Origin of the sequence: Antribacter soli, assembly GCF_021568775.1 — a bacterium.
GTDB classification, from domain to species: Bacteria; Actinomycetota; Actinomycetes; order Actinomycetales; family Cellulomonadaceae; genus Antribacter; species Antribacter soli.
Genome location: NZ_JAKGSG010000029.1, coordinates 1 through 230,686, shown reverse-complemented (window position 1 = coordinate 230,686; position 230,686 = coordinate 1). Strand labels below are relative to the sequence as shown.

At 71.7% G+C, this 230,686-nt stretch carries 197 protein-coding genes, 1 tRNA gene and 2 pseudogenes (1 of these 200 cut by a window edge); 106 read left to right on the top strand and 94 right to left on the bottom strand.

Annotation, left to right across the window (positions count from 1 at the left end):
• The 3 genes from L1785_RS10695 to L1785_RS10685 form a co-directional block, all read left to right on the top strand.
• Positions 1–65 carry the final stretch of a YchJ family protein gene (locus tag L1785_RS10695; RefSeq protein WP_236089244.1) on the top strand. The gene continues 337 nt to the left of window position 1, outside the view, so 65 of the gene's 402 nt are visible here — the last part of the coding sequence; its start codon lies off the left edge, out of view; the stop codon is at positions 63–65.
• A 29-nt stretch (positions 66–94) separates the two neighbouring features.
• Positions 95–1,036, top strand: a complete 942-nt coding sequence (locus tag L1785_RS10690) for a cation diffusion facilitator family transporter (RefSeq protein ID WP_236089243.1) — start codon at positions 95–97, stop codon at positions 1,034–1,036.
• 217 nt (positions 1,037–1,253) lie between these two features.
• Complete coding sequence (locus L1785_RS10685; RefSeq protein WP_236089242.1) at positions 1,254–4,148, top strand: hypothetical protein; 2,895 nt, start codon at positions 1,254–1,256, stop codon at positions 4,146–4,148.
• 258 nt (positions 4,149–4,406) lie between these two features.
• On the opposite strand, the gene L1785_RS10680 is transcribed toward L1785_RS10685, so the two are convergent.
• Positions 4,407–5,054, bottom strand: a complete 648-nt coding sequence (locus tag L1785_RS10680; protein WP_236089241.1) for a sigma-70 family RNA polymerase sigma factor — start codon at positions 5,052–5,054, stop codon at positions 4,407–4,409.
• Positions 5,055–5,312: 258 nt separating this feature from the next.
• Here L1785_RS10680 and L1785_RS10675 point away from each other — a divergent pair, with 258 nt between their 5' ends.
• Positions 5,313–6,137 (top strand): TrmH family RNA methyltransferase, encoded by an 825-nt coding sequence (locus L1785_RS10675; RefSeq protein WP_236089240.1) that lies wholly within the window; start codon positions 5,313–5,315, stop codon positions 6,135–6,137.
• Positions 6,138–6,146: 9 nt separating this feature from the next.
• Here the strand turns inward: L1785_RS10675 and L1785_RS10670 are convergent, their stop codons facing one another.
• Entirely contained in the window at positions 6,147–6,638 is a 492-nt protein-coding gene (locus L1785_RS10670; protein ID WP_236089239.1) for a DUF4188 domain-containing protein, read from the bottom strand.
• An 86-nt stretch (positions 6,639–6,724) separates the two neighbouring features.
• Between L1785_RS10670 and L1785_RS10665 the strand changes: the two genes are divergently transcribed.
• The 8 genes from L1785_RS10665 (at position 6,725) to L1785_RS10630 (ending at position 12,834) form a co-directional block, all read left to right on the top strand.
• Positions 6,725–7,399 carry a MerR family transcriptional regulator gene (locus tag L1785_RS10665; RefSeq protein ID WP_236089238.1) on the top strand — a complete coding sequence of 225 codons (675 nt, stop codon included), beginning with the start codon at positions 6,725–6,727 and terminating at the stop codon, positions 7,397–7,399.
• A gap of 61 nt (positions 7,400–7,460) precedes the next feature.
• Positions 7,461–8,372 carry a universal stress protein gene (locus tag L1785_RS10660; RefSeq protein WP_236089237.1) on the top strand — a complete coding sequence of 304 codons (912 nt, stop codon included), beginning with the start codon at positions 7,461–7,463 and terminating at the stop codon, positions 8,370–8,372.
• Between the two features lie 111 nt (positions 8,373–8,483).
• Positions 8,484–9,425: a siderophore-interacting protein gene (locus tag L1785_RS10655; protein WP_268915134.1), complete on the top strand. Its 942-nt coding sequence runs from the start codon at positions 8,484–8,486 to the stop codon at positions 9,423–9,425.
• A 75-nt stretch (positions 9,426–9,500) separates the two neighbouring features.
• Positions 9,501–10,361, top strand: coding sequence for an alpha/beta fold hydrolase (locus L1785_RS10650; RefSeq protein WP_236089235.1), 861 nt, complete (start codon positions 9,501–9,503; stop codon positions 10,359–10,361).
• Positions 10,354–10,947 carry a TetR-like C-terminal domain-containing protein gene (locus L1785_RS10645; protein ID WP_236089234.1) on the top strand — a complete coding sequence of 198 codons (594 nt, stop codon included), beginning with the start codon at positions 10,354–10,356 and terminating at the stop codon, positions 10,945–10,947. Before L1785_RS10650 ends, L1785_RS10645 begins: the two co-directional genes overlap by 8 nt.
• 69 nt (positions 10,948–11,016) lie before the next feature.
• Positions 11,017–11,346, top strand: coding sequence for an ArsR/SmtB family transcription factor (locus tag L1785_RS10640; protein WP_236089233.1), 330 nt, complete (start codon positions 11,017–11,019; stop codon positions 11,344–11,346).
• Entirely contained in the window at positions 11,343–11,837 is a 495-nt protein-coding gene (locus L1785_RS10635) for an SRPBCC family protein (RefSeq protein WP_236089232.1), read from the top strand. The genes L1785_RS10640 and L1785_RS10635 overlap by 4 nt, the downstream gene beginning before the upstream one ends.
• Positions 11,838–11,976: 139 nt before the next feature.
• Positions 11,977–12,834, top strand: a complete 858-nt coding sequence (locus tag L1785_RS10630) for a class I SAM-dependent methyltransferase (protein WP_236089231.1) — start codon at positions 11,977–11,979, stop codon at positions 12,832–12,834.
• A gap of 12 nt (positions 12,835–12,846) precedes the next feature.
• On the opposite strand, the gene L1785_RS10625 is transcribed toward L1785_RS10630, so the two are convergent.
• The 3 genes from L1785_RS10625 to fabG form a co-directional block, all read right to left on the bottom strand.
• Positions 12,847–13,419, bottom strand: a complete 573-nt coding sequence (locus L1785_RS10625; protein WP_236089230.1) for a YbaK/EbsC family protein — start codon at positions 13,417–13,419, stop codon at positions 12,847–12,849.
• Positions 13,420–13,447: 28 nt separating this feature from the next.
• Positions 13,448–13,987, bottom strand: coding sequence for a YbhB/YbcL family Raf kinase inhibitor-like protein (locus L1785_RS10620; RefSeq protein WP_236089229.1), 540 nt, complete (start codon positions 13,985–13,987; stop codon positions 13,448–13,450).
• Positions 13,988–14,074: 87 nt separating this feature from the next.
• A complete protein-coding gene (gene fabG, locus L1785_RS10615) occupies positions 14,075–14,836 on the bottom strand; it encodes a 3-oxoacyl-ACP reductase FabG (protein WP_236089228.1) in 762 nt (253 codons plus the stop codon).
• A 204-nt stretch (positions 14,837–15,040) separates the two neighbouring features.
• Here fabG and imuA' point away from each other — a divergent pair, with 204 nt between their 5' ends.
• From imuA' to L1785_RS10595, 4 genes are all read left to right on the top strand, one after another.
• Positions 15,041–16,048 carry a DnaE2-dependent mutagenesis accessory factor ImuA' gene (imuA', locus tag L1785_RS10610; protein WP_236089227.1) on the top strand — a complete coding sequence of 336 codons (1,008 nt, stop codon included), beginning with the start codon at positions 15,041–15,043 and terminating at the stop codon, positions 16,046–16,048.
• A complete protein-coding gene (locus L1785_RS10605; RefSeq protein WP_236089226.1) occupies positions 16,045–17,817 on the top strand; it encodes a Y-family DNA polymerase in 1,773 nt (590 codons plus the stop codon). The genes imuA' and L1785_RS10605 overlap by 4 nt, the downstream gene beginning before the upstream one ends.
• 101 nt (positions 17,818–17,918) lie before the next feature.
• Positions 17,919–21,362, top strand: a complete 3,444-nt coding sequence (locus L1785_RS10600; protein WP_236089225.1) for an error-prone DNA polymerase — start codon at positions 17,919–17,921, stop codon at positions 21,360–21,362.
• A 22-nt stretch (positions 21,363–21,384) separates the two neighbouring features.
• Positions 21,385–21,990 carry a GNAT family N-acetyltransferase gene (locus L1785_RS10595; protein ID WP_236089224.1) on the top strand — a complete coding sequence of 202 codons (606 nt, stop codon included), beginning with the start codon at positions 21,385–21,387 and terminating at the stop codon, positions 21,988–21,990.
• A 1-nt stretch (position 21,991) separates the two neighbouring features.
• Here L1785_RS10595 and L1785_RS10590 read toward each other — a convergent pair whose 3' ends face one another.
• From L1785_RS10590 to L1785_RS10580, 3 genes are all read right to left on the bottom strand, one after another.
• Positions 21,992–22,393: a DUF6841 family protein gene (locus L1785_RS10590; RefSeq protein ID WP_236089223.1), complete on the bottom strand. Its 402-nt coding sequence runs from the start codon at positions 22,391–22,393 to the stop codon at positions 21,992–21,994.
• Positions 22,394–22,411: 18 nt separating this feature from the next.
• Entirely contained in the window at positions 22,412–23,371 is a 960-nt protein-coding gene (locus L1785_RS10585; protein ID WP_268915094.1) for a serine protein kinase RIO, read from the bottom strand.
• Positions 23,372–23,718: 347 nt separating this feature from the next.
• Positions 23,719–26,034, bottom strand: a complete 2,316-nt coding sequence (locus L1785_RS10580; RefSeq protein ID WP_236089222.1) for a serine/threonine protein kinase — start codon at positions 26,032–26,034, stop codon at positions 23,719–23,721.
• Between the two features lie 190 nt (positions 26,035–26,224).
• Here L1785_RS10580 and L1785_RS10575 point away from each other — a divergent pair, with 190 nt between their 5' ends.
• Genes L1785_RS10575 through L1785_RS10565 form a run of 3 tightly spaced genes read left to right on the top strand, consistent with a single transcriptional unit; the run spans position 26,225 to position 29,500 of the window.
• Entirely contained in the window at positions 26,225–27,820 is a 1,596-nt protein-coding gene (locus tag L1785_RS10575; protein ID WP_236089221.1) for an ATPase, read from the top strand.
• Positions 27,821–27,880: 60 nt separating this feature from the next.
• On the top strand, positions 27,881–29,077 hold the full coding sequence (locus L1785_RS10570) for a PP2C family protein-serine/threonine phosphatase (RefSeq protein ID WP_236089220.1): 1,197 nt from the start codon (positions 27,881–27,883) through the stop codon (positions 29,075–29,077).
• 39 nt (positions 29,078–29,116) lie between these two features.
• Positions 29,117–29,500 (top strand): tautomerase family protein, encoded by a 384-nt coding sequence (locus tag L1785_RS10565; RefSeq protein WP_236089219.1) that lies wholly within the window; start codon positions 29,117–29,119, stop codon positions 29,498–29,500.
• Here the strand turns inward: L1785_RS10565 and L1785_RS10560 are convergent.
• Complete coding sequence (locus tag L1785_RS10560; RefSeq protein WP_236089218.1) at positions 29,482–30,765, bottom strand: benzoate/H(+) symporter BenE family transporter; 1,284 nt, start codon at positions 30,763–30,765, stop codon at positions 29,482–29,484. The genes L1785_RS10565 and L1785_RS10560 overlap by 19 nt on opposite strands.
• A 26-nt stretch (positions 30,766–30,791) precedes the next feature.
• Positions 30,792–31,631: a metal-dependent hydrolase gene (locus L1785_RS10555; protein ID WP_268915093.1), complete on the bottom strand. Its 840-nt coding sequence runs from the start codon at positions 31,629–31,631 to the stop codon at positions 30,792–30,794.
• Positions 31,632–31,891: 260 nt separating this feature from the next.
• Here L1785_RS10555 and L1785_RS10550 point away from each other — a divergent pair, with 260 nt between their 5' ends.
• From L1785_RS10550 to L1785_RS10545, 3 genes are all read left to right on the top strand, one after another.
• A complete protein-coding gene (locus L1785_RS10550) occupies positions 31,892–32,803 on the top strand; it encodes a hypothetical protein (RefSeq protein ID WP_236089216.1) in 912 nt (303 codons plus the stop codon).
• A gap of 222 nt (positions 32,804–33,025) precedes the next feature.
• Positions 33,026–33,160, top strand: a complete 135-nt coding sequence (locus tag L1785_RS22815) for a hypothetical protein (RefSeq protein ID WP_268915092.1) — start codon at positions 33,026–33,028, stop codon at positions 33,158–33,160.
• A 168-nt stretch (positions 33,161–33,328) separates the two neighbouring features.
• Positions 33,329–33,799, top strand: coding sequence for an HNH endonuclease (locus L1785_RS10545; RefSeq protein WP_236089215.1), 471 nt, complete (start codon positions 33,329–33,331; stop codon positions 33,797–33,799).
• A 48-nt stretch (positions 33,800–33,847) separates the two neighbouring features.
• On the opposite strand, the gene L1785_RS10540 is transcribed toward L1785_RS10545, so the two are convergent.
• The 4 genes from L1785_RS10540 to L1785_RS10525 all read right to left on the bottom strand — a co-directional run bounded on the left by L1785_RS10540 (position 33,848) and on the right by L1785_RS10525 (position 40,548).
• Positions 33,848–36,592 carry a cation-translocating P-type ATPase gene (locus L1785_RS10540; protein WP_372461854.1) on the bottom strand — a complete coding sequence of 915 codons (2,745 nt, stop codon included), beginning with the start codon at positions 36,590–36,592 and terminating at the stop codon, positions 33,848–33,850.
• Positions 36,586–37,845 carry an arginine deiminase gene (locus tag L1785_RS10535; protein ID WP_236089213.1) on the bottom strand — a complete coding sequence of 420 codons (1,260 nt, stop codon included), beginning with the start codon at positions 37,843–37,845 and terminating at the stop codon, positions 36,586–36,588. The genes L1785_RS10540 and L1785_RS10535 overlap by 7 nt, the downstream gene beginning before the upstream one ends.
• Positions 37,846–37,877: 32 nt before the next feature.
• Positions 37,878–39,314, bottom strand: a complete 1,437-nt coding sequence (locus tag L1785_RS10530) for a basic amino acid/polyamine antiporter (RefSeq protein ID WP_236089212.1) — start codon at positions 39,312–39,314, stop codon at positions 37,878–37,880.
• A gap of 175 nt (positions 39,315–39,489) precedes the next feature.
• Positions 39,490–40,548 (bottom strand): LLM class flavin-dependent oxidoreductase, encoded by a 1,059-nt coding sequence (locus L1785_RS10525; RefSeq protein WP_236089211.1) that lies wholly within the window; start codon positions 40,546–40,548, stop codon positions 39,490–39,492.
• 165 nt (positions 40,549–40,713) lie between these two features.
• On the opposite strand from L1785_RS10525, the gene L1785_RS10520 reads away from it, so the two are divergent.
• The 4 genes from L1785_RS10520 to L1785_RS10505 all read left to right on the top strand — a co-directional run bounded on the left by L1785_RS10520 (position 40,714) and on the right by L1785_RS10505 (position 43,292).
• Positions 40,714–41,187 carry a GNAT family N-acetyltransferase gene (locus L1785_RS10520; RefSeq protein ID WP_236089210.1) on the top strand — a complete coding sequence of 158 codons (474 nt, stop codon included), beginning with the start codon at positions 40,714–40,716 and terminating at the stop codon, positions 41,185–41,187.
• Between the two features lie 88 nt (positions 41,188–41,275).
• Entirely contained in the window at positions 41,276–41,824 is a 549-nt protein-coding gene (locus L1785_RS10515; protein WP_236089209.1) for a DUF421 domain-containing protein, read from the top strand.
• Positions 41,825–41,910: 86 nt separating this feature from the next.
• Complete coding sequence (locus tag L1785_RS10510; RefSeq protein ID WP_236089208.1) at positions 41,911–42,819, top strand: intradiol ring-cleavage dioxygenase; 909 nt, start codon at positions 41,911–41,913, stop codon at positions 42,817–42,819.
• A 38-nt stretch (positions 42,820–42,857) separates the two neighbouring features.
• Positions 42,858–43,292, top strand: coding sequence for a VOC family protein (locus tag L1785_RS10505; RefSeq protein WP_236089207.1), 435 nt, complete (start codon positions 42,858–42,860; stop codon positions 43,290–43,292).
• Positions 43,293–43,316: 24 nt separating this feature from the next.
• On the opposite strand, the gene L1785_RS10500 is transcribed toward L1785_RS10505, so the two are convergent.
• From L1785_RS10500 to L1785_RS10490, 3 genes are all read right to left on the bottom strand, one after another.
• Complete coding sequence (locus tag L1785_RS10500; protein WP_236089206.1) at positions 43,317–44,945, bottom strand: ATP-dependent DNA ligase; 1,629 nt, start codon at positions 44,943–44,945, stop codon at positions 43,317–43,319.
• A 27-nt stretch (positions 44,946–44,972) separates the two neighbouring features.
• The gene (locus tag L1785_RS10495) at positions 44,973–45,722 is read right to left on the bottom strand and encodes a VIT1/CCC1 transporter family protein (RefSeq protein ID WP_236089205.1); all 750 of its coding nucleotides are present in this window, start codon (positions 45,720–45,722) and stop codon (positions 44,973–44,975) included.
• Positions 45,723–45,789: 67 nt separating this feature from the next.
• A complete protein-coding gene (locus L1785_RS10490) occupies positions 45,790–46,776 on the bottom strand; it encodes an ArsR/SmtB family transcription factor (RefSeq protein ID WP_236089204.1) in 987 nt (328 codons plus the stop codon).
• 82 nt (positions 46,777–46,858) lie between these two features.
• Here L1785_RS10490 and L1785_RS10485 point away from each other — a divergent pair, with 82 nt between their 5' ends.
• Entirely contained in the window at positions 46,859–48,100 is a 1,242-nt protein-coding gene (locus L1785_RS10485) for an MFS transporter (RefSeq protein WP_236089203.1), read from the top strand.
• A gap of 56 nt (positions 48,101–48,156) precedes the next feature.
• On the opposite strand, the gene L1785_RS10480 is transcribed toward L1785_RS10485, so the two are convergent.
• Both L1785_RS10480 and L1785_RS10475 read right to left on the bottom strand, forming a co-directional pair.
• Positions 48,157–48,435: a hypothetical protein gene (locus L1785_RS10480; protein ID WP_236089202.1), complete on the bottom strand. Its 279-nt coding sequence runs from the start codon at positions 48,433–48,435 to the stop codon at positions 48,157–48,159.
• A 235-nt stretch (positions 48,436–48,670) separates the two neighbouring features.
• Positions 48,671–50,506 (bottom strand): lipase family protein, encoded by a 1,836-nt coding sequence (locus L1785_RS10475; RefSeq protein ID WP_236089201.1) that lies wholly within the window; start codon positions 50,504–50,506, stop codon positions 48,671–48,673.
• Positions 50,507–50,829: 323 nt separating this feature from the next.
• Between L1785_RS10475 and L1785_RS10470 the strand changes: the two genes are divergently transcribed.
• Together L1785_RS10470 and L1785_RS10465 are read left to right on the top strand one after the other, a co-directional pair.
• The gene (locus L1785_RS10470; RefSeq protein ID WP_236089200.1) at positions 50,830–52,542 is read left to right on the top strand and encodes a cellulase family glycosylhydrolase; all 1,713 of its coding nucleotides are present in this window, start codon (positions 50,830–50,832) and stop codon (positions 52,540–52,542) included.
• Positions 52,543–52,624: 82 nt separating this feature from the next.
• On the top strand, positions 52,625–53,311 hold the full coding sequence (locus tag L1785_RS10465) for an LmeA family phospholipid-binding protein (RefSeq protein WP_236089199.1): 687 nt from the start codon (positions 52,625–52,627) through the stop codon (positions 53,309–53,311).
• Between the two features lie 9 nt (positions 53,312–53,320).
• On the opposite strand, the gene L1785_RS10460 is transcribed toward L1785_RS10465, so the two are convergent.
• The gene (locus tag L1785_RS10460) at positions 53,321–54,334 is read right to left on the bottom strand and encodes a zinc-dependent alcohol dehydrogenase (protein WP_236089198.1); all 1,014 of its coding nucleotides are present in this window, start codon (positions 54,332–54,334) and stop codon (positions 53,321–53,323) included.
• Positions 54,335–54,407: 73 nt separating this feature from the next.
• On the opposite strand from L1785_RS10460, the gene L1785_RS10450 reads away from it, so the two are divergent.
• A complete protein-coding gene (locus tag L1785_RS10450) occupies positions 54,408–55,364 on the top strand; it encodes a LacI family DNA-binding transcriptional regulator (RefSeq protein WP_308113307.1) in 957 nt (318 codons plus the stop codon).
• 169 nt (positions 55,365–55,533) lie between these two features.
• Positions 55,534–57,879, top strand: a complete 2,346-nt coding sequence (locus L1785_RS10445; protein WP_236089197.1) for a pectinesterase family protein — start codon at positions 55,534–55,536, stop codon at positions 57,877–57,879.
• A gap of 22 nt (positions 57,880–57,901) precedes the next feature.
• Here the strand turns inward: L1785_RS10445 and L1785_RS10440 are convergent, their stop codons facing one another.
• The 5 genes from L1785_RS10440 to L1785_RS10420 are packed head-to-tail and all read right to left on the bottom strand — an operon-like array spanning position 57,902 to position 63,100.
• Positions 57,902–58,312 (bottom strand): VOC family protein, encoded by a 411-nt coding sequence (locus L1785_RS10440; RefSeq protein ID WP_236089196.1) that lies wholly within the window; start codon positions 58,310–58,312, stop codon positions 57,902–57,904.
• A 9-nt stretch (positions 58,313–58,321) separates the two neighbouring features.
• Positions 58,322–59,761 carry an ABC transporter ATP-binding protein gene (locus L1785_RS10435; protein ID WP_236089195.1) on the bottom strand — a complete coding sequence of 480 codons (1,440 nt, stop codon included), beginning with the start codon at positions 59,759–59,761 and terminating at the stop codon, positions 58,322–58,324.
• Positions 59,758–60,594: an ABC transporter permease gene (locus L1785_RS10430; RefSeq protein WP_236089194.1), complete on the bottom strand. Its 837-nt coding sequence runs from the start codon at positions 60,592–60,594 to the stop codon at positions 59,758–59,760. Before L1785_RS10430 ends, L1785_RS10435 begins: the two co-directional genes overlap by 4 nt.
• On the bottom strand, positions 60,591–61,556 hold the full coding sequence (locus L1785_RS10425; RefSeq protein ID WP_236089193.1) for an ABC transporter permease: 966 nt from the start codon (positions 61,554–61,556) through the stop codon (positions 60,591–60,593). The genes L1785_RS10430 and L1785_RS10425 overlap by 4 nt, the downstream gene beginning before the upstream one ends.
• Positions 61,553–63,100 (bottom strand): ABC transporter substrate-binding protein, encoded by a 1,548-nt coding sequence (locus L1785_RS10420; RefSeq protein ID WP_236089192.1) that lies wholly within the window; start codon positions 63,098–63,100, stop codon positions 61,553–61,555. The genes L1785_RS10425 and L1785_RS10420 overlap by 4 nt, the downstream gene beginning before the upstream one ends.
• A gap of 89 nt (positions 63,101–63,189) precedes the next feature.
• Here L1785_RS10420 and L1785_RS10415 point away from each other — a divergent pair, with 89 nt between their 5' ends.
• The 3 genes from L1785_RS10415 (at position 63,190) to L1785_RS10405 (ending at position 65,462) form a co-directional block, all read left to right on the top strand.
• Positions 63,190–64,422: an MFS transporter gene (locus L1785_RS10415; RefSeq protein WP_236089191.1), complete on the top strand. Its 1,233-nt coding sequence runs from the start codon at positions 63,190–63,192 to the stop codon at positions 64,420–64,422.
• A 35-nt stretch (positions 64,423–64,457) separates the two neighbouring features.
• The gene (locus L1785_RS10410; protein ID WP_236089190.1) at positions 64,458–64,916 is read left to right on the top strand and encodes an HtaA domain-containing protein; all 459 of its coding nucleotides are present in this window, start codon (positions 64,458–64,460) and stop codon (positions 64,914–64,916) included.
• Between the two features lie 99 nt (positions 64,917–65,015).
• The gene (locus L1785_RS10405) at positions 65,016–65,462 is read left to right on the top strand and encodes a CHRD domain-containing protein (protein ID WP_236089189.1); all 447 of its coding nucleotides are present in this window, start codon (positions 65,016–65,018) and stop codon (positions 65,460–65,462) included.
• 10 nt (positions 65,463–65,472) lie between these two features.
• On the opposite strand, the gene L1785_RS10400 is transcribed toward L1785_RS10405, so the two are convergent.
• Positions 65,473–66,015, bottom strand: a complete 543-nt coding sequence (locus tag L1785_RS10400; protein ID WP_236089188.1) for an AAA family ATPase — start codon at positions 66,013–66,015, stop codon at positions 65,473–65,475.
• Between the two features lie 110 nt (positions 66,016–66,125).
• Here L1785_RS10400 and L1785_RS10395 point away from each other — a divergent pair, with 110 nt between their 5' ends.
• Positions 66,126–68,552: a beta-galactosidase gene (locus L1785_RS10395; protein ID WP_236089187.1), complete on the top strand. Its 2,427-nt coding sequence runs from the start codon at positions 66,126–66,128 to the stop codon at positions 68,550–68,552.
• Here the strand turns inward: L1785_RS10395 and L1785_RS10390 are convergent.
• The 5 genes from L1785_RS10390 to L1785_RS10370 form a co-directional block, all read right to left on the bottom strand.
• Positions 68,509–70,062: an outer membrane protein assembly factor BamB family protein gene (locus L1785_RS10390; protein WP_236089186.1), complete on the bottom strand. Its 1,554-nt coding sequence runs from the start codon at positions 70,060–70,062 to the stop codon at positions 68,509–68,511. The genes L1785_RS10395 and L1785_RS10390 overlap by 44 nt on opposite strands.
• Positions 70,063–70,119: 57 nt before the next feature.
• Positions 70,120–71,745: an EamA family transporter gene (locus L1785_RS10385; RefSeq protein WP_236089185.1), complete on the bottom strand. Its 1,626-nt coding sequence runs from the start codon at positions 71,743–71,745 to the stop codon at positions 70,120–70,122.
• A gap of 154 nt (positions 71,746–71,899) precedes the next feature.
• The gene (locus L1785_RS10380) at positions 71,900–72,466 is read right to left on the bottom strand and encodes a GNAT family N-acetyltransferase (RefSeq protein ID WP_236089184.1); all 567 of its coding nucleotides are present in this window, start codon (positions 72,464–72,466) and stop codon (positions 71,900–71,902) included.
• Entirely contained in the window at positions 72,463–72,768 is a 306-nt protein-coding gene (locus tag L1785_RS10375) for a hypothetical protein (RefSeq protein ID WP_236089183.1), read from the bottom strand. Before L1785_RS10375 ends, L1785_RS10380 begins: the two co-directional genes overlap by 4 nt.
• Before the next feature lie 20 nt (positions 72,769–72,788).
• Positions 72,789–73,250 (bottom strand): nitroreductase/quinone reductase family protein, encoded by a 462-nt coding sequence (locus L1785_RS10370; protein WP_236089182.1) that lies wholly within the window; start codon positions 73,248–73,250, stop codon positions 72,789–72,791.
• 82 nt (positions 73,251–73,332) lie between these two features.
• On the opposite strand from L1785_RS10370, the gene L1785_RS10365 reads away from it, so the two are divergent.
• The 3 genes from L1785_RS10365 (at position 73,333) to L1785_RS10355 (ending at position 75,722) form a co-directional block, all read left to right on the top strand.
• Positions 73,333–73,803, top strand: a complete 471-nt coding sequence (locus L1785_RS10365; RefSeq protein WP_236089181.1) for a MarR family winged helix-turn-helix transcriptional regulator — start codon at positions 73,333–73,335, stop codon at positions 73,801–73,803.
• Positions 73,804–73,869: 66 nt separating this feature from the next.
• Positions 73,870–75,075, top strand: coding sequence for a sensor histidine kinase (locus L1785_RS10360; protein ID WP_236089180.1), 1,206 nt, complete (start codon positions 73,870–73,872; stop codon positions 75,073–75,075).
• A complete protein-coding gene (locus L1785_RS10355; RefSeq protein ID WP_236089179.1) occupies positions 75,063–75,722 on the top strand; it encodes a response regulator in 660 nt (219 codons plus the stop codon). Before L1785_RS10360 ends, L1785_RS10355 begins: the two co-directional genes overlap by 13 nt.
• A 75-nt stretch (positions 75,723–75,797) precedes the next feature.
• Here the strand turns inward: L1785_RS10355 and L1785_RS10350 are convergent, their stop codons facing one another.
• Positions 75,798–77,999, bottom strand: a complete 2,202-nt coding sequence (locus tag L1785_RS10350) for an MMPL family transporter (RefSeq protein WP_236089178.1) — start codon at positions 77,997–77,999, stop codon at positions 75,798–75,800.
• 153 nt (positions 78,000–78,152) lie between these two features.
• Here L1785_RS10350 and L1785_RS10345 point away from each other — a divergent pair, with 153 nt between their 5' ends.
• Positions 78,153–78,512, top strand: a complete 360-nt coding sequence (locus L1785_RS10345) for a YrdB family protein (RefSeq protein ID WP_236089177.1) — start codon at positions 78,153–78,155, stop codon at positions 78,510–78,512.
• Between the two features lie 42 nt (positions 78,513–78,554).
• Complete coding sequence (locus tag L1785_RS10340) at positions 78,555–78,968, top strand: DoxX family protein (RefSeq protein WP_236089176.1); 414 nt, start codon at positions 78,555–78,557, stop codon at positions 78,966–78,968.
• Between the two features lie 37 nt (positions 78,969–79,005).
• Here L1785_RS10340 and L1785_RS10335 read toward each other — a convergent pair whose 3' ends face one another.
• Positions 79,006–79,908: a M23 family metallopeptidase gene (locus tag L1785_RS10335; protein WP_236089175.1), complete on the bottom strand. Its 903-nt coding sequence runs from the start codon at positions 79,906–79,908 to the stop codon at positions 79,006–79,008.
• A gap of 139 nt (positions 79,909–80,047) precedes the next feature.
• Here L1785_RS10335 and L1785_RS10330 point away from each other — a divergent pair, with 139 nt between their 5' ends.
• Positions 80,048–80,605: a methylated-DNA--[protein]-cysteine S-methyltransferase gene (locus L1785_RS10330; RefSeq protein ID WP_236089174.1), complete on the top strand. Its 558-nt coding sequence runs from the start codon at positions 80,048–80,050 to the stop codon at positions 80,603–80,605.
• Here the strand turns inward: L1785_RS10330 and L1785_RS10325 are convergent, their stop codons facing one another.
• On the bottom strand, positions 80,606–82,165 hold the full coding sequence (locus L1785_RS10325; protein ID WP_236089173.1) for a glycoside hydrolase family 43 protein: 1,560 nt from the start codon (positions 82,163–82,165) through the stop codon (positions 80,606–80,608).
• A 64-nt stretch (positions 82,166–82,229) separates the two neighbouring features.
• Between L1785_RS10325 and L1785_RS10320 the strand changes: the two genes are divergently transcribed.
• Positions 82,230–83,618: a serine hydrolase domain-containing protein gene (locus L1785_RS10320; protein ID WP_236089261.1), complete on the top strand. Its 1,389-nt coding sequence runs from the start codon at positions 82,230–82,232 to the stop codon at positions 83,616–83,618.
• Here L1785_RS10320 and L1785_RS10315 read toward each other — a convergent pair.
• The 5 genes from L1785_RS10315 to L1785_RS10295 form a co-directional block, all read right to left on the bottom strand.
• A complete protein-coding gene (locus L1785_RS10315) occupies positions 83,584–84,498 on the bottom strand; it encodes a carbohydrate ABC transporter permease (RefSeq protein ID WP_236089172.1) in 915 nt (304 codons plus the stop codon). The two genes, L1785_RS10320 and L1785_RS10315, sit on opposite strands and share 35 nt — an antisense overlap.
• Positions 84,495–85,838 carry a glycoside hydrolase family 28 protein gene (locus tag L1785_RS10310; protein ID WP_236089171.1) on the bottom strand — a complete coding sequence of 448 codons (1,344 nt, stop codon included), beginning with the start codon at positions 85,836–85,838 and terminating at the stop codon, positions 84,495–84,497. The genes L1785_RS10315 and L1785_RS10310 overlap by 4 nt, the downstream gene beginning before the upstream one ends.
• Positions 85,839–85,910: 72 nt before the next feature.
• On the bottom strand, positions 85,911–87,425 hold the full coding sequence (locus tag L1785_RS10305) for an extracellular solute-binding protein (RefSeq protein ID WP_236089170.1): 1,515 nt from the start codon (positions 87,423–87,425) through the stop codon (positions 85,911–85,913).
• Complete coding sequence (locus tag L1785_RS10300; RefSeq protein ID WP_236089169.1) at positions 87,422–88,141, bottom strand: YesL family protein; 720 nt, start codon at positions 88,139–88,141, stop codon at positions 87,422–87,424. Before L1785_RS10300 ends, L1785_RS10305 begins: the two co-directional genes overlap by 4 nt.
• Before the next feature lie 24 nt (positions 88,142–88,165).
• Positions 88,166–89,149, bottom strand: coding sequence for an ABC transporter permease (locus L1785_RS10295; protein ID WP_283250186.1), 984 nt, complete (start codon positions 89,147–89,149; stop codon positions 88,166–88,168).
• A gap of 281 nt (positions 89,150–89,430) precedes the next feature.
• Between L1785_RS10295 and L1785_RS10290 the strand changes: the two genes are divergently transcribed.
• The gene (locus L1785_RS10290) at positions 89,431–91,236 is read left to right on the top strand and encodes a phosphatase PAP2 family protein (RefSeq protein WP_236089168.1); all 1,806 of its coding nucleotides are present in this window, start codon (positions 89,431–89,433) and stop codon (positions 91,234–91,236) included.
• 109 nt (positions 91,237–91,345) lie between these two features.
• On the opposite strand, the pseudogene L1785_RS10285 reads toward L1785_RS10290, so the two are convergent.
• The 4 genes and pseudogenes from L1785_RS10285 to L1785_RS10270 form a co-directional block, all read right to left on the bottom strand.
• Positions 91,346–91,540 (bottom strand): annotated as a pseudogene (locus L1785_RS10285) (GntT/GntP/DsdX family permease); the annotation flags it as partial.
• 25 nt (positions 91,541–91,565) lie between these two features.
• Positions 91,566–92,084 (bottom strand): gamma carbonic anhydrase family protein, encoded by a 519-nt coding sequence (locus tag L1785_RS10280; RefSeq protein ID WP_236089167.1) that lies wholly within the window; start codon positions 92,082–92,084, stop codon positions 91,566–91,568.
• Positions 92,085–92,122: 38 nt separating this feature from the next.
• Positions 92,123–92,503, bottom strand: a complete 381-nt coding sequence (locus tag L1785_RS10275; protein ID WP_236089166.1) for a GntR family transcriptional regulator — start codon at positions 92,501–92,503, stop codon at positions 92,123–92,125.
• Between the two features lie 94 nt (positions 92,504–92,597).
• Positions 92,598–93,995 (bottom strand): family 43 glycosylhydrolase, encoded by a 1,398-nt coding sequence (locus L1785_RS10270; RefSeq protein WP_236089165.1) that lies wholly within the window; start codon positions 93,993–93,995, stop codon positions 92,598–92,600.
• 205 nt (positions 93,996–94,200) lie between these two features.
• On the opposite strand from L1785_RS10270, the gene L1785_RS10265 reads away from it, so the two are divergent.
• The 6 genes from L1785_RS10265 to L1785_RS10240 all read left to right on the top strand — a co-directional run bounded on the left by L1785_RS10265 (position 94,201) and on the right by L1785_RS10240 (position 101,656).
• A complete protein-coding gene (locus tag L1785_RS10265; protein WP_236089164.1) occupies positions 94,201–95,235 on the top strand; it encodes a LacI family DNA-binding transcriptional regulator in 1,035 nt (344 codons plus the stop codon).
• A 96-nt stretch (positions 95,236–95,331) separates the two neighbouring features.
• Positions 95,332–96,636: an ABC transporter substrate-binding protein gene (locus L1785_RS10260; RefSeq protein WP_236089163.1), complete on the top strand. Its 1,305-nt coding sequence runs from the start codon at positions 95,332–95,334 to the stop codon at positions 96,634–96,636.
• Complete coding sequence (locus tag L1785_RS10255; protein ID WP_236089162.1) at positions 96,636–97,526, top strand: carbohydrate ABC transporter permease; 891 nt, start codon at positions 96,636–96,638, stop codon at positions 97,524–97,526. The genes L1785_RS10260 and L1785_RS10255 overlap by 1 nt, the downstream gene beginning before the upstream one ends.
• Positions 97,523–98,356, top strand: coding sequence for a carbohydrate ABC transporter permease (locus tag L1785_RS10250; RefSeq protein ID WP_236089161.1), 834 nt, complete (start codon positions 97,523–97,525; stop codon positions 98,354–98,356). The genes L1785_RS10255 and L1785_RS10250 overlap by 4 nt, the downstream gene beginning before the upstream one ends.
• Before the next feature lie 62 nt (positions 98,357–98,418).
• Positions 98,419–101,004 (top strand): alpha-L-rhamnosidase, encoded by a 2,586-nt coding sequence (locus L1785_RS10245; RefSeq protein ID WP_236089160.1) that lies wholly within the window; start codon positions 98,419–98,421, stop codon positions 101,002–101,004.
• 127 nt (positions 101,005–101,131) lie between these two features.
• The gene (locus L1785_RS10240) at positions 101,132–101,656 is read left to right on the top strand and encodes an SgcJ/EcaC family oxidoreductase (RefSeq protein WP_236089159.1); all 525 of its coding nucleotides are present in this window, start codon (positions 101,132–101,134) and stop codon (positions 101,654–101,656) included.
• Here L1785_RS10240 and L1785_RS10235 read toward each other — a convergent pair.
• Complete coding sequence (locus L1785_RS10235) at positions 101,619–102,899, bottom strand: sensor histidine kinase (RefSeq protein WP_236089158.1); 1,281 nt, start codon at positions 102,897–102,899, stop codon at positions 101,619–101,621. The two genes, L1785_RS10240 and L1785_RS10235, sit on opposite strands and share 38 nt — an antisense overlap.
• A complete protein-coding gene (locus tag L1785_RS10230; RefSeq protein WP_236089157.1) occupies positions 102,896–103,564 on the bottom strand; it encodes a response regulator transcription factor in 669 nt (222 codons plus the stop codon). The genes L1785_RS10235 and L1785_RS10230 overlap by 4 nt, the downstream gene beginning before the upstream one ends.
• A 148-nt stretch (positions 103,565–103,712) precedes the next feature.
• Here L1785_RS10230 and L1785_RS10225 point away from each other — a divergent pair, with 148 nt between their 5' ends.
• Entirely contained in the window at positions 103,713–104,336 is a 624-nt protein-coding gene (locus L1785_RS10225; protein WP_236089156.1) for an antibiotic biosynthesis monooxygenase, read from the top strand.
• 82 nt (positions 104,337–104,418) lie between these two features.
• Here L1785_RS10225 and L1785_RS10220 read toward each other — a convergent pair whose 3' ends face one another.
• Positions 104,419–105,387 (bottom strand): S1C family serine protease, encoded by a 969-nt coding sequence (locus tag L1785_RS10220; RefSeq protein WP_236089155.1) that lies wholly within the window; start codon positions 105,385–105,387, stop codon positions 104,419–104,421.
• Positions 105,388–105,545: 158 nt separating this feature from the next.
• On the opposite strand from L1785_RS10220, the gene L1785_RS10215 reads away from it, so the two are divergent.
• From L1785_RS10215 to L1785_RS10195, 5 genes are all read left to right on the top strand, one after another.
• Complete coding sequence (locus tag L1785_RS10215; protein ID WP_236089154.1) at positions 105,546–106,553, top strand: LacI family DNA-binding transcriptional regulator; 1,008 nt, start codon at positions 105,546–105,548, stop codon at positions 106,551–106,553.
• Between the two features lie 161 nt (positions 106,554–106,714).
• A complete protein-coding gene (locus L1785_RS10210) occupies positions 106,715–107,974 on the top strand; it encodes a sugar ABC transporter substrate-binding protein (protein ID WP_236089153.1) in 1,260 nt (419 codons plus the stop codon).
• A gap of 73 nt (positions 107,975–108,047) precedes the next feature.
• Positions 108,048–109,007 carry a carbohydrate ABC transporter permease gene (locus L1785_RS10205; RefSeq protein ID WP_236089152.1) on the top strand — a complete coding sequence of 320 codons (960 nt, stop codon included), beginning with the start codon at positions 108,048–108,050 and terminating at the stop codon, positions 109,005–109,007.
• Position 109,008: 1 nt separating this feature from the next.
• Positions 109,009–109,821, top strand: a complete 813-nt coding sequence (locus tag L1785_RS10200) for a carbohydrate ABC transporter permease (RefSeq protein WP_236089151.1) — start codon at positions 109,009–109,011, stop codon at positions 109,819–109,821.
• Positions 109,822–109,892: 71 nt separating this feature from the next.
• Positions 109,893–111,914 carry a glycoside hydrolase family 31 protein gene (locus L1785_RS10195; protein WP_236089150.1) on the top strand — a complete coding sequence of 674 codons (2,022 nt, stop codon included), beginning with the start codon at positions 109,893–109,895 and terminating at the stop codon, positions 111,912–111,914.
• A 31-nt stretch (positions 111,915–111,945) separates the two neighbouring features.
• Here the strand turns inward: L1785_RS10195 and L1785_RS10190 are convergent, their stop codons facing one another.
• Positions 111,946–113,130 carry an ROK family protein gene (locus L1785_RS10190; protein WP_236089149.1) on the bottom strand — a complete coding sequence of 395 codons (1,185 nt, stop codon included), beginning with the start codon at positions 113,128–113,130 and terminating at the stop codon, positions 111,946–111,948.
• 75 nt (positions 113,131–113,205) lie between these two features.
• Here L1785_RS10190 and L1785_RS10185 point away from each other — a divergent pair, with 75 nt between their 5' ends.
• Both L1785_RS10185 and L1785_RS10180 read left to right on the top strand, forming a co-directional pair.
• Positions 113,206–115,359 (top strand): alpha-galactosidase, encoded by a 2,154-nt coding sequence (locus L1785_RS10185; RefSeq protein ID WP_236089148.1) that lies wholly within the window; start codon positions 113,206–113,208, stop codon positions 115,357–115,359.
• 109 nt (positions 115,360–115,468) lie between these two features.
• Positions 115,469–115,561: pseudogene (locus L1785_RS10180) on the top strand (carbohydrate ABC transporter permease); the annotation flags it as partial.
• A 31-nt stretch (positions 115,562–115,592) separates the two neighbouring features.
• Here L1785_RS10180 and L1785_RS10175 read toward each other — a convergent pair.
• The 4 genes from L1785_RS10175 to hisC form a co-directional block, all read right to left on the bottom strand.
• On the bottom strand, positions 115,593–117,059 hold the full coding sequence (locus L1785_RS10175; protein WP_236089147.1) for a glycoside hydrolase family 43 protein: 1,467 nt from the start codon (positions 117,057–117,059) through the stop codon (positions 115,593–115,595).
• Between the two features lie 17 nt (positions 117,060–117,076).
• Positions 117,077–118,486, bottom strand: coding sequence for a family 43 glycosylhydrolase (locus L1785_RS10170; RefSeq protein WP_236089146.1), 1,410 nt, complete (start codon positions 118,484–118,486; stop codon positions 117,077–117,079).
• A 220-nt stretch (positions 118,487–118,706) separates the two neighbouring features.
• Positions 118,707–119,351 carry a YitT family protein gene (locus L1785_RS10165; RefSeq protein ID WP_236089145.1) on the bottom strand — a complete coding sequence of 215 codons (645 nt, stop codon included), beginning with the start codon at positions 119,349–119,351 and terminating at the stop codon, positions 118,707–118,709.
• On the bottom strand, positions 119,348–120,442 hold the full coding sequence (gene hisC / locus L1785_RS10160; protein WP_236089144.1) for a histidinol-phosphate transaminase: 1,095 nt from the start codon (positions 120,440–120,442) through the stop codon (positions 119,348–119,350). Before hisC ends, L1785_RS10165 begins: the two co-directional genes overlap by 4 nt.
• A 92-nt stretch (positions 120,443–120,534) precedes the next feature.
• Between hisC and L1785_RS10155 the strand changes: the two genes are divergently transcribed.
• Positions 120,535–121,035, top strand: a complete 501-nt coding sequence (locus L1785_RS10155; RefSeq protein WP_236089143.1) for an Lrp/AsnC family transcriptional regulator — start codon at positions 120,535–120,537, stop codon at positions 121,033–121,035.
• A gap of 361 nt (positions 121,036–121,396) precedes the next feature.
• Here L1785_RS10155 and L1785_RS10150 read toward each other — a convergent pair whose 3' ends face one another.
• The 4 genes from L1785_RS10150 to L1785_RS10135 all read right to left on the bottom strand — a co-directional run bounded on the left by L1785_RS10150 (position 121,397) and on the right by L1785_RS10135 (position 124,273).
• Positions 121,397–121,630 (bottom strand): EF-hand domain-containing protein, encoded by a 234-nt coding sequence (locus tag L1785_RS10150; RefSeq protein WP_236089142.1) that lies wholly within the window; start codon positions 121,628–121,630, stop codon positions 121,397–121,399.
• An 86-nt stretch (positions 121,631–121,716) separates the two neighbouring features.
• Positions 121,717–122,580, bottom strand: coding sequence for a metal ABC transporter permease (locus L1785_RS10145; RefSeq protein WP_236089141.1), 864 nt, complete (start codon positions 122,578–122,580; stop codon positions 121,717–121,719).
• Complete coding sequence (locus tag L1785_RS10140) at positions 122,577–123,341, bottom strand: metal ABC transporter ATP-binding protein (protein ID WP_236089140.1); 765 nt, start codon at positions 123,339–123,341, stop codon at positions 122,577–122,579. The genes L1785_RS10145 and L1785_RS10140 overlap by 4 nt, the downstream gene beginning before the upstream one ends.
• Entirely contained in the window at positions 123,338–124,273 is a 936-nt protein-coding gene (locus L1785_RS10135) for a metal ABC transporter substrate-binding protein (RefSeq protein ID WP_236089139.1), read from the bottom strand. Before L1785_RS10135 ends, L1785_RS10140 begins: the two co-directional genes overlap by 4 nt.
• 159 nt (positions 124,274–124,432) lie before the next feature.
• Here L1785_RS10135 and L1785_RS10130 point away from each other — a divergent pair, with 159 nt between their 5' ends.
• Together L1785_RS10130 and L1785_RS10125 are read left to right on the top strand one after the other, a co-directional pair.
• Positions 124,433–126,766 carry a glycosyl hydrolase family 95 catalytic domain-containing protein gene (locus L1785_RS10130; protein WP_236089138.1) on the top strand — a complete coding sequence of 778 codons (2,334 nt, stop codon included), beginning with the start codon at positions 124,433–124,435 and terminating at the stop codon, positions 126,764–126,766.
• Between the two features lie 48 nt (positions 126,767–126,814).
• Entirely contained in the window at positions 126,815–127,804 is a 990-nt protein-coding gene (locus L1785_RS10125; RefSeq protein WP_236089137.1) for a LacI family DNA-binding transcriptional regulator, read from the top strand.
• Positions 127,805–128,041: 237 nt separating this feature from the next.
• Here the strand turns inward: L1785_RS10125 and L1785_RS10120 are convergent, their stop codons facing one another.
• The 3 genes from L1785_RS10120 to cutA all read right to left on the bottom strand — a co-directional run bounded on the left by L1785_RS10120 (position 128,042) and on the right by cutA (position 130,027).
• Positions 128,042–129,193 (bottom strand): endonuclease, encoded by a 1,152-nt coding sequence (locus tag L1785_RS10120; protein ID WP_236089136.1) that lies wholly within the window; start codon positions 129,191–129,193, stop codon positions 128,042–128,044.
• A 111-nt stretch (positions 129,194–129,304) separates the two neighbouring features.
• Positions 129,305–129,586, bottom strand: coding sequence for a hypothetical protein (locus tag L1785_RS10115; RefSeq protein WP_236089135.1), 282 nt, complete (start codon positions 129,584–129,586; stop codon positions 129,305–129,307).
• 111 nt (positions 129,587–129,697) lie between these two features.
• Complete coding sequence (cutA, locus tag L1785_RS10110; RefSeq protein ID WP_236089134.1) at positions 129,698–130,027, bottom strand: divalent-cation tolerance protein CutA; 330 nt, start codon at positions 130,025–130,027, stop codon at positions 129,698–129,700.
• Positions 130,028–130,159: 132 nt separating this feature from the next.
• Between cutA and L1785_RS10105 the strand changes: the two genes are divergently transcribed.
• The 4 genes from L1785_RS10105 (at position 130,160) to L1785_RS10090 (ending at position 133,985) form a co-directional block, all read left to right on the top strand.
• Positions 130,160–130,906: an NUDIX hydrolase gene (locus L1785_RS10105; RefSeq protein WP_236089133.1), complete on the top strand. Its 747-nt coding sequence runs from the start codon at positions 130,160–130,162 to the stop codon at positions 130,904–130,906.
• On the top strand, positions 130,903–131,766 hold the full coding sequence (locus L1785_RS10100; RefSeq protein ID WP_236089132.1) for a hypothetical protein: 864 nt from the start codon (positions 130,903–130,905) through the stop codon (positions 131,764–131,766). Before L1785_RS10105 ends, L1785_RS10100 begins: the two co-directional genes overlap by 4 nt.
• 99 nt (positions 131,767–131,865) lie before the next feature.
• Positions 131,866–132,801: a hypothetical protein gene (locus L1785_RS10095; protein WP_236089131.1), complete on the top strand. Its 936-nt coding sequence runs from the start codon at positions 131,866–131,868 to the stop codon at positions 132,799–132,801.
• Entirely contained in the window at positions 132,798–133,985 is a 1,188-nt protein-coding gene (locus L1785_RS10090; RefSeq protein WP_236089130.1) for an adenylosuccinate synthetase, read from the top strand. Before L1785_RS10095 ends, L1785_RS10090 begins: the two co-directional genes overlap by 4 nt.
• Here the strand turns inward: L1785_RS10090 and L1785_RS10085 are convergent.
• Positions 133,969–135,462: a non-reducing end alpha-L-arabinofuranosidase family hydrolase gene (locus tag L1785_RS10085; protein ID WP_236089129.1), complete on the bottom strand. Its 1,494-nt coding sequence runs from the start codon at positions 135,460–135,462 to the stop codon at positions 133,969–133,971. The genes L1785_RS10090 and L1785_RS10085 overlap by 17 nt on opposite strands.
• Before the next feature lie 254 nt (positions 135,463–135,716).
• On the opposite strand from L1785_RS10085, the gene L1785_RS10080 reads away from it, so the two are divergent.
• Complete coding sequence (locus tag L1785_RS10080) at positions 135,717–137,357, top strand: GH39 family glycosyl hydrolase (protein WP_236089128.1); 1,641 nt, start codon at positions 135,717–135,719, stop codon at positions 137,355–137,357.
• Positions 137,358–137,403: 46 nt separating this feature from the next.
• Here L1785_RS10080 and L1785_RS10075 read toward each other — a convergent pair whose 3' ends face one another.
• Positions 137,404–138,408 (bottom strand): LacI family DNA-binding transcriptional regulator, encoded by a 1,005-nt coding sequence (locus L1785_RS10075; protein ID WP_236089127.1) that lies wholly within the window; start codon positions 138,406–138,408, stop codon positions 137,404–137,406.
• 175 nt (positions 138,409–138,583) lie between these two features.
• On the opposite strand from L1785_RS10075, the gene L1785_RS10070 reads away from it, so the two are divergent.
• From L1785_RS10070 to L1785_RS10045, 6 genes are all read left to right on the top strand, one after another.
• On the top strand, positions 138,584–140,254 hold the full coding sequence (locus tag L1785_RS10070) for an ABC transporter substrate-binding protein (RefSeq protein WP_236089126.1): 1,671 nt from the start codon (positions 138,584–138,586) through the stop codon (positions 140,252–140,254).
• A gap of 67 nt (positions 140,255–140,321) precedes the next feature.
• Entirely contained in the window at positions 140,322–141,389 is a 1,068-nt protein-coding gene (locus L1785_RS10065; protein ID WP_372461853.1) for an ABC transporter permease, read from the top strand.
• Between the two features lie 11 nt (positions 141,390–141,400).
• Positions 141,401–142,315, top strand: coding sequence for a carbohydrate ABC transporter permease (locus L1785_RS10060; protein WP_236089260.1), 915 nt, complete (start codon positions 141,401–141,403; stop codon positions 142,313–142,315).
• 53 nt (positions 142,316–142,368) lie between these two features.
• Positions 142,369–144,420 carry a glycoside hydrolase family 36 protein gene (locus tag L1785_RS10055; RefSeq protein ID WP_236089125.1) on the top strand — a complete coding sequence of 684 codons (2,052 nt, stop codon included), beginning with the start codon at positions 142,369–142,371 and terminating at the stop codon, positions 144,418–144,420.
• A 105-nt stretch (positions 144,421–144,525) separates the two neighbouring features.
• Positions 144,526–146,052, top strand: a complete 1,527-nt coding sequence (locus tag L1785_RS10050; protein ID WP_236089124.1) for an alpha-L-fucosidase — start codon at positions 144,526–144,528, stop codon at positions 146,050–146,052.
• A gap of 53 nt (positions 146,053–146,105) precedes the next feature.
• On the top strand, positions 146,106–148,184 hold the full coding sequence (locus L1785_RS10045; protein WP_236089123.1) for a glycoside hydrolase family 31 protein: 2,079 nt from the start codon (positions 146,106–146,108) through the stop codon (positions 148,182–148,184).
• An 82-nt stretch (positions 148,185–148,266) separates the two neighbouring features.
• Here the strand turns inward: L1785_RS10045 and L1785_RS23210 are convergent, their stop codons facing one another.
• From L1785_RS23210 to L1785_RS10020, 5 genes are all read right to left on the bottom strand, one after another.
• Entirely contained in the window at positions 148,267–149,598 is a 1,332-nt protein-coding gene (locus L1785_RS23210) for a glycoside hydrolase family 6 protein (RefSeq protein WP_236089122.1), read from the bottom strand.
• A 563-nt stretch (positions 149,599–150,161) separates the two neighbouring features.
• Entirely contained in the window at positions 150,162–150,524 is a 363-nt protein-coding gene (locus tag L1785_RS10035; RefSeq protein ID WP_236089121.1) for a cupin domain-containing protein, read from the bottom strand.
• Positions 150,525–150,635: 111 nt separating this feature from the next.
• Positions 150,636–152,138 (bottom strand): aldehyde dehydrogenase family protein, encoded by a 1,503-nt coding sequence (locus L1785_RS10030; RefSeq protein ID WP_236089120.1) that lies wholly within the window; start codon positions 152,136–152,138, stop codon positions 150,636–150,638.
• 14 nt (positions 152,139–152,152) lie between these two features.
• Positions 152,153–153,430: an NAD(P)/FAD-dependent oxidoreductase gene (locus L1785_RS10025; RefSeq protein WP_236089119.1), complete on the bottom strand. Its 1,278-nt coding sequence runs from the start codon at positions 153,428–153,430 to the stop codon at positions 152,153–152,155.
• Between the two features lie 23 nt (positions 153,431–153,453).
• Positions 153,454–154,128 (bottom strand): haloacid dehalogenase type II, encoded by a 675-nt coding sequence (locus tag L1785_RS10020; protein ID WP_236089118.1) that lies wholly within the window; start codon positions 154,126–154,128, stop codon positions 153,454–153,456.
• A gap of 121 nt (positions 154,129–154,249) precedes the next feature.
• Between L1785_RS10020 and L1785_RS10015 the strand changes: the two genes are divergently transcribed.
• The 5 genes from L1785_RS10015 (at position 154,250) to L1785_RS09995 (ending at position 158,927) form a co-directional block, all read left to right on the top strand.
• On the top strand, positions 154,250–155,029 hold the full coding sequence (locus L1785_RS10015; protein ID WP_236089117.1) for a GntR family transcriptional regulator: 780 nt from the start codon (positions 154,250–154,252) through the stop codon (positions 155,027–155,029).
• A gap of 257 nt (positions 155,030–155,286) precedes the next feature.
• Positions 155,287–156,219 (top strand): ABC transporter substrate-binding protein, encoded by a 933-nt coding sequence (locus L1785_RS10010; RefSeq protein ID WP_236089116.1) that lies wholly within the window; start codon positions 155,287–155,289, stop codon positions 156,217–156,219.
• A gap of 4 nt (positions 156,220–156,223) precedes the next feature.
• On the top strand, positions 156,224–157,162 hold the full coding sequence (locus L1785_RS10005; protein ID WP_236089115.1) for an amino acid ABC transporter permease: 939 nt from the start codon (positions 156,224–156,226) through the stop codon (positions 157,160–157,162).
• Entirely contained in the window at positions 157,159–157,926 is a 768-nt protein-coding gene (locus tag L1785_RS10000) for an amino acid ABC transporter ATP-binding protein (RefSeq protein ID WP_236089114.1), read from the top strand. Before L1785_RS10005 ends, L1785_RS10000 begins: the two co-directional genes overlap by 4 nt.
• Positions 157,926–158,927 (top strand): FAD-dependent oxidoreductase, encoded by a 1,002-nt coding sequence (locus tag L1785_RS09995; protein WP_236089113.1) that lies wholly within the window; start codon positions 157,926–157,928, stop codon positions 158,925–158,927. Before L1785_RS10000 ends, L1785_RS09995 begins: the two co-directional genes overlap by 1 nt.
• Before the next feature lie 248 nt (positions 158,928–159,175).
• Here the strand turns inward: L1785_RS09995 and L1785_RS09990 are convergent, their stop codons facing one another.
• Complete coding sequence (locus L1785_RS09990; protein WP_236089112.1) at positions 159,176–159,343, bottom strand: SGNH/GDSL hydrolase family protein; 168 nt, start codon at positions 159,341–159,343, stop codon at positions 159,176–159,178.
• A gap of 466 nt (positions 159,344–159,809) precedes the next feature.
• Complete coding sequence (locus tag L1785_RS09985) at positions 159,810–160,481, bottom strand: GntR family transcriptional regulator (RefSeq protein ID WP_236089111.1); 672 nt, start codon at positions 160,479–160,481, stop codon at positions 159,810–159,812.
• A 65-nt stretch (positions 160,482–160,546) separates the two neighbouring features.
• Between L1785_RS09985 and L1785_RS09980 the strand changes: the two genes are divergently transcribed.
• The 6 genes from L1785_RS09980 to L1785_RS09955 are packed head-to-tail and all read left to right on the top strand — an operon-like array spanning position 160,547 to position 167,624.
• Positions 160,547–161,809, top strand: coding sequence for an aminotransferase family protein (locus tag L1785_RS09980; protein ID WP_236089110.1), 1,263 nt, complete (start codon positions 160,547–160,549; stop codon positions 161,807–161,809).
• A gap of 12 nt (positions 161,810–161,821) precedes the next feature.
• Entirely contained in the window at positions 161,822–162,898 is a 1,077-nt protein-coding gene (gene ald / locus L1785_RS09975; protein WP_236089109.1) for an alanine dehydrogenase, read from the top strand.
• 20 nt (positions 162,899–162,918) lie between these two features.
• Positions 162,919–164,415: an NAD-dependent succinate-semialdehyde dehydrogenase gene (locus tag L1785_RS09970; protein WP_236089108.1), complete on the top strand. Its 1,497-nt coding sequence runs from the start codon at positions 162,919–162,921 to the stop codon at positions 164,413–164,415.
• Complete coding sequence (locus tag L1785_RS09965; protein ID WP_236089107.1) at positions 164,412–165,515, top strand: tartrate dehydrogenase; 1,104 nt, start codon at positions 164,412–164,414, stop codon at positions 165,513–165,515. The genes L1785_RS09970 and L1785_RS09965 overlap by 4 nt, the downstream gene beginning before the upstream one ends.
• Positions 165,499–166,914: an aspartate ammonia-lyase gene (locus L1785_RS09960; protein ID WP_236089106.1), complete on the top strand. Its 1,416-nt coding sequence runs from the start codon at positions 165,499–165,501 to the stop codon at positions 166,912–166,914. The genes L1785_RS09965 and L1785_RS09960 overlap by 17 nt, the downstream gene beginning before the upstream one ends.
• Positions 166,911–167,624 (top strand): SDR family oxidoreductase, encoded by a 714-nt coding sequence (locus tag L1785_RS09955; RefSeq protein ID WP_236089105.1) that lies wholly within the window; start codon positions 166,911–166,913, stop codon positions 167,622–167,624. Before L1785_RS09960 ends, L1785_RS09955 begins: the two co-directional genes overlap by 4 nt.
• Before the next feature lie 33 nt (positions 167,625–167,657).
• Here L1785_RS09955 and L1785_RS09950 read toward each other — a convergent pair whose 3' ends face one another.
• On the bottom strand, positions 167,658–168,284 hold the full coding sequence (locus tag L1785_RS09950) for an antibiotic biosynthesis monooxygenase (RefSeq protein WP_236089104.1): 627 nt from the start codon (positions 168,282–168,284) through the stop codon (positions 167,658–167,660).
• A gap of 261 nt (positions 168,285–168,545) precedes the next feature.
• Between L1785_RS09950 and L1785_RS09945 the strand changes: the two genes are divergently transcribed.
• Entirely contained in the window at positions 168,546–168,749 is a 204-nt protein-coding gene (locus L1785_RS09945) for a (2Fe-2S)-binding protein (protein ID WP_236089259.1), read from the top strand.
• Position 168,750: 1 nt separating this feature from the next.
• On the opposite strand, the gene bfr is transcribed toward L1785_RS09945, so the two are convergent.
• From bfr to L1785_RS09895, 10 genes are all read right to left on the bottom strand, one after another.
• Positions 168,751–169,242: a bacterioferritin gene (bfr, locus tag L1785_RS09940; protein ID WP_236089103.1), complete on the bottom strand. Its 492-nt coding sequence runs from the start codon at positions 169,240–169,242 to the stop codon at positions 168,751–168,753.
• Between the two features lie 173 nt (positions 169,243–169,415).
• On the bottom strand, positions 169,416–172,619 hold the full coding sequence (locus L1785_RS09935; protein WP_236089102.1) for an alpha-mannosidase: 3,204 nt from the start codon (positions 172,617–172,619) through the stop codon (positions 169,416–169,418).
• Entirely contained in the window at positions 172,616–174,931 is a 2,316-nt protein-coding gene (locus L1785_RS09930) for a glycoside hydrolase family 3 N-terminal domain-containing protein (protein WP_236089101.1), read from the bottom strand. The genes L1785_RS09935 and L1785_RS09930 overlap by 4 nt, the downstream gene beginning before the upstream one ends.
• The gene (locus L1785_RS09925; RefSeq protein WP_236089100.1) at positions 174,919–177,498 is read right to left on the bottom strand and encodes a glycosyl hydrolase 2 galactose-binding domain-containing protein; all 2,580 of its coding nucleotides are present in this window, start codon (positions 177,496–177,498) and stop codon (positions 174,919–174,921) included. Before L1785_RS09925 ends, L1785_RS09930 begins: the two co-directional genes overlap by 13 nt.
• Positions 177,498–178,763 (bottom strand): alpha-L-fucosidase, encoded by a 1,266-nt coding sequence (locus L1785_RS09920; RefSeq protein WP_236089099.1) that lies wholly within the window; start codon positions 178,761–178,763, stop codon positions 177,498–177,500. Before L1785_RS09920 ends, L1785_RS09925 begins: the two co-directional genes overlap by 1 nt.
• Positions 178,764–178,795: 32 nt before the next feature.
• Positions 178,796–179,638: a carbohydrate ABC transporter permease gene (locus L1785_RS09915; protein WP_236089098.1), complete on the bottom strand. Its 843-nt coding sequence runs from the start codon at positions 179,636–179,638 to the stop codon at positions 178,796–178,798.
• Positions 179,635–180,621 carry a carbohydrate ABC transporter permease gene (locus tag L1785_RS09910; RefSeq protein WP_236089097.1) on the bottom strand — a complete coding sequence of 329 codons (987 nt, stop codon included), beginning with the start codon at positions 180,619–180,621 and terminating at the stop codon, positions 179,635–179,637. Before L1785_RS09910 ends, L1785_RS09915 begins: the two co-directional genes overlap by 4 nt.
• A gap of 23 nt (positions 180,622–180,644) precedes the next feature.
• The gene (locus L1785_RS09905; RefSeq protein WP_236089096.1) at positions 180,645–182,054 is read right to left on the bottom strand and encodes an extracellular solute-binding protein; all 1,410 of its coding nucleotides are present in this window, start codon (positions 182,052–182,054) and stop codon (positions 180,645–180,647) included.
• A gap of 100 nt (positions 182,055–182,154) precedes the next feature.
• On the bottom strand, positions 182,155–183,303 hold the full coding sequence (locus tag L1785_RS09900; protein ID WP_236089095.1) for an ROK family transcriptional regulator: 1,149 nt from the start codon (positions 183,301–183,303) through the stop codon (positions 182,155–182,157).
• 88 nt (positions 183,304–183,391) lie between these two features.
• On the bottom strand, positions 183,392–184,792 hold the full coding sequence (locus L1785_RS09895; RefSeq protein WP_236089094.1) for a glycoside hydrolase family 125 protein: 1,401 nt from the start codon (positions 184,790–184,792) through the stop codon (positions 183,392–183,394).
• A 108-nt stretch (positions 184,793–184,900) separates the two neighbouring features.
• Here L1785_RS09895 and dinB point away from each other — a divergent pair, with 108 nt between their 5' ends.
• Positions 184,901–186,157, top strand: a complete 1,257-nt coding sequence (gene dinB / locus L1785_RS09890) for a DNA polymerase IV (RefSeq protein ID WP_236089093.1) — start codon at positions 184,901–184,903, stop codon at positions 186,155–186,157.
• A gap of 210 nt (positions 186,158–186,367) precedes the next feature.
• Here the strand turns inward: dinB and L1785_RS09885 are convergent, their stop codons facing one another.
• Positions 186,368–187,330, bottom strand: a complete 963-nt coding sequence (locus L1785_RS09885; RefSeq protein WP_236089092.1) for an alpha/beta fold hydrolase — start codon at positions 187,328–187,330, stop codon at positions 186,368–186,370.
• Between the two features lie 259 nt (positions 187,331–187,589).
• On the opposite strand from L1785_RS09885, the gene L1785_RS09880 reads away from it, so the two are divergent.
• The 3 genes from L1785_RS09880 to L1785_RS09870 all read left to right on the top strand — a co-directional run bounded on the left by L1785_RS09880 (position 187,590) and on the right by L1785_RS09870 (position 192,765).
• Complete coding sequence (locus L1785_RS09880) at positions 187,590–188,300, top strand: class I SAM-dependent methyltransferase (RefSeq protein ID WP_236089091.1); 711 nt, start codon at positions 187,590–187,592, stop codon at positions 188,298–188,300.
• 564 nt (positions 188,301–188,864) lie between these two features.
• A complete protein-coding gene (locus L1785_RS09875; protein ID WP_236089090.1) occupies positions 188,865–190,940 on the top strand; it encodes a family 43 glycosylhydrolase in 2,076 nt (691 codons plus the stop codon).
• Between the two features lie 142 nt (positions 190,941–191,082).
• Positions 191,083–192,765 (top strand): glycoside hydrolase family 27 protein, encoded by a 1,683-nt coding sequence (locus tag L1785_RS09870; RefSeq protein ID WP_236089089.1) that lies wholly within the window; start codon positions 191,083–191,085, stop codon positions 192,763–192,765.
• Between the two features lie 72 nt (positions 192,766–192,837).
• On the opposite strand, the gene L1785_RS09865 is transcribed toward L1785_RS09870, so the two are convergent.
• Complete coding sequence (locus tag L1785_RS09865) at positions 192,838–193,110, bottom strand: hypothetical protein (protein ID WP_236089088.1); 273 nt, start codon at positions 193,108–193,110, stop codon at positions 192,838–192,840.
• 722 nt (positions 193,111–193,832) lie between these two features.
• Between L1785_RS09865 and L1785_RS09860 the strand changes: the two genes are divergently transcribed.
• Positions 193,833–196,577: an AAA family ATPase gene (locus L1785_RS09860; protein ID WP_236089087.1), complete on the top strand. Its 2,745-nt coding sequence runs from the start codon at positions 193,833–193,835 to the stop codon at positions 196,575–196,577.
• 52 nt (positions 196,578–196,629) lie between these two features.
• Entirely contained in the window at positions 196,630–197,001 is a 372-nt protein-coding gene (locus L1785_RS09855; protein ID WP_236089086.1) for a 6-pyruvoyl trahydropterin synthase family protein, read from the top strand.
• On the opposite strand, the gene L1785_RS09850 is transcribed toward L1785_RS09855, so the two are convergent.
• The 7 genes from L1785_RS09850 to L1785_RS09820 form a co-directional block, all read right to left on the bottom strand.
• Positions 196,998–197,168, bottom strand: a complete 171-nt coding sequence (locus L1785_RS09850; RefSeq protein WP_236089085.1) for a hypothetical protein — start codon at positions 197,166–197,168, stop codon at positions 196,998–197,000. The genes L1785_RS09855 and L1785_RS09850 overlap by 4 nt on opposite strands.
• Before the next feature lie 188 nt (positions 197,169–197,356).
• Entirely contained in the window at positions 197,357–199,531 is a 2,175-nt protein-coding gene (ligA, locus tag L1785_RS09845) for an NAD-dependent DNA ligase LigA (protein WP_236089084.1), read from the bottom strand.
• Position 199,532: 1 nt separating this feature from the next.
• Positions 199,533–200,864 (bottom strand): D-arabinono-1,4-lactone oxidase, encoded by a 1,332-nt coding sequence (locus L1785_RS09840; protein WP_236089083.1) that lies wholly within the window; start codon positions 200,862–200,864, stop codon positions 199,533–199,535.
• A 37-nt stretch (positions 200,865–200,901) separates the two neighbouring features.
• Entirely contained in the window at positions 200,902–201,885 is a 984-nt protein-coding gene (locus L1785_RS09835) for an NmrA family NAD(P)-binding protein (protein WP_236089082.1), read from the bottom strand.
• A complete protein-coding gene (locus L1785_RS09830; protein WP_236089081.1) occupies positions 201,882–202,391 on the bottom strand; it encodes an HIT family protein in 510 nt (169 codons plus the stop codon). Before L1785_RS09830 ends, L1785_RS09835 begins: the two co-directional genes overlap by 4 nt.
• Positions 202,392–202,539: 148 nt before the next feature.
• Positions 202,540–203,667 carry an HAD family hydrolase gene (locus L1785_RS09825; RefSeq protein ID WP_236089080.1) on the bottom strand — a complete coding sequence of 376 codons (1,128 nt, stop codon included), beginning with the start codon at positions 203,665–203,667 and terminating at the stop codon, positions 202,540–202,542.
• Entirely contained in the window at positions 203,664–203,975 is a 312-nt protein-coding gene (locus L1785_RS09820; protein WP_236089079.1) for a hypothetical protein, read from the bottom strand. The genes L1785_RS09825 and L1785_RS09820 overlap by 4 nt, the downstream gene beginning before the upstream one ends.
• 248 nt (positions 203,976–204,223) lie before the next feature.
• On the opposite strand from L1785_RS09820, the gene L1785_RS09815 reads away from it, so the two are divergent.
• The 3 genes from L1785_RS09815 to mobF all read left to right on the top strand — a co-directional run bounded on the left by L1785_RS09815 (position 204,224) and on the right by mobF (position 210,605).
• Complete coding sequence (locus L1785_RS09815) at positions 204,224–205,477, top strand: helix-turn-helix domain-containing protein (protein ID WP_236089078.1); 1,254 nt, start codon at positions 204,224–204,226, stop codon at positions 205,475–205,477.
• Positions 205,478–205,485: 8 nt separating this feature from the next.
• Positions 205,486–206,391: a phosphotransferase enzyme family protein gene (locus L1785_RS09810; RefSeq protein WP_236089077.1), complete on the top strand. Its 906-nt coding sequence runs from the start codon at positions 205,486–205,488 to the stop codon at positions 206,389–206,391.
• 254 nt (positions 206,392–206,645) lie between these two features.
• Positions 206,646–210,605 (top strand): MobF family relaxase, encoded by a 3,960-nt coding sequence (gene mobF, locus L1785_RS09805; protein ID WP_236089076.1) that lies wholly within the window; start codon positions 206,646–206,648, stop codon positions 210,603–210,605.
• A gap of 57 nt (positions 210,606–210,662) precedes the next feature.
• On the opposite strand, the gene L1785_RS09800 is transcribed toward mobF, so the two are convergent.
• Genes L1785_RS09800 through L1785_RS09790 form a run of 3 tightly spaced genes read right to left on the bottom strand, consistent with a single transcriptional unit; the run spans position 210,663 to position 212,130 of the window.
• Positions 210,663–211,073, bottom strand: coding sequence for a type II toxin-antitoxin system VapC family toxin (locus tag L1785_RS09800; protein WP_236089075.1), 411 nt, complete (start codon positions 211,071–211,073; stop codon positions 210,663–210,665).
• Entirely contained in the window at positions 211,070–211,291 is a 222-nt protein-coding gene (locus tag L1785_RS09795; RefSeq protein ID WP_236089074.1) for a hypothetical protein, read from the bottom strand. Before L1785_RS09795 ends, L1785_RS09800 begins: the two co-directional genes overlap by 4 nt.
• A gap of 53 nt (positions 211,292–211,344) precedes the next feature.
• Positions 211,345–212,130, bottom strand: coding sequence for a hypothetical protein (locus tag L1785_RS09790; protein WP_236089073.1), 786 nt, complete (start codon positions 212,128–212,130; stop codon positions 211,345–211,347).
• Between the two features lie 206 nt (positions 212,131–212,336).
• Here L1785_RS09790 and L1785_RS09785 point away from each other — a divergent pair, with 206 nt between their 5' ends.
• From L1785_RS09785 to L1785_RS09775, 3 genes are all read left to right on the top strand, one after another.
• On the top strand, positions 212,337–212,864 hold the full coding sequence (locus tag L1785_RS09785; protein ID WP_236089072.1) for a helix-turn-helix domain-containing protein: 528 nt from the start codon (positions 212,337–212,339) through the stop codon (positions 212,862–212,864).
• A gap of 88 nt (positions 212,865–212,952) precedes the next feature.
• Positions 212,953–213,177, top strand: coding sequence for a hypothetical protein (locus tag L1785_RS09780; protein ID WP_236089071.1), 225 nt, complete (start codon positions 212,953–212,955; stop codon positions 213,175–213,177).
• 6 nt (positions 213,178–213,183) lie between these two features.
• The gene (locus tag L1785_RS09775) at positions 213,184–214,881 is read left to right on the top strand and encodes a recombinase family protein (RefSeq protein WP_236089070.1); all 1,698 of its coding nucleotides are present in this window, start codon (positions 213,184–213,186) and stop codon (positions 214,879–214,881) included.
• On the opposite strand, the gene L1785_RS09770 is transcribed toward L1785_RS09775, so the two are convergent.
• A tRNA-Leu gene (locus L1785_RS09770) sits at positions 214,863–214,946 on the bottom strand. The genes L1785_RS09775 and L1785_RS09770 overlap by 19 nt on opposite strands.
• Positions 214,947–215,256: 310 nt before the next feature.
• Between L1785_RS09770 and L1785_RS09765 the strand changes: the two genes are divergently transcribed.
• The 3 genes from L1785_RS09765 to L1785_RS09755 all read left to right on the top strand — a co-directional run bounded on the left by L1785_RS09765 (position 215,257) and on the right by L1785_RS09755 (position 217,666).
• Entirely contained in the window at positions 215,257–216,396 is a 1,140-nt protein-coding gene (locus tag L1785_RS09765; RefSeq protein ID WP_372461855.1) for an AI-2E family transporter, read from the top strand.
• A gap of 122 nt (positions 216,397–216,518) precedes the next feature.
• Positions 216,519–217,133, top strand: a complete 615-nt coding sequence (locus tag L1785_RS09760; protein ID WP_236089069.1) for a GNAT family N-acetyltransferase — start codon at positions 216,519–216,521, stop codon at positions 217,131–217,133.
• Positions 217,134–217,285: 152 nt separating this feature from the next.
• Positions 217,286–217,666, top strand: coding sequence for a DUF2255 family protein (locus tag L1785_RS09755; protein ID WP_236089068.1), 381 nt, complete (start codon positions 217,286–217,288; stop codon positions 217,664–217,666).
• Positions 217,667–217,668: 2 nt separating this feature from the next.
• On the opposite strand, the gene L1785_RS09750 is transcribed toward L1785_RS09755, so the two are convergent.
• Positions 217,669–218,271 (bottom strand): TetR/AcrR family transcriptional regulator, encoded by a 603-nt coding sequence (locus tag L1785_RS09750; protein ID WP_236089067.1) that lies wholly within the window; start codon positions 218,269–218,271, stop codon positions 217,669–217,671.
• A 101-nt stretch (positions 218,272–218,372) separates the two neighbouring features.
• Here L1785_RS09750 and L1785_RS09745 point away from each other — a divergent pair, with 101 nt between their 5' ends.
• From L1785_RS09745 to L1785_RS09725, 5 genes are all read left to right on the top strand, one after another.
• On the top strand, positions 218,373–219,812 hold the full coding sequence (locus L1785_RS09745; RefSeq protein WP_236089066.1) for an FAD-dependent monooxygenase: 1,440 nt from the start codon (positions 218,373–218,375) through the stop codon (positions 219,810–219,812).
• Positions 219,813–219,859: 47 nt separating this feature from the next.
• Complete coding sequence (locus tag L1785_RS09740) at positions 219,860–221,029, top strand: GTPase family protein (protein ID WP_236089065.1); 1,170 nt, start codon at positions 219,860–219,862, stop codon at positions 221,027–221,029.
• Between the two features lie 264 nt (positions 221,030–221,293).
• Positions 221,294–222,919, top strand: a complete 1,626-nt coding sequence (locus L1785_RS09735; protein ID WP_236089064.1) for an ABC-F family ATP-binding cassette domain-containing protein — start codon at positions 221,294–221,296, stop codon at positions 222,917–222,919.
• 39 nt (positions 222,920–222,958) lie between these two features.
• Entirely contained in the window at positions 222,959–225,049 is a 2,091-nt protein-coding gene (locus tag L1785_RS09730; RefSeq protein ID WP_236089063.1) for a M3 family metallopeptidase, read from the top strand.
• 79 nt (positions 225,050–225,128) lie between these two features.
• Positions 225,129–226,478, top strand: a complete 1,350-nt coding sequence (locus L1785_RS09725) for a M20/M25/M40 family metallo-hydrolase (protein ID WP_236089062.1) — start codon at positions 225,129–225,131, stop codon at positions 226,476–226,478.
• A 148-nt stretch (positions 226,479–226,626) separates the two neighbouring features.
• Here L1785_RS09725 and L1785_RS09720 read toward each other — a convergent pair whose 3' ends face one another.
• Positions 226,627–226,842: a DUF5703 family protein gene (locus tag L1785_RS09720; protein ID WP_236089061.1), complete on the bottom strand. Its 216-nt coding sequence runs from the start codon at positions 226,840–226,842 to the stop codon at positions 226,627–226,629.
• Between the two features lie 118 nt (positions 226,843–226,960).
• Here L1785_RS09720 and L1785_RS09715 point away from each other — a divergent pair, with 118 nt between their 5' ends.
• Entirely contained in the window at positions 226,961–227,275 is a 315-nt protein-coding gene (locus tag L1785_RS09715; protein ID WP_236089060.1) for a primosomal protein, read from the top strand.
• Positions 227,276–227,312: 37 nt separating this feature from the next.
• Here the strand turns inward: L1785_RS09715 and L1785_RS09710 are convergent, their stop codons facing one another.
• Entirely contained in the window at positions 227,313–228,299 is a 987-nt protein-coding gene (locus L1785_RS09710) for an aldo/keto reductase (protein ID WP_236089059.1), read from the bottom strand.
• A 115-nt stretch (positions 228,300–228,414) separates the two neighbouring features.
• Between L1785_RS09710 and uppP the strand changes: the two genes are divergently transcribed.
• Positions 228,415–229,281 (top strand): undecaprenyl-diphosphatase UppP, encoded by an 867-nt coding sequence (gene uppP / locus L1785_RS09705; protein ID WP_236089058.1) that lies wholly within the window; start codon positions 228,415–228,417, stop codon positions 229,279–229,281.
• Positions 229,282–229,301: 20 nt separating this feature from the next.
• Positions 229,302–230,603 (top strand): cysteine--1-D-myo-inosityl 2-amino-2-deoxy-alpha-D-glucopyranoside ligase, encoded by a 1,302-nt coding sequence (mshC, locus tag L1785_RS09700; RefSeq protein ID WP_236089057.1) that lies wholly within the window; start codon positions 229,302–229,304, stop codon positions 230,601–230,603.
• Positions 230,604–230,686 lie beyond the last annotated feature (83 nt).

Genomic DNA, 230,686 nt, shown 5'->3' with positions numbered 1-230,686 from the left:
AGACGAGCCGCTTCATCCGCGACCAGGGTCGCTGGTTCTACGTGGGCGGCGACGTCGAGGCTTAGCATCGCGATGTGAGGAACGGTACGGGCTGATGGGCGCTGGGCACGGTCACGCCGGGCACGACCACGGGGTCTCCGGTCAAGGCGCCGCCGACCACCGCGGGCGTCTCGCCGTCGCGCTCGGCATCGGAGCGGCGGTCCTCGTCGCGCAGGCCGTCGGTGCGCTGATCACGGGCAGCCTTGCGCTGCTCGTGGACACGGCGCACGTCCTGGTGGACGTCGCCGGGCTCGCCATGGCGTTCGCGGCGGCGTGGCTGGTGCGGCGTCCGGCGTCGGCCCGGCGGACGTGGGGCCTGCGGCGGGCCGAGGTGCTCGCGGCCCTCGCCCAGGCCGCGATCCTGCTCGCCGTCGGGGTGTACGTGCTGGTGGAGGGCGCGCGCCGGCTGCTCGTTCCGCCGGACGTGCCCGCGACCGAGCTCGTGGTGTTCGGCGTGGTGGGCCTGGCCGGCAACGTGGCGGCGCTGCTGGTCCTGTCGGGCGCCCGGTCGGAGAGCCTGAACCTGCGGGCGGCGTTCCTGGAGGTCGCGAACGACGCGCTGGGGTCCGTCGGCGTCATCGTCGCGGCAGTCGTCATCGCGACGACAGGCTGGCAGCGGGCCGACGTCGTCGCGGCGCTGCTGATCGGCGTGCTGATCCTGCCGCGGGCGACGGTGCTGCTGAAGGACGCCACGGCGGTGCTGCTGGAGTCCACGCCACCCGGCCTGGACCTCGACGACGTCCGCGCCCACCTGCTGCGGCTCGACCACGTCGAGTCCGTGCACGACCTGCACTCGTCCCTCATCGCCACCGGCCTGCCGGTGCTCACGGCGCACGTCGTCATCGCCGACGACTGCTTCCTGGACGGCCACGCCCCGAAGATCCTCGACGACCTGCAGCAGTGCGTCGCGAGCCACTTCGACGTCGCGGTGGAGCACTCGACCTTCCAGCTCGAGCCGGCGGGCCACGCCGACCACGAGGCGCCCTCCCACGTCTGAGGGGTCCGTGCTCGTCGTCGCCGACCAGGACGTGGGTTGCGGGATCGGTGCTGTTTCCGCAACCCAGGTCCTGTTCGGCCCGGGGCAGTGACTCGGCGATCCGGCGAGGCAACTGCGGGTGAAGCCGCCGTGGCGCCGCGCGGGGGGACGTCCCGACACTTACGGTGAACCGGGGACATTTCACCCAGCCATCGGTACCTCAGGGAAGAGGCACGCAATGGATCACGCGAGCACAGCGCCGACCGTCCTCGAGCTGCGCATCCACGGCGTCGCGAACACGCCCCCGCACGGCACGCTGGACCTGCCGGCGGCCGAGGTCGTGCAGTCGGACGGCGACGCCCTCGGCAGCTTCTGGACCCTCACGCCCGAGGCGGCGGCCCGTGACCGTGCCCTGCCACCCGGCGACGTCCACGCCCTGCGGCCCGACGTCCGTCGCGAGGCCTACAGCTGGGGCGCCATGGCCCGCCTGGGCGGCCTGCCGCTCGGTGGTGCGGTCGGCGCGGTCGTGCGGATCGGCATCCGGGTGCTCTGGGCGGCGATCGTGCCGTTCGGCCTCGCGAACGTCGCGTACTGGGCCAGGCGCGTCCCGCCGCCCGACGCCGGAGCGCACCCCGCGCGGCCGGCCTCGCCTCACGCGGGGCCCGGCAGGCGGGGGGCCGTGCTCCCGGAGGCGACCGCCGCGCTGACCCGCCTGTTCGCGCTCGCCCTGACGCTGCTGCTGGCGGCGGCCGCATCGACGGTCGTGCTCTCGACCGTCGGGACGGAGTGCATGCGGGCCGGGGGGCCGGACGTCGTCCTCGTCTGCGATCAGGTCCCTGACGCGCTGTACGGACTGGCGCGGATGGATCACGGTGACCGGCTCGGCGTCCTGTCGCTCGTGCCGGTGGTGCTCGTGCTGGCGCTCGTCCTGGTGGCGCGCAGCGGACAGGTGCGGTTCGACGACAAGTACTCCGCGGTGCGCGCGGGCCGGACGTCGGGAGTGACGTGGGGCGCCCCGCTGCTGCGGGCCGGTTTCTGGACGGTCCGCGCCGCCGGCGGGTCGGTGCTGTGGGCACACCTCGGCGCGACCCTCGGGCTGACCGCCGTGCTGCTCACCTGGATCGACGGCCGCAGCGCGACCGGCACTGCCGTGGCGTGGACCGGGGCGGGCGTCATCGCCGCCGCGGCCGCCCTGGTCTCGCTGCGCACGGACGACGACGGCGTCGAGGTGGTGCCGCCGCCGTGGAAGCCGGTCGCCTCGGTCGTGGTGTTCGTCGCCGGCGCGGGCACGTGGGCGATGGCCTGGGCGGTGTCGGCGCGGGCCGCGACGCCCGACGTCGTGCGCCTGGTCGGCATCGAGGTGGTCCCCGCGCTGCTCGGAGCCGTGCTCGTCGGGATCGGTGCCAGCGCCCTCGTGTGGCGCTCGGCGGGCCGCCTCGCGACGCTGTGGGGCGCCGTGCCCGCCGTGGCCGTGGCCTGCGTCGCCGCCCTGACGCTCGAGCCGTCGCTGTCCGCGAGCACGCGGACGGTCCTCGTCCTGGTCGCGGTCAGCGCCCTCGTGGTGCCGACGCTCGCGGCCGCGGTCACCGCCGTGGCCGGCCGGCGTCCGGCGGAGGGCTGGGCGGGGGCCGGCCCGGGCGTGCTGCTGCTGTCCTCGGCGGCGACCGCCGCCGTGTACTCGAGCCTCGCCGTGCTCGGAACCCAGTGGTGGCTGCGCGGCGGCGTGGCCGACGGGACGGGCGAGGCGGGGGACGTGGCCGGCGGCGGGCTGTACGTCCCCGTGCCGCGCGACCTGCCCGACCGGCCAGACCTGTACGTCCCCCCGGTCTTCACCGAGTTCGGCGCGGCGACAGTCGTCGTGCTCGGTCTGTTCGTGGTGCTCGCGCTGATCGCCGTCGCCCCGGCCGTGGTGGACCTGGCGCGGGGCCGCCGCCTGATCCCGGTCGCGCCGCGCACGGAGGTCGCGGAGTCCGGCCCGGCCTCGCTCGTGCAGCCCGACCTCGACGGGCTGGTCGCCGACGCGGCGGCCGGCGGCGACGCGCCGGCAGGGCAGCGGATCCTGCGTGCCCGCCTCGCCGCCGCCCTCGCGCACCGCGCCGAGGTGGGCGTCGGCGCGCTCGCGGTCGCGGCCTGGCTCGCCCTCACCCTGACGATCCCGCTGCGGACGCCGGACGACCCGACGACCGGCGTCGCCGACGCGCCCGCCCTCCTGGTGGACCTGGCGGTCCCTGCGCTCGGCGTCGTCGCTGTCGCGCTCCTCGCGAGCGCCCTCGTCGGCGCGACCGAGAGCCACGCCCGGCCGTGGGGACTGCTGTGGGACCTGATGTGCTTCCTCCCGCGCAGCGCGCATCCGTTCGGCCCGCCCAGCTACGCCGGCCGGGCCGTCCCCGAGGTGCGCTCGCGGGTCGACTCCTGGCTCACCGCGACCGACCTGCCCTCGGGCCCCGCGCGGGAGGCGGCCGCAGTGAGTCGCCGCGTGGTGCTCTCGGCGCACTCCATGGGCGGGGTCCTCGCGGCCGCGGTGGTGCTCATCCGGGCGGGCAACCCGGTGACGGCCCCGGCCGGCACGACGCAGGACGGCACGACGCCGGACGGCACGGCCGTGCCCGTGCGCGACCCGCGCGTGGGCCTGCTGACCTACGGGGTGCAGCTGCGGCCGTACTTCGGCCGGTTCTTCCCGGAGCTGCTGGGCCCGTCGGTGCTGGGCACGCCGGCGTGCACCGGGCCCGCGTGGACGGGCGACCCGTGGGGCGCGCAGGTGGAGGCACCGGAGCCGCCCCCTACCCCCGGGCGGGGGACGCTGCTCGGCCTGCTCACGCCCGGACCCGGGGAGTTCCCGGCCGGCACCGCGGCCGCTCCGGCGCGGCCCGCCTGGGTCAACCTCTGGCGCCGTACGGACTTCCTCGGCTTCCCTGCGCACGGCTACGGCGAGAACGCCGTCGACCGAGGGGCGGAGGAGGTCGACCGCGGGGCGTACCTGTTCGAGATCGCGGCGCACACCGGCTATCCGCGGTCCTGGGCGTACCACCGGGCGTTCGACGACGTTGCCCGCGTGATCGGCGTCCCCGACCCCGCGCAGGACGCGGATCGCCCGGGCGACGGCGTGCTCGGGCGGGCCGGGACGCGAGGGTGACCGGTCCGGCGTCGGGCCCGGCCTGGCTGAGAGAGCGGGCGGCCCGCGGGGCCGGTGGCATCGTTGCCTCCGGTCCCGCGGGCGGCGCCCAGAGCACGGAAGCGGCCCGCTGTCGTCGTTGACCGCGGGTCCTTCCGTGCCCGGTGGTGCGCGCGCCCCTGCCGGCGCGCCCCCGGGCCCCCGTGCCGATGTCCTGCGCCGGTCCGCCGTCAGTCAGGGGTGACGGTGGTCCGGCCAGATGGCGGCGCGAGGTACGTGTCAGGCTGCGGCCGGTGCGAGCGGCGCAACCACGTGGCGGAGTCGCGCGAGGGCGATCTCGAGGATCTGGCGGACGCGCTCGCGCGTGACGCCGAGACGGCGGCCGATCTCGTCCAGCGAACGGACCGTTCCGTCGAGGAGCCCGAAGCGGAGCTCGAGGACCCTGGCCTCAAGCGCGTCGAGGTGCGCGAGAGCCTGGTGGACGCGGCGGCGCACGAGGCTGAGCCGCTCCGGGTCGGGGGAGTCGGTGGTGACGGTCGCGTAGGCGTCGGAGGCGTGGCTGCTCGCGGCGATCGCGCGGGCGATGGAGCGACGGATCCAGCGGCGGGCGTAGGCGGTGAAGCTGCCGCGTGCCGGGACGTACGACTCGACGGCGCGGACGAGGCCGAGGCTGCCCTCCTGGAGGAGGTCGGCGAACGGCATGCTGTCGGCATAGGTGGCCGCGACGTCCGGGACGAGGCGGAGGTGGGCGAGCACGAGCCGCTCCCGCGCGCTTTGCCCGTCCTTGACGCGGACCTCAAGCTTCAGGCGGAGCGAGTTGGAGACGGCGGTGGCGGCCAGCGTTCCGGCCGCGGCGTGGCCGTCGGCGATGCGGGCCAGGAGGAGGGACTGCTCGACGGCGGAGAGCGTCGGCGTGCGCTCGATCATTGCCGCGTAGTCCTGGGGTAAGGCGGGGAGGGGATGGGGATGGCTGCCGCGACGTGAGCGGGGTGCCCGGGTGGATCTCATGGTGGTTCTCCTCGTCGGGATGCGGTACTTGGGTTCATTGCGGGGCGGTGCCTCTTTTGCCGGGAGCAGGATGGATGTTCCCTTGTCTGGAGAATATTGACACGAGGGCCGGTATGGGAAGAGTCAAGTTTTCGCTGAGAGTGATCACGGGCCGATCACGGCTGGGATGATCGGGCGGTGAACCACCTGGACGTCGTCCGCATCGACGACCCCGCCGACGACCGTCTCGCCGACTACCTGCGCCTCACGGACGTCGCGCTGCGCTCCAAGCACGAGCCCGCCAAGGGCCTCTACATCGCCGAGAGCTCCACCGTGATCCGGCGGGCTCTGGCCGCCGGCCACGCGCCCCGCTCGTTCCTCATGGCGGAGAAGTGGCTCGCGTCGATGTCCGACGCCGTGCCGGCGGGCGTGCCCGTCTACGTCGCCGACGAGGAGGTGCTCCAGGCGATCACCGGGTTCCACCTCCACCGCGGCGCCCTCGCCGCGATGCACCGGCCGCTGCTCGTGCCCGTGCACGATCTGCTCGCCGCCGCCCGCGACGGCGCCGGGGCGCGGCGTGTGGCCGTGCTCGAGGACATCGTCGACCACACGAACGTCGGGGCGATCTTCCGGAGCGCCGCAGCGCTCGGGGTCGACGCCGTCCTCGTCTCGCCGCGCTGCTCCGACCCCCTGTACCGGCGGTCGGTGCGCGTCTCCATGGGGACGGTGTTCCAGGTGCCGTGGGCGCGCCTCGAGTCGTGGCCCGGTGGCCTGCACGCGCTGCAGGAGGACGGCTTCACCGTGGCGGCGCTCGCCCTGTCGGAGGACGCCGTCTCCCTCGACGACCTCGTCGCCGACCCGCCCGAGCGGCTCGCGCTCGTGCTCGGCACCGAGGGCCACGGGCTGTCCCGCGGGGCGGTCGAGGCGGCCGACCTCGTCGTGAAGATCCCGATGGCCGGGGGAGTGGACTCCCTCAACGTCGCGGCGGCGTCGGCCGTGGCGTTCTGGGCGACGCGCGTCTGAGGCGAGCTCTCACGAGGCCGGGCCGGCCGTGCTGCGGATCCGCTCGCGGGCCGTGCGGCCGCGGCGGGTCGCCGGGATGCTGCCGGTGGCGCGAGCGAGACCGAACGGCGTCGGCGCGTCCCCGTAGAGGCTCTCGTGGCCGCCGGCCGGGACGGCGTACGTCTCGTGCCAGATGGTGACGGCGCCCGGCACCTTCTTGGCGCGCCGGTAGAAGGCGAGCCAGGCCGGCCGGTGAGCGTGGTCGTCGGCGTTCGCGTAGCGGTAGATGTCTTCCACGCTGCGCCAGTACTGGATCGTCGTGACGCCGCGCAGGTCGGCGTCGACCGTGGTGCGCGCGTGCAGGAAGCCCGACGAGGGGTCCTTCCACAGCTCGCGCAGCATCGGTCCCATCGCGGCGAACGCGGGGAGCCAGCCGTCGGGGCGCCAGGGCCGGTTGACCCGGGCGCCGATGAGGAAGACGGCGAGGTCGCCGTCGTGCAGGTGCGTCGTGAGCTCGGTCATGGCGGGGCTCCCTGGGCTATTGGATAGTTGGACTCTCCATTATTGGGTAGTGCTACTCTCCAATGTCAAGACCCGAGGAGGAACCAATGCGGATCTCGGCGCTGGCCGAACGGACGGGCGTGCCCGTCGCGACCCTGAAGTACTACCTCCGCGAGGGCCTGCTGCCCCCGGGCGCCGCCACGGCCAGGACCCAGGCGCAGTACGACGAGACGCACGTCGAGCGGGTGCGGCTCGTCCGAGCGCTCATCGAGTCCGCCTCGCTCAGCCTCGCCGGGGTGCGGCAGGTGCTCGCCGCCCTCGACGACCCGCCCGCCTCGTGGCACGACCTCCTCGGCGCCGCGCAGCACGCGCTCCTCATGGACGAGGACCAGCGCGCCGGGAGCTCCCGTCCGTCCGGGGACCAGCCCGACCCGTGGGTCGATCGCGCCACGCGCCTCGTCCGGTCCCGCGGCTGGGACTGCGACGAGTACGACACGCTCGTCCAGCGCCTCGGCGACCAGCTCCGCGCCGCCGACGCGGCCGGCGTCGTCTTCACCGACGACCTCCTGGACGCGTACGCGCGCGGCTGCGAGACGATCGCCGCCGCCGACGTCGCCTCGGTGCCGGAGGGTGCGGCCGCCGCGATGCGGCAGGTCGTGGTCGGGACGCTCCTCGCCGACCCCGTGATCCTGACCATGCGGCGCCTCGCGCAGCAGCACGCGAGCGCTGAGGTGGCGGGCGCCTCCGGCGAGGGCGGCACGGCGAGCGCCACCCCGGGGTGAGGTTGGCGCCCCCGAGGACGCTCGGCTTCCGTGCGGACCGGTGGTGGGCGACGATGGGAGGGTGACCGTCGTCGTCGTCGGGTACGACGCGTCGCCCGCGAGCGACGCCGCCCTCGCCTGGGCTGCGCGCGAGGCCGGGCGGCTCGCGCGACGCACGCCGGTAACCGTGCAGGTCGTGTACGTGCGCGACATGAACGACACCCACCTCGACGCCCGCCCCCACGACGAGGTCACCGGGATCGGCGCGTGGTCGCTCGTCGAGAGGGCGGCCGCGCGGGTGCGTGACCTCGCCGGTTCAGCGGTCACCGTCGAGTCGTTCGTCGAGTACGCGTCGCCTGCCGCCGCCCTCGTGGGGTTCTCCGACGGCGCGGACCTCGTCGTGGTCGGCTCGACGCCCCGCGGCGCACTGCGCGAGGAGCTGCGCGGGTCGTGCGTCCTGCAGGTCGCCGCGCATGCCCGCTGTCCCGTGGTGGCGGTCCCGGCGTCGGAGGTCGAAGCCTCCGCCGAGGGCTCGCTGCCCGGGGAGCAGGATGTGACGGCGGAGCCCCGGCCCGTCGTCGTCGGGTACGACGGGTCGGCCCCCGCCGGTGTCGCCATCGACCACGCCGCCGACGCGGCGCTCGCGGCCGGCCTGCCGCTCCGGGTCGTGGTCGCGTGGTGGACGGGCCCGATGGAGTGGGCCGAGTCGTACGCCGTGGCGATGCAGCCCCGGGCCGCGGCCGAGGCGGCCGCGGAGCGGACGCTCGCCGAGGCGTTCGGACGCGTCGAGGAGCGGGTGGTCGAGGGCCTGGTGGTGGACGGTCTGCCGGTCGAGGGGCGGCCGGTGGACGTGCTCACGGCCGAGTCCGAGCACGCCGACCGCCTCGTCATCGGAACGCGCGGCCGTGGCGGCTTCGCGGCGCTCGTCCTGGGGTCGGTGACGCACACGCTGCTGCGGACGGCGTCCTGCCCGGTGGTGGTGGCGCGAGCGTAGGTTGTGATCCGTCCCACGTCTCGAAGCGTTACGAAGGCTCGGCGAAGTTAGGTTAGGCTCACCAGCGTGACGACTCAGAGCGAGCAGGTCCGGACCGAGCAGCCGTGGCGGATGTTCGACGTCCACGTGTCGCGCGTGACGCGCCTGTGCCCGTCCTTCGTGCGGATCACCTTCACCGGCGACGACCTGGACCGGTTCGCGGACAACGGCCGTGACCAGCGCATCAAGTTCGTCCTGCCGGCGCCGTGCGGCGGCTGGGACGACCTGGTCCGGGACGACCCGGACTGGTTCACGGCGTGGCGTGAGCTGCCCGACGAGCGTCGTAACCCCCTGCGGACGTACACGGTGCGTTCGGTTCGGCAGCGCACGCGCGAGGTCGACGTCGACGTGGTGCTGCACGGCGACTCGGGTCCGGCGTCGCGCTGGGCGCTGGGCGCTGCCCCGGGTGAGCCGCTCGTTCTCATGGGCCCGAACGCGGCGTTCGACGGGCCGCACGGTGGCGTGGAGTTCGCTCCGCCGTCGCGCAGCCACGCGCTGCTGCTGGCCGGCGACGAGACGGCCGTCCCCGCGATCACCGCGATCTGCGAGTCCCTGCCCGAGGACGCCGTGGGCGAGGTGTTCCTCGAGGTTCCGCACCCGGAGGACGGCTGGGCGCTCGAGGCCCCGGAGGGCGTGCGCGTGCACTGGCTGGCCCGCGACGGCCGCGAGCACGGCGAGGTCCTGGTCCCGGCCGTGCGGGCAGCGGCGGACCGGCTGCTGGCGATGGGCGTCCGGGCGTCGGCAAGCGAGACGGCGCCTGTCGCGCTGACGGCCGCGGGGGTCGACCTGTCGTCCGAGCCGGCCGACATCGACGTCGACCACGAGATCCTCTGGGAGGTGCCGGTCGGTTCCGACGGGCGTCCGCTGGTGCAGGACACGGTGCTGTACGCGTGGTTCGCCGGCGAGGCGGGTGTCATCAAGACGCTGCGCCGGTACCTGGTGAGCGAGCGCGGCGTGGACCGCAAGTCCGTCGCGTTCATGGGCTACTGGCGCAAGGGCCGCAGCGAGATCTGATCGTGCGAAGAGGCCCGGGGCGAACCGCCCCGGGCCTCTTGCGCCCCAGTGGCTAACGGTATTAGCCTAAGGGCTATGACGACTCGCTTCCTTGACCGGCCCGACGGCCGCCTCGCCTACCACGTCACCGGCCCCGACGACGCCCCGCTCGCCGTGGCCCTGCACGGCATGGGTGCCAACCGCCACGCGTTCCGCCTGCTCGCGCCGGCGCTGGTCGAGGCCGGCTTCCGGGTCGCGAGCCTGGACCTGCGCGGCCACGGGGAGTCCACGGCCGTGTGGCCCGCGTACGACGCCGAACGGGTCGCCGAGGACGCGATCGCCCTCGTGCACGAGCTGGGCGGGGGCCCGGCGGTGCTCGTCGGCAGCTCCGTCTCGAGCGGCGCCGTGACGTTCGCCGCCGCCCGGTCGCCGCAGGACGTCGCGGGCATCGTGCTCGTGGGCGCCACGACGATCCAGCGTCCGATGAACCCGGTCATGCGCCTCGCGTTCTGGGCGGTCACCCACAGCGTCACCTTGTGGGGCACCTTCTACCGGAGCCTGTTCAAGGCGGGCCGTCCCGCGGGCTTCGCCGACGACACGGCCGGCCTGCTGCGCCAGCTCCGCGAGCCCGGCCGCCTGCACGCCGTGGCCGCCGTGCTCGAGCCCACCTCCGTCTGGTGGGCCGACGGCCCGGCCGCCGAGGTGACCTGCCCCGTGCTCGTCGTCATGGGCACGCGCGACCCGGACTTCAAGGACGCCGCGGCCGAGGCGCGCGCCGCCGTCGGCGCGTTCACCGGCACCGAGGCCCAGCTTCTGCTCGTCCAGGGCGCCGGCCACTACCCGTTCCTCGAGACCCCCGACGAGGTCGGTCCGGCGATCGCGGCCTTCGCCGTCGGCGCGCCGGCCGCGGGGGTCGACGCCTCCCCGGAGGCCGTGCCGGGCGACCCGCGTGGCTAGGGCCGGGCTGTCGCCACGGGCCGTCGTCGACGCGGCGATCGCCGTCGTGGATGCCGACGGTCCCGCCGCTCTCACGCTCGCGGCGGTGGCCGCGCGCACGGGCGTGGCGACGCCGTCGCTGTACAAGCACGTGGCCGGCCTGGGGGAGCTGCGCACCCTGGTGTCGCTGCGCGTCCTGGAGGAGGTCGGCGAGGTCGTCAACGCCGCCGCGGTCGGCCGGTCCGGCGACGCCGCGGTGGCGGCGGTCATGCAGGCCTGGCGGCGCTACGTGCTCGACCATCCGCGCCGTTACATGCTCCTGCCTCTCGCTCCCCACGCGGACCCGATGCTCGAGGCGGCGGCGAAGCGACTCCTCGAGGTGTTCTTCGCGGTCCTGGCCGGTTACGGGCTCGGGGGAGCGGACGCCGTCCACGCGATCCGCCGCCTCCGGGCCGCCGTGCACGGCTTCGCGTCGCTCGAGGCGGCCGGCGGCTTCGCCATGGCGGAGGACGTCGGCACGAGCTTCGACGGCCTGGTCGAGATGGTCGTGGCGAGCCTGCGCCCGCCGGGCGACCAGGCGCACCCGGCCGTCGTCGGACGGCGTTGACGCCTGCTGTGGCCCGTGCTGTACTTAACCAAATCATCAATTAACCGAAGGGTTGAGGAAGGAGTCGTCGTGGCGGACGACGACACGCTGAGCGTCACCTTCGCGGCGCTCTCCGACCCGACGCGGCGTGCGATCTTGGCGCGGCTCCGCCAGGGCGAGGCGACAGTGGGCGAGCTGGCGGCGCCGCACGCAATGAGCCTGCCCGCGATCTCCCGGCACCTGAAGGTGCTCGAGCGGGCGGGGCTCGTCAGCAAGGGCCGCGAGGCGCAGTGGCGGCCTTGCCGGCTGGACGCGGCGCCACTGCGCGAGGTCGACGAGTGGCTGCGGGGCTACCGCGCGTTCTACGAGAACCGGATCGACAGGCTGGCGGCGCAGCTGGCCGACGAGGAGGAGTCATGACGACGACCACCGACCGCGGGTTCACGCTGACCCGCGTCCTGCCCGCCCCGCGCGCCGCCGTCTACGCGGCCTGGACCGAGCCCGAGCGCCTGCGCTGGTTCGCGGGCGTGGAGCGAGGCGTCGACTTCGAACCGAGCGTCAACCTGCGGGTCGGCGGAGCGTGGCGCGTCCACCTGTACCAGCCGGACGGCGTCGACTACTTCACCGGCGGCGTGTACCGCGAGATCGTGCCGGGGGAGCGGCTCGTGTTCGCGTGGGGTGCCGTCGGCGGATGGCCCGCCCTCGACCCGGGTCGGCTCGACGAGGTGCCCCTGATCACGGTGACGTTCGCAGACGCGACGCTTCCCGGCGGCCGCACGGGGACGGAGATGACAGTGGCGTTCGGGTTCGCGGAGTCGGTCACCGCCGAGGAGGTCGAGCGGTGGTTCGGGCTCGGCGTCCGCGCGGGCATGAGCGCCACGCTCGACCGGCTGGCCCCGGCACTCGCCTGACGGATGGCCGCGCCCCCGATCTGGCGGACCTGCAGGAGCGGCTGGAGGTCGCCGTGACGGGCCGGGTCGCGCCCGAGAGCTGACGCCCGCACCCTGTGCTGTGGGGTGGCGGCGTACCGTGGACACCGAGGTGAGGGCCATGGGCAAGGACGCCGAGAGCACACCGGGAGCGACAGATCCGGCCGTCTGGAACGAGCTCTGGCCGGCGCTCTGGCGCCGGCACGGTGACCGGCTCGAAGCCATGGACGGTCCCCCGGGCGCGGCGATGCTGCGCGCCGCCGTGCTCCGGACCGGAGAAAGGGTGCTCGACGTCGGATGCGGCGCGGGCAGCTCCACCGTCGACGCGGCGCGCCAGGTCGGGCCGGCCGGGGAGGTCGTCGGGGTCGACGTTTCGGCGCCGATGATCGAGCTCACCCGGGCGAGGGCGCGTGCGGCGTCGCTGGACAACGTCTCGCTGGTGGTGGCGGACGCGCAGACCCACGATTTCGGGCAAGGAGCCTTCGGCGTCGTCATCAGCCGGTTCGGGACGATGTTCTTCGACGACCCGGTCGCCGGGTTCGCCAACCTTCGCCGCAGCCTTTGCCCTGGCGGCCGGTTGTCGATGGTCGTGACGCGGGAGCCGCGCGACGATCCGTGGCTGCGGACAGTCCTGGCCGCCGTCGAACCTCACGTCGGAGCGGACGACATCGGCGAGGTCGAGAGCTACGGGAGCTACTCGCTGGGTGAGGCGGCCCGGCTCGATCGCATCCTCTCCGAGGCCGGCTTTCGCGACATCGAGCGTCGGGCGGTCACGCTGCCGATCCGCATCGGATCCGACGTCGACGACGTCGTCACCTACCTGCTCGACGAGCCGGAGATCGAGGCGGTCCTGGCGCGGACGACCGGAGCCGAACGGTCGGACGCCCTCGCCGCACTCCGCGCGGCGCTCGTCCCCCATGCTGGTCCCGCCGGCGTCGTGATGGAGACCTCGGACTGGCTGGTGACCGCGCGCAGGTGAGGCGGCCCATGCTCAGCGCTCGACGCCCAGGTCCTCGATCACCTCGGCGCCCGGCATCGTCGCGAGCAGCGACCCGGGCATGAGCAGCTTCGAGCGCCGCACGCCGGACCCCATGAGCGCGAGGACGCCGTCGGCGTCGAAGCGCGAGTCGACGAGCACGCGCCAGCTCGCCGGCAGCCCCACGGGCGTGATGCCGCCGTACTCCATGCCCGACTCCTCGACCGCGCGGTCCATGGGCAGGAACGACGCCTTGCGAACGTCGAGCAGCTTGCGCACCCGCGTGTTGACGTCGGCGCGGGTGTGCGCGGCGACCACGACGGCGGCGATCCGTTCGTCCTCCCCGCGCCGGCCGGAGACGAGCACGCAGTTGGCGGACGCCTCCGGCGGCAGGCCGTGCACCTCGTTGAGCGTGGCGGTGTCCGCGTGGTCCGGGTCGATCTCGGTGACCGCGACCAGTCGTCCGACCCGCGGGTCGGCCGCCGCCCAGCTCGTCAGCGCGTCGGCGACCGGGGGCGCGACGAGGTCGAGACGGTCGAGGGCCGGCGCCCAGGCGAGGTCGCCGAGGGTGGGGAGCGTGAGGGTCATGCGGTGATGGTAGGTCCGGGCGGCGGGGTCAGCTGGTGCAGGTGACCATGAGGGTCGCGCGGGCCAGGGCGTGGAAGAAGACGTTGACCCCGACCTGCGCGTTCGTGGCGTCGGGCGTGAGGCCGCGTTCGGCGAGCGACGGCACGTCCAGGGCATGCACCGCGAAGATGTAGCGGTGCGGGTGGTCGCCGGCCGGCGGGCCGGCGCCCTCGTAGCCCGGCTCATGACCGTCGCTGGTCACGTGGAAGGCGCCCCCGGGCAGGCCGGAGCCGTCGGCGGCGCCCGCGTTCGTCGGCAGGGAGGTGACATTCGCCGGGATGTCGAGCAGGTTCCAGTGCCAGTAGCCCGACGGCGTCGGCGCGTCGGGGTCGTAGCAGCTCACGACGAACGACTGCGTCTCGGGCGGGAAGCCCGACCACGCCAGGGCGGGGGAGAAGTTCTTGTCGTGGGCGGTGTGCGTCTCGGGCATCCGCTCGCCGTCGACGAGGTCGGTGCTCGTCAGCGTGAAGGTCGCCGGGACGGGCAGCAGCGAGTAGGGGTCGGGAGGAAAGGGACGATCGAAGTCCATGGGCCCCACTCTGCCGAACCTGGCGCATCCTCGCCATGGTGGGCGGTACCCATCCCGGCGGCGGGTGTCCCGGTCGGCGGGCGCCCGTCAGGCCCGCGGCCCGCCGGCGACGTACAGCACCTGCCCGGACACGAACCCGGCCTCCTCCGAGCAGAAGAACGCGACCGCGGCGGCGATGTCCTCCGGCTGCCCGACCCGCCCCACGGGGACGTCCTTCGCCATACCGGCGAGGAAGTCCTCGAAGGAGACGCCGACGCGCTCGGCGGTCTCGCGGATCATGTCGGTGGCCACGACGCCGGGCGCGACGGCGTTCGCCGTGATCCCGAACTTCCCCAGCTCGATCGCGAGCGTCTTGGTGAAGCCCTGGATGCCGGCCTTGGCGGCGGAGTAGTTGGCCTGCCCGCGGTTGCCGAGCGCGGACGTGCTCGACAGGTTCACGACCCGCCCCCACCGCGCCTCGACCATGTGGGCCTGGACGGCGCGGGTCATGAGGAACGCGCCTCGCAGGTGCACGGAGATCACGGAGTCCCAGTCGTCCTCGGACATCTTGAACAGCAGGTTGTCGCGCAGGATGCCGGCGTTGTTCACGAGGATCGTCGGTGCGCCCACCTCGTCACGGACACGGGTCACGGCCGCCTCGACGGCAGCGGCGTCGGCGACGTCGACGCCGACGGCGAGCGCGCGTCCGCCGTCGGACACGATGTGGGCCGCGGTCTGTGCGGCCTGCTCCTCGCGGAGGTCGAGCACGGCGACGGCGTGGCCGTCGGCGGCGAGGCGCCGCGCCGTCGCGGCGCCGATGCCGCGAGCGCCTCCGGTGACGACGGCGACGCGGGGGGTGGTGGCGGTCATGCCGGGTCCTTTCGTCGGTGACGATCATCTTGCCGCCGTGCGGCGATCCAGGGGGTCCGGCGCGCTGCCGGCACCGCTGACCTGCACGGTTGACAGCGGGTGCCGGCGGGCGTGTACTGGTGGCGTGTCGAACACCCGTTCGAATAAGGATTCGGCACGATGCCAGACCGGTCACCACCGGCAGCACCATCGCTGGAGGGACGCATGACCGTCGTCGTACCCGGACGCCCAGCAGGCACCGACCGGCACGCGCAGGCGCACGCCGCCCTGAGGGCCGCGGAGCTGCGGACGGGCGTGCGGCGGGAGCGGCGCCAGCACACCCTGACGGTCGCGGCGGCGCCGGCGGCGCCGGCGCTCGTGGAAGCGGCGCCCACCAGGGAAGGCGCGCGCCCCCGCGTCCACCATCGGACGGACCACCAGGTCGCGCTCGCCGGCCGTCGCCTGCCCGTTCACCCGGGCCTCGCGCGGCTCCTGCCGGAGGGTGGGCTGACGACGGGCAGCACCGTCGTCGTGCGCGGCTCCACGACGCTGCTGCTCGCCCTGCTCGCCGAGGCGTCGCGGGCCGGGGCGTGGACCGCGATCGTGGGGCACCCCGCCGCCGGGCTGGCCGCCGCCGCGGACGCCGGGCTCGACCTCGACCGCACGGTGACCGTCCCAGCCCCCGGCCCGGACGCCCCGGCCGTGGTCGCGGCGCTGCTCGACGGCCTGGACGTCGTGGTGCTCGGGCCGCGCACGGCCCTGCTCGACGCCGACCGCCGTCGCCTCGTCACCCGCGCCCGCGAGCGGGGCGCCGTCCTGGTGGCGGTGGACGCGCAGCCCGGCGCCCACGTGGTGCTCGACACCCGCGCCGGCACCTGGTCCGGCCTCGACCACGGGTCGGGCTGGCTGCGCCGCCGCACCCTGACGGTGCGCCGCACGGGCCGCGGGGCCGCCGCACGCCCGGTCGAGATGGAGGTCGAGGTCCCGCTGCGGGCCGACGTCGTCGTGCCGGGCAGGGAGCACGCCACCCGTCCACGCCTGCACGTCGTCGGCGGCCGAGCCGCCTCTCTGTCCGCCGCGAGAAGGCCCTCAGGTATCGCTCCGACCCGGGTAGCGATACCCGAAAGCCTTCTCGAAGCGGACGTGGACGCGGACGCGGACGCAGCCAGGACCGGGGTCGCGGCCCTGACCGAGATCCCGGGCGGCGCCGGGATCTCGAGGATCGCCCGATGAGCCGCCGGAGAACGGCCGCCACCCGCACCGCCGTGCTCTGGGTGCCCGACTGGCCGGTCGTCGCGGCCCTCGCGGTGGCGGGGCTGGGCGTCCACGTCCCGGCCGCCGTCCTCGGCGGCGCCGCCGCGGGCGGGACGACCACGGGACAGCGGCTGGTCGCGGTGTCGGCGGTCGCCCGCGCGGCCGGGGTGCGGCGCGGGATGCGCCGCCGTCAGGCGCAGGAGCGCTGCCCGGAGCTGGTGCTCCTGCCCGCCGACGACGCCCGCGACGCCCGCGAGTTCGAGCCTGTCGCGGCGGCGGCCGAGACCGTCGTGGCCGGTCTGGAGATCTCCCGGCCGGGGCTGCTGCTCCTGCCCGCCGGCGGCGCGGCCCGCTACCACGGGTCGGAGGAGTCGCTGGCCCGCGCGCTGGTCGAGCGCGTCGGGCAGGCCACGGGCCACGAGTGCCAGGTCGGCGTCGCGGACGGCTTCCTCGCCGCTGTCCTCGCGGCCCGCGAGCACCGGGTCGTCGCCCTGGGCGCCTCCCCCACGTACCTCGCCCCGCGCCCGGTCGGCGACCTGCTGCACGCGGCCACGGGGGAGCAGGGTGGTGCCCGGGGGGCCGAGGCCGCCGCCGCGCGCACCGTCGCCGAGCTCGCCGACCTCTGGCAGCGCCTCGGCCTGCACACCCTCGGCGACCTCGCCGCCCTCCCCGAGGCGAGCGTCCACGCCCGTTTCGGCGACGCCGGTACGTGGGCACAGCGCCTGGCCCGCGGGGAGGACGTCCGGCCGCCGGCGCGCCGCCGTGTGGAGGGCGAGATCGTCGCTGAGCAGGAGCTGGACCCGCCCGCCGAGCGCGTCGACGTCGCGGCGTTCGCGGCCCGGCGACTCGCCGACGACCTGCACGACCAGCTCGCCCGTCACGGCCTGTCCTGCGGCCGGCTGCGCATCACGGCACGCGCCGTCGACCCGGTGACGGGCGAGTCGCGCACCCTGGAGCGCCTGTGGCGCACGGATGGTGCGCTCGGAGGCCTGAGCGCCGCCCGCATCACCGACCGGGTCCGCTGGCAGCTCGAGGGCTGGCTCACGGCGGGCGGGGCCGCGCCGATCGCGCACCTGGCCCTCGCCGCCGAGGAGATGTCGCCCGCGGGTGCGCTCCAGCCGCGCCTGTGGGGCCCGAGCGCGGGGGAGGACCTGCGCGCCCGCCGCGCCCTGGAGCGCGTCCAGGCGCTGCTCGGCGGTGACGCCGTCCTCACCGTCCGCCTCCAGGGCGGCCGCGACCCGCGCGACCGCGTCCAGCTCGTCCCGTTCGGCGAGGAGGCCCCGCCCGGGCGGGCGCCGGACCGCCCCTGGCCCGGGTCGCTGCCGGCGCCCGCCCCGGCGCTCGTGCTGCCCGAGCCGGTCCCGGCCGCCGTCGTCGACGACGCCGGCGCCCACGTCGTGGTCGACGTCCGCCTCGCCCTGAGCGGCGAGCCCGCCCGCGTCCTCCTCCCTGGCGCCGACGGCCTGCCTGGGGAAGTCCGCTTCGATCACGCGATTGCGCACCGTACGGCCGCCCTGACGGTGCACAACCGCGTGATCGAAGCGGACCTTGGCCCCGAGCGCGACTTCGGCGTCGGTAGCGAGGGCCGGGCCGTCACCGACTGGGCGGGGCCGTGGCCGGTGGCGGAGCGGTGGTGGTCGTCCGACGCGCGCCGGCGCGTCTTCCTGCAGGTGGTCCTCATGGACGGCCGCGGCCTGCTCCTGTCGGCGGCGCAGGGCGCGTGGCAGCTGGAGGCGGTCTATGACTGAGGTGCGGCGATGACTGAGCCGGAGGTGCAGCGCAGGGTGGGTCCGCAGCGGAGCAAGGAGCCCGCCCGGAGCGGAACCGCAGACTCAGGCATGGAGGAGCGATGACTGAGCCGGAGTATGCCGAGCTGCACGCTCACTCCGCGTTCAGCTTCCTGGACGGCGCGTCCCACCCGGAGGAGCTCGCCGCCGAGGCGGCGCGCCTGGGCCTGACCGCCCTCGCGCTCACCGACCACGACGGCCTGTACGGGGTGGTCCGGTTCGCGACGGCGGCGAAGGCGGTCGGGCTGCGGACCGTGTTCGGCGCGGAGCTGCACCTGCCGGTGCCCGGCACGGGGGTCGGCGCGGAGAGGGGACCCGGCGGCCGGGCCGGCGCCCCCGTCCTCGACCCGCCCACGGGCCTCCCGGACCCGCGCGCCACGCACCTGCTCGTCCTTGCCCGAGGGGAGCAGGGTTACCGGTCGCTGTCGTCGGCGATCGCGACCGCGCACCTGGAGGCCGGGGTGAAGGGCGCCGCCCGGTACACGACGGAGCGCCTCGGGGAGCAGGCCGCCGGGCAGTGGCTCGTGCTCACCGGCTGCCGCAAGGGCGCCGTCCGCCGCGCCCTCACCGCACCCGGCGGCGGCCTGGACACGGCCCGCCGCGAGCTCGACCTCCTGGTCGCCACGTTCGGCCGGGACAACGTCGCGGTCGAGGTCACCGCCACCGGCGACCCCCGCGACGCAGACCTGCACGACGCCCTCGCCGACCTCGCCGACCAGGCCCGCGTGCCGCTCGTCGCCACCACCGCCGCGCACTACGCCCGCCCCCGCGACGCCGACCTGGCGGGGGCGCTCGCGGCGGTCCGTGCCCGCTCGTCCCTCGAGGACCTGGACGGCTGGCTGCCCGGCGCGCCCACCGCGCACCTGCGTTCCGCCGCCGAGATGCTGCGGCTGCACCACCGGCACCCGTACGCCGTGGGGAACGCGGGGGCGCTGGGGGGCGAGTGCGCCCTGGACCTCGACCTCATCGCGCCCGACCTGCCGCCGTACCCGGTGCCGCCCGGCCACGACGAGGCCTCGTGGCTGCGCGAGCTCACGTACCAGGGGGCGGAGCAGCGCTACGGGCCCCGCCCGGCGGGGGCGGCCGAGGGTGACGCGGCGAGGGCGTGGGCACAGATCGACCACGAGCTGGCAGTCATCGAGCAGCTGCACTTCCCGGGGTACTTCCTCGTGGTCTACGACCTGGTCGACTTCTGCCGCCGCAACGGCATCCTCGCGCAGGGCCGGGGGAGCGCCGCCAACTCGGCGGTCTGCTACGCGCTCGGCATCACGGCCGTGGACGCGGTGCGCCACCACCTGCTGTTCGAGCGGTTCCTCGCCCCCGAGCGGGACGGCCCGCCCGACATCGACGTCGACATCGAGTCGGTGCGCCGCGAGGAGGTCATCCAGTACGTGTACGAGCGGTTCGGGCGCACGCACGCCGCGCAGGTCGCGAACGTCATCTCGTACCGGCCGCGGTCGGCGGTGCGGGACGCCGCGCGCGCACTCGGGTACGACGTCGGGCAGCAGGACGCGTGGTCGAAGTCGATCGAGCGCTGGGGGACGCTCAAGCCGAAGGCGGCTCCGCCGTCGGCCGCCCGCCCGGAGCGTCCGCACGCCGGCCACCCGGGCCGGTTCGTCGACGTCCTGTCCGAGGAGGTCCGCCGCGCCGACGACGCCCACGACGTGGTGCCGTTCCGCTCCCCGCCGTCGGCGCAGCAGGACGGGGAGATCCCGTCCGACGTGCTTGACCTCGCGGACCGCATGCTCCGCCTGCCCCGGCACCTCGGCATCCACTCGGGCGGCATGGTGATGTGCGACCGGCCGGTCATCGAGGTCTGCCCGGTGGAGTGGGCGCGCATGGAGGGCCGGACGGTGCTGCAGTGGGACAAGGAGGACTGCGCCGACGCCGGCCTGGTGAAGTTCGACCTCCTCGGCCTCGGCATGCTCACCGCGATCCGGTACGCGTTCGAGTCGGTCGCGGAGCACACGGGCGAGCAGCTCACCCTGCACGGCCTGCCGCAGGAGGACCCCGCCGTGTACGACCTGCTCTGCGCCGCCGACACCGTCGGCGTGTTCCAGGTGGAGTCCCGCGCGCAGATGGCGACCCTGCCGCGCCTGCAGCCGCGCACGTTCTACGACATCGTCGTGGAGGTGGCGCTCATCCGCCCCGGCCCCATCCAGGGCGGGTCCGTGCACCCGTACATCGAGCGGGCGCGCGGGCGTCAGCCGGTGACGTACCTGCACCCGCTGCTGGAGAGCTCCCTGGAGCGGACGCTGGGCGTGCCGCTGTTCCAGGAGCAGCTCATGCAGATGGCGATCGACGTGGCGGGCTTCAGCGGCGCCGAGGCGGACCAGCTCCGGCGGGCCATGGGATCCAAGCGGTCGGCGGAACGCATGGAGGCGCTGCGCGGGCGGCTGCTGGAGGGGATGACGAAGCGCGGTGTGCCGCCCGACGTGCAGGAGCAGGTCTACGACAAGCTCCGCGCCTTCGCGGACTTCGGCTTCCCCGAGTCGCACGCCTACTCCTTCGCGTACCTCGTGTACGCGAGCGCGTGGCTCAAGGTGTACCACCCCGCCGCGTTCTACGCGGGGCTGCTGGCGGCGCAGCCCATGGGCTTCTACTCGCCGCAGTCGCTCGTCGCCGACGCGCGCCGGCACGGCGTGACGGTCCTGCGCCCGGACGTGAACGCGTCGCGCCCGCTCTCCTGCGTGGAGCGGCTGCCCTCCGCGGCGCGGCCCGACGGCGGTCGCTCGCCCCGGGAGGGAGCCTCGCCCCTGGCGGGGCTCGTCCGGGCGGACCCGGAGCTGGCGGTCAGGATGGGGCTGGACAGCGTGCGCGGCATCGGCACGGACCTGGCGAAGGTGGTCGTGACGACCCGGAGCTCCGACGTTGTGGGTACGTCGGGCTGGGGGTTCCGCGACCTGCGCGACCTCGTGCGGCGCGTCGACCTGACGACCGCCCAGCTCGAGGCGCTCGCGACCGGGGGCGCGCTCGAGAGCCTGGGCGTGGAGCGGCGCGAGGCCCTGTGGGCCGCGGGTGCGCTGGGGCAGGAGGGGCCAGGGACGCTGCCGGGGGTGTCGGTGGGCGTCGAGGCGCCGGCGCTGCCCGGGATGTCCGAGGTGGAGCTCTCCGTGGCGGACGCGTGGGCCACGGGAGTCACGCCCGACTCCTATCCGACCCAGCACGTCCGTCCCGGCCTGCGGTCCGCCGGCGTGATCACCGTCGCGGAGGCGTTCGCGACCGAGCCGGGCCGGCGCGTCGCCGTCGGCGGTGTGGTGACGCACCGGCAGCGGCCGGGCACCGCCGGGGGCGTGACGTTCCTGTCGCTGGAGGACGAGACGGGGCTGCTCAACGTCATCTGCACCGTGGGGCTGTGGCTGCGGTTCCGCCGCGTCGCCCGGAGCTCGCCGGCGCTGGTGGTGCGCGGGCGGATCGAGGCGGCCGACGGGGCCGTGAACCTGCTGGCGGAGCACCTGTCGCCGCTGTCGCTGCGGGTGCAGGCGAGGTCGCGCGACTTCCGGTGATCGGGCGCAGTAGCGTCGGAGCATGCCTCAGGACGGGAGCGATCAGCCGGTCACCGTCGTGCCGGCCACCGCCGACCGGTTCGACGACGTGACGACCATGCTCAACCCGAGCGGCCGCGAGCAGGCCTGCTGGTGCATGCACTGGCGGCTGCCGCCCCACGAGGACGCCCACCGCCGCGGCGAGTACCTGCACGACCTCGCGACCCGCGAGCCCGCTCCGGGCATGCTGGCCTACCTCGACGAAGGGGACGGCCCGCAGGTCGTGGGCTGGCTCGGGTTCGCGCCGATCTCGCTCGCGAGCTCTCGGCAGCGCTCCCGGGTGCTGCCCCGCACCGACCCCGAGGAGTGGCCCACCACGTGGGCCGTCATGTGCTTCGTGGTGCAGCCGGGGTACCGGCGGCGCGGCGTGGCGCGGGCGATGCTGCAGGCGGCGGTCGGGTACGCGCGTGAGCAGGGCGGTCGCGTGATCGAGGGCTTCCCCGTGGACCCGGCGGGCGGGCGCGTGCCGGTGAGCGCGGCGTTCGTCGGCACGACGGACCTGTTCGAGTCCGCGGGCTTCGAGCGGGTCGCCGAGACGGCCTCGACGAGCGGGCGGAAGCCCCGCTGGCACGTGCGGCGGGAGCTGTAGCTCAGTCGACCGGGACGACCACGCAGATCTCGAACGTCTCCCGGCCGCGCCGGAGCAGGTACCGCACCCGCTCCGACGCCCCTTCGCTCGCGTTCTCGTCGCGGTAGCTCCAGCGGACCTCGGCCCAGAGCAGGTCGTCGGTCACCTGCTCCACCGCCCCGACGCGCGCGACCGCCGCCACCAGGTCCTGCTCCCGGAATGCGGCGAGGCGGTCGCGCAGGTCGTCGTGGACGATCTCCGGGTCGGAGACCAGCGTCGAAACCTGCGGCCCCACCATCAGTGCCGGGAACGCGAACCGCTCGGAGACGGACTGCAGGTCGCCCGCCCCGAGCGCCGCCCCGTACTCGGCCAGGAACGCGTTCAGGTCGTCGCGGTCGTACCCGTCGGTGGGGAGGCTGCTCATGGGTTCACCGTAGGAGGGTCACCAGGCCTGCGCCAGCAGGTCCGCGAACAGCTCGTCGGGATCGCGCTCCAGGCCACGGGCGGTGAACCAGGTGCACATCGTGCGGCAGTCGCGCAGGAGCATCTCTGTCGCGAACGGGTTCGACGCCAGGTCCACGACCTGCGGCAGGTCGATGACGACGAGCCGCTCGCCGTGGGCCAGCACGTTGTACGGCGACAGGTCGCCGTGCGCGTAGCCGAGCCGGGCCAGCACCGACATGGCACCGACGAGCTGCTCCCAGTACGCGTCCAGCAGGTCTGGCGCCGGCCGGGTCGTGGCCAGCCGGGGCGCGGCGACGACGCCGTCGGCCCCCTCCGTGCCGACGAACTCCATCAGCACCTCCGTGCCGTCGATCTGCACGGGGTACGGCACGGGCGCGCCGGCCTCCCACGCGGCGCAGAGCGCGCCGAACTCGGCGTCCGCCCACTGGGTCGCGGACACGGCACGGCCCCACGCGGACTTGCGGTCCTCCATGGCGCGCTGGTCGCGCGTGCGGCGGACCCTGCGGCCCTCGGTGTAGCCGGAGTCGCGCGTGAAGTCGCGGTGATCGCGCCCGCGGTACCGCTTGGCGACGAGCAGGATGCGTCGCGCCGGGTCGCCCGGCACGGCGCGTTCCAGCAGGTGGGCGTCTGCCTCCTTGCCGGTCTTGAGGACGCCGAGCTCGGTGTCGAGCGCGGCGTCGGCGGTGACGAGCCAGTCGGGGCGCGGCTCGGGGCCGCGCTGGCCCTTCGCCACGGCGGTCCAGGTGGACCACCGCTGGCCAGGTCCGGGCTCGACGACGGCGGCCGGGTCGCCGGGGATGGCGGGCCAGGGGGTGGAGAGGTCGGACGGGGTGCCGAAGGTGCCCGGGTACGGGCCCTCCAGCTCGGCGGCCTGGACCTGGCGCTCATGGGCGCGACGGAGGTACGGGTTCGACGGGTTGGCAGGAAAACGGGGCAAGGTGTGCTCCTCGGGAGTGAGGAGCGCGGGGGCCGGCCCGGGCGGGCCGGATCAGCTCGACGTGCGTCGGGCTCAGCGGATCCGGCTGCCGGACGGCAGGGCGCTCCTCGGTACGGCGGGGGCGGCGGGCGCCGGGCAGGGGACCAGCTGCTGGTCCCGGCCTGCGGCGCGCGAGACGACGTCGTCCATGGCGGGGCCTCCCTCCGTACGAGCCCGCGGCGCTCCCAGCACTGTGCTGGGGTGCGCCGCCGGGCGGGGCTTGCCGATCCCCCGTCGGGGACCGTGCGATGAGCATGCCAGGCGATGCCGTGCGCCCGCCAGGAAATATCCGTGCGCCGATCCTCGGGTCAGTCGTCCCCGCCGCCGAACATGTTCTGGAACATCTCGTCGATGCTGCGCTGGACGTTCTCGGCCGCATCCTGCTTCGCGTCCTCGACGCCCTGGTCGATCTCGTCCTGAACGTCCTGCTTCGCGTCCTCGATGCTCTGCTCCACGCCCTGCTCGACGTCCTCGCGCACCTGCTGCGCGAAGCCGATGACGGCCTGGATCCCGATCAGCACCGCCCACAGCGTGATGAGCAGCACGTACGGCCACACGTGGTGCCCGCGCTTCGCGCGCAGCGACTGCACCGCGTTCGCAATCACCGCGAGCACCAGCCCCAGCGCGGGGATCGCGAGGTTCGCGACGTACGGGGCCCACTCCGCGTCCCAGCCGAACGTGTACACCGCGAGGTCGCCGAGGGCGGCGAACAGCGGGAACGTCGAGACGTCCGGCAGGTCGCTGAGCGGCCCGACGAGCCGGAGAGCCTGGTACACGGCCAGGGCGAGCAGGACACGGGGGAGCCAGGTGCCGAGCATCACGCCGGCGATGCGCCAGCCGTCGCTGTCCGACGGGCCGTCGCGGTCGTCGCGGTCTGTACGGTCGTCCCGCTCGGGGCGGCGGTCGCCGGCAGGGCGTGACGGCGTCGTGTCGGGGGCACCGGGCGCGCCCGGATAGCCGCCCTGCCTCGCCTGCCCGGCGGGCGTTCCGGCGCCGGGTCCGAAGCCCGCGGCGCCGGGGTGCTGGCCGGGGGCGCCGGGCGTCGGGCCGCCCGGGTATCCGGCGGGCTGGGCCGCATATCCGGACTGGACCCCGGGCTGCGGGGCGTACCCGGGCGCGAACCGTTGCGCGGGTGGCTGCTGCGGCATCGCGGGCTGGGGCGGGAGGCGGACGGTCTGCCCCGGGTCGTAGGCCGGACGCGGCGTCGGGTCGAGGCGCTGCGTCGCGTCCGGCGCCGGGAGGGCCGACGCCGAGGTTGCCCGCTGCGCCGCCGACTTGGCCTGCTGGAACGCCGTCCATCCGCGGTGGGAGTTCTCGTAGCCGGCGGGCGGCTGGGCCGCGGTCCAGCGCATCGCGGACCACACGTAGTCCTTGATCTCGCCCGGTGTGCGCCCGCCGGCCCGCTGCAGCCCGACGGCGGCCACGTGGTCGGCGACGACCTGCTCGGCGGCGCCGTCGAAGCCGTCGGCGTGCAGATCGTGCAGGCGGCGCATGAGGGCCTGGTCGTAGACGAGGTTCGTCATGGGCTCGCCCGACTGCACCGGGGTGGGCGCGGCGGCGGTCGCGGCCGCGATCGTGCCTGCCGTGAGCACCTCGGTGACGAGCGCGCGCTCGGCGCGGGTCGCCTCGGCGGCGTCGAGCAGGCCGGGGTCGGGCTCCTCCTGGCTGATCAGCGCCAGCACGGTGCGGGCGATGTTGTGCAGCGGGGGCCGGTCCTCCGGCCGGTGCCGCGTCAGTGCCAGGATCAGCGGGACGAGGCGCGCGTCGACGGGGCCCAGGTCCTCGGCCTCGAGGTCTCGGCCGAGGAAGTTGAGGTCGGGCGGCAGCGTGCCGGCGCTGAGGAAGACGAGGAGCAGGCCCAGGCTGTACACGTCGGAGCGGGCGTGCGCCTTGCGCGCGAACAGCTCGGGGGCCATGTAGGCGATCGTCCCGGCGGCGTGCGTCGACGTCGTGCCGTCGTGGCCCTTGGCGATGCCGAGGTCGATGAGGACGGCCCGGCCGCCCGAGGCGATGATGTTCGCCGGCTTCACGTCGCGGTGCAGGAAGTGCTCCTCCTGCAGCACCGACAGGGCGCCGACGACGTCGTCGGCCACGTGCAGCACGTCCCGGCGGGCCAGCGGGCCGCCCGTCTGGACGAGCTGCTGCAGCGTGCTGCCCGGCACGAGCTCCATCGCGAACCACGGCGTGGCCGACTCGAGGTCGGCGCGCACGAAACCGGGGAAGCCGCGCCCGTCGAGACGCGAGAGCAGGTCTGCCTCGGCGACGAACCGCTCCAGCGCGCTCGGCTCCGCGTTCGTCAGGACCTTGAGCGCGACCTCGCCGTCCTGCGCCGACTCCGCCCGGTACACGTGCGCGAACCCGCCGTGGCCCAGCGACTCGTGCAGCACGAAGCCGCCCAGCACCTCGCCCGTCGCGGGGATGCGGCCGGAGGGCTGGCCGGGGTCCGGGGCGGCACCCAGGCGGACGGTTGCCGCGGCCGCGCCCGGAGCAGCGGCCGCGGTCCCGGCGTACCCCGGGAGGTGTACGGTCGCCTGGGCCGTGGCGGGAGCCAGCTGCGGCGCGGCCCGGTGGACCTCGGTGGGCGCCGCGGCACCGGACGGCAGGCGGACGGTCTCGTCGGACACTCGAGCTCCTCGGGGCAGCACATACCGGCATCAACCAGCGGATATGCGAGCAACCTACCAGGGCGGGCAAGCCGCCCAGCAGGCTGCCCGACGGCGGACATCCGCGACCCGCCGCCGTTCCGCTCGACCGCGGGTCGATCCTGGGCGAGGCTGTCGTCCGGGTGAACCTGGATAGTACGAGGAGAAGCGCATGAGCACCGAAACCGTTCCGTCCTGGCCGCGCATCGAGGCGCTCGTCCGGGAGGACGGTTCCGGGCAGGTCGTGGTCGACGGGACGCCGTACCACGTCTACACGGCCAGCCTCGAGGAGGCGCGGGTCGAGGTGCTGCGCCACGTCACGGAGAACGCCGTGCGGTTCGGGCGGGCGGTGCGAGCGAGCGCCGAGGGGCCCGAGGGGGTGTGGACGCTCATCGTCCACCCCGACGGCACCGTCGTTCCGGAGGACGACGCCCCGCGCCCCGCAGCACGCCGGGTGGACGGAGCGGTGCGGCGGCCGGAGCCGGAGGTTCGGCGGCCGGAGCCCGAGCCGGCAGTGCCCGAGCCGGTGGCGTCCGAGCCGGCGGCACCCGTCGAGGTGCAGCGGCCGACCCCGGAACCCGTTCCCGCGCCCGTCAACGGGGTGCCCCACGGTGACGTCGCGGGCGAGCTGCCGACACTGGCGGAGGCGTTCCCGGTCGCGGAGGAGGACCTGTCCGGCTCGGACGAAACGGTCGAACGGCCGGGAGTCGCCGACTGGGTGCGTGGCGCGACGGTCGCCACGCCGACGCCCCCGAGCGCGGCCCCGGACACGGCGCCGAGCGCGGCCCCGGACACGGCCCCGAGCGCGGCCCCGGACACGGCGCCGAGCGCGGCCCCGCGGACGCGGCGCGAGGTGCGCCAGTCGTTCCTCACGCACGAGCCCGACGAGGACCCGGCGACGCGGGGGCTGCGCGGCGCGCTCGCGAGGGTCGGGATCCGTATCGGCCCGAGCGAGGCCGAGCGTGCCGAGCGCGAGGACGAGCGGGCCGTCAGCCAGCACTGGCCCGGCCCGCGGACGGTCGCGATCGTCAACGGCAAGGGCGGCGCCGGCAAGACGCCGAGCACCGTGCTGCTCGCGGCGGTGTTCGCGCAGCACGGCGGCGCGGGCGTCGTGACCTGGGACAACAACCAGACTCGCGGCACCCTCGGCTGGCGCACGGAGCAGGGGCCGCACCAGTCGACGCTGCTCGACCTGCTGGCGCAGTCGGAGCGGCTGCTCGGCCCGTCCGCGCAGGCGGCGGACCTGGCCCGCTATGTGCACCACCAGACGCGCGACCGCTTCGACGTGCTGCGGTCAAAGCCGATGGCCCTCGCGCACGAGCAGCGCGTGGAGCCGGAGGACGTCGACGCGATCCACTCCGTCCTGTCCAAGTACTACCGGATGATCTTCATCGACTCCGGCAACGACGAGTCGGACCCGATGTGGCTCCGGATGATCGACCACGCCGACCAGCTCGTCGTCGCGACCACGACGCGCGACGACCACGCGGAGGCCGGGGCGCTCCTGCTCGAGGCGCTCGCGGGCCGCGACGGCCGGTCGGCCTACCTGGCCCAGCAGGCGGTCGCGATCGTCTCGCAGGCCGACCCGAAGGGGAGCCCCGACGACGTACGGCGGGTCGCCGAGGGGTACTCGACGCTGGCGCGCGAGGTCGTCACGGTGCCGTTCGACCCCGCCATGGTGGACGGCCACCTCCGCTATGGGGCGCTCCGGCCGGCGACGCAGCGCGCGTGGCTCGGTGCGGGCGCTGCGGTGGCGCGAGGGCTGTAGCGCTGCAGGCTCCACTGGCGTGTCGTAGAGTCGGCGTGTCAGCGGTGGAGGGGGCCCTGCATGACAGTTGACACGCGCGTCGAGAACGGTTCGGCCGTGACGGAGGACAGCCGCAGGCAGGCCGTCCTCGACGCTCTGCGCTTGCTGGACTCCGGCCGGGAGGAGCGCTTCGACCGCATCACCCGGATGGTGCAGGACGCGTTCGGCGTGCCGTTGGCGTTCCTGAACCTGATGGACGACGAGCGGGTCGTGGTCAACTCCGCGGTGCCGGGCGAGCTACAGGGTCTCTACCGGCCGCGCGAGGAGACGTTCTGCGCAGTGACCGTGCAGCAGAGCGAGCCGCTGGTCGTGCCCGACGCCACGAAGGACCCCCGGTTCGTGAACCTGCCCGTCGTCGTCGGCGGACCCCAGCTGCGGTTCTACGCCGGTGCCCCGTTGACGGTGCAGGACACGCGGATCGGCACGCTGTGCATCGTGGACACAAAGCCCAGGACGGTCACCGAGGACGAGCTCGCCATCCTCGAGGGGTTCGCGCGCTGGGCCGAGCGCACGATCTCCGAGGATCTCGACCGCACGCGCGTGGAGGACATGCTGCGCAACCTCCAACCGCCGCCGGTCAACCGTTCGGGGTACACGCTGATCGGGCTGACGATGCCGGCCCACGTCGTCGGCGGCGACTTCTACACCTGGTCGGAGGTGGGCGACCGGATCGACCTCAGCCTCGCCGACGTCATGGGCAAGGGAGTCTCCGCCGCGGTGCTCGCCGCCGGGCTGCGGTCGGCGCTGACCGCGCGGAGCGGGCTGCCGCCGTCGCAGGCCGTCCGGGCCGCCGAGGCGCAGCTCGGGCCCGAGATGGCCAGGGTCGGGTCCTTCGCCACCCTGCTGCACGCCGCGCTCGACCTCGAGACGGGCGAGCTGACCTACGTCGATGCCGGGCACGGGCTGTCGGTCCATGTCCGCTCCGACAGGAGCCACGAGCGCGTCGGGTCCGCCGGGGTCCCGTTCGGCCTGCTGGACGACGTGAGGGTGCGCACCGAACGGACGCTGACCCTTCGCCCGGGAGACTACTTCGTCTCGGTGAGCGACGGCGTCCTGGAGCTGTACGACTCGAGCCTGACCGCCCTCGACGACATCACCGCACTGGCCGGGGAGTCGGCCGACGCAGACGACTTCCTCGCCCGTATGGAGAAGCACGCCGGGCGCAAGCCGCTGGAGGACGACGTGACCGTCGTCGTCGTCGCACGCGAACCGGTCTGACCCCGCATCCTCGACCCGTCAGGGCGCTAGCGTTCCCGCATGGCGCAGGTGAAGATCTACGGGAACCGGTCGGTGTGGGGCGGTCGCCGGGCGGAGGTGTCCGACGCGCTGCACGCCGCGCTCGTCAAGACCTGGCAGCTCCCGCAGGACAAGCGGTTCCACCGCTTCCTCCTGCTGGACGACGGCGACCTGGTTGCTCCCCGCTCCGCCGCCTACCTCGTCGTCGAGGTCGTCTGCTTCGCGGGGCGCAGCCGGGAGGCGAAGCGCGCGCTGGTCGCCGCGATGTACGACGACGTCGCCCCCGTCCTGGGACTGGCCGCCGACGACCTTGAGCTCGTGGTGATCGAGAGCCCGCGGGAGAACTGGGGAATCCGGGGCCGGTCGGGGGACGAGCTGGCGCTGACCTACCGCGTCGACGTCTGAGGCTCGGGCTCCGCGTCGGGCACCGCTGCCGCGTCGGTCTCGGGCTCCGCGTCGCGCTCGGCGCCGCCGGACGCCGCGTCGGCCGAGGGAGTCCCGCGACGCCGGAACGAGAGCGCCCACCGGACCGCGAGCCCGGCGGCGAGCGCCCAGAACGCGGCGCCGATGCCGAGGAACGTCACGCCGCTGGCGGCCACGACGAACGTGACGACGGCCGACTCGCGCCCGTCGGCGGGACCTGCCGCAGCGGCGAGGGACGACCCGAGGGTGGCGAGGAGCGCAAGCCCTGCGACGGTCTCGACCACGCCGTCCGGCCCGCTGCTCACGAGCGCGGTGAGCGCGGCCGAGAGCAGCGCCAGCACGAGGTACGCCCAGCCGGCGGTGTGTGCGGCGACCCAGCGGCGCCGCGGATCCGGGTGCGCGTCGGGCGACGCGGCGAGCGCGGCAGTGATGGCGGCCAGGTTGATCGCATGGCCGCCCGCGGGTGCCCCGGCGGCGGTGCCGAGCCCGGTGACGACCATCGTCTCCCGCCACGGGACCCGGTAGCCGTAGGACGCCATGACGGCGACGCCGGGCACGTTCTGCGAGGCCATCGTCACGACGAAGAGCGGCAGCGCGATCCCGAGCGCGGAGGCCCAGGTAAGCTCCGGCGTCGTCCACGCGAGCTGGGGGAGGAGGGCGCCGGTGACTCCGCCGTCGCGGGCCGCGCTTGCGCCGAGCACGACGAGGGCCACCGCGAACGCCGCCGGGACGGCCCAGCGCGGCGCGAGGCGGAGCAGCACGAGCCAGGTCAGCACGACCGGCCCCACGAGCAGCGGGTGCGCGGCGAACGCCCGCACCGGCTCCAGGCACAGCGAGACGAGGACGCCCGCGAGCATGGCCTGGGCGATCGGGACCGGGATCGCGGCGATCAGGGCGCCGAGGCGCGGCCACGCGGCGGTGCCGAGGATCAGCGCGCCGACGAGGCAGAACGCGCCGACGGCGGCCGGCCACCCGCCGTCGACCATCCCTGTACCGGCGAGCAGCGCGGCACCGGGCGTGGACCAGGCGAGCGTGAGCGGGAGGCGGTGCCGGGCGGTGAGCCACAGCATGCCGAGCGCCTGGGTGAGGCACACGACGAGGAGCCCGGACGCAGCCTGCTCGGGTGAGGCGCCGACGGCCCGCAGCCCGGCGAGCACGACGGCGTACGAGCTGGTGAAGCCGACGAGGGCGGTGAGGAGGCCGGCCACCACGGGCGCGGTCCGGTGGGTCCGGGGCTCGGCGGTCATGGCCGGACCCTAACCCGGCCGGACGGTCAGAACCAGGAGGTGACCAGGTCCCCGATGCCGTTGACGAGGCCGTCCCACACCGCCATGGTGTCGAAGCCCATCTGGTCGAGCGCGGCCCAGGCGATGCCGACGACGGCGTACAGCGAGACCGGCGTCATGAACAGCCACTCCCGCACGGATCCCGCGTCGCCCAGGATCGGCAGGGAGAGGTTGCCGCCGTTGCGCCAGATCATGTCGAGCTCGAGCCCGCGGCCGTCGCGCATCCAGGTGGGGGAGCGGAACTTCAGCGGCCACACCAGCGGCACGCCCTGCGTGGTCAGCATGTCGCCGATGATGTGCACGACGCAGCCGAGCGCCACGGAGAACGGCATCCAGTACCACTCGCTCGGCGCGAAGATCGCGATGAGGACGGCCAGGGTGAGGGAGACCGTCCACGGCAGGATCTTGGTGTCCCGCGTGATCTTGAGCGCCTTCAGCGCGAACGCGACGAGCAGCACGCAGACGATGCCGGGGCCGATGAGGATGGTCCCGAGGTCGCCCTCAAGCCCGGTGTCGATGGCGAGGAGGCCCACCAGCCAGGCCATGGCGGTGAAGGCGAGGACGCCCAGGATGGAGTGGGTGCCCTTGCGGTGCCCGCCCGAGACGGTCTCGACCACCTTCACCACCGCGTCGGACACCGGCGACAGCGAGTTCGCGATGGTGCCGCTGTGGTGGTCCGCGTCGGGCAGGAGCGCTGCCCCGGCGCACACGATGGCGCCCGTCATGATCCCCACGTCGGAGACGGGATACCAGCCGAAGGCGATCGGCGTCGTTGCGGTCACTGCGACCCAGGCCGCGGCTCCTGACGCGGCGTGGTGGCCTCCCATCATGGCGGTGTTCGCTCACTTTCCCGGGTGTCCCGATGGTCACGATGTCCCGGTTGGTCCGGGTCGGGGGCAACCCTAACCTGAGCCACCGACACGCCGGGCGCAGCACGCCGGGAGCGGGGCGACACGTGCCGGCCCGGCCGTTCATCCTGGCCGTTGTGTCAGGAGTGTCCGTAACATCACCTGCGGGCTCGCCGGCCGCGGGGTCGCGGACGGCGGTCCACGGCACACGCCCGCTGTCACCGGCGCAAGGAGTTCTCATGGGGTTGTTCGGTCGCGGTCGCCCGAAGCGCCAGAACGGGCACGACGAGGCGATCGCGCACTACGAGGCGATGGTCGCGCAGGCAGGAGCTGCGGCGGAAGCGGAGGGGGCCTCCGGACGGTGGGATGACGCCCTCATGCTGAGCGAGGTGTCGCTGAAGGCTGTCCTGGCGTTGCAGCGGCTGGAGCCCGGCGATCCCCGGCATCTCCACGGAGAGGCCGCCACGCAGTACTTCCACGCGTCGGCCCTCGGCCGCAACGGACGCGTCGCCGAGGCAGTGGCCGCGGCCGACCGTGCAGCGGCGTTGTACCGATTGCTGCGGCCCCAGAGCCCTGCGAGGTATGACCAGCTGATCGCCGACGCCGAGGGGCGGGGCGAGCGGTGGCGCGCCGAGCTGGCCGGGACGGTGGCGGGCGCGCCCGCGGACGACATCGCCGACATCCTCGGCTCCGCCGCCGTCCGCCTCCTGGAGGGGCAGCCGTTGAGTCCCGAGGAGGCGCGCGGGCTGTCGGCGGTCGGCATCACCGCGGCCGGTGCGGGTTCCGCGCGCGTGGAACTGGCACGGACCCACCTCACGCTCGCGGACCACTTGAGCGCGGAGGCCCCCGACGAGGCCTGGACCGTCCGGCAGCTCCGTCTGCATGCGCACGATCTCTTCGCCGAGGCTTCCGAGGCCCAGGAGACCGAGATGCGGTACCGCTTCGGCGACTACGGGACGGACTGGGCGCGCACCCTGCTCGTCCTCGCCCGGCAGGACCACGAGTCGGGCGACACGTCGTCGCTCCAGGACCACTGCGGATGGCTCGCCGGGGTGCTGGGGCAGCTGAGGCCTTACACGCTCGTCGACGGTCCGACGGCGGAGCTCGTGCAGGAGGCGGACATGTTCCTCCAAGGAGTGGGCAGCTGGTGAGCGAGCCGGTCGCGCCCGCACGGTCGATGCGGCGTGTCCAGGTCACGCGCCGCTGCGTGCCGGAAGTGGGCAAGCCGCGCGTCTTGGGCGCCTCTTGGGTATCGGTTCGGTAAACCTATAGACGGTCCCAAGGTGGCGTGTGTACCTTTCTTCACACACGGACCTCCGTGTCAGCATTCGACGTACCACCGAACATCCGCACGACGACAAGGAAGAGACCCGATGGCACGCACCGCGCTCACGAACCTGGCCCCTCGGCCGGGCCTCGTCGGCGACGCCACCGCCTCGTCCTACCCGACGACCGCGAAGCACCTGTGGGACGGCCGCGAGGCCATCCGGGCGGCTATACGACCCTGACACCGGCACGCGCCGGAACCAGAGTTCGTCAGAGCCGCCTCGGGACAACCGTTCCCGGGCGGCTCTCGTCGTCCCGGGCGGCGCCGCGTTCACCGCGGCGTCGCCCGAAGTTCGGCCAGAAGTCAACACTGATTAAGACGATGATCAAAGACAGAAGGGAGCAGGGCCGTGGCTGACGTTCTCATCCTCAACGCCGGCTACGAGCCGCTGCACCGGGTCTCGGTACGCCACGCGATCCACATGCTGGTGCGCGAGGTCGCCGTGGTGGAGGAGGCCGTCGACGGCGCGACGTTCGGCCCGTTCCCCTTACCCAGGGTGCTGCGGCTCGTCCGGTACGTGGCCATGCGGTGGCTCTACAAGACGAACGGTGCACCGGCGTGCACCAAGCTGGGCGTGAAGCGCCGCGACGGCGCCTGCGTCTACTGCGGCGGCTCGGCCGAGACGGTCGACCACGTCCTGCCGAGATCTCGTGGCGGCGGCTCCACCTGGCTCAACCTCGTGGCCGCGTGCTACGCGTGCAACTCGTTCAAGGCTGACCGCACTCCCGCCGAGGCGGGGATGCTGCTGCACGTGACCCCGTACGTCCCGCAGACGGAGTACGCGCGCACCTTGCGCCGCAGAGCGGCCGCGGCGGCCTGAGGCCCGACGTCGAAGGGGTCGCCTCCTGCACGGAGGCGACCCCTTCGTCTAGCGCGTCCTGGTGAGGCGCCGGGTGACGCGGCCCAGCGCCTTCACACCTTCCACCAGCAGGAAGACGACGACGGCGAGCCCGGCCACGACCGCCCACTCGCGCAGCGCGATGGGAGCCGAGCCGAACCACGCGTGCATGAACGGCGCGTAGACGAAGAAGAGCTGCAGGGCGATCATCGCGAGCGCCGACCACCAGACCGCGCGGTTGCCCCGGAGCACCTTGGTCGTGAGGGACGAGCGCTCCAGGAAGCGGCAGCTGAACAGGTACGCGAGCTGTGCCAGCGCGAGCATCGTGACCGCCGTCGTCTGCGCCTGCTCGAGCGGCACGCCCCGTGCCCGCTCCACGTAGAAGATGCCGAGCGAGGCGCCGCCGATGAGGACGGACACGACGAGGATCCGCCGGACGAGCACGCCGTCGAGGAGCGGGGCCCGCGGGTCGCGAGGCAGGCGGGTCATGATGCCCGGCTCGGCGCGCTCGTTCGCGAGGGCGAGCGACAGGGTCACGGCCGTCACCATGTTGATCCACAGCACCTGGACGGGCTCCAGCGGGAGGGGCAGGCCCGCCAGGACGGCGACGAGGATGACGAGCGACTGGGCGCCGTTGGTCGGCAGGAGGAACATGACGGACCGCCGGAGGTTGTCGTAGATCCGCCGACCCTCCTCGACCGCCCGCTCGATCGTCGCGAAGTTGTCGTCCGCGAGCACGACGTCCGCGGCCTCCTTCGTGGCCTCCGTGCCCTTGATGCCCATGGCGACGCCGACGTCGGCCCGCGTGAGCGCCGGCGCGTCGTTGACCCCGTCGCCCGTCATGGCGACGACCTCGCCGTGGGACTGCAGCGCCGTCACGATCCGGATCTTGTGCTCGGGGCTCGTTCGGGCGAAGACGTCGACCTCGCGCACGACGGCGCGCAGCTGCTCGCCCGACATGGCCTCGAGGTCGGCACCGGTCAGCACCTGGACCCCGTCGCCGTGGACCAGGCCCATCTCGCGGCCGATCGCGAGCGCTGTCCCGGCGTGGTCGCCGGTGATCATCTTGACGTGGATGCCTGCCGCCCGGCACTGGGCGACGGCGGTGATCGCCTCGGGCCGGGGCGGGTCGACGATCCCGACGATGCCGGCCAGCTCCAGGCGGCCGGAGCCCACCTCGGACGGATCGAGCGTGGTCGCGTCCGGCCGGGCCGGGACCCGGGCGGCGGCCAGGACACGCAGCCCCTCGCCGCCGACGTCCTCGATCTGCCCCGACCAGTAGCCGATGTCGAGCGGCTCTGGCAGGCCGCGGGGGCCCGTCTGGGCGGAGCACCGCTCGAGGATCTGATCGGGTGCGCCCTTGACGAGGACGTGCCGCTCCCCGGCCGGGTCCTCCACGAGGACGGCCATGTACTTGGTCTCGGACTCGAACGGCACGACGGCGAGGCGGCGCCATCCGGCCGGGTCGACGCCGGCCTTGTGGCCCAGGACGCGCAGGGCGCCCTCGGTCGGCTCGCCCACGAGCCGCCATCCCGCGGCGCGGGCGCCGGCCCCGCCGTCGGACCCGGCCCCGGCCCCGTTCTCCGGCACGATGCGCGCGTCGTTGCAGAGCATCATGATCTCCGCGACGCTGCGCACGTCGGGAAGCTCGTCCAGCGTGACGGCCCGCTCCCCGAGCTCCAGCCCGCCGTCGGGCGCGTAGCCCGTCCCGGTGACGGTGACGTCGTGGGCGCGCGTGCGGACCGTCCGGGCCGTCATCTCGTTCCGTGTGAGCGTCCCGGTCTTGTCGGAGCACACTGTCGACACCGACCCGAGCGTCTCCACAGCGGGCAGCCTGCGCGTGATCGCCTGCCGGCGCGCCATCTGCTGGACGCCGAGCGCGAGCGTGATCGTGACGAGCGCGGGGAGGCCCTCGGGCACCGCGGCCACGGCGAAACCGATCGCCGCGGAGACGAGCTCTGACGTGCTGAAGTCGTGCCAGACCCGGCCGATCACGACCATCACGAGGGCCATGACCAGGATGAGCGCCGCGAGCCGCTTGCCGAACGTCGCGAGGGTGCGCGACAGCGGCGTCTCGAGGGACTCGACCCCGGCGATCAGGGACTGGATGCGCCCGATCTCGGTGCCCGCTCCCGTGGCGACCACGACCCCCGTGCCGGTGCCCGCCGAGACGAGCGTCCCGGAGAACAGCATGTTCGTGCGGTCGCCGAGCCCCGAGTCGGCCGGCACGGGCCCGGCCGACTTGCCGGCGGGCACCGACTCGCCGGTGAGCGCGGACTCGTCCACCCGCAGGCTGGCCGAGTCGAGGATCCGCAGGTCGGCGGGGACGCGGTCGCCCGAACGGACGCGGACGACGTCGCCCGGCACGAGGTCCTCGGCATCGACGAGCGTCCAGGCGCCGTCGCGCCGCGCCTGGGCATGCAGGGAGAGCATGCCCCGGATGGCGTCGAGGGCGCGCTCCGCGCGACCCTCCTGGATCAGGCCGATCGCGGCGTTGACGACCGCCACCGCGAGGATCACCGTGAAGTCGACCCACTCGCCCAGGACGGCCTTGAGCGCGGCCGACGCGAGCAGGATGTAGATCAGCACGTCGTCGAACTGCGTCAGGACCCTGCGCCACCAGGGTGTGCGGGCCGGTGGCGCCAGCCGGTTCGGGCCCGACCGCTCGAGCTCGAGCGCTGCCAGCTCGGTCGAGAGGCCCTCCGGGGTGGAGCCGACGGCGGCCAGCGCGTCCGCGCCGGTCTGCGCCCAGGGGGCCTCCACGACGGTCACCATGCCACGGGGTCGCGCACGATCGGGCAGGTCATGCAGTGGCCGCCACCCCGGCCGCGCCCGAGCTCGGCGCCCGCGATCTCGATCACCTCGATGCCCGCCTTGCGCAGCAGCGCGTTGGTGGTGGTGTTGCGGTCATAGGTGAACACGACGCCGGGGGACACCGCGACGGCGTTGTTGCCGCTGTCCCACTGCTGGCGCTCGGACTCGTAGGCGTCACCCCCCGTCTCGATGACGCGCAGGCCGTCCAGCCCGAGCTCCCGGGCGACGACGTCGACGAAGGGCGTGGAGCCCTCGTCGGTCACGGAGAGCGACCCCGCGCCGTCCCCGGGGCGCAGGGTGAACGAGTGGATCGCCCCGACGATCCGCGGGTAGATCGTCACCGTGTCGACGTCGACGAACGTCATCACCGTGTCGAGGTGCATGGCCGCCCGGAGCTTCGGCATCCCCGCCACGACGACCTGCTCGGCCGCGCCGGAGGCGAACAGCGCCGACGCCACCTGCGTGATCGCCTGGCGGGAGGTGCGCTCGCTCATCCCCATGAGGACGGTGCCGTTCCCGACCGGCATGATGTCGCCGCCCTCGAAGGTCGCCTGCCCGTGGTCCTGCTCGGGGTCGCCCCACCAGATGGTCGAGCCGACGAAGTCCGGGTGGAACTCGTACACGGCCTTCATGAGGAGCGTCTCGTCGTGCCGCGCCGGCCAGTACAGCGGGTTCAGGGTGACGCCGCCGTAGAGCCAGCACGTGGTGTCCCGCGTGAACAGGGTGTTGGGCAGCGGCGGCATCAGGTACTCGCGGGAGTCGGGCGAGTACTCCGCGAGTGCGCGGTAGCCGTCCGGCAGGTCGGGGACGTCCTCCGTCGCCAGGCCGCCGACGAGGTACTCCGTCAGCTCTTCCGGTGTCAGCGCCTCCAGGAAGCCACGGGTGCCGTCGATGAGGCCCGGGCCGACGATGCCCGGCACGATCTTGCGATCGAGGAGCCAGTCACGTGCACCCGGTACCTTCAGTGTCTCGGCGAGGAGCCGGTGCAGCTCGACCACCTCGACGTCCCGGGCGCGGAGCTGGTCGACGAAAGCGGCATGGTCCTGCTGTGCGCGGTCGACCCAGAGCACGTCGTCGAACAGCAGGTCGTCGGAGTTGGTCGGCGTCAGCCGCCGGTGGGCGAGGCCCGGCGCGCAGACCAGGACCTTGCGCAGCCGCCCCACCTCCGAGTGCACTCCGTAGGCGGGCGTCGAGGCGGTGTCGTCATACGTCATGGGGAGTGCCTTCCTGGGGTTCGGGTGCGTTCCTAGATGGTGATCACGCCGGTGGCCAGCGCGACGATCCCGGCGACGGCGCCGATGACCGAGAGGACGAAGATGACGAGCTCGCCCCTGCTGAAGACGGCGCGTCCCTGCTCGCGTCGTGTCATCGCGAACAGCACGGTCGCGGGCGCGTAGATCACGAGGGACAGGAGGGCGAACGTCGGCCCGGCGGCGACGAGCAGGAACGCCGTGTAGAGCACGGCGAGGACGGCGACGACGACGTCCCGCGCGGGTCCCGCCGGGTCGTTCCCCGAGCGGCCTACGGCGAGCTTGAGCGCGTAGCCCGCGGCCAGCAGGAACGGGATCAGCGACAGGGCGCTCGTCAGGTCGAGGGCGAACGTGAAGGCGTCGTCCGAGAGGGTCGTCACGACGAGCATGATCTGGATGAGGATCGTGGTGAGCAGGAGGGCGGGACCTGGGACGTCCCGGGCGTCGGTGCTGGCAAGGAAACGCGGCATGTCGCGGTCCTTGGCCGCAACGTACAGGACCTCCGCCGCCATCAGCGTCCAGGCCAGGTACGCGCCCAGGACGGAGATGATGAGGCCCGCGCTGACGAAGATGGCACCCCACCGGCCGACCGCCGCCTCGAGCACCCCGGCCATCGACGGCTGACGGAGGTCCGCGATCTCGTCCAGCGGGAGGATCCCGTACGAGACGATCGTGACGGACGCGAACACGGCCAGGACCCCCAGGAACCCGAGGACGGTGGCACGCCCGACATCCTCTCGCCGCCGGGCGTGCCGCGAGTAGACGCTCGCCCCCTCGATGCCGAGGAAGACGAAGACCGTCGCCAGCATGGTGCCCCGCACCTGTTCCCAGAGAGAGCCCATGCCGGCGCTGCCGTCGAGGTTGGCTGCGAAGACGTCGGTGTCGAGCAGGAACAGCGCGAGCAGGATGAAGACCACGATCGGCACCAGCTTGGCGACCGTCACCACCCGGTTGATCGCGGCGGCCTCTTTCACGCCGCGCCGGACCAGGAGGTAGAAGCCCCAGACACAGACGGTGGACGCGACGAAGGCGACGACGGTGTCGCCCTCCCCGAGCGCCGGCACCGCCGCACCGACGGTGGACATGATCAGGATCCAGTACGTCACGTTGCCGACGCAGGCGCTCGCCCAGTAGCCGAACGCCGAGAAGAAGCCGAGGTACTCGCCGAAACCGGCCTTGGCGTAGGCGTAGACACCGGCATCGAGCCTGGGTTTGCGGACCGCCAGCCGCTGGAAGACGAAGGCGAGCATGAGCATGCCGAGGCCGGCCACGACCCACGAGACGATCGCGCCGATCACGCCCGTCTCGCCGGCGAACCGGCCCGGGAGCGAGAACACGCCGGCGCCGACCATCGAGCCGACGACCATTGCCGTGAGCGTGAGCACGCCGATCTTCGCGGTGCGCTCCTGGACTGGGGTCTGGGCTGAGCTCATCGACGTCTCCACGGTGGTCGGGCGTGCTGACGCCGGCCCTCGGCCGCACCCGCGTCCGAGACCGGGCGGGAGAGATGGCGTTCCCCCTCAGGCGTTCATATGCCCGGCCCTTGCCTGGCGCAATCGGTAGCCGTGGCCCTCTTGTCCGGAACGGGCGTCGGGGAGGTCCCGGGAGTCAGCCCAGGGCGGCCGCCAGCAGCTCGAGCGTCCGGGCCCGGCCGGGCGTCGCGTCGAGCGGCTCGTCCGCGCGCGAGCCGGCCACGGGTACGACCATGACCTCCTCGACGCCGTGGCGGTCGGCCAGCCGGCGCAGCTCGGCGGCGGCGTGCTCCGGGTCGCCGATCAGCCAGCGCGACCGCATCCCCTCGACCGCCTGGGCGAGGCCGTCGGCAGGCGCGGCGAGCGCCTCTTCGACGGTCTCGAGAGGACCGAGCGCTCTGCCGGTCCGCAGCCGGGCCATCTGGCGCAGCTGCGGCAGCGCGCGCTCGTCGGCCTCGTCCGCGGTGGGGGCCACGACGGCGTTGAGCGTGAGGAACGTGCGCGGCTCCGGGTGGGCCTCGCTCGGCCGGTAGCCGTCGCGGTACAGGGCGAGCACCTGGTCGATCCCCTGCCCGGAGAAGTGGTTCGCGAAGACGTACGGCAGGCCGAGCTCGGCCGCCAGGCGCGCCGAGTAGTCCGACGAGCCGAGCAGCCACACCGTCGGGGTGCTGTCCGCCGCCGGCGTCGCCCGCACGTCGTAGACGTCGCCGGTCACGAGGCGCAGCCGGGCGCCCTCGGGGCCCATCAGGGCGAGGATGTCGCTGACGTGCTGCGGGAACCGGTCGACGTCGGCGGTCGGGCCGGTCGCGCGCAGCAGCGAGGTGACGACGGGGTCGCTGCCCGGCGCGCGGCCGAGGCCGAGGTCGATGCGGCCGGGGGCCAGGGCCTCGAGCGCGGCGAACTGCTCGGCGACGACGAGCGGCGCGTGGTTCGGCAGCATCACGCCGCCGGACCCGACGCGGATCCGTTCCGTGCGGGCCGCGGCCGCGGCGATCATGACGGGCGGCGTCGATGCCGCGACGGCCGCCATGTTGTGGTGCTCGGCGAACCAGTAGCGGGTGTACCCGAGTCGGTCGGCGAGCCCGGCGAGGGCGAGGGAGGCCCCGATCGCCTGCGCGCTGGTCTGGCCTGCGCGGACCGGGACGAGGTCGAGGACGGACAGTCGCGGCGTCAGGCCGGAGGTGCGGTTGTTCATCGCCTGGGACAACCGTCCCGCCGGCGATCCTGTTCCGACGCCGACGCCGACGCCGACGCCGACGTCGCACGGGGCGCGGTGCGACGTCGGCGCAGGTCGGCGGCCATCCGCGGGCCGCCGTGGACGGGCTGTCGAACAGCCACGATGACCTGCAATGATGCCGAGGTGCCTCTTCACGTCCGACTCGTAAACGATGCCGACGTCGACGCCGTGGTCGACCTCTTCCTGCAGTACCTGAACTTCTACGGGCAGGAGGTGCCCGCCGAGCAGGCTCGCGAGTTCCTCCTCTCGCGGCGCGACGCCGGCGACAGCGTCCTGCTCGTCGCCGTGCACGGCGACGACGGGCGGGCCGACGACGTCGTCGGCTTCGCCCAGGTGTACCCGACGTGGTCGTCAGTGAGCCTGGGCCCCGTGTGGGTCCTGAACGACCTGTTCGTCGACCCTGCCGAGCGTGGCGACGGCGCCGGCCGCGCCCTCGTGCGGGCGACGGCGGAGCGCGCCACCGCGGCGGGTGCGGTGCGCGTCGCCGTCACGACCGCCTGGGACAACATGGCCGCGCAGTCCCTGTACGAGTCGGAGGGCTTCGCGCGGGACGCGGACTTCATCCACTACGCCCACGTGACGCCCCTGGCCGACTGAGCGCGGGCGCCGACCGAGCGCGGGCCGGCTTCAGGCCGGCCGGGCGCGCCGCCGGGTAGGCCCGCCCACCTGCCCGTAGAACGGGACCATGTGGAACGACCTCCTGGACATGGGCGTGACGGCGCCCGACAAGATCCTGCGGACCGTCGCGGTCTACCTGGGGCTGGCGCTGCTCCTCCGGCTGGTGGGCAAGCGGGACCTCGCGCAGCTCAACACCCTCGACCTCGTCGTGATGCTGCTCCTGTCGAACGTGGTGCAGAACGCAGTGATCGGCCCGGACAACTCGCTCGTCGGCGGGCTGCTGGGCGCCGTCGTGCTGCTCGGTATGAACGCCGTCGTCGACCGCCTCGTCCTGCGCAGCGACCGCCTCGCGCGGCTCCTGGAAGGTTCACCGGCGGTGCTGGCGCGGAACGGTGCGTGGGACGACGCGGCGCTGCGCAAGGTGGGGCTGCGCCGGGCCGACGCCGACGCGGCTCTGCGCCGTCAGAACGCCAACGGCATCGACGAGGTGGAGACCCTGAGCGTGGAGCCGGGCGGCACGATCGTCGCGACGCTCAAGCCCGGCGAGCAGTCGGCGACCGTCGACGACGTGGCTCGCCTGGAGGCCAAGCTGGACGCCCTCCTGGCGCGGTACTGACCTCGGCCCGCCCGCACCGGCTCGTCCACAGCGACGACACAGCGTCATGCCATGCGGGGTCCAGCCGGCGTCCCTACGGTCGCAGCATGAGCAGCCACAGCAGCACCACAGACCACGCCGATACTGCCCACGACGACGCGCCCGAGGCGCACGACCTCGGCCTCTCGCACGACCTGCCCACCCTCCTCAGCCGCCGCCGCGCGCTCGGTCTGTTCGGTGTCGGCGGGCTCACGGTCGCCCTCGCCGCCTGCTCGACCGGCGACGCGACGTCGTCGAGCACCGCGACGAGCTCCGCCGCCGCGCAGCCCGGCCAGCCTCCGACGGGCGGCGGCGGCGCTCCCGGCGCCGTGTCGCAGGACGCCGTGGGCGAGGGCGAGATCCCCGAGGAGACCAACGGCCCGTACCCGGCCGACGGCACGAACGGGCCGAACATCCTCACCGAGACCGGCGTGGTGCGCAGCGACATCACGACGAGCTTCGGCGAGTCGAGCGGCACCGCCGAGGGCATCCCGCTGACGTTCACGATGACCGTCGTGGACGTGTCCGGGGAGGGCGACGCCGGCACCCCCGTGGCGGGCGCCGCGGTCTACGCGTGGCACTGCGACCGGGACGGGAAGTACTCGATGTACGACCTCGAGGACCAGAACTACCTGCGCGGCGTTCAGGAGGCGGACGCGAACGGCACGGTGACGTTCACGTCGATCTTCCCCGGCTGCTACGCGGGCCGCTGGCCGCACATCCACTTCGAGGTGTACCCGACCCTCGCCGACGCGACCTCCGCCACCAACCGCATGCGCACCTCCCAGCTCGCGTTCCCGCAGGACGTGTGCGAGACCGTGTACGCCACCGACGGCTACGAGAGCTCCGTCGGGAACCTCGCCGGGGTCTCGCTGGACTCGGACAACGTCTTCTCCGACGGGTACTCCCTGCAGATGGCGAAGCTCACGGGGTCCGTCTCCGAGGGTTACACGGCCACGCTGCGCGTGCCCGTGTAACGGGCCGGCGAGCGTGAACGCGCCGCTATGGTGGACCGATGCCGTCTGTCAGACAGTTCCAAGTCACCTTCGACTGCGCAGAGCCTGAGCGCGTCGCTCGCTTCTGGTGCGAGGTGTTGGGGTACGTCGTACCGCCGCCACCGGAGGGGTTCGCCACCTGGGACGAATACGATCGCTCGCTGCCGCCTGAGGATCGGGGTGCATGGTTCGCCTGCATCGATCCCACGGGTGTCGGTCCGCGGCTGTACTTCCAGCGCGTTCCCGAGGGCAAGGTCGTCAAGAACCGGGTGCATCTCGACGTGCGGGCCGGCACCGGGCTCGTGGGTGAGGAGCGCCTCGCCACCCTCGAGGCCGAGGCCGCACGGCTGCTCGCGCTCGGCGCTACACACGTGCTGACGCAGTACGCCGACGAGGAGAACGAGTCGTGCATCACGCTGCAGGACATCGAGGGCAACGAGTTCTGCCTCGACTGAGGGCCGCCCGTATGGGAGACACCCCTAGTAGCCCGCCAGGGAGCGCACCGTGTCGATCGTGTCCGCCTCCGAGGCGCTCTTGTCGTCGCGGTAGCGCAGCACGCGCGCGAACCGGAGCGCCAGCCCGCCCGGGTAGCGGGTAGAGCGCTGCAGCCCGTCGAACGCGATCTCGACGACCTGCTCGGGGCGCACGTGGACCACGTGCCCCGAGCGGGTCGTCTCGAGCTCGAGGAACCGGCGGGTCTGCCACGCGAGCATCTCGTCGGTCATGCCCTTGAACGTCTTGCCGAGCATGACGAAGCCGCCCTCGGGGTCGCGCGCACCGAGGTGGATGTTCGACAGCGTGCCCTGCCGGCGGCCCGAGCCCCACTCGACGGCCAGCACCACGAGGTCGAGCGTCTGGCGCGGCTTGACCTTGACCCACCCGGCACCGCGGCGGCCCGCCGCGTACGGCGCCTCCAGCGACTTCACCACGACGCCCTCCTGCTGCTCGCGCAGGGCGCCCGCGAAGAAGTCCGCGGCCGCCGCCGGGTCGTCCGTGACCAGGCGCCGGACCGTGTGCGGCGCCGCGACCTGGTCGAGGACTGCGAGCCGCTCGCGCAGCGGGGCGTCCACGAGGTCACGGCCGTCCGCGTGGAGCACGTCGAAGAAGAACGGGGACAGCTGGACCCGGGACGCAAGGGCCGCCTCAGCGGCGGGATCGGACGGGTCGGCCGAGGCGCCGACGTCGGACCCATCGCCGGCCGCGCCGGCGGCGGCCTCGCGAGCCTCCCGCGTCGCGGACCGGGCGGCCGTCTCCTGGAAGGGGCGCGGGACGCCGTCGGGCCCGAGGGCGAGCGCCTCGCCGTCGAGCACGAGGCGGTCCGACGGCAGGGCGCGCACCGCGGCGACGATCTCCGGGACGCGGTCGGTGATGTCGTCGAGAGACCGTGTGTGAACACGCACCTCGTCGCCGAGCCGGTGCACCTGGATACGGATGCCGTCCAGCTTGACGTCGACGCAGACCTCGCCCGGCGAGCCGAGCTTCTCGATGGCGGCGCCGACGTCGGGCGCCGACTGCGCCAGCATCGGCCGCACCGGCCGCCCGACCTCCAGCGTGAAGCCCGCCAGGACAGTGAGCGGGTCCCCGCCCGGCGCCGATGCCAAGAGTGCGGCGCTCGCGACCGGGCCCGTGGCGCCCCGGAGCATGACAGCACGGCGGACCGCGTCGGCGGGCACACCGGCCGCCTCGGCCACCGCGTCGACGACGACGGAGTCCAGCGCGCCCTGCCGCAGCTCACCGGCGACCAGTCCCCGCAGGAACGCCTGCTCGCGCTCCGTCGCCGCGCCGAACAGCGCGGCCGACGCCGCCGCACGCGCCGCCTCGGAACCGGTGCCCGAGAGCGCCGCGATCGCCTCGAACGCGGCGTCCACGTCGCGGACGGTGAGCGTCGCCGTCGTGGCGGGCGGCGGCAGGTGGCGCAGGGCCGCCCAGCCGAGACCGGTGCGGCGCTGGCGCAGCTCGCCGGCGAGGTAGGCGACGACGATCTCGACGTCGTCGGCGGAATCATCGGCGGCCCGCCGCAGGAGCTCCGCGATCGCGGCGCGCTTGGCGAGTCGCGACCGGGTGGCGGCGACAGCGTCGGAGGTGGCGGCGACGTCGGCGAGGAGCATGCCCCCATCGTCACCGGGGGACGGGTCTCAGACCACCCCGGCCACGCCGAGCAGCGAGCCGATCCCGAACGTGGCGCCCAGCGCGAGCGCGCCGCCCACGACGACGCGGGCGATCGACCGAGTCCGGGGGCTGCCGCCGATCCACGCGGCCATCCCGCCGGTCACGGCCAGGGCGGCCAGGACCACGACGAAGGTCACCGCTGAGCGCCACGGCTCGGGCACGAGCAGCACGGACGCGAGGGGCAGCACGCCGCCGACGGTGAACGCGAGCGCGGACGCGGTGGCGGCGTGCCACGGGCTGACGACGTCGTACTGGTCGATGTTCAGCTCCGCGGACAGGTGGGCGCCCAGGGCGTCGTGCGCGGTGAGCTCGACCGCGACCTGCCGCGCGGTCGTGGGGGAGAGGCCCTTGGCCTCGTACAGACCGGCAAGCTCGGCGAGCTCCTCGTCCGGCATCTCCTCGAGCTCTCGGCGCTCCTTCGCTATGAGCGCCTTCTCGCTGTCGCTCTGGCTGCTGACGGACACGTACTCGCCGAGCGCCATCGAGATCGCGCCACCGACGAGGGCCGCCAGCCCCGCGATGAGGATGGGGGCGTTCTGCGTCGTCGCGCCCGCCACGCCGACCACGACGGCCGCCACCGACACGATGCCGTCGTTCGCGCCGAGGACGCCGGCACGTAGCCAGTTCAGCCGCTGGGCCAGCCCCTCCCGGTGCGGTTCGGCGTCGTGCGCGGCCGGTGGGTTGGCGGCCTGCCCTTCCTGTGCCTGCGTCGACATGCGACCAGCCAAACAGGTTCCCGGCGAGGTTTCCAGCAAGGAGAGGCTTGCCGAACCGGTGCGCCGTTCAGGCCTGAGGGCCGACGAGGGCGTCCGCCGTGACCGTCCGCGCGTACAGGACCGAGCGGCCGGCGCGGTGCGCGCTGACGAGGCCGGCGTCCCGCATCGCCGTCAGGTGCTGGGACACGCCCGCCGCGGTGAGGCCAGCTCGCTGCGCGAGCTGGGTGGTCGAGGCGGGGGAGTCGAGCTCGGCGAGCAGCAGGGCGCGGCTGCGGCCCAGCACGGCGGCGAGCGCGTCGAGCTGTCCCGTGGGACGCGGCTCCCAGACGGTGCCCGCCCCCAACGCCGGGTAGGCGAGCTGGGGCGGGTCGGGCGGCGTCGTCCGCGTCAGCACGCGGTCCCGGAGGAACACCGAGGGCACCAGGACGAGGCCCGCGCCGGCGCCCTGCCGGGTCACCTTGCAGCTACGGCGGACGAGGTTGAGCGAGCCCTCGTCCCAGCTCACCGACTCGTGCAGCTCGTTGAGCACGTGCGCCGCGCCGAGGCCCGCGACCGAGCGGGCGCGCTGGAACACGTCCGCCTCGAGCACCGTCGTGATCCGCGACCACCAGGGCGCGAGCGCGATCTCCCAGTAGCGCGCTGCCTCGTCGGCCACCTGGGCGAGCGTCGCGGCCGGGTCGGCACGCAGCGGCGCCAGACGTGCGGCCGGGACGCGGCCGTCCGCGACGAGGGCGTCGAGGTCCTCGACCAGGTGTTCGGGGTCCGTCGCGCGAATGGCCGCGAGCTCCTCGGCGAGGGTGGGGAAGGCGGTGGCGGGCAGGGGGGTCAGAAGGTCCGCCAGGAACCCGTCGGGCGGGACGAGGTCCGCGAGGCGGCCCCGGTCGAGCCCCGCCGACCGGACGAGCGGGCGCACGCGGGCTGCCCAGCGGGGGTACGGCGCGGGCGCGGACGGCCGGGTGAGCAGGCGGAAGCTCGTGACGACCTCCCACATCGGGGACACGGCGAAGCGGGTGCGCGCGACGTCGTCGGCCGTGAACGGGACCTGTACGTCCATCGTTCCTCCTGCAGGTGGGGTGACTGATTCAGCGACACCTTAATCATTCGGTCGCGCGCTCGGGGACCCGCAGGCTCGGGCCATGCTCAGCTCCTACCGAGGCCTGCCGCCGGCCGTCTGGACCGTCTTCGCCGGGACCGTCGTCAACCGGCTCGGGTTCGTCGTGGTCCCGTTCCTCGTCTACTTCCTCGGCGACCGCGGCATCCCCGACGAGCGGATCCCGGCCGTCCTCGGCGCCCTCGGCGTGGGCGGACTCGTCGGCCCCGTGCTCGGCGGGTACCTGGCCGACAGGCTCGGGCGCCGGACGACACTGCTCGCCTCGCTCCTGGGTGCCGCGGCCGCCTTGGGTCTGCTGTACGCGGCGCCCGGCGCGTGGACGATGGCCGGGGCCGCGCTCCTCCTCGGCACTGCCTCGTCGGCCGGCCTGCCCCCCGCGAGCTCGATCGTGGCCGACGCCACGCCGCCCGGCCTGCGCCAGCGCGCCTACGCGCTCCAGTACTGGGGCGTGAACGTCGGCACGGCTGTCGCGGGCGTCCTCGGCGGCTACCTCGCCGAGCGCGGGTACGGCCTGCTCTTCGCCGTCGACGCCGCCACGTTCCTCGCGTTCGCCGTCATCGTCGTGCTGCGCCTACCCGACGTGCCGCGGGTCGCCGCCGCCGCCGACGCCGGGAGCGGTGCTGGGCGCGCCCCGCGCGCGGGGTACGGCGTCGTGCTCCGGGACCGCCTGATGCTGGTCCTGCTCGTGGTCCTCGGCGTCCAGCTGTTCGTCTACTCGCTCACGGAGTCGGTGCTCCCGCTCGCCGTGCGCGACGCCGGGCTCCCGCCCACCGTCTACGGCGCGCTGGCCGCGGTGAACGCCGTCGTCGTCGTGCTGCTCCAGCCCTGGGCCGCCGCGCGCGTGGCCCGGCTCCCGCAGCTCCCGGCGCTCGCGGCCTCGGGCGTGCTGGTCACGGTAGGGGTCGCGGCGACGGGCCTCGCTCACGACGCGCTCACCTTCGGGCTGACGGTGCTCGTGTGGTCGGCCGGGGAGGTGATCGCTGGCGGGATCGCCGCCGCCGTCGTCGCCGACCTCGCGCCGGCAGATGCCCGTGGTCGCTACCAGGGCGCCTTCCAGTGGACGTGGGGCGTGGGCCGCTTCGCCGCCCTGACCGGCGGCGTCGCGCTCTACACGGCCGGGCCGGCGGTCTGGTGGCTGACCCTCGGGGCCGGCCTGGCCGCCTCGTCGGCCGTCCTCCTCCTGCGCGGCGCGGTCGAGCGCCGGCTCGCGCTGCCCGACGACGTCCCGCTCGCGGGGGTGCCGCTCGCCGAGGTGCCGGGGCGGTAGATGCCGGCGTAGCGCGGTGGGTGGGGCTCAGCGGGCGCCGGCTCCGGTCCGCGGGCTCACAGCGACTCCAGGCGCTCCTTCAGGGCGAGCGCCGCCCGGGCGCGGAGGGTCGCCTCCTCGGCGTCGTCGTCCGACGCGGCAGCGGTCGCGGCGTCCATGTGCTGTGCGAACCGCACGTCGGCCGCCTCGATCGTCGCGGCCGGGTCGGCCGCGTACGCCTCGGCGACGGCTGCGAGATCGTCGTCGGAAAAGGTCACGCCCATGGTGTCGATCGGCAGTACGACGTCGTACACGGCTGTCGCGATGGCGGCGTCGACTCGTTCGGTGATGTTCACGCGGGAAATCTAGCGGGACGCACGGCCGGGGTCGAAGGACCGCGCCGATGCCTTGCTGTCCGTGCGCACCACGCCTTCCGGGGTCGGGTTCGCCTGAGGCCGGGTTGCCCGGGCCGGGTCGCCCGGGGTCGGGGGGGGGGGGGGGGGGGGGGGGGGCCCACCCCCCCCCCCCCCCCGCCCCCGCGCCCCCCCCCCACCCCCCCCCCCCCCCCCCCCCCCCCCGGCGCGACCTGCCTCAGCAGGTCGGCGTCGGCGCCTCGCCGGCGAGCCGGGCGTTCGTCCACGCCAGGAGCTCCGCCGTCAGGGGTGAGTCGGTCTCGACCAGCGACAGGTGGCTGAGGCCTGAGTACTCCCGGAAGTCGATCGCCTGGCCGGCGGCGCACCGTGCCGCCACGAAGTCGCGCTGCTGTGCGGGCAGGACGAGCCCGTCCGCCGTGCCCTGGCCAATGAGCACCGGCGCGGCGATCATTCCGGTCGGGCTGTTCACCCGCAGCAGCTGTCCCGCCTCGCCGTCGATCTGGTCCGGGCGGAAGATCTCCTGCGACAGCTGCGTCGCGGTCGCGATCCCGGCGAGCGCGTCGCCCACCGTGGCGGCGCAGCGGTTGCCGATCAACCGGACGATCGGCCCGTACCCCGGGGTCACCATCGCGGTGAGCTCGAGCTGGGGGTAGTAGTCGGCCCAGGACTTCGCGATGTACGCGGAGATGACCTTGCCCATGGTCGTCGCCTTGACGCCCTCCGCGAGCGCGTGCAGGTCGGACGCGGGCGCCAGGGCGGCCACGCCGAGCAGCTCGATCTCCGGTGCGTAGTCGGGTGCGACGATCCCGGTCCACAGAGCGCTGTGGCCGCCCTGCGAGTGGCCCCACACGACGGTCCGGGCGGACAGGTCGACACCGTCGAGCTCGTCGGCCGCACGCTGTGCGTCGAGGACGTTGTGCGCGGCGTCCGGGCCGACGAGGTACGCGTGGGGCCCGGCCGTCCCCAGGCCGACGTAGTCCGAGGCCACCACGACCCAGCCCTCGGCGACCATCTGCGCCTGGGGTGCCGCCGCATCGTCGGGGAAGGGCGAGGCGGACAGCGACGGCGCGCACCGCGGGACGATTCCCACGGTGCCGTGCGCGACCGAGAGGACCGGCCGCGGGCCGTCGGGCAAAGCCTCGGCGGCGAGCACGGTGCCGCTCGCTACCTGGGGCTCGCCGGCTCCGTCCGTCGTCGTGTAGAGGATGCGCCAGGCTTGCATCCCGTCCGGGACGACGTCCGTCATCTGCTCGGACCGGATGAGCCGTCCGGGCTCCTCGGGCACCGACTGCGGCGGCGTGTAGAACGCGTCGGGGGCGATGCGCGGGTCGCCCCGGTACAGCAGCGCGGTCGCACCGAGCAGCGCGACCGCGACGAGGAGCGCCAGCGCGCCGCCCGCGGTGTGTGCCCACCGCCGCAGGCGCCGCCGCCGCGCACCACCGTCGGCTGTGCCCGGCGCCGGGCCGCGCCGTCGGCCGCCCCGGACGGTGCGGATCACGAGCGTGAGCCCCGTCAGGACCAGCCAGGCGCCGATGAGCAACCCGACGAGGAAGAGCGACAGCTTGGGCCACACCAGCACGAACAGCCCGATGGCGACCGAAGCGCCGCCGAGCAGGCCTCCGGCGACGCGATCGTCGCGGGACCCCCGCACCGCGCGGACGATCGCCGTGACGCCGCTCACGACCAACCCTGCTGCGAGCAGCGCCGCGAGCACTCGCACGGACGCGACGCGCCACGCGACGACCGTGACGCCGAGCGCGACCAGGACGCCGCCCGCCGCACGGTCGAGCCACCGCGGCCACGTGGCGACGTCGGGCGCCGAGTCCCCGCCCGGGATCCCCCGGCCGAGGAGAAGCGGCACGCCCGCTACGACCAGGCCCGCCCCGGACAGCGCGATGACGACCTGCACGGACGACGGTGCGTTCAGCAGCAGCACGACGCCGAGCGCCGCCGTCACAAGCCCGGCCAGCGCCCGGACGACGTCGGACGTCGTTGCCAGAGTGTTCGGCGGAGCGGGCTCGCTCGTACCGGGCGGATCGTGCGTGATGGTCACTTTTGGGACCTTACCTGCGATGAGGATCGCGGGCCTGTCGGACGGGGCGCGCCCTCGAAACGCCTCGACGCCGCCGCCGTTGTGACATGACGCCGCCGACCAGCAGGACGCCACTTCCAGCCCGAATTCCCCAGTATTGGGGCTTGCATCCCTGCCATCGCCGCCCTACTTTTGTCGAAGCGCTTCAACGGAGTGGCCCCGTCGACGCTGATGCTGGGCCGGCCACGATGCGGCGAGCGATCGTCGCTCATTACCCAAGGCGCGCTCGACGGGGAGCCAACCGCCCCTTTCGAGCGCCACATGTGCGCGAAGAAGGGCATCCCGTGAAGAGACCCCCTTGGAAGAAGCTCGCCGCTCTGGCGGCCGGGCTGGCGCTGTCGGCGAGCCTCGCCGTCCCCGCCGGCGCGCAGACGACACCTGAGCGCCGTCCGTCCGCCGCGCCGACGTCGGCGGCGGCGGAGACCGTCGCCGCCATGCAGCCCGGGTGGAACCTCGGCAACACGCTCGACGCCGTCGGCGCCGACGAGACCGCCTGGGGCAACCCCCGCGTCACGCAGGCGCAGTTCGACCAGATCGAGAAGCAGGGATTCAACAGCGTCCGCATCCCCGTCACGCTGGGCCAGTACCAGGGCGCGGCTCCTGGCTACACGATCGACCCGGTCGTGCTCGCCCGCGTCCAGGAGGTCGTGGACCTGGCGCTCGCCGAGGACCTGATGGTGCTTCTCGACCTGCACCACGACTCGTGGATGTGGACGAACCAGATGCCGACCCGGCACGACGAGGTGCTGGCGCAGTTCACCTCGACCTGGGAGCAGCTCGCGCAGCGGTTCCGCGACTACCCGCGCACGCTGCTGTTCGAGAGCATCAACGAGCCGCAGTTCGCAGGCGTCACCGGCGACGACCAGAGCTACGCGCTCCTGAACGAGCTCAACACCGTGTTCCACCAGGTGGTGCGCTCGTCGGGCGGTGCGAACGCGGATCGCGTGCTCGTGCTCCCCACGCTCCACACCAACGCGGACCAGGGACGGCTCGACGCGCTCGCCGCGACGTTCACGGCGCTGGCCGACCCGAACCTCGCCGCCACCTTCCACTACTACGGCTACTGGCCGTTCAGCGTGAACGTGGCCGGCGGCACCCGGTTCGACGCGACGGCGCAGCAGGACCTCACCGGTACGTTCACGCGGGTGCGCGACACCTTCGTCGCGAACGGGATCCCGGTGATCCTGGGCGAGTACGGCCTCCTGGGCTTCGACCGCCACACCGGCACGATCGAGCAGGGCGAGAAGCTGAAGTTCTTCGAGGCCCTGGGTCACCAGGCGCGCACGACGGGCATCACGACGATGCTGTGGGACAACGGTCAGCACTTCGACCGCACGGCGTTCGTGTGGCGGGACCCGCAGCTCTTCGGCTACATCTCGTCGAGCTGGACCATGCGGTCGGGCACGGCGTCCACCGACCAGGTGTTCGTCCGCGCGGGCGCCGTGACGGCGCAGACGGTGACCCTCAACCCGAACGGCACGTCGTTCCGCACCCTGTACCTGGGGACGCAGGCGCTCAAGGCGGGCCGCGACTACACGCTGTCCGGTGCCGCGCTCACGCTCTCGGCCGCGCTCCTCGGGCGCCTCGCCGGCGACGGCCAGTACGGGACGCGCGCCGAGCTCACCGTGAAGTACTCGCGCGGGCTGCCGTGGCAGATCAAGGTGATCGGCTTCGACACGCCGGTGCTGCAGGGCGCCGTCGGGACGACGGCGGACTTCGCCGTGCCGACCGCGTTCAACGGCGACCGGCTCGCCACGATGGAGGCGCGTTACCTCGACGGGTCGAACGCCGGCCCGCACAGCTGGACGTCCTTCAAGGAGTTCGACGTCACGTTCGCGCCCGACGAGGGGGCCGGCCGGATCCTGCTGCGCCCGGCGTTCTTCGCCGAGGTCACCGACGGGGCGCCGGTTACGCTGACGTTCCACTTCTGGAGCGGCGAGACCGTCCGGTACACCGTCGTCCGGCAGGGGTCGGCGGTCACCGGCACCGTCGGCTGACGACCGGCGTCGCAACAAGGCGCGAGAGCCTCCGGGTGGGTTCCCACCCGGAGGCTCTCTCTTGACCCTAAGGTGGCTGACCATGAGGCGTGCAGCAGGACTGTTCCTGACCGTGACCGTGCTGCTCGCGCTCCTCGTCGTCGCCGACCGCGTCGCGGTCAGGGTCACAGAACGCGCCATGGTCGCGGCGTTCGAGCAGCAGGTCGACGTCACCGGCGCGAGCCTCGACATCACGGACTTCCCGTTCCTCACCCAGGTGGCGCGCGGTGAACTGACGCACGCGACGGGCTCGGCCGGCACGGCGTCGTTCGGCGGCTACCTCGTCACCGACCTCGTCGTCGACGCGCGAGGCGTGGGCATCGCCTCGCCGTACGTCATCCGGACGGGGACGGCCTCGGGCCTGCTCGCCGTGGACGTGCTCGAGCAGGCGCTGCGGGAGCAGACCCGGCTCGAAGCCGACCTCGGCACGCAGGGGGACACCCTCGTCCTGTCCGGTCAGGTCCTGGGGCTCACTCTGGCTGTGGCGGGCCGCCCGCGGGTCGCGGACCCGGACACCCTCGCGATCGACATCGTCTCGGTCGACACCGGGTCCGGACCGCGGCCCGTCGACGAGCTGCCGAGCGCCGTCGCCGCTGCCCTCACCGGCATCGAGGTGCCGCTCGCCCTGCCCGAGGGTGTCGCGCTCGACGCCGTCGAGGTCGTCGACGGGTCGGTACGCGTCGAGGTGAGCGGCACCGGCGTCGCGCTCGAGGAGCTTGTCGCGTCCTGACGGACCCCGTCAGCCGAAGGTGACGACCACCTTGTCCGCCGCGCCCGGAGTGCTCGCCTTCTCGAGCGCCTCGAGGGCCTGCTCGAACGGGAACCGGTCGGAGATGATGATCGCGAACTTCTCCCAGTGGTCGACGATCTCGCGGGTGACCTCGAAGATCTCGGTCGGGTAGCCCATCGAGAGCACGATGTCGAGCTCGGCGGCGAGCGCGTCGGAGAAGTCGACCGGGACCGGCTTCTTGTGCACGGCGACGATGCCGAGGCAGGCGCGGTGCTTGGCGGCCTTCACTGCGGTCTCGATCACGACGGGAACGCCCGCGGCGTCCAGGTAGATGTCGGTGCCGACGCGCGGCCTGCCACTGGCGGTGGTGCCGGTGCCGTGCAGCTCGGTGAGGCGCTCGATCACGTCCTCCTCCGCCGAGTTGACGACGGCGTCCGCGCCCACAGCGAGGGCCTTCTCGAGCCGGGACGGGATGATGTCGACGACGACGACGCTCGACGCGCCGCTGAGCTTGTAGCCGATGGCGGCGCCCAGGCCGATGGGGCCGGCGCCGAACACGACGACCTTGTCGCCCGGCTTCGGGGCCGTGCGGTTCACCGCGTGGCGGGCGACGGCCATGGGCTCGTTGAGGGCCGCGACGTCGAACGGGATGTGGTCCGGGATGACCGCGAAGCTGTGGCCGGCGCGCGCCTCGGTGACGAGCACGTACTCGGACAGGGCGCCTGCCGGGCCGCCGCTGCCGATCATGTCGTCGCGGGAGGCGATGGGGTTGAGGACCACGTGGTCGCCCACCTCCACGCCCTCCACCTCGGCGCCGACCTCGACGACCTCGCCGGCGGGCTCGTGGCCCAGGGGAGTGGCGCCCTGTCGCGGCGGGATGCCGCCGTTCGAGACGTAGAAGCCGTCCGATCCGCAGATGCCGCACGCACGGATGCGGACGAGCAGGTCGCGAGGGCCGGCGGTGGGGGTCGGGACCTCGACCATGGCGGTGGTGCCCGGTCCGCTGACGATGACGGACTTCATCACTCTCTCCTTCGTGTACCCGCCGGTGCGGCGAGCGTTGCTAATTCGAATTAGTGGACCGTACCATGGCGGCGTGGAGGATGAGAAGAAGGGGCGTACTGCCAAGCGCGCGACGAAGCGCGCGACCATGCGGGACGTCGCGGCGGCGAGCGGCGTCTCGCCGTCGACGGTGAGCTTCGTGCTCAACGACGCTCCGCACCAGACCATCTCCGCGGCCACGCGGGAGCGAGTGCTGCGCGCCGCCGACGAGCTGGGCTACGTGCCGCACGGTGTCGCCCGCGCGCTGCGCGAGGGCTCCAGCCGGATCGTGCTCCTCAACCTCGACCCGCTGTTCCGCGGAGGCAGCATCGACGGGTACACCCGCGGGCTCGACGACGAGCTCGGCCGGCACGGGCACGTGCTCCTCGTCCGCCGGGCCGGCGGATCACCCTTGGAGCCGGTGGTCGACGCGGTGGTGCCCCGCGCGGTCGTGAACCTTGCCGGCATCTACGACGAGTGGGAGTCGGCGGCCGATGGGGGGTGGGTGAACGGGCTCGGCGCGCACACCCGCTCGCAGCTCACCCATCTGCAGGAAACGGGGCACGTCGTGGTCGCGTTCGCGCTGCCCGGCGACGTCGAGGCGGCACCGTTCGCGCAGGTCCGGCTGCGGCTCGCGCGGGCGGCCGCCGCGTCGGTCGGGATCGTGCAGCTCGAGGTGCTGCCCGTGCCGCGGGACGTGGAGTCGGCCCGGGCTGGGGTGGGCGAGTTCCTCGCGATGCACCCCGAGGTCACGGCAGTGGCGGCCTTCGACGACGTCGTGGCGCTACGCGTGCTCGCCGCCCTGCGCGCGCTCGGCAAGCAGGTGCCCGGCGACCTGGCCGTGATCGGCTTCGACGCCACCGAGCACGGCGCGTACTGGGACCCGCCGCTCACGAGCGTGCGGGTCGACGCCGAGGCGTTCGGCCGCCGCGCGGCCCGTCAGGCGCTCGGCCTCGACGCGTCCGACGTCGTGCCGGGACCGGCCACGGTCGTGGCCGGCGGGACCGCCTGAGGGTCCTTGACCCTTACTACTAACCCTCGCTAAGTTGTCCGAAGTGTCCGGTGTTAGCGCTCACGTACAGGGTTGTGCGTCGCGCCGTCGCGTACTCGGAGGCGAGGCTTCACAGAGGCGGCCTGCCGAGCGGGACACGTTACTCGTTCACCCGACGAAGGGATCGACCATGAAGAGCGCCCGCACGGCCGTCCGCAGGGGGGTCGCGGCCATCGCGATCGTCGCCACCGCACTGCTCACCGCCTCGGCAGCGGTGGTCGGCACCGCGTCGGTGGCGTCCGCGAGCGTGCCGACCGCCGGTGGCACGTACCAGCTCGTCGCCGGGCACAGCGGGATGTGCCTCGACCTGCCGGGCGCTTCCGGGGATAATGGCGTCGGGCTGCAGCAGTGGGGCTGCACCGACGGCGCCGCGTGGCAGCAGTTCCGCCTCACCTCCGTGAGCCAGGACCGGTACCAGCTCGTCAGCGTCAGCAGCGGCAAGTGCCTCGACGTCGCCGCCGGTTCCACCGCGACCGGAGCCCGGGTGGTGCAGTGGGACTGCGGTGACAAGGCCTGGCAGCAGTGGACCCTCACCGCCGGGACGAGCGGTGCCTACCGCGTCGCGAACGTGAACAGCGGCCTGTGCCTCACGGTCCAGAACGCCTCCACCACGTCCGGTGCGGCGATCGTCCAGGGCGCGTGCACGACCGCGACCGACAAGCAGTGGACGTTCGACGGCGGCGACACCGCGCCGGGCTCGTACAGTGTGGCCGCCGACGGCACCGGGCAGTACCGCACCGTCCAGGCGGCCGTCGACGCCGTCGGGACGGGCAACGCGAGCCGGGTGACGATCACGATCAAGCCCGGCACGTACCGCGAGCGCGTCGTCGTCCCGACCGACAAGCCGTACGTCAGCCTGGTGGGCGGCGGTGACAGCCCCGACGACGTCGTGATCGTCAACAACGTCAGCGCCGGGCAGGCCGGGAGCCACCGCGGCAGCGCGACGCTCGTCGCCGAGGGCCACGATTTCGTCGCGGACAACCTGACCGTCTCCAACGACTACGACGAGGCGGCGAGCGGGGCGTCCCAGGCGCTCGCCGTCTACCTCAACGCGGACCGGGCCGTGCTCGACGACCTGCGCCTGCTGGGCGACCAGGACACCTTCCTGGTCAACAACAACGCGCGGGCCTACGTCACCGACTCGTACATCGAGGGCACCGTCGACTTCATCTACGGCGGCGGCATCGCCGTCTTCGAGCGCTGCCGCATCTACGAGAAGCGCTCCACCGGCGGCCCGATCACCGCGGCGAGCACCCCGGCGGAACGTCAGTACGGCTTCCTGTTCTACCGGTCGACCATCACGGGGGCCACCAACGGCACCACGCAGCTCGGCCGCCCCTGGCGCCAGGGTGCGCAGGTCGTGTACCGGGAGTCGTCGCTGTCCGCGACCATCGCGACGGGCCAGCCCTGGATCGACATGTCCGACGCCCAGTGGGAGAACGCGCGCTACTTCGAGTACCGCAACACCGGCGCCGGCGCGACGGTGAACAGCAACCGTCCGCAGCTGACCGACGCCCAGGCCCTGGACTACACGCCGCAGCGCTACCTGGCCGGATCGGACGGCTGGAACCCGGTCGGCTCGCCGTGGTCCGCGACGCCCGACGGCTTCGCGGCCACCGGGGGCGGCACCAACGGCGGCTCGGGCGGCCAGACCGTCACCGTCACGACCTACGCCGACCTGGAGCGCTACGCCACCGCGTCCGGCCCGTACGTCATCCGGGTCGCGGCCCCCATCACGGTCACCCCGTACGGCCGCGAGCTCCCCGTCGCGTCCGACAAGACGATCATCGGCGTCGGGACCCAGGGCCACATCGTCAACGGCGGCTTCTTCCTCGGCGAGGGCGTGCACGACGTCATCATCCGCAACCTCTGGATCCGGGACACCCGCATGGCCGACGACGACCCCGACGACAAGGTCTACGACTACGACGGCATCCAGATGGACACGGCCGACCACATCTGGATCGACCACAACCGGATCTCCCGGATGAACGACGGCCTCATCGACAGCCGGAAGGACACCACCTACCTGACGGTCTCGTGGAACATCCTGGAGGAGGGCAACAAGTCGTTCGGCATCGGCTGGACGACGAACGTCACCTCGCGCATGACGATCCACCACAACTGGATCCGTGCCACCAACCAGCGCAACCCCAGCATCGACAACGTCGCGTTCGCCCACCTCTACAACAACTACCTGCAGGACATCACGAGCTACGGCAACCTCTCGCGCGGCGCGGCGAAGACGGTGATCGAGAACAGCTACTACGAGCGCGTGAACAACCCCTACTACCCGGACACGACGGCGGCGTCGCTCACCCAGACCGGCAGCATCCTCGTGAGCACCACCGGCCGGGCAGAGACCAACGGCACGACGTTCAACCCCGCCGACCACTACACCTACCGGCTCGACCCCGCGGCCGACGTACCGGCGATCCTCCGGTCCGGCGCGGGGCCGCAGCCGACGATCGGCTGACGCGCGACGGCGAGCGGTCGCCTCAGTGCGAGGCGACCGCTCCGCCGTCGGACGACGACGACGCAGGCGGCTCGATGAGGTCCCAGGGCATGCCGTACAGGTCCTCGAAGACGACGACGGTGCCGTATTCCTCGTGGCGCGGCTCCTCGCGGAACTTCACGCCGTAGGCGCGGAGGCGCTCGTACTGCGCCGCGAAGTCGCCGGTCTCGAGGAAGAACGCGACCTTGCCGCCCGCCTGCCGGCCGACGTCGGCCCCGTCGCGCGCGACGGCCAGGACGAGCCCGGTCCCGCCGTCGGCCGGTCCGACGACGACGCGCCGTCGGTCACCGGACGTCTCGTCCTGCCGGACGACGAACCCGACCGCCTCCGTGAAGAAGCCGATCGCCTCGTCGAGGTCGCGGACGAGGTAGGTCACGTCAGAGATACGCAGCACCGGCCGATCCTAGACGGCTGGTTCCAACAGAGCGCTCCGGTCCTGGCCGAGCCGGACCTGGTGGTCCGTGACGGCCGTGGCGAGATCAGGGTCGTGGGTGACGAGGAGCAATGCGCAGCCGGAGCCGGCGACCTCCGTCATGAGGCTGTCCATGGTGGTCTCCTGGGTCAGCAGGTCCAGGCGCGAGGTCGCCTCGTCGGCGAAGATCAGCACCGGCCGGGGGAGCATGGCGCGCACGATCGCGATCCGCTGCAGCTCACCGCCCGACACCTGGTCCGGCCGCCGGCTCAGGATCTCCAAGGGGAGACCGACCTCGCCGAGCAGCGACCGCACCCGCGCCTCGTCCGCGCCGTGCCGGCGCATCACGTCGCGCATCGCGCGCTCGAGCGGCACACGGCCCGGGAAGGAGAGGGCCGGGTCCTGGTAGAGCTTCTGCAGCCGGCCGCGCGTGACGTCGCCGTACCCCACCGTTCCCCGATCGACCGAGGTCAGGCGCAGCAGGGCGTTGCCCAGCGTGGTCTTGCCGACGCCGCTGGGGCCGGTGAGCGCCCACCGTTCGCCGGGGCGGATCTCGAGCGAGACGTCCTGGAACACGGCGGTGTCGCCGTAAGACTTGGTGATCCCGTGGGCCGCCACGAGCGGCTCCGCGGTGGGATCCGCCGCCGCGGCGTTCGCCATCCACGGGAAGCTCCAGCGTGAGGGCTCCGCGGCCAGCAGCCGCTTGGTGTAGTCGGTGCTGGGCGTGGTCAGCACCCGCTCCGCCGGCCCGGCCTCGACGACCGAGGCGTCGCGCATCACCAGGACGTCGCCACCGAGACGGCGGGCCAGACGCAGGTCGTGGGTGATGGTGAGCAGGAGCCCGCCGTCGGCGACGTGGGCCGCGAGCAGGTCCGCCAGCCGGTCGAGCGAGCCCGGGTCGAGGCCCTTCGAGGGCTCGTCGACGATCAGGAGCCGCGCGCCGCCGATGGTGGCGGCGGCGTAGGCCACCCGCTGCGCCATGCCGCCCGACAGGGTATGGGGATACGCGGACCCGGCGTGGGCCAGGCCCAGGTGGTCGAGCTTCTCGTGGGCCAGCCGGAGCGCTGCGACGTCGCCCGGCCGCCATCCTGGTGCGCCTTCCGCCACCTGCCCGCGCACCAGCATCGTGGGGTCGAGCGCCAGCGCGGGCTCCTGCGGGAGCATCGCCAGCCGGCGACCCCACAGGTGCCGCCGGCCGGATCGGTCGGCGAGGTCGAAGCGCGTGCTGCCGATGGTCATCGAGCCCTCGACGGCCAGCTCTGGCGGCAGGGTGCCCATCAGGGCGTGAGCGAGCAGGGACTTGCCCGATCCGCTCTCGCCGACGATGGTCAGCGGCCGGCCCGTGTCGATCCGGAGGTCGGCGACGTCGGCCAGCGGGGTCGCGCCGTGCCGGACGACGGCCCGGTGGACGGCGAGGCTGTTGTCAGTCATCTGTTCTCCTCAGAGGTGCGCAGGCCCAGGAAGCAGATCGTGAGCAGGAAGAGCACCGCGATCGGTGCGATCGACATCCAGGGCGCGACGTCATAGAAGGCGAAGGAGTCGGTGATCATCAGCCCGAGCTCGGCTCGCGGCGGCTGGAGGCCGACCTTGACGAAGCCCAGCGTCGACATCGCGAGGATGGACGTGACCATGCCGAGCGAGGCGAGCGTCGTGAGAAGCGAGCGCAGGTCCGGCCACAGATGGCGTCGCACGATGTGGACCGGACCGAGCTCGAGCAGGCGGGCCGCCTCGACGGCCGGTGAGCCCAGCACCAGTCCGCTGCGGGCTCGGACGACGCGGAAGTACTCCACCCACTGGGCGAGCGCGAGCCCGAGGTAGAGGGCCCACAGGCTGCCGCCGGAGGCGAGCGCCGAGACCAGCAGCACCACGAGCAGGGCCGGGATGGCCACGAACGCCTCGGAGACGGCTCGCATCACGGCATCTACCCAGCCGCCGAACCAGGCCGAGGCGATCCCCGCGACGCAGCCCAGGACCAGGGCGGTGGCGACGCACAGCGCGGCCAGCACCAGGGACAAGCGGGTGGCGTGCGCCAGCCGCGCCAGGACGCTGCGGCCGTAGTCGTCGCGCCCCAAGGGCTCGGCCAGGGTCGGGGCCTCGAGGAACCGACTGAGGTCCTGGGCGGCCGGGTCGGAGAGCACCAGCGGACCGACGATCGCGAACATGACCAGCGCGACGAGACCGAGGGCCGCGGCGCGGCGCGCGAGCGTCGAGCGGCGCGAGCGGCCGGCGACCGTGGCCGCCACGTCGAGAAGTGAGGTCGTCATGCGGATGCCTCCAGGCGGCGCGGTCGGGGGTCGAGCCAGAGCACGGCGAGGTCGACCACGGTGTTGATGGTGACGACGAGCAGCGCGAGAACCAGGGCGGTCGCCTGGAGGACCGGCACGTCACGCCAGAACACCGCGTGCACCAGGGAGTGCCCCAGGCCCGGCCATGCGAACAGGCTCTCCACCACGACCACGCCCTCGATCAGGATGACCGCCTGGACGCCGAGGTAGGGGACCAGGACGACGGCGGCGTTGCGGAGGACGTGGCGCAGCAGGACCAGCCGCTCGGGCAGGCCCTTGGTGTGCGCGAACCTCACGTACTCGGACTGGCGGACCTCCACCACGGCGTCGCGGGTGACCCGGGCGACCAGCCCGGACAGGCCGGTGCCGAGCGTCAGGGCGGGCAGCACGAGGCTGGACGCGTCGCCGTGGCCCACCGCAGGCAGGAGGCCGAGCTGTGCGGAGAACACGACGACGAGCAGCAGGCCGAGCAGGAACGGCGGCACCGCCCGCACCCCGGCCACCCAGGCCGTCGCCAGCCGGTCGACGATCCCGCCGGGCCGGCGGGCCGCGAGGACGCCTGCCGCGCCCCCGAGGACGACCGCGAACGTGAGCGCCACCGCGGCGAGCTGCAGCGTGCCGAGCAGGTAGTAGCCGACCTCCTCGGCGACAGGCCGCGAGGTGACCAGGGAGCGACCGAGGTCGAGCCGGAGCAGGTGGAGCAGCCAGTCGCCCAGCTGCTGCCACACCGGCCGGTCCAGCCCGAGCTCGGCCCTGACCGAGTCCGCGGTCTCCTGGTCGACCAGGTCGTATCCGTACCGGCCGGCGGCGATCCGGTACGCGGCATCGCCCGGCAGGCTACGCACGACCAGGAAGCACAGCACCGAGACCAGCACCGCCACGCCGGCGGCCTGGACGCCACGGCGGGCCAGCACGCCCACGAGCGCCGAACGCCGGATCACGACGCCCACTGCAGGTCGGTGATCCGCCACGTGGTCTCCAGCGGGTCGAGGACGAAGCCGTCGACCCGCTCGCTCACAGCGGCGTTCATGCGGTACCACGCCACCGGGACGAGGGGCAGCTGCTCGTGGGCGGTGCGCACGATCGTCGCCCGGTGCTGCTCGGCCTCGGCGTCGGAGGCGCCCTGCAGCAGCGCGTTCACCGCGCTGTCGACCGCCGGGTCGCTCCAGTTCATGACGCCCCAGTCCGAGCCCTCGGGTGCGAAGACGTCGGCGACGGTCACGAGCGGATCCGACACGAGCGCGAAGTGGCGTGCGATCAGGGCGAGCTCCAGGCTGCCGTCGGCCTGACGGGCCGGCACCTCGCTGGAGTTGGTCACCTCGACCTCGATGCCCACGCCGATCTCTGCCAGCGCCGCCTGGATCGCGGTGGCCAGGGCGGGCAGCTCGGCGCGGTCGGGGTAGGTGACCAGGTTCAGCGTCAGCGGAACGCCGTCGCGCTGGAGGGCGCCGTCCGCGCCGGGCGTCCAGCCGGCCTCGGCGAGCAGGGCCCGGGCGGCCTCCTGGTCGTGCTCGAGCGGCTCGAGGTCGGGGTGCCAGGCCGGGAGCGACGGCGGGAGCAGCTGGGTCGCGGCCAGCTCCTTCTCGCGGAGCACGGCGTTCGCCATCGCCTCGCGGTCCAGCGCGAGGCTGAGGGCGCGACGCACCCGCACGTCGCCCAGGACCGGGTGGGCGGCGTTGACCTTGAGCAGGATCGTCCGCGGCTGAAGGCTCGACTCCATGCCCACGCCGTCGGTGGCCTCGACCCGCTGTCGGCCGGCCGGCTCGAGGCCGAACACCACATCAGCCTGGTCGCTGACTGCCATCAGGGCGCGCGACTCGGCCCGGCCGACCGACTGGAACGTCACGTTCTCGATGGCCGGGGCCGCGCCGCGCCAGCCGTCGAACCGGGCGGTCTGGATCGAGGCCGGGAGCTCGACGCTCTTCACCGCGTACGGGCCGGTCCCGATGATCTCGGTGACGCGACCCTGGTCGTCGTAGGACGCCGGCGCGAGGATCACGGTGCTGTAGTGCGTCAGCACGGCGGGGAGCGTCAGGTAGGGCTGCGTCAGCTCGAACGCGACCGACGACTCCTCCGGGCGGATCTGATCGATCGGCACCTCCGCCAGGGGGCTCGCCGTCTCCGCAGCGGCCTTCTCCAGGGCCGCCACGACACTCTCGGGAGTCACCGGGGTGCCGTCGTGGAAGGTCGCGCCCTCGACGAGCTCGAACTCCCACTCTGTGTTTTCGCTGGAGGACGACCACTGCGTGGCCAGGCCCGGGGCGAGCTCGCCGTCGAGGTCGCTGGTCACCAGCGTCTCGGTCACCTGTAGCCGCGTGAACACCTCACCGTCCGCGGCGGGCTCGAGGCTGTGGACCTCGAACGGCCCGACGATCCGCAGGGTGTCGGTGGGGGAGGTGCGGGCGGAGGCGCCGGCACATCCCGTGACGGCCAAGACAATCGCCGGCAGGGCGGCGAGGGCGCGGGCGCGCAAGAGAGTTCGCATGTGGTCGTGCCTTCCAACGTAGGGAGCACGGTGGAGAGTAATGAGAACGATTATCAATGTCAAAGACGCGTCGCGTCTACGATGCCCTCGTGACGACCCCCCGTCCGGCCGCGCGCCCGGCCTCCTCCCTGCCGATGCGGCCGTGGCACTTCGTCCTCGCGTTCGGCGTCGTCAGCCTCCTTGCCGACATGGTCTACGAGGGTGCGCGGAGCATTATCGGCCCGTACCTGGCCACGCTGGGCGCGACGGCCACCGTGGTGGGGATCGTCGCCGGCGCGGGCGAGTTCATCGGGTACGGGCTGCGCGTCGTATCGGGCTACGCGGTCCAGCGCACCCGGCACTACTGGACCTGGACCATCCTCGGCTACGCCCTGACCGTGCTGAGCGTGCCGCTCATCGGGGCCACGAGCGTGCTCGCGCCGGCGCTGCTCCTGTACGGCACGGAGCGGCTCGGCAAGGCCGTGCGGGCGCCCGCCAAGGACACGCTGCTCTCGTACGCGTCGGCCCGGACGGGACGGGGCAGCGCGTTCGGCGTGCACCAGGCCATGGACCAGACGGGGGCCGTGCTGGGCCCGCTGCTCCTCGCGGCAGTGCTCGCCTGGCGCGACGGCGACTACCAGCTCGCCTTCGGCGTCCTGGCCGTGCCGGGGGTGCTCGTCCTCGCCCTGCTGCTGTGGCTGCGGCACCGCGTGCCCGACCCGCAGCTGTACGAGGCGGACGATGCCGGGAGCGCGCCGACCCCCGACCCGGCGGCCGCGGCCGTCGCCGAGCGCTCCCGCGAGCCGCTGCCGTCCCGCTTCTGGCAGTACGTCGCGGCCGTCGCGGTGCTCTCGTGCGGCGTCGCGTCGTTCCCGCTGCTCGCGTTCCACGCCGAGAGCCAGGGGATGGTCTCCGCGGCGCAGGTGCCGCTGCTCTTCGTCGCGGCGATGGTCGTCGACGGGCTCGCCGGCCTGGTGGTGGGCCGGCTGTACGACGTGCGCGGTCCCAAGGTCCTGCTCGCCGTCCCGGTGGCGGCGGCGCTCGCGCTCGTCGCGTTCACCGGCAACGTCGGCCTGCTCTGGGCCGGCGTCGCGGTGTGGGGCGTCGTCAACGGGGTGCTCGACTCGACGGTCAAGGCGGTGGTGACCGAGCTGGTCCCCGGCGCTTCGCGCGCGGTCGCGTTCGGCTGGCTGGCTCTCGTCCGGGGCGCGGGGCTCCTCGTCGCGGGCGGCCTGCTGGGTGCTGCCTACGACCAGGGTCCCGGCGTCGCGATCGGGGTCGCTCTCGGTGCGAACGTCGCGGGCCTGGTCGCGCTGACGGCGGTCCTGCGCCGCCTGCACTGAGCCGTAGAGTGCTCTTCACCATGCAAGGAGGACAGATGGGGCATCTCGACTGGGGTATCAAGCTCAGCCTGCTCATGTACGTGGCAGGCGCGCCCGGCGGGCGGCTGGAGACCGACGGGGTCGGCGGGACGGGCAACGCGTTCCACTACCCGCTCGACCCGGACCGCACGCCGGCGGCGAGCGCCGACGCCACGGCCTACGCCTTCACCGGCTCGGTGCGGTTCTGGGGCCACTTCGGGTCGTTCGTCGCGGACGTGGGGGACCCTGAGGTCCGGCCCGCCGGTGACGACGCCCAGGGCGACTGGGCGATGTCGATCCTCGACCGCGAGACCGGTGTGCGCACGACGGCCTTCCGCCTGGCCGGCGCCCCTGACCGCACCGAGGAGGGCCGCCTGGCCTGGGACACGGTCGAGCTCACGGAAGACGGCGCACAGCTGTTCGGCGGCTCCTACAAGGCGGGAACCCGCTTCGACCCGGTCGCGATCGTCCTCTAGAACGTGCGTCACGGCCGCACGGTGACGGCTTCCTCACCCGTTTCGAGCCGAGCCGGCCAGGCGTAGCGTGGAATGACCCTCGATCAAAGGAGATCGGTCATGTCCCAGCATGCATCGTCGGCCGTCCGCCGACTCGGAGCCGCAGCGGCCCTCGGCCTCTTGCTGGCCGGGGTGGGCCTCCCGGCCGTGGCGGCGCCCAACAGCGTCCCGCTCAACGTCGGCCAGGAGGTCACGGGTTCCAACACCGGAGCGAGCGGCTCGTTCACGTACACGATCGACGGCGACCAGCTGTGCTACACGCTCGTCGCCCGCAACCTGTCCGTGCCGGCCGTTGCCGCGCACATCCACCAGGGCCCGCGCCACGTCGCGACGCCGCCCCTCATCCCGCTCGAGTTCGGGGCCACGACATCGTTCAGCGTCAGCGACTGCCTCACGTTCGATGCCGCGGTGCTCGCCGACGTCGAGGCCAACCCGCGCGACTACTACGTGAACGTCCACACGCCGACGTTCCCGGGCGGCGAGATCCGGGGGCAGCTCACGCACTGAGTCGTGCTGATCACCGTCGGACCTCGACGCGTGAGGCCCCCGCCTCCATGGCGGCGCAGATCGTGTCGGCGACGGCGGTGACGTCGTCCGGCACGTCCGTCAGGACGTGCCCGGGCGAGCCGTCTGCGACCGCCCGCGCAAAGTCCAGGTACATGTGGCGGGTAGCGGGCAGGTCGGTGAAGCCATGGCCGACCCGCGTGGTGACCCGGTCGAGGCACGTCTCGAGCGGCGGCATGAGGATCACGTAATCGAGCACGTCGAGCCCCGTCGCGCGGGCGAAGTCGGGCAGGAACCACGGCCCGATCACGCCGTCGTACACCACGGTGATCCCGCCCGCGGCGAAGCGGCCGGCCGCGGCGCTCGCAGCGAGGACCGTCGTCTCGTTCTGGGTGTGCGCCTCCGGCAGCCACGGTGGGATCGCGCCCCGGCGGAGGAAGCCGAAGAAGGCGTCGCCTTCGACGAGCACGCTGGGCTCCCAGCGGTCGGCGAGCGCGGCGGTGACGGTGGACTTCCCGGAGCCGGGCGGCCCGGTGACGACGAGGAGCTGAGGCACCCGAGGATCGTCGCCGCCCGCGGCGGCCCTGGTCCAGCGCAAATGGCCGCGCGGTCCGACGCCGCGGGGTGCTTACGCTTGCCCCCGACAACCTGCGCCGAAGGAGACAGATGACTCACGACGCCCTCCCGGTCGCGCGACCCGCGGCCCGCACGCTGCGTGCCGGGACGCCGGAGCCTGCCCGGCGCGGACACCTCGCGTTCGGCGACCCGGAGGGCGCGCCCGACCGGATCGAGGTGACGAGCCGGTGGCTCGAGCGTGACGGTCGGCCCTGGTTCCCGGTGACCGGCGAGATCCACTACTCGCGCATCCCGCGAGAGCGGTGGTCGGAGGTGCTGGGTCACGCGGCGGCCGGCGGGCTGACGTCCGTCGCCACGTACGTGTTCTGGCAGGCGCACGAGCCAGTGCCGGGCGCCTTCCGCTGGGACGACAACCTCGACCTGCGGGCGTTCGTCGGGCTGGCCGCGCGGCACGGCCTCGAGGTCGTGGCCCGCATCGGCCCGTGGGCGCACGGCGAGGCCCGCTACGGCGGCTTCCCGGACTGGCTCGTTGAGAGCGGCGTCGGCACCCGCACGAACGACCCCGCCTACCTGGAGCGGGTCCGCCTGCTGTACGCGCAGATCGCGGCCCAGCTCGAGGGCCTGACGCACGCCGACGGTGGTCCGGTGGTCGGCGTCCAGATCGAGAACGAGCTCTACGACCAGCCGGAGCACCTGGCGACGCTGCGTGAGATCGCCGAGGGGCTGGGCCTGCACGTGCCGCTCTGGACGGCGACCGGCTGGGGCGGCGCCCAGGTTCCCGACACGCTGCTGCCCGTGTACAGCGCGTACGCCGAGGGGTTCTGGGAGGAGTCCGAGACCCAGTGGGCGCCGTTCGCCGCGTTCCACTTCCGGTACAGCGACGTCCGCGACGACCTCACCGTGGGCGCCGACCTGCGCGAGGCGCTCGACGGCATCGTCCTGGACCCGGAGGCCGTCCCGCTCAAGGACGACTCCGCGCTGCCGTTCGCGATGTGCGAGCTCGGCGGCGGGATGCACGTCGCCTATCACCGGCGCCCCCTGGTCACGGCGCGGGACGTCGATGCGGTCGGGCTCGCGAAGATCGGCAGCGGGTCGATCTGGCAGGGCTACTACATGTACGCGGGCGGCACGCAGCGCGTGGGCGCGCTCGGCACCGAGCAGGAGTCCCACGCGACCGGCTACCCGAACGACGTCCCGTCCCTCACCTACGACTTCAACGCCCCGATCGGTGAGCACGCGCAGGTCAGGCCGCACCATCACCTGCTCCGGCGGCGGCACCTGTGGCTCCACGAGGACGGTCACCGGCTCGCCACGATGGCGCCCGTGGTGGGCGGCGGCAGCGACGACCCCGCAGAGCTGCGGTGGGCGGTGCGCACCGACGGGCGCAGCGGCTACCTCTTCCTCACCACCTACCAGCCGGTGCAGCGCCCGCTGCCCGCCCAGCCGGACGTCCAGGTCACGGTCGCGTTCGACGACGACGAGGTCACCGTCCCGACCGTGCCGGTCGACCTCCCGGCCGGGCTGACGACCGTCTGGCCGCTGCGCTACCCGCTCGCCGACGGCCTGGTGCTGCGCAGCGCCACGGCCGAGGTGCTCACCAGCATCGCCGACGACGCCGGCGACCTCGTGGTTCTCGCCGCGGCGGAGGGCGTCCCGGTCGAGCTCGTGGTCGAGGGCCGGGTCCCGGTGGGCGGCGCCGGCCGCGTCACGACGTCGTCCGTGTCCGACGACGAAGCCACCGTGATCGAGCTGACCGCCGAACCCGGCCCGGCGTGCGTCGTCGAGCTGCCCGGGGTGCGCGTGATCGTCCTCGACCGGGCGAGCGCGAACCGGCTCTACCGGCTCGACGTGGCAGGCCGCGAGCGCCTCGTCCTCTCCGACGCCCCGGTATATGCGGAGGACGGCGGGCTGGTGCTGCACACCGAGGAGGCCTCGTGCACCGTCGCCCTCCTCCCGGCGCCTGCGTACCTGACGGCGGAGGGTGCCGAGGTCGCCGCGGGCGTGGACGACGGCCCATGGCGCCGGTGGGCCCTCGTTGTGCCGGCCGCCGGGAGCCGCACGATCGCCGCCGGTCTCGTCCCTGAGGCGCCGGCTCCGCCCGAGCCGGTTCGCGGAGGCCCCATGGACCGCCTCAGCGCGCCGACCGACTTCTCGGGTGCGGCCCAGGTCGTCGCCGACGTGCCGGCCGAGGCGCTCGCGGGCGTCGACCGGGCGCTGCTCCGCATCCGCTGGTCGGGTGACGTGGGGCGCGCGTTCGTGGGCGACCGGTTCGTGAGCGACCACTTCTGGCACGGCCGGGCGTGGGATGTCGACCTCACGCCGTACGCCGCCGACGTCGTGGAGCACGGGGTGCGCCTGGACCTGCTGCCGTGGCGCGCGGCGACGGGTGTGTGGGTGGACCCGTCGGTCCGTGGCGTGCCGGACGTCGTCGTGATCGACGCCGTGGAGGTCGTGCGCGTCGCCCGCGTGGTGCTCAGCCCAGGCCGCGCAGCCCCGGGGACCCGCCGTCGTACGTGACCAGGTGCCCGGCGACGGCGAACGGCGGCACGCTGCCCGTGTCTCCCGACCACAGCACCTCGCCCGTCCGCAGGCCCAGGCCGAACGCCGCGTAGCCCGAGGCGATACCCACGGCGGCGCCGCGCTGGTAGACCAGCATCGCGACGTCGCCGTCGGTGAACGCCGTGATGACGGAGCCGCCCGTGACGGGTGCCCGCCCGGCGCCGAGATCGACCTCGGCCGGGACGCCCCGGCGCCACAGGGTCTCGCCGGTGGCCAGGTCGACGGCCAGGAGCACGGCCCTCGCCTGGTCCTCGATCAGGACGACGCTGCCGTGCAGGACGAGCACCTCGGCCATGGTCGAGGTGGTGAGCACCCGCTCGGTCCCGTCGCTCATCGTCGCGACGACGCCGGCGTCCTGGACGGTCACCACCGCGTCGCCGGTGCCTGACATGGCGAGGGGGTGAGCGGGGTAGCCGGCGATCTCCTGAAGGACCGAGCCGTCCGGGGCGAGCACCTCCGTGCGGACGCCCTCCAGGGTCTCGGTCCGCGGCAGGGTCACCCGGAAGTAGCGACCGCCGACATCCTGGACGAACGAGGAGGAAGGCTGGGTCAGCTCGATGCCCGCCGCGGTGAACGTGGCGTTCACGCCGCAGCCGACGACGTGGATCAGGCTCCCGTGTACGACGACGTCCAGGTCGTCGTACACCACCAGCGGCGTCGTCGGCGTGTCGCGGATCCGGCAGCCGGTCAGGTTGCCGGCGCTGTCGGTGCGAAGGTCGAAGTCGACGGTGTGCTCCCAGCGCAGCGCGCCGGTGGCGGCGTCCTCGAGCCGGACGACCGCGTCCGGGCCGCGCACCGCGGCGCCGTCGGCAAGCCGGCAGTCGCCGCGGTCGTTGCACTCGACCGCCGGGGACTGCGCCGCCGGCCCGACCCTCTCGGCACGCAGGACGCTTCCGTCCGGCCCTGTGCGGGGGCTGCCTGCGAGATCGTCCAGGGCTCGCCTGGCGCTCAGGGTGCCGTCCTCCTCGACCACGAGCACCTCGGAGCCGTCCAGGCACACGAGCGGGCCGACGGTCGGGACGCCCGTGAACCCGAACGTGCTGCTCCCGCACTCCACGTTGGCGCCGGTCTCGATGCGCCAGCGAACGGCCCCGGTGATCGGGTCGAGCCCCTGCAGCCCGTCGTAGTTCCTCGTTACGAGAAGACCGCCGAGCACCGCGACGGGCTGAGGCGCGTCGGCCAGCCTCCACCGCTCACCGGGCAGTGTGACGAGCGAGACCACGCCGCCGGGCGCTCGGGCGACGCGCTCGTCCTGGTCGCGTTCGCGCGCCGCACTCAGGGCGAAGGCGACGACCACCAGAGCGACGACGGCCGCGACCGCGGGCACGAGGATCTTGAGGTGGCGGGCCACCCAGCCCGGCGGGACGTCCGGCGTCGTCCCGCCCTCCTCGGCGGTCACCGCGCCCTCTCCGTCGTCCTCGGTCACGAGGTCGAACGTGAAGGAATCGTCGGCGCCACGGTGGGCCATGTCGTGAGCGTAACGCCGTGGTGAGCCGGGCGACCGGATCCTCGTCCAATGCCCGGATCACCGGTTCGCGGGTTCGCCCATGGCTGCGCCGGCCGCCGTGCGGGCGACGCGGGTGGACCGTGTCTGCGGCCGTTTGGCGTGGGCGATCCAGATGAGGAGCGAGCGACGCACCCCCGGCGTGAACGCGTCCCAGCCCTCGCGAGCACCGGGCACGCCGTCGAGCGCGGTGGAGAGGTCCGGCGGGACGACGAGATTTTCGGCGTCGTCGAGGAGCGACCAGGTGCCGTCGGCCTTCGCCCGCTCGACCACCGCCCGCCCGGCGTCGGTCATGCGGTCCGCGGCCTCGAGCCGTGCCACGCGCTCCTTGCTGAGTCGAGTCCACTGGCTCCCGGCCCTGCGGCGCGTGAACCACATCTCCGTGCGCTCGGTGTCCACCGTGATCCTGGTGCCGTCGATCCACCCGTAGGCCAGGGCCGCCTCGATCAGCGGCTCGTACGGGATCGCCGGACGCCCCGTGCCCGAGCGCCACTGCACCACCCAGCAGCCGGGCGTCGGGTCGTCGTGATGCTCGGCGAGCCAGGCCTCCCACTCGGCAGCGGTCTCGGGATGGAGGCGTGGCGCGTCGGCGCGACGGTCGGGTTCCATGACACAGGAGTAGCACGAGCCACCGACAGGCTCGCCGCCCGCCTGGACCGGACGGCTGTCGGGCTGTGGCCTGACGCGTCGAGAGCGTGCCTGCGGACGGGGTCCCGACCGCTGTCCATCTCCGGCCGACAGGAATCCGATGGCGACGAGGATCAGGGCGGTCCCGGCGATGCCCGCGACCGTCAGCCGCTCGCCGAGCACGAGCGCCGCCGCGACGGCTGCGGTCACGGGCTCGAGGAGCGTCGCGATCGCGGCCGTGCTGCCGGGAGTGGTCCGCAGGCCGGCGTTGAACAGCGAGTACGCGAGGGCCATGGTGAAGATGCCCAGGTAGGCGAGGCCGGCGACCCCGCGCACGGTCGTGACGGCGCCGACCATGCCGGCGGGGTCGACGGCCACGACCAGCGGGAGCACGACGACGGCCCCCGCGGCGGTGGTCGCGGTCGTGACGTGCAGCGGATCGCCCGCCTGCGCGAGGCGACCCGCCATGGCGACCGTGCCGGCGTAGACGCTGCCGGAGGCGATCGCGAGCGCGATGCCGAGGAGGGGGCGCGGGGCGGCGGGGCCGACGTCGGACGTGGCGACCAGCGCCAGGCCCGTGATGGCGATCGCGACGACGCCGAGGTGCCCGGCGCCCTGCCGGATGCCGGACCGCCGGGCGCGGACGGCGTCCGCGACGGTGAGGACGACGGGTGCGAGGCCCAGCGAGACGACCGTCGAGACGGAGACGCCGACGTTGACGACCGCGCCGAAGTACAGCGCCTGGTACGCGGCGGTACCGACGCCGACGACGATCACCGCCACCGGGCGCTCCCGCGCCACGCTGACGGTCGCCGACCAGCCGCGGCCGACGGCCACGGCCGCGACCAGGACGAGCGCCGCGACCAGCGTGCGGTAGCCGCTGATCGTCAGGACGGACAGCGGGGCGTGCTCACGGAGGAGCTGAACGGCGAGGCCGCCGGTGCCCCACAGGACACCGGCGGCACAGACCTGCAGGAAACCCACGCGAGCGGACACGCGGGCAGGGGAAAGGGTGGGCATGGGTGCTCCAAGGACTGGACCGAGACGAGGACGAGGTCTCGGAGCACGCCAGGACGCGGCCCCACGACTGCGGGGTTACCCATCCGCAGGGGGCCGCGAGCGCGCTCCGGTCAGAGGACCGGAGGCGGGAGAACGAGGTGGCGGTGCGTGTCAGTCACGGGGCAAGGATGCCATGCTCCCGCGCGAGCATCGCGTAGACCACCTCGGTCGCCCACACCCCGTCCCGCTGGTCGTTCTCGACGAGGCGGGCCTCCAGCCGCATGCCGAGGCGCTCGCAGACTCGGACCGATGCCGTGTTCTCCTCGTCGATGCGCGCGAAGACGCGGTGGAAGCCGAACCGGCCGAACGCGAGCGCGACCGCAGCCCGCGCGGCCTCGAGCGCATAACCGCGCCCTTGCACCTCGGGGTGCAGCGCGTAGCCGACCTCGGCCTGCCCCGGGCCGGGTGCCCACTTCAGCAGGAGCTCACCGAGGACGCCCGGACGCCCCCGCTCCTCGATCGCCAGGACGAGCGCGTCGCCCGGCTCCGCGAACGGCGCCACCGCCCAGGCCGCGAGCTTTTCCCGGGCGAGCTGCGGCGTCCACGGCGGCTGGTACATGTAGCGGACGACGTCCGGCTGCGAGCGCCAGGCGAGGAACGCGTCGGCGTCGTCGGCCATGACGCGGCGCAGCGACAGGCGGTCCGTGAGGACGGGCCAGCCGGCTTCGGCGGGCGCGGTCACGCCTCGACCCAGTCGATCTCGACGTCGTCCGGCCAGGCGCCCGTGAGGTCGGCGATCAGCGAGCGCACCTCCGCGTCGAGCTGCGCCCACTCCTGGGTCCGGACGGTCGCGTCCTCGATCCCGGCGACCTCCGCCACCCACCACCCGTCGTCGCGGGTCACCCGCACCGTGTACTGCATGACGGCACGGTATCCGGTGGGCTCGGCACGCACCGTGCCCGTCGTCCCGTCGACGACGACGGTGAGCCCGTCGTGCAGCGTCCGTGTTGATGATGGACGGTTCGGGCGTGGGACGCCAGACACCGCCCTCCGGGGTCGAGCGCTCAGCTGGGGCGCGGAGTCAGGCGGATGACCGGCAGCTCCCGGTCGGTCGTCACCTGGTACCTGGCGAACTGCGGGACCTCGCTGGTGATCTTCTGCCACGCCTCCTCGCGCTCCGCCCCGTGCAGCTCTTCGGCCGTCACGGCCGTCTTCTGCCCGGCGAGCTCGACGGTGACCTGGTCGGGGTTCGCGGCGAGGTTGAGGTACCAGGCCGGGTTGCCCGGGGCGCCGCCGGCCGAGGCCACGATCAGCCAGCTTCCGTCCCTGCCCTGGAACCAGCCGAGGGGGGTCTCGCGCGGCTGGCCGCTCTTGCGGCCGATCGTGGTCAGGACCAGGAGGTTCATCCCTATGGTCTTGCCGGTGTTACGCCGCGCGCGGCGGGCGATCAGCTTGTTCGCCCAGATCATCGCGCGACCGCCCGGCTGCCGCGCGCCGCGAGTGCCTGTCGGGTGGGTGAAGCTCATGTCGTTCCCTCCGGTCGAAGCAACAGTTGTCACAACGTACAGTACACAACATGAACTATATCGCCTGTGTACCGTTGTCGTCGTGAGCCACGACGTGACCCGAGAGACGACGACGGACGGCACGAGCGCGCTGCCCGAGCTCGTCGAGCTGGCGGGCCTCGTGCACGGCGCCTTCGCACGCATCGCGGGCCGCCAGGAGCTGACCCCTGTGCAGGGACGGATGCTGTGCGTCCTGGAGGCCGGCCCGCGGCGCATGGCCGACCTGGGGCAGTGTCTCGGCACCGAGAAGGCCGCACTGACCGGTCTGGTAGATCGGGCCGAACGTCGCGGGCTCGTGTCGCGCACGCCGGTGCCGGGGGACCGCCGGTCGGTGCTCGTGACGCTGACGGACGCCGGCGCCCGGTCCGCGTACGCCTTCCACGCCGATGTCCGCGACGAGTTCGACCGGATCCTCGAGCCGCTGCCCGCGGCGGACCGAGACGCCTTTCGCAGCATGATGGCCACGATCATCGCGTCGTGCCGGACCGGCCCCCGCGAGGCCGCGGAAGACTGACCATCGGGCCATGCGTCCCGCGCCCGCAGTACGAACGGCGCGGCGCGGGGTGGAAGGATGTCGAGCGTGAGCACCGACCCGGGAGCTGTGGCCCGACCGCCGCGTGCGCCCTGGTGGGCGAGCCACGTGGACGTGGTCGAGCGCGTGTTCGTCGCGATCATCGCGGTCGCGCTGGCGGTCCAGGTCGTGCTCGTCGTGACGTCGGCCGAAGGTCGCTGGGGAGGCGTCCTGGCGATCGCGGTGGCCGCCGGCGCCGTCCTGGCACGGAACCGCCGCCCGCACCTCGCGCTCGCCCTGTACGCCCTCGCGCCCCTCGCCGCGGCGCTCCTCGGATGGCGCCCGATCGGCTTCTGGACGGTCGCCTGCTTCGGCGCGCTCCTGCTCACGCTGCGTGGGTTCCCCGCGACCCTGGCAGGTGTCACGGTGGGCGTGGCGAGCGCCGGCGCCTCCGCCCTGTACGGGGGGACGGTCGCCCCGACCTCCGACCCAGAGCCGGCGATCGCCTTCGGCGCGGCGCTCGCGTGGGCCGCCGCCGGCAGCGCGGTGCACGGGCACGTCCGGTACTGGGCGGAGCTGGAGTCGCGAGCCCGGGACGCGATCGCGACCCGGCAGGCCGCCGTCGACCGCAGCATCGCGGAGGAGCGCGTGCGGATCGCCCGGGACCTGCACGACAGCGTGGGCCACAAGATCGCGGTGGTGAGCATGCACCTGGGCGCGGCCGAGGTGCACCTCCCGGACGCGGCCGGCGCCGCCCGGAAGGACCTCGAGGCAGCGCGCCACTCGGTCCAGGCAGTGCTGCGCGAGACCCAGCAGATCCTGCGGATCCTGCGGGTCCGGCCGGAGGACGAGGCCGACGGCGCCCCGATGGCGGAGTATGCGCGGATCGGGGACCTCGTGGCGACGTTCCGGTCGGCCGGGCTGGTCGTCGAGGCGAGCGTCGCGGACCTTGGCGACCGGCTCGCACCCGACAGCAGCGCCGCCGCGTACCGGATCGTCCAGGAGTCCCTGACCAACGCCCAGCGGCACGGCGCCGGCGCCGTGTCGGTCGACGTGCGGTTGTCCGACGACGGCGGGCACGTCGTCGTCGAGGTCGTCAACGGGCGGGATCCGGCGGCGCCGCGCTCGACAGCCGGCGGCGGCAACGGGCTCGTCGGCATGCGCGAGCGCGCGGCAGCCGCCGGCGGCACGCTGACGGTCCTGCCCGACGGCGACCGGTTCCGCGTGACAGCAGTTCTGCCCGTGGCGGAGGAGGTGAACCGATGGTCCGAGTGATCCTGGTCGACGACCAGGAGATGATCCGGGTCGGTCTGCGCACGATCATCGAGGCGCACCCCGACCTGTCCGTCGTCGGCGAGGCGGCCGACGGCATCGCGGCGGTGCGCCTGGCGACCGAGACGGACGCCGACGTCCTGCTCATCGACATCCGCATGCCGGGCATCGACGGCGTCGAGGCGACGCGGCGCATCCGGCAGCAGCGCACCCCGGAGGTCCTGAGGATCCTCGTGCTCACCACGTTCGACGAGGACGAGAACGTGCTCCGCGCCGTCCAGGCGGGGGCGGACGGGTTCTTCAGCAAGGGCGCCGGCCCCGCGGAGCTCACGGCCGGGATCCTCCAGGTCGCACGAGGTCACAACGTGTTGTCGCCGACGGCGGTGAACGCGCTGGTCGCTCACGTCGCCGAGGGCGGCCGGGCGGTTGCGGACCCGGCTGCGGCCTCGCTCCTCGCGTCGCTCACGCCCCGCGAGCGGGAGATCGTCGAGGCGATCGTGCGGGGCCTGGACAACGCGCAGATCGCCGAGCGGCTGTACCTGTCCCCGTTCACCGTGAAGACGCATGCGAACCGCGCGATGGCGAAGGTCGGCGCGCGGGACCGGGCGCAGCTCGTCTCGCTCGCCGTGCAGGCGGGCATCCGGCCGTAGGCGCGGGACCGTTGCCGGACGAGGCCGAGGTGGTCAGGCCGTCACACGGCATGACCACCTCGGCATCATCGGCGGTCAGCGGGTGCCGTACCCCGCCCCGACGAGCTCCTTCGTCTCGGCGCGGCTCGCCGGACGGTCGTCCGCCGTCTCCGCCGGGCCCTCGACGGACACGTGCGGGGTGATCCGGTCGGCCCAGCGGGGGTAGGCCCAGTTGCGGCTGCCGATGAGGTTCATGAGCGCGGGCACGAGGGTCAGCCGCACCACGAACGCGTCGACCATCACCGCGATCGCCATGCCGATGCCGATGGCGGAGACGATCCGCTCGCCGCTGAAGCCGAAGGAGGCGAAGACGCTGAGCATGATCGTGGCGGCCGTCGCGATGACGCGACCGGTCTCGGCGACGCCGACCCGCACCGCGCGGCCGTTCGTGCCTCCGCGTGACCACTCCTCGTGCATGCGGCTGACGAGGAACACCTGGTAGTCCATGGAGAGCCCGAACATCACGCCGACGATGATGATCGGCACGATGTACATGACGGGCGCCCCGGAGCCGACACCGAGCAGCTCGCTGCCGTACCCGTGCTGGAAGATCAGGGTGATGACCCCCAGCCCGACGACGATGGTCGCGAGGTTGGTCACGGCGCCGACGAGGGGCACGAGCACGCTGCGGAAGGCGACGGCCAGCAGCAGGAATCCGAGCACGGCGATCAGACCCAGGTACAGGGGCAGCCGACTCATGAGCGCGTCGGAGATGTCGATGTTCGTCGCCGTCTCCCCGCCGACGAGGACCTCCAGCCGCGTGCCGGCCTCAGCCGCGGGGATCACGTCGTCGCGGAGGTCCCGCACGAGGTCCTGCGTCTCCTCGGCCTGCGCGCTCGTGAGCGGCGTGACCACCGCGACCGCGACCGTCTGGCCGGGCGCGAGCGGCGCGGCCTGGACCGAGGCGACCCCTGCGACGTCGGGCAGCGCGGCCGTGAGGTCCGCGAACGCCAGGGCCGCGGCTGCGTCGGGCGTCCGGGCGACGAGGAGGAGCGGCGCGTCGACACCCTCGCCGAAGGCGGGAGCCATGAGGTCGACGTACTCGCGGCCCGGCGAGCCCGCCGGGTCGCTGCTGGGGTCGGCGTTCCCGACGCGCATGGTTACCGCGGGGGCGGCCAGCGCGACCAGCAGGACCAACGCGACGGCGGCGGCCCCGCCCGGGGCCTTGTGGAGCAGGCGCGCCCAGCGGGACGACACTGTCGGACGCGCCGTGGTCCGTGTCTCGAGCGCGCCGGCGGCGAGCGCCGCGCGCTGCTTGCGGGACAGGACCTTGTGGCCGAGCATGCCGAGCAGCGCGGGCAGGAGCGTCACGGCGGCGGCCACGGTGAACAGCACGGTCACGGCTGCGGCCTGCCCCATCCCGGTGAGCACACCGAGGCCGACGACGAACATGCCGAGCAGCGCGACGATCACCGTCAGGCCGGCGAAGACGACCGCGCGGCCGGACGTGGTCACCGCCTGTGCGACGGCGTCCCCGACGGATCGCCCTGCCATGAGCGCGTTGCGGTACCGGTTGACGATGAACAGCGCGTAGTCGATGCCGACGCCGAGCCCGATGAGCGCAGCCATCGTGAGCGAGGTGGAGTCGAGGTCGACGACATGGGAGGCGACCATGACGAGCAGGAGCGACGTGGCCACACCGGTGACGCCGGTGAGGATCGGCAGCGCGGCCGCCCACCCGGAGCGGAAGACGAGCAGCAGGATGACGAGTGCCGCGATGATGCCGATCCCCTCGGTGCCGCCCGACGGGCTCGGCAGCTCGACGAACGCCTGCCCGCCCAGCGCGACGTCGAGGTCGCCGCTGGTCGCCTGCTCGGCCACGCTGCGGATCTCGTCGGTGTCGGCGTCGGGACCCAGCGCCACCGTCGCGAAGGCCGTGCTCTCGGCGGCGTTCACCTGCGCGGCGCCCGCCTCGGAGTAGGGGCTGATCACGGCGGCGACGCCCGGCTCGGCCGCGACGGCGTCGAGCATCGCGCCGACGTCGGCCACGACGGCCGGGTCGTCGATCGCGACCCCGTCCGTGCGCCAGACGATGGTGCTGCTCGTGGTGTCGCTGCTGACGTCTGCCTCCGCGAGCAGGGCGTACGACTGGGACGACTCGCTGTCGGGCAGCTCGGCGGCTGTCTTGAAGTCGGTGCCGCCGGTGAGCGCAGCGACGGCGAGCCCGACGAGGGCAGTGATCCAGGCGCCGAGGACGACGAACCGTCGTCGATAGCACCACTGGGCGAGGGTGGACATCGGAGTGCCTTCCGGGGCAGGGAGTCTGACCCGGTAAGACTCCCTGTCGGCCCCGTGCCAGGGCGTCGTTCCAGCGCGGTGACCGTTCCTGCTGCGTCCGCAGTACACCGCGGGCGCCGGGCCGGCTCTCCTGAGAGGGTCTAGCCTGGGCCCGTGCGGAGCAATGTGCGAAGTATCGCCCTGATTGTTCGGTTCCTCCTCGAGCTTGCGCTCGTCGTCGCGTCCGCGTGGTCGGCGTGGAGCCTGGCCGACGGCGTGTGGCGCTGGGTGCTCGCGCTGCTCGTACCGGCCGCCGTGGTTGTGGTGTGGGGCAGGTTCCTTTCGCCCCGGGCGCCGGTGGCTCTCCCGTTCGCCGTGCGGATCGCGATGGAGACCGGGCTGTTCGTCGGCGCCGCCGTGGCGCTGTGGGCGGCCGGGGCGCCCATGGCGGGCGTGGCGCTCGCGGTCGTGTGGGCGCTGGACCGGGTGGTCCTCGCCGCGACGGCGGGCGAGAAGAGTCCGCTGGAAGGCTGAGCCCGCATGATGGACCGGTACACACCCCACAGGAGGTCCGAGATGGCGAGCACCATGGCACGTGTCGCGCGAGCAGCTGGTCAGGTGACGCTCGGCGCCTTCCTGCTCTACGCGGGCACCGGCCACCTCACCCGGCTGCGTGACGAGTTCCAGGCGCAGGTGCCCTCCTGGGTCCCGGTCGATGCCGACACCGTGGTCGTCGGATCGGGGCTGGTGGAGATCGGGCTCGGCGCAGCGCTCGTCGGGACGTGGCGCCAACCTGCACGTCGTCGCGTCGGCCTGCTCACCGCGGCGTTCTTCGTGGCGATCTTCCCGGGCAACATCGCCCAGCTCGTCGAGCATCGCGACGCGTTCGGGCTCGACACGGACCGCAAGCGGGCGCTGCGGCTCCTGGGCCAGCCGCTGCTGATCGCGTGGGCGCTGGCCTCGACGCGGGGACAGGCCAACCGCGACTGAGCGGTAGCCTGCCGCCCACGCCGGAGGCGGCGGGGGGTCAGCCGCAGTGCTCGAACGGGCTGGTGTAGCTGGTGCCGCCTACCGAACCGCCCCACCTGACGCACGCGCCGGGTGCCTGTCGCTCGACCGGTCCCGCGTAGTAGCCGAAGCTGCCGGAGTTGGTCGTCCGGGTGGAGCCTTCCGGCTCCAGGAAGGCTGACACCGCGCTCGGCGTGCCGACGTTCGTGTACTTCAGGGTGACGACGCAGTTGTAGCCGTTGTCGGAGCTGTACAGCAGGAAGACCTTGCCGACCGAGCCGAGGGCGGCCGAGTCGATCACCGAGTAGCCGCTGCCGCAGACCTCCGTGGGGGTGTACGGGTTCGTCCCGCACCCGTTGGTGCTCGTGACGGCCTTCCTCTGGCCGAGCGAGACGGTCACGCCCTCGACCGTCGGGCTGGTGTCGACGGTGTTGGACGAGGTGCGCTGCTCGTAGTGCAGGTGCGGCGCCTCCGACCCGCCCGTGGAGCCGACGGTGCCGATGACGGTGCCCTGGCTGACCGACATGCTCGTCCCGGCTGCCCGCACCATCGTGGCGAGGTGTGCATAGCGGGTGCGGGTGCCGTCGCTGTGGACGATCTCCACCCACTTGCCGTAGCTCGTGCTGCCGGCGTCGCGGAAGTAGGCGGTGCCGCCGGCCGTCGCCCGGACGGTCTCTCCGTTGATGGCGTCGGTGCCGTAGCTCTGCCAGTCGATGGAGCCGGAGGGGTTGTGTCCCGGGCTCCAGTTGTTGGCGTAGAAGGTCTTGTCGCAGCTGAACGGTGACTTGTGCGTGAGCGCCTGAACGGTGACGTCGGCCGTGGCCGCCGGGACCGCCGAGGTGAGGGTGAGGGCGAGTGCGGCCAGCGCCGCAAGGATCCAGCGCTTCGAGATCGGTCTGGGGAACGTGGAGGTACCTGACACTGTGCTCTCCGTTCGGTGATCCGGTGCTGGGGACACTACGGGCGGCACGGAGGCACCACGTATGGGCTCAACTCCCCATGTGGTGGCGCGTGTCCTCCGGCACTGCGGCCGTGTCAGTGCTTCTCCCTACAGTGGTGCCATGAGCCGGAGCACCGACAAGCTCGCGTACATGGTGTTCCCGACCGCGATCGGGCACTGCGCGCTCGTCTGGGACGAGAGCGGTGCCGTCGTCGGCTCGACGCTCCCTCTGGGCGGGGCCCAGCAGGTACGGCAGGCGGTGCTGCGGTGGTACCCCGGAGTGGTCGAGGCCGACCCGCCGACGTCGGTCGCCGACGCTGCCGCGCAGGTCCGGTCGCTGCTCGACGACGGCACGGGCGACCTCGCAGACGTGCCGCTGGACATGGACGGCGTCCCCGGCTTCGACCGTCGCGTCTACGAGGTGGTGCGCGGCATCCCGCCCGGGCAGACGCTCACCTACGGGGAGGTCGCGACGCGTCTGGGCGCACCGGGGGCGGCGCAGGCCGTCGGGCAGGCGCTCGGCCGCAACCCGTTCCCGCCGATCGTGCCGTGCCACCGGGTGCTCGCCGCGGGCCGGAAGGTCGGCGGCTTCTCGGCGCGCGGCGGTCCGCGGACGAAGCTCCGTATGCTCGAGACCGAGGGTGTGTACCTCGAGCAGCCGACGCTCTTCGACCTGTGATCAGCGCACCTGACCGGTGCGTTCGTCCAGGAACTCCACCGGCCCGAACGACACCCGTGCGCCGTCGGCCGGCGGCAGGCCGCCGAGCGAGGCGGCGAACAGCGCGAGCTCCGCGCCGATCCAGTGCCCCTGGACGGCCTCGAACCGGACCGGGGCCTCGGTCCAGACATTCTGCGGCCCGCGCCGCCACGCGAACGTGATCACGCCCGCCTCGTCGCTCGCGACGCACAGCTCCACCGCGAGAGTCGTCGGGTCCAGCTCCACCGGCTCCATGAGGTCGGCCTCCGGGACGCGGAGGTTGTCCTCCTCACGACGGCGGACGACGACGCGCAGCCGGCCGGCGTCCTTCTCCAGCCCCACCCACGCGTACTTCCGGCCCAGCACCAGCAGGCCCGCGCGGACACCGTCCTGTTCGCCGAGGTCCACCTGGGTGGTCACGCGGCACGGGTAACCCGGCAGCTGCTGGCCGAGGACGCCGGCGACGTCGCGCAGGTTGCCCAGGTCGTCGGGGGCGACGGCGAGGTGCAGCCGCCCTGAGCCGACGACGGCTGTGCCGGCCGGGACGTTCGCCTGGAAGTACCACTGCGGGCCGGGCGCTGCGCCGTCGAACCGGTCGCTGCGGGCAGGCTCGGCCTGCTCGGCGTCGCCGGCCTGCCCGCCGGCGTCCGGCGCCTGGTACCGCAGCACGGGCTGCCCGCAGCCCGGCTCGCCGTCGATCGGCCGGCCGATCACCGGCCATCCGTCGTCGCCCCAGGTCAGCGGCTGCAGGTGCACCACCCGTCCGAAGACGCCGCGGTCCTGGAAGTGCAGGAACCAGTCCTCGCCGCCCGGCGTGGTGACCCAGGCGCCCTGGTGCGGCCCGTTGACCGGGGTGTCACCCTGGCGCATCACCACGCGGTGCTCGTAGGGGCCGAACGGCTTCGCGGCACGGAACACCGACTGCCAGCCGGTCGCCACGCCGCCCGCGGGCGCGAAGATCCAGTACACGCCGTCGCGCTGGTACATCTTGGGACCCTCGAGGGTGGTGCAGCCCTCGACCAGATCGCCGTCGACGACCGTCTCCGGGCGTCCGACCACCCGGGTCAGCGCCTCGTCGACCTCGACCAGGGTGAGCAGGTTCTTCTGCCCGGACCTGCTCGCCGCCCACCCGTGCACGAGGTAGGTGCGGCCGTCGTCGTCCCACAGGGGGCACGGGTCGATGAGCCCGCGGCCCTCGAGCAGCGCGTGCGGCGTCGACCACGCGCCGAACGGGTCCCGCGTGTGCGTGACGAAGATGCCGTGGTCGGGGTCGGGGAAGACGACGTAGAACACGCCGTCGTGGTGGCGGATGCTCGGCGCCCAGATGCCGGAGCCGTGGCGGGGGCGGCGGTAGTGCTCGGCGGGGACCACCTGTGCGGCGGCGTGGCTCGCGATGGTCCACCGCAGCAGGTCCGTCGAGTGCAGCACGGGTAGCCCGGGGCTGCGGTTGAACGAGCTCGCCACCAGGAAGTAGTCGCCGCCCACGCGGATGGCGTCCGGGTCCGGCCAGTCGGCGTCCAGGATCGGGTTGCGGTAGCGCATCGTCCAACGTCCTCGTCGTGTGGGAAAGCGGTTACTCTCGGCCAGGGTATCCGTCGTGACGGACATGAAAGGCCTGCTGATGGACGCGCTCGAACTCCTGGAAAGCGAGGCGAGGTCCCTCGGCGTCGCGCTGCACAGCGTGGAGCTCACGGTCGACGGCGAGACCGTCCTGAGCGCCGGCTCCGCGCCGCTGGGCGTGCAGTCCCCGCACCGGATGTACTCGATCGCCAAGACGGTCACGGGCTTCGCCGTCGGGCTGCTCGCGGCCGAGGGCGGCCTCTCGCTGGACGACCCGGTCACCGGCCACTTCCCCGAGATGGGTCCCTGCCACCCGTGGCTCGAGCAGACCACGCTGCGGCACATGCTGGCGATGCTCGGGCCGCACGCCTCCACCACGTACAAGGGGTCCGACGACGCCTGGCTGGAGTCGTACTTCCGGGTGCCGCCCGCCTATCCTCCCGGGACGGCCTTCGCCTACGACACCAGCGGCGCCTACGTCCTGGCCGCTCTGGTCGAGCGGACGGCCGGGACCTCGCTGGTGGACTACCTGCGCCCGCGCCTGCTCGACCCCCTCGGCATCAGCGACGACTTCCGGGTGCGGCCCGGGCCGGAGCCCATCAGCCACGGCGGCTCCGGGCTCGTGTGCCGGCCGCACGACCTGCTGTGCCTGGCCCACCTGCTGCTCGACGGCGGCGTGCACGACGGCGAGGCCCTCCTCCCGGCCGGCTTCCTGCGTGAGGCCACCACCGTGCACGCCGACACGGCGCTCCAGACCTGGGGGACCCCGTTCCGAGGCGGGTACGGCTACCAGGTGTGGCTGCCGGAGCGCGGCGGATACCTGATGTACGGCCTCGGCGGCCAGATCGTGTACTGCGAGCCTGAGCACCGCCTGGCCCTGGTGGTCACCGCGGACGCACAGGCGTGCCAGAGCGGCGACCAGCGGCTTGCCGGGCTGGTGTTCCGGCACCTGGTGGACCCGCTGGTCGGTGCGCCACCGCGGCCGGTCATCGGTGCGCCTGCCGAGCGCCGGCTCGAGTGGCCCTCACCGCGGCACCGCGCCGGGAACGCCATCGACCTGCACGACCGCTACACGCCGTGCTCGGCGGGCGCCTGGCCCACGGACCTGCGGCTCGACGTCGGCGCCGACGGCGGCACACTTGGCTCGCCGTCGGACGGCTGGCGCCTGGATCTCGACCCGGGCGCTGCCCGCCCGCAGCGGTTCGGCCAGGATGGCCGCCCCGTCGTCGTGACGGCGGGCTGGGCGGCGCCGCGCACGCTCGACGTCGTCTGCTGGTTCGTCGACGACGAGCTCGCCGTGATCCGCCAGCGCCTGCACGCCGGCCCTGAGGGGACGCTGACGGTGCGCAGCCAGGGGTTCGGCGAGAGGTTCGACCAGCGGTGGAACTTCGCCGGCGCCTTCAGCCCTTCACCGAGCCCAGCAGCGCGCCCTTGACGAAGTACCTCTGGATGAACGGGTAGAGGATCAGCATCGGCGCCGTCGCCACCACGATCACGGCCATCTTGATCGACTGCGCCGGCGGCACGACGTCGACCACGTTCGCGTCGGCGTTCAGGCCGCTCGCCACGATGACGATCTGGCGCAGCAGCACCTGGATCGGCCACTTGTCCGAGGAGTTGATGTACAGGATCGCGCTCTGGTACGTGTTCCAGTACGACACGGCGTAGAACAGGCCGATCGTGGCGATCGAGGCCAGGGACAGCGGCAGCACGATGCGCACGAACACGCCCAGGTCGGAGCAGCCGTCGATGCGGGCCGCCTCCTCCAGGCTCTCCGGGATCGACTGGAAGAACGAGCGCATGATCACGAGGTTGAACGCGTTGATCGCCACCGGGAGGATCAGCGCCCACAGCGAGTCGATGAGCCCCAGCTCCTTGACCACGATGAAGGTGGGGATCATGCCGCCGCTGAACAGCATCGTGAACACGACCAGGAAGTTGACCAGCCGCCTGCCGCGCAGGTACTTCTTCGACAGCGCGTAGGCCATCAGCGAGGTCAGGACGAGGCTCACGAACGTGCCGACGATCGTGACGAATGCGGAGACGCCCATGGCCCGGAACACCGTCGGCGTCGACAGGACGTACCGGTAGGCATCCAGTGTGAACGTCTCGGGGATGATGACGAACGCCCTGCGGGTCAGCTCGCCGGGGGTGGCGAGCGAGCTGCCGATGATGTTGAGGAACGGGACCAGGCAGACCAGCGCGAAACCGCCGAGCACCACGAAGTTGATCACCTGGAAGGCCCGCCGGCCGGCGGTCGGCCGTCGCTGCCGACCCGATCGGCTCGTCGTCGCAGCGGCGGTGCTCGTGCTCATCTGGTGCTCCCGTGATCGATCGCAGCGTCGTCGCTGCCTGGTCCGTGCTTGGCCGCACCGTTCACCCGCACGTCGCGCAGCCGGAGGGAGGGGGACTGCTCCACCTGGAACCCCGGCCCCTCGCAGCCGACGATCCGCACCCGGCTGAGCTCGACGTCGGACGCGAAGGCGATGAGGAAGCCGGCTCGCGCCATGTCCGGGACGCCGGTCGCCATCGCCGGCATCCCGGGTACCGCGTCCTTCGCGAACGAGATCGAGACGTCGTCGAGGGTGATCTCCTCGAGCGGCTGCTCCGGCAGGCCGTAGAAGTAGCCGGCCGCGGCGTGCACGTTGCGGGCGGTGATGTGCGCCAGGTGGATCCGGCGGAACAGGGGCGTGCCCTCGTCGACCGGCTGCGGGTTGCGGTCGTGGACGATCGGGTCCTTCCCGCCCGGACCGCAGAAGTAGTACTGGTGGAACACGAACGGGCACAGGACGCCGTCCATGACCACGTTGCTGACCCGCACGTCCTCGACGACGCCGCCGCGGCCGCGCCGGGACTTGATCCGGATGCCCCGGTCGGTGCCCTGGAAGACGCAGCCGGTGATGACGACGTTGCGGACGCCGCCGCTCATCTCGGAGCCGATCACCACGCCCCCGTGGCCGTGCACCATCGTGCAGTTCGTGATCGTGATGTTCTCGCACGGGACGCGCTCGGGCGTGGCCTGCGTGCCCGCCTTGATGGCGATGCAGTCGTCGCCGACGTCGATGTGGCAGTCGCTGATGCGCACGTTGCGGCAGGACTCGGGGTCGATGCCGTCGGTGTTCGGCGAGTCGGCCGGGTTGAAGATCCGGACGTTGTGGATCGTGACGTCCTCGCACAGGAGCGGATGGACGGTCCAGCTCGGCGAGTCGCGCAGCGTGACGTCGCGGACGGTCACCTGCGTGCACTCGTGCAGCCCGATCAGCGTGGGGCGGGGGTAGGGGAGCGAGGCACGGTCGTCGCGGAAGGCGTTCCACCAGGGCCTGCCCTGCCCGTCGATCACGCCGAACCCGGTGATGGCGACGTTCGTCTCGCCGTGGGCGTAGATGCAGGGCGCGTAGATCTGGGCCGGAGCGCCCTCCCACCGGGCGTCGACCACCGGGTACTGGTCCCGGTCGGCGACGAACTGCAGGCGGGCGCCCATCTCCAGGTGGAGCTCGACGTGCGAGCGCAGGCGCAGCGAGCCCACCCGGTGCGTGCCGGGGGGCACGACGACGGTGCCGCCGCCGGCGGCGGACGCTGCGTCGATCGCGGCCTGGATGGTCTCGGTCGCCGGCGCGCCGTCGGTCTGCGTCGCGTCGATCGCGATGGTCGGCATGCAGGTCTCTCCCGTCCGTGGTTGCGGGAGGGCGCTCGCGGTCTTCCACGGGCGCCCTCCCGCGCTGGGATGTCAGCCGTTGGCCTTCTCGTAGGACTCGGTGAACTCGGCGACGATCTGGTCCAGGCCCTGGCTTCCGAGGCCGTCGACGACCTTCTCGAAGTCCGCCATCTCGATCTGGCCCATCATGTACTGGTTGTAGGCGTCGTTGACCTGCTGCTGGATGGTCGACCACTGCGCGTCGTACGTCTTGGACGTCAGCGACTGCGCGGGGTTGACCACCACGTACTCGGCGTTCTCGGCCATGAGCTGGTTGGCGAGGTTCGTGTACTCGCTCGAGGTGTTGAACGTCTTCACGAGCTCCGAGGGGCGCGAGGAGGAGAACGGCTGCACCTCCTGCTCCCACGTGGTGTTGTCCAGCATCTTCACCACGCCGTCCGCATCGAGCTCGTAGTGCACGCCCTCGATGCCGTTGGTCATCAGGTCGAAGGGCTCCTCGTCCATCAGCTTGTCGACGAAGCCCAGGACGACGCGCAGGTCCGCCTCGGTGGTGACCTGCGAGCGCGGGACAGCGAGCCAGCCGCCCATGCCACCGTTCGTGTCGGTGAGGACGCGGCGATCGACGTCGTCGTACGTCATGTCGTTGACGAGAGCCCACGCCATCGGGGTCTGCGGGTCCGCGGCGAGCGCGGCCTCGTAGAAGTTCTTCGCCTCGAACAGGCCGCTGATGACGATGCCGCCCTTGCCCTGGGCGATGCCGTCCTTCTGGTTCTGCTTCTGGACGGTGACGAACTCCTCGTTCATCCAGCCGTTCTCGTGGACGCCGCGGTACCACTCCATGGCCTCCATGAACGGCTCGGTCGTGAAGGTGGGAACCACCTCGCCGTCGTCGGTGACCTCGAAGCTCTGGCCGGCGCCGAAGTATCCGGCGAGCGAGCGGAAGCCGACGAGGTAGCTCTCCGCGCGGTCGTAGAACCCGACGGTGTCGTCCTGGCCGTTGCCGTCCGGGTCGTCCTCGCTGAACGCGCGGGCGACCTCGGTCAGGTCCTCGATGGTGTGCGGCACCTCGAGGCCGAGGTTGTCCAGCCAGTCCTGGCGCACGAGCACGCCGTAGCGGGCGATCGGCTTCTGGTACGGCACGCCGTAGAGCGTGCCGTCGATCTTCGCCGAGTCGAGGGTGTCCTGCGGGATCTTCGACAGGTTCGGGTAGTCCGCGAGGTACGGCTCCACGTCCCAGAACTGCCCGGACGCCATCGCCTGGCGCACGGTGGTGTTGGTGATGTTGGTCAGGGAGACCAGGTCCGCCAGCGAGTCGGACGCCAGGGCTGCGTTGATCTTCTCGTCCTTCGAGGCGTCCGGGACCCACTGCATCTCGATCCCGAGTCCGGTGTACTCCTCCAGCTCCGTCTCGATGACGCCATCGGCCTCGGGGGTGGTGGCGGTGTGCAGCATCGCCATCCACGTGATGCTGTCCTTGGTGCTCACCTCCTCGGCCTCGGACGCGGGGTCGCCGGCAGAGCACGCGGTGAGCGACAGGGTGATCGCCGTCGACATGGCGACGAACGCGCCGGCCCTGGTATTCCTCATGGTGTGGCTCCTCTCGTGACGCCGCGGTCGAGTCCGCGCGCGACGTGTGGGCCCGTGGCGGGACGGGTCTTGCCCGCCGCCACGGCGCCTGGCTCCTTCGCCAGGTCTTCGTCCGGCGCCCGCGCCAGGTCCTTGTAGACGAACCGGGTCACGACGCCGACCGCGACGGCCGGGATCCCGACCCCGAACAGCGCCAGCAGGGGGAGTGCGTAGCGGTAGAGAACGCTGACCGCGACGGCGACGGCGCCGGCGCCGAGGACGGTCAGGTGCAGCGAGCCGAAGCCCACCATCAGGGAGGCGGTGACGCGCCGGCGGATCGTGGGCAGGTCGAGGGCAGCCATGACGGAGTACACGTACGACAGCGACACGGCGAGCACCCCGAGCGCGACCAGGTTGAGCACCCGGACGTACCAGCTCGCCGATCCCGTGAGGTTGGTGAGGATGACCGCGCCTGCGCCAAGGTAGATCCAGCTGGTGAGCACCGACGGCCAGAAGCGCTCCTTGGCCGCGGCGAAGAACGTGCGGGCCACGGGCGGCTCCTCGCCCAGCCGGAACCACCGGTCCATGTAGGCCGCCAGGGCGTACGACGCGGGGCCGACGCCGAGCACGCCGAGTCCCAGCACCGTCGTGACGACCCACAGGACGTTGAGGTAGGCGACTCGGTACACGCCGGTCAGGAAGTCGTTGAGCCGTACGAAGCCGTTGAACGAGAACACCGTGCACCCCCTGTGCCGAGCGGATCAGTAGACGCCTTCTTCGCCGAACTTCTTGGCGGAGCGGTTGGCGAGCACGACGAGGATCAGCCCGACGAGCCCCTTGAACAGGCCGACCGCAGCGGCGTAGCCGAGCTGACCGTTCTGGATGCCCGCGGTGTACACGTAGGTGTCGAAGATCTCGGCGACCTCGCGGTTGAGCGAGTTCATCACCAGGAACATGTGTTCGAAGCCGAGCTCCATGATGTCGCCGATGCTGAGGATGAGCATGACGATGATGGTCGGCCGGATCGCCGGCAGCGTGATGTGCCAGGTCTGCCGCAGGCGCCCGGCGCCGTCGAGCTCGGCGGCCTCGTAGAGCTGTTCGTCGACGGCCGTGATGGCGGCCAGGTAGACGATGGTGCCCCACCCGGTGCCGCGCCAGATCTCCTGGAACACGTACATCGGCCGTAGCCAGTCGGGGTCCGTGAGGAACGGGATCGCCTCGCCTCCCGAGGCCACGATCAGGTTGTTGATGCTGCCGCCGTCGATCGAGAGCATCACGTAGAAGATCGAGACGATGATGACCCACGACATGAAGTGGGGCAGGTAGACGATCGTCTGGACGGTCTTCTTGAAGAACCGGGTGCGCACCTCGTTGAGCAGCAGCGCCAGGACGATCGGCATCGGGAAGGCGAAGAGCAGCAGCAGTGCGGAGATGACGAGGGTGTTGCGCAGGAGGACGAAGAACGTGTCCTCGGTGAACAGCCGCACGAAGTGGTCGAGGCCGACCCACTCGCTTCCGGTGAAGCCCAGGAACGGCAGGTAGTTCTGGAAAGCGATGACCAGCCCGCCCATGGGCAGGTACTTGAAGACGAGGAAGTACGCGACCCCCGGCAGGATCATCAGGTACAGCGACCGGTGCTTCCAGAAGGCGTTCTTGGGCGCGTTCGGGGGCCTGCCGTCCCGCGGCGTGACGACGTCGCCTGCCTCTGCGACCTCGGTCACCGGCACCGTCGAGGCGCTGCTCATCGCACCGCCGAAGCGTTCGCGGTCAGCATCGGCATCGTCGCCTCCTCGTGAGCCCGCCCCTGATCACGGCGTCGTCGCCGCCGGGAAACCGGTTACCGAGCGCGAACGTAGCACGTTGCCCGGAGCATCCACAACCACCTTTGCGGGCCGGTCGGCGTGATCGAGGCGCCGAGAGCTGGGCGGACGTCGGGGCAGTGGCGCACCCGTCTCGTCGACCCGCCGTCGTGCCGCGTTCGTCGGGCGTTCACGAACGGGCCCCGGCGTTCCGGGACAATCTGCGCATGAAGCAGCCCTCTCTCAACAGACGAGACTTCCTGCGCGGCGCCGCCTTCGGCGTCGGCGCTCTCGTCGTCGCACCGACCGGCGTCGGCCTGCCCGCCTCGGCGAGCGCCGCGGTCCCGGCCACCGCCACCCTGGCTCTGGTGCCGTTCGTCGACTGGTACAGGACGAACGTCACGGCCAACCTGACCGCGGAGACCAACGCCGCGGTGCGGGTGCTGTCCGGAGTGTCGGAGCTGTGGCAGACCGGCGCGGAGTGGAACACCGGCGTCGTCCTTGCCCCGAAGGTGATGCGGGAGAACGTCCAGTACGTCGTCGACGCGACGCGGCGGCGCACCGCCGACCAGGCGAAGCAGGCCTTCATCTCCGACCGGAGGCACCAGAGCTACTCGTTGATCGCCGGTCTCGGCCCGCTCGCCGACGCGTACCGGACGGGCGCCCGCGCCGTCACCTCGATCGTCACCGCCCCGGACGGGACCCCGCCCACCAAGATCGACGACGCGGTGCCCGCCGGCGCACCCGCGGGGTCGGCGATCGGTGCGGGCTCGGCCACCTCCGAGCTCGGCGAGATCGTCCAGCTCGTGAACACCGTTCGGGGCTCTTTCTCCTCGAGCAACCCCTCGAAGTTCGCGTTCCAGTACCCGCGCCCCTGGCGGCTCACCGACGACAGCACGGTCGTCGACACGGGCCTGGTGGACGAGCTCGGCTTCCCGGTCTACCAGTCCGGCGTGGTCGTCGCTCCGCAGCTGCTCCGGCAGCGCAGCGCCGACCCGGCGTCGGACGGCGGCTTCCCGAGCGGTCACGCCAATGCCGCCTGGCTCGCCGCGCTCGCCTACGCCTACGCAGTTCCCGAGCGCTTCTCCGAGCTGCTGGCCGCGGCGGCCGAGCTCGGCGACAGCCGGATCATCGCCGGCATGCACTCGCCGGTGGATGTCATCGGTGGCCGGATCCTCGCGACCGCGCTCGCCGCGGCGATCCTGGCCGACCCCGCCAACGCCGGGCTGAAGAGCGGGGCCCGCGCCCGCGCCGTCGAGTACTTCACCTCGGTCACCGGGACAAGCGACCTGTACACCGCCGCACACACCGGCGCGGACCAGTACGGCGACCGGGCTGCCAACCGGGAGCTGGTCACGACGTCGCTGACCTACACACTGCGTCGCCAGGGCGGGCACTCCGCGGATCTCGAGGTGCCGAAGGGCGCGGAGGTCCTGCTCGAGACGCGCTTCCCGTACCTGTCCCCGGCCCAGGTGCGCGACGTCCTGCGCACGACGGCGCTGCCGTCCGGCTACCCGCTCCTCGACGGGCCTGAGCAGTGGGGACGCCTCAACCTCTTCGCAGCCGCCGACGGGTACGCCCGGTTCGACCGGAGCGTCACCGTCGAGCTCGACACGGCGCGGGGCGGCCTCGCTGCCGACGACACCTGGCGCAACGACATCGCCGGCGCAGGCGGCCTGGTCAAGACCGGAACGGGCACGCTCACGCTCGCCGGCTGCAACTCCTACCGCGGTGGCACCGTGGTCCGGGGTGGCACGCTGGTGGCCGGCTCGGCCGACAGCCTGGGTCGCGGCGCGCTGACCCTGGAGCCTGGGACGACCCTGCGCTCGAGCCTCACGACGACGGTCGAGGTCAAGGGCGCCGTCGCGATTGCTCCCGGTACGACTCTCGAGCTGACCGGTGACGGCCGGCGGGGTGGCCGCTACACGGTCCTGCGCGCGGGCGGTGTGACAGGCGAGCTCGCCCAGGTGCTGGTCGATGGCCGCCCGGCCCAGGCCTCCTACCGAGGGAACAGCGTCACCGTCGAGCTCTGACGGGCCTCAGGGCGAGCCGCCGGGAGGTGACAACGCAGCCGACCACGGAAGGCCCCGGTGACGGTCGTCACCGGGGCCTTCGCGCCGACGAGGCGCTACCCGCGTCGCCTCACGCGAGCGCGAAGAGCAGCCAGGTGGCCAGGAAGCCTGCGAGCCCGCAGATCGTGGTGAGCACGGTCCACGTCTTCAGGCCGTCCGAGACGGACAGGCCGAGGTACTTGGTCACGATCCAGAAGCCCGAGTCGTTGGTGTGGGACAGGCCGAGCCCGCCGAAGCCGATGGCCGGCGTGATGAGAGCAACCTGACGCGAGGGCCTTACGCCCGCCTGGTCACCCGACCGACCGGCGGTGGCGCTGCGCCAGCTCCTGGTAGGCGATCGCGTTCTGCCGGACGCGCTCCCGGCCGGCGTCGTCCAGCTCGCCGCGGACCTGCGCCGGCACGCCGACGGCGAGCGACCCGGCCGGGATCTCCTGGCCCTCGCGCACGAGCGCCCCGGCGGCGACGAACGCGCCGGAGCGGACGACCGAGCCGTTCAGGAGGGTGGCGCCCATGCCGATGAGGCAGCCGTCCTCGACCGTCGCGCCGTGGACGATCGCGCCGTGTCCCACCCCGACGCCCGCGCCGATGGACGTCGGGATGCCCACGTCGGTGTGCACCACGCAGTTGTCCTGGATGTTGCTGCCCTCGCCGAGCACGATCTCGTCCATGTCGCCGCGCAGCACCGCGCCGTAGAAGACGCTGGCGTTCGGGCCGATGCGCACGCGGCCGACGATCGTCGCCGTCGGGGCGAGCCATGCCGTGGGGTCGATCTGGGGCTCATGACCATCAAAGGGAAGCACCGTTGCCATGGACCGCACCCTATGCGGCCGGCCTCGGGCATCCGCGCTCAGCGCGATCGGAGCGCCGCCGTCACGATCCGTAGCGCCTCGTCCCGCTCGAGGCCGAGGGCCCGGACCGACGCCGCGTACTGCTCGGCGGCCTCGTGCGCCCGTTCCAGCCGGTGGTCGCCCGCGGCGCTGACGAACGTGCCGTTCCTGCCCCGGGTCTCCACGAGCCCGGCCGCCTCCAGCTCGCGATACACGCGGGCCACCGTGTTCACGGCCAGCCCGAGGCCGGCGGCCAGCGCCCGCACAGTGGGCAGCCTTGTCCCGACCGGCAGCGTGCGGTCGGCCATCTGCTGCGCGAGCTGGACGCGTACCTGCTCGTACGGCGGGACGGACGACGCCGGGTCGACGGCCAGATCGGGCGCGACGGCGGGAACGCTCATGTGCACACGTTACGCGGCTCGTCTCTGGCGCACCGCGAACCGCGACCGGCCCGTCGCGGTTCGCGGTGCTCCGTGGACGAGTTCCCTGTACCGCTCAGTCCATGAGCCAGAGCTGGTTGTTCCCGCCGTTGCAGGGCCACTGGCTGAGGACGGTGCCGCTGGCGGTGTTGTTGCCGAAGACCTCGAGGCACTGGCCGGTGGCGACGTTGCGGAGCATCGAATAGGCGCCGATGACCGGGATCCGCTCCCACTTCTGGTTGTTGCCGCCGTTGCAGGTCCACTGGTTGGCGGTCGCGCCCTGCGTGGTCGAGTAGCCGGCGATCTCCAGGCACTGGCCGGAGTGCGCCGCCCGGAACTCGTAGGTGTTGCCGCCACGGCTGGTCTGCCAGAGCTGGTTGCCGCCGCCGTTGCAGCTGCCCTGACGCACCTCGGCTCCGGCCGTGGTGCTCGCGAACCAGACGTCCGCGCACAGCTGGGAGTGCCTTGTCTGCAGGACGACGGCCGACTTGCCCAGGGGTGCCTCGAGGATCGGCCAGCCGCCCGTGAAGCTCAGCTGACGGATGTCGAGCGTCTCCCGGCCGCCGTTGTCCGCGTCGTAGTAGTGGTAGGCGAGGTAGCGGTCGGTGCCGTCGGTGTAGACGTCGCCGCCTCCGGCAGCCACGCGTGGCCAGGCGCCGCGCAGGATCACGGTCGTGCTCCCGTCGACCAGGTTCCGTCCGCTCTGGTCGACGTACGGCCCGGTCACCGAGATGGCGCGGCCGACGACCGTGTTGTAGCCGCTGCTGGTGCCGTTGCAGCAGGTCCCGGTCGGCGCCAGCAGATAGAAGTACCCACCGTCCTGGACGATCGAGGCGCCCTCCATGTGCGTGGCGAGGTGCCAGAGGTTGTGGTCGGTGGTCGAGAGCTTGCCGGTGGACTCGTCGAGCACGTGCAGGTAGATGCCGCCGAAGGAACCCCAGGCCAGGTACATGCGTCCGTCCTCGCCGCGGACGACGTCGGGGTCGATCGGGTAGTTCACGTCCGTGACCATGCCCCGGTCGGTCCAGGGACCCGTCGGGCTGGGGGCAGTCAGGAGGCCCATCGCCGCGTGGTCGACGCCCCAGATCGCGGTGCCGTAGTAGAGGTGGTACTCGCCGTCGAAGTAGTTGATGTCGGGGGCCCAGATGTTCGGCGGCGTCGTTCCCCCGTGCGCCTGGGTGACCCAGGCGGGCGTGGACTCCCAGACGTTGCCGACCTTCTGCCAGCCGCCGGCCGGAGTGGACTGGCAGGTGCGGTAGACCATGATCGACCCGCTGGGGTTGGCCGGGTCGTTCTCGAACCCGGTCGTGTAGGCGTAGTAGCAGCCGTTGACCTTGATGATGCTCGGGTCGTGCAACCGGGTCTGGCCTTCGAGGGCCGTGGCGGGAGAAGCCAGCAGCGAGCCGACCATGAATGCGAGCGCGGCTCCGAGGGCGGCCAGCCGGCCGCGTCGGGGTCGCCGGAGGTGTGGCATCTCGACTCCTTTGTCGTGGGGTGCGCATGGTGGGACATGCGCGGGCGACGGGAGCCTAGCAATCTTTTAAGCGCTTAAACAAGGGTGTCTCGGCGAGGACCGGAGGGTGACGCGCGGGAGGGGCCGACGCGTCGAATGATCGAGGCGGGCGGCGGCTATCCTCGGATGCATCGAAGTTCGAGGGGGTGGACAGGTGCCGGCGAAGGTGAAGAAGACCAATCCGAGCATGCTGGACGTCGCGCGATTTGCGGGCGTGTCCATCGCGACGGTCTCCAACGTCATCAATCGTCCCGAGAAGGTCTCCGAGGCGACGGCCGAGCAGGTCCGGGCGGCCATCGCCGAGCTGGGGTTCGTGCGCAACGACGCGGCCAGGTCCCTCGCCACCGGCACGACCAGCTCGATCGGCATGGTGCTGGCCGACCTGGACAACTCGCTGTTCGTCGACATGGCCCATGGCGCCCAGCGCGGCGTCGACGCCGTCGGGCTGCGCCTCCTGCTCGGGAACGCCGCGTGCGACCTGACCCGACAGGACGACTATCTGCGCCTCTTCGACGAGGCGAGGGTCGGGGGGGTCCTGCTGTCGCCGATGGAAGACTCCCTGGCGGGGATCGAACGGATGCGCTCGCACGGCCGGCCGATGGTGCTGCTCAACTACGACCAGGATGGGATCGACTGCTGCACCGTCCTGGTCGACAACGAGGAGGTCGGGTACCTCGCGGCGCGGCACCTCATCGAGACGGGGCGCAAGCGGATCGGCTTCGTGGCGGGCCGCGACTACTACCAGCCGGTGCACGCCCGCCGTGTCGGCGTGCAACGGGCGGTGCGCGAGGCCGGGGGAGCGAGGCTCGAGGAGATCGACACCGGCGGCCTGGACTTCGAGGACGGCCTGGCGGTCGCGCGCGCCCTGGGTGAGCGGCCCCCCGGTCAGCGGCCGGACGGGATCGTCGCGGTCACCGACGACATCGCCAACGGCATCGCCGAGGGGCTCCACACGGCCTTCGTCGCCGAGGTCCCCGGCGACATCAGCATCGTCGGATGCGAGGACAACCGCTCGGCCCGCAGCGGTCCGGTGGCCCTGACCGCCGTCCAGCTGGAGGGCGTCAGGATGGGGCAGGCTGCGGCCGAGCTCCTGCTGGAGGAGATGAACGCCCCCGCCGGCGAGCATCGCCATCGAACCGTGACGGTCCGGCCCGGCCTGGTGGTTCGGGCGAGTACGGCGGTCGCGCCGCTCGGGGTCTGACGGGGCAACGGTTGACACTGCGAGATCGGCGTCAGTATGGTCCGCGATTGAAGCGCTTAAATCGGCGCGATCCTGCAGTTTCAAGGAGGAAACATTGTGGACGCCCCATCCCTGCCCCGTGCCCGTCGCCTGATCCCCGTCGCGGCGTCCGTCTCGGTGATCGCCCTGCTCGCGGCCTGTGCCGGCGGCAGCTCCACCGGAGGGGACAACACCTTCGGTCTGCTCGTCAACGATGACAACCAGATCGTCCAGGACGCCCTCACCTCGCTCAGCGCGGGAGCGTGCACCGAGGCGAACGAGGCGCTGCCCCTGGAGATCGAGACGGTGCCCCAGTCAGGCCTGGACCAGCAGCTCCAGCTCCTTGGTGGCCAGGACGCCCTGCCGGCGCAGTTCGCCGCCAGCGGTTCGCCCGCCGTCACGAAGGACCTCGACGAGGCCGGTCACACGCTCGACCTGGAAGCGACCCTGACCGAGCTCGGCGTCATCGACGACATCGAGCCGGCCGCGCTCTCGACGATCGAGAACCTGTACGGCGGCTTCATCGTCCTGCCCTACCAGTTCAACATCGAGGGCGTCTGGTACAACAAGCAGCTCTTCGCCGACAACGGCATCGAGGTGCCCCAGACCTGGGACGAGCTCACGGAGGCTGCCGCGCTGCTCCAGGAGGCCGGCGTCACCCCGCTCTCGGCGTCGGGCGAACAGGGCTGGCCGATCACCCGGCTCATCAGCGGCTACGTCTACCGCTCGCTCGGCCCCGACGCGCTCGAGAAGGTCGCCGACGGCGGGGCGAAGCTGACCGATCCGGAGTACGTGGAAGCAGCGCAGGCGGTCGCCGACCTCGGTGCGTCCGGCTACTTCGGTCAGGGCGTCGGTTCGATCGACTACGACACCGCGGTCTCCCAGTTCCTGACCGGCAGCGCCGGCATGTTCTACATGGGTTCGTGGGCGCTCGGCGCGTTCAACGACCCGGCGCAGAACCAGATCGGCGCCGAGAACATCGGCTTCTTCCCGCTCCCCGAGGTCGCCGGTGGCGCCGGCTCCGCCGACCAGGTCCCGGCCAACGTGGGACTGCCGATCGCCGTGTCGGCCGAGGCCTACACCGACGAGACGGGCGCCTGGCTCTCCTGCATCGCGGAGAACTACGGTGCCACCTCGCTCGGCGACCAGGGCACGATCTCCGGGTTCACGGTGGGCGACGAGGCCGTCGAGGTGCCGGCGCTGACGCAGTCCGTCCAGGACACGATCGCCGCGACCACCGAGACCACGCTCTGGTTCGAGGCGCTGTTCGGCGCCAAGGCCACCACGACGAGCCAGCAGAACGCCGCGCCGCTGGTGTCCGGGTCGATCAGCGCCGAAGACTTCATGGCGATGGTCCAGGCAGACCTCGACGCGGACAAGTAATGCACAACGTCCTGGGTGATCGCAGGGCGGTCATCATCCTCCTGGGACCGGCACTGGCGGTGTACACGCTCGTGATGCTCGTGCCGGTCCTGTGGTCGCTGGGGCTGACGTTCTTCGAGGGGAACGCCCTGTTCGGCTTCGACGCCGTCGGCTTCGAGAACTTCACGACCCTGTGGAACGACCCCCGGATCCTCGACTCCCTGTGGTTCACCGTCCGCTACGCCGTCGTCATCACGATCGGACAGGTGCTCCTGGGGTACCTGCTGGCGCTGCTGTACGTGTTCGCACTGCGCAAGGCCTCGAGTCTCATCCGCACGCTCGTGTTCTTCCCGATCGTGCTGCCCACGGTCGCCGTCGGCCTCCTGTTCCAGCAGCTGTTCGCCATCGCCCCCCAGAACGGGCTGGTCAACGAGCTGCTGAACCTGGTCGGGATCGCCAGCGTCGACTGGCTCGGGAGCGCCGACACCGCCTTCTGGGTCCTGGCGGCCATGGACATCTGGCGGTCGATGGGGTTCTACGCGGTGCTGCTGTACGCGGGGCTGGTCGAGATCCCCGACGACATCATCGCCGCGGCTCGGCTGGACGGTGCGACCGGCTGGCAGATGGTCTGGCGCATCGTGGTCCCGCTGTCGATGCCGGTCCTGCTTGCGGCGCTGATCTTCAGCATCAACGGCACGCTCAAGGTCTTCGACTCCATCGTGGCGCTGACCAACGGCGGGCCGGGAGATGCGACCACGCCGCTGACGCTCTACATGTTCCGGACGTCGTTCTCGTACGGCGAGTACGGGTACGGCAGCACGATCGCGTTGCTGCTGACCGTGCTGAGCCTGGGTGTCACCCTGCTGATCTTCCGCTCCTCGCGGCGGGACGTCTCGGGGACTGATCGATGACCACACGGTTCCTCCGGCGACTGCCGTTGCGCGTCGCGATCGCGGTCCTGCTCGTGGTCGAGATCTACCCGCTGGTCTGGCTCCTGCTCGGGTCGTTCAAGACCCAGAACGAGTTCTTGTCCGAACCGAGCTGGGCGCTGCCGTCGCAGCTGAACTTCGGCAACTACATCGAGGCCTGGACGCAGGGCAACCTCGCGATCTACGTGCGCAACAGCCTCTTGGCCGTCGTCCCGTCGTTGGCGTTGATCATCGCGCTCGGCGTCGCGGCCGCCTTCGCGCTGGAGGTGCTGGTGTGGAAGGGCCGCCAGACGGTGCTGCTGCTGTTCCTGGCCGGGATCATGGTCCCGTGGCAGATGATCCTGTTGCCGCTGTTCACGACCTATTTCGAGCTCGGGCTCGCAGGGACGCTGTGGCCGCTCATCATCACCTACACCGCGACCGGGTTGCCGTTGACGGTGTTCATGATGGCCACCTACTTCCGTTCGGTCCCCCACGAGGTCTTCGAGGCCGCGACGCTCGACGGCGCCGGCATGCTCCGGGCCTTCTGGTCGGTCGGGTTCCCGATGGTGCGCAACGCGGTCTTCACCGTCGCGCTCGTGCAGTTCTTCTTCATCTGGAACGACCTGCTCATCGCGCTGACCTTCACGATCAGCGACGACCTGCGCACGGTTCAAGCCGGACTGCTGAGCTTCACCGGTGAGTTCGGCCAGACCGCCTACGGGCCGCTGTTTGCGGCGATCTGCACCAACGTGATCGGCACCCTCCTGTTGTACCTGTTCCTCAACCAGAGGGTCATGAAGGGCTTGACCGCCGGATCGGTCAAGGGATGAGCCCCGATCCGGACCAAGCCCTTACCACTCAGGTTCCGCAACCCCGACAGGAGACCGCACCCTTGACGCACGCCGTCGTCGACGCCCCGACGCTCGAACACCACCGCGAGGCGATCGGCATCGGCGAGAACGCGCCGCGCATGAGCTGGATCGTCAGCCGTGCCCCGCACGGGTGGCGCCAGCTCCGCGCCGAGCTGGAGCTGGAGCTCGACGGCCGACGGCGGACCAGGACGGTGGACGGCGCCGGGTCGGTGCTCGTCGACTGGCCCTTCGAACCACTTCGCTCGCGCGAGAGCGCCACCGTGCGCGTTCGAGTCTGGGGCGCCGACGGCGAGGCGAGCCCCTGGAGCCCGCCCGCCAGGGTGGAGGCCGGGTTGTTCGAGCCGACCGACTGGCAGGCGGTCGCCATCGGCCCGGCCTGGGACGAGGATCCGGAGTCGCAGCGCAGGCCCGCCCTGCTGCGCAGCGAGTTCCACCTCGACTCCCCGGCGGTGTCGGCCCGGCTGTACGTCACCGCGCACGGTCTCTATCAGGCCGAGATCAACGGCGTGCGCGTCGGGGACGACGAGCTCGGTCCCGGATGGACGAGCTACGGCCACCGGATCCGCTACTACACCTACGACGTCACCGACCTGGTGCGAGAAGGACCCAACGCGCTCGGTGCGCACCTGGCCGACGGCTGGTTTCGCGGCCGGCTGGGGTTCGGTGGCGGGCACGTCAACGTGTACGGCGAGACGACCGCCCTGGTGGCACAGCTCGAGGTGACGCATGCCGACGCGAGCCGCACCGTCATCGCGACCGGCCCCGAATGGCAGGCCGCTCCGAGCCCTGCCCAGTGGTCGGGGCTGCTGGAAGGGGAGACCTACGACGCCCGGGACGAGATTCCGGGCTGGTCGGAGGCCGGCTTCACGGGCGTCGACTGGACACCGGTCGCCAAGCGCGACTTCGACTTCGACAGGATCGTCGCCCCGTCCGGACCGCCGGTCCGGTGCACCCAGGAGATCGCTCCGCTGGGCGCCCGGCGGACCGACGACGGCCGCGTCATCCTGGACTTCGGTCAGAACCTCGTCGGGCGCATCCGCCTGACCGTCGTCGGCCACGCCGGTGAAACGATCCAGGTCCGCCATGCCGAAGTCGTGGACCGGACGGGGGAGCTGTGCACCCGTCCGCTGCGCGGAGCCACCTCCACCGATCGGTACGTCCTGCGAGGTGGGGTGTCCGAGACCTGGGAGCCGCGCTTCACTATCCACGGCTTCCGGTACGCCGAGATCACCGGGTGGGGCGACCGGCCGGTCGACGGCGGGATCATCGCCCGGGTGATGCACACCGACATGCGACGGACCGGCTGGTTCGCGTGCTCCGACCCGATGCTCAGCCGCCTGCACGAGAACGTCGTCTGGAGCATGCGGGGCAACTTCGTGGACCTGCCCACCGACTGCCCGCAGCGCGACGAGCGGCTCGGCTGGACCGGCGACATCCAGGTGTTCGCGCCGACGGCGAGCTTCCTCTACGACTGCTCGGGCGTGCTCACCTCCTGGCTGCGGGACGTCGCCGCCGAACAGCTGCCGGACGGTACGGTCCCCTGGTACGTCCCCACCATCCCCGGAGGCGACCAGTGGACGCCCCCACGGCCGGGGGCCGGGTGGGGCGACGCGGCGACACTGGTCCCCTGGACGATGTTCCAGCACTTCGGAGACGTCGAGGTCCTCCGCCGCCAGTGGCCGAGCGCGCGCGCCTGGACCGACCTCGAGCACCGGCTCGCCGGCGACGACCACGTCTGGGACGCCGGCTACCAGCTCGGGGACTGGCTCGACCCCACCGCGCCGCCGGACGACCCGGCGAACGGGCTGACCGACCCCCACCTGGTCGCGACGGCCTACTACGCGCACTCCTCGGCCGTGCTCGCCGCGACCGCGGCCGAGCTGGGCCGAGCGGAGTCGGACGAGCTGGCCGAGCGGGCGGTGCAGGCACGCAACGGATTCCGGGGCCGCTACCGCACCGGGCCCGGCCGCCTCACCTCCGACTCCCAGGCGGCCTACGCGATCGCCATCATGTTCGGCCTGTTCGACCCCGAGGAGGAGCCCGCCGCCGGGCAGCGCCTGGCCGAGCTCGTGCGTGAGGCCGACGTCCACCTCACGACCGGTTTCCTCGGCACACCCGTCCTGCTCGACGCGCTCACCCGCACCGGGCACCGCGATCTGGCGGTCGAGCTTCTCTGGCAGCGCTCGGTCCCGTCCTGGCTGTATCCGGTGACCATGGGCGCGACCACGATCTGGGAGCGCTGGGACAGCATGCTGCCCGACGGCGAGGTCAATCCCGGCGAGATGACCTCGTTCAACCACTACGCCCTCGGAGCCGTGGCGGACTGGATGCACCGCGCCATCGCCGGCATCGCCCCGGCCGGTCCGGGATGGCGTGGCATCCGGTTCCGCCCCGGCGTCGAGAGCGGACTCGACTCGGCCGAGGCTGCCCACGAGACCCCGTACGGCCGCGCCTCCATCGCCTGGAGCGTCACAGGATCCGCGCTGGAGGTCGAGGTCCGGGTTCCGGTCGGCGCAGCCGCCGTGCTCGAGCACCCCGCCGGTGGCACGGAGGACCTACCGTCCGGACTCCATCGGCGTTCCTGGCGGACGGACGCGCGCTGCTGAGCACGCTCGGCGGGGGCCACCGCCGTTTCCGAGGTCCGTGCTGTCGGCTTGATCGGCGCTGGCAGTCTGCTAAACCGCCGCTTGCGAGAGTGAAGGCTCCGGGATCCACCAGACCAGGGAGAAATCCATGAAGAAGCTTTCGGTCATCGTCGCATCAGCCGCTCTGTCCGCCGTCGCGTTCGGCGCGGTGGGCACGGCTGCGGCGTCCGCATCGCAGCCGGTCGACACCGCGCGCTACGCGCAGGTGACCACCCGCAGTGCCAAGCCGACCGAGGCTCAGATCGACGCGCTCTTCGACCGGTGGAACGCCGCGGTCGAGACCGGTGACCCCGAGAAGGTCGCCGCGCTCTACGCCCCAGACGCGGTGCTGCTGCCCACGCTCTCGCCCGAGATCCGTACGGACCACGACGGGCTCGTGGACTACTTCGAGCACTTCCTCGCAAAGAACCCGAGCGGGGAGCGGACCCGTTCCGTCATCGAGGTGCTCGACCAGACGACCGCGATCGACACCGGCCTGTACCGCTTCACCTTCACGGCCGCTGACGGCACGCAGACCTTTGCGGACGCGCGCTACACCTTCGTGTACGAGAAGCGGGGCGGCAAGTGGCTGATCATCAACCACCACTCCTCACTGCTGCCGGCTGCCAGCTGATCCTCACGGTCAGACCCCCGGTGGGGGCGTCGTCGAGAGCGACGCTCCCGCCGGCGTCGGTGACCAGCTGCCTCACGATCGCCAGGCCGAGTCCTGAGCCGGCCTGGCCGGTGTGGCCCGGCCCGCGCCAGAACCGGTCGAAAGCTCGTGCCTTCTCTGCGGCCGTCATGCCAGGACCCTCGTCGCGCACCTCGAGCACGACGGCGTCGTCGCCGACCTGCACGTCGACCGTGATCGTCGCCCCCTCGCGCGAGACTGCCAGGGCGTTCGAGAGCAGGTTGTCGAGGATCTGCTCGACCTGCCCGGGGCCTGCCAGGACCATCGGCTCCGCCTCCCACGCTCCGGTCAACCGGAAACGGACACCGCGTTCGTCACCCTCCAGGTGCCAGAGAGCGAGCCGCTGCTCGATCTCGTGCGCCAGGCGCACGGGCTCCGCGCCGCCGGTCCGGGCCTCGGCGCCGGCGAGCACGAGAAGCCCGTTGACCAGACGGCTCATCCGGACCACCTCACGGGTCGCCAGTTCGACGTCCTCCCGGACCACCTCGTCGTCGACCCCGTCGGCGATGTTGTCCAGCGACAGCCGGAGCGCGGTCAGCGGCGTCCGCAGCTGGTGGGAGGCGTCGGCCACGAACACGCGCTGGGCCCCGATCAGGCTCTCCAGGCGCTCGGCACCGGAGTTCAGCGCACGAGCCAGCGTCTGCGTCTCCGTCGGGCCCGTGACGGTGCAGCGGGCCGTCAGGTCACCGTCGCTCAGCCTGCTGGCCATGGCCTGCAGCTCGGACAGCGGGCTGGTCAGCCGGCGCACCGCCACCGCTCCGAGTCCCGCCGCCACCGCGAGGATCCCGACGGCCAGCAGGGCCCGCAGCCCCCAGACCTCCCAGACCCGTTCGTCCAGCGCGCTGGTCGGGTAGCTGATCCGCACGGCACCGTTCGAGTGCGCCGGGACGGTCACGACCAGTGCGGCGTCGGTCCAGTCAGACGCGGCGCCTCCGCTCCATGACGGGAGCACGTCCACGCTGCCAGGTGTCTGGAGCTCGTAGGCCCGGATCGTCTCGGCCAGGGAGTCGAGCGCCGCCTCGTCTCCGTGTGCCAGCAACAGCGCCATCGTCGTGGCGTCTCGTTGGACGGTCGCCTCGGTGTCCTCCCGCAGGTGCGCGCCGACCGTGACCGAGATCGGCAGCTTGAAGGCCAGGAGCGCCCCCGCGACGAGGACCACGTAGCTGACGGTGAGCCGCCGGATCATGACGCGGCCGCATCGACGACCAGACGGAAGCCGACGCCCCGCACCGCCTCGATGGTCAGGGCGCCCGCGAACTTCCGCCGCAGCGCGGAGACGTGAACGTCGAGGGTCTTCGTGGGACCGAACCAGTTCGCGTCCCAGACCGTCTCCATGATCTGTTCCCGGGTCATGAGAGCACCCGGCTCCTCGGTCAGGAAGGCGAGGAGCTCGTACTCCTTCCGGGCCAGGTGCACCTCGATCTCGTCGAGGAACACCCGCGCCGCTCTCCGGTCGATCGTGACCCTGCCGTGGCGCCCCGCGTCAGCCGGCCCCTGCCCGGGACTCACACGCCGCATCACCGCTCTGATCCGGGCGATCACCTCGCGCACCCCGAACGGCTTGGAGACGTAGTCGTCGGCGCCGAGCTCCAGGCCCGCCACGCGGTCGACCTCGTCGCTGCGCGCGCTGATGACGATGATGGGCACGTCGCCCCGCGCCCGCAACGACCGGCATACATCCAGCCCGTCGGTGTCCGGCAACCCCAGATCCAGCAGCACGAGGTCGACCGGATCTGCCTGCAGCGCCTCGGCACCGGTTGTCACCCACTCGACCTGGTACCCGTACCGGATCAGCCCGCGCCTCAACGACGTCGCGACCGGCTCGTCGTCATCCACCAGCAGCACTCGCACGCGAGAACCATAGGCGTCTGCGACGGGGCCCGGTGGCAGTGGTCACGTGGCCACACGTCGCTCCAGTTGCACTCGGTCACCGGGCGGCGGAACGTGAGTAGGGACGGCAGCGCCGTCCGGCCGCTGCCCCGAGCACAGGGAGCACGTCATGTTCGTACGCACATCCGAGGTCCGAGGAGATCCCGCCAGGATCGACGACGGCCTGCGGCTCGTTCGTGAGGAGATCTACCCGGCGGTCAGCGCGATGGACGGCTGTGCCGGGATGTCGTTGCTGGTCGACCGGCAGACCGGCCGCTGCATCGCCACGACGTCGTGGCGGTCCGAGGACGCGATGCTGGCGAGCGCCGACGCCGTGCGACCGCTGCGCGACCGCGCAGAGCAGGCTCTGGGTAGCACCAGCGGCAGCGACGTCCACCAGTGGGAGGTCGCCGTGGTCCACCGCGATCACGCCGCGCCGGAGGGCGCCTGGGCGCGCCTCACCTGGCTGAGCGGCGACCCGAGCATGGTCGATCACGCCATCGACACCTACCGGATGGTCGTCCTGCCGAAGATCCAGGAGCTCGACGGATTCTGCAGCTCCAGCCTGATGGTCGACCGCGAGGCCGGCCGGGTCGTCGGCACGGCCGCTTTCGAGACCCGCGAAGCCGTCGAGGGCAGCCGTGACGCCGCTACCCGCATCCGCACCGGCGTCGTCCGCGAGCTCGGCGCCAAGGCCGACGTCGAGGAGATGGAGATCGCGTTCGCGCACCTTCACGTGCCCGAGATGGTCTGACACCAGCGCACAACCGCGATCCGCCGCTCACGACCGCCGCGCCAGTGTGGGCGCAGCGGTCGAGCCGGCGGGAGCGGGGGCGTCAGGCGAGCTCGCGCGGGTACGTGATGACGTCGACGAGCGCGCCATGGCGCCAGACGGTGACCTCGATGCGGCGGTCGATCGCGCCCTCGACCATGGCTTTCTGCACCGCGGTCACGGTGACCACCGGCTCGCCGTCGAGCTCGACGACGATGTCGCCCCGGAGCAGCCCGGCGTCCGCCGCCGGGCTGCCTGGCGTCACCTCCGCGATCTGCAGGCCCGTGGGGGAGCCGAGACGCGAGGCGAGCCGGGGCGGCAGCGGTGCCTGGGTCCCGGCGATGCCGAGCCACGCGCGCCGCACGCGGCCCGTGGACATGAGGGTCGTCACGATCTCGATCGTGGTCGTGTTGATCGGCACGGCCAGGCCGACGCCGATGCCGGCCACGGCGGTGTTCACGCCGACCATGTGCCCGGTGCTGTCGGCCAGGACGCCACCGCTGTTGCCTGGGTTGAGGGCCGCGTCGGTCTGGATGACCTCGTCGATCACGCGACCGTTGCGGGTGGGCAGCGAACGGCCCAACGCCGAGACGATGCCCGCCGTGACGCTGCCGGCGAGGCCGAGCGGGTTGCCGAGCGCGACGACGAGCTGGCCCACGCGCAGCCGCGCGGCGTCCCCGAGCGGCACGGGCGCGGGCACATCGCCCCGGGCGTGCAGCACGGCGAGGTCGGAGAGCAGGTCGCGGCCGACGACGTCGGCTCGCATGCGCGTCCCGTCGGTGAACGCGGCCTCGGCCGTCTCGGCGCCGGCGACGACGTGCGCTGAGGTGAGCAGGAATCCGTCGCGCGTGATGACGCTGGCGCTGCCCGCGCCCTGACCCCGCCGGGTCGTGATGGCCAGGCTCGCGACGCTGGGCAGCACGGCCTCGGCGACGGTGACGACGGCGCGCGAGTACGCGTCGAGCGCCTCGGCGTCTGTGGCGTCGGGGCCCGACGGTTCGCTGCCGTCTTCGGGTGGAGTGTCGAAGGCCACATCTGTGCAGCGTCCGGCGTGGCGGCGTTGTGCCCGTGTTCGCCGACGGCGGAGCCGTCTCCTGCTCGAGGTGGCGCTCGCAGGCGCCGCCGGGCGGCCCCCGCGTGGCGAACCGGTACGCTGACGTGCAGCAACAGCCGTACCGGAGAGGAGTGACCGTGGCGACGATCGGCGACGTGGCCCGCGAGGCGGGCGTGTCCCGGAGCACCGTCTCCGCCGTGCTGAACGGCCGCAAGCTCGTCCTGCCCGAGACTCGCGGCCGCGTCGAGGCGGCCATCGCCAAGCTCAGCTTCTCGGTCAATGCCGGGGCCAGGGCGCTGGCGACCGCGCGGACGATGACGCTGGGCGTGGTCGTCCGCTTCCACGAGGCGGAGTTCAGCCCCGCGCTGGCCACCTATCTCGTCGCGCTGTCCGACGCGGCACGCGAGAGCGGCTACTCCGTGATGCTGCTGACCGAGGCCGACGGCGAGGCCGCGGTCCGTAGTGCGATCGCCGGCAGGCGGGTGGACGGGCTCGTGCTCCTGAACGTCGTCGAGGACGACCCCCGCATGGAGCCGATCGCGGCGTCGGGCTTTCCCGCCGTCCTCATCGGCATGCCGCAGGACACGCGCGGGATCGATGCGGTCGACCTGGACTTCGCCGCAGGGGCGAGGCTGCTCGTCGACCACCTGGCCGAGGTGGGTCACCGACGGGCCACGTTCGTGCGCTGGCCGGACGACCTGTACGCGGCCGGGAGCACCTACGCGATCCGCTTCGCCGCTGCCGCCAGAGAGCAGGCGTCCGGGCGCGGGATGACCCTGGAGGAGGTCCCGTGCGCCGTCGGGCCCGAGCAGGTCCGCTCGGCGCTGGGCGAGGAGCTGCTCCGCCGCGAGGCTCCCGGGGCCTTGCTGGTGCACAACGACGCAGCGGTCGCGATGCTCCCGTTCGCGCTGCACGACGTCGGGCTGCGCGTTCCTGCCGACCGGAGCGTCGTGTCGCTACACTCGGCCGAGCTCGCTCGCCTGTATGCCCTGCCCTTCACCTCGGTGGAGTCCGAGCCCGAGGCTGTCGTGCACACGGCGGTCGAGCTGCTCGTGCGACGGATCGACGCACCCGACGAGGTGCCGGTGGCGCGTCTGGTCGCCCCGCACCTCGAGCGGCGCGACAGCGTCGCCCCTCCCGCCTGATATCCGCCTGATCTGGCGGCTTCCGGGCCGTTCGATACTCGCCCCGGGCGATCAGCGAACCGGTTCGCTGTTGACGCGGGACGGTGCGTGCTGCCACTATCAGCGAACCGGTTCGCTGACGGAGGTGGCCCGGGTTCGACTTCGATGGAGAGGTGCCTGTGATGACGATGAAGATGCGTCGGTACGTGGCGATCGGTGCCACCGTGCTGATCGGTTCGAGCCTGGCTGCGTGCTCGGGCGGGTCGACGCCCGAACCGGGTGCGTCGGGGAACGCGGCGGAGGGGACGATCACCGCCGAGATCGCGTTCTGGGATCCCTACCCCCAGCACGCCGACGGCTCCGCGTGGGACGAGCACGTGAAGGCGTGCGCCCCGGACGGAGCGACGATCGTGCGCACCAGCGCCCCGCAGACCGACCTGTTCAACCAGCTGACCACGGCGGTCAAGGAGGGCGCCGCCCCCGACGTCGTCCTGCTCGACAACCCGATGGTTCCCGCGGCGGTGGAGGCGCAGCTCCTGGCGACGGCCGAGCAGGCCGGGATCGACACGAGCGGCGTCGACGAGAACCTCCTCGGGCCCGGCATCGTCGACGGCACCGCGTACGGGGCGCCGTTCGGCTCCAACGCCCTGGGTCTCTACTACAACGCCGACGTGCTCCAGAAGGCCGGGGTCGACCCGGCGTCGATCACGGACTGGGCTTCCCTGAACGCGGCGATCGAGAAGGTCGTCGCCTCGGGCGCACAGGGCATCACGTTCTCCGGCGTCCCCGGGGAGGAAGGCGTCTTCCAGTTCCTGCCCTGGTACTGGGGAGCGGGCGCGGACCTGAGCGACCTCACGTCGGCGGAGGCGGTCTCGGCAGGCCAGCTCGTCTCGGACTGGATCGGCAAGGGCTGGGCACCCAGGTCAGCCGCGACCGACAACCAGTCGGCCGCCTGGGACCTGTTCCTGACCGGCGAGTACGGCTTCGCGGAGAACGGCTCCTGGTTCGCCGCGGCCGCGACCGACGCCGACTTCTCCGCCGGGGTCATCCCGATCCCGGCCAAGGACGGCGGCGTGGCGCCGGTACCCACGGGCGGCGAGTTCGCCGTCGCGCCGATCCAGAAGGACGACGCCTCGGACCACTACGCGAACGCTGCGGCCGTCATCGACTGCCTGACCGACGGCGACGCCGGGCTGGTGACGAACGAGACCCTGGGCTACCTGTCGGCCAAGCCTGACGTGCGTGCAGCGCAGGTGACGGCGAACCCCGTGTGGGAGCCGTGGGTCGCTTCCGTGGAGGGTGCCGGCGGTCGCACGACCGAGCTGGGCGGCCAGTACGTGGACGTCTCCGCGTCGCTGTCCGAGGCCATCCAGGGCGCTCTCAACTCGGCCGGCGACCCGGCCGGCGTGACGTCGGCGTTCGAGGGCGCAGGCGGCTTCTGACCGGCCGGGGGCGCGCCCGTTCCCCGGGGCGGGCGCGCCCCCGCGTCATCGATGACGATTGGGTGGACAGCACATGAGTACGTTGGCGGCGGCACCTGCCGCAGCATGGCCGACCGAGGCCCCCGGGATCCCCGTCGCCAGGCGGCGACGGCGGACGAGCACCTGGGCCGGCATCGCCTTCGCCGCACCGCTGGTGATCTACCTCGTCCTGTTCTACGCCTACCCCTTGGCGCAGAACGTCTGGATGAGCCTGCACCACTTCGACCGCAACACGTTCGTCAACGGCGGCGCACCCTTCGTCGGGTTCGACATCTACCGGGAGGTCTTCGCGCAGCCGCGGTTCTGGCCCGTCGTGCGCCAGACCGCGACGTTCACGATCGTGTCGATCACGGTCCAGTACGTTGTCGGGCTCGCCCTGGCGACCTTCTTCCACCGTGGCGGGTTCCGGCTCTCGTCGACGCTGCGGGCGCTGTTCCTCGTGCCCTGGCTGTTGCCGGTGATCGTCTCCGGCACCACCTGGCAGTGGATGATGAACCCCGACAACGGCGTGCTCAACGCCTTCCTCGGCGTCGTCGGCGTGGAGCCGGTCTGGTGGCTGAGCGCCGACAGCTCGCTGATGTCCGTGATCATCGCGAACATCTGGCTCGGGATCCCGTTCAACCTCGTGATCCTCTATTCCGGGCTGCAGAACATCCCCGGCGACCTGTACGAGGCGGCGGCCCTCGACGGTGCGAGCGCCTGGCAGCAGTTCTGGCGCATCACGGTCCCCCTCCTGCGGCCCGTCACCCTCGTCACGCTCCTGCTCGGCCTGGTCTACACCCTCAAGGTCGTCGACATCATCTGGATCATGACGTCCGGAACCGGGACGTCCCAGACCCTCGCGACCTGGTCGTACGGCATGGCGTTCGGCAAGGGCAGCTCGTCGGTCATCCGGTACTCGGAAGCCTCGGCGGTCGGCACGATCCTGCTCGTCGTCGCACTCGCGTTCGGCCTGATCTACATCGCGATACAGCGCAGGCAGGAGGAGGACTGAGATGGTTCGTCGCTCATGGTGGAAGGCGCCTGTCGCGGTCGCGCTGACGGCCCTCATGCTCTTCCCGGTCTACTGGATGATCAACGTCTCGTTCACCCGCCGGGAGAGCATCCGCAGCGGAGACGTGGTGCCCGCGGACTTCACCCTCGACCACTACGCCGTCGTCCTTCGCGACCAGCTGCCCTATCTCGGCACCAGCATCGTCGTCGGCCTCGGGACGGTCGCCGTGACGCTCGCCGTGGCCGCGCCGGCGGCCTTCGCCCTGGCGAGGCTCGCGGTTCCCGGCCGGCGGGTGCTGAACTTCGCGCTGATCGTCGCCCAGATGGTTCCCGCCGTCGTGATGTCCCTCGGCTTCTACTCGATCTACAACCGGATCGGGCTTCTCAACACGATCCCCGGCCTCGTCCTGGCGGACTCGACCATCGCCGTGCCGTTCGCGGTCATGCTCCTGTCGGCGTTCATGGCCGGGATACCGCGCGAGATGCTCCAGGCGGCCCAGCTCGACGGCGCGTCCACGTGGCGCACCTTCCGGTCGGTCGTGATGCCGATCTCGCGCAACTCGGTCATCACCGCGTCCCTGTTCGCGTTCCTCTGGGCCTGGTCCGACTTCCTCTTCGCGTCGACCCTGAACCGTGAGGGGGGCGATCTGCGCCCCATCACGATGGGCATCTACCACTACATCGGCGCGCAGAACCAGGAGTGGGGGCCGATGATGGCGACCGCCGTCGTCGCGTCCGTCCCTGCGGCCGTCCTGCTCGTCGTGGCGCAGAAGTACGTCGCCGCGGGCGTCACCGCCGGCGCCGTGAAGGACTGAGGACCCGAGTGACCCACAACGTTCCGCCGCCGTCCGGCGAGCGGCCCCGCGCAGAAAGAGTGACAGACGAGATGGACACCTTCGAGATCGGCCCGGGCAGGATCACCTGGCGCGGCGGCGGTCAGACCGTGGTCGTTCAGGCCTGGGGCAAGAGCTCGGTCCGCGTGCGGTGCGCGCCCGGTGCCGAGGTCTTCGACACCGACCACGCGCTGCTGCCGCCCGCACCCGTCGACGTCGCGGTCAGCGTCGACGGCGGCTCCGCCCAGCTCGTCAACGACGAGCTCACGGTCGCGCTGCACGCCTGGGACTACTTCGACGAGCAGGTCGGCTACCAGGTCTACCGGTGCGCGCTGGACTTCCGGGACGCATCGGGTCGCACCGTCCTGCGCGAGCTCGACGCCGGTGGCTCCCTCAAGCTCGACGCCCGCGGCTTCCGCCCGGTCGTCGGCGGCGACCACCACCTGACCGCCGCGTTCGAGCCGGTCCCGGGCGAGAAGCTGTACGGGATGGGGCAGTACCAGCAGGAGATCCTGGACATCAAGGGCTCCACCTTCGAGCTCGCCCACCGCAACTCGCAGGCGAGCGTCCCGTTCGTGCTGTCCAGCGCGGGGTACGGGTTCCTGTGGCACAACCCCGCGATCGGACGCGCCACCTTCGCGGCGAACCGCACGGAGTGGGTCGCGGAGTCGACGAAGCAGCTCGACTACTGGATCACCGTCGGCCAGACCCCGGCGGCGATCGCCGCCGCGTACGCCGACGCCACCGGCCACGTCCCGACGATGCCCGAGTACGGGCTGGGCTACTGGCAGTGCAAGCTGCGCTACTGGAACCAGGAGCAGCTCCTCGAGGTGGCGCGCGAGCACAAGCGACGCGGCCTCCCGATGGACGTCATCGTCGCGGACTTCTTCCACTGGCCCAAGATGGGGGACTTCCGCTTCGAGGAAGAGTTCTGGCCGGATCCCCAGGCCATGGTGGCCGAGCTCAACGAGCTGGGCATCGAGCTGATGGTGTCCGTCTGGCCGCAGATCTCGATCGAGTCGGAGAACTTCGCGCGGCTCAAGAAGGAGAACCTCCTGGTCCGCACGGACCGCGGGCTCGACCTCCAGATGGGGTTCCAAGGTCCCAGCGTCTTCCTCGACGCCACCAACCCCCGGGCTCGGCAGGCCGTCTGGGAGATCTGCAAGCGCAACTATCACGACCTGGGGATCAAGCTGTTCTGGCTCGACGAGGCCGAGCCCGAGTACGGCGTCTACGACTTCGACAACTACCGCTACCACCTCGGGCCGAACCTGCAGGTCGGCAACATCTACCCCCAGGCGTTCGCCCGAGCCTTCTACGAGGGGCAGAAGGCCGCCGGCCAGGAGGAGGTCGTCAACCTGCTGCGCTGCGCCTGGGCGGGCAGCCAGCGCTACGGGGCGCTGGTCTGGTCCGGTGACATCCACTCCACCTATGACGACCTTCGTCGGCAGATCACGGCGGGCATCCACATGGGCGTCGCCGGCATCCCCTGGTTCACCACCGACATCGGCGGCTTCCACGGCGGCGACATCACCGACCCCGACTTCCACGACCTGCTCGTGCGGTGGTTCCAGTTCGGTGCGTTCTGTCCGGTGATGCGGATGCACGGCGACCGCGCTCCCTACGACGACGTCACCGCAGCGGACGGCTCCGCACGCTGCCGCAGCGGTGCGCCCAACGAGCTGTGGAGCTTCGGCGAGGAGGTGTACGAGATCCTCGCCAAGTACGTCCACCTGCGCGAGACCATGCGGCCCTACACGCGCGAGCTCATGGCGGCCGCTCACACCTATGGTCAGCCGGTGATGCGCGGGATGTTCCACGAGTTCCCGGACGACCCGACGTGCTGGGACCTGGGCGACCAGTACATGTACGGGCCGGATCTGCTCGTCGCTCCCGTTGTCCAGGCGCATGCGACGAGTCGCGAGGTCTACCTCCCGCAGGGCTCGTCGTGGACCGACCTCCACACCGGCGAGAAGGTCGAAGGCGGGCGATGGATGACGGTCGAGGCCCAGATCGACGTGATTCCCGTCTTTGCCCGGGACGGAGCGCTCCCCGAGCTGATCGGCGCGCTGTGACGGCCCGACGGCGCGGGTCCCGGCAACGCTGCTAGCCGCCGAAGGCGTGAGGCAGCGTCGCCGCCGGTGTCGTCAGGCGGAGCGAGTCGAGGGCGCGGGTGATCGCGACTGCGGCTGCTCCGCGGGCCCAGGCGGTAAAGCCGGAGGGGTCGATGACGATGTGGACCGGTGTTGCTTGCGGGTCGCGGTCGGCGGTGAGCTGCGCGAGCGCGGACGGCGCGGCGAGGTCCCACAGGGCGATGCCGTCACCGGCCAGCACGATCGAGTCGACCATGGCGAGGTTGGTGATGCAGCTCAGCAGCCGCCCGAGGGCGCGGCCGGCCGTGTCGGTGATGGATCGGGCGGTGGGGTCTCCTGCCCCGGCGAGGTCCAGGACCTCGCCGTAGCCCACGGTGCGTCCCAGCTGCTGCGAAGCGTGAGCTGCGATGCTCGGTGAGGCGAGCATCGCCGTCGAGCAGCCAGGGTGCCCGAGGAAGCACGGCGGCCCGTCGTCGACGAGCGGGATGTGCCCGCCCAGGCCGAGGCCGGTGTTCGGGGTCTTGATGACCCGGTCGTGGATGACGAGCCCGTACCCGACGCCGGCTCCGACGGTGACCACCGCGAACGAACCGGCGTCGCGGAGCTCGCCGAACCACTGCTGGGCGATCGTCAGGGCGGTGACGTCGTTCTCTGCGCAGGTCGGCAGTCCGGTGGCGGCCTCGAGCGCTGCGGCGAGCGGCACGTCGTGCCAGCCGAGGAAGGTGGCACGGGTGACGACGCCGTCGTCGGTGACGTGCCCGCCGATGGTGACCCCCAGGCCGGCCACCGGTGCGCCTGCGGTCGCGCGGTCCAGCTCGTCGGCGAGCGAGGCGACGACGGCGACGATGTCGTCGAAGGCTGCGCTGGTCAGGGCGCGCGAGGCGTCCGCGAGCGGGGTCGCGCGGAGGTTCGTGATCACGCCGTACGCCGTGTCTCCGGTGATCTTGACGCCGATGAAGCGTGCTGCGTCCACGTGCACGTCGAGCGGCTTGGCGGGTCGGTGTGCTCCGTGCGCGGTAGCGGGAGCCTCGACGAAGATCCCTCGGTCGAGGAACGGGCGGGACAGGCGGGTCAGGCTGGCGGGGGACAGGTCGAGCCGATTGCCCAGGTCCGCTCGCGAGATAGGCCCGTGGACGAGGACCTGGCGCGCGAGCTCACGGGAGGTCTTGCCCAGGCCGGGCGTCTGGTCGTCGCTCACACCGGTTATTGTCCCCGAACGCTGGTAGGGACGCGCACCCTTGGCGAGCAGTTCTTTCCGTGGTAGAAAGAACCCATGCAGCAGCTCGAGCACTCTGGTGTGCTTCACCTTCGTGGCGGCGGGACGAGCGTCGTCCTGGCGACTGACCTTGCCGACCTTCCCGTGATCGTGTGGTGGGGTGCGGACCTCGGCGACCTCCAGGATCCCGAGCTGGCCGACCTGGTGGCGGCCGGGGTTCCGCAGCGAGTCTCCGGCGGCCTCGACGCCCCGGTCGCGATGTCGCTCGTGCCGGGCCAGTCGGCCGGATGGTTCGGAATCCCGGGACTGTCCGGGCACCGCGCCGGCCGGGACTTCTCACCGCGCCTGGTGACCCGCGCGATCGACGTCGAACGTGTCCGCGCCGGCGGCGACGGTCCCGCGCGGGTGGTCGTCCACGCCGCTGACGAGGCTCCCGGGCTCACGCTCGACGTCGAGCTCGAGGTCACGCCCGCGGGGTTGTTCCGTCAGCGGCTGACGCTGACGAACCGCACCGAGGAGCCGTACACCGTGGCGGCGCTCGCGCCGGTGTTCCCGTTGCCGGCGGGCGCCGACGAGATCCTCGACACCACCGGGCGACACCTGCGCGAGCGGTCCCCGCAGCGGCACGAGCTGACCGTCGGTGCACACGTGCGCGAGTCCCGCCGTGGGCGACCCGGCCACGACGCGAGCCTGCTGCTCGCGGCCGGCCGGCGAGGGTTCGGCTTCGGGCACGGCGTGGTGCACGCCGTGCACGTCGCCTGGAGCGGCAACCACCGGCTCGTCGCCGAGCGCACGCCCACGGCGGACGCGTACCTGTCCGCCGGGGAGCTGCTCATCCCGGGCGAGATCGCGCTGGACCGCGACGCCTCGTACGCCACGCCCTGGGCCGTCGGCTCGTGGGGCGAGGGGCTCGACCAGCTGGCACACCGGTTCCACCAGGAGCTGCGGGCACGCCCCCAGCACCCGCGACGGGAGCGACCGGTCACCCTCAACACGTGGGAGGCCGTCTACTTCGACCACTCGCTGCCCACCCTGCTCACGCTGGCGGAGCGTGCCGCGGCGGTCGGCGTGGAGCGGTTCGTCCTCGACGACGGGTGGTTCCTCGGCCGCCGCGACGACACCGCGGGGCTGGGGGACTGGTTCGTCGACTCCGCGGTGTGGCCCGACGGGCTGGACCCGCTGATCGCCGCGGTGCGCGGACTGGGGATGGAGTTCGGGCTGTGGGTCGAGCCCGAGATGATCAACCTCGACAGCGACCTCGCCCGCAAGCACCCCGAGTGGATCCTGCGTGCCCGCGACGAGCTGCCGCTGCCCGGACGTCAGCAGTACGCCCTGGACCTGGCGCACCCGGACGCGTACAAGTACGTGCTCGAGCGGCTGGACGCCCTGCTGAGCGAGCACGACATCGCCTACCTCAAGTGGGACCACAACCGGGACCTGCTCGAAGCCGGCAGCGCCGAGACCGGCCGTCCCCACGTGCACGAGACGGTGCTCGCCCTGTACCGGCTGCTGGCTGAGCTCAAGGACCGGCATCCCGGGCTCGAGATCGAGTCCTGCGCCTCGGGCGGTGGCCGTGTCGACCTGGGCATCCTCGAGCTGACCGACCGTGTGTGGACGTCCGACACCCTGGACCCGATCGAGCGCCTGACCAACCAGCGCTACACCGGCCTGCTCCTGCCGCCGGAGCTGATGGGCATGCACCTGACCACGCCGAAGGTGCACTCCACAGGTCGCACCGTGGCGCTCGACCTGTCGGGCGGTGTGGCGCTGTTCGGCCACTTCGGTATCGAGTGGGACCTGACCACGCTGGACGACGAGGGCCTGAGCGAGGTCGCCGGCTGGGTCGCGCTGCACAAGCGGTACCGCGACCTCGCACACGGCGGCCGCGTGGTGAACGGCGACGGCGACCCGCACGCCGACGTCCGTGGTGTCGTCTCCGCCGACGCTGCCGCCGCGGTGTTCACCTACGCCCAGGTCACCACCAGCGTCACCTACCCGCCCGGCCGGTTCACCCTGCCGGGTCTCGACCCTGACCGCCGCTACACCGTGCGCGTCGTCGCCGGCTCGGTCGACGACGGTCCCGGGCAGTCGCCGCTCGCCTGGACCCGCCGCCCGATCACGCTCACGGGCCGACAGCTGGCGCTGGCAGGCCTGCAGGCGCCTGTGCTCTACCCCGGTCGGCTCGTGGTGCTGGAGGTCTCCGCCGTCTGACCCCGAGCGGCCCGCCGTGAGCGGCCCGCCTCACCCATCACCCCCTCGCGCAAGGAGGCGCAACCCATGAGTCGACACCTGTCCCCGAGACGTCGGCGGGCCGCGGTGCTCCTACCTCATGGCGATGGCACCCCTCCTGCTCGTCTACGTCATCGCGCAGCGGTGGGTCATCTCCGGCGTCGTGCGCGGCTCCATCAAGTGAGCCACGGCCCCGTCGGGCATCTCGTGCCGGGTCAGCCCACTGCGCGGAAGGTCGCGTCGGCGCGACCGGTCGCATCGGTGATGGTGTCGAGCCGGAGCTGGTACGCGTAGTGCCTGATGTACCGGTCGGGGAAGTTGTACGACTGGTACGACGTCCACGAGGACGAGGCCAGGCCGGCGACGGCCCTGAAGCTTGCGTCGGCCCGGAAGGTCGACGTGCCGTCGTAGCGTGCGAGGACGAAGTCGAAGCTCTCGTGCCGCAGGTAGTGGTCGGGGAGGTTCACGGACTGGAACGAGACCGTGCCGGTGCCGGCCAGGCCCGGGACGATCCGCCACTGCCCGTCCTGGGCGGGCGACACGTTCGGGTCGATGCGCACGTCGTAGTTCGCGTGGCGCACGTACCGGTCCTGGAAGTTGTAGGACTGGATCCGGCTGACCGCCGTGCTGCCCCAGCGCGCGACGATCCGGCTCTGCTCGGCAGCGGTGATCTGCAGGATCGACCCGTGCCGCTTCTTCGTGCCGCCCAGGTTGTAGGAGCTCACGGTCTGGAAGTTCTGGGTGCTGCCGAGGTTGGACGAGCGGATGGGCATGTAGCCGCGGCCGGTGGCGAACTGGTCGAGCCAGAGCGCCCACGAGGTGCCGTTGTTGAACGGCATCCACATGGGGCCCTCGACCACGTTGCCGCCACCCGTACCGTTGGAGATGCCCATGTGGGACAGGTTCCCGATCGTGGTCCACGTGCCGAGGATCGAGTTGCTCGCCTCGATCGTGATGTGGCCGTCGGCGGAGGCGCGGTAGTACCGGAAGCCGCCCACGCTCGTCGGCGACTCGACGATCTGGGTGTCGATGATGCCCTGCGTGCCCGGCCGCTCGATGTAGAGCTGCGCGGCGCTGAACGTCTGGAAGTCCTTCGTGCGCGAGTAGTAGATCCGGTGCTTGGTGACGCCGTTGCGGGCGGCGTTCGTCGCCCAGTAGACGACGTAGTCGCCGGTGGCGGGGTCGTAGATCGCCTCCGGCGCCCACGCGTTGCCCGCGCCCGAGATGCTGCCGGCGACGTTGACGAGTCGGGGCTCGGACCAGTCGACGAGGTTCGTGGACTCCCACACGACGAGCGATGTACTGCCGCGGTTGGCGGCGTCGGACCACGACGTGCCGCTCGCGATGCGCAGATCGGTCGCGATGATCCAGTACTTGTCGCCCTGCGGGGAGCGGACGATCGCGGGGTCACGGACTCCGCGGGTGCCGACGGTGGACACCACCACGGGGCCGCCGTTGTTGAGGTCCGTCCAGTTCAGCCCGTCCGTGCTGTGGGCGAGGTAGATCTGCTCGCCGCTCGCGGACTCACCGGTGAAGTGGACCATCAGGTAGCCGGTGAACGGGTCGAGGGCGGACGCGCGCTGCGCGGTCGCGACGACCCACGTACCGGCCAAGAGGGCGAGGGTCAGGAGCATCGCGGCGACGGTGGTGGCCGTTCGTCGTGACGAGGCAATGAGGTTCATATCACTCCTTTGTGACATCACAGGGTCGGCTCGATCGGGACGATCGTGCCGTCGGGGTTGAAGGTCATCCGGTCGATCGCGACCTCGCGGTTCGTGCCGTTGCCCGCGGGTACGGCGAACCGGTGGTAGCCGACGTACCAGGTGTCGGTGCCCGGCACCTGCACCACGGAGTGGTGGCCGGTGCCCTTGATCCCCAGGTCGAGGCGCTTGCTCAGCACGACGCCGCGCCTGGTCCACGGGCCGAGCGGGGACGTGCTGGTGGCATAGGCGACCTGGTAGTTCTCGTCCCGCGTGTCGTTCTCGGACCACATGAAGTAGTAGGTGCCCTGGCGCTCGAACACGAAAGACGCCTCCCGGTAGCCGCTCGGGGTGATGTTCTTGACCTTGGCCGCGTCGAACGACGTCATGTCGGCGTTGAGCGGCACGACCCACGCCGTTCCGTTGCCCCAGTACAGGTAGGACTGGCCGTCCTTGTCGGTGAACACCATCGGGTCGATGGCCTGCCCGGAGTAGGTGCCGGCGCGCACCAGCGGCTTGCCGAGGGCGTCGCGGAACGGGCCTGCGGGAGAGTCGGCCACCGCGACGCCGAGGTGCTTGGCGGTGTCACCAGACGCAGCCCCGCCGCTGAAGTACATGTAGTACTTCCCGTTCTTCGCGACGACGGCGGGTGCCCACGCCGAGTTGTCGGCCCAGGACACATCCGGCCCGAGGTCGAGAACGACGCCATGGCTGGTCCAGGTCACGCGGTCGGTCGAGGACCAGGCGGTGTACGACGGCGACGACCAGCTCGCGTAGCCGTCCGTCGTCGGGTACAGGTAGTACCGGCCGTCGAGGTAGGTGATGTGCGGATCGGCGAAGAGACCGGGAATGACCGGGTTCGTGGTCGTCTTCGGCGCCCACGGGGACCGGAGCTGGAACGAGCTGTCGGCCCGGAAGAGTGCCGTGTCCTGGTAGGTGTCGATCCAGAGCTCGGAATCGCGGTGCCGCAGGCGCCGTTGCGGGAAGTTGTACGACGTGAACGACACCGAGCCCGAGACCGAGCCCGTCTCGGCGCAGAACGTCGCGTCGCCGCGGAACGTGGCCGAGCCGTCGTTCGTCTCCAGCCGCACCCGATAGTCGCGGTGGCGCAGGAACTGCCCGTTCACCGCCTGGAACGAGTAGCACGACGGCGACGCGAGACCGGGCACGACCGTGAACGACGCGTCCTGCTTGAGCTGGGCGGAGCCGGCGGACGTCACGGGGTCGATCCGGCCCAGCCAGTCCTGGTGCCGGACGAACCGCCCTGGGTAGTTGACCGACTCGAACGAGGCACGGCCCAGAGCGATCGTGGTGGGGGCCGCCTCGGCCGGCGGCACGAGCGCAGCCGGTACGAGGGTCAGCGCGAGCAGCGCGGCCAGACGGGTTCTTCGAAGTGCTGTGCTTCTCATGGTTCTCTCCCTCGAGGACCTTGCGGAACACGGGCGTCAGCGCCCGACGTGCACAAACGCCCTGATGTTAGCGCTCACACCACGCGAGGGGAAGGTCGTCCGCTCGCAGTCACGGAACGACGACGCGCGAACCCGCTCGCTTGACCGGCCACCGGGAGGTGCGCCACGGTGCAGCGAACCGGTTCGCTGCCAGGCACATCGGCGCCCGACTGACGCCCGCCTACGACCCCGTGTACCGCCCTGGCCGATGGTTGATGGCCAGGATCAGATTGAGCAGCACCGCGCCCGCCGCCGACACGACGACGGTGAGGGGCGCTGCGAGAAGGAGGGAGGAGGCGATCACGGCCGAGTCGAGCACCATGAGGACGTACCCGGCCCGCGTGCCGAACCGGTCCTGCATGACAAGTGCGACGATGTTGAACCCGCCGAGGCTCGCTGTGTGCCGGAACAACGCGATCAGGCCGACGCCACACAGGATGTTCCCTGCTGCGGCTGCATACAGGGGCGAGATGACGGTGAGCGGGACGAACAGCGTGTGCAGGCTCGACATCGCCGACACCAGCGCGATCGCCACCGCGCTGTAGATGCTGAACTTCCATCCCTTCCCCCGGACGGCGAGCAGGAAGAACGGCAGGTTGACGGTTGCGAACACCAGCCCGAACGGAACCGGGAAAGCCTGGCTGAGCAGCAGCGACAGGCCCGCCGTGCCGCCGGTCACGAGCGATCCGGCGCGAAGGATGACCAGCCCGAGGCTCACCACGAAGGTGCCGACCAGCAAGCCCAGCACATCCTCGAGCAGGCTGTGGGGGACCGGGCCGGCGTCGCGCGCGGTGGTGCGAGAGCCACGCCACGTCCTGGTGCTCATCGGGCGGCCTCAAAGCTGCTGCGGTCGCCGAGCGCGGCGATCACGTGGTCGTTCGTGGGGCCGTCTGCCAGCGAGATGCGGACCCCGTCGCCCCGATAGCCCCTGACCAGGATGTCGTTCCTCTCGAGGTGATCGACGATCAGTTCCCGGAGCGTGTCGTCGGCGCGCAGCCAGACGAAGTTCGCCTGTCCTGCGATCACAGCCCAGCCCGCACGCCGGAGAGCGTCCGCCACGCGGTCGCGCTCGGCGACCACGAGCGCGACGCGCTCGTGCAGCTCCCTCGTCGCCTGCAGCGAGGCGAGGGCCGCCTCCTGCGCAAGCGCGGTGACCGCGAACGGCAGGCCGACGCGGCGCAGCCCATCGGCGAGCTCCGTGTGCGCGACGGCGAAGCCGACTCGCAGGCCGGCCAGACCGTGCGCCTTGGAGAAGGTGCGCAACACGCAGACGTTCGGGTGCGCACGGAAGAGCGCCAGCGCGTCGAGCGCTTCCTTCTCGGCCACGAACTCCACGTAGGCCTCGTCGATGACCACCAGGACGTGCGCGGGCACGGAGTCGAGGAACTCCGACATGCGACCGTGCTTGACAGTAGCCCCGGTCGGGTTGTTCGGCGTGCACACCAGGATCACCTTGGTGCGCTCGGTGACCGCGGCCGCCATCGCCTCCAGGTCGTGAGACTCGTCGGCGGCCAGCGGCACCATCACCGATCGCGCCGCTGCCAGCGACGCGAGGACCGGATAGGCCTCGAAGGACCGCCAGGCGAAGACGATCTCGTCACCCGGGTCGCAGACGGCGGCGATGATCTGCTGCAGAACGCCAAGACTCCCCGGGCCGACGACGACCTCCTCGGGGACGACGCCGAGCGCAGCCGCGATCCCGGTGCGCAGCGCCAGTGCCGCGCTGTCGGGGTACCGGTTCATGCGCCTCGCGGCGGTGTCGACCACGTCCAGCACGGAGGGCAGTGGGTCGTAGTGACTCTCGTTGGAGGCGAGGGCGGCGATGGTCGCGTCGGTCGCGCGTCGGCCCGCCGCATACGCGGGCAGCTCGTGGACGAGGGAACGCAGGGCCGGCTGCGTGTTGGTCGTGTACGCCATGCTCTTCACAATGTGGGTCGAATAGACTTCTGCGCAACTGTGCCTTGACGGACATGGCAGATTGCTCATTACTTCCCAGGAGAGGTGGCAGAATGACCAGCACCTACCAGCTGGATCCACTGGATGCGCGCCTGCTGCTCGCCCTCGACGAAGACCCGGAAGCGTCCGTGGTCTCGCTCGCCCGCACGCTCGGTGTCGCACGGAACACCGTTCACGCCAGGCTGCGCCGCCTCGAGAAGTCGCACGCGCTCGGCGACGTCAGCCGCCGGCTGGCGCCCGAAGCGCTCGGCCGCGGGCTCACGGCGTTCGTGGCGATCTCGCTGAGCCAGGCCGAAGCACGGGCCGCCTACGATGCGCTCGCGGACATCCCCGAGGTGATCGAAGTGCATGCGACCACCGGCGATGCCGACCTCCTGGCCCGTGTGGTCGCGCGGGACGCCGCCGGCCTCCGGAGCGTCACCGCTGCGATCACCGCCGCGCCAGGGGTGCAGAGAACCAGCACGTCCGTGGCGCTGGAGCAGGTCATGCCGTATCGGCTGTCGGCGCTGCTCGAGCGGCTCGCCCGCGAGGGCGAAGCCCGCCCTGCCGGCTGAGCCACGGTGGGACAATGGCTGCCCCTCCTGCTCGCGAACTACGGCGGCCGCAGGCCCACCCGACGTAGCCAGGCCTCGACGTCGGGCCGGGCCTGCCCGGCCTCTTCGCCCTGGACGGGCGTCGGCCTCCTGCTCGCGGACATTGCGTTGCACGGTGGCCTCGTACGCCTCCGGATACGGGTCGCGGCCTCGATCGCATAGACGTCCAGGTCGACCAGGTCGGCCATCATCCCGGCGCTGTCGTTGCCTGGTTCGACAGGGACACTCAGAAGGCCCCCGATCCGAAGATCAGGGGCCTTCTGTGATCAGCGCCCGGCGCGCTCCCGGGTCGGCGACCGACGGGGCGCCACCGGCGTCGGCGTCAGGCGTACCAGGCCTCGGTGAACTCAGCGAGGCCGATGGCGCCGTCGCCGTCGTGGTCGGCGGTCGCGAAGATCTGGTCCAGCTCCGCGTCGGTGACCGTCTCGCCACGGCCCTGCATCGCGAGGCGGAACTCGGCGACCGTGATGAGGCCGTCGCCGTCGGAGTCGAACTCGTCGAAGGTCGCCGCGAGCTCTGCGGCGTCGCTCTCGGGGGCGGTCGGACGATCGGACACTGCAGGCCTCCTGGGGGTCGGTTGTCGGGCGGGCCCATGCTGCCACGACGGCGTGACGACTGGGGGAGCGGTGTGGGTGATCCCGTTCATGCGGTGACCGTCCGCCGTCGGGCCGTGAGGTGCTTGCCGAGCAGTCCGTGGCGGGGTGCGAACACGTAGACGAGCGAGAACGCCGCGCCCTGCACGACGACGACAAGCCCGCCGGAGGCGGCGTCGAGCCAGTAGCTGAGGTAGATCCCTACCACCGAGCAGACCGCCGACATCACCGGGGCGATCACGAGCATGTGCCCGAACCGGTCGGTGAGGAGGTACGCGGTGGCGCCGGGGATGATCAGCATCGCGACGACCAGGATCACCCCGACCACCTGGAGGGCGACGACCGCGGTCAGGGCGAGGAGCCCGAGCAGCAGTGCCCCGAGGAACCGGGGCGAGAGCCCGATGGCGTGGGCGTGCATGGGGTCGAACGCGTACAGCGTCAGGTCGCGGCGTTTGAGGACCAGGACCGCGAACGCGATGGTGGCGAGGACTGCGATCTGGACGAGGTCCGCGGTGGAGACGCCGAGGATGTTGCCGAAGATGATGTGGTTCAGGTCTGTCTGGCTCGGCGTGACGGAGATGAGGACGAGGCCGAGCGCGAACAGGGTGGTGAACACGATCCCGATCGCGGCGTCTTCCTTGACGCGGCTCGTGCCGCGGATCGCGCCGATCAGGGCGACGGCGAGGAACCCGAACACGAGGGCACCGAGCGCGAACGGGGCGCCGAGGACGTAGGCGATGACGACACCGGGCAGGACGGCGTGGGAGACGGCGTCGCCCATCAGCGACCAGCCCACCAGGACGAGCCAGCACGACAGCAGCGCGCACACGACGGCGGCGATCACCGTCGTCGTGAGCGCACGGACCATGAAGTCGTACTGCAGCGGCTCCAGCAGCAGGTCGAGGGGGCTCATGCGGAGTCTCCGTGGTCGAGCACGTCGACGCCGTCGAGGCCGAACGCGCGGGCGAGGTTCTCGGGCCGCAGCGCCTCGGACACCCCGCCGTGGAACAGGATCCGGTGGAGAAGCAGCACGGCCTCGTCGGCCAGCCTCGGGAGAGCGTGCAGGTCATGGGTGGACACCAGGATCGTCCGGCCGTCGGCCGCCAGCTCCTTGAGCAGCCGGACGATGGTGGCCTCGGAGCGTTTGTCGACCCCGGCGAAGGGCTCGTCCAGCAGCAGGACCCGGGCGTCCTGGGCGATGCCGCGGGCGACGAACGCGCGCTTGCGCTGCCCGCCGGAGAGCTGTCCGATCTGTCGGTCGGCGTAGGCGGTGAGCTCGACCCGGTCCAGGGCCTCGGCGACGGCGGCGTGGTCGGCCGGGTGGGCCCGCCGGGTGGGGCCCTGGCGCCCGTAGCGGCCCATCATGACGACGTCACGGACGGAGACGGGGAAGGCCCAGTCGACGTCCTCGCTCTGCGGCACGTATCCGACCAGGCCCTGTCGGCGTGCCACGGCCGGGTCGGCACCGTCGATCAGGACGCGCCCGCGGTCGGGGCGGACCATGCCCATGATCGTCTTGAACAGCGTCGACTTGCCGGAGCCGTTCATCCCGATCAGCCCGGTCACCCGCCCCGGTTGGACGCTCAGGGACACGCCGTCGAGGGCCAGCACCTCGCCGTAGCGGACGACGACGTCCTCCATCTGGATCGCGGCGGTCTGGATCGCGGTGGTCATGCGTCGCCTCCGGTGAGGGCGTCGATGATCGTCGTGGAGTCGTAGCGGATCAGGTCGAGGTAGGTCGGCACCGGCCCGTCGGCCTCGGAGAGGGAGTCGACGTAGAGGGTGCCGCCGAAGGCCGCACCGGTCGCCTCGACGACCTGCTGCATCGGCTTGTCCGAGACCGTCGACTCGCAGAACACAGCCGGGACGTCGTCGGCCCGGACGAACTCGATGGCCGAGGTGATCTGCTGCGGGGTGGCCTGCTGCTCGGCGTTCACCGGCCAGATGTACCGCTCGGTCAGTCCCGCGTCGCGGGCGAGGTAGGAGAACGCGCCTTCGCAGGTCACCAGCGCCCGCTCGTTCTCCGGCAGCGCGGACAGCCCGGCGACGAGCTCGTCCTGCACCTCTTGCAGCTCCGCCTTGTACGCCGCGCCGTTGGCCTCGAAGGCGTCGGCGTGCTCCGGGTCGAGGTCGCTGAACGCGTCGACCATGTTGTCGACGTACATCTGAACGTTCACCGGGCTCATCCACGCGTGCGGGTTCGGCTTGCCGGCGTAGGCGTCCCCGGTGATGTCCAGTACCTCGACGCCTTCCGACACGACCACGTGCGGCACGTCCACCGACTGGACGAACTGCTCGAACCACGACTCGAGGTTCAGCCCGTTGTCCAGGATCAGGTCCGCCTCGGACGCCCTCGCGATGTCGCGCGGCGTCGGCTCGTACCCGTGGATCTCCGCGCCGGCCTTCGTGATCGACTCCACCCGGAGGTGCTCACCGGCCACGTTCTGCGCGACGTCGGCGAGCACCGTGAACGTCGTCAGCACCACCGGCCGGTCGTCCGCCCCGCTTCCCTGGGCCGAGGCGGTGCAGCCGGACACCGCTCCCGCGATCAGCGTGAGCGGGAGCGCGAACCTGAGGACGGCGCGAGCGCGGCGAGTGCTGGGCATACCGCGACCCTAGAAGTTCGGGCATGCGAAAACAAGTTCTCGGTCCTGCAAACTCGCCGGTGGGCGGTGGCTGTTCGGCTCCACCCGGCGCCGTTTGCCCCCGGGCGGCCGCCGCAGATAACGTGAAGGTTCACGATTCCGCGACGACGAGGAGACATCGTGCCCCCTGAACTTCAGTCCGACGCTCGGGTGATCACCCTGGAACGGCCGGCGGACGTGTTCACAGAGGCGTTCCTGCTCGGCAACGGGTCGCTCGGCGTGACGGTCCACGGCCGGCCAGGAGTCGAGGAGTTCGACCTGAACCTCGACACGGTCTGGTCGGGTGGGCCGCAGGGGACGCCTCGGCGCGACGTGCGCCCGGAGACCGTCGCCGACCTGCGCGCTGCCGTCGCCGCGGGTGATCACGCGCGGGCCGACCGGCTGGCGCGAGAACTCCAGGCCGAGAGCTGGACGGAGGCGTACCAGCCCCTCGGGCGGCTGCGCTGGCGATGGGGTCAGGACGGTGAGCCCGCGTCGTACCGGCGGCAGCTCGACCTGGCCTCCGCGACCACCCGGATCGACGCCGGGGCGGAGTCGATGGAGGCGTACGTGAGTGCCCCTGACGGTGTGCTCGTCGCCGTGGCCCACGGAGCGGGTGAACCGCTCGTCATCGACGTCGAGTTCGACTCGCCGCACCCCGTCGACGTGACGTCGTTCTCCTCCGGCGGCGTCGACTGGCTCGTCGCCGTCGGCCGCGCGCCGAGCCGTGCGCTGCCGAACTACGTCGCGGCCGCCGACGCGGTCGAGTACGACCGGGCTGCGCCCGGCGCCGATGGCACGGTCGACGCCGGCATGGGCTGGGCGGTCGCCGCGGCCGTCACGAGCGACCGGCGGCTCGTCGCCACGGCGGTGAGCGGCTTCCGCGGCGCGCGCGAGCGGCCGAGCGCCGACCTCGAGGCCCTCGCGGAGGAGGCGACCGCTCGCGTCCGCGCCGCTCTCGGGCGGGAGCCCGCCGAGCTGCGACGGCGTCACGTCGAGGACTACGCCGCGCTCTTCGACCGCGTGCAGCTCGACCTCTCGGCGTCGGGCACGCCGCAGGCGACGGCGGCCGAGCGGTACTTCGACCTCGGACGGTACCTGCTCATCTCGTCCAGCCGCCCGGGCACCCAGGCGGCGAACCTGCAGGGCATCTGGAACGTCGACGTCCGTCCCGGCTGGAGCTCCAACTACACGACGAACATCAACGTCGAGATGAACTACTGGGCCGCCGAGACGACCGCGCTGCCGGAGATGCACGAGCCGCTCTTCGACCTCGCCCGAGACCTCGCGGACGCCGGCCGCTCGGTCGCGGCGGCGGTCTACGGGGCCGAGGGCGCGACGACGCACCACAACACGGACATCTGGCGGTTCACCTCGCCCGTGCAGGGCGAACCGCAATGGTCGAACTGGCAGTTCGGCCTGGCCTGGATCGCCGCGCACCTCGGCGACCGTCTCGACTTCCGCTGGTCGGACGAGTTCGCTCGGTCGGTGGCGCTGCCGGTCACCCGAGCAGTCGTGGAGTTCGCGCTCGACCAGCTCGTCGAGGACGCCGAAGGCAAGCTCGTCGTGAGCCCGTCGACGTCACCCGAGCATCCGTTCGTCGCAGGCGGAGAGCTCGGCACCGTGACCGCCGGGTCAACGCTCGATCAAGAGCTCGCTTCGCAGGCGCTCGACCGGTATGTCCGGCTCGTCGAGCGCCTCGACGACAGTGACGACCTCGCCGACCGCTGCCGCAGGGCGCTCGCGCGTCTCCGGCTGCCCGCGATCGACGACGGGGGCCGGCTTCGCGAGTGGGCACCGCCGCTGCTGCCCAGCGAGCTCGATCATCGGCACCTCTCGCACCTGTACGGCGCCTACCCCGGCTCCCGCATCACGGAGACCGCGACTCCCGCGGAGTTCGAGGCGGTGCGACGGGCGCTCGCCTACCGCCTCGAGCACGGCGGCGGGTATACGGGCTGGAGCCAGGCCTGGGTGCTCTGCCTGGCCGCGCGACTGCGCGACGCGGAGCTCGCCGAGCGGTCGATCGGGATCCTCGTCGACGAGCTCAGCTCGGCGTCGCTGCTCGATCTGCACCCGCACGGCGCGTGGCCCGGCGGCATGATCTTCCAGATCGACGGGAACCTGGGCGCCGTCGCCGGGATGGCCGAGCTGCTGGTGCAGAGCCATGACGGAGCGCTCTCCTTGCTGCCGACCCTTCCGGCGTCCTGGCACGCCGGAGCTGCGTCCGGTCTCCGCGCGCGGGGAGGCCGTACGGTCGACCTCGAATGGGCCTCTGGCGTCCTGGCGAGCGCGCGCATCCACACCGCGACCGATGGCGACCTGGTGATCGAGGCGGACGCGGGACTTCGGCCGTCGGTGGTCGACTCCGCGGGTGCGGCGATCGAGGCCGAGGTGGCGGCGCCTGCGCCGCGCGGCCGCGCACGCTGGAGCTGGCCGGCCGTGGCCGGCCGGACCTATGCGATCAAGGTCGGATGACCCGGCGCGGCCGAGCTGCGGGGGGCCGTTCAACGGAAGGATGACCGCGTGGGCAAGAGTGTGACGATCCTCGACGTCGCGGCCGAGGCCGGGGTGTCTCGGCAGACGGTGACACGCGCCATGAACGGCATGGGTGACATCAGCGAGTCGACTCGGCGGCGCGTGCTCGAGACCGCGGACCGCCTCGGGTACCGTCCGAGTCGGTTCGCGCGCAATCTCGTGACCAGGCAGAAGACGCACGCGCTCGGTCTCGTGGTGGCCTCGTTCCGCAATCCCTACTACACCGACTTCGCCGGAGAACTGCTCTCGGTCGCCGCCGAACGCGGGTGGCAGGTCATGATGGCGGGGTTGGAGAGCGGCCTCGACGAGGCCCTGGGCCTGCTGTCCACGCAGGTCGACGTCGTGGTCGGCCACTTCGGCCACTCTGATACCGAGCTGCGCGAGGCCGCGCGCGGTCTGCCGGTCGTGCGCCTCGAATGGGTGAGCGCCCTGCCCGGCGTCCACTCGGTCGAGCTCGACATCGAGTCCGGGGTCGTGGACGCGATCCGTGCGCTGCGCGAGCGCGGCGCCCGACGGTTCGGGATGGTCGACTCGGCGTACACGCTGCGGTCTGCCGGCCGCTACGCGCCCTCTCCCCGGCGCGAGTGGTTCGAACAGGCGGTCGGCGACCAGCTCACCGGCGTCACGGTGGGCGAGGAGTCGATCTCCGGTGGCGGGGAGGCGTTCGGGGAGCTCCTGCGCGGACACCCGGACACCGACACCGTCCTGATGTTCAACGACCTGATGGCGCTGGGCGCGGTGCAGAGCGCGCACGGTCTCGGCGTCGATGTCCCCGGCAGGGTCCGCATCGTCGGTGTCGACGGTCTGGCCCTCGGCGAAGCCGTCGATCCGCCGCTCACGACGATCTCCCTCGATCGGCACGGGCTCGCGTCGAACGCGCTGGACATCGTCGAGATCCTCGCGGAGTCGGACTTCGCCCGGCTCGATCCGATCCACCGCAGCGTCCGTTCCCAGATCCTCTGGCGCGCCTCCGCGTAACCCGGGATCCGGCTGCCCTCCGCGCTTGACGAGATCCTCGGCTGTTCCCTACGAGCGGGGACGAGGCCGTCCATGACGGATCGCGGTGGCGCGCCAAGCAGTGACACACAACCAGGCGCCCGGCGAGCCGAACGGGGCCCGGCAAGAGCTCGGCGCCTGCTGAGCGGCTCATCTGACGCTGCGCCTCGCCGACCGCGGCCCAGGAGGAGGGTCCTCCTGGGCCACGGCCTGCCCGGATCACCAGATCATGTCGGCCCACTCCGGGTGGTCGATGAACGGGTTCCGGTTGCCCTGCCAGTCGGTGTAGATGACCTCGTTGCGCCGGCGCTCGGCAGCCGAGACCGGGTCGGCCGCGTGCCAGGCGAGCAGTACCGAGATCCTCCCGTGCAGCGGCACCGCGCCGTTCGTCGTCGAGTCGTTCAGCTCGAGGTTGGGCCAGCCGTCGTCGCCCTCGTAGCGCACGGCCATGTACATGAGCATGCGTGCGACGTCGCCCTTGTAGGCGTCGGCAGGCTCGAACGAGTTGGAGTCGGTGAAGCAGTCCGCGCACTGGTAGACCGCCGACCCGCCGTTGTCGAAGTCCTTGTTGCCGCGGGTCGAGTTGACGGTGACGTCCGTGGGCCGCAGGTGGTGCAGGTCGGTGCCGGGGCCGGTGGCGGTGCCGAAGTCGCCGTGGCTCTGGGCCCAGGTGTGCTCCCGGTTCCAGTCGTCCGGGTCGCCGCCGTTACTGGTCTTCGAGATCGACGTGCCCGAGTAGAACTCGATGACGTTGTTCGGGTTGTTCGGGTCCTCGTCCGTCTCGCGCAGGGCGGTCCAGACGGTCGCGTAGCTCACCCCGGTGTGGTTGTCGATGATCCCGTGCAGGGCGGAACGCAGCGCGGGCCCGGTCTTGCCGGCTGCGGCGTCGTAGTAGCCGGCGGGTTCTGTACCGCCGTCGTCCCCGCCCCCGGACCCCACGACCGCGAACGCGGTGCTGTCCCGGAGCCCCGGGTGCGTGAAGTAGGCCGAGAGCGTGCCGGTGACGTCGAGCTGCTGACCCATGAGGCCGGGGTTGGACGCCAGGCCGTAGCCGGAGCGGAAGGCCGCGGGGATCTGGACGTAGATCATCCGTGCGGTGCTGGTCTCGCCGGGGGCGTCGGCGAGGGCCAGGGCGTAGTCGTTGGGAAAGCCGCTGGTGACCACGGTGCTGGTTGCGGTCGGCTGCCCGACGACGTACCCCCGCACGGTGGCCGTCGAGCCGTTCTGGGTGGAGATCGCCGACGCGACGCTGATCGGGGTGGCCGCTTGGCCGGGCGCGGCTACGCCGACCTGGGCCGCTGCGATCAACGCCAACGCGAGGGCAAGGGCCAGAAAGGCGGGTGGCAAGGGACGCTCAAGCAGTTTCCGCATTATGACACCGTATCGAGACAAACTATGGCCCGCACGACATTCCGGTGAATACTGTGTAAATACGACACTTTCGCCCGCGTGGCGCGCAGCAGCGGTGCGCCGCCTCGGTCGTCATGACGCCTCGGTGGGGTCGTCGTCGACCAGGCCCAGGGCGAACGGCTGGGACCGGACGAACCGTGCCCAGTCCACGTGCCCGGCCGCGTCGGCCTCGGCAGCGATCTCCTCGAACGCGGCGAGCACCTCGGGAACGTCCTCTGCGGGCACCCGGCCCAAGGAGTGCGCCATGTTCTCCAGGGTCTTGACCGCCCAGTCCGGGTCGACGTCGTCGTCCGACCCCTGCTCCAGGAACACCGAAGCGGCCAGGATCGTCTCGACCAACGGCTTCACGTTCACAAGCCGCAACCTACTATTCGTGCGCAGGCGGCCGTAGCGCCCGACTTCCTCCGGGCGCGCCGCGAGCGGGTGCGGCCGCCGTTTCGCGGCCGTCGCGTGCAAGGAAGTCGTCTACGCCGTGGTTTCGGCCTCGCCTGCTGCCCAGGCGAGGTACTCGGGGCTTCCGCCGATGATCGGGGTGACGACGATCTCGGGCAGGTCGTACGTGTGGAGCGCGCGGATGTGGAGGACGAGCGCCTCGGTGAGCTGGGGGCGCGTCTTGAGGACCAGCCGCCACTCACGCTCGCGGTGGACCTGGCCCTGCCACCGGTAGATCGCCGTGATCGGGCCTTCGATCTGGGCGCACGCAGCGAGTCGTGCCTGGACAGCCCCGTCCGCCATCTCCAGCGCCGCAGCCTCGTCGTCGAACGTCGTCGTCACCTGCACCAGTACCGGATCCACCCGGGCAGCGTAGTGAGGGTGGTGCCACACGCACTTGCCGCTGGACGCGGCAGGGACGGCCACTGGCCGGACACACCACTCCTCCTGATAAGGTCACTGTGACCCTATTGGACGAGCGAGGAGCAACCCGCCATGGAGGAACCCACCGAGTACGACCCGCGCGACTACCCGCCGGTGGCGGTCACGGTCGACGTCGTGATCGCCACGCTGCGCGGTGGGCGCGTCCATGTCCTGCTGGTCGAGCGCGGCGAGCAGCCGTTCCGTGGTGCGTGGGCGCTGCCCGGCGGCTTCGTCCAGCCGGACGAGGACGCCGACGCTGCCGCGCGGCGGGAGCTGGTCGAGGAGACGGGCATCGGCCTCGCGACGCCGGTGCACCTGGAGCAGCTGCGCACCTACTCCGCCCCGCAGCGCGACCCCCGCATGCGCGTCGTCTCGGTCGTCTACGTCGCGCTCGCCCCGGACCTCCCGGACCCGGTCGCGGGCAGCGACGCGGTCGCGGCCCGCTGGTGGGCTGTCGATGACGTGACCGACGGCGAGATCGATCTCGCCTTCGACCACGCCCAGATCCTGTCCGACGCGGTCGAGCGCATCCGGTCGCGGCTCGAGTACACCACCCTGGCGACGTCGTTCCTCCCGCGCGTCTTCACCCTCGGCGAGCTGCGTGCCGTCTACGCGGCCGTGTGGGGCGAGGCCCTCGACCTGCAGAACTTCCGGCGCAAGGTGCTCGCCGTGCCGGGCTTCGTCGAGCCGGTCGACGAGGTTCGGGTGGGCGTGCCCGGGCCGCGTGCGCAGCTCTACCGGGCGGGCGGGGCGGCGGAGATCGTCCCGCCGTTCCGGCGCCCGTCCCGCATCGTGCGGGGCGAGGGGAGCGAGCGGTGACGCCGGTCCTCACGCCCGCCACGGTGCTGGCCGCGACCACGTGGGCCGAGCTGGGCGTCCCGCGCACCACCGCGGGACTGCGCGCGCTGCGCCGGGCGCTGCACCCGGACCTGTGCGCGAGCCCGCTCGCGGGTGCGGCCTTTGCGCACGTGACCGCCCTCTACGACGGGCCCGACGTCGCCCTGCGGCTCGCCACGGCCCGCCGCGACGGCCCCGGCCGCCTGGTGTGGACCCCGGAGCCGGGCTTCGAGGACCTGGTCGACGTCGCGGACCGCGCCCACGGCGACCTCGCGCGCACCCGCCACCCGAGGTTCTTCACGCGGATGGCCGCGGCGCCCGGGGCGTCGCGCACCGGGGCGAGGCTCGTCACCTACGACGACGGTGGCGCGGCCCGCTGGTGGTTCCTGGCCGACGTCGGGCGGCTCGACTCCCGCACCGCCGTGTGGGTCGCCAAGCGTACGGCCGCGGCGATCGAGCTGGCCGCCGAGGTCGGCTGGGTGCACGGCGACATCCACCCGGGGACCGTGGTGCTGTGCCCCGAGGAGCACGGGTTGCGCCTGGACGGCTGGTGGTCGGCAGTCCGGATCGGGGACCGGATGGCCGTGGCGCCGCGGGCGGCCACGCCGCCGCGCTGGCTGGGCGGTGCCCGCGTCGACCCCCGTCTCGCGGTCGCCCAGACTGCTGCGACGGTGCTCGAGGTCGCCGACGTCGACGCCCCGCTCGCGGACGTGCTGCGTCGCCATGCGACCGGCCCCGGCCTCCCGTCCGACCTGCTGCGCGACGTCGCCGGCGCGGCCCGGAGCCTCTACGGCGCGCCGGCGTGGCACCCCCTGCCCGAGCCGCCGTCCCCGTCCCTGTAGGCCGCCGACGGCGGGTCTTGTGCTCAACCCGACTCGATTGATATGGTCACACTGACCATATAAAAGGTGAGAGTGAATCGGGCACGGAAGGAGAAGGCGATGGGTGGCGGAAGCTGGAGCAGGGACACCTATGACGCTGTGACGGGGGCCCGCGCCGCGTCCGGGGCGACGTTCGGCTACGACCGGGCGGCGCGCCGGTCGGGGAAGTACGAGGCGCACCCCGACCTCGACCCCACGCGGCTCGGCAGGGATGGCAGGAACCTCCGCGAGTCGCGTGACAGCGCCGAGCACGCGGCGTCGCTGCCGATCGTGGTCGGGTTCGACTCGACCGGGTCCATGGGCTCGGTGCCGCGCGTCGTGCAGCAGAAGCTGGCGACCCTGTTCGGCCTGCTGGTCGACAAGGGCTACGCCACCGACCCGCAGGTCGCCGTGGCCACCTACGGCGACGCCACGTGCGACCGGGTGCCGCTGCAGGTGAGCCAGTTCGAGTCGGACAACCGGATCGACGAGAACCTCGACCGGCTTCTCCTGGAGGGCGGGGGTGGCGGCAACGACGGCGAGACCAGCAACCTGCTGCTCTACTACCTCGCTCACCACACGGTGACCGACGCCTGGGAGAAGCGCGGCCGGAAGGGCTACGTCTTCCTCATAGCGGACGAGAAGCAGATTCCGATCACGGCCGAGCACGTGCGCCGGTTCGTCGGCGACCCGCAGCCGCTGGGCGGGCTGGACGTCGCCACGATCGCTGCGGACGTCTCCCGCACCTGGAACGTGCGAGTGCTGCTGATCAACAACGCGGCGGCCCTGCAGCAGCGCTCCCAGGAGTTCTACGAAGGGCTGTTCGGCCCCGACTCGCTGACGATCGTGCAGGACCCGACCGCCATCGCGGAGACGATCGCCGCGATCGTCGGCTTCGAGGAGGGCAAGGATCTCGCGACGATCACGGACGACCTCACCGTCGCCGCCGGCCGGGAGGTCGCGCTCCGCGTCGGGAAGAGCCTCGCGGCCCGGCGCCCGGCGGTGGGCCTGCGATGACTGCACCCGCCACGTCCCGGCCCGCCACCGCGGACGTGGTGGTGGGCCTCGGGTTCGGCGACGAGGGCAAGGGCGCCACGGTCGACGCCCTCGCCGCCGCATCCGGCGCGGACCGCGTGGTTCGCTTCAACGGCGGGCAGCAGGCCGCGCACAACGTCGTCGTCGGCGGTCGGCACCACACGTTCGCATCCTTCGGGTCCGGTTCGTTCTCGGGCGTGGCCACCTGGGTGTCCGGCTACTGCACGGTGGAACCGACGGCGGCCGCGGCCGAGCGGGCGGCCCTCGTGCGCCTCGGGCTCGCCCCCGTCCTGCATGTGGACGGCGCCTGCCTCGTCACGACGGCGGCGCACATGGCCGCGAACCACGCACGCGAGGCGGCGCGCGGAGCGGCCCGGCACGGTTCGACCGGGACGGGCTTCGGTGAGACGGTCGCCTTCGGCCTCGCCGCGCCCGACGACGCCCCGCGCGCCGCCGACCTCTCCCGTCCCGTCGTGTTCGTGGCCAAGACCGTCGCCGTCGCCGAGGCCCTCGTGGCCGAAGGCGTGCTCGACACCACCTGGGCGAGCACCGGAAGGGTCGCCGCCGCCGCGCGGGCTCAGTGCGAGGCTGCGGCGGCGTTCACGGTCGTGGACCGGGGCCGCCTGCTCGACGAGCTGCGCACCGGGCACACCGTGTTCGAGGGCGCGCAGGGTTTCTGGCTCGACGAGAGCTTCGGCTTCCAGCCGCACACCACGTGGTCCACGACGACCCCGGCCAACGCGCGAGAGCTGGCGCGCGCGGCAGGGATCGAGCGGGTGCGGACCGTCGGCTGCACCCGGACCTACGCCACCCGGCACGGGGCCGGGCCGCTGCCGGGCGAGGATGCACTCCCGTTTCGGCCGCTCGAGCCCCACAACGGCGACGACACGTTCGCGGGGGCGTTCCGCACGGGCGCCATCGACGCGGCGCTGCTCCGCGCCGCCGTCGACCAGACGATGGCCGACGTGCTGGCCGTGTCCCATGCCGACGTGTTCGACAGGTTCGTCACGACGGAGGGCCGACTGCCGCTGGACGCGTTCGGGCCGGTGCTCATGCTGGGGCGAGGGCCCGCGCGGGAGGACCGGCGCGTGGTGAACGCCGCGCACCCGGTCCGGGTGCGCGGCGTTCGTCCCGGTGACGCGTCCGGGGCTACCGCTGCAGCGTGAGCAGGCCCGGCCGGTACGGCCACTGGCCGTAGTCCCCACCGGAGCTGGGGGAACGGCCCTGGTACAGCAGCTGCAGGTTGCAGGGGTCGATCGTCATGGTCTGGTCGGCGCTGCTGCGGATGAGCTCACCGTGGCTGATGTCGTTGGTCCAGGTGGCACCGCTGTTGGCCTTGCCCGCGAACGGGTTGCTCTCCGTCGCGGCCTGCGGCGTCCACGAGCCGGAGAGGCTGGTCGCGGTGAACGAGCGGAAGTACCGGCCGTTGGCGCCGATGGCCTCGACGATCATGAGGTACTTGTTCTGGCCCTGGAGCTTGTAGACCTGCGGCGCCTCGAACAGGTTCCACCCGTTGTTCGTGGTGTCGCTCATGACGACGGTCGACGAGCTGCCAAAGCTGCCCGGGAAGTTGCCGATCGGCATGCTGGCCCGGTAGATGAACCCGTTGTCCCCGGCGAAGAACAGGTACATGTTCGACCCGTCACCGATGATCGTCTGGTCGATGGGACCGGTGCCGGAGCCGGAGATGGTCCCGGAGAAGAGGACGCTGGGGGACGACCAGCCGTTCGCGTTCGTGGGGTCGTTCGACGTCCGGTAGAAGAAGGCGGCCCCTGGGCCCCACTGGTAGGTGAGCACCCAGATGTTCCTCGGGGCGAAGTAGAAGAGCGACGGGGCCACGGTCGCGGACGACATCGTGTTCTGCGTGGCGGAGCCCATGTCGGACCAGTTGCTGAAGAGGCTGAAGTTCATCGAGCCCCACGTGCTGCCGAAGTCGTGGGTCGTCGCGTAGACGAGATGCTGGCCGTTGTACGGCGCCGTGGTGAAGTCCTTCAGCGACACCCAGCCGGCCTTCGGGGTCGCGAGGACGCCGGTGGACGTCCAGCGGTAGGTCGACGGCAGGTCGCACGTCCCGGAAGGCGGCGTCGAGTTGTTGACGAGCGAGGCGTCGTCGATGAAGAGACTGTCGGTACCCGCGGCCGACTCCACGTAGAACGTGGCGGACGACAGCGTCCCGGTCCAGGACACGTTCGTGGTGCCGGTCAGCTGCGTCCAGCCGGAGGAGTTCACGGTCCCCTGCGCCAGGTTGACGTAGTTCGTCGTGCCGCCTGCGGTCACCTGCAACGTGACCCGGCCGGTCGGGGTCCCGCTCTCCGACCGCACCCACACGCTCGCCGTGTAGCTGTTGTTGTTCGTCAGCACGGAGGTCACGGTCTGGGCCGGGCCGTTCCACGCCGACGTGCGACCGGTCCGCGACAGCGCGCGGGACCCGCCGTGGACCGGGCTCGTGACGGACGCCAGCGACCCGGCGCCGAAGACCGACCAGCCGGTCGTTCCGTTCTCCATGTCGGGGTTCGTCAGCAGGTTGCCGCTCGCAGCGGCGGCCGGAGGGGCCTGGATCGGTGCTGTCGCCGCCACCAAGCCCAGCACCAGGGCGGTGGTGACCCCCAGTGCATGAATTGCGATGGACCTTCTTCTGCTCATCCTTCGCTCCTGCTCTCTGTCGTGTTCCGCCCCGTCCCGTGGCGCAGCGGCGGAACTGTCGGTTCATCTGGGCGCGGCCTCGTCGTGCACCTCATCGGCACGACGGTGAGAGGCCCGGGTGTTAGCGCTAACAACTTTGTTGCGAGAGAACCCGGCAGTGGTTCGCTTTAACGTTACACATACGATTAGTCGTGCACAAGGCGCAGATCGCCGATGGCGGATCGCAGCCACCATGCAGACCGAAGGAGTTCTTCATGCCTCACGACACGTCGCCGTCCACACTCCAGATCGACGGGCGCCCGGCGACAGACACCGTGCTGCGCCACGTCTGGAACGAGTGCGTCGGCGCCGGCCGCGCGAACGAGGCGCTGCGTGCCGACTGGCAGGCCCACTTCCGCGAGGCGGTCGACGTCCTGGGCGCGCGCCACGTCCGCTTCCACGGACTGTTCCACGACGACATGTTCGTGTACCGGACGAGCAACGGCGGGGGATTCGGGCCGCCCGAGGAGCTGCCCGAGCCCGTGTACACCTACGCCTACGTCGACAAGGTCTTCGACGCGATCCTCGACGCGGGAGCACGCCCGTTCGTCGAGCTCGGATTCATGCCGCGCGAGCTGGCCAGCCAGACCGAGACGCTCTTCTGGTGGAAGGCGCACTGCAGCCCGCCCGAGGACCTGGACCGATGGGTCGAGCTCGTCACCACGACCGTCCGGCACTGGATCGACCGCTACGGCCTGGACGAGGTGCGGGCCTGGCCGTTCGAGGTGTGGAACGAGCCCAACCTCGTCCCGCACTTCTGGACCGGGACGCGTACCCAGTACTTCGAGCTCTACGAGGCGACGGCCAGGGCGATCAAGGCCATCGACCCGCAGCTCCGGGTCGGCGGCCCGTCGACGAGCGTGTTCGTGCCCGACGCGCGCTACGCCGGCGAGTACCACGATCCGTCGCTCGAGGTCGCGACCGCCGAGGCGGCGAACCCGGACGAGCTCGACTGGCAGCCGGTGTGGATCCGCGAGTTCCTCGACTGGTGCGCCGAGCGTCACGTCCCGGTCGACTTCCTCTCGACCCACCTGTACCCGACAGACCATGCGGCCGACTCGACGGGCCGGGGAAAGGCGATCTCGCGTCAGGTCGATGCCACGTACCTCGACCTGCGCAGGATGCGCGACCTCGTCGCCGAGAGCCCTTACCCCGAGGCTGAGCTGCACATCACCGAGTGGTCGACATCGCCGTCGAGCCGCGACGCGATCCACGACACGCTCTTCGCGGCGCCGTACATCGTGCGCGCGTTCCTCAAGGGAGCGGCGCTGGCGGACTCCATCTCGTACTGGACGTTCACCGACGTCTTCGAGGAGGGCGGCGGCGGCATCGGCCCGTTCCACGGCGGCTTCGGCCTCGTCAACGAGCAGGGCCTGCACAAGCCGACATTCCACGCAATGGCGATGCTCGCCCGCCTCGGCGACCGCCTCCTCCTGGAGCTGCCCGACGGTGCCATCACCCGCTCGTCGAGCACGGGAGACGTGGCGGCGATCTTCTACAACTATCCCGAGGGCATGGGGAAGGCCGGCCTCGCGTCGTGGAACACCTACGCGGGCACGCGAGCGCTGGCCGAGGTCGGGCCCACCCGCCGCATCCGCCACACGATCGCCGGGCTCGCCCCCGGCGTGGAGCTCGCCGTGGAGGTCCTCGACTGGGACCACGGGAACGTCGCCGAGGCCTGGTACCGGATGGGCGCGCCCCTCAACCTCTCCCGTGCGCAGACCGCCGAGCTGCGCGAGGTCGCCGACAACCTCGGTCGCAGCGTCCTGACCGTCTCCGAGCACGGCATCCTCGAGATCGACCTGGAGCTTCCCGCCTGGGCGGTCGTCTCGATCGCTCCGGCGACAATCCTGTGAGACCGCACGCACGGTCGATCGCGCGCTGAATCGCGCGGCGGGTCGTCTACCGCCCGCCCCGCGTGGATCCGCGCACCACGAGACGGACCGGCGCGACGATGTGCTCCGCGGGCGCCGCGGCATCGGCCATCCGCCGGTGTAGCAGCCTGACGGCGTCCTGCGCGACGCCCCGGTGGTTGGGATCGATCGAGGTGATCCCCGGAGGGACGAAGCTCGACACGTCGAGATTGTCGAACCCCGCGAGCTGGACGTCGTCAGGCACGCGCAGCCCGCTCTCGGCCAGCGCGGCCACCGCTCCGAGGGCGATGACGTCAGTGACGGCGAAGACACCGTCGAACGGCAGGCCGGACGCGACGACGTCGAGGAGGGCTTCGCGGGCGCCCTGCGACGAGTAGGTGGTGACGGGCACGACGTACCGCTCGTCGACGGGCAGGCCGGCCTCGCGGTGCGCCGTCTCCCACCCGACCCGCCGGTCCGTCGTCATCTTGTGGGCACTCTCGTAAGCGGCGCCGAGCGCGAGGATCCGGCGAGAACCGCCCTCGATCATGTGGGAGGTCGCGAGCCGCGCGCCTTCCTCGTTCGCCAGCTTGATGTGGTCGAAGCGATCAGGCACCTCGTGCTCGCCCAGGAGCACGATCGGCTTCGGCGTCCGGACCCGGTCGAGCTGGTCACGGTCCAGTGCGGCTACCGACAGCAGGACGCCGTCGTAGAGCTGTAGCCGCGCGACGCTGAGCGACTCCATCTCGTGCTCCGGGTTGGCGCTCGTCCGTTCGAGGACCAGATGCCGTCCCTCGGCCTCGACCAGGGGAGCGATCTCGTCGGCAACCTCGCCGAAGTAGTCGTGGAAGCTCGGGACGATCAGTGCGACCGTGTCGGTCCGCCCCGCCCGCAGGTGGCGGGCGGTGAGGTTCACCTCGAAGCCGAGCGCTTCCACGGCCGCGAGGACTCGCGCGCGCGTGGGCGCGCCGACCGGGCGCCGGTCGCTGAGGACGTTCGACACGGTCATGACCGAGACGCCCGCCTCGCGCGCGACATCTGACATCGTCACCATCAGCATCCTCCTGCGGGCATCGTGCTGGTCGCACGCCTCGTTCCAAGACCTTGACGGCGTCCCCGGTTTGCTCCTAGTTTAACGCTAAAATCCCGGATGGGATGAGAGGCGCTCTTGCATCCCGTCACGGCTTGGTCTCGGTCAACAGCGCCCGGGCAGTTCTCAAAGGAGAGACATGAAGCGTGATCTGACATCAGGTCCGATGCGCCGCGTCGGGCGGCGCCTGACGGCGCTCGCCACGGCCACGGCGCTGATCGGTCTGACCGCGTGCACCGCGGGCACCGACGACGAGGCGGGCACCGACAACGACGCCGGCGTGATGACCGACTACGCCGCCGACACCACGTTCAGGGCGACCGAACCCGTGAATCTCTCGATGCTCTGGACCGACTGGCCCGACGTCCCGATCACGGACTCGTGGCAGATCTTCGACGAGATCGAGAAGCGCACGAACGTCTCCTTGGACTTGACGAACGTCCCGTTCAGCGACGCGGTGGAGAAGCGAAGCCTCCTGATCAGCTCTGGCGACGCGCCCGAGGTCATCCCGCTCGTCTACACCGGCGAGGAGCAGCAGTTCGCCGCCTCCGGCGCGGTGCTGCCGCTCAGCGACTACGTGGAGTACATGCCCAACTTCCAGAAGCGCGTCGAGGAGTGGGACCTGGGCGCGATGGTCGAGAACCTCCGCCAGGCGGACGGGAAGTACTACATGATGCCGGGCCTGCAGGAGGTCTCCGTCCCGACCTTCACGCTGATCATCCGCAAGGACGTCTTCGACGAGGTCGGCGCCCCGGTCCCGGAGACGTGGGACGAGCTGCGCGAGGGCCTGGCGATGATCAAGGAGAAGTACCCCGACAGCAAGCCGCTGGCGGACGGCTTCGAGGGCCAGTCGATGCTCAACTACGCCGCGCACGCCTTCGGGACCGTCGCGGGCTGGGGCTTCGGCAACGGGACCTTCTTCGACGAGGAGAGCGGGACGTTCGAGTACGCCGCCACCAGTGACGGCTACCGCGACATGCTCGAGTACTTCAACGGCCTGGCCGAGGACGGTCTTCTCGACACCGAGTCCTTCACCGCCGCGAACGACGGCATGGGCACGGTGACCGAGAAGTTCGCCGCGGGACAGGTGTTCGCCGCGTCAGGCTCGAACGGCACGGTCCAGGATTTCGCCACGGCGCTCGACGCCACGGACGCGAAGGGCACATACGAGCTCGTCGAGATCGCCCCGCCCGGCGGTCAGGCAGGACAGATCGTCGAGCCGCGCAACTTCTGGAACGGGTTCATGATCACGGCGGACGCGAAGGACGACCCCCAGTTCGTCGCGAAGCTGCAGTTCCTCGACTGGCTCTACTACAGCGCCGAGGCGCGGGACCTGCTGCGCTGGGGCGTCGAGGGCGAGACCTACACGAAGTCGGCCGACGGCACGTACACGCTGGCGCCGGACTACTCGCTGGGGGCCTTCAACATCAACCCCGACGGGAAGACCGACATCCAGACGGACCTCGGCTACTCCAACAACGTCCTCGCCGACTCGACCGAGTCCCGCGCGCTCAAGCAGTCCTACAACACCCCCGAGTTCGTCGACTACATCGACTCCGTCCTCTCCACGCGCACGCCACGTGACCCGTTCCCGCCGGCGCCGCTGGACGAGCTCGAGCTCGAACAGGCGTCGCTGCTGGCGACGCCCCTCAAGGACACGGTCGACACCAACACTCTCAAGTTCGTCCTCGGTGAGCGTCCCCTGAGCGAGTGGGACGCGTACGTGGCCGAGCTGGAGGCGCAGAACCTCCAGGAGTACGTGGACCTGATCAACGGCGCGTACGAGCGCTTCGCCGAGAAGAACGGCTGACCGTTCGAGTCGTAGACCCGGTGGGGGCGTCGTCGACGCCCCCACCGGGCTCCTTGGAGGTGGGGACATGGACGTGACGGACGAGAGCACGGGTGGCGCGGTCGGCACCGAGGGCGCCTTGCGGACCGCGCCCGCTCCGACGCCGCGGTCTGCGCCGGGGCCGGCCCCGGGGTCGGGCGACGGGACTGCCGGCGTTCGACACGGCCGACTCCGCAGGCGCCCACGCGCGGGGAGGGTCTCGTGGCGTCAGACGCTTCGTCGGGACGGTGTCCTGTACCTGATGGCGCTGCTGCCCCTCGCCTTCTTGGTGGTCTTCCGGTACCTGCCGGTGGCCGGCAACGTCATCGCCTTCCGCCGGTTCCGCCCTGGCGGCAGCATCTTCGGCGAGACGTGGGTCGGGCTCCGGTACGTGGAGATGTTCATCAACGACCCGACGTTCTGGCACGTCTTCGCGAACACCGCGATCCTCGGCTGTCTGACCCTGGCCATCTGCTTCCCGCTGCCGATCGTCCTGGCCCTCTTGCTCAACGAGGTCCGGAAGACGGCGTTCAAGCGGGTCGTGCAGTCGGTCTCCTACCTGCCGCACTTCCTGTCGATCGTGATCGTCGCCGGCATGACGATGCAGCTGCTCTCGCTCCAGGGCACGGTGAACCAGGTGGTCGAGGCGATGGGAGGGGAGGGGATCCCGTTCCTGCAGCGGCCCGAGTGGTTCCGGGCGATCTACGTCGGGACCGAGGTGTGGCAGACGGTCGGGTGGGGAACGATCCTCTACCTGGCAGCCCTGACCACCGTGGACAGCTCGCTCTACGAAGCGGCGCGCATCGACGGCGCCAACCGGTGGCGTCAGACGTGGCACGTCACGCTACCGGGCATCCGTCCGACGATGGTCACCCTGCTGATCCTCAACATCGGCACGTTTCTCAACGTCGGGTTCGAGAAGGTGCTCCTCCTGTACACCCCGCTGACGTACTCGACCGCGGACGTCATCTCCACCTATCTCTACCGGGTCGGTCTGGTGTCCAACAACCTCAGCTACGCGGCGGCGATCGGCCTGTTCCAGGCCTGCATCGGCCTTGTCATGGTCCTGTCCGCGAACTTCGTCTCGCGGCGAGTGGTGGGAGCAAGCCTGTGGTGACCTCTGATGCGATGACTCCGGCCGGCCCCCGAGCGGGCGTGCCGATCGGACCGCGCGACTCCAAGGGGTACCGGCTGTTCACCGGGCTCAACGCGGGCGTTCTGGTCCTCGTCTGCCTCGTGGTGCTCTACCCCTTCATCACCCTGCTCGCACAGTCATTCTCGAGCGCCGGAGCGATCAAGGCAGGCCTGGTGAACGCCGTACCGGTGGACTTCAATATCGAGACCTATCGCGCGGTGACGCAGGACGAGCGGTTCTGGACGAGCTACGGCAACACCGTGCTGTACACCGTCGTCGGCACGGTGGTCGCGATGATCCTCACGACGACCTTCGCCTACGTGATCTCCAAGCAGCACCTCCGGGGACGCAACGTCCTCATCGGCATCGCCGTCTTCACCATGTTCTTCAACGGCGGGATAATCCCCAACTACGTGCTGATCTCGTCGCTGGGTCTGAAGAACACGATGTGGGCGGTCGTCCTGCCCGGTGCACTGTCGGTGTTCAACCTCCTCGTCATGAAGTCCTTCTTCGAGAACCTTCCCCGTGAGCTCGAGGAGGCAGCGCAGCTCGATGGACTCGGCTGGTTCGGGATCTACGTGCGCATCGTGCTTCCGCTGTCGAAGGCCGTGATCGCGACCATGGTGCTGTTCTACTCGGTGGCGTACTGGAACGACTGGTTCTCGGCGTTCCTGTACCTCGACAAGAACGAGCTCTTCCCGATGTCGCTCTACCTGCGCAACCTCATCGCGGGGGCGTCGACGACCACCGCGGAGAGCGCAGCGGCCATCGGGACGACGGGCGCGGCCATCTCGGCGAACATCAAGGCCGTGACGATGGTTCTCGCGATCCTGCCGATCCTGGTCGTGTACCCGTTCGTCCAGCGCCACTTCGTCTCCGGCGTGATGCTCGGTTCCGTCAAGGGCTGACCTGGCCCTGGCGAGGCCGACATGCTCCAGGCGTGACGAATGGGAGTTGGACAGTGACATCGACCGACCCGCAGCACCGTGACCGCGAACCCGCCATCGAGTGGGCCCACCCCGGACTGCACCTGCGGTTCGACTACGGCGACGACCACCCCGTCCGGCTCGTCCACTGGTCGACCGGCCCGGATTCCGAGTCGTTGGCCGCGCCCTCGGCGATCGTCGACGTGAGCACCGCCGGGGAGCACCGCGACCGCCCCAACCAGAGCCTCCTGCTGTGGGGAGCCGGGCAGCGGCTCCGCTACACGGGTCACGAGACGCACGGCGACGAGCTGCGGATTCGCCAGCACGATCCGGAGGGCGGCCTTGCGGTGACCAGCGTCTTCCGGGCGGCAGGACCGGGTGTCCAGATCCGGCACACCGTTCGCAACGGCGCCCTGGGCGATCTCATGCTCCTTTCAGTGAGCTCCGGGCTGGTGTCCGTCCCGGAGGGGGCGCACGACCTGCTCTGGGGCGAGAGCGAATGGCTCGCCGAAGGGCGCTGGCAGCAGCGTCCCATCGCGGAGCTGCTGCCGAATGTCAATCCGGAGTTCCACGGCCGGCGCAATCGCGGGAACTTCGCGGTGACCAGCCACGGGTCGTTCTCGAGCGGCGAGTTCCTGCCGACCGGAGTCCTCGCGATCAGTGACGGGCCTTCGATCGCCTGGCAGGTCGAGACCAGCGCGGGCTGGCACTGGGAGGCGACTCAGAACGAGGGCGCGGTCACCGTCGGCGTGTACGGCCCGACCGACCTGTACCACCAGTTCGCCGAGCGCCTGGCGCCCGGCGACGAGTTCACGACGGTGCCCGCCGGGATCTGCGTCGCGGACGGCGGACGGGACGCGGTCTTCGCGGCGCTGACCGACTACCGGCGCGCGATCCGCGAGCTGCGCCCGGTCGATGCGGGGCTACCCGTGGTCTACAACGACTTCATGAACACGCTCATGGCCGGTCCGTCGACGGAGAAGGAGCTGCCGCTCATCGAGGCGGCGGCGAGAGCGGGCGCGGAGTACTTCTGCATCGACGCCGGATGGTTCGGCCACGGCAACTGGTGGACCGACGCCGGCAACTGGCGCGAGGCCCCCGGGCTGTTCACCGGCGGCCTGATCTCGGTCATCGACGCGATCCGCGCCAACGGGATGCGCCCGGGGCTCTGGCTCGAACCGGAGGCGGTCGGCGTCGATTCGCCGGTGGCGCAGCAGCTGCCAGAGGAGGCGTTCTTCCAGCGGTTCGGCCGACGGGTCAGCGGGAACGGGCATCTTCAGCTCGACTTCCGCCACCCGGCGGCGCGCGCCCACCTGGACGAGGCCGTTGACCGGCTCGTGGACGAGTTCGGGATCGAGTTCTTCAAGCTCGACTACAACGTGAACTCGGGCGTCGGCACCGACGTGACCGCCGCCGGCCCCGGAGCCGGGCTCCTGGGACACACCCGGGCCTACCGCGACTGGCTGAGCGACGCCCAGGCGCGGCACCCGGAAATTCTGTTCGAGAGCTGTTCCTCGGGCGGGATGCGCATGGACTACAACCTGCTGTCCGTGGCGCACCTGCAGTCCACCAGCGACCAGCAGGACTTCCGGCGGTACGCGCCGATCGCCGCCGCCGCGCCCGCGAGCGTCCTCCCCGAGCAGGCCGGGAACTGGGCCTATCCGGCAACGTCGATGAGCGTGGAGGAGACAGCGTTCGCGATGACGGCGGGCGTCATGGGCCGGCTCTACCTCTCCGGGTTCCTGGGCGGGCTCGACTCCGAGCGGTTCGCGCTGGTGCGCGAAGCCGTCGCGCTTCACAAGGACTGGCGGCACCGCATCGCCGAGGCGCACCCGGTGTGGCCGCTCGGCCTCCCGGGGTGGGACGACGACGTGATCGCACTGCAGCTCGACGCCGGTTCCGAGTCGCTGCTGGCGCTGTGGTCGCGCGGCGCGGCCGCGGAGATCACTCTGCCAGGGCTGCGTGGGCGGGCCGTCAAGCAGGTCTATCCGGTCGCCTTGCCGGAGTGGACGATCCGCACGGCCGAAGGCCTGCCGGTCGTCGAGGTGCCCGCCGGTCCCGCCGCCCGGATCTTCGAGGTGGAGTGACCATGCGGAAGCCGCCGCTGAGGTGGCGACAACTCGTCGCCGCGATCCAAGCCAGAGCATCCGGTGGGCGATGACTTGTCCACCTCTGAATCGAAAGGAACGCTCTTGACCGAGTCTCTGCCCCCATTGGACCTTGGCGCGCTGCCGGCTCCGGTCGATGTCGCGGACAACACCCGAGCTCTTGCCGACGTTCAAGCCGTCGTCGATGCCGGCCCCTACACGGACACCTGGGAGTCTCTGCGCGGTTATACGCCCCCGCAGTGGTACGAGGACGCGAAGTTCGGCATCTTCATCCACTGGGGCGTGTACTCCGTCCCCGCCTTCAACAACGAGTGGTACTCGCGCAACATGTACCGCGAGGGCACCGCGGAGTTCGAGCATCACGTCGCAACTTATGGTGACCATCGCCGGTTCGGGTACAAGGACTTCATTCCCTCGTTCACGATGGACCAGTTCGATCCCGACGAATGGGCGGAGCTGTTCCGGCGGGCGGGTGCGCAGTTCGTCGTGCCCGTCGCTGAGCACCACGACGGTTTCGCGATGTACGACACGAAACGCTCCCGGTGGAGCGCTGCGCAGATGGGACCCGAGCGTGACGTGTTCGGAGACCTGAGCGCCGCCACCGACCGGGCGTGGATGGTGCGTGGCGCCTCCTCGCACCGTGCCGAGCACTGGTTCTTCATGAACGGGGGAACGAAGTTCGACTCCGACGTGCTCGCCGCGCAGACACAGGACTTCTATGGCCCGGCGCAGCGCGAGGAGACGGCGCCGAGCGAGCGCTTCCTCGAGGACTGGCTGCTGCGCACCGTCGAGATCATCGACCGCTACCGCCCGCAGGTCCTGTGGTTCGACTGGTGGATCGAGCAGCCCGCCTTCAAGCCGTATCTGACGAAGCTCGCCGCTTACTACTACAACCGCGCGGCCGCCTGGGGTCGCGAGGTCGTCATCAACTACAAGTGGGACGCCTTCGCCGAGGGCTCCGCGGTCTACGACATCGAACGCGGCACGATGGGCGAGATCCGCCCCACGGTGTGGCAGAACGACACCTCGGTGTCGAAGACCGCGTGGTCCTGGGTGCGGAACCACGAGTACAAGAGCGCCCACGACGTGATCGTCGAGCTCGCCGATGTCGTTTCCAAGAACGGCGTCCTGCTCCTGAACGTCGGCCCCAAGGCTGACGGCACCATCCCCGCGGCCGAGCAGGAGCTCCTGCTGACGATCGGTGACTGGCTCTCCACCAACGGCGAAGCGATCTACGGCACCAGGCCCTGGGTCATCTCCGGTGAGGGACCGACACAGGTGGCTGCCGGGTCGTTCGTCGACGGAGAGTCGCGGACGTTCACCGGGGCCGACTTCCGTTTCACCGCCCGCGCCCACGTGACCGGCGACTACGTCTATGCCATCCCCCTCGCCGAACCCGACAACGACGAGCTGCGCATCCGCGCCTTCGGCAGCGGCGCGGGGCTGCTCACCCGCCGGGTCAAGGACGTCACGATCCTGGGCGAATCAGGTCCCGTCGCGTGGGAACAGACAGCCGGCGAGCTCGTCGTCCAGACCTCTCGCGCCGCTGTGGTGAAACTGTTCCTCGAGGCAGAGACCACCCCGCCGCGCACGGACTTCCTGCACCAATGACGCAGCCTGCCGCAGCCCGTTCTCAATCGCCACCGAATCAAGGAAGTTGCGGCATGACCACAATGACCGAGCCGCCTGCGACCCGAGGGCCTGAGTCACCTGTCGTCACCCCCTGGCAGATGGACGGGACGCGGTTGACCTGGCGCGGAGGCGGAGAAGTGCTCGTCGTCGAGCCGTGGGGACCGAACAGCGCGCGCGTCCGGTCGGCGATGGGGGAGGTCGTCGACGCCGACTGGGCGCTGCTCCCGGCGCCGGAGGCGGAGCATGCGCGCATCGAGGTCGACGGTGACGTCGCCACCCTGGTCAACGGGGGACTGCGCGTCGTTCTGACCGCGGACGACTTCTACCACTGGCAGAGTGGACAGCGCCGCTTCGGATGTCGCGTCAGCTTCCAGGACGCCGACGGCCGCGAGCTGTTGTCCGAGCGCGGCTCCGGCGGCGCGCTCGCCCTGCACGCGCGCCATTATGACGCGCTCGCCGCAGGCGGAGGGAAGGCCGCGCTCTTTCTGGAGAGCCCGCCCGACGAGAAGCTCGTGGGGATGGGCCTGTACCAGCAGGACCACATCGACCTCAAGGGGTGCTCGCTCGAGCTGGCGCACCGCAACTCGCAGGCCAGTGTCCCGTTCGTCATCTCCAGCACGGGCTACGGGATGCTGTGGCACTCACCGTCCATCGGGCGAGCGACGTTCGGCCGCAACGGCACCGAGTGGTCGGCTGAGTCCGCCCGCCAGATCGACTACTGGGTCACGGCGGGCGAGACTCCGGCGCAGATCACCCGGGCGTACGCCGACGCGACCGGGCACGCTCCGGTCATGCCCGAACGTGGGCTCGGCTTCTGGCAGTGCAAGCTGCGCTACGCCTCTCAGGACGAGCTCCTCGAGGTCGCGCGGGAGCACCACCGACGCGGCCTGCCGCTGGACGTCATCGTCGCGGACTTCTTCCACTGGCCGGCCATGGGCGACTTCCGGTTCGACGAGGAGTTCTGGCCCGACCCGAGCGCGATGGTCGACGAGCTGCGGACGATGGGCGTCGAGCTCATGGTCAGCGTGTGGCCCCAGGTCGCGCTCGCGTCGGAGAACTTCGACGAGATGTCCCGCCAGGGTCTGCTGGTGCAGAGCAACCGGGGCATCGACGTCCAGATGTGGTTCGGGGGGCCGAGCCGATTCGTCGACGCGACCAACCCCAGGGCGCGGACGTACCTGTGGGACAAGCTTCGGTCCGGGTACGGCCGGCACGGCATCCGCACCTTCTGGCTGGACGAGGCCGAGCCCGAGTTCGGGCTGTACGACTTCGGCGCCTACCGCTACCACGCGGGCCAGGCGGTCGAGGTCAGCAACCTCTACCCGCAGATGTTCTCCCGCGCTGTCTTCGAGGGTCAGCAGGGCGACGGCGAGACCGACATCGTCAACCTGGTGCGCTGCGCATGGGCAGGCAGCCAGCGCTACGGGGCGCTCGTCTGGTCGGGTGACATCCACTCGTCGTGGGCGGCGATGCGCCGGCAGATCCCTGCGGGTATCCACATGGGCGCCGCGGGCGTGCCGTGGTTCACCACGGACATCGGCGGCTTTGGCGGCGGGCACACCGACGACCCGGCGTTCCAGGAGCTCCTGGTCCGCTGGTTCCAGATGGGCGCGTTCATGCCGGTGATGCGCCTGCACGGAGACCGTGGCCCGCAGGTGCCGGTCGTCGCGGCTGACGGCACGCGCGGGCTACCGTCGGGCGCCGGGAACGAGCTGTGGAGCTTCGGCGACGAGAACTACGAGATCCTCGCGCGCTACGTCCATCTGCGTGAGCGCCTGCGCGACTACACCCGTGCGGTGATGCGCTCCGCGCACGAGGACGGGCAGCCCGTGATGCGGGGCCTCTTCCACAACTTCCCCCAGGACCCGCAGGCGTGGGACGTGGGTGACCAGTTCATGCACGGACCGGACGTGCTGGTCGCGCCGGTCACCGAGCCCGGTGCGACGTCGCGGTCCGTGTACCTGCCCGCGGGCGCGCGCTGGACCGACCTGCACACGGGTGCCGTGCACGCCGGTGGTCAGTGGATCGAGGCCGAGGCCCCACGACACCTGGTTCCCGTGTTCACACGTGACGGCGCCTTGCCCGAGCTCCGCGGGTTCCTCGTGCCCTGACACGCCGCAGTCCCACGGAGGGGGCGGACAGAAGGCCCCGGTCGTCGCGACCACCGGGGCCCTCTGTCTTACCCGCTCGCGCTCAGCCCACGTTGACCGTGCACGGCGCCCCGTCGAGCGTGACGTAGCCCGGCTCGAAGGCGGCGCCACGGCCGACGAAGCCGAGCGTTGTGGGCTGCCCGGGCTCGAGCACGGCGTTCCACCGCAGACTTCCGGCGGTCACGACGGTGCCCGACTGGGCCCAGGTCCCGCTCCAGCCACGCTCGACGGTCGAGCCGGCCGGCAGGTCGAACCGGAGGTCCCACCCGTCCACGGACGTGGTGCCGGTGTTCTCCACCCAGAGCTGGGTGGTGAAGCCACCGGGCCACGCGCCGTGCACGTCGTAGGTGACGGCGCAGGCCGACGCCGGGACGGGCACCGCCGCCAGCTCGATCAGCTCGCGCGCCTGCTCCACGAACCAGCCGCCGGCCGCGGGGTCCTCGATGCCGCGCTCGGGGTCGAGCGGGCCGCCGGTGCCGCGGAAGCACCTGCCGTCGGACTCACCGGGGACCTTGATCCACAGGTGCGCGTCCACCAGCCGGTTACCGGTGTCGAGCGTGGGCGCCGAGCCGAGGCCGCGGGCCGGCGGGTTGCACCAGTCCTCGGCGTCGCTGTAGACGCCGTCGGGCGCGTCCCACGGGCCGAGACCGTTGCGCGACGTGTCGACGACGAAGTGGGTGGACGGCTCCACCGACCCGAGGATCGACGCGTACCGCGAGTCCACCCCGTCCGTGTTCAGGGCCGGGTCGGAGTTGCCCGCCGACCACTCGTCGTGGTTGTTCATCGCCACGCCGGACCAGCCGGTGGCGGGGCCGCCGTTCCAGTACTGATTGCCGCAGCTGCCGTAGTCGCCGGCGCTCACCTGCGTGACGTAGGCGATGCAGGACGAGATCCAGGTGCCGTAGGCCGTGAGGTTGGCCGTGAACTGGTAGTTCGAGGCGTTGAGGAAGAAGCCGTCCGCCCGCTCGACACCGGCCCGGAGAAGGCGCGACGTGTTGTCGCCGACGTTGAGCCACCCGTTGTGACCTGCGTCGAGGTAGACCTTGGTGCCCGGCAGTCCGCCGAGCGCGTCGACAGCGTGGTTGAGCATGTCGAAGCGCTCCTGGGCCGCCGTGGCCGGGTCGGCCTCGGCCGGTCGGCACCACTCCATGGTCCCGTCGATGCTGGTGTGGTGCGGGATGATCCCGAGTCCGTCGGGCTCGAGGATCACGAAGGCGGTCCCGTCGCCGATGCCCTCCGCTACGCCGTCGATCCACGCCTCGTACTCGGCGGGGGTCGTGGCACCGCCCGCGGAGTACTGGGCGCAGTCACGGAAGGGGATGTTGTACGCGACGAGCGTCGGGATCGCGCCCTCGGCGTTCGCACGACCGACCACGTCGGCGGCCTGGGCGGCGACCTCCTCCGGGGCCCCCCGAGGTCAGCCAGGTCGCCGTGGGGAAGCTGCCCAAGCGCTGGGCGTCGGCCTTCGCCTGGCCCTCGAGTCCGGCCGCGGCAGAGAAGGTGGAGCTGAACGGGTCCACGTAGAGCCGGTCCGGCTCGCTGTCCGACGACGTCTCGGTCGCGTTGGGCTGTTGCGGCGTCGCGAGCGCGGGGCCCGCCAGGGCGAGGCCGGTCGTGAAACCCGCCGCGACGGCCACCCCCGCGACCATGGTCCGGCGTGCCCGGATGCGTGTGAATGGGAACATCAGATCTCCTTTGACCTGCAAAGACGGCGGTGTCTGGTCAACGGCGGCTGCTGTGGGAGCGCTTCCACGTTCTGGCCGCGAGATAGCCTCTCAGTCGCTTCTCCGGGACGTCAAGGTTGTCTCGGCGCGCCCCGCCGTCGGACGGCGGCACTACGTCGGTCGAGATCCCGCGCCGAGGTAGTACCGCCGTCGGACGGACCGACTACCTCGGCGGTGGGTGGGTCGCGACCTGGGCCACGCGGTGGGTGCGCGATCACCCGTCCGCTGCGGGAACCCCGATGGAGTAGACCTTGCGCACGGTCTCCGTGACGTCCCACCGGCCGGACCAGCCCTTGGGCTGCACGATGACGTCCCCGGCGACGACCTCGTAGCGGTCGCCGGTCGCAGCGTCAGTGATCGTCGCGCGACCGCTGAGGATGTAGCAGGTCTCGGTGTCGGGCCGGTTCCGGACAGGCCAGCCCCCTGGCTCGCACTGCCATACGCCTACCCGCACGTCATCGGGCGCGTCGAAAGCGACCGACGAGATCTGAGGGTCTCCCGAGTCCGCACCCGGTCGCTGGCCCTTGGGCTGGAGCGGTCCGGTGACCGTGGCGGCGGGGTGGTGGACGAAACGCATGGGGACTCCTTGGCCGAGCTGGTCGATTGTCGCGAGGCAGGGTGCAGTGGGGGCGGTCACCGGGAGCTCCCGGACCGGACGACGGTGGTCGTGCTTCGGTGCAGAGCCACGTCAGGAGACCAGGTTCACGATCGTGGCCTTCGGTTCCGTCATGGCCTCGACGGCGAACTGCACGCCTTCTCGTCCGATGCCCGAGTTCTTGAAGCCGCCGAACGGCATGGAGTCCACGCGCAGGTCGCTCGTGCCGTTGACGACGACGGCGCCCACGACCAGCCGGGCGGACACAAAGAACGCTGTCTCGACCGACCGGGTGAAGACCCCGGCCTGGAGCGCGTACTCGCTGCTGTTGGACGCCGAGATGGCGGAGTCGAGGTCCTCGAAGGGGATGATCGTCACGACCGGGCCGAAGACCTCGTCGGTGAGCACCTGCGAGCCCTCGGCGACGCCCGTGAGGACCGTCGGCTCGTAGAAGGCGCCGCGTCGGGTCCCGCCGGCGTGGACCGTCGCCCCGTCGGCGACCGCCCTGCCGACCCACACCTCGACGCGTTGTGCTTCCGCGTCGCTGACGAGCGGACCGACGTCCGTCTGCGGGTCACGCTTGCTGCCGACCCTGAGCTTCCTGGTTCGGGCGACGGTGTCGTGGAGGAACTCGTCGTAGACCGAGGCCTGGACATAGACACGCTGGACCGACAGGCAGTTCTGTCCCGCGACGCCGAACGCGCCGTCGACGACCGCCTCGACGGCGTCGGAGAGAACCGCGTCCGCGCACACGATCGTCGGGTTGTTCCCGCCGAGCTCCATCAGCATCTTCCGGGGTCCCGCGGCGGCGGTGATCTTCGCCGCGGTCCTCGGCCCGCCGGTGAAGGACACGAGCGCGACCCGTTCGTCGGTGACCAGGGCCTGCCCGGCCCGGGCGCTTCCGCAGACCACGGCGACTCGTCCGGCCGGAACGCCGGCCGAGAGCAGGAGATCGACGAACGCCAACGACGTGAGCGGGGTGTGGTCCGAGGGTTTGAGGACGACGCCGTTGCCGCCGATCAGCGCCGGCCCGAGCTTGTGCGCCACCAGGTTGAGCGGGTCGTTGAACGACGTGAGCGCGGCGACCACGCCGACAGGCTCGCGGGTGAACCAGCCGATCCTGCCGCGACCGTTCCGGCTCGCCGAGAACGGGATCGTCTCGCCGGTGAGCACCGGCCCGGCTTCGGCGGAGAGCCGCAGGGTCTCCACGCAGCGGACCACCTCGCGCTGCGCTTCCGCGAGCGTCTTGACACCTTCGGAGGCGATGAGGTGGGCGAACCGGGCGGAGTCCTGCGCCAGCAGCCGTGACGCCTGGTGGAGGGCCTCGCTGCGGGCCCACAGCGGCCAGTCCTCTCCTCCGAGCGACTCCTGGACGCCGGACACCGCGGCCGCGACGTCCGCCGGGGTCGAGTCAGCGACGTATCCCAGCAGCCGCCCGTCCTCCGGGTCGGTGACCGGAAGCCCGAGGTCGTCGCGCTGCCAGGAGCCGTTGATGAAGGCCCCGCCGGGCACCGACAGGTCGGGAAAGGGGTCGCCGACGAGCCGAGGCACGTCGGCGAGCTCCTCGGTCACCGCCCACTGGTTGGATGCGCTCATGTCTGGACTCCTCGTCAGCTGAACCGGTCGACGACCTTGGCGTAACCGCCGATGATCGGAAGGAACCACGGCGGTCCGAAGTGGCCGGGAACGGCGGGGTTCGGCAGGTGCTCCCACAGGTTCCGCGACGGCTTCCCGAGCATCGACAGCGCCATCTGCTTGCCCATGTAGGTCGCCATCTGGACCCCGTGGCCGCTGTAACCGAGCGAGTAGTGCACCCCGTTGCGCTCCCCGGCATGCACCATCTGGTCCATGGTGAGGTCGACGAGCCCGCCCCAGGTGTAGTCGACGCGCGCCGAGGAGAGGTAGGGAAACACCGTGCTCATCGCGCTCTTGAGGATCTCGGCGCTCTTGAGGTCGGAGTCCGGGCTGGACAGCGCGAACCTGGCCCGGCCACCGAAGAGCAACCGGTTGTCCGGCGTGATGCGGAAGTAGTAGGTGAGCATCTTGTTGTCGGCGGCCTGCCGGCCGCGAGGCAGGATCCGCTGGACCGTCTCGAGCGGCAGAGGCTCCGTCACGATGATGAAGCTGCCGACCGGGATGGTCCGGCGCTGGAGCCATGGCGTCAGCGATCCCGTGTAGCCGCTGGTCGCGACCAGGACCCGGTCGACGTTGACCACGCCGCGGGTCGTGCGGACCGCATGGCCGCCTCCTGGACGGGCGGCCAGCTCGGTGACCTCGGCGTTCTCGCAGATCGTGACCCCTGCGCGAGTGCCCGCCTCGGCGAGACCGTGCGCGAACTTGCCGACATGGACCCCGGCTCCCAGCGGGTCCACCATGCCGCCGGCGTAGAAGTCGGTGCCGATCTCGCTGTGGAGGTCCTGCTTGTCGACGACGGTCACGGAGTAGTCCGCGAGCTTCGCCAGCGTCTCCTGCGTCTGGCGCATCTGGCCGACCTGCTTGGCGTTCATGGCCAGCGTCAGCTTGCCGGAGCGCTGGAAGTCGCAGTCGATCGAGTGCTCCTTCACCAGTTCCTCGATCGTGTCGATGGCCCGGTTGTACTCCGAGAACATCTCGAGGGCACGTTCCTGGCCGTAGCGCTTGATGGCCTTGCCGAGCCCGATCGCGAGACCGGTGGTGGCCATACCTCCGTTGCGACCCGAGGCGCCCCAGCCGACCGTGTGCGAGTCGAGCACGACCACGGACGCGCCGTGCTGCGCTGCCTCGAGGGCGGCGGTCAGGCCGGTGAAGCCTGCGCCGACGATGGCGATGTCGGCGCGCTCGGGCACGGGGTTCCGGCGGTAGTCACCGGACGGCGTCGCGGTGTCGAGCCAGTAGGGGGTGAGCTTCACCTGTTGCTCCTGAGTGCGCCGGGTCAGATGCCGAGGAGCGAGTTGAGCTCGTCCAGGGACTTCACGGTGGTGTAGTTGTAGGCCGGGCTCTGAGGGTCGTACCCACGGTCGAGGAAGACCTTGTTCGTGAACCCGAGGTCGTCGGCAGGCATCAGGTCGTAGCGCGTGTGCGAGGAGACGTGGAGGAAGTCCTCCGGGTTCGCACCGAGCTGGTCGAGCATGTACTCGAACGCCTGGTAGCGCGGCTTGTAGAAGCCGGCCTGCTCCGCGGTGTAGACCGCGTGGAAGTCCGCGCCCAGCTTGGGGACGGTGACGTCGAGGTACTTGGTGTCGGCGTTGGACAGGATCACGAGGGGGAAGTTGTCGCCGAGCTTCTTCAGCGGCACCGGCACGTCGGGGTGCGGCTCCCAGGTGAGCACGGCTGCGGCCAGCTGCCGGCCGGCGTCCTCGTTGACCTCGAGCCCCCACTTCTTGCAGGTCCGCGCATAGGCGTCGTGCAGGACCTGCTCGTAGGCGTAGTACTCGCCGCAGACCTGGTCGTAGCGGTACTTGCTGAACTGACGGAGGAAGGTCCCGATCTGGTCCTCGGTGAGACGGTCGCCGATCAGGCGGCGGGTGGTGCTGGCGATCTCGAAGTAGATCAGCGTGCCGTAGCAGTCGAAGGACACGTACTGGGGGCGGGGGATTGAGGTCGACATCGTTCGTTCCCATCGGTGTGCGGAGTGGTGGTGTAGGCGCCGACGTGGGCGCGCAGCGAACATAGCGCAGACTCTGACGATTGTCGACAGTCGGCAGCATGCCGTTGACAGTTGTCTTCTGGTGGCGGAGAATCTGGAAGCAATGCGGCGGCAGCCGACCTTCGGTGCCGGCGGTGACCGAGGGGAGTCGATCGTGGCGGTGTCCGGTCTGAGTAAGCTGAAGACGCTCGAACGGAAGTCGACCTCTGATCGCATCAGCGAAGAGCTGCGGCAGATGATCATCGAGGGGCAACTGAGGCCCGGCGAGCAACTGGCCGAAACCCGGATCGCCGAGCTGCTCGACGTGTCCCGCGCCCCGGTGCGGGAGGCGCTCCAACAGCTCGTCCAGCAGAAGCTGCTGGTCTCTGCGCGCAACCGGGGTGTCTCGGTGGCGCCTTTCACGGCCTCGGACATCTGGGAGATCTACGACGCACGATGCGCGATCGAGAGCCATGCGGCGAGCAGGATCATCGACGGCGGGCCGGGCGTTCGGGCCCGTGCGACCGACGCATTGCAGGCTGCACGGGACAGGCTGCGCAGCGCGCTGAAGCAGGGCGATCACCGGAAGATATCGGCCGCTGACCTGGACTTTCACACCACATTGGTCGCCTCCGCGGGCAACTCGCGCCTCGACGACGCATACTCCATCCTCTCGGCCCAGGCCCTGGCTTGCATCAACAGGCTCGAGATCGCCATGCCGTCCGGTGACGAGCTCATCGACGAGCACGGCCTCCTCATCGACGCCCTGGCGGCGGGTGAGCGAGAGGTCTTGCTCACGGCCATCAACGATCACCTGACCGTGGCCGCGAGCCACCTCACTGCGCCGCCGTCCAGCAACGGAGGGCCCAGCCGACCTCGCTGATCCGGTGCTCGCCGCCCACCTAGCCGCGTGGGCATCGCTCGTGCGAGCCACTTCGACGACGCCCGTCCCTGGAGATTCTCAGCCTTCGCTGTTGATCTCCCGGTGGCGGGCGTTCGTCGTTCGAGGTGGCGTAGTGCCGTTCCCGAGCTCCGAGCGTCCGGCGTCAGCGAAACAAGATGTTTACAGGCGAGTGTCGACAATCTGCGATCGTCATGGTTGTATGTGGCGAGCCATTCACCGCCTGAAGGGAAACGACCATGAGAGTGCAACGAAGCAGGCTCGCAGCGTCAGTCTTTGGCGCCGCGCTGCTGATGACGGCCAGCGGGTGCGGCGCCACGACCGCCACCCAGGATGCCCCTGGCGCCGAGGCCGCCTCCGCCGAGGAGCTGCCGCAGGTGCAGCCCAGCCCGGAGGCGATCAAGCTGCTGCCGGCAGACCTGCAGGATGGTGGCACGATCACCATGGCCGCGGACCTGCACTACCCGCCCACCTCGTTCCTCGCCGAGGACAACAAGACGCCGGTCGGCTACAACGTCGACATCGCCCACCTGCTGGGTGAGGCACTCGGGCTCGAGGTCGAGGTCAAGAACGTGACCTGGGACGGAGTGATCCCTGGCATCGCCGCTCACCGCTACGACTTCACCGCCACCAACATGACTCCGACGCCGGAGCGGCTGGAGGTGCTGGACATGATCACCTACTGGTCGGCCGGGTCGTCTCTCATCGCGGCGAAGGACAACCCGCTGGACCTGAGCCTGACCGATCAGTCCATGTGTGGGAAGAAGATCGCGGTGATGACCGGTAGCTCGCAACAGGAGACATACCTGCCCGAGATCTCCGAGGCGTGCGAGGCCAATGGCCAGGACCCCGTCGACGCCGTGGTCCTGGCGGACGTCCAGGGCGCACTCACCCAGCTCGCCTCCAAGCGGATCGACGGCGTCTTCTCCGACACCTCGCAGCTGGCTTGGGCAGCGAAGCAGCAGCCGCAGGCGTTCGAGCTGCTCTCCCCGCAGTACCAGAAGAAGGAGGGCGACGACATCGTCGCCCTTGGTCTCCCCAACGACTCCCCGCTCACACCGGCGCTGCACGCCGCGATGCAGGACCTGATCGACAGCGGGGCGTACCAGGCCGCGCTGGACCGGTGGGGGCTGGGCGCGGGTGCGATTCCTACCTCCGAGCTCCTGAAGTAGATCGATGGCTCCGGACATCGGCGTGCTCGACAAGAGCCGCTCCGAGGAGGCGAAAGCAATGGATGCCACTGACAAGCCGCGGCTGCACCGACGTGGGCCGCTCGAGTACGTGGCCTGGGCGGTGTGCGTGCTGGTGGCCGGCGGGCTGGCCCACACCCTGGTCACGAACGAGAACTACCAGTGGGACGTGGTGGGCCAGTACTTCACGGCTCCGACGATCCTGGAAGGCCTACGGCTGACCATTGTCCTGACGATCCTGGCGATGGTCTTCGGGGGCATCCTGGGCATGGTCGTCGCCGTGATGCGGGCCTCGACGGTGCGCCCGGTTCAGCTCCTGGCGTCGGGCTACATCACCTTCTTCCGGGGAACCCCGGTGCTGGTGCAGCTGATCTTCTGGTTCAACATCGCCGCGCTGTACCCGAACATCGCGGTCGGGATCCCGTTCACCGGCATCTCGCAAGCGGTCGACGTGAACGCGCTGATGAGCGCGACCACCGCCGCGATCATCGGCCTGTCGCTCAACGAGGCGGCCTATCTCGCGGAGATCATCCGCGGTGGCTTCGCGTCGGTGGACAAGGGGCAGATCGAGGCGGCCGACTCGCTCGGGATGAGCGCCCGGACGAAGCTGTTCCGGGTGATCATCCCGCAGGCGATGCCCACCGTCGTCCCTGCGACGGGTAACCAGATGATCGGGATGTTCAAGGAGACGTCGTTGGTCAGTGTGCTGGGTGTGGCCGAGCTGCTGCAGAGCACCCAGCTGATCTACGCCCGCACCTACCAGACCATCCCGCTGCTGATCGTGGCCTGTCTGTGGTATCTCATCATGACGCTGGCCCTCAGCTACCCCCAGTCCTTGATCGAGAAGAGGTACTCGCTGGTGAAATCCCGGGTGAGCAGCGAGGCCGCGGTCGACCCTGTGCCGCTGGGTGGTGAGGCGCGATGAACGGCGACGGAACCGTCTACGCCCGCGGGCTGCGCAAGTGTTACGGCGACCGGGTGGTGCTCGGCAGCATCGACCTGGACGTCGAGTGCGGCGAGATCGTGTGCATCATCGGCCCCAGCGGGTCGGGCAAGTCCACGCTGCTCCGTTGCATCGACGGGCTCGAGGAGGTCGACCGGGGGATTCTCAGGGTGAACGGCGAGGACCTCGGGTTTGTCGAGACCGAGACCGCCTACCGGGCGCGCAACCGCAAGGAGGTGGCGATGCAGCGCACCCGGATCGGCATGGTCTTCCAGCAGTTCAACCTGTTCCCGAACATGACCGCGCGGGAGAACGTGATGGCCGGCCCGGTGCTGGTCAAGGGCGTCGCCAAGAAGGCGGCAGCTTCGCGAGCGGACTCGCTGCTGGCAGACGTCGGCCTGTCCGGACACGGCGACCACTATCCGTGGCAGCTCTCCGGCGGCCAGAAGCAGCGCGTGGCGATCGCCCGTGCGCTCGCCATGGATCCGAACGTGATGCTCTTCGACGAGCCCACCAGCGCCCTGGACCCGGAGCGGGTCGGGGAGGTCCTCGCGGTCATGAAGGGCCTGGCCGGGCGGGGGATGACCATGCTCGTTGCCACTCACGAGATGGGCTTCGCCAAGGAGGTGGCCGACACCGTGATGTTCATGGACGGTGGCGTGGTCGTGGAGCAGGGACCGCCCACGGAGGTGCTGGGCAACCCCAAGGAAGCCCGGACACAGAAATTCCTGGAAAAGGTCCTGTGATGTCGGACGGTCCGCTCGCAGTCATCGGCGTCGGCAGTGTCGGCAGCATGGCGCTGTGGCAGGCCTCGAAGCTGGGCGTTCCTGCGGTCGGCTTCGAGGCGGTGTCGCCGGCGCACCCCCGCAGCGCCGTGGGCGGCGACACCCGGTTGTTCCGGATGACCTTCCGAGGAGAGCACAACCTGTACCCCGTGCTCCAGCTCGCAGAGCGTCTCTGGCAGGGACTCGAGGAGGAGTCCGGGCAGGAGATCCTCACCCGGTGCGGAGGTCTGTCGATCGGTGAGGTCGACGGGCCCTACATCCCGGCGCTGCTCGACTCGATCAAGCGCACCGGGGCGCCCCACGAGATCCTCGACCGCGCCGAGATGGCGAGCCGCTACCCCCAGCACCATCTGTCGCCGGGGGAGTGTGGCATCCTCGACACGCGAGCGGGGGTCCTTCGTACCGATCGCGCAGTGCTCTCTGCCGTCGACCTGGCGCGCCAGAACGGTGCGGAGGTCGTCAAGGACGCCCGCGTCCGCGAGGTCCGGGAGCTCTCCGACGGGGTACGCGTCTCGACGGACGACGGGAGCTGGACGTTCGACCGGGTGATCGTGGCGTCCGGCTCCGGGTCCGGAGCCTTGTTGCCTGCCTACCTCCAGCGGCAGGTGCACAGGAAGCGGATCTTCCTGACGTGGTTCGCTGCCCGCCACCCCGAGCAGTTCGTTCCCGAGGCCTTCCCCATCTTCATCCGGATCACCCGCGACCGTTCCCTGTACGGGGCGCCGACGATCGACGGTTCGACGGTGAAGGCGACCCTGGACGGGCGCGGAACGACGGTGGCGGACGGCGACACGATCGCCCGCGAGCTCACGCCTGCCGAGGTCGCGGAGTCGCTGGACACGGTCCGGGAGTTCTTTCCGGGTCTGATCCCCGAGATCGTCCGGTCGGACGCCTACCCCGATCTCTGCACGTCGGACTCCACCGGACTCCTGGGGCCGGTGGCCGGCAGCGAGCGCATCTAATGCGCCACCGGGTTTTCCGGCGCGGGCTTCAAGATGTCATCCGCGCTGGGCGCCATCGCCGCCTCGGAAGCCCTGGGCTCGGGTCCGCTCGTGGACGGTCTGGACTTTCTTCGTCCCGCACGATTCGCCTCTGCCGGCTGACCGCACCGCACCAGGGCCTCTCGCGACGTCCGTGGGACACCGAGCGCACGTACCTGCTCGTTTCCGACCGACGGTCGCGGGAGGCCCTGGCCGTTCCCGACCCGCGGCTACCAGCCCAGCGCCAGGCTGTCGACAAACGGGCGGAACCGGTCGGCGATCATCCGGTGGTTGTTGGTGGAGTAGTGCCAGTCGCAGCCTTGGAAGTCCAGGCCGGAGCCGTCGAGGAACCAGTACCGGACCCTGCTGTCGCCCGCGCCGGCGCGCTCCTGTACCACCTGCTGCACGTCGTCCGCGAACGCCGGGGCCTCCGCCGATCGTGATGAGTTGCCATTGCTGGTTGGTGCCGCCGACACCCTCACGTTCCGCTTCTGGAGCGGCGCCCGCGTCACCTCACTACGTCACCAAGAACGGAACCTCGGTCACGTCGAGGTGGGAGATTTTGGCCGCCACGTCGACGCTCCCGGCAAGGAGATCGCGCTCGAGCGCGACGGGCGGAGATGCGGGCCAAGCGGAAAGCTGATCGGTCGTCGGGCCAGGTCCGACGAGCGCCTCAACGGTCTGTGCGGCCCGACATCCCTCGGAGAAGCTCATGAAGTGGGCCAGCCCGGGACCGGTTCGACCAGCTGAGCGCGGGCATGGGGGGCCGTCCCTTGTGGGCGGCCGCCCTCCGCGGCTGAGCAGGGGCTCGCCTCGCCGCAGACGGCCAGGCGAGCCCCTGCCGCGTTCCTCCATGATCGGACCTCAGGCGCGGCCGTCCAGGATCTCGATAACCCGCCGGGCATTGGTCTCGATGTGGCTGCGCACGTGCTGCACCGCGGTGGCGGTGTCGCCGGACTCTATGGCCTCGAGGATGGTCCGGTGCTCGGCGAGGATGTCGTCGGGATGCTCGAACTCGCGGTCCTCGAGCGACAGCACCGTGAGGTAGAAGCGCAGCTCGACCATGAGCTCGGCGTAGAACTCGTCGAGCCGGGTGCTGCCCAGCGTCGCGACGATCGCGGAGTGGAACGCCAGGTCCACGTCCACGATGCGGAGCGCGTCGTGCGAGGCTGCCGCGGCGACGAGCTCGTCGTACGCGGTCCTCAATGCCGCCAGCGCAGGCTCGCCGACGGGTTTGGAGACGGCCGTGGTCTCCAGCAGCTCGCGGGCGGTGTAGAGGGCGTCGACCTTCTCCGGCGTCGGCGAGATGACGACGGCGCCGCGGTTGACCTCATACTGCACGAGCCCGGTCTGCTCGAGGATCCGGACCGCCTCCCGCACCGTGTTGCGGGCGACACCCAGCTCCGTCGCGATCGCGCTCTCCCGCAGTCGGTCGCCCGGCGCGAACGCGCCGGCGACGATGCGCGAGGCGAGGCCCGCGGCCAGCTGCTGCGCGGCCGTGGACCGCTGCACGACCAGACCTTCGAGTGCTGACATGCCATGAAGAATAGTCCGTCCGGGCCCCTTGTGCATTACAACTCAACTGTCCTACAGTTGCGCACATGGTCAGGACGAAACTTCCGGGCGACGCGCTCTGGAACCCGCAGGCTCATATGCCGACCGCACAGGCCAAGCGCCTCGTGCTGACAGGTGGAGAGGGAGCGTGGCTCGAGAGCTCGACGGGTCAGTGGCTCCTCGACGCCACGGCAAGCCTGTGGCACGCGAACATCGGCCACGGACGCGCTCGTCTCGCCGATGCGGCGCATCACCAGATGAGGAAGCTGGAGACGTACCACACGTTCGGTCGCTTCGCGAACGAGCCCGCCCTCCACCTCGCCGATCGCCTCGCCGCGATGGGGCCGGTGCCTGGCGCCAAGGTCATGCTCACCAGCGGCGGCTCCGACTCCGTCGACCTGGCGTGCAAGCTGGCGCGCAGGCACTGGCAGCTCGAGGGTCGCCCCGAGAAGACGACGATCCTCAGCCGTGTCGGCGCCTACCACGGGCTCCACGCCTTCGGCACCAGTGTGGCCGGCCTCCAGTACAACCGCGACGGCTACGGCACCTCCTCGCTGGTCCCGGAGACCGCGAGGGTCGCCACCAACGACATCGCGGCGGTCCGGCGGTCGGTGACCGAGATCGGCCCGGAGAACATCGCCGCGATCATCGCCGAGCCGGTCATCGGCACGGGGGGCGTCATCGGTCCCGCCGAGGGCTACCTCCAGGGGCTGCAGGATCTCTGCCGGAGCCACGACATCCTGTTCATCGCCGACGAGGTGATCACCGGCTTCGGCCGGACCGGCCATCTGTTCGCGTCGCACAGGTGGGACATCCAGCCGGACATGGTGACGATGGCCAAGGGCCTCACCTCGGGCTACGCCCCTCTGGGCGGGGTCCTCGTGTCACCACGCATCTCCGAGCGGTTCTTCGAGGGCGCGGACGCGCCGATCTTCCGTCACGGCCTTACGTACTCCGGTCATGCCACGGCCTGCGCGATCGCTCTGGCCAACCTGGACGTGATCGACGAGGAGGGACTGGTCGAGGAGGCGGGCCGGCTCGAGGACGTGCTGGCGAAGGCGGTAGAGCCCCTGCGCGACCACGAGCTGGTCGAGGAGGTGCGTTCCGGAGCCGGCTTCATGGCGGGCGTCCACCTGCACGAGGGCGTCAACGGCGACGCGATCGCCGAGGCGTGCACGGACGCCGGAGTGCTGATCCGGGTCATCCATGACAACACGCTGCAGATCTGCCCCCCCTTCGTCACCACCGACGCCGAGGTCAAGCTGATCGCCGGCACCATCACCCAGGCGCTCGACGCCTACCAGTACTAGGAGAAGAAGCAGATGCGCATCGGAGTGGTCAGGGAGATCAAGCCGGCGGAGCGCCGTGTGGCGCTGACCGACGCCGGGGCACGTGCCCTGGTCGCGGACGGCCACGACGTGCTCGTCGAGCGCGGCGCCGGCGCCGGATCGGGCATCCCGGACGAGGACTACGAACGAGCCGGGGCCAAGATCGTCGGCACCGACGACGCGTGGGCGGCAGAGCTGGTGGTCAAGGTCAAGGAGCCGGTTGCCGGCGAGTACGACCTGCTGAGTGAGGAGAGCGTCCTCTTCACCTACCTGCACCTGGCCGCCGACCGGCCGCTGACCCAGGCGCTCCTCGACAACCGCGTCACCGCGATCGCGTACGAGACCGTCGTCGACGACCGCGGCGAGCTGCCGCTCCTCAAGCCCATGAGCGAGGTCGCCGGGCGCCTTGCCGCCCACGCCGCAGGGCAGTACCTCATGCACCCGTACGGTGGTCCCGGCCTGCTTCTCGGCGGTTCGCCCGGCGTCCCGCCCGCCAAGGTGACCGTGCTCGGCGGCGGAGTCGTCGGCACCCAGGCGGCCTCGCTCGCCGTGGGCATGCGGGCCGACGTGACGATCCTGGACACCTCGTCGCACAGGGTGCGCGAGCTCGAGGAGCACTTCGGTAGCTCCGCGCAGGTTCTGCAGTCGGCAGGTGGACCGGCGATCACCGCGCTCCAGGACGCCGACGTGGTGATCGGGGCGGTGCTCGTGCCCGGAGCCGCGGCACCGAAGCTCCTCACGCGTGGCGACCTCGGCCTGCTCAAGCCCGGCGCCCTCCTCATCGACGTCGCCATCGACCAGGGAGGCTGCTTCGAGACGTCGCGGCCCACCACCCACGATGCGCCGACCTACGTGGTGGACGGCACCACCCACTACTGCGTGGCCAACATGCCAGGTGCCGTCCCGCGCACGTCGACCCGCGCGCTCACGAACGCGACGCTGCCCTACGTGCGCCGCCTCGCCGGGCTCGGCGTGGACGAGGCGCTCGAGCGCGACCCGGGCCTGCGGAGCGGCCTCAACACCCGGGCCGGGACCATCACCCACCAAGCCGTCGCCGCGGCGTTCCGCTGAGTGCGGAGAAGGAGACAGAAATGACCCGGACCGAAGTCGCCGCAGCACGCGCGACGGACGACGTGACGAAGGTGCTGGCGGGCGTCCCCCGAGACCTCTTCCTCGGCGGCAGGTGGGTGCCCGCCGCGAACAGAGATCGGATGGTGGTGGTCAACCCCGCCACCGAAGAGGTGCTGACGGAGGTTGCCGACGCCGGCGCACGGGACGCCCTGGCCGCGCTGGAGGCGGCCGAGCGGGCTCAGGCGTCCTGGGCCCGCACCCCGGCCCGGACCCGGTCGGAGATCCTCTATCGCGCGTTCGAGCTGACCGTCGAGCGCACGGAGCAGCTGGCGCTCCTGATGACGCTGGAGATGGGCAAGCCGCTGGCCGATGCGCGCGGCGAGGTCGCCTACGCCGCGGAGTTCTTCCGCTGGTTCGCCGAGGAGGCGGTCCGGATCGACGGGGGCTATGCACACCGCCCTGACGGAGCCGCACGAAACCTGCAGGTCAGGCAGCCGGTCGGCCCTTCCCTGCTGATCATCCCGTGGAACTTTCCGCTGGCCATGGGCGCCCGAAAGCTCGCTCCCGCGATCGCAGCCGGCTGCGTCAGCATCCTGAAGCCTGCTCCGCAGACCCCGCTCTGCTCGCTGGCGCTCGCGGAGATTCTCGCCGAGGCCGGCCTCCCGGACGGCGTGCTGAGCGTCGTGACCACCAGCCGGGCCGCGGACGTCGTCACGCCGATGCTGGAGAGCGGGATCATCCGCAAGCTGTCCTTCACCGGGTCCACCGAGGTCGGCAAGCTCCTGCTCGCCCAGGCGTCGCGTAACGTCCTGCGCACCTCGATGGAGCTCGGCGGCAACGCGCCGTTCCTCGTGCTCGAGGACGCGGACCTCGACCGGGCGGTCGATGCGGCGTTCCACGCGAAGATGCGGAACATGGGCGAGGCCTGCACGGCTGCCAACCGGTTCTTCGTGCACGCGTCCGTCGCCGAGGAGTTTGCGGGACGGCTGGCCGAACGCATGGGCGCCCTGACGGTCGGTGACGGCACGCACGACGGGGTCGACGTCGGACCGCTGATCGACGAGCCCAGCTGCGAGAAGGTGCGCGCGCTGGTCGACGACGCCGTCGACCGTGGTGCGTCGGTCCTCGTCGGCGGCGGTCGCCTCGACCGACCCGGGTACTTCGTGGAGCCGACGGTCCTGACGGGCACCGACCCCGGGAGCGCGCTGACGTGCACCGAGATCTTCGGGCCCGTCGCCGCGATCCAGACCTTCACCGGCCTCGACGACGCGATCCGCCGGGCGAACGACACCGAGTGGGGCCTGGTCGGGTACGTCGCCACCCAGGACCTCGACAACGCGCTCAACGTGGCTGAACGCCTGGAGGTCGGCATGGTCGGCATCAATTCCGGCGTCGTCTCGACGCCGTCGGCGCCGTTCGGCGGCGTGAAGCAGTCCGGCCTCGGCCGTGAGGGCGGTCGGATCGGGATCGACGAGTTCCTCGAGACCAAGTACATCTCGATCCCGGTGCGGCCATGAGCGGCCCGCGCGCATACACCGTCGACGTGATCGCCGGCGACGGGATCGGCCAGGAGGTCATGCCAGCGGCGATCACCTGCATCGACGCGATCGCTCCCACCCTGGGCTTCACGGTCACGTGGCGGGACCGGCAGTGGGGCTCCGACCACTACCGTGCCCACGGCCGGATGATGCCGGTGGACGGTCTCGACCAGCTCGCCACCGGTGACGGCATCCTGCTGGGTGCGGTCGGCGCCCCCGACATCCCGGACGACGTCACGCTCTGGGGTCTGCTGATCCCGATCCGCCGGGAGTTCCAGCAGTACGTCAACCTGCGCCCGATCCGGATCCTCCCGGGCGTGGTCTCGCCCATCGCCGGTCTGGACGAGCTCGACCTCGTCGTCGTCCGGGAGAACGTCGAGGGGGAGTACTCGGACGTGGGCGGCCGGTTCTACCGCGGACGCCCGGAGGAGACAGCCATCCAGGAGGCGGTGTTCAGCCGGACCGGGATCGAGCGGGTCGCGAAGTACGCCGTCGACCTCGCGAGCCGGCGCCAGGGACGCCTCGTCTCCGCGACCAAGTCCAACGGCATCATCCACACGATGCCGTTCTGGGACGAGGTCGTCCGGGAGTGTGTCGACGCGAGCCCTGGCGTGACGCTGGAGAGCGTCCTGATCGACGCGCTGGCCGCGCGGGTCGTGCTCAAGCCCCGGACGCTCGACGTCATCGTCGCGTCGAACCTCTTCGGCGACATCCTCTCCGATCTGGCGGCCGCCGTCGCCGGGTCGATCGGCGTGGCCCCGAGCGCCAACCTGAACCCACCGCGGCAGTACCCGTCGATGTTCGAGCCGGTGCACGGGTCCGCGCCCGACATCGCCGGCCGGGGCATCGCGAACCCGGTGGGTCAGATCTGGGCATCAGCCATGATGCTCGAGCACCTCGGCGAGCACCTCGGCGCCCAGATCCTGGTCGACGGCATCGAGTCCGCACTGGCAGAGGGCGTCCGCACGGCGGACCTGGGCGGCACCGCCACGACGACCGAGGTCGCGGACGCCATCGCGCGCCACTGCCTGGACGCTCTCGCGAACAGGGTCGAGGACGCGCATGCGTACCGGCACTGACCCCGCCGAGGGGGTACGTCTCGAGCACGATCTGCTCGGCGACCGTGCCGTACCCACCTCGGCGCTCTACGGGGTCCACACCGCCCGGGCACTGGCGAACTTCGACATCACCGGTGACACGCTCGCGCGCTACCCGCTGCTGATCGAGGCGCTGGCGGCGGTCAAGCAGGCCGCGGCCGCGGCCAACCGCCGGTGCGGGCGCCTGGACCCGACGATCGCCGCCGCGATCATCGGCGCCTGCAACCAGGTGCGCCGGGGTGAGCACCACGACCAGTTCGTCGTTGATCCCCTGCAGGGCGGGGCCGGTACCTCGACGAACATGAACGCGAACGAGGTCATTGCCAACCTCGCCCTCGAACGACTCGGCCTGGACCGGGGCGCGTACGACGTCGTGCACCCGCTCGAGCACGTCAACCTCGGACAGAGCACGAACGACGTCTACCCCACGGCAGTCAGGCTCGCGCTGCACCGAGCCGCGGGAGAGCTCCAGGAGTCGTTGGAGCTCGTGCAGCGGGCCTTCGCTGCCAAGGCGGAGGAGCTCGCGACGACCGTCAAGCTGGGTCGCACCCAGCTGCAGGACGCCGTCCCGATGACGCTGGGCCAGGAGCTCGGAGCCTTCGCCGGCATGCTGGCGAAGGAGAGAACTGCGCTGGCCGGTGCCCGCCGCCAGCTGTGCGAGCTGAACCTGGGAGGAACCGCGATCGGGACGACGCTCAACGCGCACCCCGACTTTCGGGTCTACGCCCTGGCGGAGCTGAGAAGCCTCACTGGCATCCCCGAGCTGTGCTCAGCGGCCGACCTCGTCGAGGCCACCCAGGACACCGGAGCCTACGTCCACCTGTCCGGCGTCATGAGACAGACGGCCGTCAAGCTCTCCAAGATCTGCAACGACCTGCGGCTGCTGAGCTCCGGTCCGCGTGCGGGTCTCCACGAGATCAGTCTCCCGGCCGTCCAGGCGGGATCGAGCATGATGCCCGGCAAGGTCAATCCGGTCATCCCGGAGCTCGTCAACCAGGTCGCGTTCGAGGTCATCGGCAATGACCTGACCGTGACGCTCGCCGCGGAGGCCGGACAGCTCCAGCTCAACGCGTTCGGGCCCGTCATCGCGCGTTCGCTGCTGGATGGTGCGGCGCACCTCTCCGCGGCCGTGCGCGCTCTCGCGGAGCGTTGCGTCGCCGGCATCACCGTCAACCGCGAGCACCTGGCGAACCTCCTGCCGGGCTCCCTCGTCACCGTGACCCACCTGAGCCCGGTCCTCGGCTACGCGCGGGCAGCCGAGCTCGCCGTCGAGGCAGACTCGCTCGGTGGGGGAGTCCTTGACCTTGCTGTGAGCAAGGGTCTGCTCGACGACGTCCAGGCCCGGCAGATCGAGGAAGCCGCGGGGTTGGTCGGCCGATGAGCACAGCCCGAAGGGTGGCGGTGGTCACCGGGGGTAACCGGGGGATCGGACTCGAGATCTGCCGGCAGCTCGCCGGCCTTGACTATCACGTGGTGCTGACGGCCCGGGATGCCGACCGCGCCGACGAGCAGGCGCGATCGCTGGACGCATCGTGCCCGGGTGAGGTCAGCGGCCTGGGCCTCGACGTCGTGGACGGGCCATCCGTCGATGCGGCGTTCCGGCACGTCAGGAAGCAGCACGGCCGGATCGACGTGCTCGTGAACAACGCCGGCATCGCGGTCGACGGCCCGGAGCACCGGCCGTCCTCGCCGGACTTCACGCGCATCCGGCGCACCCTGGAGACGAACCTCCTCGGCGCCTGGCGGTGCTGTGCCGAGGTCGTCCCGTCGATGCGGGCGCGCGGCTACGGCCGGATCGTCAACCTGAGCAGCACGATGGCCTCGCTCGAGCTGACCCGATCGCCGTCCTCCCCGGCCTACCGCATCTCGAAGACCGGGCTCAACATGCTCACCCGGACGCTGGCCGTCGAGCTCGACGGCACCGGCATCCTGGTCAACGCTGCATCACCCGGGTACACCAGGACGGACATGAGTCCCGACGCGGAGCGACCGGTCGAAGCCGGAGCAGACACGCCGGTCTGGCTCGCCACGCTGCCGGGCACCGGACCGACCGGACAGGTCTTCCTCGACAGGCGAGCCCTCACCTGGTGAGCGAGTGCCGGCGGATTGTGGTCCGGGCCGGCGTCAGGCCATCTCGGGCACGTGAAGGTGCGCGAACGCGATCTCCATCTCCTCGACGTCGTCGATCGTGGCGCCGAGCTCGCGGACGGCTTGTTCGCGGATGCGCATCGCGGCGTCACGGCTGGCCTCGAGCGCCCTGCGACTGTCGAAGGCGACGGTGCCGGCGACCCGACCAGTCTCGCGGTCGACCATCAGGCTGGAGCTGCAGAATCCGTCGAGCTCCTGGATCTGAGGCAGGATGGCCATCCGGTAGACGTCGATGGCGCGATCCATCATGCTCGGGTCGCCGTTCAGCCAGGTGAGGCGGGCGCAGGCGCCGTCCGGCGCGGCGTGATCCCGGTGGACCACGGCGACCTCCCACTGGTGGACCTGGCTGCCGCTGGTGCTACCCACGGACTGTTCGACCCGCTCGCGGAGCGGTCGCACGGCGCCGACGTTCGCCAGCATCGCGTCCTCGGACCGCCACGACGTCGTGGCGATGCAGCGGCCGGTCTGGCGGTCGACCAGCAGCGACATCCCGGCACAGCCGTCCATCGCGCTGACCGCCGGGTAGATCTCCTCACGAACGAGCCGCAGGCCGTCGTCGATCCTGGCCGGGTCTCCTCGGACCTCGGTGGTGCGTACGTACATGAACGCGCTCCCTGCTCTCGGGGCAACGTCCGGACGACGCTGCCGCCCTCCCAACTCACGTTCCGCCGTCCGGTGACCGAGTGCAAGTGGTGACGTCCGGACGCAGGAACACGTATTCAAGGCCGTCGAGCTCAGGGTGCTGGCTCAGCAGAGCGTGAGGCCCATCACGCCGTGACCGCCCGGGTATCCACCGTCATAGGTTAGGATATCCTCACCTTAGGTAGCCCCAACTGACCGGCCCGGGAGGTGAGCCTCGCCACCATGATCGTCTGCCAGTGTGGTGTCGTCAGCGACCGAGCGATCGCCGCAGCCTTTGCCGGAGGAGCCCGGACCGTCTCGGCCGTGTGCCGGACCACCGGAGCTGCCCAGGACTGCGGGTCCTGCATCTTCACGGTGAAGGCACTGGTGCGCCAACACCAGGAGCAGGAATCTGCGGCCCTGGAGATCGACAGCGCAGCCAGTTAGCTCAGCCCTCCGGACCCGCGCCGGCCTCAACGTGCTGGGCGAGGTACCGCTGAATGCCGATCCGCTCGATGGCGTCGAGCTGGCTCTCGAACCAGTCCGCGTGCTTTTCCTCGTCGCGGACCATGTCCTCGAACACCGCGGCGGTGCCGTGGTCGCCGAGGTTGCGGCACTCCTCGGCGGCGGCGTTGAACTGGGCGACCGCCGCGTTCTCGCTGTCGAGAGCGAGCCGCAGCATCTCCTCCGCGGACTCGCCGACCTGGATCGGGTTCAGCCGCTGCACGTTGGGATGCCCGCCGAACATCAGGATCCGGTTGATCAGGTCGTCGGCGTCCTTCATCTCGTCGATGGACAAGTCGTAGAACACCTTGCCCAGCCTCGTGAGCCCCCAGCTGTCGAGCATCCGGGCGTGCAGGAAGTAGGTGTTTGTGACGGTGAGCTCGAAGGTGAGCGCGTCGTTGAGTAGTTCGACCACACGAGGGCTGGCTGGCTGCACCGTGGACCTCCATTGAGAGCGCCGTCCTGCTCCCGATGCTCCGCCCCCTGAAGCAGCACGCAAGTCCAGACTCCGGGAACCGGGTCAAGCCGAACCGTGCCCGCTTCACGGCATCGTGGCCTTTGGGCCGTTCTGTCTCGCTGTCTCACCGAGTGCCATGCCGACCGCGACCGTCACGGCGCACCATCCTTCGCGCCGCGTGCCACCCGGAGGGTGAGCAGGCCGAACGGCCGCATGGTCAGCTCCGCACCGGGGCGGTCGTTCTCCGTGACGAGACGGCACGCCATGCTCCCGTCCCTCGTGGTGGGCCGTCCGATCAGGTCGGTGCGTGAGAGCCGCCCGCCGGGCAGGTCGACGATCACGCGAGCGTCCGCCCGGCGGCCGTGCGCCTCGTACAGACGGACCACCACGTCACCGGACCCGTCGTGCGCGAGAGACACGCTCTCCACAAGCACCCCCTCGCCGCTCACGCGCACGAGCGGGGCCACGTCGCCGCGGCCCGCGACCCGGCGCAGCGGCAGCGCGAGGGCGTACCCGTCGGCGACGGCGTTCCCCAGCGTCGCCCCGGGTCGCAGGAGGTGAGCGAAGCTGTGTCGACCCACGTCGGCGCCGGGGTCGGGGTAACGCGGTCCGCGCAGCAGGTGGAGCTCGAGCCGCGTGGTCGTGCCGCCGTCCTCGCGGACGTGCCGACTGATCCCGTAACCGTGCGTCGTGCGGTTGGCGACGGCGACGCCGACCCCGCCTTCGGCGACGTGCAGCCATCGGTGCGTGGCATGCACGAACTGGGCGGTCTGCCAGGAGGTGTTCTTGTGGGTGGGCCGGCGGACGTGCCCGAACTGGGTCTCGGCCGCGACGTCGTCCGCCCGCAGGTCGAGCGGGAAGGCCAGGACGAGGAGCTGCTCGCGCTCGTGCCAGTCCACCTCGGTCTCGACCCGTACGGCGCCGCCGGCCAAGGTCAGTCGTTGGGTCAGCCGCGAGCTCCCGAAGCAGCGTGTGACCACCACGGCGGGCCCCTCCGCACGCACGTCGGCGTCCGGCACGCCGCTCACGACACGCGCGTGGTGGGCGTCGACATCCCACGCGTCCCAGCGGTTGGGGAGGTCGCGGTGCAGCTCCACGGCGTTGGCCGGGCCCGCGAGACCGACGGCGTCCCGCCCGCTCGCGCGGTCGACGAGCGCGACGATGTGTCCCTGGGTGTCCACCACCAGACGTGTCGCGGCATCCTCAAGGACCCAGGTCGCGCCGTCGCGAACAGGCGTGACGGCGGGCGCGGGGGGAGCGTCCTCCGGCTCGCGGCCGGACCCGAGGGCCGGCACACCCTCGACGGGCAGCGGGCCGGCGTTCGCCAGGACGTGCCCCTCGCCGGGGTGCACCAGCGCCGTCAGGGCTCGAGAGATCAAGTCCTCGCAGCGGGCCGCGACGCGTTGGTGGTCGCGCGTCACGTCGTCGTACACCCAGGCGATCGAGGACCCGGGCAGGACGTCGTGGAACTGGTGGCGCAGGACCGTCTGCCATAGCTCGCGCAGCTCCGCGAGAGGGTAGGACGCGCCCGTGCGCACCGTAGCGGTCGCGCACCAGAGCTCAGCCTCTCGCAGCAGCCGCTCGCAGTGCCGGTTCCCGGCCTTCGTCCGTTGCTGGGTGGTGCTCACGCCACGGTGCAGCTCGAGTGGCATCTCGCCCACCCACACCGGCGTCGGCTCCCCGACATCGGCGTCGGTCATCAGCCGTTGCGTCTGGGCGAAGAACTCCGCAGGCGTGCCCCACGCCACGCGCGGCGACCCTGCCAGATCGCGGAGCCGGCGCGCCGCCTCGGCATGCGCCCGCGTGGGCCCGCCGCCGCCGTCGCCCCACCCAGCCGGTGCCATGGACAGGCGCGCCGACGTCGCGTCCGAGCTCGCCACGTTGCGCTCAGCGTGCGCCAGCTGGCGCGGGCTGAGGTCGCTGTTGTAGTTGTCGACGGGCGGAAAGTGCACGAGGACCCGCGAGCCGTCGATGCCTTCCCAGGTGAAGGAGTGGTGCGGCATCCGGTTGGTGTCGTTCCACGACAGCTTCTGCGTGAGGAACCATCGTGGGCCGGCATGGCGCACGATCTGGGGCAGCGCGCCCGAGTAGCCGAACGAGTCCGGCAACCACACCTCCTCGCACGTCACCCCGAGGTGCTCGGCGAACCAGGTGATGCCTTCCACGAACTGACGAGCCATCGACTCCCCACCGGGCAGCACCGTGTCTGCCTCGACCCACATGCCTCCAACCGGGACGAACCGTCCGGACTGCACGGCGTCGCGTATCTGCCCGAACAGGTCCGGGTCGGCCTCTTCGACCCAGGCGAGGTGCTGCGCCGAGGACGTCGCGAACGTCACCTCCGGGTACTCGGAGAGCAGCGAGAGAGCGTTGGCGTACGTGCGCACCACCTTGCGACGGCTCTCCCGGTACGGCCACAGCCACGCCGAGTCGATGTGGGCGTGCCCGACAGCTATGACGCGGTGGGCGGCGGTCCCCGCCTCCTCCCCGAGCACGGCCGCAACCGCGGCACGGCCCTGCCGTGCGCTGCTCCGCACGGCGTCGGGTGACTCGATCGCCATGACGTCCAGGAGGCGGGAGAGCGCGCGCAGGATACGCCGGCGCCGGAGGTCGGTGGCGCCCAGGCATTCCAGCTGGCCGCGGAGCACCCGCAGGTCGTGCCACAGAGCCCAGACCTCGGCGTCCCGGCGCCGGAGCTCGACCGCACCGACGCGGTAGAGCGCATCCGCCGGGAGTGTCGCCGGGGAGCCGAGAGGGGTCGGTGCGAACGTGAAGTCGGGGTCGAGCACGGGGTTGGCCGCTGCCTCCACCCAGAGGTCGACGGGGAACGGCGCGCGGCCGGCCCGCCAGTCCGCGGCAGCGGCGGGGTCGTCGGCGAGGAGCGCTGCGAGCGGTACGTGGTGGTTGAAGGGCTGGATCCCCTTGATGACGCGACCAGCGCTGGTCCGCGCGGTTCCCTCGGCCTGGAAGCCCGGCGTGTCTCGGGTGAACCCGAGGTCGACCACGACGTCGACCCAGTCGCGCGTCGGGCTGCTTGCGGAGGCTCGGGCGGAGGAGGCGCCGGGCCCGGCAGCGTCGGCGTCCGCCCACTCGAGGGGCACCTCGCCGCGCAACCGGAGCCACGCCGTCGACCACGGTGGGCCCCACGGGGTGCCGGGCGGGGCGGCGACGAACTCGCGCGGCGACAGCGCCGAGACGTGCGTGAACGGTGGCGGCTCCCCGGGGGTCCATGACCCTGGGGCCTGCCACAGCTCGACGCACAGGGGCGCGGCGGCCGCGTCGAGCGCTGGGGTGAGGCGTTCGTCGACGAACCGGCGCACCCGCCCCAGAGTGACGTCGTCGGGGTCCGGGCTCACGCCATGACCTCTTCCTGCCGGGGCAGGTACGGCTCGACCGTGTGCGCCTCGCGTCCTGCACCCGCCACAACCGTCACGACGGCGGCGCGAGCGGCCAACGGCACGACCTCCTCCGGCGGGACGAACGCGGCCTCGTCGCCAACCTCGATCACCACGCGGGCCGACGCGCCGGCCGCGACCTTGACTCGCCGCCACGCGGCCAGCTCCGCACTCCGCGGCCACGCGAGGCCGCCCGTGCGACGGACATATATCTGAACAACCTCCTCGGCGTCCCAGACGCCGGCCACGGCAGCCACGTCCGCCTCGACGCGCAGGCCGCGGGGCACGGCGACGACGCGGGAAGCGACGAGCCGCAGGCTCCCGTAGCCAAGACCTGCACCGAGCGGACGGAGCTCGGGGTCCGGCACGTCGCGGTAGACGCCGGCCGCGTCCATGCGCTCGTCGTGGTGCACGGGAAGGGCACTCGGGTCTGCGGGCAGCGTGGCGGGAAGGCGGCCGACCGGCTGCGCTGCCCCGAGGATGAGGTCGGCGAGCGCGTCCGGGCCGTGCGGTCCCGGGTAGGCGGCGAGGAGCACCGCATCGGCGTACGCGAGAACGTCGGTCAGCACGTACGGCCGGCCGGCGACGACGACGGCGACGACCGGGCTCTCCGTCGCCCGCCGGATCGCCGCGAGCGATTCGACCTGGCCGGGGGGAAGCACGGCGCGGGCGACGTCCACGCCCTCGCCGCAGTCGGCAGCGGTCTGGCCGGTGTTCGCCCCGTTGTCGGCGAACGCGTCCGTGTAGGCCCTATGGCTCGAGCCGCCGAGGACGACCACGACGCCGTCCGCCGCCCGGAGCGCGGTGCCGTGGCCCTCGGCCCCCTCCTCGAGCGGCCGGATGGTGACACCAGCGCGCTCGCCGGCCTCGTGCAGCGCCGTCGCGATCGAACGACGGCGATCTTGCGGCAAGGGCGGGACGTAGTCGCCCAGGAGGCACTCGACGTCGTGGGCCCGGGGGCCGGTCACCACCCACCGCGTGCCCGGCCGCAGCGGCAGAGGCTGGTCGGCTTCGCCGCTACCGTTGCGGAGCAGCACGGCAGAGCGCTCGGCGAGCCGTCGGGAGAGCACCACCGTCGACCGGTGCGTGTTGCGGGCACTGGTGCCGGACTGGTCGGGCTCGCCCGATCGATGGGCGGCGTGCCGCGTCTCGTCGCGTCGGCCCCGCAGCCCGGGGACCAGACCGAGCTGTGCCTTCACGGTGAGGACTCGCGCGCAGGCGAGGTCAACGGCCGCCCCCAGAGCCGGTGCCGCGCCGACGGCCTCTTCGAGCAGTGCGAACGAGCGGTCCCACAGGGACAGGTCCACCCCCGCCGTGAGTGCGGCCGCAGCCCCCGGGAGGGGAGCACCGACCTGCTCGACGATGCGGTCGACGCCGAGCCCGTCGGCCATGACAAGCCCGTCGAAGCCCCACTGCCCGCGCAGCAGCTCGGTCAGCAGCCCGCGGTTGGCGACGCAGGGCACCCCGTCGATGTCGTTGTATGCGGCCATGACGGCGACCGCGCCGGCCGCTATACCGGCCCGGGCAGCCGGCAGATGCAGCTCGGCCAGGTCGCGCGGACCGAGTTGCGCCGAGTGGCCGTTGCGCCCACCCACTCCACCGCCCTGGGCGGCGAAGTGCTTGAGCACCACACCGACGCCGGTGCCGTCCGCCAACCGGGCCCGGTCCGGGCCCTGCATGCCGACCACTGCCGCGCGTGCGAAGGCGGCGGCGAGGGCCGGGGCCTCGGTGTAGCACTCCTCGGCACGGCCCCACCGGGGGTCGCGCAGCAGGTCGAGCGCGGAGACGAGAGCGAGGTGGACGCCGTCGGCGCGCAGAGCGGTCGCGACCGCGGCGCACGCCTCGGCATAGAGGTCCGGGTCCCAGGTGGCGCCGACGGCGAGATTGACGGGCAGCAGGTCCGCGCCGAGCGCCTGGTGCCCGTGCGGCGCTTCCTCCACCAGCAGGGGGCCGATCCCGTGCCGGGACGCGGCGGAGACCTCTGCCACCACCGTCGCGGCAACCTCGGCCCGCTCCTCGGGCCGAATGCCGTTTCCCCAGTGCTGCCCGGACCAGGCGTCGGCGCGGAACAGCCCGTACAGGGCGCCGAGCCCGCCCCAGCGCTCGACCTCCGCGTGCAGCACGTCGGTCGTCTCCCAGCCGCGCGGGCCGCGGCGCACGCAGTGCCAGCCGAGGAGGCCCTGGTTGAGCTGGCCGACCTTCTCGCGGAGGGTGAGGTCGCTCACCAGTGCCGCGACGCACGCGGCGACGTCGGGAGCTGTCATCGGTGCCATAGGTCATTCCTGGTTCGCAGCACGGGCGGACCGGCGAGTGCGCGCCGCGTCGCGGCAGCCGGGGCTTGGGGCAGGGCGACGTGGACGGTGACGCTCTCCCCTGGCAGGAGAGTGTGGAGCGCGTCCGCGACGCGGGCGTCGGGGTGGACGCGGTCTGCCAGGATCGTCACGTCGGCGATGAGCACATCGGCGGTGATCTCGACGTCGACGCCGTTCGTGGTGGGCACCACGCGGGTGCGGGAAAGCGCGCGGGGCCACCGCACGCCGTCCTCGCGGCACAGCGCCGCCACTGCCCGACGCGCACGCGGGGTGGGCGCGCCCGAACCGACCGAGGCTCCGGCGCACGCCGGGTCGTCGAGCGCGTCGGCGACCAGCACCTCCTCCCGGCGGGCATGGGGGAGGGCGACGTCGGGCGGGACGTGGCGCTGGGCAACCGCGCGTGGTCCGACCGGGACGTCGAGGACGGTGGCCGCCACGGGGCCGTCCGTGACGTGAACGCGCTGGACGAGCACTCTCGCGTCCCAGGCGGTGTCGGTGTCGTTCACCAGGACGGCGGCGGTAGCACCGTCCCGGGGCTGAAGAGTGACGAGCCGGGGCGCGTAAGCGCGTTGCACCGCGTAGAGGGCGGGTTTGGGGCGCCCGTCGTGGTCGATCAGCGACCACGAGATGCCGGGCCACGCGTCGTTGAGCTGCCACACCAGGCATCCGGCAGTGCGAGGCCAGTGACCGCGGAGATGCTCCGCGGCGGTGCGCAAGGCATCGGCCTGGTTCAGCTGCGTCGCCCAGAGCCAGTCGTCCAGGTCGTCGACGAGCGCGTCGGGGTCCGGCACGTGCCCGTCGAGCCGGCGCACGAGGTGTGCCATGCCGCCCGACTGCTTCTGCCGCCCGGCGAGAGCGGGTGCCGTCGGGGTGAGCCTGCGCGGGTCGAGAGACAAGGCGCCGGTGAGCGTGCGCCACGTAGGCGGCGCCTGGTAGCCGAGCTCTGCGGCGAAGCGGGGAACGTGGTCGCGGTACGTCGTGTGGTCGAGCAGGTTCCACTGATCCCAGAGGTGTGCGCTGCCCTCGCCGTCAACGTTGGGTCCGACGCCGGGCGTCGTGGAAAAAGGGCTGGAGGGGACGTACGGCGTACCCGGGTCCTCCCGCGCGACGATGTCCGGGAGGATGCCGCGGAAGTAGCCCTCTCCCCAGGCGCGCGTCCCGACGCGGTCGGGCCACCCCCAGTCGGCCCAACCGAGCAAGCTCTCGTTGGAGCCGTTCCAGACGACGACGCACGGGTGTGGCACAAGTCGGCGGACCTGTTCCCGGGCCTCTGCGGCCACCTCACCGGCGAACGACTCGTCCTCCGGGTAGGCGGCACAGGCGAAGGCGAAGTCTTGCCAGACGAGCAGTCCCGCTTCGTCACAGGCCTCGTAGAACGCCTCGTCCTCATAGGTCCCGCCGCCCCACACCCGGAGCATCGTCATCTCCGCCTGGACTGCCTGCGCGACCCGAGCGGCGTACCGGGCGGGCGTCATGCGGGAGAGAAGCAGATCGTCGGGCACCCAGTTCGCGCCGCGCGCGAACACGGCCCGGCCGTTGACGACGAGGGTGCAGGAACGGCCCCAGGCATCTGGGGTCGTGTCCAGGGTGACGTGCCGGAACCCGACCCGCCGGTGCAGCTCCTGGCCGGTGCCGACCAACCGGACGACGACGTCGTGGCGCACCGGGTCGCCGTACCCGCGTGGCCACCACGGCGCCGGGTCGGCCACCGCCAGCTCGAGGCGGGCGGCGCCGTCGACGTCGCGCTGCCAGACATGGTCGCCCAGGCTCACCTGAACCGTGCCCGACGCGACCACCGGGCCGTCGAGCACCACGTCGACGACGAGGATGCCCTCGGTCAGATCCGCACTCAGGCGGGTGGCGACGTGGGCGCGCAGCCGAACGCCGGACCAGGTCTCGAGGCGCGCGGCGCGCCACAGGCCGGCGGTGACGAGCGTCGGCGCCCAGTCCCAACCGACGCTGCAGGCCATCACGCGCACGCGGTTGTAGGCGTACGCCCAGTCGTAAGGAAGCGCGCCGTCGTCGGCCTCCCGCATGGCTCGCGCCGCCGAGGCGAAGGTCACGGTCAGGTCGTTGGCGCCGGCCCGCAGCAGATCTGTCACGTCCAGATGCCAGGCGCGATGCGCGTTCGCCGTCGATGCGACCTCGGTGCCGTTGAGCCGGACCGTCGCGAGCGTCGCCAACCCCTCGAGGACGAGTTCCGCACGTCGGGCGTGCTCCACCGCCGTCGGCGCGAGATCGACGGTGGTCGCGTACTCCCAGTCGCTCTCACCCACCCAGCGGACCGTGTCCGCATGGTCGTCCATGAAGGGGTCGGGCAGGAGTCCCGCGGCCATCAGGTCGGTGTGGACGGACCCGGGCACGGTCGCGGCGACTCCTGCTGCCGCCGCAGCGTGCACGGTTGGTCCCGGGGGCAGGGTGCCGGGCCCGAGGTGCGTGGCGAGCAGGCGGACTCGCCACGGAACTGCGGCAAGGTCGACGATGCGGGGATCCGTCCGGGCGCGCTCGAGCGATACGGCGTCGGGCACTAGTCCTCCGGGTAGTCGGTGGGGGCGACGTAGTGCTCCGGAACCTGTGGGGCGTGCGTGGATCCGGTCGCGTGGACTGCGATGCTCGCCAGCCGCGCCCCCTCGCCGACGAGCTCCACCTCCAGCGTTGTGCCGGTCAGGGGCCCGACGACGTGAATGCGGTCGACGCCGACCGTGCCGCCCTGTGCAACGGTTCGCCCGTCGAGCCGCACCGTGTGCCCGGTGATCCGCTGGCCGCTCACGAGATCCTCGCGCAGCTGGACGTGGTCGAACGTCACAGGTCCGTCGCCGGTGAGCTCGGCGCGCCACCGGGAGCCGGCGGCCGTCGGCTCGGACAGCACCGCCTCCCGGGGCGAGCCGAACCGGCGGCGCACCTCGGCGCCGAACGCGCGTACGACGACGGCGTCCGTCGCGTCGATGCGGCCGCGGGTGTCGGGAGGCACATTGAGCAGGAGGTTGGCGCCCAGCCCCACCGAGCGGTAGTAGATCGCGAGCAGGTGCTCGAGCGTCTTGGGCTCGTCGTCCGCCCGCCAGAACCAGCCGCGGCGGACCGACACGTCGCACTCGGGTGGCAGGTAGAGCGCCTCGGCGAACTCGCTCGTGACGATCGTGTAGTTGCTCATCTGGGTGTGCCGGACGACGTACTCGACCGGGTCGCTCGCGAGACCGTCCTCGTTGCCCACCCAGCGAATGGTGGGCGCGCCCATGTTGAACACCATCGCGCCGGGCTGGTGGGCCTGTAGCACCGCCGTGATGCGGTCCCAGTCGTACGCGTAGCCCTCCGAGCCGGCGCCGTCGAACCACAGTTCGACGAGGTCGCCGTAGCGTGTGCACAGCTCGGTGAGCTGCGTCGCATACACGTCGGCGTACGCGGACGGGTCGGCGTAGGCGGGATGGCTGCGGTCCCACGGTGACAGGTACAGGCCAAGACCGATACCTGCCGCGCGGCACGCTTCCGCTACCTCGGCGACCACGTCGCCTCTCCCGGCGCGCCACGGCGATGACGCCACGGAGTAGTCCGTGGTGGATGTCGGCCACAGGCAGAACCCGTCGTGGTGTTTCGCCGTCAGCACGAGGTATCGGGCGCCCGCAGCGACCGCCACGTCGACCCATTCGCGCGCATCAAGGTCGGTCGGGGCGAACGACTCTGCGGGCAGAGTGCCGTCGCTCCACTCCTTACCGTGAAAGGTGTTGAGCCCGAAGTGGACGAACATGCCGATCCCGAGCCGTTGCCACGCGAGCTGCCCGGGTGTGGGCGCAATCACCGGTCCGCCGGCTGTCGCTGCGGACTTGCACCTCACTTGATCGCCCCCGACTCAACACCCTTGAAGAAGTACCGCTGCACAGCGATGAACAGAACCATGATCGGGACGATGGCGATGATCGAGCCGGCCATGATGACCCGCGGGTCGAAGGACAGCGACGACGCGGCGAGGCGCGCCAGACCGAGGGACAGGGTGTAGAGCTCTTCAGATCGCAGCACGATGAAAGGCCACAGGAAGTCGTCCCAAGCCGCGATGAAGGAGTTGATGACCACCACCACCAACGACCCCTTCGCCGCGGGCAGGTAGAGGCGGAAGAACCGGCGCCACTCGTCCGCGCCGTCAAGCATCGCCGCGTCCTCGATCTCGTCCGGTACCGCCGCGAACGTCGCCCGCATGATGAGGACATTGACCGCCGCGATGGCTCCGGGCAGCCAGACCCCGACGAACGTGTTGTCCAGGCTCATGTCACGGATCTGCATGTACAGCGACACCATGATCGACTCGAACGGGAACATCATCGAGACGATGAGCAGGCTGTAGAAGCCGGACCGGCCACGCCAATGACGACGAGAGAGCATGTAGCCCGCGAGCGTCGGGAAGACGACCTGCGACCCGATCGTCAGGGCGCACATGATCAAGCTGTTGCGGATGTACTGCGCCATCGGCACCTGCTCGAACACGGTGCGGTACGCCGCGAGCGACGGGTCCTGCGGGAGAAAGGTGGCCTCGCTGCCGAACAGCGCTTCTTCGCTTCCCTTCAACGAGGAGAACAGCTGCCACAGCAGCGGGCCCACAGAGATCGCGAGGACGAGCAGGAGCAGCACGTAGCGCACCACGACCGCGCGCTGGCGTCCGCGGGCATACCACCACGTCATGACTCCTCCCTCGAGCCGAACTTGTGCGACAGCACGGCAAGGCCGACCGTCAGAAGGAACAGCGCGACCGAGACCGCTGCCCCGTATCCCGCGTTGCCGGCGATCGGATCGAGCGCGGTGTCACGGATGTAGAAGGGCAGGGTCTGCACCTGCCCGCCAGGTCCACCGGTTGCGCCTCCCAGGACGTAGATCTCGGTGAACACCCGGAGCGACCCGATACCCGACATGATCGCGATGAGAAGCATCGTGAGGCGGACGCCGGGCACCGTGACGTGGATGAACTGGCGCACCGCGCCTGCGCCGTCGAGCTCGGCCGCCTCGTACAGGTCAGAGGGCACATTTGCGAGGGCCGCAAGGTAGAAGATCATGTACCAGCCGAGTCCCTTCCAGACGGTCAGGGCGATAGCAGACGCGAGAAGCAAGACCGGGTCGGAGAGGAAGGGGACGGGCGAGTCGACCAGGCCGACGCTCCGGAGCGCGGTGTTGATCGGTCCACGCTCGTTGAGCAGGTTCTGCCACACGAGGGCGACCGCCACCATCGACGCCACGACCGGCGCGTAGAAGGCCGTGCGGAACAAGCCGATGCCTGGCAGGTGCTTGTAGACAAGCTGGGCCATCATCAGCGGCAGCACGACGAGCAGCGGGACGGCGATGAGCGCGTACACGATGGAGTTGCGTGTCGCACGCCAGAAGTTGTCGTCGGTGAGCATGCGCTCGTAGTTGGCGAGACCCACCCACTCACCGCCGCCGCCGAGCGGAGTGGCGTTCGTGAACGACAGCACGATCGTGTTCAGGAACGGGAAGACGCCGAAGGCGGCGATGACGATCACCGTGGGAGCGATCCACAGCACGGGCATCCACCACGGGCGGTACATCCCCGCTCCGGCGGTGGAACGGGGCCGGCGGAGGCGCCCCGTTCCGCCGCCGGAGCGGGTACGTGCCGCCCACGGGACCTGCTTCACGGACGAGGTGGTGATCGTCATCGTTCCTCCTGGCCCGTCGCGTCTCAGCCCTGGTTCGCGAGGATCTCGTTTGCCGCATCCTCCGCGTCCTGGAGTGCCTCAGCTGCCGGCTTGTCACCCGCGATCGCGAGCTGCAGCTCCGACACCACTGCGGAGTTCACCGCGTCGGACCAGTTGTAGATGAACGTGTTGACGGCGTCCGTCGCGAGCTCGACGGAGATCTCGTTGGCCCGATCGAGGGGCGTCCCGCCGGAGAAGTCACTGAACTTCGGGATGTCCAGCGACTCGGACGTCGACGGGAAGTTGGAGATCCGCTCGTCCTCGACGAACGTCGTCTGCCACTCCGGGCTCAGGAGGAACTGCGCGAAGGCGAGCGCGGCGACGGGGTTGTCGGAGGTAGAGGGGATGCCGATGAGCTGGCCCTCCTGGAACGCCGTGCCGCGCTCGTCGAGCAGCGAGGCGACGCCCGTACTCTCGTACGTCGCCGGGTTCGTCTCCTGGACGTAGCGCAGGAACGAGGCATTCGTGGAGCCCCATACGACGTCGCCGGCCGAGTAGAGCTGCGTCACGTCGACATCGCTCGACAGGGTGTCCTTGGGCAGCGCGCCCGCGGCGTAGATCTCCGCGTACTTCTCGAGCCACTCGAGGATCTTCGGGTCGTCGGCGAAGGTGAACTCGCTCTCGTCCTCGTTGATGACGGCCGCGTCCATGAGCTGCCAGTCGCTGGGCACGCGCTGGGCCGGGTTGGCGGCGAAGGCGTAGAAGTCGCCGCCGGAGTTCTGCGCCACGGTGGTGGCCATGTCGAACTGCTCCAACACGGACCTGGGCGGGGCTGCCGGGTCGAGGCCCACCTGGGTCATCAGCTCGGTGTTGAAGGTCTGGAGCCCCGTCAGTCCCCAATACCAGGGCATCACGTAGTGGTCCTCCGAGCCGGGGAAGACCAGGGACTCCCAGATCGAGGGGATGAATTCGTCCCCGTAGCCAGGGGCCTTCGTGGAGACGTCGAGAAGGAAGCCCTCACGGTAGAGGGCATACGCCGTCGTCTGGTTCACGTTGACGACGTCGGGCAGGTCGCACGCTTGCGCATCGGTGACCAGGCGCTGGGTGAACGTCGCATCGCCGGGGTCGTCCTGCCACTCGACGGTGACGTCCGGGTACTCCTCTTCGAATGCGGCGATGAGTGACTCGAAGTACGGCGAGAACGACTCCTTGAGCGCTGTGGTCTGGAAGGTGATGGTGCCCGACGGCTCACCGCTCAGCGGCTGGTCGTTCGCCACCTCCTCGCTGAGCTCGCACTGCCCGGCCATCGCGGGCGAGTCACCGTCGGCGGACGTCGAGCTGCCACCGCCACCGACGCCGCACGCGGCGAGCAGCACGGAGAGGCCGGCGATGCCGGCACTGGCACGAGCGGCACGCCGGCGACAGGCCGGCGGGCGAAGGGGGTTGAGTGACATGGTAGGCGGGCCCTTTCAACTGGGGTTGGTCAGCTCGGCGACCGGGGGGTCCGGGCATCGAGGCAAGCGGGCGACATCTGAGAGAGCTTCGATCGAATGGTCATAGGCGACCGGATCTGCGGTGTGCGGGGCGTCCGTACACGTGGTCTCGCGCGTTGTCGACGGCCTGAGCCAGCGCGCCCGACAGACCGGCGCCGGCGCCGATGCCGGTGGGCACGATCCGTGGGCGCAATTGCGAGGCGTCCCGGATGAGGGTCTCGGCAGCATGCGCGAGCCGCTCGCCTCCCGCGATGCCGACGGAGCCGGTCAGCACGACGAGCTCGGGATCCAGCAAGGTGCACACCGTCGCCACGACAACCGCGACACGGCGGGCGACCTCGGACCGGAACCCGGCGCCCGCAGGGTCGTCGCCGGCGAGCACCTGCTCCGGAGTGCGTCCGGGGAGACCGTGGTCGTCGAGCAGCTCTTGCAGGGCCCGCCGGCCGACCTTGCTGTGCAGGCCCGCGTCGGGGGTGCCGATCGGCGCCTCACCAAACCCCGCGGGTGCCAGGCCCAGCTCCCCGGCGTACCCGTGTGCACCGCGCAGAAGCACGCCGTCCAGAACGGTGGCGGCGCCGAGGCCTTCGTCGAGGCTCAGCAACGTGAAGCTGGCAGCGTCGCGAGCGCTACCCGTGCGCGCCTCGGCCAGCGCCGCAAGGTTGACGTCGTTCTCGAGATAGACAGGGCAACGCAGCGCAGCGGTGAGTCGGTCGCGCTGCCCGGTGCGCCAGTCGGGGTGCTCGGAGACGAAGTCGAGGTCGCCGTCGGGCGTGACGACGCCCGGGGTGCCAACCACGACCTGCCACAGGTCCGCGCTCCCGTAGCCGGCTTCGACCGCGGCGGCGCGTACGGCCGTCGCGACGTGCGCTGCCGGGTCCTCTCCGCGGCGCGGTACGTCGACCTCACCCAGCGGGTCACCCGCGAGATCGGCGACCACCGCGCTCACATGGGTCGGCTGCATCACGACGCCCGCCACGACAGCGATCTCGGTCGCCGCCCTGAAGTGCATCGCGTTCGGGCCGCGTCGCAAGGTTCCGACCTCGCCGGCCTCGACCACCAGCCCGCCCTCGACGAGCCTTGCGATGAGGTCGTTGGTCGCAGGCTTCGACAGACCCGTGGTGGCGGCGAGATCGCTGCGAGACAGCGATCGGTGCGTGAGCAGCAGCTCTATGACGCCGAGCTCATTGGCCGACAGAGCCTTCATCGCCATCGCGGTCCTCCCGCTTGGGCCATTAAACTAACAGGTACCTTAACTGTTAGTTTCGTCACTGGGAAGACCCAACGCGAAGCGGGACGAATCAGGCGGGCTCAGCGCGGGGGGCCGCCGGTGGCACGTACCGGTCAGGTGCGGCTGTCGCGAGCGCGAGCAGGCAGAACATCGAGTCTGCCCACGAGAACCAGGGGCGCGTGAACCGCGTAGGGTCGCCGGCGTTCACACTCTCGTGCATGTGGTCGGTGCCGGCGGTGGTTGCCGCCAGAGTTCGGAGCGCCTCGACGCGACGCGAGCGGTTCTGGGTCGTGAGCCCTTCCGTAGCGACAGCGATGGGCCACACCCAGCCGGGCCAGGTGTGGGGGCTGCCCACGCCCCCGAGTGCGGTTCCCTGCGTGAACGTGGGGTTTTCTGGGGAGAGCACGAACCGGCGGGTACGCATGTACCGCGCATCGTCCTGCCGGACGTTCGTGATGAGGGGCAGCGACAGGAGGCTCGGAAGGTTCGCGTCGTCCATGAGCAGGTGCGCGCCGAGTCCGTCGACCTCGTAGGCGTAGATCTCGCCATGCACAGGGTGCACCACGACGCCATACCGCTCGACCCCGGCGCGCAGCTCGTCGGCGAGCACCCGGGCCTCGGCCGCGAGGGCCGGACCGGATTCTTCCGAGGCGGCGGTGACCAGCGCTCCGATGTCGTCCAGCACCGCCGCTGCGTGCAGGTTCGCGGGCACGTTGTAGCCGTAGGTGCACGCATCGTCGCTCGGGCGGAACCCGGACCAGGTCATCCCGGTGACGGCAACCGGACCTCCTCTACCGCCACGGGGCAGCGTGTCGAGCGCGTTGCCGCCGGGCCTCACGAACCGGTACGGCGAGAACCGTTCATGGTCCTGCTCGGTCCGCAGCGTCCGGACCACGACCTGCGCCGCCTGGAGTGCAGGCCCGAGCACCTCCCGTCGCCCTGTCACCTCGAAGAGCCGCGTGGCCAGCTGCAGCGGAAAGCACAGGGAGTCCACCTCGTACTTCCGCTCCCAGATCAGCTGGTCCGCCGGGTGCTCGCCCCACTCGTCATCAGGGTTGTGCGCCCGGCCGTCCGGCCGCAGGTTGAATGCGTTCGCATAGGGGTCGTGCACGATGAGCGCGAGCTGTCGAAGTGCCACGCCGACGAGGACGTCCGCCAGCGGGCCCCGGGGGTCGCTCGCGACAAGAGTGAGGTACGGCCACATCTGCGTGCTGGAGTCGCGCAGCCACATCGCGGGGATGTCGCCCGTGATCACCGCGACCTCGCCGGAGTCGAGGCGCATCAGGCTACGGCGGATCGTCCGCGCGAGGCACGCGCGGAACACGCGCGGCACCTCCGTGCCAGGCAGCGCCGTGCGGACGCGCTCTGTCCAGGCCTCGACGACGTCGTCGGTCAGCACCTTTCGGGTCCAGCCATCGTCAGGCGGCGGACCGGCCGGCGCCGGTGGGACGGGAAAGTCGCTGTCGGTCATGGCCGCCGACGATAAACCAGTGGTCCACGGCTCCGAGCCGCTCGACGATGCCGGGGGACGCCGGACCACTTCTGGTAGATCGAACGTATGTTCGAGTAGACTCGTGTCATGTCCGCACCCGGCGCCACGATCCTGCACGCCGACCTCGACGCGTTCTACGCGTCGGTCGAGCAGCTGCTGGATCCCGCGTTGCGAGGGCGGCCGATCGCCGTCGGTGGCGGGCCCCACGGGGGAGTCGTGCTCGCGGCCTCCTACGAGGCCAAGGTGCACGGGGTGCAGGGCGGGATGCCCGGCTGGCGGGCATCGCGGCTCTGCCCTGAGCTCGTGTTCGTCCGAGGGCACTTCCGGGAGTACCAACGGCTGGGCGATGCCGTGATGGCCGTCCTGGCGGACGTCACGCCGATGGTCGAGCGGATCTCGATCGACGAGGCGTTCCTCGACGTGTTCGGCGCGACGCACCTGTTCGGCCCGCCCGCTGCGATCGGGGCGCGGATCCGCGAGCGCGTCCGCGCCGAGGTGGGGCTCCCCATCTCGGTCGGTGCCGCGCGGACCAAGCACCTCGCGAAGATCGCCTCCCAGGTGGCCAAGCCGGACGGTCTGGTCGTCGTCGCTCCGGGCGCCGAGCGGGCCTTCCTCGATCCGCTCCCCGTCGGTCTGATCTGGGGCGTGGGACCCGTGAACGAGCAGCGCCTCGCCGACCTCGGCATCCGGACGATCGGTGAGCTGGCTCGGACCCCGTCGTCGGCGGTCGAGCACATCCTCGGGCACGCCGTCGGGCACAAGCTCAGTGCGATGGCGCAGGACGAGGATCCTCGCCGGGTCGTCACCTCTCGCCGCGCACGCTCCGTGGGGGCACAGTCGGCCCTGAGCCGGCGCCGCCCTGAGCCCGACGACGTCCGGGCGGTCCTGGCGCATCTGTCCGACAGGGTGTCGCGGCGGCTGCGTGCCAAGGGGCGCGCGGGCCGTACCGTGACGGTCGCGGTGCGTTTCACGGGCATGCGCCGGGCGACGCGGTCCCTCACGCTGCCGGTGCCGGTCGCGGCCACGCTCACGCTCACCGAGATCGCCGAGCGGCTGGCCTGGTCCGCGATCGAGGACGCCGCACCGTGCGAGATCACGCTGCTCGGCGTCTCCGTCTCGAACCTCGCGGACCAACGGGCGATCCAGCTCGAGCTCGACCTCCAGCCGCCGGACCCGTGGCGTCCCGGCTCCGCACCTGGGGCGGCACGGCGCGCCGTCGACGAGTCGATGGACGCGATCCGGACGCGGTTCGGCGGCGACGCCGTCGGCTACCTCCCCGTCGTGCTGCGCCGCGGCGGCGCCGTGCCCGACGAGTTCCGCGAGCTCGCCGAGCACGATCTGTGACGGTCCGTTGCCGCCAGAGGCGTTGCTGGCTTCAATGCGGCAGCAGGTGGCCGACCGGCTTGACGACCCCCTCCGCGGCCCGCAGACCGCCGGCGCCGGACTGACGGCCCCGGCAAGGGGTTTGCAGGACGGCCCGCGCGGGGCGGCCGCCCCGCCGGCACGGAGGTGGACGGTCTGGGCGTCGTTGGCGAACAGGCCGGGGGTGCCGGTTCAGATGAGGCCTGCTTTGGCCGCGTGGGCGACTGCGGCGGTGCGCGAGGTGACGCTGAGCTTGGTTCGAATGTTGGCGACGTGCCGGTGCACGGTGTGCTCGCTGAGCGCCAGCCGCTGGGCGATCTCGTGGTCGCTCCACCCCTGGGCAACCAGGCGCAGGACCTCGACCTCCCGCATCGACAGGTCCGCAGGCGCGGACACCCCGACCTGTCGAGTGACCGCTGGGCCGGAGCCGTCGCCAAGGTAGCCCACGGCGGCGTGCGCGAGGGCCATCGCGTCGCCGCGCCAGGGCAGGTGATCGGTTCCGTCCAGCGCGACGAAGGACGCACCGGGGATCCGGCTGGCCGCATCCCGGCCAAGCGCGAACGGGATGGCTCGGTCCTGGCGGCGGTGCAGCACGAGCGTGGGCGCCCGGACAGCGGGTAGCCGGTCGCGGACGTCGAACTGATACACCGCGCGCAGCGAGGCCACGGCGATGTCGGGTGTCGCGGAGGCCCGCTGGAACCTGACGAACGCTTCGCGGTCCTCAGGTGTGGCGTTGGGCAGGAAGACGTCGGTCAGCAGCCGGGATCCGACGCCCCAGTGCTTGGCCACGATGGTCAGGATCGACTCGCGAGCCTCCCGGTCGGCGATCTCGGCGCCGTTGGCGTAGCTGCCGTACAGCACCAGCCGGTTGACCCGCTCGGGCTGCGCTGCGGCGTACGCGGTGGCAACGCACCCGCCGGAGGAGGCGCCGAACAGCGAGACCCGCTCGCCCACCTGGTCGATGACTGCGGCGAGCACGGCCACCTCGTCATCCAGGTCGGTGATCGGCAACCCGTCGCGGTCAGACAGCCCGGTCCCGGGCCGGTCGTAGCGGACCAGGGTGAACCGGTCGGTGAACATGTCGGCAAAACGCTGGAACAGGGCGTTGCGCCAGTCGAGTTCGAGGTGGCTGCACCACCAGCCGCCCACGACCACGGCAGGGCCGGATCCTGCGGTCGCCCACGCGACCCTCCGGCCGTTCACGCTCGTGAAGCGGACGAGCTGCGCGACGGAACGCATCGAAACAGCGTAGCCAATGGCCCAACAGGTGTGTCTGCGCACGTGGCTGCGGTGCGCGAGGTGCTCGATGGCCTGGTTCGGCCATCGGCGCCATCGGGGGGATAGCCCGTTCAAGCGATGCGCCCGGTGATCAGCGGCTGCTCGAATGGGACCAAGAACGAGTCGAGGAGGACCGATGGATAGGACAAGACTGACGATCGATGAACAACATGTGGGCGCGGCGACACCGGACCGGCTGGGGAGCCGGTTCGGGGCGTTGCTCTACGACCCGTTCCTCGTGCGGGGCGAACGGCTGGGGATGCGGGCGCGCCGCGCGGACCTGCTCGGCGCCGCGACCGGCCGGGTGCTGGAGATCGGCGCAGGCACCGGCCTCAACCTCCAGCACTACCCGCTGGGAGCCGAGGAGCTGCTCCTCACCGACCCCGAGCCCGCCATGCTCCGGCGCCTGCGTGCCCGCGCGGCCGGCAGCCACCGGCCCACTCCCACCGAGGTCGCGCTTGCCGCAGCCGACGCGCTGCCAGCCGACGACGCAAGCGTCGACACCGTCGTCTCCACCCTCGTGCTGTGCACCATCCCCGACGTCGACGCCGCTCTCGCCGAGATCGTCAGGGTGCTGCGCCCCGGCGGTCGGCTGCTGTTTGTTGAGCACGTCCGGGCCGACGACGCCGGGCTCGCCCGCAGCCAGGACCGCTGGGCTGGGCCCTGGGCGGCGTTCGCGATGGGGTGCCGCTGCAACCGCGACACCCTGGCGGCGCTGGGCAGACGGTTCGACATAGAGCGGGTGACGCACGGGCGGTGGCGCGGGATGCCCTGGCTGGTCCGACCGCTCATCATGGGCGCGGCGGTACCGATCCCAGGTGAGCGCTTCGCTCGGACCAAGCCCTGACATGCGACAAGGAGTTCCGACCGGTCGACCCTCCAAGCGCTGATCGAGGACGTGCAAGGCCCTCGAGACCGGAGCGGATGGCGTCGATACCGTCAGGCGGGTCGGCGGCGAGGCGCTGGATCGCGCCAAGTCCGTGAAGGGGAAGCTCTCCAGCAGTGCGCTCGCCAGCGGGCTCTCCAGCACCATCGCCGAACGCGCCGCCCACAGGCGGGGTGACTGACGATCGCTGTCCCGCTCGGTCAGGCCAGTCCCGGGGCGAACCAGGCAGACATCGTCGTCGGCCACGAAGCGACCTGTCTCCAGGTCCGCACCTCCGGCCGGGAGTTCCGGGCACTCAGACACGGTCCGAGCTCCGGCCTGCCGCAGCAGCAGGAAAATATCGTTAAAATTTTTTGTCGAAGACGATTGCACTCTGGGGAAGCACCTGCCATCATCATCATCGATGTGAGCGCTCACACGGTGTCCCGGATCGGACCTGACGCGGCCTCGCGCCCGGCAGTGACTCCCCGGATCCCGTGTCTCGTGCCCTGCGCAAGTGCCCGTCCATCGATGAGGGAGTCAACGATGCCTTCCCGAAGTGCAGTTCGGTTGTCCCGTCGCGCCGCCGCGTTCGTCGCTCCTGTCGCTGTCGTGCTCGTCGGCGTGGCCCTGCCGCTGGCGCTGGCGCCGGCGCCCGCGGCTTCGGCCGCGACCGTGGATCCCACGGCGTGGTACGTGCTGGTCAACCGCAACAGCGGCAAGGCCCTGGACGTGTACAACCTCGCCACCAACGACGGTGCGCGCATCACCCAGTGGTCCCGCAACGACGGCACCCAGCAGCAGTGGCAGTTCGTCGACTCCGGCAACGGCTACTACCGGCTCAAGTCACGCCTGTCCGGCAAGGTCCTGGACGTCTCCGGACGATCCACCACCGACGGCGCCCCGATCATCCAGTGGACCGACAACAACTCCACCAACCAGCAGTTCAGCCTCCAGGACGTAGACGGCCACATCCAGCTGATCGCCCGCCACAGCGGCAAAGCCGTCGAGGTCCAAGGCGCATCCACCACCGACGGCGGCAGCATCGTCCAGTACACCGACTGGAACGGCAGCAACCAGCAGTGGGAGCTGGTCAAGGTCGGCAGCGGCGGCGGGCCGAGCACCGGGACCTACACCAACCCCGTCGTCTGGCAGGACTTCGCCGACGGCGACATCATCCGGGTGGGCGACGCCTACTACTACTCCGCCTCCACGATGCACTACTCCCCGGGCGCGCCGATCCTGCGCTCGTACGACCTCGTCAACTGGGAGTACGCCGGCCACTCCGTGCCGAGACTGGATTTCGGGTCGAACGCGTACGACCTCGCCGGCGGCCGGGCCTACGTCAAGGGGATCTGGGCGTCCGCGTTCGGCTACCGGCCCAGCAACCAGACCTACTACTGGATCGGCTGCGTCGAGTTCAACCGCACCTACGTCTACACGGCGACCGCGGTGGACGGCACCTGGACCAAGCGCGCCCAGATCGACGGGTGCTACTACGACGCCGGGCTGCTCGTCGATGACGACGACACCATGTACGTCGCCTACGGCAACGGCACGATCCACGTGGCCGAGCTGTCCGACGACGGGTTCAGCCAGGTGCGCAGCCAGCAGGTGTTCAGCACGCCGTCGAGCGTCGGCACCCTTGAGGGGGCCCGGTTCTACAAGAAGGACGGCTACTACTACATCTGGCTGACGCGGCCGGCCAACGGGCAGTACGTGCTGCGGTCCACCTCCCCGTTCGGGCCTTACGAGATGCGCCAGGTGCTGCTCGATCTGCCCGGCCCGATCCCGGGCGGCGGCGTGCCGCACCAGGGCGGTCTCGTGCAGACCCAGAACGGCGACTGGTACTACATGGCGTTCGTCGACGCGTACCCCGGCGGCCGGGTGCCGGCCCTCGCCCCGATCAGCTGGAGCGCCGACGGCTGGCCCACCGTCCAGACCGTGAACGGCGCCTGGGGCACGAACTACTCCAAGCCGAACATCACGACGTCGCGCACCGTCGCATCGATGATCGGCCCCGACACGTTCGCCGGGCCCGCGCTCGGCCCGCGCTGGGAGTGGAACCACAACCCGGACCCGAACAGGTTCACGGTGAGCAACGGGCTGCGGCTGCAGACCGCCACCGTCACGAACGACCTCTACAACGCCCGCAACACGCTCACCCACCGCATCCAGGGCCCGTCGTCCACCGCGACGATCGAGCTCGACTACAGCACCATGCGCGACGGCGACCGGGCCGGGCTCGCGATGCTGCGGGACTCCTCGGCGTGGATCGGAGTCAGGCGCGACAACGGCGTCACCCGGGTCTCGATGACCAACGGCCTGTCGATGGACGGCAGCTGGAACACCATCGGCACCGGCACCGAGGCCGCGAGCGCGGCCGTCAGCGGCGGCCGGATCTGGCTGCGGGCCACCGCCGACATCCGGCCCGGCTCCGGACGGCAGGCCACATTCTCCTACAGCACCGACGGCGTGACGTTCACCCGGCTCGGCCCCGGCTTCACGCTCGGCAACTCGTGGCAGTTCTTCATGGGCTACCGCTTCGGGATCTTCAACTACGCCACCAGCTCCCTCGGCGGGGAGGTCACCGTGCGGCGGTTCGACCTGACCGCCCCGTAGAGCACCACCCACCGTCGCCGCGAGCCCCGCCCGCGGCGCGGGCCGTCGTCTCGCATCTCCCGTCCCTCTACCGGTCACGTTGTCAGTACGACCACGCGGCCGTGCGTCACCGCCCACATCACCACCGCACGAAGGAGTGCTCGTGAAAGGCCTGTCTCGTCGCCGTTGGCTCTCGTTGCTCGCCGCGACCGTACTGACCACGTCCATGCTCGCCGTCGGACCGGCGGCCGGTGCCGCTGCTCCGGCCGCTACGGCGGCCGCTGCTGCGGCCGACCCGACCGTCGAGGAGCCGGCGCCGTTGCCTCCCCTGGGCTGGAACAGCTGGAACACCTTCTACTGCGACATCAACGAGCAGATGGTGCGCGAGACGGCGGACGCCATGGTGAGCTCGGGCATGGCCGCCGCCGGGTACCAGTACGTCGTCGTCGACGACTGCTGGATGCAGGACACCCGCGACGCGAACGGCAACCTGCGCGCCCGGACGGACCGCTTCCCGTCGGGGATGAAGGCGCTGGGCGACTACATCCACGGCAAGGGCCTGAAGTTCGGGATCTACCACGCGCCGCGGGAGAAGACCTGCAACCAGTACTTCGCGAACCTCCCGGGGACGTCGTCGAACGGGTACGAGACCCAGGATGCGAACCTGTTCGCCTCGTGGGGCGTCGACTACGTCAAGCACGACTGGTGCGACCCGCGGGGCACCGTGACCGAGCAGGCCGCGCTGTTCAAGAAGTTCGGCGACGCGCTGAAGGCGACCGGCCGCCCCATCGTCTACTCGATCAACCCGAACAGCGCCCACTCGAACACCGCCCCGACCTACTCCGGCTGGGGCGAGTTCGCGGACATGTGGCGCACCTCCGAGGACCTGGACGACGCCTGGTCGACGGGCTGCTCGCCGTCGGCCGACTGCTTCGTCGGGATCACGGAAGCCCTCGACATCATCGAGCCGATGCGCGAGTGGACGCAGCCCGGGCGGTACAACGACCCCGACATGCTCATGGTCGGCGTGCGGAACACGCTGACGCCCACGGAGAACCGCGCGCACCAGAGCATGTGGGCGATGCTCAGCGCCCCGCTCATTGCCGGCAACGACCTGAGGAACATGAGCGCCGACGTGCGTGCGGTCCTCACCAATCGCGACGTCCTCGCGATCGACCAGGACCCGCTGGTGCGACAGGCCGACCGGGTGCGTGACGACGGTGACGCCGAGGTCTGGGCCAAGCCGCTCGCCGACGGCTCCGTGGCGGTCGCCCTGCTCAACCGCGGCTCCGGCAGTCGGCAGATCTCGACCACGCTCGGCGAGGTCGGGCTCGGCTCCGGCACGCACTCGTACCGCGAGCTGTGGACCGGCGCCACGGGCACGACCACCGGGCAGATCACCGCACAGGTCGCCGCGCACGGCGTCGCGCTGTTCAAGGTGAGCCCTGGCGGCACGTCCCAGCCGCCGACAGGCACGGCGCTCGTCAGCTCTGCATCGGGCCGCTGCCTCGACGTGCCCGGGAGCGCCACGGCGAACGGCACCGGCCTGGTGATCTGGGACTGCAACTCGGGACCGAACCAGACGTGGACCCCGACGGACGGCACGCTGCGGTCGCTGGGCAAGTGCCTCGACGCCCCGCTCGATGCCACGGCGGGCACCCGGGTCCAGCTCTGGGACTGCAACGGCGGTAACAACCAGCAGTGGACGTTCCAGGGCGACGGCACGATCCGCGGCGTGCGGTCCGGCCTGTGCCTGGACGTCGACCGCAACCTCACCGCCAACAACACCGCGGTGCTGCTCTGGACGTGCTCGGGCGCGGCGAACCAGCTCTGGACGCGCCGGTAGCCCGGTAGCACTCCCTCCTCCCGGAGAAACTGCGACGAGCCGCCGAGGTAGTCGCTCCGCGTCGCGGAGCGACTAACTCGGCGGATCTGTTGGTGGGCACCAGGGATGATGGGTCGCCGCGTGCCGCAGCCCGCGCGGCAGGACCAGCTCGTCGTCCGGGGTGATGTCGTACCCGGTGACGAACCGGGGTGTGTCCCAGGTGGACTTTCGCAAGCGCTGCAGCTCGCAGAACTCCGGGTTGGCCAGCGAGGCCGCGTGCTTGAGGGTCGCGATCGCCGCGGGCCGCAACTCGCTCGCGTCCAGTACGAGGCCTGCGGCAAGGTCCGCGCGCACGACCGGCGGCATTCGCGGGTGGACCTTCGTGGACTCGGCCCGCCTGGCAACACAGAAGGCCCCCGACGTGGAGGTCGGGGGCCTTCTGTGTCGCTGTCTCAACGAGTGTCCGGAGGGGGAGTGAGCCACTATCCGAACGCCTCCTGGACCTCGGAAGGGCGGCGTGACCCGCCGAGATGTCGGTTGTGGGTCAGTCCGTTTCTGGCGTGGTGCGGATCATCTCGACGGCCTGGTCCTCACTTCACCCCATTTCAGGTCGGCGACCGTGGATCGTGGTCGCCTGCATCTGCAGCGGCCAAGTCGATTGGACGGCGTCGCAGCCAGGTCCAGATCGTCACGTCCGTCCAGACCTGTGCGCGGGTGTGGTCCTCCCTGGATCCCGACACTTCGAGCGCGCGGCTGCTGGCGTCTTGGATCCTGAGATAGCGATGTAGACTGGTCAACACTCTTCCGGCGCCTGCGGGTGCCGGCGGGTCCGAATGAGACAGCGGACTACGAGCGGCTCCCACCCTCCACAGGTGGGGGCCGTTCGTGTCTCTTGACTTCGGCTTCTCGACGGTTCCGGTCGCCTCGGCGACCGGGATACACCCAAGTAGACCCGGCCGTCGAGCGGGCGGCTGAGCGACGAATTCGCTGGTCACAGCCCGGTATGGCCGCCCTTGTGGCAGGGCAGTCGGCTACTGTGTGGCGCGCGACACGACATCGTTGACGGGGCGGCCGAGATGGGGGAAACGGTGCCGATCGGACTTGCGGGTGGGGTGGAGAACTTCGTCGACCGGGTGGAGCACCTGGCGGAGCTGCGTGAACTGCTCGACGACGTGACAGCGGGCGGCGGGGGCCGGGCGCTCGTCATCGACGGGGTGACCGGCATGGGCAAGTCGACGCTCCTGCGGCGGTTCGTTTCCGAGACAGAGCAGGTGCGGCCTCCGGGCGCGTGCCGGGTCGTTCTGGTGCGGTGCCAGCCGGTGATCGGGTCGGGCCTCTCGTACGGTCTGGCGATCGATCTCCTCCAGTCGCTGGGGAAGGTCCGGAGTCCCCATCCCGGCGGCTTGTTCCGCAAGGCAGGCATCATCGCTGCGCGAGGCGCGGTGGCCGCCGCACCTGAGGCGCTGTCGGCCCTGGTGCCAGGGCTGGGCGCGGTCTTCACCCTGGGCGCAGAGGTCACGAAGGCGTCGCTGGCCGCCGGGTCCATCCCGGCTGACAGCCTGCAGCCCTTCCAGCACGCGGCGGCGGAACGGATCGTCGACGCCGTGCTGGATGCGGTGCGCTCAGGGCCACCGGTGGTGCTGCTCGTGGATGACGTGCAGGACTGTGACCTCAGCAGCCTCCTGGTCCTCGAACGACTCCTGCGCCGGCTCTCGGACCGGCCGCTCGCCGTGGTCCTGAGTCACTGCTCCGACGGTGTGCGCTCAAGCTCCGCCGGATCGCCGGTCGAACCGCTCATCCGGGCCTGGGCGCGCGAAGGCCTCGTCCGGCGTCGGACGATGGGCGGGCTGCCGCGTGACGCCGTCGACGACCTCGTCCGCCTCGTGCGGGACGACGCGACCCCAGACCTCGGGGCAGAGCTTCACGAGCTGACATCGGGTCACGCTGTGTTCCTCAGCCTGTGCCTTGCGGAGTGGGACCCGGCCCGGCGCGGCATCGTCCTCCCCGAAGACCTCCGCCACCTGGCGGACGACCGCCTGGACCGCCTTCGCGACGACGAACGTGACCTCGTACTGATCGCCGCGGCGCAGGGCGAAGCCTTCCTCTCCCGGCACGTCGCGGACGTGAAGGGCGTGCCGCACGACGACGTCGCGGACACCCTCGCGCGCGTAGCCCGGGCGGGCACGCTCATCCGGCCGGCCGACGACGAGCCGCCGGGCTGGGTCGACGCCGACGACCTGCGTGGGGCGGACTGCTACCGGTTCGAGCACCGCGCCCTGTGGCAGATGGTGTACGAGCAGCTCAGCCCCCACCAGAGGCGGTCCCGGCACGCCGGATTTGCCCGAGCGCTGACCTACAGGCCCCTGCGCGAGATGCCGCTACCGCGCCGTCTGGAGATCGCCCGTCACCTGCGCCTCGCCGGCCCCGACTTCGCAGCAGAGACGGCCCAGGCCCACTACGACCTCGCGGTCGACGCCGCCACCGGCGGACAGGTGGGCGAGGTCGCCCTCAGCGGCTTGTCCCTCAGCGAGGCGGAGCAGCACTGCTTGGAGGCCATCACCGCGATCCGCAGGCTCCCCGCAGGCGACGAGAGCCGGGACCGCCGGTTGATCGAGGCCGCCGAGCTCCTCCTGTCCCTGACCGAGGTGCGCTGGCGCGGTCGTCACCTCGACGCCGCAGGACTGGACATCGACGCGCTCGCCGCCGAGGCGGAGTCCGCCGCCGCACGGTGCGGTGACGCGAGCCTGCGGATCCGGACGACCCTGCTGCGCGGCAAGACCCTCCTCGCCACCTCGGGCCTGACCCCGTCCCTGGAGAAGCTCGGGGAAGCCGTGCTGATGGCGGAGGAGCACGGCGACCCGGTCGCGTTGTTCGTGGCGCGCGTGGAGTACGGACGTCAGCTGTCGAAGCGCCGTCTCGCCGACGGCCACGCCCAGCTCCGCGAGGCAGAGGCAATCTACGAAAATGCCCGCCTGGCTGAGCACGATGGCCCCCTCGTCCGGCATGCGCGGAACCTCGGTGAGATGCAGCTCGGGATCAGCCTCTACGACACCGGCGACTTGGGAGAGGCGCTCGCCCGGCTCCGCCGGTGCGTCGAGCGGCTGCACGACGAGCCGTTGCAGGCCGAGCTGCCGATCGCGCTCAACTACTACGCGCAGGTGCTCGCCAGCCTGGGTTCCTACCAGGAGGCCGAGGCGGTGCTGCGTGAGGCCGTGGCTATCGAGACGGCACGCGGTGGTGAGAGCGGCTGGCGCGCGTACAACAAGGCGATGCTGGCGCGTCTGCTCGCCGAGAACGGCACCGCACAGGAGGCGCTCGAGCTCGTCGCCGACGCGTGGGCCGAGACTGAGCGGACCTGGCTCGCGAACCTCGTTCCCATCGTCCGCAACCTCTACGCCGAGACCCTCCTCCTGGCGGCAGCCGGATCCGACGAGCTGCTGCTACAGGCGGACCGGCTGGCGGTGGCCACGATCGCTGAGACGCTCCAGAGCGGCATGGTGCGCAGCGAGATCGCCGCGCACTCGCTGCGGGGCCGCATCCACGCCGAGCGCGGCGACGTGGCCGGGGCGGGGGAGCACGCGCGCACCGCAGTGCGGCTCCTGACCGAGGTCGGCGACATGCCGGCGCTATGGACGGAGGAAGTCCTCTACTACGCGGCTGTGGCGCTCGCCGCGGACGGGGAGGATGACGAGGCCGAACATCTGCTGGCCCGCGCTCGGCGAGAGGTGGCCCGCAAGGCCGCCACCATCCTGGACGACGCGCTGCGCACCCAGTTCCTTACCGACGTGGTGCTCAACGCCGCCATCGGCGGTGCTGGCGGGGGCACACGATGACGGCCCAGGGCCGGTCTCCGCTGGCTGATCCGGGTGGCACACTGAGGCCGACATGCTGAGGATCACGAAGGAGTTCCACTTCTCGGCGAGCCACGTCCTGGACGGGCTGCCGAGCTGGCACCCGTGCGCGCGCATGCACGGGCACAACTACGTCGTCGTCCTCGAGCTGTCGGCACGGCAGGAGGACCTTGTGGGGCCCGGCTTCGTGCGCGACTACCGCGACCTCGACGACTTCAAGAAGTGGGTCGACCACACCCTTGATCACCGTCACCTCAACGAATCGATGGGGGGGGGGGGACCTCCGACGGCCGAGAACTTGTCCACATGGATCTTCGGCCGATGGATCGACAGGTACCCCGACCTCACCGCCGTCCGCGTCTCCGAGACGCCCAAGACCTGGGCTGAGTACCGGCCAGGCCACTAGCTCTGCGCGAGCCGGAGAGCCTTCTCAGTGAAGTAGCTCACTTCGCCGCTGACATCCTCGACCCCGATGACGAACTTGCCAGAGGGAGTAGCCCGGACATCGACGACAACGCCGCGTCCACGTGTAGTGAGTACCTCGGCTCCTGGCGTGAAGATGCTCTCGCTCATACGCCAGATTATTCGGGCGTCAGGCAGCGGGCCGCCACCCCCGTGAGACGGACATGTCTTCCTCATCTCACCGACGAGCGACGTGCATGCTCACCCGCACGGCACCGCAACGGGCTCGGCAACGTGCCGGGTCGATCCCCATGGCCTCAGCCTGTAGGACAGCGCAGCCGGCCTGACAGCGTGCCGCGTCACGCCTCCGCCCGTGCGTCGCCGCACGTCAGCGATGTCGGGCACTCTGGTGTCCCGCCAGCGGCCATGGCCATCATGGCAATTCTGGCTGCGGCCAGCCCCAGGCGGATGGTCTCCGCAAGCTCGTCGGGTGTGATGGTCTCGATGCCGAGCGCCTGGGCCTTGGCCAGCTTGCTGCCCGCGTTGTCTCCGGCGACGAGTAGGTGGGTTCGGGCTGAGACGTTGGAGGACGGGCGTCCGCCCGCGCGGACGATGAGCTCGGTCATCTCGGTGCGTGAGTAGCCGGCGAGGGGGCCGGTCATGGAGCCGGTGACGACGACGGTGAGCCCCGCCAGAGGAAGGTCCACGGCCGGAGGCGTCGGTTCGTCGGGGTCGTCGGTGGTCGGGGGTGTGAAGCCGGGCTGGGTCAGGTTCACGCCCGTTGCGACGAGCTTGTCAATGAGGAGCGCGAGTTCGGCGAGGTCGGCCGCGATCGTGGGGGCCTTCTCGGGCCCGATCCCGTCGACGACCTCGAGATCGGTGATAGTTGCGGCCTGGATTGCGGCCATGGTGCCGAAGTGGGTGGCGAGGCGCAGAGACATGGTCCGTCCCGTGCCGAGGACACCGAGGGCGCAGAAGATGCGGTTGAGCGGGCGAGTCTTGGCGTCCTGGATCGCGGCCAGGAGGTTGTCGGCGCTCTTGTCCGCGAGGCGGTCCAGGCTGAGGAGTTGGTCACGGTTGAGGGTGAACAGGTCCGCGAAGTCGTCGACGAGGCCCTTGTCGACGAGCTGGACGACGATCTTCTCGCCGAGTCCGTCGATGTCGAGCGCGTCGCGGGAGACGGCGTACCGGATAGCCTCGATCTGCCCGCAGGCCCGGCCGCGGGTGCAGCGCCATCGTTCTTGGCGGCGGTCGATGTCCGCGCCGCACCGGGGGCAGGCCTCGGGGAAGACGACGGGTTGCTCGTCGCCGGTACGCAGGGTGCTGACGGCGCCCTCGACGCGAGGGATAACCTCCCCGGCTCGGTAGACGACGACGTGGTCGCCGATCATCAGGCCCCGGCGGGTGATGTCGGCCGGGTTGTGCAGGGTCGCGTAGGTGATCGTGGTGCCCGCGACTTCGACGGGGTCCAGGACGGCCCGGGGCGCGATGACGCCGGTGCGTCCCACGCTCCACTCGACGGCGCGCAGGACGGTGATCTTCTGGACGGCGGGGAACTTGTACGCGGTGGCCCAGTGGGGTGTGCGGGATCCGAAGCCGGCGCGGGCCTGGTCGTCGGGGTCGTCGGCCTTGATGACGGCGCCGTCGAGCTCGAAGTCCAGGTCGGCGCGCAGGGCACCGACCTGGTGGACCCGTTCCAGGGCCTCCTGCAGCGTCGCGCACGCCACCGTGGCGACGGGGGTGCCGGCGGTGGTGCCGAGCCCGAGGGACGCGAGTCTGGCGATGAGCTGGGTGTGGGTGAGCGTCCCCAGGTCGGGTACGTCGGTGTGCTCGGGGACGGTGAGCGCGGCGTACGCGAGGAACGTCTGGGCGATCTGGTAGGCGCGGTCCTTGGCGCGCAAGGAACCGGAGGACGCGTTGCGACGGTTCGCGAAGGCCAGGGCACCGTGCTCGGTCCGTAGCGTGTTCGCGGCCGTGAACTGCGCCTCGGTCATGAGGACCTCGCCACGGACCTCGATCGTGACCGGTTCGGTGAGGGTCAGGGGCAGCCCGACGATGTGGCCGATCGCGTGCGACACGTCCTCCCCGGTGGTGCCGTTGCCGCGGGTGACGAGCTGGACGAGGCGACCGTCGCGGTAGCGGGCGGCGAGGGCGACGCCGTCGAGCTTCGGCTCGACGGCCCACCCGGCCACGGGCGCCCCGCCGAGACGTCTTTCCACGGAGGCGGCCCAGGTGGTGAGGTCGTCGTCGGAGAACACGTTGCCCAGGCTGAGCATCGCGACGGTGTGCGGGACGTCCCCGAGGGTGACGCCCGCGGCGACTTGACGGGACGGAGACTCGGGTGCCGCGTGGTCGGGGTGGGCCGTCTCCCAGGCGACGATGCTGCGCAGCAGGCGGTCGTAGGTCTCGTCGTCGAGGTCCGGCTCACCGGTGCCGTAGTAGGCGTCGGCGGCCCGGCGGGCTCGTGCGACGGCGTCGAGGTAGGCGGTCTCGTCCAGGAGACTGTCGGCGGTGTGCGCGGGGTTCGTCGTCACGTCATCCATTGTGGCGACCACCACTGACAACGGCCGCCCGGTCGGACAGTCCGAGCGCCTGGTAGAAGGTGTCGTTCGCGAAGCGTCGGTCGGGGTCGAACCGGTCGACGGCGGTCCGGAACTCTGCGAAGCCGTTCGTGGGGGCGGGGAGCAGGTCGGGGCTGAGGTATTTGCCCCAGTGCGGCCACCCGCCGAGGGTGTGCAGGAGGCGCTGGATGTCGTCGAATAGTGGGCGGGCGGTGGTCAGGTGCCCGTCGGTGGTCATATACGCCACGAACCCGAAGTACGTCACAGGCCCGTTGTGCGCTGGGCTCAGGTGACCTCGGGCCGGGCCGGTGGAGCGCAGGATGACCGGGTAGTGCAGCTTCGTCGCCGAGGAGCGCAGCAGTTCGTTGAGCCTCGCGTACGCGGCGGGGACAGCGTCGAGGGGGACAGCGATCTCCATGTTGAGCTGCGGGGCAGGGATGCCGTTGTGGAAGATCTCCTGGAGCGTCCCGCGCGTGTCGGTCGCGGCGAGGAACTTCTCGAGGGTCCGGGCGGCCGGGGTCTGGCCGCCCCCGTCGCCGATGTCCGTCATGAGCTGGCTGCGGGTGCGCGCCACGACGCGGTCCAGGTCGCCAGAGTCGCCACACACTGACGCTGGCCGGGCCCAGGAGCCGTCGTGCGCAACCCAGGTGTGTGCGACGTCGTGCTCGGTGAACCACCAGCTCTTCGCGGCGACCGAGTCGCGACTCCAGGTGGCGTAGTGCTCCGGCAGAGCGTCCGCGGGAGCGGTGAACCGCGTGCAGTCGACGTCGGTCCGTGGCCGTCCCTGGAGCTCGACGGCGACGACGACGCCGAGGCAGCCAAGGTTCAGGACGGCGGCGTCGAAACCGTCGTCATCGGGCGTGAGCCAATGCCGGGTGCCGGTGCCGTCCACGAGGTCGATCCCGGTGACCGCGTCGGAGAACGTCCCACCGGCCAGGCCTTGTGCGTGGGTGCCGGTCGCCAGGGCTCCGGCGACCGTCTGTCGGGTGATGACCGGCGGGCACGCGGCCGGCTCCAGGCCGTGATCGGCGAACACGCGCCACACGTCGGTGAGCAGGGTGTCCCCGGTGACGAGGAGGCGGTCCCCGCGCACCTCGCCGACGCCTCGGCCGGGAAGGTCGAGGACGATCCCGTGGGTGCCGTCCGGGCAACGAAGCTGCATGGGGTAGGTGAACCGGGAACCGAGCGCCCGCAACGGAACCTTGGTTCCTGCCAACAGCGCTTCGATCTGGTCCACGGAGGTGACGGACGTCCAGGCGTCCTCGGCGGCGATCGTGACGTTGCCGTTCCAGTTGGTGAGGGTCATCGAGGCCTCCTCAGGTCTCCAGGCGCGGGCGCGACGGTCAGGCGGGACCGAACATGTGCTGGACGGGCGGGTGCGGGTGGGGGCACGACAGGAAGCCGGTGCCGAAGCAGCAGGCGCGCTCCGTCGTCCACGTGGTCAGGTCGGTGGTCGGGCGCCCGAGGAGGGTCTCGGCGGTCCGCGTCGCCGAAGCGTCACCGTAGGTCCCGATCCGCTCCCACAGCCCGAGGACCTGGGCCGCGGCCTCGGGGCGCATCCCGTACCGAGCCAGGCTCGTGATGAAGTGCTCGGCGCTCTGTCGGGCGAACGTGACCTGCCGCCCGCAGACATCGCTGAGCGCCTCTGCCCACTGCCCGCAGGTCGCCTGGGCGGCGTGGCTCATCAGGGCACCGCTCAGGTCGACCGACCCGGGGTCGAGGATCTTGCGGCAGAACAGCTCGGCCGCGTCGTCGCAGGTGATGTAGGAGAACGGGACATCAGCGCCGATGGGGAACGTGAACGTCCCGTTCTGGGCGATCGACTGGCACTGGTAGAGGAGGTTCTCCAGGAACATCGGCAGGCGCACGAGGTCGAAGGCGATCCCCGATGCGACCAGGAGCGATTCCAGCGTTGCCGCCTCGTCGGCCATCGCGCACTGCCCGGGTGCGAACTGGATCCCGAGGCAGACGATCTGCCGCACCCCGGCCCGCTGCGCGGCCCGCAGGTACAGGCCGCCGATCTCGACGCGCCGGTCGATCGGCGGGACCATCAGCATCGTGTCGGTCCCGGCCAGCGCCGCGACCAACGACCTCGGGTCGGCCAGGTCCCAGTCCCGCAGCTGGACGTCGACGTCACGCACGGCCCGCCCTGCGGCCTGTGCCTCGGGGATCGCCAGGCGCAGCGTCAGGTCCGGGGCCGCGACCGCGAGGCGGCGCAGCGTGTAGTGGCCGACCTTGAAGAAGTTCCGGGTCGCGCCGAGCACGGTGACCACGCGCGTCGAGGCCGCGGCCGAGTCAGGGCGAGTCGTGCCGGGTGAGGTCGTCATGAGTGGCTGCTCTCTGTCGGGGCCTGGTGAGGCGCGGTGGTCAGGGCGGTGCGCAGGCGCTCGGCGACCTCGTTCGCACGCGAGGGGTCCGCCAGTCGGGGGAACACGACGATCGAGTCGCCGTCGTAGCGAGGCACGACGTGGACGTGGAAGTGGAAGACCGTCTGGTCGGCTGCCCGACCCGAGGCGTGCACGAGGTTGATGCCCGAGGCCGCGCACGAGTCGCGCAGCGCGTCCGCGACCCGCTTGGCGGCGGCCATGACCTGGCCGAACACCTCGTCGGGGATGTCGAACAGGTCCACGACGTGCTGCTTCGGCACAACCAAGACGTGCCCGTAGGTCGCCGGGAGCCGGTCCAGAAAGCAGACCGTCTCGTCGGTCTCGGCCACGATGTGCGCCTCGGCGTCGCCTCGGACGATCGCGCAGAACGGGCATGGTTCGGCCAGGTCGGCATGGACGTGACCCGGAGGCCGGGACAGCCATCGAGGATCGAGGTGCGTGGGCATACGTGTCCTCCAGGGACGGGCTGAGGGTGGGAGGGTGCGGGTCGGAGTCGCCGGGGTGACGGCTCCGACCCGCTGGTCCCGCCGTCGTCGGCGGGGTTCACGACCGGGAACTCGGGGGAAGGGGCGGTCCGGGTCGTGGGCCGGGGAGTCAGGGGCGCCAGAGGGGCAGCTCGTACGACGACGGCGCGTCCGTCAGGGTGGTGCGGCGCCACCTCGCTCGTGGGGCGTCCTCCGCGACTGGGAAGGCGAGCCCGGCGGCTCGGGCGGCCACTTCGAGGCCGCGCATGGTGGCGCCGGTCCCGGCGGGGACGGGCGCGTGGACGCGCCATTCGCCGTCGTCGAGCAGCCACGCGGTCACGCTCGACAGGGCGGGGCCGGTGCCGTGCCACGCCCGGAGCGTGACGGTGGACGGGGCCGCCGCCACGGTGGCGGCGAGCTGCGCGGCCAGGGGCGACAGGTTCGGGTCGAGCGCGGCCTCCGGGACGAGGGAACGCAGCACCGTCGCGGCGCCGTCATCGTGCAGGGTGCCGGTGGTCTCGGTGGCCGCGTGCCGCACCCGGGCCGGCGCGTGGGCCATCGCGACGCCACGGGCCGCCCACCTGAGCATGGCCTCGTCGTTCACGTCGTCGCCCACCGCGACCGTAGAGCCCGACGGCACGTCGAGGCGCCGTCGGACCTCCTCCAACGTCGTCGCCTTCGAGACCCCAAGCTTCACCACGTCGACCCAGTCGGAGCCCGCCGGGGTCACCGTGACGCCCGTCGCGGCAAGGGCGTCGACGAACCGGCGGATCCCCGGCCCGAGAAGTGCCACCCTCGTGGCGGGCGTCGCACAGAGGTCGGCCACGGAGGTGATGGTCTGGGCACCGTTGAGGATGCCGTCCGGGAGACGGCGCGACACGCGCCACCCGACGCCGACATCTTCGACGGCGACCACAACCCCACCGAGGAGCTCCTGCGAGCGGCGGATCACTGGGCGAGGGGCGAACAGGTGTGCTTCCTCGGCGATGTACCCGCCAGGCGCGGTGGGGTCGAGTCGGACCAGGTGGGCGCCGTTGGAGGCCACGGCCCACCCGTCGGTCAGGCTCAGGGTTCGGGCGGCGGTCAGGAGCCCGACGAGAGAGCGGCCGGTCGCGGGGACCAGGTGGTGGCCTGCGGCGTGAGCCAGCGCTGCGGCGTCGTGCACCGCCTTCGTCGCGTGGCCTGCCTTGTTCAGGAGTGTGCCGTCGATGTCGAGCGCGACCAGACTGCGGGTTGCGACGGCGGTGCGGGCGCTCACGCTTCCGTCTCCCTCGCGTGCCCGACGACGACGCACGCCGCCCCCAGCGGAGCGAGCGCGTCGGTGATCCCCTCGCGAACCTCGGCGAGCACAACCCCAGCGGGTATCAGGACCAGCTGCGCCTCGTGGAGCCGGGCGGTCTCGGCGACCTGGGAGATCGTGATGGTGTCGTGGTCGTCGGTCACGATCTGCGCGAGTGCGATGCCCTCGGTGCGGGCGTACTCCTCGATCGCCTCGCACTGACGGAACGCGGCGTCGGGCGTGGTCGCGACGGTATAGCCGACGGCGACGGGGGCGGGCGCGTTCACGGCGTCACCGCCCTGGTGGTCTGGTTGGTGCTCATCGTGTCCCCCTCATCGGCGTGGGCGCCTATGCCGGCCCTCGGTCGTGGTGGTGACAAGCACATCGCAGGCGACAGGGCGTCAACACGGCTCCCGGGCGGCGTCTCCGCCGCGGACCTGCTGCGGAAAGGCCGCATGCGGAATGTCGCCTCTGGGCGGGCTGACGCGTGCGGCTATCGTGGGCAGCGGACGCCGACCTGACGGGAGACACCCTGATGTCACGCAGATCGAGGCTCGCGGACGCTCGCAGGTCAGCCGGGTACAGCCAAGAAGCCCTCGCCGAGCAGCTCGGCATCGATCGCACCACCGTGCAGCGGTGGGAGTCCGGCGCGTCCACCCCGCAGCCCTTCCAGCGGGCCAACCTGGCCGCGGTGCTCAGGCTGACGACCGAAGACCTCGAAACGACCCTGGGACTCACCCCCACGGCCCTGCCGATGCTCTTGGGCGCCGGGGCGTCGCCCCTGGTCCCGATGCGGTCGACCGCGTGGGACCGCCCGGCACAGCAGGGCGACGTCCTGGGTCTGCTCGACGCGGCGCGACCGTTGGTCGACCACACGCTGGCCGCGACGACGCTCTCGTCTCGGCGTCTGGATCTGATCGAGGAACGGATCGCCGAGCACCTGGTGACTTACACGCGCACCCCGCCGGCGACGATGCTGTCGGTGCTCGCGTCGGACATCGTGGAGATCCAGGAGATCGCCGCCGTGCGACAGCCCGCCATGGTTCAGGCCAAGCTCTCCGAAGCCCAGGCGATCCTGGCCCTGCTGACCGCCGACGCTCTGATGAGGCTCGGTGAGGTTCGGCGGTCGCGCTACTGGTACGGCACCGCCCGTCTCGCCTCGGACGACACCGGGAACCTGCACCTCCAGGCCCGGGTCCGGGCGCAAGAGGCGATGCTGCCGTACTACTACGGCCCCATCGAGCAGGCCGTCGAGCTCGCCCGCAGCGCCCAGGCCCTGCTGCCTGGTGTCGCGTCCGAGACGACGGCGCTGGCCGCCGCCGCCGAAGGCAGAGCCCTCGCGCGGTTGGGCGACGCCCGGGGCGCCGAGCGTGCGATGGATACCGCGCAGCGGTACGTCGACCAGGCCGGCTCCCTCGGGTCGCCCGACGCCGCGTTCCAGTTCAACCACAAGCGCCTCCTGCTGTACCTGTCGGGCACCCTCACGTACCTGGACCAGCCCGCGCGGGCGCGCCGAGTGCAGGATGAAGCTCTCGCGCTGTATGCGGCGCAGCCCGACCTCGTCGTCGACCCGGCCCTGATCCGCCTCGACCAGGCGGTCTGCCTGGCACTGTCGGGACACGCCGACGAGTCGTGCCAGCTGGCAATGGACATCGTCACCGGCCTGCCGGTCGAGTACCGGACGCGTGTGGTGCTCGCCAAGACCCACGACGTCGTCCGCGCCCTTCCCGACGGCGCACCCCAACGCCCCCGAGCCGAGCTCACCGAGCTCATCGCCACCCCGACCTAAGGCCCCCAGTGACCACAAGCCCGCACCGCACAGCGCTCCCCCACGCGCCCGAGGTCACCGGTCTGATCGCCGAGGCCGCCGCCCGGTTGTCGGGCTTGGACCCGGACGGCATGATCCTGGTCCGCCACCAGACCAGCGGCGTCTACCGCCTGAACACGGCACCGGTCATCATCAAGGTCGCCCCACCCGGTGAGCACCATCTCGCCGACGTCGTCGCGCTCGTGGCCTGGTTGCAGAAGCACGGCGTGCCGACCGTCGAGCTGTGGGGCGACCCGGCGGACCAGCCGCTGCACATCGACGACCGCGTCGTGACCTTGTGGCGCTACCTGCCCCAGGAGCGCGCCGTCCGCGCCCCCGACATCGCCGAGTCGCTCCTCGCGCTCCACGACGCCCCGGTGCCCCCGTCCGGGCTGCGTCGCCTCGACGCGTTCGGTCCGATCAGGCGCTCCATCGCCAGCAGCCCGCTCCTGACGGACGACGACCGCGACCTGCTCAAGCGCTTGTGCGACAGGCTCGCGCAGGACGAAGCGATCCTCACGGCAGGTGTCGCGACGGGGCTCATCCACGGCGACGCCCAGCACCGCAACACCCTCCTCGACCCGGCAACCGGCCGGGCAGTCCTGTCCGACTGGGACTCCGCCGTCCTCGGCCCACGCGAGTGGGACCTGACCACCATCGAGGTCCACTGCCGACGCTTCGCCCACCCACCAGCCGAGTACGACCAGTTCTGCCACCGCTACGGCCGAGACGTCCGCGACTGGGCGGGCTACCCATGGCTGCGCGAGGTGCGTGAGCTGCGCATGATCACCTCCAATGCCCGCAAGTCCCCACCTGGGTCGCCTGCGGCGGCCGAGGTAAGACGTCGCATCGACGACCTTCGCGACGGCCGTGAGTCGACCTGGAACATCCTGTAGATGTCGTCGTCCGAGAACGGCGGAGCGGGACGGCGCTGAGCGTGGGGGGAGGGCGGCGCCGGGGGTCGGCACGATGCGCCTTCTCCGTCTCCCGTGTCTCATCTTCGACGCCCACCTCCACTACCCACTCCTCCATCCACCCTTCCACCCCTACCATCACTACAACCCACCTAATCCACCCAATTCGTCCATTCCACCTCATCATCACATCCCACCCAGCCCACCCATCACCTCCACCACACACCTCTTCCATCGTGGCCACCCGAGCGCCCGCCGTGCCCGTGTGGGGCGTGACGATGAGCATCCACAAGCTTTCTGCCGGGTCGGGGTACGACTACCTGACCCGGCAGGTCGCCGCTGCTGATGCCACGGACCTCGACATGCCGCTCGCGGACTACTACGCGGCCAAGGGCGAGGCCCCGGGCCGGTGGGTGGGATCTGGCCTGGGGGACCTGGACGGCCTCGAACCGGGCGACGTCGTCACGGCCGAGCAGATGGCGAACCTGTTCGGCGACGGTCTACACCCGCTGTCCACCGACGAGAACCCGCTGAGGCTGGGGGCTGCGTTCCGGACGTTCTCAAACGACCGCGCCAAGGAGTTCGCCGAGCAGATCGTCCAGCGGATGGAGGAAGCGAACCGCGCGGCAGGTCTGCCGGCGAAGGCGGCGGTGGACCGGGCGACGGTGTCGCGAATCCGGTCGCAGGTCGCCGCGGAGTTCTTCGCCGCCGACCACGGCCGATCTCCGAGGGATGCGCGGGAGCTGGCGGGGGCGGTGGCCCGGTATGCGCGGTTCCGCACGGGGGTGGCCGGGTTCGACCTGACGTTCTCCCCGGTCAAGTCCGTCTCGGCGCTGTGGGCGGTGGCGCCGATGCCCGTGGCCCGGCGGATCGAGACCGCCCACGACAAGGCCGTCGCCAAGGCGCTGGCGTTCCTGGAGGCGCACGCGATCTACACCCGCGAGGGTGCGAACGGCGCCCGGCAGGTCGAGACGGGCGGACTGGTCGGCGCGGCGTTCACCCACCGTGACTCGCGGGCCGGCGATCCCGACCTGCACACCCACGTCGCGGTGGCGAACAAGGTCCGCACGACCGGCGGCAAGTGGCTGGCCATCTACGGGCACGTGCTGTACGAGCACGTCGTTGCCGCCTCGGAGGTCTACAACACGGCCCTGGAGCGGCACCTCGCAGACGACCTGGGCCTGGAGTTCGCCGAGCGTCCCGCCGAGCCCGGGAAGCGGGCGGTGCGCGAAGTCATCGGCGTGGACGAGCAGTTGTGCCGGGCATGGTCCGCCCGGCGGGCGGACATCCTGGCCAGGCAGGGTGAGCTGACCACCGAGTTCCAGGCGACGCACGGGCGCCCCCCGACCAAGACCGAGGCGATCGGGTTGGCGCAGCAGGCGAACCTGGAGACACGCGAGGCCAAGCACGAGCCCCGCTCCCTGGCCGAGCAGCGCGCCACCTGGCGGGCCCAGGGCGACGCCGTCCTGGGGGCTGGCGGTGTGGAGGCGATGGTCAACGCCGCCGGCGGACGCACGCCGGCCGCGCGGTCAGGCGAGGTGACGGCCGGATGGGTGCAGGAGGTTGCGGCTCGTGTCGTGGCCGAGGTCGAGGCGCGGGCAGCGGCCTGGCAGGACTGGCACCTGCAAGCCGAGGCGCTGCGCCAGGTCCGCGCCGCCGCCACTGGCGTGAACCTACCGGCCGGGGACCTGGGGGCGGTGACCCGCGTGGTGGTCGACGCCGCCCGGTCCCGGTGCGTGAACCTCACCCCCGACCTGGACGACATCAGCGAGCCGGAGGTGCTGCGCCGTTCGGACGGGATCAGCGTCTACCGGCACACCGGCGCCGACCGGTACACCACCACGAGGGTCCTGGACGCAGAGCAGCGGATCCTCGCCTCCGCCGGACGGCGTGACGGGGCCAGGGTCGATGAGCGGGACGTGGACCTCGTCCTGCTGGAGGCCCACGCGAACGGCCAGGGTCTGAACGACGGTCAGAGGCGCCTGGTCACCGCGCTCGCGACCTCCGGTTCCCGGGTGCAGGTCGCCCTCGCCCCGGCCGGGACGGGCAAGACGACCGCGATGCGGGCCCTGGCCCGTGCCTGGACCCAGGCCGGGGGCCGGGCCCGGACTGGCGGGAACGTGATCGGCCTCGCCCCGTCGGCCACCGCCGCAGCCGAGCTGCGCGAGGCGACAGGGATGCCGTGCGACACGCTCGCCAAGCTCGTCCACGAGCTCGACAACCCGAGGCTGGCGGGGGTGGCGCCGTCGTGGGCCGCCGCCATAGGGCCGGAAGCCCTGGTCCTGATCGACGAAGCCGGGATGGCCGACACCCTGACCCTGGACCGCGTCATCGCCTACGTCCTCGACCGCGGGGCGTCGGTGCGGCTGGTCGGGGACGACCAGCAGCTGGCCGCGATCGGCGCCGGAGGCATCCTGCGCGACCTGACCCGAGGCCACCACGCGGCTCGCCTGGACGTCCCGGTCCGGTTCACCGACCCCGCCGAGGCCCAAGCGTCCCTGCGGCTGCGCGAAGGGGACCCCGCAGCCCTGGGGTTCTACCTCGACAACGACCGCATCCACCCCGTCGACCCCGCCACCGCAGCCGACACCGTCTACCGCGCCTGGGCCACCGACCGGGCGGCCGGGCTCGACTCGATCATGCTCGCCCCGACCCGCGACCTGGTGACCGACCTCAACCAGCGCGCCCAGGCCGACCGGCTCGCCGTCGCCGATGGGCCTGACGGCGGGGGTGTGTGGCTGGCGGACGGGTGCACCGCCCACGCGGGGGACGTGGTCCTGACCCGGCGCAACGACCGCCGACTGCGCGTCTCGGCCACGGACTGGGTCAAGAACGGCGACCGGTGGACCGTCACCGCCGTCGCCCGCGACGGGGCGCTGACCGTCCGCCGCCAGGCCAGCGGGCTGACCACCCTGCTCCCGGCCGGGTACGTCGGTGAGCATGTCCAGCTTGGGTACGCCGCGACCGTCCACGCCGCCCAGGGCGCCACCTGCGACACTCTGCACGGCATCCTGACCGGCACCGAGACCCGCCAGATCGCCTACACGATGCTCTCCCGCGCCCGGCACGCGAACCACGTCTACATCACCACCGCCGTCCCCGACGCCGAGCTGGCCGGGGACGTGCACGTGCCGTCCTTGTTCGACCTGGACGCCACCCGTACCGCGACCGAAACCTTGGAAGAGGTCCTGGGCCGCGACGGGTCCGCAGTCTCGGCGACCACGACGTCGTTCGACGCCACCGCGCCAGCGACCCGGCTGCACCAGGCCGCGACCCGCTACGAGGATGCCGTCCACGCTGCGGCCGAGCACGCCGTCGGCCCGGACCGTGCCGCCGCCATCGAACGCCACGCCGCACACCTCCTACCCGGTCTGACCGACGAGCCGGCCTGGCCTGCCCTGCACGCCCGGCTCCTGCTCGCCGAGGCCGACGGCAACGAGGCCACCAGCCTCCTGAGCACCGCGATCCACGAGCGTGAGCTCGTCAGCGCCGACGATCCCGCAGCCGTCCTTGCCTGGCGCATCGACCGCCTCGCCCCCACCGCTCGAGGTGTGCTGCCCTGGCTGCCCGCCGTCCCGCAGCGCCTGGTCGACGACGACGTCTGGGGCAAGTACCTGTCCGCCCGTGCCACAGCAGTGAACGAGCACGCCACCACCGTCATCCGCGACGCCCAGGCGCGCCTCGCCGACGTCGACGAGCGGCCCCGTTGGGCCGACGCCGTCGTGCTGCCCGACGACCTCGCGACCGTTCTGGCGGTCTGGCGCGCGGCCATGGGGGTCCCAGACCACGACCGCCGACCCACCGGACCCGCCCAGACCAGCCCGCCGCTACACGCCTACCAGCGGCACCTGGACCGCGCCGTCGCCTCCTGGCAACCCACTTCCGCAGGACGCCCGTGGATCCGCCTGGCCGTCGCCGCCACGGGACACCACGACGACCACACTGCGAAGTTGGCCGAACACCTCGCCGACCTCCACGCCACCGGCATTAACCCGGTAGCCGCCGTCGAGCACGCCCTGGCACGCGGGCCGCTGCCCGACGACCACCCCACGGCTGCCCTCGACGCACGCCTCACCAGCCTGGAGCAGCACACCCGTCGCCAGGTCGAGCAGCGGCGACTCGCCGAACGACAGCAGGCCGCCCCGTCGGACCACCGTCGCCGGTCCCGCGACATGTCCCACGGGCCTAGCCTGTGAAACACCCGGCGGTTCCCTCCGCCGGGCGCGAACCGCCATGGCCGGAGCCGCCCGCCGCTACGGCAGCAGAGTGAATGCCGGGACGTGAGCAGGACGGACGATCTCGAAGTGCTTGCGGTCGATCGTGGCGACCTGCCGCACGCCAAACCTCTCGGCGACCGCCACGACGAACGCGTCCGCCGTGCCCAGGGGAAGGTTCGCGTACCGCTCCACGAGGTCGGCAGCTCGGCGCGCGTCCGTGTCGTTCACCGACACCACCTCATACACGCCGTCAGCGACGTCGCGAAGGAACCCGGCCTCGGCCGCCGCACCCGCGCGGGACGCCAGCATGTAACCGATCTCGGCGATGAGGGGAGAAGGCAGGAGCAGCGGCCCGGGGTGAGTCTCGAGCAGCTCGACGCACGCCCGATGGTGGTCATCCCTGCGATTCGCTGCTGCGACGATCGGGCCGGTGTCGACGACGATCACGCCGTACGCCGACCGTCCCAGCCCTCGCGGACGATCTCCTTGGCCCGCGCACCCAGGTCCGGCTCATCATCGAACGCGGCAGTCGTGCGGAACCGGCGACGCGACGGCTGCGGCTTGGTAGCGTCCGCCCACAGCTTCTGCAGCAGGTCGACGGCGTCAGCAAGCCGCTCCTCGGGAACCTCGTCCAGGAGCCGGTGCGCCTCATCCCTGACCGTCATGCCGCCAAGTCTAGGCGCCGAGCCTGCCGTCAGGCCATGTCCACCGCACGTTGTCAGGCCGTGGAGTCTCGCCGGGCGTGCTCGGCGATGCGGTCGATCGTCTCGCTCGCCTGGCGGCGGACGGTCCGTGCGGAGCACCTGCGCCGCGCCGCGACGACGTCTGCGACGGCAGGGGTAGTCAGGCCGCCGCGCCCGCGCCGCGCGGGAGCGTCGAGCAGGTTGGCCGTGAGCCCAAGGTCGGTCAGGAGCCGGCGTTCGTCGTGGTCGATGACGCCGCCTGCCTGGGCGTCGTCCAGGACTTCGCGGAGCTCCGCGGCGGCGGCCAGGGCGTCGTTGCGGGTCGGCAGGTGCGGTGGCTCGGGAAGTGCCTCGACGGGGACCGTCGCAGCCCAGGTACGGTCCCGCCGCCGGGCCGGTTCGCCGATGCCGAGGTCTGCCATCGCTGCCCGTCGTGCCGTGGACAGGATCGCCGCCGCGACCTTTCGCGGGCGGCGCCAGTCGAACTCCCGGACCGCCAACCACAACTCTCCCGCGAACACCGCATCCACGTCCGCGGACACGTCGCGCAGCCCGGCGGCGCGCCGGACCGCCCCAGGAAGCAACAGCCAGCACACCACCATCACCGCCGTCTGGTCCCGCATGCCGATCCGGACCAGGGTCGCCAGGCACAGGTCTTGGTCCTCAGGCGAGGCGCAGTCCATCCACGCGCGCAGCCCGTCCAGCCCCTCCACGGCCGGGAGGTCGCTTTCCTGCGACCTCCACACCGGCCAGCGCACGGCGGCACGCCGCATCGTCGGCACGTCCTCGTTCTCGATCCCCAAGCATGCTGCGACGCTCATGGCACCTGCCCCATCCCACCCCGCCGCGGCATTGGCGGGGACGGAGGACAGGTGCGCAGCCGCTGTCAGCCGGGCGCACCACAGCCGGGCAGATATCCGGACAAACCAGGACGGACGGATGGTCAAAAGATCCGATCGGCTATGGACAAACCGGGAAGCCGGTGGCAATTGAGGGCGCGCAAGATCCGAACGGATATCGTCGTCGGATGGACTCGCTGCTCGCTCGCGCGCGCCGCCACCGGGGCATGTCGCAGGCCCTCGTCGCCGTACGCGCCGGCACGTCCCAGCCGACCCTGTCCGCATACGAGCGCGGCATCAAGTCACCCACGCTCGCCGTCGTGGAGCGGATCATGGCCGTCACAGGGCACCGCCTGGACATCGTGCCCGCCGTCGCCTGGACCCGGCACGCCCGGAAGGGCGGCGGAGACTTCTGGGTTCCTGACCGGCTTTGGCGCCTCGAACCCGGCAGAGCGTTCCGCCACATCAACGCCGACCGCGTTCCCGGTCTGCGAGGGACGGGCTCCCTCTCGCTCTTCGACCCGAAGGCACGCCGCCACGTCTACGCGGCGCTCCTCAACCACGGCGGCCGGCACGACATCGCCCGCCACGTCGACGGCGTGCTCCTCATGACCCACTGGGACGACCTCGACCTCGACGACGAAGTCGGCCAGGCGTGGGTACCCGTCGTCACCCGAGCCTTCATCGACGAGTCCGGCTGGCGACCGGCAGGCTGATCACCGCGTGGCCATTCGCCTCCCTTTCCTGCCCGTACGGGGCGCGGCCCGACGCGGGCCGCGCATGGACCGGGACGGTGAGGCGACCATGACCAGCGACGCGAAGATGCCCCGGAACACGCACGGGCAAGACGCGAACGTGCGTGCGAAGTCGGTGGCACACTGGAAGGCACCGGCTGACGCGATCACCGTCGTCGGCGACCTCCCCGACAGCTACCGCCCGCCGCACGACGCTCTGGTCGTCTTCGCCCGCATCGTCTTGCGCGTCGCCGCCGAGCAGCGGCAGGCGGTGCGAGCGCGAAAGGCAGCGTGAACCCCGATGGATCTCGCCTTCCTCGGCCGTGTCTCCACGGAGGACGCTCAGGACCCTGTCTCGTCCCGCATGTGGCAGCTCAAGCGTGCCCGCGACCTCGTCGAGCCGATGGGGCACCGGATCGTCGTCGAGTTCTTCGACATCGGGCAGTCCCGCTCCCTCCCGTGGAAGCGACGCCCGGAGGCAGCGATGCTGCTGGAGGAGATGAAGCGCCCGAACCGTCGGTTCGACGGGATCGTCGTCGGCGAGCCGCAGCGTGCGTTCTACGGGCACCAGTTCGCGATGACGTTTCCCGTCCTGACGCACTACGGCTGTGCGCTGTTCGTGCCGGAAGTCGGCGGGCAGGTGGACCCGGACTCCGATGCTCACGAGATGATGATGAGCCTGTTCGGCGGCATGTCGAAGTCCGAGCGATCCCGGATCCAGAAGAGGACCCAGGCCGCAATGCGTGAGCTCGCCGCCCGCACGGACCGCCGCCTGGGGGGTCGGCCGCCGTTCGGTTACATGCTGGCCGACGCCGGACCGCACCCGAACCCGGCTCGCGCTGCCACCGGGCAGCGGATGCACAAGCTCGTCCCTGATCCCGTCACCGCGCCGTGGGTCGCGAAGATCTACGAGTGGGGCGCCGTAGGGGAAGGGTTGCGCAGCATCGCTCAGCACCTCACTGATCAAGGCGCGCCGTCGCCGTCGGCCCACGACCGGGAGCGCAACAAGCACCGCGACCCCCGAGGTTGGTCGCACGCGACCGTCCGGACGATCCTGACCAACCCCACCTACACGGGGTTTCGGCACTGGGCCAAGCAGGAGAAGTACGAGCAGCTTCTCGATGTCGAGGACGTCGCTGCAGGGAACGCGACACGGATGCGGTGGCGCGACCAGTCCGACTGGATCGTGCCCGAGCAGCAGACCCACGAGGCGCTGGTCGACCTCGCGACCTGGCAGGCGGTCGCCGCCCGCTACCAGGCCACAGCCCGCGAGGGAACCGGGACCGGTGCTGGGCGATGCATGGAGCGTCGACCCAAGAACGCCAAGCGCATCTACCCGCTCGCCGGCCACGTCTACTGCGCGCACTGCGATCACCGCCTCGCCGGCGCTTACCGCAAGCCCGCGGCGAAGGACGGCAACGGCCGCATCCTCTACCAGTGCGACTTCGCCAAGCGGTACGCCCTGCCGGAGGAGATCAAGGATGGGCACCCGCCCGTCAACCTCAACCAGGCGATCATCCTGCCAGCGCTCGACGCTGACCTCGCCGACCTGTTCTCCGACCCGCGCGCGGTGGCCGCCGCACTCCTCAAGGACGACGGCCCGTCGCCCGAGCAGCGGACCCTCCACGACAGGCGCCGTCGGCTCCAGCAGGAGATCGACAACCTCGTCGGCTTCATCGCCAGCGGCAAGGCGTCCGACGCGATCGCCACTGCACTCGCCACGAAGGAGGCGGAGTTGGCGGCTACCAAGGAACGCCTCGCCGAAATCGGCAAGCCGCGCAAGCGTCCCGACGCAGAGGAGGTGGTTGCGGCGCTCAACGTGATCGGCGGCGCAGTCGGCGCCCTGGCTCACGCCACCGACGAGGAACGCCGGGACCTCTACAACGCCCTTGACCTGCGCATCCGCTACGACGCAACAGAAAAGCGGGCCCACTACACAGTGAGCCCGCTTCTATCCACGGCAAGCCGTTCGGATAGTCGTGTCCGGAGGGGGACTTGAACCCCCACGCCCTATACGGGCACTAGCACCTCAAGCTAGCGCGTCTGCCATTCCGCCACCCGGACAGGTGGACCTTCGCGGCGTCTCCGCCGTTCCGGTGCGGGTAGAAACATAGCACGGGTCGCGGGTCGACCGGGAATCGATATGCGTGTGATCTGCATCCGCGGAGGGGCCTGACGGCCGTCCCGCACCACGCTCGGAACGCACGCTGCCAGTGGCCCCAGCCTGCGGCAGACTGGCCCCACAGCACGGCCTGCCGGCCGGCGCTGGGACGGAGGTGACCCGGTGAGGGAACGTGAGCGCGACGTCGTCGTGCACGAGCGTGAGGCGGACCCCGTGAAGGGGCACGAGGCCCCGCACGCGCTCGCCGTCCCTGTGCATGTGGCGTCCCTCAGCGCGCCTCCCCCCATCTCGGACGGCGTGCCTGGCTGGCTCCGCCTCTCGGCGGGCTGGTCGTGGCGCCTCATCGCCCTCACGGCGGGCGTGGCCCTCGTCTTCTACGGCGTCAGTCAGGTGCAGCTCGTCTTCGTCGCGGTCTTCCTGGCGCTGGTGTTCACCGCGGTGCTCAACCCCGTGGTCGACCTCTACAGCCGGGTCATGCCGCGTCCCCTTGCGACGGGCCTGGCCATCCTCTCGGGGATCCTGCTGGTGGGCGGCCTGCTCACCTATGTGGTCGCGTCGGTGGCCGGCCAGTGGGAGCGGCTCGCGGGCGAGTTCAACACCGGCGTCGACCAGATCGTCGTGTTCATCGAGGGCCTGCCCTTCGGCATCAGCCTCGACACGCGCGACGACTGGATCGACGACGTCCGCGGCTGGATCCAGGAGAACAGCAACGAGCTGCTGAGCCGCGCCGCGGAGAGCGCCGGGTCGGTGGCCGAGGGCCTGGCCGTGCTGGCGCTCGCGATCTTCTGCACGGTGTTCTTCCTGGCATCGGGCGCGTCGATGTGGCGCTGGTTCATCGGTCAGGTTCCGGCGCGGCAGCGGTCGCACTGGCGGGCGTCCGCCGGGGCCGGCTGGTACACGTTCAGCGGGTATGCGCGGGGCACGGTCATCGTCGCGCTGACCGACGGCATCCTCGTCGGCATCTTCCTCGCGATCCTCGGCGTCCCGCTCGCCGCCCCGCTCGCGGTGCTCGTGTTCATCGGCGCGTTCATCCCGATCATCGGCGCCCCTGTGGCGATGATCATCGCCGCCGTCGTGGCCCTCGCCGCGGAAGGCGTCGTCACCGCGCTCATCGTCACGCTCGGCATCGCGGGGATCGGCCAGATCGAGGGGCACGTGCTCCAGCCCCTCATCATGGGCAAGCAGGTCGCGCTGCACCCCGTCGTGGTCGCGCTCGGCGTGACAGGAGGCACGGTCGTGAGCGGCCTCCTCGGTGCGGTCATCGCGGTCCCGTTGATCGCGGTCGCGTGGGCGGTGTTCAGCACCTTGCGCAACATCGAGGTCGAGGGGGACACGCCAGGGGTCACGCTGCCCTACGCCACGGAGTCACCGCCCGGCACCTCCACGCCCTGACCTGGCAACCAGCGAGCGCTGCTGGAACGGGGGAGCCGCTGCGCCAGGGTGCGCGGCCGGTGTCGTGCCCGTCGGGGTGAAATCGCAGGTGAAGTGCCCTTTCCGTGTGGCATGCTCGCTTCATGGAAGCCTTCGTCCTCGCCAACGAGAACGTCCGCCTGTCGGTCCCGACCCTGGCCGACGTCGATGCGATCACCGCCGCCTGCCAGGATCCCGACGTCGTGGCGTGGACCACGGTGCCCAGCCCCTATACCCGCAAGGACGCGGTCGGGTTCATCGAGGGCGTCGTCGCCCCGGGCTGGGCGAAGGAGCGGTCGTTCACCTGGGCGATCCGGGAGCCGGGTGATCAGGACGGGCCGGTGCTCGGGATGGTCGGCCTCGACGTCGACGACGCCCCCGAGGGCGCACGGTCGGGCGAGATCGGCTACTGGATGGTCTCCGCCGGGCGCCGGCGTGGTCTGGTCACCGAGGCGGCCCGCCTCGTCCTGGACTGGGCGTTCGACCCCGAGGGACTCGAGATCGCACGCGCCACGTGGCTCGCATACGTCGGGAACTGGCCGTCGCGGCGCGTCGCCTGGCGGGTCGGCTTCCGGGTGGAGGGGACGATCCGGGGGCACGGCCTGCAGCGCGGCGTGCGGCGCGACGCGTGGTACGGCACCCTGCTGCCCGGCGACCCGCGCGAGCCGAACGAGGACTGGCCGCGGGGTGCACCGTTGGAGGCCGTGCTGCCGGCGTGAGGTCCGCGCGGGACCGCCTCCAGGGAACGTTCGCGGCCGGTTGAGCCATCTGGTGACGGTCTTGCGCGTTCGCAGGCTCGAGCCGGTCCGCCGACGGCGTGCCTGCTACGGCGCCGGGGGCCACGATGGTCGGGCCGAGGACGGAGGGGAGCATGACCGGCTGGACCCCTGACGAGCTGCGCCGCATCGGCGGCGCGACCGAGCTGCGGATCGCCTCTCGCCGCCGCGACGGGTCGCTGCGCCCCTACGTGACCATCTGGGTCGTGCGGGCAGGGGACGACCTCTACGTGCGCTCCGCGTACGGCGCGGACAACCCGTGGTTCCGCCGGGCCAAGGCGTCCGGTACCGGCCGGGTCCACGCGGGCGGCGTCGTGCGGGAGGTCGACTTCGTGGTGCCCGACGACGACGCACATCCGGCGATCGACGCCGCCTACCACGCGAAGTACGACAAGTACGGGGCAGCGATCGTCGGCACCGTCCTCGGACCGAGGGTTGCCGAGACGACGCTCCGGCTCGTGCCCCGGCCGGACTGAGGTCAGGGCTCGGTCGCGGTGATGTACCGCTGCACCGTGGGCGCGAGCCAGTCGACGATCTCGCCGCGCCCCAGGCGGACCGCGGGCTCGAAGCGCAGCACGAGCCGGGTCAGGGCCAGGCCCAGGAGCTGGGACGAGACGAGCGCAGCCCGCGCCGGCGCCTGCGCGGGGTCGGGGACGGCGCGCAGCGCGATGGGCAGGACCTGGTCGCGGAAGATCTCCTGCATCCGCGCCGCGCCCGCAGGGTTGGTGACACCGACCCGGAGCATGGCGGTCAGGACGCCGCGCAGCTCGTCGTCCTCCCACAGGTCGAGGAAGTGACCGACGAGCACCCGCCCGAGGGAGCCGACCGGTACGTCCGCGACGTCGGGCAGGCGCAGGTCGACGGCGACCGCCGCCGCGAACAGCCCCTCCTTGGAGCCGAAGTACCGCATGACCATGGCGGGGTCGATCCGCGCGTCCTGCGCGATGGCGCGGACGGTGGCGCGGTCGTAGCCGTCGGCGGCGAAGCGCTCGCGAGCGGCGGCGAGGATCGCGGCCCTGGTCGCGTCGGAGCGCCGGGCAGGGCTGCCCGACGGCGGTGGCGCTGCGGTGTCCTTGCTCATGCCAACAACTGTAGGCCAACAACCGTTGACACGCATCTGGCGGCGGGCCTACGGTGTCAACAAGCGTTGGCCAACGGGTGTTGACACGAGAGGGGACGCAGATGAGCAGCCAGGAGCGAGAGACCGACGTCGTCGTCGTGGGGGCGGGCCCGACCGGGCTGCTCCTCGCGGGAGACCTGGCCGCAGCCGGGATCCGCGTGACGCTGGTCGAGAGGCGCCTGCGCCGGATCAGCAACCTGTCCCGCGCGTTCGCGGTGCACGCCCGGACGCTGGAGCAGCTCGACGCCCGCGGCCTCGCCGACGGCCTCGAGGCGAAGGGCCGGGCGCTGCGCGGCCTGCGCCTGTTCGGCCGGGTGACGCTGGACCTGGGCGCGCTGCCGTCGCGGTTCCGGCACGTGCTGGTGATTCCGCAGTACGAGGTCGAGCAGGCGCTCCTGGAGCGTGCGACCGCCGCGGGCGTCACCCTCGCGTACGACACCGAGCTGCTCGGCCTCACGCAGGGCGGCGACGGCGTGACGGTGCACGCGGCCGGTCCCGACGGGCCCGTCACCCTGCGCTCGGCGTACCTGGTGGGCTGCGACGGGCACCGGTCGGCGGTGCGCCGGGCGGTCGGCCTGCCGTTCCCCGGCCGGTCCGTGATCAGGTCGATGGTCCTGGCCGACGTCCGGCTCGCCCAGGAGCCGGCCGACCTGCTGACCGTGGGCGTCCGTGACGACGCGTTCTGCTTCGTCGCGCCGTTCGGCGACGGCTACTTCCGGGTGATCGGCTGGCGCTGGGGCCACGACGTCGCCGAGGACGCGCCGCTCGAGCTCGAGGAGGTCCGGGCGATCATGCGCCAGGCGCTCGGCACCGACCACGCCATGATCGACGCCCGCTGGACCTCCCGCTTCCACTCCGACGAGCGCCAGGTCCCCGCGTACCGCACCGGCCGGGTCTTCGTCGCGGGCGACGCGGCCCACGTGCACTCGCCCGCGGGCGGCCAGGGCATGAACACCGGCCTGCAGGACGCGGCGAACCTCTCGTGGAAGCTCGCCGAGGTGGTGCGGGGAGAGGTCGCGGGAGCCGAGGCCGAGAGCCTGCTCGACTCGTACCACGCCGAGCGCCACCCCGTCGGGCGGGTCGTGGTGCTGACCAGCGGTGGCCTCGTCCGCGCCGCCCGTGCGCGAGGACTCGTCTCGCGGGCGCTCGGTGCGGGAATCGGCCTGGTCGCGGGCCACGTCGCGCCGGCGCGGCGCCGGGCCATGGGGATCGTCACGGGGATCGGCTTCGCCTACCGCCGCCCGCGCGGCGCGCACCGCCTCGTCGGGCGCCGCGCCGCGGACGTCCCGCTCGTGCCCGGCGCGTCCGGGACACGCCTCTACGAAGCGCTGCGCGAGGGCAGGTTCGTCCGGGTCGTGCCGTCGGACGGCGGTGGTGCCCTCCCGGCTGCCGGAAGCCGGGAGGCGGGCTGGGCGGCGGGGGCCGTGGTCGTGCAGCGGGCCGACGGCGACCCGACGGCCCTCCTGGTCCGCCCCGACGGGTACGTCGCCTGGGCGGCCTGAGCGCGACACGCGGTCCGTTTCACCCCGCTTCGTGACTCTGAACCGGGGTGGACCTGTCATCCTCGTCCGGGCACGACCCGTGGACGGAGGACGACGTGGCGTTCGACATGGCCGGCGACTCGGTCAAGGAAGCCTTCGAGAAGGCGTGGCGGGCCGAGGGGGAGAAGGTGGGACGCTTCAACCTGGCGATCTTCGGCAAGACCGGTGTGGGCAAGAGCACCCTGGTCAACGCGATCTTCGGGACCGACATCGCCGAGACGGGCGTGGGCCGGCCGGTCACGGCGCACACGACGCTGCACGTCCGCGAGGACGAGCGCCTGGGTGTGTACGACACCCGCGGCCTCGAGGTCGGGGTCGACACCCGGGCGGTCCTGCACGACCTGGAGGACCACCTCAGGGCGACGCGCAAGAAGCCGATCGGCGAGCAGATCCACGTCGCGTGGTACTGCGTACGGGCCGGGGACCGGCGGTTCGAGGACACCGAGGCGAAGTTCGTCGAGGCGCTGCGTGCGACCGGCCTGCCCGTGATGCTGGTGCTGACCCAGGTCTCGAAGCGCGGCGACGAGGTCCGCCCCGACACCCTCGAGTTCGTCAAGGCGATCGAGGAGCGGGACCTTCCGATCTTCGAGCGACGGGCGTTCCTCACGATGGCGCGGGCCGAGGACTTCGACGGCCTGGCCGCGCACGGCCTGCAGGAGCTCCTCGACGCGACGTACCTCGCCGCTCCGCCCGCCGTCGCGGCCGCGCTCGACGCCGCGCAGCAGATCGACATGGCGCGCAAGCGCAAGGCCGCGCGGGGCGCGATCGCGGCCGCGGCGAGCCTCGCCACGGCCGCGGGCGCCACTCCGATCCCGTTCGCGGACGCTGCGGTGCTCGTGCCGATCCAGGTGACGATGATGGCGCGCATCGCCGTCGTCTACGGCATCCCCGTCGGCCGCGCGACGTTCCTGACGCTCGCCGCCACCGCGGGAGCCACCGCCGCGGGGCGCGGCGCCGTGACGGGCCTGCTCAAGCTGATCCCCGGTGCGGGCACGGTCGTGGGCGGCGCGATCAGCGCGGCGGTGGCCGCCACGTTCACCACGACGATGGGGGAGGCGTGGATCCGCGTGTGCGAGGGGCTGGCCACGGGCAAGCTCGGCGGCATCGACAAGGCGCTCGACGGCGAGGCGGTCCGCAAGCTCTTCCTGGACGAGTTCCTGAAGCGCGCCAAGAAGTAGTGCGGCGCGCACCGGCCGGCGTCGGGCACATCCCGTTGCGCGGCCCGCGCTCCCCATGGCACGGTGGTGCCGTCCCCGCGGGTGTGCCGCGAGTGTGAGGGGACGACGACAAGGAACAGCGATGACGGGCTTCGCCGGCGGTACGCCGACCCTCTCGCGCTGACGCCTGCCCCTCGGGGGCGCTCCCCGGACAGGGGACCGGTGCGTCGGCGCTTCCGTCGCCACCCCGGGAGTCCTTCCTTGTTCGCACCCGACCCTTCCGTCGTGCTGCACGACGTCACCTTCGCCTGGCCGGACGGCGCCGTCGCGCTCGACGGCGTGAGCGGCGCGTTCGGTCGCGGCCGCACCGGCCTCGTCGGCCTCAACGGCGCGGGAAAGTCCACCCTGCTCCGGGTCGTCGCGGGCCTGCTCCAGCCTGATTCGGGCACGGTGACCGTGTCCGGCACCCCCGGCTACCTCCCGCAGCACCTCACGCTCGACGTCTCCGCGACCGTCGCCGACCTGCTCGGCGTCCGGTCCGCGCTCGACGCGTTGCGCGCGATCGAGGCGGGATCCACCGACCCCGGCGACTTCGACGCCGTCGGCGACGACTGGGACGTCGAGGAGCGCGCCGCCGCCCTGCTCGACGCCACCGGCCTGCCCACGGGTCTCGACCGGCCCGTCGGGACGCTGTCGGGCGGCGAGACCGTGCTCGCCGCGATCACCGGCATCCGCCTGCGCGGCCCGGCCGTGGCGCTGCTCGACGAGCCGACGAACAACCTCGACGGCGACTCCCGCGAGCGGCTGTACGACCTGGTCCGTGGCTGGCGCGGCGCCCTCGTCGTCGTGTCGCACGACCTGACGCTGCTGGACCTCATGGACGACACGACCGAGCTGCGGGCCGGGTCGCTGACCACGTTCGGCGGCCCGTACTCCGCCCACCGGGAGTGGCTCGGCACGCAGCAGGAGGCGGCGCAGCAGGCGCTGCGCACCGCCGAGCAGACGCTGAAGCGCGAGAAGCGCCAGCGGATCGAGATGGAGGAGCGCATCGCGCACAGCGAGCGCCAGGCCCGCAAGGACCGGGCGAACCGCAAGTACGTGCCGGCCGCGATCAACGACCGGCGCAGCTCCGCCGAGAAGTCGCAGGGTTCCCGCCGCGGCCTCCTCGACGACAAGGTCGCGGCCGCGCGCTCCGCGGTCGATGCCGCGGAGCGTGCGGTGCGCGACGACGACCGCATCGTCGTGGACCTGCCCGACCCGGACGTGCCCGCCGGGCGGCGCCTGGCCGTGCTGACCGGCGCGGACGGGCGCGAGCACGTCGTCCAGGGCCCGGAGCGCGTGGCCCTCACGGGACCCAACGGCGCGGGCAAGACGACGCTGCTGGAGCGGCTGGTCGGGGCCGGGGGCGGGGGCGCGGCGGGCGTCGCGGCCCCGAGCGTCGCGGCCCCGGGCGTCCCGACGGCCGACGCCCCCCGGGCGCAGCTCCTCACGCCCCGCGTCGCCTACCTGCCGCAGCGCCTCGACCTGCTGCCGGACGACGTGACGGTCCTCGATGCGGTGCGCGAGGGTGCGCCGGGGGTGCCGACGGGGGACCTGCGCAACCGCCTCGCCCGGTTCCTCGTGCGCGGGGCCGCCGTGGAGCGGCCGGTCGGCACGCTGTCGGGCGGCGAGCGGTTCCGGGTGACGCTCGCCCGGCTGCTGCTCGCCGACCCGCCGGCTCAGCTCCTCGTGCTCGACGAGCCGACGAACAACCTCGACGTCGCGAGCACCGACCAGCTCGTCGACGCCCTGGCGGCCTACCGTGGCGCCCTGCTCGTGGTCAGCCACGACCGGGCGTTCCTGGACCGCCTGGGCCTGACGGCGGAGCTGCGCCTCGACCGCGACGGGACGCTCGCTCCGGTGCGGCAATAAAGGCGGTGACAGACACCGTCGTCGGGCCAAGATAGGGGGATGACCTCCACGAGCGAGACCACCGAGACCGTCCTCGACCAGGACAACCCCTTCGTGCGACCCTCGACCCTCCCGTACGAGCTGCCCGACTACACCGCGATCCGCGAGGAGCACTTCGAGCCGGCGATCCTGGCGGGCATGGCCGCCCAGCGGGCCGAGGTCGAGGCGATCGTGACGAATCCCGACGCCCCGACGGTGGAGAACACCCTCGAGGCCCTGGAGCGGTCGGGTGGGCTGCTCGGCCGGGCGGGGGCCGCCTTCTACAACCAGCTCTCCGCGGACTCGACCACGGGCCTCGAGGACATCCAGGAGCGCCTCGCCCCGCTGTTCGCCGCCCACGAGGACGCCATCTACATGGACGTGCGCCTCTACGAGCGGGCGCGCGCCCTGCAGGACGCGGCCGGCACACCCGCCGACACGGCCCACCTCCTGGAGAAGCTGCTCACCCGGTTCCGTCGCTCGGGCATCGAGCTGTCGGGCGCGGACCAGGAGCGGCTCCGTGGGCTCAACGCGCAGATCACCACGCTGGAGGCCGCGTTCGGCCGCAAGCTGCTCGCCGGCGCCAACGCCGCAAGCGTGCACATCACCGACGAGGCCGACCTCGAAGGCCTGGCCGACGACGCCAAGACCGGCGCCGCCGCGGCCGCCGCAGTGCGCGGCCTCGAGGGCTGGCTGCTCGAGATGCAGCTCCCGACCCACCAGGGCGTCGTCGCCTCCCTCGCCCGCCGAGACGTGCGCGAGCGCGTCCAGCAGGCGTCCGAGACCCGAGGCGCCGACGGCGGCGAGCACGACACCCGCCAGACCCTGCTCGAGCTCGTCCGCCTGCGGGCTGAGCGCGCCCGCCTCCTGGGCTACGAGCACCACGCCGCGTACATCGCCGAGGACGCCACGGCCGGCACCACGGCCGCGGTGAACGAGATGCTCGCCCGGCTCGCGCCGGCTGCCGTGGCGAACGCCCGCAAGGAGGCCACGGACCTGGCGGCGGCCCTCGGGACCGAGGATGCGGCGGACGCCTTGCTGCGCGCCTCCGACTGGGCGTTCCTCTCCGAGGCGGTCCGCAAGGAGCGGTACAGCCTCGACGACGCCCTCCTGCGGCCCTACCTCGAGCTCGAGCGCATCGTGCACGACGGCGTCTTCAAGGCGGCGAACCTGCTGTTCGGGCTGTCGTTCGCCGAGCGCGCGGACCTGACCGGCTACCACCCGGACGTGCGCGTCTTCGAGGTCTTCGACGGGCCGGCGGGCGAGCCGGGCCTGGGTCTCGGCCTGTTCCTCGCCGACTGGTACACGCGCGAGTCCAAGCGGGGCGGCGCCTGGATGACCAACCTCGTCGACCAGAACACGCTCCTGGGCCAGAAGCCCGTCGTCGTCAACAACCTCAACATCGTCAAGCCCCCGGTGGGCGAGCCCACCCTCCTCGCGTGGGACGAGGTCATCACGCTGTTCCACGAGTTCGGGCACGCGCTGCACGGGCTCCTGTCCGACGTGCGCTACCCCTCGCAGTCCGGCACCGACGTGCCGCGCGACTTCGTCGAGTACCCGTCGCAGGTCAACGAGATGTGGGCCTGGGAGCCGGCGATCCTCGGGTCGTTCGCGGTGCACCACGAGACGGGCGAGCCCATGCCTGCCGAGTGGGTCCAGACCATGCTCGCCTCGCGCCAGTTCAACGAGGGCTTCGCGACCACCGAGTACCTCGCCGCCTCGCTCCTCGACCAGGCCTGGCACCAGCTCACGCCGGAGCAGGTGCCCGCGTCGGTGGACGACGTGCTGCCCTTCGAGGCCGCGGCGCTCGCCGCCGCGGGCGTCGACTTCGCGCCCGTTCCGCCGCGCTACCGCACGACGTACTTCAACCACGTGTTCGGCGGCGGCTACTCGGCCGGGTACTACTCGTACATCTGGTCCGAGGTGCTCGACGCCGACACCGTCGAGTGGTACCGCGAGAACGGCGGCCTGACCCGCGAGAACGGCGAGGCGTTCCGCCGCAAGCTCCTCGCGCGCGGCGGTTCGCAGGACCCGCTGCGGTCCTTCGAGGAGCTGCGCGGCCGGGCCGCGGACATCGCGCCGCTCCTGGTCCGCCGGGGCCTGGACGCCTGACGCCCGTCCCTGGACAGCGCCGAGGTAGTGGGTCCGTCCGACGACGGGGTCGGCTCGTGACTCTCGGTACGGTGGGGGCATGACCGAGCTGCATGCCCCCACCGCCCCCGCCGTCGCCGCCACCCCCACGGCCGAGGAGGAGGTCGCCCGGATCTGCCAGGAGCTGATCCGGCTCGACACCTCGAACTACGGGGACAACGAGGGGCCGGGGGAGCGGGCCGCGGCCGAGCAGGTCATGGGCCTGCTCCAGGAGGTGGGGCTCGAGCCGGAGCTGTTCGAGTCGGCGCCGGGCCGAGCCTCCGTCGTCGTGCGGCTGGAGGGTGAGGACCGCACGCGCCCGGCCCTCGTGCTGCACGGTCACCTCGACGTCGTGCCGGCCGCCGCGGCGGACTGGTCGGTCGACCCCTTCTCCGGCGAGGAGCGCGACGGCCTGCTGTGGGGCCGCGGGGCCGTCGACATGAAGGACATGGACGCCATGATCCTGGCGGTCGTGCGGCAGATGGCGCGCGAGGGACGCAAGCCCGCGCGCGACGTCGTCGTGGCCTTCTTCGCGGACGAGGAGGCGGGGGGCGTGTACGGGGCGGGCTGGGCCGTGCAGAACCGGCCAGACCTCTTCGAGGGCGCCACCGAGGCCATCTCCGAGGTGGGCGGCTTCTCCGTCGAGCTGGGTGGGCGCCGCGCCTACCTGCTGCAGACCGCGGAGAAAGGGCTCGCCTGGCTGCGCCTGGTCGCGGACGGCCGCGCCGGTCACGGCTCGCAGGTGAACGCCGAGAACGCCGTGACCGAGCTCGCGGCCGCCGTCGCGCGGATCGGCGCCCACCAGTGGCCGTACACGCTCACGCCCACGGTGGACGCGCTGCTGCGCGGCGTGGCCGACCTCACCGGCCTGCCCTTCGACGAGCAGGACCCGGCCTCGGTCGACGCGCTGGTCGCGGCCCTCGGCCCGGCCGGCAAGTTCGTGGGCGCCACCGTGCGGCACACCTCCAACCCGACCCAGCTCGACGCCGGGTACAAGGCCAACGTCATCCCTGGTTCGGCGTCGGCCGTGATCGACGTGCGGCTCCTGCCCGGCCATGAGGACGCCGGCATGGCGACCCTGCGCGAGCTCGCCGGGCCGCGCGTGCGCATCGAGCCCATCCACCAGGACGTCGCGCTCGAGGTGCCGTTCACCGGGGCGCTCGTGGACGCGATGGTGGACTCGGTGCTCGCCGAGGACCCGGAGGCGACCGTGCTGCCGTACACGCTGTCGGGCGGCACCGACAACAAGTCGCTCTCCCGGCTGGGCATCACCGGCTACGGGTTCGCGCCGCTACGGCTGCCCGGGCACCTCGACTTCGCGGGCATGTTCCACGGCGTCGACGAGCGCGTGCCGGTGGACTCCCTGAAGTTCGGCACCCGCGTGCTGGACCGCCTGCTGCGCAGCTGCTGAGAACGACGCGAAGGAGGACGTGCCGAGGTACAACCGCACGAAGGTTCGCGTCGCGAGGCTGGATGGGCCTGGCGGGAGGCCGCGAGGAACGAGCGGCCGGACGGTCGCCTCGCGCCGGGAAGCTTCGTGCGGTTCTACCCCGGCATCGTCACAGCGTCGGCGCGACGCGGATGATCTTGCGCCGCAGCCACACCTTGCGCTCGCCGCCCACGTAGAGCCTCGTGCGTGCGAGCTCCCACCGGCCGTACTCGGCCTCCTCGGTGAGCAGCCTGTGAGCGTCCGGGACGCTCGTCGTGCGATCGATCCTCAGGACCCGGTACTCGTACTGGCCGTGCCTGCGCCACGCGGAGCTCTCGTTCGCCATGGGTGCACCGTCCTTCTCGCGTCACTACCCGTCACCACACATCACCTGACAGGTCACCGACCGGTCTCAGCAGTTTTTGCGACTGCCATTGTGCACCTCGGCGCGCTACCTTCAAGGCATGACCGTTGATCCGCGTGCCGCGCTCGACCGCCTCGTTGCTGCTCTCGAGGCTCACTACCACGCGGTCGCCACTCGCAGGAGTGACGACGACCCCGCCGTCGACGACGCCTACGACGTCCTTGCTGATGCCTACGAGGTGTACGAGGACGCGCTGGCCCAGGTGTTCGGCGAGGTGACGCCGTTCTACCTTGCCGAGGATCTGGACGAGGACGAGGACGAGGAAGACGAGGAGCTCGAGGAGGCCGACCTGGAGGAGGACGTCGAGTTCGACGACGACCTCGCCGACGTGGACGTGGTCGACCGGATCCGCTGACCGGCGGCCGACAGGACCGGGCGGACGCGGCGCCGGGTCACCAGCGCTCGGGGTAGCCGAGCTCGGGGGCGGAGACGTCGTCGAGCGCGGCATGGACCTCGTAGGGCAACGCGATGTCGAGGGCGGCCAGCGAGGTGCGCAGCTGCGCGGGCGTGCGCGCGCCGACGATCGCCGAGGCGACGGTCTCCCGCGCCAGGAGCCACGCGAGCGCCACCTCGAGCGGAGCGCGGCCCAGGCCGTCGGCGGCCGTCGCGACCGCCTCCACGATCGCCGAGGACGGCCCGTCGAGGTACGGCTGCACGAAGGCGGCGAGGTGCGGCGACGCGCCCCGGGAGTCTGCCGGCAGGCCCCGCCTGTACTTGCCGGTGAGGACCCCGCGGCCCAGCGGCGACCACGCGAGAAGGCCCATGCCGAGCGCGTCCGCGGCGGGCATCACGTCCCGCTCGACGCCGCGCTCCAGGAGCGAGTACTCGAGCTCCAGGGCCGCGAGGCCCACGTCGCCCTCCAGCAGCGTCGCGGCGCGCGCCGCCGCCCAGCCCGGGTGGTTGCTCAGCCCGACGTAGCGGGCGCGGCCGGACGTGACGGCCAGCCGCAGCGCCGAGCATGTCTCCTCGAGGGTCGTGTTGGGGTCCGGGCACGCGACGAGGAACAGGTCCACGTGGTCGGTGCCGAGGCGCTCCAGCGACGCGTCGAGGGAGTCGATCAGACCGGCCCGGGACGCGTCCACGACCTTGGCGCCCGGCCGCGCCGCGGCGCCAGGCCGGTCATCGGTGCGGATGCCCGCCTTGGTGACCAGGACGACGTCGGACCGGTCCACCTTGCCCGCGAGCAGCGAGCCGATCACGCGCTCCGCGTCGCCGTCGGCGTAGGACGCGGCGGTGTCGAGGAGCGTGCCGCCCGCGTCGAGGAAGTCCCGCACCTGCTCGGCGGCGTCCAGCTCGTCCGTGTCCCTGCCCCACGTCATGGAACCCAGCCCGAGCTCCGAGACACGCAGGCCTGACCTGCCCACCCGACGTCGCTCCATGTCTCGCAGGGTACCGGCGCGCCGCCCGATCGGCCCGGAACGCGCGCCCTGGCGCGCCCCTGTGCCTCTGTGACGTGCCGCACCGTGCATGGCCGGTGCGGTAACGTGACCGACCGTGACTGCGTGGGAAGCCATCCTTCTGGGCCTGGTCCAGGGCCTGACCGAGTTCCTCCCGATCTCCTCGAGCGCGCACCTGCGCATCGTGGGCGAGCTGATCGGCTCGGACGACCCCGGGGCTGCGTTCACCGCGATCACCCAGCTCGGCACCGAGTCCGCCGTGCTGCTGTACTACCGCCGCAAGCTCGCGACGATCGCCGTCGCCTGGTGGCGCGCCCTGAGTGGCGCGCACGGCCGTGACCTGCGCGCACGCCTCGGCCAGGGCGACCCGGACGCCGCGATGGCCTGGTACATCGTGCTCGGCTCGATCCCCATCGTGGTGCTGGGCCTGGCGTTCGAGGACGCCATCGAGACGTCGCTGCGCAACCTCTGGATCACCGTGACGATGCTCGTCGTGTTCGCGGTCCTGCTGCTCCTCGCGGACCTGTACGGCGCGCACCGGCGCTCGCTGACCGAGCTGGCGCCACGCAGCGCGATCGGCTTCGGCCTCGCGCAGGCGCTCGCCCTGGTCCCCGGCGTCTCCCGCTCGGGCGGCACGATCACCGCCGGACTCACCATGGGATTCACCCGGTCCGCGGCCGCGGACTACTCGTTCCTGCTCGCGCTGCCGGCCGTGCTCGGCTCGGGGTTCTACCAGCTCTTCAAGACGATCGGTGCGCCGATCCCCGCGGGTGCGCCCGGCTGGGGCGCCACGATCACGGCGACGCTCATCGCTTTCGTCGTCGGGTACATCCTGATCATCGGGTTCCTCAAGATCGTCTCGAACTACTCGTACCGGCCGTTCGTCTACTACCGCTTCGGGCTGGCCGCCGTGGTGGTCGTGCTGCTGCTCACAGGCGTGCTGGACGCTGAAGGCGGGGTCTGACGACGGGTTAGGGTTGGCGCGTGCACAGCTGGCCCGCGCCTCAGATCCCCGAGCTCCCCGGCCCCGCCGGAGAAGCCGCCCCCGTCCTGGTGCACGACAGCACCACCGGCAGGCTCGTCGAGGCGGCGCCCGGCGCCACCGCCCGCCTGTACGCGTGCGGCATCACGCCCTACGACGCGACCCACATCGGCCACGCGAACACCTACGTGGCGTTCGACCTGCTGGTCCGGGCCTGGCTCGACGCCGGCAAGGACGTCACGTACGCGTCGAACGTCACCGACGTGGACGACCCGCTCCTGGAGCGGGCCGCTGCCACCGGCGTCGACTGGCGGAAGCTGGCCGATCACCAGATCGCGCTCTTCGCGGAGGACATGACGGCGCTCGGGGTCGTCCCCCCGGCGTCGTACACGGGGGTGGTCGAGTCCGTGCCCGCCGTCGTCGCCGCCGTCGAGGCGATGGTCGCAGCGGGCACCGCGTACCGCGTGCCGCTCGAGCCCGGGGCCGGCGGCGACGACGCCGGTCTCGGCGACGTGTACGCCGACCTCTCTGCCGACCCGTCCTTCGGCGCGGTGTCCGGCCTGGACCGCGAGCGGATGCTCGCCCTGTCCGCCGAGCGCGGCGGCGACCCGGACCGCGAGGGCAAGAAGGACCCCCTCGACCCCCTGCTGTGGCGCCGCGAGCGCCCGGGGGAGCCCGCCTGGGACGGCGGCACCCTCGGGACCGGCCGACCGGGCTGGCACATCGAGTGTTCGGTGATCTCGCGCGACGGGCTCGGCGACGCCTTCGACGCGCAGGGCGGCGGCGCGGACCTGCTCTTCCCGCACCACGAGATGTCGACCTCGCACCTGCGGGTGCTGGCGTCCGGTGCCGGGCTGCCCGGCCCCGTCGGGGCGCGCGTGCACGTCCACGCCGGCCTCATCGCGTACCAGGGCGAGAAGATGAGCAAGTCCCTCGGCAACCTGGTGCTCGTCTCCGTGCTGCGCGCCGCGGGCGCAGACCCCATGGCGATCCGCCTCGCGCTGCTGGCCCACCACTACCGCGCCGAGTGGGAGTGGACCGATGCGGACCTCGCCGGCGGGGTCGCCCGCCTCGAGCGGTGGCGCGCGGCGGTGTCGGGCAACGGGGGACCGGACGCGACGGCGACGCTCGCCGCCGTCCGGGCGGCCGTCGCCCAGGATCTCGACGCGCCCGCCGCGCTCGCGGCCGTGGACGCGTGGGCCGACCTCGCGCTCGACCCGGACCGGGACACCTCCGCCGACGAGGAGGGCGCGCCGGGCGTGCTCTCCCGGGCGGTCAACGCGATCCTGGGCGTGCGGCTCTGACGAGACCATCCACGGCGAGGTGGGGGGGGCCGCCCGCCGGGAGACACCCCACCCGGGGGGGGCGGGGGGCCGGCGGCTCCACC

Bases quoted from the DNA above. Each gene is read 5' to 3' on its own strand.
- L1785_RS10690 (WP_236089243.1), top strand. From the start codon at position 95: ATGGGCGCTGGGCACGGTCACGCCGGGCACGACCACGGGGTCTCCGGT.
- L1785_RS10685 (WP_236089242.1), top strand. From the start codon at position 1,254: ATGGATCACGCGAGCACAGCGCCGACCGTCCTCGAGCTGCGCATCCAC.
- L1785_RS10680 (WP_236089241.1), bottom strand. From the start codon at position 5,054: ATGATCGAGCGCACGCCGACGCTCTCCGCCGTCGAGCAGTCCCTCCTC.
- L1785_RS10670 (WP_236089239.1), bottom strand. From the start codon at position 6,638: ATGACCGAGCTCACGACGCACCTGCACGACGGCGACCTCGCCGTCTTC.
- L1785_RS10665 (WP_236089238.1), top strand. From the start codon at position 6,725: ATGCGGATCTCGGCGCTGGCCGAACGGACGGGCGTGCCCGTCGCGACC.
- L1785_RS10655 (WP_268915134.1), top strand. From the start codon at position 8,484: ATGTTCGACGTCCACGTGTCGCGCGTGACGCGCCTGTGCCCGTCCTTC.
- L1785_RS10650 (WP_236089235.1), top strand. From the start codon at position 9,501: ATGACGACTCGCTTCCTTGACCGGCCCGACGGCCGCCTCGCCTACCAC.
- L1785_RS10635 (WP_236089232.1), top strand. From the start codon at position 11,343: ATGACGACGACCACCGACCGCGGGTTCACGCTGACCCGCGTCCTGCCC.
- L1785_RS10630 (WP_236089231.1), top strand. From the start codon at position 11,977: ATGGGCAAGGACGCCGAGAGCACACCGGGAGCGACAGATCCGGCCGTC.
- L1785_RS10625 (WP_236089230.1), bottom strand. From the start codon at position 13,419: ATGACCCTCACGCTCCCCACCCTCGGCGACCTCGCCTGGGCGCCGGCC.
- L1785_RS10620 (WP_236089229.1), bottom strand. From the start codon at position 13,987: ATGGACTTCGATCGTCCCTTTCCTCCCGACCCCTACTCGCTGCTGCCC.
- fabG (WP_236089228.1), bottom strand. From the start codon at position 14,836: ATGACCGCCACCACCCCCCGCGTCGCCGTCGTCACCGGAGGCGCTCGC.
- imuA' (WP_236089227.1), top strand. From the start codon at position 15,041: ATGACCGTCGTCGTACCCGGACGCCCAGCAGGCACCGACCGGCACGCG.
- L1785_RS10605 (WP_236089226.1), top strand. From the start codon at position 16,045: ATGAGCCGCCGGAGAACGGCCGCCACCCGCACCGCCGTGCTCTGGGTG.
- L1785_RS10600 (WP_236089225.1), top strand. From the start codon at position 17,919: ATGACTGAGCCGGAGTATGCCGAGCTGCACGCTCACTCCGCGTTCAGC.
- L1785_RS10595 (WP_236089224.1), top strand. From the start codon at position 21,385: ATGCCTCAGGACGGGAGCGATCAGCCGGTCACCGTCGTGCCGGCCACC.
- L1785_RS10590 (WP_236089223.1), bottom strand. From the start codon at position 22,393: ATGAGCAGCCTCCCCACCGACGGGTACGACCGCGACGACCTGAACGCG.
- L1785_RS10575 (WP_236089221.1), top strand. From the start codon at position 26,225: ATGAGCACCGAAACCGTTCCGTCCTGGCCGCGCATCGAGGCGCTCGTC.
- L1785_RS10570 (WP_236089220.1), top strand. From the start codon at position 27,881: ATGACAGTTGACACGCGCGTCGAGAACGGTTCGGCCGTGACGGAGGAC.
- L1785_RS10565 (WP_236089219.1), top strand. From the start codon at position 29,117: ATGGCGCAGGTGAAGATCTACGGGAACCGGTCGGTGTGGGGCGGTCGC.
- L1785_RS10560 (WP_236089218.1), bottom strand. From the start codon at position 30,765: ATGACCGCCGAGCCCCGGACCCACCGGACCGCGCCCGTGGTGGCCGGC.
- L1785_RS10555 (WP_268915093.1), bottom strand. From the start codon at position 31,631: ATGGGAGGCCACCACGCCGCGTCAGGAGCCGCGGCCTGGGTCGCAGTG.
- L1785_RS10550 (WP_236089216.1), top strand. From the start codon at position 31,892: ATGGGGTTGTTCGGTCGCGGTCGCCCGAAGCGCCAGAACGGGCACGAC.
- L1785_RS22815 (WP_268915092.1), top strand. From the start codon at position 33,026: ATGGCACGCACCGCGCTCACGAACCTGGCCCCTCGGCCGGGCCTCGTC.
- L1785_RS10540 (WP_372461854.1), bottom strand. From the start codon at position 36,592: ATGGTGACCGTCGTGGAGGCCCCCTGGGCGCAGACCGGCGCGGACGCG.
- L1785_RS10535 (WP_236089213.1), bottom strand. From the start codon at position 37,845: ATGACGTATGACGACACCGCCTCGACGCCCGCCTACGGAGTGCACTCG.
- L1785_RS10530 (WP_236089212.1), bottom strand. From the start codon at position 39,314: ATGAGCTCAGCCCAGACCCCAGTCCAGGAGCGCACCGCGAAGATCGGC.
- L1785_RS10525 (WP_236089211.1), bottom strand. From the start codon at position 40,548: ATGAACAACCGCACCTCCGGCCTGACGCCGCGACTGTCCGTCCTCGAC.
- L1785_RS10515 (WP_236089209.1), top strand. From the start codon at position 41,276: ATGTGGAACGACCTCCTGGACATGGGCGTGACGGCGCCCGACAAGATC.
- L1785_RS10510 (WP_236089208.1), top strand. From the start codon at position 41,911: ATGAGCAGCCACAGCAGCACCACAGACCACGCCGATACTGCCCACGAC.
- L1785_RS10505 (WP_236089207.1), top strand. From the start codon at position 42,858: ATGCCGTCTGTCAGACAGTTCCAAGTCACCTTCGACTGCGCAGAGCCT.
- L1785_RS10500 (WP_236089206.1), bottom strand. From the start codon at position 44,945: ATGCTCCTCGCCGACGTCGCCGCCACCTCCGACGCTGTCGCCGCCACC.
- L1785_RS10495 (WP_236089205.1), bottom strand. From the start codon at position 45,722: ATGTCGACGCAGGCACAGGAAGGGCAGGCCGCCAACCCACCGGCCGCG.
- L1785_RS10490 (WP_236089204.1), bottom strand. From the start codon at position 46,776: ATGGACGTACAGGTCCCGTTCACGGCCGACGACGTCGCGCGCACCCGC.
- L1785_RS10485 (WP_236089203.1), top strand. From the start codon at position 46,859: ATGCTCAGCTCCTACCGAGGCCTGCCGCCGGCCGTCTGGACCGTCTTC.
- L1785_RS10465 (WP_236089199.1), top strand. From the start codon at position 52,625: ATGAGGCGTGCAGCAGGACTGTTCCTGACCGTGACCGTGCTGCTCGCG.
- L1785_RS10460 (WP_236089198.1), bottom strand. From the start codon at position 54,334: ATGAAGTCCGTCATCGTCAGCGGACCGGGCACCACCGCCATGGTCGAG.
- L1785_RS10445 (WP_236089197.1), top strand. From the start codon at position 55,534: ATGAAGAGCGCCCGCACGGCCGTCCGCAGGGGGGTCGCGGCCATCGCG.
- L1785_RS10435 (WP_236089195.1), bottom strand. From the start codon at position 59,761: ATGACTGACAACAGCCTCGCCGTCCACCGGGCCGTCGTCCGGCACGGC.
- L1785_RS10430 (WP_236089194.1), bottom strand. From the start codon at position 60,594: ATGACGACCTCACTTCTCGACGTGGCGGCCACGGTCGCCGGCCGCTCG.
- L1785_RS10420 (WP_236089192.1), bottom strand. From the start codon at position 63,100: ATGCGAACTCTCTTGCGCGCCCGCGCCCTCGCCGCCCTGCCGGCGATT.
- L1785_RS10410 (WP_236089190.1), top strand. From the start codon at position 64,458: ATGGGGCATCTCGACTGGGGTATCAAGCTCAGCCTGCTCATGTACGTG.
- L1785_RS10405 (WP_236089189.1), top strand. From the start codon at position 65,016: ATGTCCCAGCATGCATCGTCGGCCGTCCGCCGACTCGGAGCCGCAGCG.
- L1785_RS10395 (WP_236089187.1), top strand. From the start codon at position 66,126: ATGACTCACGACGCCCTCCCGGTCGCGCGACCCGCGGCCCGCACGCTG.
- L1785_RS10390 (WP_236089186.1), bottom strand. From the start codon at position 70,062: ATGGCCCACCGTGGCGCCGACGATTCCTTCACGTTCGACCTCGTGACC.
- L1785_RS10385 (WP_236089185.1), bottom strand. From the start codon at position 71,745: ATGCCCACCCTTTCCCCTGCCCGCGTGTCCGCTCGCGTGGGTTTCCTG.
- L1785_RS10370 (WP_236089182.1), bottom strand. From the start codon at position 73,250: ATGAGCTTCACCCACCCGACAGGCACTCGCGGCGCGCGGCAGCCGGGC.
- L1785_RS10355 (WP_236089179.1), top strand. From the start codon at position 75,063: ATGGTCCGAGTGATCCTGGTCGACGACCAGGAGATGATCCGGGTCGGT.
- L1785_RS10350 (WP_236089178.1), bottom strand. From the start codon at position 77,999: ATGTCCACCCTCGCCCAGTGGTGCTATCGACGACGGTTCGTCGTCCTC.
- L1785_RS10340 (WP_236089176.1), top strand. From the start codon at position 78,555: ATGGCGAGCACCATGGCACGTGTCGCGCGAGCAGCTGGTCAGGTGACG.
- L1785_RS10330 (WP_236089174.1), top strand. From the start codon at position 80,048: ATGAGCCGGAGCACCGACAAGCTCGCGTACATGGTGTTCCCGACCGCG.
- L1785_RS10325 (WP_236089173.1), bottom strand. From the start codon at position 82,165: ATGCGCTACCGCAACCCGATCCTGGACGCCGACTGGCCGGACCCGGAC.
- L1785_RS10320 (WP_236089261.1), top strand. From the start codon at position 82,230: ATGAAAGGCCTGCTGATGGACGCGCTCGAACTCCTGGAAAGCGAGGCG.
- L1785_RS10315 (WP_236089172.1), bottom strand. From the start codon at position 84,498: ATGAGCACGAGCACCGCCGCTGCGACGACGAGCCGATCGGGTCGGCAG.
- L1785_RS10310 (WP_236089171.1), bottom strand. From the start codon at position 85,838: ATGCCGACCATCGCGATCGACGCGACGCAGACCGACGGCGCGCCGGCG.
- L1785_RS10305 (WP_236089170.1), bottom strand. From the start codon at position 87,425: ATGAGGAATACCAGGGCCGGCGCGTTCGTCGCCATGTCGACGGCGATC.
- L1785_RS10295 (WP_283250186.1), bottom strand. From the start codon at position 89,149: ATGAGCAGCGCCTCGACGGTGCCGGTGACCGAGGTCGCAGAGGCAGGC.
- L1785_RS10290 (WP_236089168.1), top strand. From the start codon at position 89,431: ATGAAGCAGCCCTCTCTCAACAGACGAGACTTCCTGCGCGGCGCCGCC.
- L1785_RS10280 (WP_236089167.1), bottom strand. From the start codon at position 92,084: ATGGCAACGGTGCTTCCCTTTGATGGTCATGAGCCCCAGATCGACCCC.
- L1785_RS10275 (WP_236089166.1), bottom strand. From the start codon at position 92,503: ATGAGCGTTCCCGCCGTCGCGCCCGATCTGGCCGTCGACCCGGCGTCG.
- L1785_RS10270 (WP_236089165.1), bottom strand. From the start codon at position 93,995: ATGCCACACCTCCGGCGACCCCGACGCGGCCGGCTGGCCGCCCTCGGA.
- L1785_RS10255 (WP_236089162.1), top strand. From the start codon at position 96,636: ATGCACAACGTCCTGGGTGATCGCAGGGCGGTCATCATCCTCCTGGGA.
- L1785_RS10250 (WP_236089161.1), top strand. From the start codon at position 97,523: ATGACCACACGGTTCCTCCGGCGACTGCCGTTGCGCGTCGCGATCGCG.
- L1785_RS10240 (WP_236089159.1), top strand. From the start codon at position 101,132: ATGAAGAAGCTTTCGGTCATCGTCGCATCAGCCGCTCTGTCCGCCGTC.
- L1785_RS10235 (WP_236089158.1), bottom strand. From the start codon at position 102,899: ATGATCCGGCGGCTCACCGTCAGCTACGTGGTCCTCGTCGCGGGGGCG.
- L1785_RS10225 (WP_236089156.1), top strand. From the start codon at position 103,713: ATGTTCGTACGCACATCCGAGGTCCGAGGAGATCCCGCCAGGATCGAC.
- L1785_RS10210 (WP_236089153.1), top strand. From the start codon at position 106,715: ATGACGATGAAGATGCGTCGGTACGTGGCGATCGGTGCCACCGTGCTG.
- L1785_RS10205 (WP_236089152.1), top strand. From the start codon at position 108,048: ATGAGTACGTTGGCGGCGGCACCTGCCGCAGCATGGCCGACCGAGGCC.
- L1785_RS10200 (WP_236089151.1), top strand. From the start codon at position 109,009: ATGGTTCGTCGCTCATGGTGGAAGGCGCCTGTCGCGGTCGCGCTGACG.
- L1785_RS10195 (WP_236089150.1), top strand. From the start codon at position 109,893: ATGGACACCTTCGAGATCGGCCCGGGCAGGATCACCTGGCGCGGCGGC.
- L1785_RS10185 (WP_236089148.1), top strand. From the start codon at position 113,206: ATGCAGCAGCTCGAGCACTCTGGTGTGCTTCACCTTCGTGGCGGCGGG.
- L1785_RS10175 (WP_236089147.1), bottom strand. From the start codon at position 117,059: ATGAACCTCATTGCCTCGTCACGACGAACGGCCACCACCGTCGCCGCG.
- L1785_RS10170 (WP_236089146.1), bottom strand. From the start codon at position 118,486: ATGAGAAGCACAGCACTTCGAAGAACCCGTCTGGCCGCGCTGCTCGCG.
- L1785_RS10165 (WP_236089145.1), bottom strand. From the start codon at position 119,351: ATGAGCACCAGGACGTGGCGTGGCTCTCGCACCACCGCGCGCGACGCC.
- hisC (WP_236089144.1), bottom strand. From the start codon at position 120,442: ATGGCGTACACGACCAACACGCAGCCGGCCCTGCGTTCCCTCGTCCAC.
- L1785_RS10155 (WP_236089143.1), top strand. From the start codon at position 120,535: ATGACCAGCACCTACCAGCTGGATCCACTGGATGCGCGCCTGCTGCTC.
- L1785_RS10145 (WP_236089141.1), bottom strand. From the start codon at position 122,580: ATGAGCCCCCTCGACCTGCTGCTGGAGCCGCTGCAGTACGACTTCATG.
- L1785_RS10140 (WP_236089140.1), bottom strand. From the start codon at position 123,341: ATGACCACCGCGATCCAGACCGCCGCGATCCAGATGGAGGACGTCGTC.
- L1785_RS10135 (WP_236089139.1), bottom strand. From the start codon at position 124,273: ATGCCCAGCACTCGCCGCGCTCGCGCCGTCCTCAGGTTCGCGCTCCCG.
- L1785_RS10120 (WP_236089136.1), bottom strand. From the start codon at position 129,193: ATGCGGAAACTGCTTGAGCGTCCCTTGCCACCCGCCTTTCTGGCCCTT.
- L1785_RS10105 (WP_236089133.1), top strand. From the start codon at position 130,160: ATGGAGGAACCCACCGAGTACGACCCGCGCGACTACCCGCCGGTGGCG.
- L1785_RS10095 (WP_236089131.1), top strand. From the start codon at position 131,866: ATGGGTGGCGGAAGCTGGAGCAGGGACACCTATGACGCTGTGACGGGG.
- L1785_RS10090 (WP_236089130.1), top strand. From the start codon at position 132,798: ATGACTGCACCCGCCACGTCCCGGCCCGCCACCGCGGACGTGGTGGTG.
- L1785_RS10085 (WP_236089129.1), bottom strand. From the start codon at position 135,462: ATGAGCAGAAGAAGGTCCATCGCAATTCATGCACTGGGGGTCACCACC.
- L1785_RS10080 (WP_236089128.1), top strand. From the start codon at position 135,717: ATGCCTCACGACACGTCGCCGTCCACACTCCAGATCGACGGGCGCCCG.
- L1785_RS10075 (WP_236089127.1), bottom strand. From the start codon at position 138,408: ATGGTGACGATGTCAGATGTCGCGCGCGAGGCGGGCGTCTCGGTCATG.
- L1785_RS10070 (WP_236089126.1), top strand. From the start codon at position 138,584: ATGAAGCGTGATCTGACATCAGGTCCGATGCGCCGCGTCGGGCGGCGC.
- L1785_RS10065 (WP_372461853.1), top strand. From the start codon at position 140,322: ATGGACGTGACGGACGAGAGCACGGGTGGCGCGGTCGGCACCGAGGGC.
- L1785_RS10060 (WP_236089260.1), top strand. From the start codon at position 141,401: ATGACTCCGGCCGGCCCCCGAGCGGGCGTGCCGATCGGACCGCGCGAC.
- L1785_RS10045 (WP_236089123.1), top strand. From the start codon at position 146,106: ATGACCACAATGACCGAGCCGCCTGCGACCCGAGGGCCTGAGTCACCT.
- L1785_RS10035 (WP_236089121.1), bottom strand. From the start codon at position 150,524: ATGCGTTTCGTCCACCACCCCGCCGCCACGGTCACCGGACCGCTCCAG.
- L1785_RS10030 (WP_236089120.1), bottom strand. From the start codon at position 152,138: ATGAGCGCATCCAACCAGTGGGCGGTGACCGAGGAGCTCGCCGACGTG.
- L1785_RS10020 (WP_236089118.1), bottom strand. From the start codon at position 154,128: ATGTCGACCTCAATCCCCCGCCCCCAGTACGTGTCCTTCGACTGCTAC.
- L1785_RS10010 (WP_236089116.1), top strand. From the start codon at position 155,287: ATGAGAGTGCAACGAAGCAGGCTCGCAGCGTCAGTCTTTGGCGCCGCG.
- L1785_RS10005 (WP_236089115.1), top strand. From the start codon at position 156,224: ATGGCTCCGGACATCGGCGTGCTCGACAAGAGCCGCTCCGAGGAGGCG.
- L1785_RS10000 (WP_236089114.1), top strand. From the start codon at position 157,159: ATGAACGGCGACGGAACCGTCTACGCCCGCGGGCTGCGCAAGTGTTAC.
- L1785_RS09995 (WP_236089113.1), top strand. From the start codon at position 157,926: ATGTCGGACGGTCCGCTCGCAGTCATCGGCGTCGGCAGTGTCGGCAGC.
- L1785_RS09985 (WP_236089111.1), bottom strand. From the start codon at position 160,481: ATGTCAGCACTCGAAGGTCTGGTCGTGCAGCGGTCCACGGCCGCGCAG.
- L1785_RS09980 (WP_236089110.1), top strand. From the start codon at position 160,547: ATGGTCAGGACGAAACTTCCGGGCGACGCGCTCTGGAACCCGCAGGCT.
- ald (WP_236089109.1), top strand. From the start codon at position 161,822: ATGCGCATCGGAGTGGTCAGGGAGATCAAGCCGGCGGAGCGCCGTGTG.
- L1785_RS09970 (WP_236089108.1), top strand. From the start codon at position 162,919: ATGACCCGGACCGAAGTCGCCGCAGCACGCGCGACGGACGACGTGACG.
- L1785_RS09965 (WP_236089107.1), top strand. From the start codon at position 164,412: ATGAGCGGCCCGCGCGCATACACCGTCGACGTGATCGCCGGCGACGGG.
- L1785_RS09960 (WP_236089106.1), top strand. From the start codon at position 165,499: ATGCGTACCGGCACTGACCCCGCCGAGGGGGTACGTCTCGAGCACGAT.
- L1785_RS09955 (WP_236089105.1), top strand. From the start codon at position 166,911: ATGAGCACAGCCCGAAGGGTGGCGGTGGTCACCGGGGGTAACCGGGGG.
- L1785_RS09950 (WP_236089104.1), bottom strand. From the start codon at position 168,284: ATGTACGTACGCACCACCGAGGTCCGAGGAGACCCGGCCAGGATCGAC.
- L1785_RS09945 (WP_236089259.1), top strand. From the start codon at position 168,546: ATGATCGTCTGCCAGTGTGGTGTCGTCAGCGACCGAGCGATCGCCGCA.
- L1785_RS09930 (WP_236089101.1), bottom strand. From the start codon at position 174,931: ATGGCACCGATGACAGCTCCCGACGTCGCCGCGTGCGTCGCGGCACTG.
- L1785_RS09915 (WP_236089098.1), bottom strand. From the start codon at position 179,638: ATGACGTGGTGGTATGCCCGCGGACGCCAGCGCGCGGTCGTGGTGCGC.
- L1785_RS09910 (WP_236089097.1), bottom strand. From the start codon at position 180,621: ATGACGATCACCACCTCGTCCGTGAAGCAGGTCCCGTGGGCGGCACGT.
- L1785_RS09905 (WP_236089096.1), bottom strand. From the start codon at position 182,054: ATGTCACTCAACCCCCTTCGCCCGCCGGCCTGTCGCCGGCGTGCCGCT.
- L1785_RS09900 (WP_236089095.1), bottom strand. From the start codon at position 183,303: ATGGCGATGAAGGCTCTGTCGGCCAATGAGCTCGGCGTCATAGAGCTG.
- L1785_RS09895 (WP_236089094.1), bottom strand. From the start codon at position 184,792: ATGACCGACAGCGACTTTCCCGTCCCACCGGCGCCGGCCGGTCCGCCG.
- dinB (WP_236089093.1), top strand. From the start codon at position 184,901: ATGTCCGCACCCGGCGCCACGATCCTGCACGCCGACCTCGACGCGTTC.
- L1785_RS09880 (WP_236089091.1), top strand. From the start codon at position 187,590: ATGGATAGGACAAGACTGACGATCGATGAACAACATGTGGGCGCGGCG.
- L1785_RS09875 (WP_236089090.1), top strand. From the start codon at position 188,865: ATGCCTTCCCGAAGTGCAGTTCGGTTGTCCCGTCGCGCCGCCGCGTTC.
- L1785_RS09865 (WP_236089088.1), bottom strand. From the start codon at position 193,110: ATGCCGCCGGTCGTGCGCGCGGACCTTGCCGCAGGCCTCGTACTGGAC.
- L1785_RS09855 (WP_236089086.1), top strand. From the start codon at position 196,630: ATGCTGAGGATCACGAAGGAGTTCCACTTCTCGGCGAGCCACGTCCTG.
- L1785_RS09850 (WP_236089085.1), bottom strand. From the start codon at position 197,168: ATGAGCGAGAGCATCTTCACGCCAGGAGCCGAGGTACTCACTACACGT.
- L1785_RS09840 (WP_236089083.1), bottom strand. From the start codon at position 200,864: ATGACCCTCACCAACTGGAACGGCAACGTCACGATCGCCGCCGAGGAC.
- L1785_RS09835 (WP_236089082.1), bottom strand. From the start codon at position 201,885: ATGACGACCTCACCCGGCACGACTCGCCCTGACTCGGCCGCGGCCTCG.
- L1785_RS09830 (WP_236089081.1), bottom strand. From the start codon at position 202,391: ATGCCCACGCACCTCGATCCTCGATGGCTGTCCCGGCCTCCGGGTCAC.
- L1785_RS09815 (WP_236089078.1), top strand. From the start codon at position 204,224: ATGTCACGCAGATCGAGGCTCGCGGACGCTCGCAGGTCAGCCGGGTAC.
- L1785_RS09795 (WP_236089074.1), bottom strand. From the start codon at position 211,291: ATGACGGTCAGGGATGAGGCGCACCGGCTCCTGGACGAGGTTCCCGAG.
- L1785_RS09790 (WP_236089073.1), bottom strand. From the start codon at position 212,130: ATGAGCGTCGCAGCATGCTTGGGGATCGAGAACGAGGACGTGCCGACG.
- L1785_RS09785 (WP_236089072.1), top strand. From the start codon at position 212,337: ATGGACTCGCTGCTCGCTCGCGCGCGCCGCCACCGGGGCATGTCGCAG.
- L1785_RS09780 (WP_236089071.1), top strand. From the start codon at position 212,953: ATGACCAGCGACGCGAAGATGCCCCGGAACACGCACGGGCAAGACGCG.
- L1785_RS09775 (WP_236089070.1), top strand. From the start codon at position 213,184: ATGGATCTCGCCTTCCTCGGCCGTGTCTCCACGGAGGACGCTCAGGAC.
- L1785_RS09760 (WP_236089069.1), top strand. From the start codon at position 216,519: ATGGAAGCCTTCGTCCTCGCCAACGAGAACGTCCGCCTGTCGGTCCCG.
- L1785_RS09755 (WP_236089068.1), top strand. From the start codon at position 217,286: ATGACCGGCTGGACCCCTGACGAGCTGCGCCGCATCGGCGGCGCGACC.
- L1785_RS09750 (WP_236089067.1), bottom strand. From the start codon at position 218,271: ATGAGCAAGGACACCGCAGCGCCACCGCCGTCGGGCAGCCCTGCCCGG.
- L1785_RS09745 (WP_236089066.1), top strand. From the start codon at position 218,373: ATGAGCAGCCAGGAGCGAGAGACCGACGTCGTCGTCGTGGGGGCGGGC.
- L1785_RS09730 (WP_236089063.1), top strand. From the start codon at position 222,959: ATGACCTCCACGAGCGAGACCACCGAGACCGTCCTCGACCAGGACAAC.
- L1785_RS09725 (WP_236089062.1), top strand. From the start codon at position 225,129: ATGACCGAGCTGCATGCCCCCACCGCCCCCGCCGTCGCCGCCACCCCC.
- L1785_RS09720 (WP_236089061.1), bottom strand. From the start codon at position 226,842: ATGGCGAACGAGAGCTCCGCGTGGCGCAGGCACGGCCAGTACGAGTAC.
- L1785_RS09715 (WP_236089060.1), top strand. From the start codon at position 226,961: ATGACCGTTGATCCGCGTGCCGCGCTCGACCGCCTCGTTGCTGCTCTC.
- L1785_RS09710 (WP_236089059.1), bottom strand. From the start codon at position 228,299: ATGGAGCGACGTCGGGTGGGCAGGTCAGGCCTGCGTGTCTCGGAGCTC.